General features: G+C 70.6%; 211 protein-coding genes, 8 tRNA genes and 4 pseudogenes (2 of these 223 only partly in view). 96 read left to right on the plus strand and 127 right to left on the minus strand.

All coding sequences use genetic code 11. From position 1 onward, the window contains the following. The 7 genes from IE140_RS11000 to pdhA all read right to left on the minus strand — a co-directional run. Positions 1–823, minus strand: the 5' portion of a protein-coding gene (locus tag IE140_RS11000) for an NAD(P)H-quinone oxidoreductase (RefSeq protein WP_093444203.1). Its footprint begins 167 nt before the window's first position; 823 of the gene's 990 nt are visible here — the first part of the coding sequence; it begins with the start codon at positions 821–823; its stop codon lies beyond the left edge, outside the window. Between the two features lie 49 nt (positions 824–872). Continuing rightward, on the minus strand, positions 873–2015 hold the full coding sequence (locus IE140_RS11005) for a potassium channel family protein (protein ID WP_032776489.1): 1143 nt from the start codon (positions 2013–2015) through the stop codon (positions 873–875). Continuing rightward, positions 1973–3670, minus strand: a complete 1698-nt coding sequence (locus IE140_RS11010) for a molybdopterin molybdotransferase MoeA (RefSeq protein WP_189460338.1) — start codon at positions 3668–3670, stop codon at positions 1973–1975. The genes IE140_RS11005 and IE140_RS11010 overlap by 43 nt, the downstream gene beginning before the upstream one ends. Further along, positions 3667–4617: an NTP transferase domain-containing protein gene (locus tag IE140_RS11015; RefSeq protein WP_141720352.1), complete on the minus strand. Its 951-nt coding sequence runs from the start codon at positions 4615–4617 to the stop codon at positions 3667–3669. The genes IE140_RS11010 and IE140_RS11015 overlap by 4 nt, the downstream gene beginning before the upstream one ends. A 116-nt stretch (positions 4618–4733) precedes the next feature. Further along, positions 4734–6215: a dihydrolipoamide acetyltransferase family protein gene (locus tag IE140_RS11020; protein WP_150195223.1), complete on the minus strand. Its 1482-nt coding sequence runs from the start codon at positions 6213–6215 to the stop codon at positions 4734–4736. Beyond that, the gene (locus tag IE140_RS11025; RefSeq protein ID WP_109179273.1) at positions 6215–7246 is read right to left on the minus strand and encodes an alpha-ketoacid dehydrogenase subunit beta; all 1032 of its coding nucleotides are present in this window, start codon (positions 7244–7246) and stop codon (positions 6215–6217) included. Before IE140_RS11025 ends, IE140_RS11020 begins: the two co-directional genes overlap by 1 nt. After that, complete coding sequence (pdhA, locus tag IE140_RS11030; protein WP_093444206.1) at positions 7243–8403, minus strand: pyruvate dehydrogenase (acetyl-transferring) E1 component subunit alpha; 1161 nt, start codon at positions 8401–8403, stop codon at positions 7243–7245. The genes IE140_RS11025 and pdhA overlap by 4 nt, the downstream gene beginning before the upstream one ends. Before the next feature lie 261 nt (positions 8404–8664). On the opposite strand from pdhA, the gene IE140_RS11035 reads away from it, so the two are divergent. Next, a complete protein-coding gene (locus IE140_RS11035; RefSeq protein ID WP_373296156.1) occupies positions 8665–9243 on the plus strand; it encodes an Lrp/AsnC family transcriptional regulator in 579 nt (192 codons plus the stop codon). A gap of 72 nt (positions 9244–9315) precedes the next feature. Here the strand turns inward: IE140_RS11035 and IE140_RS11040 are convergent, their stop codons facing one another. Beyond that, positions 9316–9915: a TetR/AcrR family transcriptional regulator gene (locus tag IE140_RS11040; RefSeq protein ID WP_006125937.1), complete on the minus strand. Its 600-nt coding sequence runs from the start codon at positions 9913–9915 to the stop codon at positions 9316–9318. A gap of 157 nt (positions 9916–10072) precedes the next feature. Between IE140_RS11040 and paaN the strand changes: the two genes are divergently transcribed. Next, the gene (gene paaN / locus IE140_RS11045; protein ID WP_150195226.1) at positions 10073–11773 is read left to right on the plus strand and encodes a phenylacetic acid degradation protein PaaN; all 1701 of its coding nucleotides are present in this window, start codon (positions 10073–10075) and stop codon (positions 11771–11773) included. Here paaN and IE140_RS11050 read toward each other — a convergent pair whose 3' ends face one another. From IE140_RS11050 to IE140_RS11060, 3 genes are read right to left on the minus strand one after another with little or no spacing between them, the layout of a single operon-like run. Next, positions 11774–12475, minus strand: a complete 702-nt coding sequence (locus IE140_RS11050; RefSeq protein ID WP_150195228.1) for a TrmH family RNA methyltransferase — start codon at positions 12473–12475, stop codon at positions 11774–11776. It abuts the gene before it with no gap. Further along, positions 12472–13899, minus strand: coding sequence for an HTTM domain-containing protein (locus IE140_RS11055; protein WP_150195230.1), 1428 nt, complete (start codon positions 13897–13899; stop codon positions 12472–12474). Before IE140_RS11055 ends, IE140_RS11050 begins: the two co-directional genes overlap by 4 nt. Further along, positions 13896–14783, minus strand: a complete 888-nt coding sequence (locus IE140_RS11060; RefSeq protein WP_150195232.1) for a DUF5819 family protein — start codon at positions 14781–14783, stop codon at positions 13896–13898. The genes IE140_RS11055 and IE140_RS11060 overlap by 4 nt, the downstream gene beginning before the upstream one ends. 88 nt (positions 14784–14871) lie before the next feature. Between IE140_RS11060 and paaA the strand changes: the two genes are divergently transcribed. The 6 genes from paaA (at position 14872) to IE140_RS11090 (ending at position 19858) form a co-directional block, all read left to right on the plus strand. Beyond that, entirely contained in the window at positions 14872–16011 is a 1140-nt protein-coding gene (gene paaA, locus IE140_RS11065) for a 1,2-phenylacetyl-CoA epoxidase subunit PaaA (RefSeq protein ID WP_150195234.1), read from the plus strand. After that, a complete protein-coding gene (gene paaB, locus IE140_RS11070) occupies positions 16008–16298 on the plus strand; it encodes a 1,2-phenylacetyl-CoA epoxidase subunit PaaB (RefSeq protein WP_010071371.1) in 291 nt (96 codons plus the stop codon). Before paaA ends, paaB begins: the two co-directional genes overlap by 4 nt. Beyond that, entirely contained in the window at positions 16295–17011 is a 717-nt protein-coding gene (gene paaC / locus IE140_RS11075) for a 1,2-phenylacetyl-CoA epoxidase subunit PaaC (RefSeq protein WP_093444212.1), read from the plus strand. Before paaB ends, paaC begins: the two co-directional genes overlap by 4 nt. Further along, positions 17005–17502 carry a 1,2-phenylacetyl-CoA epoxidase subunit PaaD gene (gene paaD, locus IE140_RS11080; RefSeq protein ID WP_150195236.1) on the plus strand — a complete coding sequence of 166 codons (498 nt, stop codon included), beginning with the start codon at positions 17005–17007 and terminating at the stop codon, positions 17500–17502. The genes paaC and paaD overlap by 7 nt, the downstream gene beginning before the upstream one ends. After that, positions 17503–18561, plus strand: a complete 1059-nt coding sequence (locus IE140_RS11085) for a 2Fe-2S iron-sulfur cluster-binding protein (RefSeq protein WP_150195239.1) — start codon at positions 17503–17505, stop codon at positions 18559–18561. It begins immediately after the preceding gene. A gap of 100 nt (positions 18562–18661) precedes the next feature. After that, positions 18662–19858 (plus strand): acyl-CoA dehydrogenase family protein, encoded by a 1197-nt coding sequence (locus IE140_RS11090; protein WP_150195241.1) that lies wholly within the window; start codon positions 18662–18664, stop codon positions 19856–19858. 39 nt (positions 19859–19897) lie between these two features. On the opposite strand, the gene IE140_RS11095 is transcribed toward IE140_RS11090, so the two are convergent. From IE140_RS11095 to IE140_RS11110, 4 genes are all read right to left on the minus strand, one after another. Next, a complete protein-coding gene (locus IE140_RS11095; protein WP_093444215.1) occupies positions 19898–20242 on the minus strand; it encodes a rhodanese-like domain-containing protein in 345 nt (114 codons plus the stop codon). Between the two features lie 113 nt (positions 20243–20355). Beyond that, positions 20356–21270, minus strand: a complete 915-nt coding sequence (locus IE140_RS11100) for a J domain-containing protein (protein WP_093444216.1) — start codon at positions 21268–21270, stop codon at positions 20356–20358. A 91-nt stretch (positions 21271–21361) separates the two neighbouring features. Beyond that, a complete protein-coding gene (locus tag IE140_RS11105) occupies positions 21362–22774 on the minus strand; it encodes a DUF2252 domain-containing protein (RefSeq protein WP_229826748.1) in 1413 nt (470 codons plus the stop codon). Between the two features lie 150 nt (positions 22775–22924). Then, on the minus strand, positions 22925–23275 hold the full coding sequence (locus tag IE140_RS11110; RefSeq protein ID WP_032764556.1) for a winged helix-turn-helix transcriptional regulator: 351 nt from the start codon (positions 23273–23275) through the stop codon (positions 22925–22927). 146 nt (positions 23276–23421) lie between these two features. Between IE140_RS11110 and IE140_RS11115 the strand changes: the two genes are divergently transcribed. After that, positions 23422–24033: an FMN-dependent NADH-azoreductase gene (locus IE140_RS11115; protein ID WP_093444217.1), complete on the plus strand. Its 612-nt coding sequence runs from the start codon at positions 23422–23424 to the stop codon at positions 24031–24033. Between the two features lie 233 nt (positions 24034–24266). Here IE140_RS11115 and IE140_RS11120 read toward each other — a convergent pair whose 3' ends face one another. Both IE140_RS11120 and IE140_RS11125 read right to left on the minus strand, forming a co-directional pair. Further along, a complete protein-coding gene (locus tag IE140_RS11120; protein ID WP_150195242.1) occupies positions 24267–25094 on the minus strand; it encodes a ScbR family autoregulator-binding transcription factor in 828 nt (275 codons plus the stop codon). Positions 25095–25471: 377 nt separating this feature from the next. Then, positions 25472–25554: transfer RNA gene (locus IE140_RS11125), tRNA-Leu, on the minus strand. A gap of 314 nt (positions 25555–25868) precedes the next feature. Between IE140_RS11125 and IE140_RS11130 the strand changes: the two genes are divergently transcribed. From IE140_RS11130 to pknB, 6 genes are all read left to right on the plus strand, one after another. Then, positions 25869–26723 carry an FHA domain-containing protein gene (locus tag IE140_RS11130; RefSeq protein WP_032776508.1) on the plus strand — a complete coding sequence of 285 codons (855 nt, stop codon included), beginning with the start codon at positions 25869–25871 and terminating at the stop codon, positions 26721–26723. Between the two features lie 10 nt (positions 26724–26733). After that, positions 26734–27252: an FHA domain-containing protein FhaB/FipA gene (locus IE140_RS11135; RefSeq protein ID WP_006125955.1), complete on the plus strand. Its 519-nt coding sequence runs from the start codon at positions 26734–26736 to the stop codon at positions 27250–27252. A 129-nt stretch (positions 27253–27381) separates the two neighbouring features. Further along, a complete protein-coding gene (locus IE140_RS11140) occupies positions 27382–28881 on the plus strand; it encodes a PP2C family protein-serine/threonine phosphatase (protein ID WP_093444220.1) in 1500 nt (499 codons plus the stop codon). A 22-nt stretch (positions 28882–28903) separates the two neighbouring features. Continuing rightward, positions 28904–30304, plus strand: coding sequence for an FtsW/RodA/SpoVE family cell cycle protein (locus tag IE140_RS11145; RefSeq protein WP_093444221.1), 1401 nt, complete (start codon positions 28904–28906; stop codon positions 30302–30304). After that, positions 30301–31758 (plus strand): peptidoglycan D,D-transpeptidase FtsI family protein, encoded by a 1458-nt coding sequence (locus tag IE140_RS11150; protein ID WP_150197865.1) that lies wholly within the window; start codon positions 30301–30303, stop codon positions 31756–31758. Before IE140_RS11145 ends, IE140_RS11150 begins: the two co-directional genes overlap by 4 nt. A 171-nt stretch (positions 31759–31929) precedes the next feature. Next, entirely contained in the window at positions 31930–33906 is a 1977-nt protein-coding gene (gene pknB, locus IE140_RS11155) for a Stk1 family PASTA domain-containing Ser/Thr kinase (RefSeq protein ID WP_093444223.1), read from the plus strand. Positions 33907–34035: 129 nt separating this feature from the next. Here pknB and IE140_RS11160 read toward each other — a convergent pair whose 3' ends face one another. The 6 genes from IE140_RS11160 to IE140_RS11185 all read right to left on the minus strand — a co-directional run bounded on the left by IE140_RS11160 (position 34036) and on the right by IE140_RS11185 (position 38617). Then, positions 34036–34776: a class E sortase gene (locus tag IE140_RS11160; protein WP_032776516.1), complete on the minus strand. Its 741-nt coding sequence runs from the start codon at positions 34774–34776 to the stop codon at positions 34036–34038. Between the two features lie 25 nt (positions 34777–34801). Then, positions 34802–36172, minus strand: coding sequence for a class E sortase (locus IE140_RS11165; protein WP_189460340.1), 1371 nt, complete (start codon positions 36170–36172; stop codon positions 34802–34804). Further along, the gene (locus tag IE140_RS11170; protein WP_006125962.1) at positions 36169–36807 is read right to left on the minus strand and encodes an aminodeoxychorismate/anthranilate synthase component II; all 639 of its coding nucleotides are present in this window, start codon (positions 36805–36807) and stop codon (positions 36169–36171) included. Before IE140_RS11170 ends, IE140_RS11165 begins: the two co-directional genes overlap by 4 nt. Continuing rightward, positions 36804–36992 carry a hypothetical protein gene (locus IE140_RS11175; RefSeq protein ID WP_093444224.1) on the minus strand — a complete coding sequence of 63 codons (189 nt, stop codon included), beginning with the start codon at positions 36990–36992 and terminating at the stop codon, positions 36804–36806. The genes IE140_RS11170 and IE140_RS11175 overlap by 4 nt, the downstream gene beginning before the upstream one ends. Before the next feature lie 89 nt (positions 36993–37081). Next, entirely contained in the window at positions 37082–37807 is a 726-nt protein-coding gene (locus IE140_RS11180; protein WP_093444225.1) for a class E sortase, read from the minus strand. Between the two features lie 42 nt (positions 37808–37849). Continuing rightward, positions 37850–38617, minus strand: a complete 768-nt coding sequence (locus tag IE140_RS11185; RefSeq protein WP_175465252.1) for a DUF881 domain-containing protein — start codon at positions 38615–38617, stop codon at positions 37850–37852. 151 nt (positions 38618–38768) lie between these two features. On the opposite strand from IE140_RS11185, the gene crgA reads away from it, so the two are divergent. Continuing rightward, the gene (gene crgA / locus IE140_RS11190) at positions 38769–39023 is read left to right on the plus strand and encodes a cell division protein CrgA (protein WP_003967902.1); all 255 of its coding nucleotides are present in this window, start codon (positions 38769–38771) and stop codon (positions 39021–39023) included. Positions 39024–39357: 334 nt separating this feature from the next. Here the strand turns inward: crgA and IE140_RS11195 are convergent, their stop codons facing one another. Then, positions 39358–40260, minus strand: coding sequence for a rhomboid family intramembrane serine protease (locus IE140_RS11195; protein WP_032764570.1), 903 nt, complete (start codon positions 40258–40260; stop codon positions 39358–39360). 169 nt (positions 40261–40429) lie between these two features. Next, positions 40430–40957 carry a peptidylprolyl isomerase gene (locus tag IE140_RS11200; protein WP_032764571.1) on the minus strand — a complete coding sequence of 176 codons (528 nt, stop codon included), beginning with the start codon at positions 40955–40957 and terminating at the stop codon, positions 40430–40432. Positions 40958–41237: 280 nt separating this feature from the next. Between IE140_RS11200 and IE140_RS11205 the strand changes: the two genes are divergently transcribed. Next, on the plus strand, positions 41238–41957 hold the full coding sequence (locus IE140_RS11205; RefSeq protein WP_010071382.1) for a DUF5324 family protein: 720 nt from the start codon (positions 41238–41240) through the stop codon (positions 41955–41957). Positions 41958–42114: 157 nt separating this feature from the next. On the opposite strand, the gene IE140_RS11210 is transcribed toward IE140_RS11205, so the two are convergent. Together IE140_RS11210 and IE140_RS11215 are read right to left on the minus strand one after the other, a co-directional pair. After that, the gene (locus tag IE140_RS11210; protein ID WP_010071383.1) at positions 42115–42699 is read right to left on the minus strand and encodes a TerD family protein; all 585 of its coding nucleotides are present in this window, start codon (positions 42697–42699) and stop codon (positions 42115–42117) included. A gap of 116 nt (positions 42700–42815) precedes the next feature. Then, a tRNA-Ala gene (locus IE140_RS11215) sits at positions 42816–42888 on the minus strand. Between the two features lie 135 nt (positions 42889–43023). Between IE140_RS11215 and IE140_RS11220 the strand changes: the two genes are divergently transcribed. Continuing rightward, entirely contained in the window at positions 43024–43572 is a 549-nt protein-coding gene (locus tag IE140_RS11220; RefSeq protein WP_006125970.1) for a helix-turn-helix domain-containing protein, read from the plus strand. A 121-nt stretch (positions 43573–43693) separates the two neighbouring features. Next, positions 43694–45046: a serine/threonine-protein kinase gene (locus tag IE140_RS11225; protein WP_189460342.1), complete on the plus strand. Its 1353-nt coding sequence runs from the start codon at positions 43694–43696 to the stop codon at positions 45044–45046. Between the two features lie 3 nt (positions 45047–45049). Here IE140_RS11225 and IE140_RS11230 read toward each other — a convergent pair whose 3' ends face one another. The 4 genes and pseudogenes from IE140_RS11230 to IE140_RS35920 form a co-directional block, all read right to left on the minus strand. Next, on the minus strand, positions 45050–46390 hold the full coding sequence (locus IE140_RS11230; RefSeq protein WP_189460344.1) for a hypothetical protein: 1341 nt from the start codon (positions 46388–46390) through the stop codon (positions 45050–45052). Positions 46391–46458: 68 nt separating this feature from the next. Further along, positions 46459–46773 carry a hypothetical protein gene (locus IE140_RS11235; protein ID WP_189460346.1) on the minus strand — a complete coding sequence of 105 codons (315 nt, stop codon included), beginning with the start codon at positions 46771–46773 and terminating at the stop codon, positions 46459–46461. A 74-nt stretch (positions 46774–46847) separates the two neighbouring features. Further along, positions 46848–47282 (minus strand): annotated as a pseudogene (locus IE140_RS35915) (vWA domain-containing protein); the annotation flags it as partial. A 223-nt stretch (positions 47283–47505) separates the two neighbouring features. Beyond that, on the minus strand, positions 47506–47640 hold the full coding sequence (locus tag IE140_RS35920; protein WP_003958712.1) for a DLW-39 family protein: 135 nt from the start codon (positions 47638–47640) through the stop codon (positions 47506–47508). Between the two features lie 291 nt (positions 47641–47931). Between IE140_RS35920 and IE140_RS11245 the strand changes: the two genes are divergently transcribed. Further along, positions 47932–48309 carry a DUF6344 domain-containing protein gene (locus IE140_RS11245; RefSeq protein ID WP_109179289.1) on the plus strand — a complete coding sequence of 126 codons (378 nt, stop codon included), beginning with the start codon at positions 47932–47934 and terminating at the stop codon, positions 48307–48309. 145 nt (positions 48310–48454) lie between these two features. Further along, entirely contained in the window at positions 48455–49153 is a 699-nt protein-coding gene (locus tag IE140_RS11250) for a DUF4352 domain-containing protein (RefSeq protein WP_150195473.1), read from the plus strand. 55 nt (positions 49154–49208) lie between these two features. On the opposite strand, the gene IE140_RS11255 is transcribed toward IE140_RS11250, so the two are convergent. The 10 genes and pseudogenes from IE140_RS11255 to dnaA (IE140_RS36780) form a co-directional block, all read right to left on the minus strand. After that, positions 49209–49285, minus strand: a tRNA-Ile gene (locus tag IE140_RS11255). 78 nt (positions 49286–49363) lie between these two features. After that, positions 49364–49984: a DUF3566 domain-containing protein gene (locus tag IE140_RS11260; RefSeq protein WP_024263700.1), complete on the minus strand. Its 621-nt coding sequence runs from the start codon at positions 49982–49984 to the stop codon at positions 49364–49366. Positions 49985–50078: 94 nt separating this feature from the next. After that, the gene (gene gyrA / locus IE140_RS11265) at positions 50079–52721 is read right to left on the minus strand and encodes a DNA gyrase subunit A (RefSeq protein WP_093444229.1); all 2643 of its coding nucleotides are present in this window, start codon (positions 52719–52721) and stop codon (positions 50079–50081) included. A 47-nt stretch (positions 52722–52768) separates the two neighbouring features. Beyond that, on the minus strand, positions 52769–54841 hold the full coding sequence (gyrB, locus tag IE140_RS11270; protein WP_032776530.1) for a DNA topoisomerase (ATP-hydrolyzing) subunit B: 2073 nt from the start codon (positions 54839–54841) through the stop codon (positions 52769–52771). Positions 54842–55284: 443 nt separating this feature from the next. Continuing rightward, positions 55285–55788 (minus strand): DciA family protein, encoded by a 504-nt coding sequence (locus IE140_RS11275; RefSeq protein WP_024263702.1) that lies wholly within the window; start codon positions 55786–55788, stop codon positions 55285–55287. 77 nt (positions 55789–55865) lie between these two features. Beyond that, the gene (recF, locus tag IE140_RS11280; RefSeq protein ID WP_032764579.1) at positions 55866–56996 is read right to left on the minus strand and encodes a DNA replication/repair protein RecF; all 1131 of its coding nucleotides are present in this window, start codon (positions 56994–56996) and stop codon (positions 55866–55868) included. A 66-nt stretch (positions 56997–57062) separates the two neighbouring features. Beyond that, positions 57063–57947, minus strand: coding sequence for a phosphogluconate dehydrogenase (NAD(+)-dependent, decarboxylating) (gnd, locus tag IE140_RS11285; RefSeq protein WP_032764580.1), 885 nt, complete (start codon positions 57945–57947; stop codon positions 57063–57065). 161 nt (positions 57948–58108) lie between these two features. Continuing rightward, positions 58109–59239, minus strand: a complete 1131-nt coding sequence (gene dnaN / locus IE140_RS11290) for a DNA polymerase III subunit beta (RefSeq protein ID WP_032764581.1) — start codon at positions 59237–59239, stop codon at positions 58109–58111. 893 nt (positions 59240–60132) lie between these two features. Next, a pseudogene (gene dnaA, locus IE140_RS11295) lies at positions 60133–61386 on the minus strand (chromosomal replication initiator protein DnaA); the annotation flags it as partial. A gap of 111 nt (positions 61387–61497) precedes the next feature. Then, a pseudogene (gene dnaA, locus IE140_RS36780) lies at positions 61498–62034 on the minus strand (chromosomal replication initiator protein DnaA); the annotation flags it as partial. Positions 62035–62414: 380 nt separating this feature from the next. Between dnaA (IE140_RS36780) and rpmH the strand changes: the two are divergent. The 9 genes from rpmH to IE140_RS11340 all read left to right on the plus strand — a co-directional run bounded on the left by rpmH (position 62415) and on the right by IE140_RS11340 (position 69265). After that, positions 62415–62552 (plus strand): 50S ribosomal protein L34, encoded by a 138-nt coding sequence (gene rpmH / locus IE140_RS11300; RefSeq protein WP_003967884.1) that lies wholly within the window; start codon positions 62415–62417, stop codon positions 62550–62552. Between the two features lie 19 nt (positions 62553–62571). Next, entirely contained in the window at positions 62572–62943 is a 372-nt protein-coding gene (gene rnpA / locus IE140_RS11305; RefSeq protein WP_006125985.1) for a ribonuclease P protein component, read from the plus strand. Next, positions 62940–63299, plus strand: a complete 360-nt coding sequence (gene yidD, locus IE140_RS11310; protein ID WP_006125986.1) for a membrane protein insertion efficiency factor YidD — start codon at positions 62940–62942, stop codon at positions 63297–63299. The genes rnpA and yidD overlap by 4 nt, the downstream gene beginning before the upstream one ends. A 3-nt stretch (positions 63300–63302) precedes the next feature. Beyond that, the gene (gene yidC, locus IE140_RS11315) at positions 63303–64568 is read left to right on the plus strand and encodes a membrane protein insertase YidC (RefSeq protein WP_093444232.1); all 1266 of its coding nucleotides are present in this window, start codon (positions 63303–63305) and stop codon (positions 64566–64568) included. Positions 64569–64582: 14 nt separating this feature from the next. Continuing rightward, complete coding sequence (locus tag IE140_RS11320) at positions 64583–65098, plus strand: Jag family protein (RefSeq protein WP_032776537.1); 516 nt, start codon at positions 64583–64585, stop codon at positions 65096–65098. Positions 65099–65207: 109 nt separating this feature from the next. Then, positions 65208–65924 (plus strand): 16S rRNA (guanine(527)-N(7))-methyltransferase RsmG, encoded by a 717-nt coding sequence (gene rsmG / locus IE140_RS11325; protein ID WP_093444233.1) that lies wholly within the window; start codon positions 65208–65210, stop codon positions 65922–65924. A 257-nt stretch (positions 65925–66181) separates the two neighbouring features. Next, on the plus strand, positions 66182–67255 hold the full coding sequence (locus IE140_RS11330; RefSeq protein ID WP_075265314.1) for a ParA family protein: 1074 nt from the start codon (positions 66182–66184) through the stop codon (positions 67253–67255). Continuing rightward, positions 67252–68343, plus strand: a complete 1092-nt coding sequence (locus IE140_RS11335) for a ParB/RepB/Spo0J family partition protein (RefSeq protein ID WP_150195471.1) — start codon at positions 67252–67254, stop codon at positions 68341–68343. The genes IE140_RS11330 and IE140_RS11335 overlap by 4 nt, the downstream gene beginning before the upstream one ends. Positions 68344–68647: 304 nt before the next feature. Next, complete coding sequence (locus IE140_RS11340) at positions 68648–69265, plus strand: GNAT family N-acetyltransferase (protein ID WP_032776540.1); 618 nt, start codon at positions 68648–68650, stop codon at positions 69263–69265. 99 nt (positions 69266–69364) lie between these two features. Here the strand turns inward: IE140_RS11340 and trxA are convergent, their stop codons facing one another. The 4 genes from trxA to sigM form a co-directional block, all read right to left on the minus strand. Continuing rightward, positions 69365–69697 carry a thioredoxin gene (gene trxA, locus IE140_RS11345; protein WP_006125993.1) on the minus strand — a complete coding sequence of 111 codons (333 nt, stop codon included), beginning with the start codon at positions 69695–69697 and terminating at the stop codon, positions 69365–69367. Positions 69698–69744: 47 nt separating this feature from the next. Further along, positions 69745–70716 carry a thioredoxin-disulfide reductase gene (gene trxB / locus IE140_RS11350; protein WP_006125994.1) on the minus strand — a complete coding sequence of 324 codons (972 nt, stop codon included), beginning with the start codon at positions 70714–70716 and terminating at the stop codon, positions 69745–69747. Positions 70717–70841: 125 nt separating this feature from the next. Beyond that, the gene (locus tag IE140_RS11355) at positions 70842–71813 is read right to left on the minus strand and encodes an anti-sigma factor family protein (RefSeq protein WP_150195469.1); all 972 of its coding nucleotides are present in this window, start codon (positions 71811–71813) and stop codon (positions 70842–70844) included. Further along, a complete protein-coding gene (gene sigM, locus IE140_RS11360) occupies positions 71810–72529 on the minus strand; it encodes an RNA polymerase sigma factor SigM (RefSeq protein WP_150195467.1) in 720 nt (239 codons plus the stop codon). The genes IE140_RS11355 and sigM overlap by 4 nt, the downstream gene beginning before the upstream one ends. A gap of 166 nt (positions 72530–72695) precedes the next feature. Between sigM and IE140_RS11365 the strand changes: the two genes are divergently transcribed. Continuing rightward, positions 72696–73190: a hypothetical protein gene (locus IE140_RS11365; protein ID WP_150195464.1), complete on the plus strand. Its 495-nt coding sequence runs from the start codon at positions 72696–72698 to the stop codon at positions 73188–73190. A 79-nt stretch (positions 73191–73269) separates the two neighbouring features. Beyond that, on the plus strand, positions 73270–74166 hold the full coding sequence (locus IE140_RS11370; protein WP_150195462.1) for a hypothetical protein: 897 nt from the start codon (positions 73270–73272) through the stop codon (positions 74164–74166). Positions 74167–74215: 49 nt separating this feature from the next. On the opposite strand, the gene IE140_RS11375 is transcribed toward IE140_RS11370, so the two are convergent. The 3 genes from IE140_RS11375 to IE140_RS11385 all read right to left on the minus strand — a co-directional run bounded on the left by IE140_RS11375 (position 74216) and on the right by IE140_RS11385 (position 80607). Next, positions 74216–75949 (minus strand): protein kinase family protein, encoded by a 1734-nt coding sequence (locus IE140_RS11375; protein WP_150195460.1) that lies wholly within the window; start codon positions 75947–75949, stop codon positions 74216–74218. A 129-nt stretch (positions 75950–76078) separates the two neighbouring features. Then, positions 76079–78262, minus strand: coding sequence for a murein biosynthesis integral membrane protein MurJ (gene murJ, locus IE140_RS11380; protein WP_093444237.1), 2184 nt, complete (start codon positions 78260–78262; stop codon positions 76079–76081). A gap of 50 nt (positions 78263–78312) precedes the next feature. After that, on the minus strand, positions 78313–80607 hold the full coding sequence (locus IE140_RS11385; RefSeq protein WP_150195075.1) for a DUF6049 family protein: 2295 nt from the start codon (positions 80605–80607) through the stop codon (positions 78313–78315). Positions 80608–80787: 180 nt separating this feature from the next. On the opposite strand from IE140_RS11385, the gene IE140_RS11390 reads away from it, so the two are divergent. After that, positions 80788–82230 (plus strand): CCA tRNA nucleotidyltransferase, encoded by a 1443-nt coding sequence (locus IE140_RS11390; protein ID WP_150195073.1) that lies wholly within the window; start codon positions 80788–80790, stop codon positions 82228–82230. A 99-nt stretch (positions 82231–82329) separates the two neighbouring features. On the opposite strand, the gene IE140_RS11395 is transcribed toward IE140_RS11390, so the two are convergent. From IE140_RS11395 to IE140_RS11405, 3 genes are all read right to left on the minus strand, one after another. Next, positions 82330–83598: an MFS transporter gene (locus IE140_RS11395; protein ID WP_150195071.1), complete on the minus strand. Its 1269-nt coding sequence runs from the start codon at positions 83596–83598 to the stop codon at positions 82330–82332. A 166-nt stretch (positions 83599–83764) separates the two neighbouring features. Then, on the minus strand, positions 83765–84847 hold the full coding sequence (locus IE140_RS11400) for an inositol-3-phosphate synthase (protein WP_150195069.1): 1083 nt from the start codon (positions 84845–84847) through the stop codon (positions 83765–83767). A 59-nt stretch (positions 84848–84906) separates the two neighbouring features. Continuing rightward, positions 84907–85614 carry a PadR family transcriptional regulator gene (locus IE140_RS11405; RefSeq protein ID WP_093444240.1) on the minus strand — a complete coding sequence of 236 codons (708 nt, stop codon included), beginning with the start codon at positions 85612–85614 and terminating at the stop codon, positions 84907–84909. A gap of 740 nt (positions 85615–86354) precedes the next feature. Here IE140_RS11405 and IE140_RS11410 point away from each other — a divergent pair. Next, on the plus strand, positions 86355–88775 hold the full coding sequence (locus IE140_RS11410; protein WP_150195067.1) for a transglycosylase domain-containing protein: 2421 nt from the start codon (positions 86355–86357) through the stop codon (positions 88773–88775). Positions 88776–88934: 159 nt separating this feature from the next. Further along, positions 88935–90446: a glycosyltransferase family 87 protein gene (locus IE140_RS11415; protein WP_167533488.1), complete on the plus strand. Its 1512-nt coding sequence runs from the start codon at positions 88935–88937 to the stop codon at positions 90444–90446. A gap of 34 nt (positions 90447–90480) precedes the next feature. Here the strand turns inward: IE140_RS11415 and IE140_RS11420 are convergent, their stop codons facing one another. The 3 genes from IE140_RS11420 to IE140_RS11430 all read right to left on the minus strand — a co-directional run bounded on the left by IE140_RS11420 (position 90481) and on the right by IE140_RS11430 (position 93193). Continuing rightward, on the minus strand, positions 90481–91512 hold the full coding sequence (locus IE140_RS11420) for an alanine racemase (protein ID WP_003967862.1): 1032 nt from the start codon (positions 91510–91512) through the stop codon (positions 90481–90483). 78 nt (positions 91513–91590) lie between these two features. Beyond that, the gene (locus tag IE140_RS11425; RefSeq protein WP_006126009.1) at positions 91591–92709 is read right to left on the minus strand and encodes a lipid II:glycine glycyltransferase FemX; all 1119 of its coding nucleotides are present in this window, start codon (positions 92707–92709) and stop codon (positions 91591–91593) included. A gap of 172 nt (positions 92710–92881) precedes the next feature. Beyond that, positions 92882–93193, minus strand: coding sequence for a hypothetical protein (locus IE140_RS11430; protein WP_006126010.1), 312 nt, complete (start codon positions 93191–93193; stop codon positions 92882–92884). Between the two features lie 333 nt (positions 93194–93526). Between IE140_RS11430 and rpsF the strand changes: the two genes are divergently transcribed. The 4 genes from rpsF to rplI all read left to right on the plus strand — a co-directional run bounded on the left by rpsF (position 93527) and on the right by rplI (position 95251). Continuing rightward, on the plus strand, positions 93527–93817 hold the full coding sequence (rpsF, locus tag IE140_RS11435) for a 30S ribosomal protein S6 (RefSeq protein WP_006126011.1): 291 nt from the start codon (positions 93527–93529) through the stop codon (positions 93815–93817). A 74-nt stretch (positions 93818–93891) separates the two neighbouring features. Then, complete coding sequence (locus tag IE140_RS11440; protein ID WP_006126012.1) at positions 93892–94506, plus strand: single-stranded DNA-binding protein; 615 nt, start codon at positions 93892–93894, stop codon at positions 94504–94506. 43 nt (positions 94507–94549) lie between these two features. Then, on the plus strand, positions 94550–94786 hold the full coding sequence (rpsR, locus tag IE140_RS11445) for a 30S ribosomal protein S18 (protein ID WP_003967857.1): 237 nt from the start codon (positions 94550–94552) through the stop codon (positions 94784–94786). An 18-nt stretch (positions 94787–94804) separates the two neighbouring features. Next, complete coding sequence (gene rplI / locus IE140_RS11450; RefSeq protein WP_032764603.1) at positions 94805–95251, plus strand: 50S ribosomal protein L9; 447 nt, start codon at positions 94805–94807, stop codon at positions 95249–95251. Positions 95252–95427: 176 nt separating this feature from the next. Here the strand turns inward: rplI and IE140_RS11455 are convergent, their stop codons facing one another. Beyond that, positions 95428–96765 carry an MATE family efflux transporter gene (locus tag IE140_RS11455; RefSeq protein WP_150195065.1) on the minus strand — a complete coding sequence of 446 codons (1338 nt, stop codon included), beginning with the start codon at positions 96763–96765 and terminating at the stop codon, positions 95428–95430. Between the two features lie 457 nt (positions 96766–97222). On the opposite strand from IE140_RS11455, the gene dnaB reads away from it, so the two are divergent. From dnaB to IE140_RS11470, 3 genes are all read left to right on the plus strand, one after another. Further along, positions 97223–98698 carry a replicative DNA helicase gene (dnaB, locus tag IE140_RS11460; RefSeq protein WP_006126016.1) on the plus strand — a complete coding sequence of 492 codons (1476 nt, stop codon included), beginning with the start codon at positions 97223–97225 and terminating at the stop codon, positions 98696–98698. 72 nt (positions 98699–98770) lie between these two features. Next, positions 98771–99364, plus strand: coding sequence for a TetR/AcrR family transcriptional regulator (locus tag IE140_RS11465; protein ID WP_093441318.1), 594 nt, complete (start codon positions 98771–98773; stop codon positions 99362–99364). After that, positions 99361–100332 (plus strand): alpha/beta hydrolase, encoded by a 972-nt coding sequence (locus tag IE140_RS11470; RefSeq protein WP_150195063.1) that lies wholly within the window; start codon positions 99361–99363, stop codon positions 100330–100332. The genes IE140_RS11465 and IE140_RS11470 overlap by 4 nt, the downstream gene beginning before the upstream one ends. 20 nt (positions 100333–100352) lie before the next feature. On the opposite strand, the pseudogene IE140_RS11475 reads toward IE140_RS11470, so the two are convergent. Next, positions 100353–100625 (minus strand): annotated as a pseudogene (locus IE140_RS11475) (dienelactone hydrolase family protein); the annotation flags it as partial. 91 nt (positions 100626–100716) lie between these two features. Between IE140_RS11475 and IE140_RS36395 the strand changes: the two are divergent. Together IE140_RS36395 and IE140_RS11485 are read left to right on the plus strand one after the other, a co-directional pair. Next, positions 100717–100851 (plus strand): hypothetical protein, encoded by a 135-nt coding sequence (locus tag IE140_RS36395; RefSeq protein ID WP_268252763.1) that lies wholly within the window; start codon positions 100717–100719, stop codon positions 100849–100851. Positions 100852–100915: 64 nt separating this feature from the next. After that, on the plus strand, positions 100916–102292 hold the full coding sequence (locus tag IE140_RS11485) for a serine hydrolase domain-containing protein (protein ID WP_150195061.1): 1377 nt from the start codon (positions 100916–100918) through the stop codon (positions 102290–102292). A gap of 73 nt (positions 102293–102365) precedes the next feature. Here the strand turns inward: IE140_RS11485 and IE140_RS11490 are convergent, their stop codons facing one another. Together IE140_RS11490 and IE140_RS11495 are read right to left on the minus strand one after the other, a co-directional pair. Continuing rightward, positions 102366–102818: a GNAT family N-acetyltransferase gene (locus IE140_RS11490; RefSeq protein ID WP_032764608.1), complete on the minus strand. Its 453-nt coding sequence runs from the start codon at positions 102816–102818 to the stop codon at positions 102366–102368. Positions 102819–102847: 29 nt separating this feature from the next. Then, positions 102848–103306: a MarR family winged helix-turn-helix transcriptional regulator gene (locus tag IE140_RS11495; RefSeq protein ID WP_093441308.1), complete on the minus strand. Its 459-nt coding sequence runs from the start codon at positions 103304–103306 to the stop codon at positions 102848–102850. A gap of 140 nt (positions 103307–103446) precedes the next feature. On the opposite strand from IE140_RS11495, the gene IE140_RS11500 reads away from it, so the two are divergent. Then, positions 103447–104658: an MFS transporter gene (locus IE140_RS11500; protein ID WP_150195059.1), complete on the plus strand. Its 1212-nt coding sequence runs from the start codon at positions 103447–103449 to the stop codon at positions 104656–104658. Between the two features lie 135 nt (positions 104659–104793). On the opposite strand, the gene IE140_RS11505 is transcribed toward IE140_RS11500, so the two are convergent. The 5 genes from IE140_RS11505 to IE140_RS11525 form a co-directional block, all read right to left on the minus strand. Beyond that, positions 104794–105735 carry a GNAT family N-acetyltransferase gene (locus IE140_RS11505; RefSeq protein ID WP_150195056.1) on the minus strand — a complete coding sequence of 314 codons (942 nt, stop codon included), beginning with the start codon at positions 105733–105735 and terminating at the stop codon, positions 104794–104796. A 4-nt stretch (positions 105736–105739) separates the two neighbouring features. Continuing rightward, complete coding sequence (locus IE140_RS11510) at positions 105740–106135, minus strand: DUF2269 domain-containing protein (RefSeq protein ID WP_150195054.1); 396 nt, start codon at positions 106133–106135, stop codon at positions 105740–105742. A 119-nt stretch (positions 106136–106254) separates the two neighbouring features. Beyond that, complete coding sequence (locus IE140_RS11515; RefSeq protein ID WP_093441300.1) at positions 106255–106734, minus strand: NUDIX hydrolase; 480 nt, start codon at positions 106732–106734, stop codon at positions 106255–106257. 75 nt (positions 106735–106809) lie between these two features. Further along, a complete protein-coding gene (locus tag IE140_RS11520; protein WP_150195052.1) occupies positions 106810–107934 on the minus strand; it encodes a cystathionine gamma-lyase in 1125 nt (374 codons plus the stop codon). A gap of 138 nt (positions 107935–108072) precedes the next feature. After that, positions 108073–108450 carry a phage holin family protein gene (locus tag IE140_RS11525; RefSeq protein ID WP_093441295.1) on the minus strand — a complete coding sequence of 126 codons (378 nt, stop codon included), beginning with the start codon at positions 108448–108450 and terminating at the stop codon, positions 108073–108075. A gap of 87 nt (positions 108451–108537) precedes the next feature. On the opposite strand from IE140_RS11525, the gene IE140_RS11530 reads away from it, so the two are divergent. From IE140_RS11530 to IE140_RS11545, 4 genes are all read left to right on the plus strand, one after another. Continuing rightward, on the plus strand, positions 108538–108855 hold the full coding sequence (locus IE140_RS11530) for a cupin domain-containing protein (protein WP_006126030.1): 318 nt from the start codon (positions 108538–108540) through the stop codon (positions 108853–108855). Between the two features lie 156 nt (positions 108856–109011). Continuing rightward, a complete protein-coding gene (locus IE140_RS11535; RefSeq protein ID WP_006126031.1) occupies positions 109012–109224 on the plus strand; it encodes a DUF5326 family protein in 213 nt (70 codons plus the stop codon). A gap of 371 nt (positions 109225–109595) precedes the next feature. Continuing rightward, positions 109596–110372, plus strand: a complete 777-nt coding sequence (locus tag IE140_RS11540) for an IclR family transcriptional regulator (protein WP_023608229.1) — start codon at positions 109596–109598, stop codon at positions 110370–110372. 101 nt (positions 110373–110473) lie between these two features. Next, a complete protein-coding gene (locus IE140_RS11545) occupies positions 110474–110911 on the plus strand; it encodes an SsgA family sporulation/cell division regulator (RefSeq protein WP_024263706.1) in 438 nt (145 codons plus the stop codon). An 81-nt stretch (positions 110912–110992) separates the two neighbouring features. Here IE140_RS11545 and IE140_RS11550 read toward each other — a convergent pair whose 3' ends face one another. Next, positions 110993–112333 (minus strand): YibE/F family protein, encoded by a 1341-nt coding sequence (locus IE140_RS11550; RefSeq protein WP_189460348.1) that lies wholly within the window; start codon positions 112331–112333, stop codon positions 110993–110995. Positions 112334–112531: 198 nt separating this feature from the next. Between IE140_RS11550 and thiC the strand changes: the two genes are divergently transcribed. Continuing rightward, entirely contained in the window at positions 112532–114322 is a 1791-nt protein-coding gene (thiC, locus tag IE140_RS11555) for a phosphomethylpyrimidine synthase ThiC (protein WP_006126035.1), read from the plus strand. Here thiC and IE140_RS11560 read toward each other — a convergent pair. Next, a complete protein-coding gene (locus IE140_RS11560; protein WP_093441290.1) occupies positions 114301–114795 on the minus strand; it encodes a YybH family protein in 495 nt (164 codons plus the stop codon). The two genes, thiC and IE140_RS11560, sit on opposite strands and share 22 nt — an antisense overlap. Between IE140_RS11560 and IE140_RS11565 the strand changes: the two genes are divergently transcribed. Beyond that, positions 114787–115236, plus strand: a complete 450-nt coding sequence (locus IE140_RS11565) for a winged helix-turn-helix transcriptional regulator (protein WP_225683412.1) — start codon at positions 114787–114789, stop codon at positions 115234–115236. The genes IE140_RS11560 and IE140_RS11565 overlap by 9 nt on opposite strands. Before the next feature lie 195 nt (positions 115237–115431). Next, positions 115432–115788: a DUF805 domain-containing protein gene (locus IE140_RS11570; RefSeq protein WP_032764618.1), complete on the plus strand. Its 357-nt coding sequence runs from the start codon at positions 115432–115434 to the stop codon at positions 115786–115788. Between the two features lie 89 nt (positions 115789–115877). Here the strand turns inward: IE140_RS11570 and IE140_RS11575 are convergent, their stop codons facing one another. From IE140_RS11575 to IE140_RS11585, 3 genes are all read right to left on the minus strand, one after another. Further along, positions 115878–116717, minus strand: coding sequence for a hypothetical protein (locus tag IE140_RS11575; protein ID WP_150193404.1), 840 nt, complete (start codon positions 116715–116717; stop codon positions 115878–115880). 204 nt (positions 116718–116921) lie between these two features. Further along, positions 116922–118019 (minus strand): metallophosphoesterase, encoded by a 1098-nt coding sequence (locus IE140_RS11580; RefSeq protein WP_244330628.1) that lies wholly within the window; start codon positions 118017–118019, stop codon positions 116922–116924. A gap of 159 nt (positions 118020–118178) precedes the next feature. After that, a complete protein-coding gene (locus IE140_RS11585; protein ID WP_006126041.1) occupies positions 118179–119291 on the minus strand; it encodes a LacI family DNA-binding transcriptional regulator in 1113 nt (370 codons plus the stop codon). A 405-nt stretch (positions 119292–119696) separates the two neighbouring features. Between IE140_RS11585 and hisC the strand changes: the two genes are divergently transcribed. The 5 genes from hisC (at position 119697) to IE140_RS11610 (ending at position 129058) form a co-directional block, all read left to right on the plus strand. Beyond that, on the plus strand, positions 119697–120776 hold the full coding sequence (hisC, locus tag IE140_RS11590; protein WP_032776572.1) for a histidinol-phosphate transaminase: 1080 nt from the start codon (positions 119697–119699) through the stop codon (positions 120774–120776). A 304-nt stretch (positions 120777–121080) separates the two neighbouring features. Then, positions 121081–122592, plus strand: a complete 1512-nt coding sequence (locus IE140_RS11595; RefSeq protein WP_093441285.1) for a cytochrome ubiquinol oxidase subunit I — start codon at positions 121081–121083, stop codon at positions 122590–122592. 16 nt (positions 122593–122608) lie between these two features. Then, a complete protein-coding gene (gene cydB / locus IE140_RS11600; protein ID WP_032764622.1) occupies positions 122609–123610 on the plus strand; it encodes a cytochrome d ubiquinol oxidase subunit II in 1002 nt (333 codons plus the stop codon). 87 nt (positions 123611–123697) lie between these two features. Beyond that, the gene (gene cydD / locus IE140_RS11605) at positions 123698–127216 is read left to right on the plus strand and encodes a thiol reductant ABC exporter subunit CydD (RefSeq protein ID WP_150193405.1); all 3519 of its coding nucleotides are present in this window, start codon (positions 123698–123700) and stop codon (positions 127214–127216) included. A 135-nt stretch (positions 127217–127351) separates the two neighbouring features. Then, positions 127352–129058, plus strand: coding sequence for a sensor histidine kinase (locus IE140_RS11610; RefSeq protein WP_093441277.1), 1707 nt, complete (start codon positions 127352–127354; stop codon positions 129056–129058). Between the two features lie 119 nt (positions 129059–129177). Here IE140_RS11610 and IE140_RS11615 read toward each other — a convergent pair whose 3' ends face one another. Next, positions 129178–130047, minus strand: coding sequence for a Cof-type HAD-IIB family hydrolase (locus IE140_RS11615; protein ID WP_093441274.1), 870 nt, complete (start codon positions 130045–130047; stop codon positions 129178–129180). A gap of 150 nt (positions 130048–130197) precedes the next feature. Between IE140_RS11615 and IE140_RS11620 the strand changes: the two genes are divergently transcribed. Further along, the gene (locus tag IE140_RS11620; RefSeq protein WP_150193406.1) at positions 130198–131100 is read left to right on the plus strand and encodes an LLM class flavin-dependent oxidoreductase; all 903 of its coding nucleotides are present in this window, start codon (positions 130198–130200) and stop codon (positions 131098–131100) included. Between the two features lie 27 nt (positions 131101–131127). Here IE140_RS11620 and IE140_RS11625 read toward each other — a convergent pair whose 3' ends face one another. The 4 genes from IE140_RS11625 to IE140_RS11640 form a co-directional block, all read right to left on the minus strand. Continuing rightward, positions 131128–131670 carry an RNA 2'-phosphotransferase gene (locus IE140_RS11625; RefSeq protein ID WP_150193407.1) on the minus strand — a complete coding sequence of 181 codons (543 nt, stop codon included), beginning with the start codon at positions 131668–131670 and terminating at the stop codon, positions 131128–131130. A gap of 148 nt (positions 131671–131818) precedes the next feature. Then, positions 131819–132784, minus strand: coding sequence for a MerR family transcriptional regulator (locus IE140_RS11630; RefSeq protein ID WP_150193408.1), 966 nt, complete (start codon positions 132782–132784; stop codon positions 131819–131821). Continuing rightward, the gene (locus IE140_RS11635; protein WP_150193409.1) at positions 132781–134553 is read right to left on the minus strand and encodes an SDR family oxidoreductase; all 1773 of its coding nucleotides are present in this window, start codon (positions 134551–134553) and stop codon (positions 132781–132783) included. The genes IE140_RS11630 and IE140_RS11635 overlap by 4 nt, the downstream gene beginning before the upstream one ends. After that, positions 134550–135410, minus strand: coding sequence for a M24 family metallopeptidase (locus IE140_RS11640; RefSeq protein ID WP_075265274.1), 861 nt, complete (start codon positions 135408–135410; stop codon positions 134550–134552). The genes IE140_RS11635 and IE140_RS11640 overlap by 4 nt, the downstream gene beginning before the upstream one ends. Before the next feature lie 274 nt (positions 135411–135684). Here IE140_RS11640 and IE140_RS11645 point away from each other — a divergent pair, with 274 nt between their 5' ends. The 5 genes from IE140_RS11645 (at position 135685) to IE140_RS11665 (ending at position 140255) form a co-directional block, all read left to right on the plus strand. Beyond that, positions 135685–136686, plus strand: coding sequence for an ABC transporter ATP-binding protein (locus IE140_RS11645; RefSeq protein ID WP_093441267.1), 1002 nt, complete (start codon positions 135685–135687; stop codon positions 136684–136686). Then, entirely contained in the window at positions 136676–137584 is a 909-nt protein-coding gene (locus tag IE140_RS11650) for an ABC transporter permease (RefSeq protein WP_150193410.1), read from the plus strand. Before IE140_RS11645 ends, IE140_RS11650 begins: the two co-directional genes overlap by 11 nt. After that, positions 137581–138492 carry an ABC transporter ATP-binding protein gene (locus IE140_RS11655; RefSeq protein ID WP_010060503.1) on the plus strand — a complete coding sequence of 304 codons (912 nt, stop codon included), beginning with the start codon at positions 137581–137583 and terminating at the stop codon, positions 138490–138492. Before IE140_RS11650 ends, IE140_RS11655 begins: the two co-directional genes overlap by 4 nt. Before the next feature lie 30 nt (positions 138493–138522). After that, entirely contained in the window at positions 138523–139242 is a 720-nt protein-coding gene (locus tag IE140_RS11660) for an ABC transporter permease subunit (RefSeq protein WP_032764638.1), read from the plus strand. 308 nt (positions 139243–139550) lie between these two features. Further along, positions 139551–140255 (plus strand): hypothetical protein, encoded by a 705-nt coding sequence (locus tag IE140_RS11665; RefSeq protein WP_150193411.1) that lies wholly within the window; start codon positions 139551–139553, stop codon positions 140253–140255. 75 nt (positions 140256–140330) lie between these two features. On the opposite strand, the gene IE140_RS11670 is transcribed toward IE140_RS11665, so the two are convergent. The 9 genes from IE140_RS11670 to IE140_RS11710 form a co-directional block, all read right to left on the minus strand. Then, positions 140331–141155 (minus strand): HAD family hydrolase, encoded by an 825-nt coding sequence (locus tag IE140_RS11670; RefSeq protein ID WP_150193412.1) that lies wholly within the window; start codon positions 141153–141155, stop codon positions 140331–140333. After that, a complete protein-coding gene (gene serS / locus IE140_RS11675; RefSeq protein ID WP_150193413.1) occupies positions 141152–142429 on the minus strand; it encodes a serine--tRNA ligase in 1278 nt (425 codons plus the stop codon). Before serS ends, IE140_RS11670 begins: the two co-directional genes overlap by 4 nt. A 642-nt stretch (positions 142430–143071) precedes the next feature. Continuing rightward, entirely contained in the window at positions 143072–144007 is a 936-nt protein-coding gene (gene pheA, locus IE140_RS11680; RefSeq protein ID WP_109179327.1) for a prephenate dehydratase, read from the minus strand. Positions 144008–144119: 112 nt separating this feature from the next. After that, entirely contained in the window at positions 144120–145475 is a 1356-nt protein-coding gene (efeB, locus tag IE140_RS11685) for an iron uptake transporter deferrochelatase/peroxidase subunit (RefSeq protein ID WP_093441256.1), read from the minus strand. 4 nt (positions 145476–145479) lie between these two features. Next, a complete protein-coding gene (locus tag IE140_RS11690; protein WP_150193414.1) occupies positions 145480–147402 on the minus strand; it encodes a copper resistance CopC/CopD family protein in 1923 nt (640 codons plus the stop codon). Between the two features lie 14 nt (positions 147403–147416). Further along, complete coding sequence (locus IE140_RS11695) at positions 147417–147878, minus strand: copper chaperone PCu(A)C (RefSeq protein ID WP_109179330.1); 462 nt, start codon at positions 147876–147878, stop codon at positions 147417–147419. Further along, positions 147875–148534: an SCO family protein gene (locus IE140_RS11700; RefSeq protein ID WP_023608236.1), complete on the minus strand. Its 660-nt coding sequence runs from the start codon at positions 148532–148534 to the stop codon at positions 147875–147877. The genes IE140_RS11695 and IE140_RS11700 overlap by 4 nt, the downstream gene beginning before the upstream one ends. A 44-nt stretch (positions 148535–148578) precedes the next feature. Continuing rightward, positions 148579–149328, minus strand: a complete 750-nt coding sequence (locus IE140_RS11705; RefSeq protein WP_032764649.1) for a YcnI family copper-binding membrane protein — start codon at positions 149326–149328, stop codon at positions 148579–148581. Between the two features lie 151 nt (positions 149329–149479). Continuing rightward, a complete protein-coding gene (locus tag IE140_RS11710; protein WP_150193415.1) occupies positions 149480–150343 on the minus strand; it encodes a hypothetical protein in 864 nt (287 codons plus the stop codon). A gap of 317 nt (positions 150344–150660) precedes the next feature. Here IE140_RS11710 and IE140_RS11715 point away from each other — a divergent pair, with 317 nt between their 5' ends. Then, positions 150661–151155, plus strand: a complete 495-nt coding sequence (locus IE140_RS11715; RefSeq protein WP_032776596.1) for an ATP-binding protein — start codon at positions 150661–150663, stop codon at positions 151153–151155. 45 nt (positions 151156–151200) lie between these two features. Here the strand turns inward: IE140_RS11715 and IE140_RS11720 are convergent, their stop codons facing one another. After that, positions 151201–152682 (minus strand): aminopeptidase P family protein, encoded by a 1482-nt coding sequence (locus tag IE140_RS11720; protein ID WP_006126070.1) that lies wholly within the window; start codon positions 152680–152682, stop codon positions 151201–151203. 139 nt (positions 152683–152821) lie between these two features. After that, positions 152822–154309 (minus strand): PP2C family protein-serine/threonine phosphatase, encoded by a 1488-nt coding sequence (locus IE140_RS11725; protein ID WP_189460350.1) that lies wholly within the window; start codon positions 154307–154309, stop codon positions 152822–152824. 627 nt (positions 154310–154936) lie between these two features. On the opposite strand from IE140_RS11725, the gene IE140_RS11730 reads away from it, so the two are divergent. Both IE140_RS11730 and IE140_RS36500 read left to right on the plus strand, forming a co-directional pair. Continuing rightward, positions 154937–155689, plus strand: coding sequence for a bifunctional DNA primase/polymerase (locus tag IE140_RS11730; RefSeq protein WP_150193417.1), 753 nt, complete (start codon positions 154937–154939; stop codon positions 155687–155689). 530 nt (positions 155690–156219) lie between these two features. Continuing rightward, positions 156220–156507: a hypothetical protein gene (locus IE140_RS36500; RefSeq protein ID WP_308438369.1), complete on the plus strand. Its 288-nt coding sequence runs from the start codon at positions 156220–156222 to the stop codon at positions 156505–156507. A 213-nt stretch (positions 156508–156720) separates the two neighbouring features. On the opposite strand, the gene IE140_RS11740 is transcribed toward IE140_RS36500, so the two are convergent. From IE140_RS11740 to IE140_RS11750, 3 genes are all read right to left on the minus strand, one after another. After that, positions 156721–157686: a DUF5926 family protein gene (locus IE140_RS11740; protein WP_150193419.1), complete on the minus strand. Its 966-nt coding sequence runs from the start codon at positions 157684–157686 to the stop codon at positions 156721–156723. A 152-nt stretch (positions 157687–157838) separates the two neighbouring features. Then, positions 157839–158543: an ATP-binding protein gene (locus IE140_RS11745; RefSeq protein WP_150193420.1), complete on the minus strand. Its 705-nt coding sequence runs from the start codon at positions 158541–158543 to the stop codon at positions 157839–157841. 94 nt (positions 158544–158637) lie between these two features. Beyond that, positions 158638–159474 (minus strand): glycerophosphodiester phosphodiesterase, encoded by an 837-nt coding sequence (locus IE140_RS11750; RefSeq protein ID WP_093441331.1) that lies wholly within the window; start codon positions 159472–159474, stop codon positions 158638–158640. 201 nt (positions 159475–159675) lie between these two features. On the opposite strand from IE140_RS11750, the gene IE140_RS11755 reads away from it, so the two are divergent. After that, positions 159676–161442 (plus strand): S1C family serine protease, encoded by a 1767-nt coding sequence (locus IE140_RS11755; RefSeq protein WP_150193421.1) that lies wholly within the window; start codon positions 159676–159678, stop codon positions 161440–161442. Positions 161443–161530: 88 nt separating this feature from the next. Further along, positions 161531–161617 (plus strand) — tRNA-Ser (locus IE140_RS11760). A gap of 136 nt (positions 161618–161753) precedes the next feature. Here the strand turns inward: IE140_RS11760 and IE140_RS11765 are convergent. From IE140_RS11765 to IE140_RS11825, 13 genes are all read right to left on the minus strand, one after another. Continuing rightward, a complete protein-coding gene (locus tag IE140_RS11765; RefSeq protein ID WP_150193422.1) occupies positions 161754–163130 on the minus strand; it encodes a tyrosine-type recombinase/integrase in 1377 nt (458 codons plus the stop codon). Between the two features lie 63 nt (positions 163131–163193). Then, the gene (locus IE140_RS11770; RefSeq protein ID WP_150193423.1) at positions 163194–163379 is read right to left on the minus strand and encodes a helix-turn-helix transcriptional regulator; all 186 of its coding nucleotides are present in this window, start codon (positions 163377–163379) and stop codon (positions 163194–163196) included. A 160-nt stretch (positions 163380–163539) separates the two neighbouring features. Further along, positions 163540–164793 (minus strand): DUF3631 domain-containing protein, encoded by a 1254-nt coding sequence (locus IE140_RS11775; protein WP_150193424.1) that lies wholly within the window; start codon positions 164791–164793, stop codon positions 163540–163542. Continuing rightward, a complete protein-coding gene (locus IE140_RS11780; protein WP_229826751.1) occupies positions 164790–165140 on the minus strand; it encodes a hypothetical protein in 351 nt (116 codons plus the stop codon). Before IE140_RS11780 ends, IE140_RS11775 begins: the two co-directional genes overlap by 4 nt. Next, positions 165137–166048, minus strand: a complete 912-nt coding sequence (locus IE140_RS11785) for a bifunctional DNA primase/polymerase (RefSeq protein WP_167533440.1) — start codon at positions 166046–166048, stop codon at positions 165137–165139. Before IE140_RS11785 ends, IE140_RS11780 begins: the two co-directional genes overlap by 4 nt. Positions 166049–166132: 84 nt before the next feature. Continuing rightward, positions 166133–166399 carry a hypothetical protein gene (locus IE140_RS11790; protein WP_167533441.1) on the minus strand — a complete coding sequence of 89 codons (267 nt, stop codon included), beginning with the start codon at positions 166397–166399 and terminating at the stop codon, positions 166133–166135. Between the two features lie 15 nt (positions 166400–166414). Beyond that, a complete protein-coding gene (locus IE140_RS11795; RefSeq protein ID WP_150193426.1) occupies positions 166415–168190 on the minus strand; it encodes a MarR family transcriptional regulator in 1776 nt (591 codons plus the stop codon). Positions 168191–168445: 255 nt separating this feature from the next. After that, positions 168446–168901, minus strand: a complete 456-nt coding sequence (locus IE140_RS11800) for a hypothetical protein (protein ID WP_189460352.1) — start codon at positions 168899–168901, stop codon at positions 168446–168448. Further along, entirely contained in the window at positions 168898–169245 is a 348-nt protein-coding gene (locus tag IE140_RS11805) for an RRQRL motif-containing zinc-binding protein (RefSeq protein WP_150197816.1), read from the minus strand. The genes IE140_RS11800 and IE140_RS11805 overlap by 4 nt, the downstream gene beginning before the upstream one ends. Continuing rightward, positions 169242–170240 (minus strand): DUF2637 domain-containing protein, encoded by a 999-nt coding sequence (locus IE140_RS11810; protein WP_150197814.1) that lies wholly within the window; start codon positions 170238–170240, stop codon positions 169242–169244. The genes IE140_RS11805 and IE140_RS11810 overlap by 4 nt, the downstream gene beginning before the upstream one ends. Then, entirely contained in the window at positions 170237–170566 is a 330-nt protein-coding gene (locus IE140_RS11815) for a hypothetical protein (protein ID WP_150197812.1), read from the minus strand. The genes IE140_RS11810 and IE140_RS11815 overlap by 4 nt, the downstream gene beginning before the upstream one ends. Beyond that, positions 170563–170859 carry a DUF6303 family protein gene (locus IE140_RS11820; RefSeq protein WP_150197810.1) on the minus strand — a complete coding sequence of 99 codons (297 nt, stop codon included), beginning with the start codon at positions 170857–170859 and terminating at the stop codon, positions 170563–170565. Before IE140_RS11820 ends, IE140_RS11815 begins: the two co-directional genes overlap by 4 nt. Beyond that, positions 170859–171116, minus strand: a complete 258-nt coding sequence (locus tag IE140_RS11825) for a DUF6284 family protein (RefSeq protein ID WP_150197808.1) — start codon at positions 171114–171116, stop codon at positions 170859–170861. The genes IE140_RS11820 and IE140_RS11825 overlap by 1 nt, the downstream gene beginning before the upstream one ends. 594 nt (positions 171117–171710) lie before the next feature. Here IE140_RS11825 and IE140_RS11830 point away from each other — a divergent pair. The 3 genes from IE140_RS11830 (at position 171711) to IE140_RS11840 (ending at position 173344) form a co-directional block, all read left to right on the plus strand. Next, positions 171711–172517 carry a GntR family transcriptional regulator gene (locus IE140_RS11830; RefSeq protein ID WP_150197806.1) on the plus strand — a complete coding sequence of 269 codons (807 nt, stop codon included), beginning with the start codon at positions 171711–171713 and terminating at the stop codon, positions 172515–172517. After that, the gene (locus IE140_RS11835) at positions 172514–173179 is read left to right on the plus strand and encodes a YdcF family protein (protein ID WP_150197804.1); all 666 of its coding nucleotides are present in this window, start codon (positions 172514–172516) and stop codon (positions 173177–173179) included. The genes IE140_RS11830 and IE140_RS11835 overlap by 4 nt, the downstream gene beginning before the upstream one ends. A 76-nt stretch (positions 173180–173255) precedes the next feature. Further along, a tRNA-Ser gene (locus IE140_RS11840) sits at positions 173256–173344 on the plus strand. A gap of 152 nt (positions 173345–173496) precedes the next feature. On the opposite strand, the gene IE140_RS11845 is transcribed toward IE140_RS11840, so the two are convergent. Then, entirely contained in the window at positions 173497–173799 is a 303-nt protein-coding gene (locus IE140_RS11845; protein WP_189460354.1) for an RNA-binding protein, read from the minus strand. A gap of 570 nt (positions 173800–174369) precedes the next feature. On the opposite strand from IE140_RS11845, the gene IE140_RS11850 reads away from it, so the two are divergent. Further along, the gene (locus tag IE140_RS11850) at positions 174370–174717 is read left to right on the plus strand and encodes a hypothetical protein (RefSeq protein WP_032776606.1); all 348 of its coding nucleotides are present in this window, start codon (positions 174370–174372) and stop codon (positions 174715–174717) included. A gap of 91 nt (positions 174718–174808) precedes the next feature. Here IE140_RS11850 and IE140_RS11855 read toward each other — a convergent pair whose 3' ends face one another. Further along, on the minus strand, positions 174809–177781 hold the full coding sequence (locus tag IE140_RS11855; RefSeq protein ID WP_150197802.1) for a 3-keto-alpha-glucoside-1,2-lyase-like domain-containing protein: 2973 nt from the start codon (positions 177779–177781) through the stop codon (positions 174809–174811). Between the two features lie 242 nt (positions 177782–178023). Then, on the minus strand, positions 178024–178935 hold the full coding sequence (locus tag IE140_RS11860; RefSeq protein ID WP_189460356.1) for a bifunctional DNA primase/polymerase: 912 nt from the start codon (positions 178933–178935) through the stop codon (positions 178024–178026). Between the two features lie 346 nt (positions 178936–179281). Here IE140_RS11860 and IE140_RS11865 point away from each other — a divergent pair, with 346 nt between their 5' ends. The 8 genes from IE140_RS11865 (at position 179282) to IE140_RS11900 (ending at position 187270) form a co-directional block, all read left to right on the plus strand. Next, positions 179282–179596 carry a hypothetical protein gene (locus IE140_RS11865; RefSeq protein ID WP_032776609.1) on the plus strand — a complete coding sequence of 105 codons (315 nt, stop codon included), beginning with the start codon at positions 179282–179284 and terminating at the stop codon, positions 179594–179596. A gap of 223 nt (positions 179597–179819) precedes the next feature. Next, entirely contained in the window at positions 179820–180983 is a 1164-nt protein-coding gene (locus IE140_RS11870) for an acyl-CoA dehydrogenase family protein (protein WP_150197404.1), read from the plus strand. Positions 180984–181009: 26 nt separating this feature from the next. Next, the gene (locus IE140_RS11875; RefSeq protein ID WP_150197406.1) at positions 181010–182065 is read left to right on the plus strand and encodes a bifunctional MaoC family dehydratase N-terminal/OB-fold nucleic acid binding domain-containing protein; all 1056 of its coding nucleotides are present in this window, start codon (positions 181010–181012) and stop codon (positions 182063–182065) included. Position 182066: 1 nt separating this feature from the next. Continuing rightward, the gene (locus IE140_RS11880; protein ID WP_150197408.1) at positions 182067–183116 is read left to right on the plus strand and encodes an acyl-CoA dehydrogenase family protein; all 1050 of its coding nucleotides are present in this window, start codon (positions 182067–182069) and stop codon (positions 183114–183116) included. After that, positions 183113–183535: a MaoC family dehydratase gene (locus tag IE140_RS11885; protein ID WP_150197410.1), complete on the plus strand. Its 423-nt coding sequence runs from the start codon at positions 183113–183115 to the stop codon at positions 183533–183535. The genes IE140_RS11880 and IE140_RS11885 overlap by 4 nt, the downstream gene beginning before the upstream one ends. Further along, complete coding sequence (locus IE140_RS11890) at positions 183532–184698, plus strand: lipid-transfer protein (RefSeq protein WP_150197412.1); 1167 nt, start codon at positions 183532–183534, stop codon at positions 184696–184698. Before IE140_RS11885 ends, IE140_RS11890 begins: the two co-directional genes overlap by 4 nt. A gap of 179 nt (positions 184699–184877) precedes the next feature. Then, positions 184878–185441, plus strand: coding sequence for a SigE family RNA polymerase sigma factor (locus tag IE140_RS11895; RefSeq protein WP_032764667.1), 564 nt, complete (start codon positions 184878–184880; stop codon positions 185439–185441). A gap of 176 nt (positions 185442–185617) precedes the next feature. Beyond that, positions 185618–187270, plus strand: a complete 1653-nt coding sequence (locus IE140_RS11900) for a long-chain fatty acid--CoA ligase (protein ID WP_150197414.1) — start codon at positions 185618–185620, stop codon at positions 187268–187270. A 102-nt stretch (positions 187271–187372) separates the two neighbouring features. Here IE140_RS11900 and IE140_RS11905 read toward each other — a convergent pair whose 3' ends face one another. Further along, positions 187373–191545: a hybrid sensor histidine kinase/response regulator gene (locus tag IE140_RS11905; RefSeq protein ID WP_150197416.1), complete on the minus strand. Its 4173-nt coding sequence runs from the start codon at positions 191543–191545 to the stop codon at positions 187373–187375. Positions 191546–191907: 362 nt separating this feature from the next. After that, the gene (locus IE140_RS11910) at positions 191908–192483 is read right to left on the minus strand and encodes an SSI family serine proteinase inhibitor (RefSeq protein WP_150197418.1); all 576 of its coding nucleotides are present in this window, start codon (positions 192481–192483) and stop codon (positions 191908–191910) included. A gap of 301 nt (positions 192484–192784) precedes the next feature. On the opposite strand from IE140_RS11910, the gene IE140_RS11915 reads away from it, so the two are divergent. From IE140_RS11915 to IE140_RS11925, 3 genes are all read left to right on the plus strand, one after another. Beyond that, positions 192785–192875 (plus strand) — tRNA-Ser (locus IE140_RS11915). Between the two features lie 205 nt (positions 192876–193080). Next, a tRNA-Arg gene (locus IE140_RS11920) sits at positions 193081–193153 on the plus strand. Between the two features lie 513 nt (positions 193154–193666). Further along, entirely contained in the window at positions 193667–194296 is a 630-nt protein-coding gene (locus IE140_RS11925; RefSeq protein WP_229826752.1) for a signal protein, read from the plus strand. A 68-nt stretch (positions 194297–194364) separates the two neighbouring features. Here IE140_RS11925 and IE140_RS11930 read toward each other — a convergent pair whose 3' ends face one another. After that, positions 194365–195576, minus strand: coding sequence for an NAD(P)/FAD-dependent oxidoreductase (locus tag IE140_RS11930; protein ID WP_150198577.1), 1212 nt, complete (start codon positions 195574–195576; stop codon positions 194365–194367). Positions 195577–195669: 93 nt separating this feature from the next. Continuing rightward, positions 195670–196623, minus strand: a complete 954-nt coding sequence (gene sigJ / locus IE140_RS11935; protein ID WP_150198572.1) for an RNA polymerase sigma factor SigJ — start codon at positions 196621–196623, stop codon at positions 195670–195672. Positions 196624–196742: 119 nt separating this feature from the next. Here sigJ and IE140_RS11940 point away from each other — a divergent pair, with 119 nt between their 5' ends. The 7 genes from IE140_RS11940 (at position 196743) to IE140_RS11970 (ending at position 205371) form a co-directional block, all read left to right on the plus strand. Further along, positions 196743–197348 (plus strand): hypothetical protein, encoded by a 606-nt coding sequence (locus IE140_RS11940; protein WP_150198575.1) that lies wholly within the window; start codon positions 196743–196745, stop codon positions 197346–197348. Between the two features lie 9 nt (positions 197349–197357). Further along, complete coding sequence (locus tag IE140_RS11945; RefSeq protein WP_189460357.1) at positions 197358–198287, plus strand: DUF2797 domain-containing protein; 930 nt, start codon at positions 197358–197360, stop codon at positions 198285–198287. A 66-nt stretch (positions 198288–198353) separates the two neighbouring features. Next, positions 198354–199238 carry an amidohydrolase family protein gene (locus IE140_RS11950; protein ID WP_150196691.1) on the plus strand — a complete coding sequence of 295 codons (885 nt, stop codon included), beginning with the start codon at positions 198354–198356 and terminating at the stop codon, positions 199236–199238. Positions 199239–199381: 143 nt separating this feature from the next. Continuing rightward, entirely contained in the window at positions 199382–200128 is a 747-nt protein-coding gene (locus IE140_RS11955; protein WP_010071439.1) for a response regulator transcription factor, read from the plus strand. Positions 200129–200144: 16 nt separating this feature from the next. Continuing rightward, the gene (locus IE140_RS11960; protein WP_150196692.1) at positions 200145–201764 is read left to right on the plus strand and encodes a sensor histidine kinase; all 1620 of its coding nucleotides are present in this window, start codon (positions 200145–200147) and stop codon (positions 201762–201764) included. Positions 201765–201790: 26 nt separating this feature from the next. After that, the gene (locus tag IE140_RS11965) at positions 201791–203179 is read left to right on the plus strand and encodes a bifunctional glycosyltransferase family 2/GtrA family protein (protein ID WP_150196693.1); all 1389 of its coding nucleotides are present in this window, start codon (positions 201791–201793) and stop codon (positions 203177–203179) included. Next, complete coding sequence (locus IE140_RS11970) at positions 203176–205371, plus strand: glycosyltransferase family 39 protein (RefSeq protein WP_150196694.1); 2196 nt, start codon at positions 203176–203178, stop codon at positions 205369–205371. Before IE140_RS11965 ends, IE140_RS11970 begins: the two co-directional genes overlap by 4 nt. 37 nt (positions 205372–205408) lie before the next feature. On the opposite strand, the gene IE140_RS11975 is transcribed toward IE140_RS11970, so the two are convergent. Then, the gene (locus IE140_RS11975) at positions 205409–206599 is read right to left on the minus strand and encodes a serine hydrolase domain-containing protein (protein WP_189460360.1); all 1191 of its coding nucleotides are present in this window, start codon (positions 206597–206599) and stop codon (positions 205409–205411) included. A gap of 157 nt (positions 206600–206756) precedes the next feature. Continuing rightward, positions 206757–207641, minus strand: coding sequence for an endonuclease/exonuclease/phosphatase family protein (locus tag IE140_RS11980; RefSeq protein WP_093440912.1), 885 nt, complete (start codon positions 207639–207641; stop codon positions 206757–206759). Between the two features lie 204 nt (positions 207642–207845). Here IE140_RS11980 and IE140_RS11985 point away from each other — a divergent pair, with 204 nt between their 5' ends. Beyond that, positions 207846–209426 carry a DHA2 family efflux MFS transporter permease subunit gene (locus IE140_RS11985; RefSeq protein WP_150197078.1) on the plus strand — a complete coding sequence of 527 codons (1581 nt, stop codon included), beginning with the start codon at positions 207846–207848 and terminating at the stop codon, positions 209424–209426. Between the two features lie 124 nt (positions 209427–209550). Beyond that, positions 209551–210453, plus strand: a complete 903-nt coding sequence (locus IE140_RS11990; RefSeq protein ID WP_373296157.1) for a TetR/AcrR family transcriptional regulator — start codon at positions 209551–209553, stop codon at positions 210451–210453. Between the two features lie 27 nt (positions 210454–210480). Here the strand turns inward: IE140_RS11990 and IE140_RS11995 are convergent, their stop codons facing one another. The 5 genes from IE140_RS11995 to IE140_RS12015 form a co-directional block, all read right to left on the minus strand. Further along, on the minus strand, positions 210481–211515 hold the full coding sequence (locus IE140_RS11995) for an NAD(P)-dependent oxidoreductase (protein WP_229826753.1): 1035 nt from the start codon (positions 211513–211515) through the stop codon (positions 210481–210483). Between the two features lie 7 nt (positions 211516–211522). Then, positions 211523–211993: a PPOX class F420-dependent oxidoreductase gene (locus IE140_RS12000; RefSeq protein ID WP_093440904.1), complete on the minus strand. Its 471-nt coding sequence runs from the start codon at positions 211991–211993 to the stop codon at positions 211523–211525. A 101-nt stretch (positions 211994–212094) separates the two neighbouring features. Continuing rightward, the gene (locus IE140_RS12005) at positions 212095–212913 is read right to left on the minus strand and encodes a YceI family protein (RefSeq protein WP_093440902.1); all 819 of its coding nucleotides are present in this window, start codon (positions 212911–212913) and stop codon (positions 212095–212097) included. A gap of 301 nt (positions 212914–213214) precedes the next feature. Continuing rightward, positions 213215–215668, minus strand: a complete 2454-nt coding sequence (locus IE140_RS12010; RefSeq protein ID WP_483027950.1) for an MFS transporter — start codon at positions 215666–215668, stop codon at positions 213215–213217. Between the two features lie 127 nt (positions 215669–215795). Continuing rightward, entirely contained in the window at positions 215796–216308 is a 513-nt protein-coding gene (locus IE140_RS12015; protein WP_032764703.1) for a MarR family winged helix-turn-helix transcriptional regulator, read from the minus strand. Between the two features lie 314 nt (positions 216309–216622). Between IE140_RS12015 and IE140_RS12020 the strand changes: the two genes are divergently transcribed. Further along, positions 216623–216838, plus strand: a complete 216-nt coding sequence (locus IE140_RS12020) for a hypothetical protein (RefSeq protein ID WP_032764704.1) — start codon at positions 216623–216625, stop codon at positions 216836–216838. 18 nt (positions 216839–216856) lie between these two features. On the opposite strand, the gene IE140_RS12025 is transcribed toward IE140_RS12020, so the two are convergent. From IE140_RS12025 to IE140_RS12055, 7 genes are all read right to left on the minus strand, one after another. Continuing rightward, positions 216857–217711, minus strand: coding sequence for a hypothetical protein (locus tag IE140_RS12025; protein ID WP_150197081.1), 855 nt, complete (start codon positions 217709–217711; stop codon positions 216857–216859). 119 nt (positions 217712–217830) lie between these two features. Beyond that, positions 217831–218697, minus strand: a complete 867-nt coding sequence (locus IE140_RS12030) for an RNA polymerase sigma factor SigF (RefSeq protein ID WP_030579030.1) — start codon at positions 218695–218697, stop codon at positions 217831–217833. 234 nt (positions 218698–218931) lie between these two features. Then, a complete protein-coding gene (locus IE140_RS12035) occupies positions 218932–219789 on the minus strand; it encodes an RNA polymerase sigma factor SigF (protein WP_225683368.1) in 858 nt (285 codons plus the stop codon). A 254-nt stretch (positions 219790–220043) separates the two neighbouring features. After that, positions 220044–220337: a Dabb family protein gene (locus tag IE140_RS12040; RefSeq protein WP_006126122.1), complete on the minus strand. Its 294-nt coding sequence runs from the start codon at positions 220335–220337 to the stop codon at positions 220044–220046. Positions 220338–220347: 10 nt separating this feature from the next. After that, positions 220348–220512 carry a hypothetical protein gene (locus IE140_RS12045; protein WP_006126123.1) on the minus strand — a complete coding sequence of 55 codons (165 nt, stop codon included), beginning with the start codon at positions 220510–220512 and terminating at the stop codon, positions 220348–220350. A 443-nt stretch (positions 220513–220955) separates the two neighbouring features. Next, positions 220956–221939, minus strand: coding sequence for a phosphotransferase family protein (locus IE140_RS12050; protein ID WP_150197083.1), 984 nt, complete (start codon positions 221937–221939; stop codon positions 220956–220958). Between the two features lie 204 nt (positions 221940–222143). Next, complete coding sequence (locus IE140_RS12055; protein WP_189460362.1) at positions 222144–223178, minus strand: MarR family transcriptional regulator; 1035 nt, start codon at positions 223176–223178, stop codon at positions 222144–222146. 646 nt (positions 223179–223824) lie between these two features. Between IE140_RS12055 and IE140_RS12060 the strand changes: the two genes are divergently transcribed. Together IE140_RS12060 and IE140_RS12065 are read left to right on the plus strand one after the other, a co-directional pair. Further along, a complete protein-coding gene (locus IE140_RS12060) occupies positions 223825–224268 on the plus strand; it encodes a hypothetical protein (RefSeq protein WP_150198671.1) in 444 nt (147 codons plus the stop codon). Between the two features lie 24 nt (positions 224269–224292). Then, entirely contained in the window at positions 224293–224763 is a 471-nt protein-coding gene (locus tag IE140_RS12065) for a DUF4279 domain-containing protein (protein WP_150198673.1), read from the plus strand. Between the two features lie 54 nt (positions 224764–224817). On the opposite strand, the gene IE140_RS12070 is transcribed toward IE140_RS12065, so the two are convergent. The 4 genes from IE140_RS12070 to IE140_RS12085 all read right to left on the minus strand — a co-directional run bounded on the left by IE140_RS12070 (position 224818) and on the right by IE140_RS12085 (position 226729). After that, positions 224818–224905, minus strand: a tRNA-Ser gene (locus tag IE140_RS12070). A gap of 90 nt (positions 224906–224995) precedes the next feature. After that, positions 224996–225424: a tRNA adenosine(34) deaminase TadA gene (gene tadA / locus IE140_RS12075; RefSeq protein WP_150198675.1), complete on the minus strand. Its 429-nt coding sequence runs from the start codon at positions 225422–225424 to the stop codon at positions 224996–224998. A gap of 169 nt (positions 225425–225593) precedes the next feature. Continuing rightward, positions 225594–226145: a tRNA adenosine deaminase-associated protein gene (locus IE140_RS12080; RefSeq protein WP_032764710.1), complete on the minus strand. Its 552-nt coding sequence runs from the start codon at positions 226143–226145 to the stop codon at positions 225594–225596. Positions 226146–226468: 323 nt separating this feature from the next. Then, the gene (locus IE140_RS12085) at positions 226469–226729 is read right to left on the minus strand and encodes a hypothetical protein (RefSeq protein WP_150196904.1); all 261 of its coding nucleotides are present in this window, start codon (positions 226727–226729) and stop codon (positions 226469–226471) included. Positions 226730–226831: 102 nt separating this feature from the next. Here IE140_RS12085 and upp point away from each other — a divergent pair, with 102 nt between their 5' ends. Then, entirely contained in the window at positions 226832–227467 is a 636-nt protein-coding gene (gene upp / locus IE140_RS12090; protein WP_032764711.1) for a uracil phosphoribosyltransferase, read from the plus strand. A gap of 102 nt (positions 227468–227569) precedes the next feature. On the opposite strand, the gene IE140_RS12095 is transcribed toward upp, so the two are convergent. Together IE140_RS12095 and IE140_RS12100 are read right to left on the minus strand one after the other, a co-directional pair. Next, positions 227570–228172, minus strand: a complete 603-nt coding sequence (locus tag IE140_RS12095) for a LytR C-terminal domain-containing protein (protein WP_150196907.1) — start codon at positions 228170–228172, stop codon at positions 227570–227572. 201 nt (positions 228173–228373) lie between these two features. Further along, positions 228374–228642: the 3' portion of a type II toxin-antitoxin system VapB family antitoxin gene (locus tag IE140_RS12100; RefSeq protein WP_003967677.1), read on the minus strand. It continues 28 nt past the right edge of the window; only the last 269 of its 297 coding nucleotides appear in the window; its start codon lies beyond the right edge, outside the window; it ends in the stop codon at positions 228374–228376.

A 228642-nucleotide genomic window follows, 5' to 3' on the forward strand; every position in this document is an offset into this window, starting at 1 on the left:
TGGCGGCCTTCTCCTGGAGCGGACGGCCCCGTAGGGAAGTCGCGGTGACGGCGGCCCGCTTGGTCAGCAGGGCGCCGAGGTTCAGCTCGCCCTTGGCGCCACCTTGGAGACCGATGATCGCGAGGCGGCCGTTGACGGCGAGCGCCTGGACGTTCCGGTCCAGATACTTGGCACCGATGAGGTCCAGGATCACGTCGGCCCCCGCTCCGGCGGTGTTCTCCCGGATCTCCTCGACGAAGTCCTGCTCGCGGTAGTTGATGAGGATGTCCGCCCCCAGCTCGGCGCACCGGGCGAGCTTCTCCGGGCTGCCCGCCGTGACCGCGACCCGGGCCCCGACCGCCTTCGCCAGCTGGATCGCCATCGTGCCGATGCCGCTGGAGCCGCCGTGCACCAGGAACGTCTCGCCGGGGCGCAGGTGGGACACCATGAAGACGTTGGACCACACCGTCGCGGTGACCTCGGGCAGCGCCGCGGCCTCCACCAGGTCCACCCCCTCCGGTACGGGGAGGAGCTGGCCGGCCGGCACGGCGACCCTCTCCGCGTAACCGCCGCCCGCCAGCAGCGCGCACACGGCGTCGCCGACCGCCCATCCGGTCACACCGGGACCGAGCGCGGCGATCCGGCCCGCGCACTCCAGGCCGGGGTAGGGGGACGCACCGGGCGGCGGATCGTAGAAGCCCTGCCGCTGGAGCACGTCGGCACGGTTCACGGCGCTGGCGACGACCTCGACGAGGACCTCGCCGTCACCGGGTACGGGATCGGGCACCTCGGCCCAGACGAGCGCCTCGGGGCCACCGGGTTCGGGAATCGTGATCGCATGCATGGCCGCGAGGCTACTCCCGCCGCGCTCGCCCGGGCGGACGCCTCGTCGATCAGGGTCGCTGGTGCGGAGGCATCGGGTTCTTCGGCGCCGCGCCCGAACTGGAGCTCGCCCGCACGATGGTGATGACCCGGTCCGTCAACTGCAGAGGGCTGGCCGCCGGATCGTCGTAACCGAGCAGCCGGTGTCCGCGCAGCACACTGACGACCAGGTCTTCCGTCTCCCGGACGTTCTTGCCCACCTCGGCCTTTATGACCGGCCGTTCGACGAGATCGAGGCCGCTGCCCTGCTGGATCAGGTCCTCCATCACGGTGCCCGCGCTCGGGCTGAGAACGGAGAGGCCGAGCAGCCGTCCGGCGGCACTGGCGCTGGTGATCACCGCGTCCGCACCGGACTGCCGGAGCAGCGGCGCGTTCTCCTCCTCACGGACCGCCGCCACGATCTTCGCCCCGCGGTTCAACTGGCGCGCGGTCAGCGCGACCAGGACGGCGGTGTCGTCGCGCTGGGTCGCGATGATGATCTGACGCGCCTTCTGGAGCTCTGCACGCAGCAGCACATCGCTGCGGGTGGCGTCACCGAGCACACCGGTGAACCCCTCGGCGTTGGCGGCCTCGATCACCTTGGTGGCCGGATCGACGATGACGATCTGATCCTTCGACAGACCGGTGGCACAGAGGGTCAGAATCGCCGAGCGGCCCTTCGTGCCGAAGCCGACGACGACGGTGTGGTCTCGCAAGTTCGCTCTCCAACGCTTCAGCCGGAAGTCCTCCCGGGTCCGCTCCGTGAGGACCTCGAGAGTGGTACCGACCAGGATGATCAGGAACATCACGCGCAGCGGTGTCACGAGCACCACGTTGATCAGACGCGCTCCGTCGCTGTACGGCGTGATGTCGCCGTACCCGGTGGTGGAGAGGGTGACCGTCGCGTAGTAGATCGCGTCCAGCAGGTCGACCTTGCCGTCGGCGTTGTCGTTGTAACCGCTGCGGTCGAGCCAGACGATCAGCACGGTCGCGGCCAGCACGAGCAGCGCCATCAGCAGGCGTTTGGCGACCTGACGGGCCGGGCCGAGGGCCACCCTCCGGGGGAGCATCACCCGGGTCGGCACGACCAGTTCGTCCGCTCGCCTGGCCATCGCATCGTGGCCGGGAAGTTTCACGTGAAACACCCTTCCGTCCACGGCGTCGCCGGGGCCCATGGGAGATCCAGAATCTCCACCTCGGTGCCGGACCGTACCCCGCCCGGGGGCACCACAGCCAGTCCGTCTGCCGCGGCGATCCCCCGCAGCATCGCGGGCCCGTTGTAGCGCAGCGGCGCGACATGGTCCCGGCCGCCCGCCCGGCCCGGGCGGTGGACCACGGGGACGAGGCGGGTGTCGTGCGGGTGTCCGTGCACATCGGCGTGGACGAGGGCCCGGTACGGGTCCTGGGCGGGGCGGCCCGCGATGCCCGCGAGCAGCGGTTCCGCGAGCGTCAGCAGGCCCGATACGGCCGCGAGCGGGTTACCGGGCAGCCCGACGAGACAGGGCCCGTCCGGCGACAGCCGGGCCAGCAGCATGGGGTGGCCGGGACGGACCTCGACCCCGTCCACCAGCAGTTCGGCCCCGAGGGCTTCGAGGACCGGGTGCACATGGTCGAGGGGACCGGCGGCGGTGCCCCCGGTGGTGACGATCAGATCGGCGTCGGAGGAGGTGAGGGCGGAGCGCAGCGCCCCGGCGTCGTCCCCGAGCCGGCGGGGATCGGAGACCTCGGCGCCGAGGGCCCGCAGCCAGGGGCCGAGCATGGGGCCGAGGGCGTCCCGGATCAGCCCGTCGTGCGGCAGACCGGCGTTGAGCAGTTCGTCGCCGAGGACGAGGACGTCGACGCGCGGACGGGGCACGACGGGCAGCGCGTCGTACCCGGCGGCCGCGGCGAGGCCGAGCACCGCCGGCGTCACGACCGTCCCGGCCGGGACGAGTTGCTCGCCCGAACGGCATTCCTGGCCCCGGGGCCTGATGTCCTGCCCGGTGACCACGGACCGCCGGGCGTGCAGCAGGCCCCTGGCCTCGTCGACGTGGGCGTGCTCGCTGCGGATGACCGCCGTGGTGTCGGGCGGTACGCGGGCGCCGGTGGCGATCCGTACGGCGGTGCCGTCGGGCAGCGCGGCGGCCGGGCCGCGCCCGGCGAGGAGCCCCGCCCCGGCCTCGAACGCCCAGGGGCCGGGCCCGGCGACGGCCCAGCCATCCATGGCCGAGGTGTCGAAGGACGGCAGATCGGTGAGTGCGCCGAGCGCCTCGGACAGCACGTGCCCCAGGGCACGGTCGAGCGGCAACCGGATCGTCGCGGGCGGGCCGCCCCGCCCCGCCCGGGCCGCAATCGCCCGCGCCCGGTTCCAGGAGGGGGGCGGGAGTGTGGGCCGGGGCTTCGCGGGGTCTCCGGGGGAGGCCCGATCGGGTAGCGGCGGCTGTTCGCCGACAGGCTCCGGAGCGGTGGCCGTGGCAGCGGTGGTGCCTGCGGCAGTGGTGGCTGCGGTAGTGGTGGCGGTGGTGCGACCGTCGCGTGGGTCGTTGTCACGGCCGTCGTACGAGTGGCTGTCGGTGCTCCGGCGGGCGTGCTGGTCGCTGCTCGGGCCGGCGTTCGGGTCTTCGTCCCGGAAGTCCCGGTGGCCCCGGGAATCCTGGTGGCCCCGGGGGTCCTGACTACGGCTCGGACGCCCGTCCGGCCCGCCCGCCCCGCCGGTCCGGTCGGACCCGCCGACCAGGGCGAGGGCCTGCTCGACGGCCCGCTCCTCCTCCTCGCGGGCGCGTTCGCTCGCGGGCCCGGCGGGACGGAAGTCGCTGCCGGGCTCGCGGTGCGGCCCGTCGGAGCCGGTCACGGTGTCCCGGTCCCCTCGCGGCCCGTATCGGGCTTCGCCCCGCCCGCCGCATCGCCGCCCTGACCCGCTGACTTCGCCGACTCCGCTGCCGCCGCCTCCGCCGCCTCCGCTTCCCAGCGCAGAGCGAGGGCAGTGGCCTTGCGCGAGGCCTCCGCGACCGCCGCCGCGGCCTCGTCTGGGCCCGCACCGGCGCTCGCCCTCGCCGCCGCGTACCCGACCAGGAAGGTCGTGAGCGGGGCGGCAGGCCGGGCGACTCCGTGCGCGGCGTCACGGGCGAGGTCGAGCAGGACACCGGTGTCGACGTCGAGGTCGATTCCCAGTTCGTTCTTGACCGAGGTGATCCATTCGTCCAGCACGGCCCCATGCTCCCTGATCCGGGCTCGGGCGGCGGCGATGTCGTCCCAAGTGTCGCAGTCGAACGCGGCGTCAGGACCCGCGTCGACCCGGGCGAGGTCCAGCTCCGCCGTCAGAAGCCGGAGCGGAAGCCCGGCGAGATTCCCGTGCTCGGTGGCGATCAGGGCCAGCTCCCGGCGGAGCGGCTCGGCACGGTACGCGGCCACGAGCGGCTGGTCGCGCCCGTCGGGGTCGGTGCACAGCGCCCCTTCCCGGCCGGGCTGTACGGCGGCGGTGAGCAGGGCGTCGACCGTGCCCGGGCCGAGGAACGGAAGGTCGGCGGAGAGGACGAGAACGTGGTCCGCCGACGTCAGCCGCAGCCCCGCACCCAGCGCCGCCAACGGACCGCCGCCCTGCGGCACTTCCCGGGTCCAGACGACCGGTCGGGAGGTCGCGCGACGGTCGCCCACGACGACGGTACGAGCCGCGCCGTCGCATGCCGCGAGGACCCGGTCGAGCAGCGCCCGGCCGCCGACCCGGACTCCTGGCTTGTCGGCGCCGCCGAGCCGCTTCGCGGCCCCTCCGGCAAGGACGATCACGTCGTAGGCGGTCATACGTCGAGTATGGGCGGCGCCCCGCATCGACGCCCCCGCCGGGGTGGCCGGAAGACCGGCCACCACGACGGGGCGCGCCAGAGGGACCGCCGGAGTCGGGGGGCACGCCGCCGCGACTACAAGGTGCGCAGCAGCACCGCCGGCTGCTCCACGCAGTCCGCCACGTACCGGAGGAAGCCACCCGCCGTTCCGCCGTCGCACACCCGGTGGTCGAAGGTGAGGGACAGCTGGACGACCTGACGTACGGCCAGTTCGCCCTGGTGCACCCAGGGTTTGGGCATGATCCGGCCGACGCCGAGCATCGCCGCCTCCGGATGGTTGATGATCGGCGTCGAACCGTCGACCCCGAACACCCCGTAGTTGTTCAGCGTGAACGTGCCCCCGGTCAGCTGTGCCGGGCTGAGCTTCCCGGTGCGCGCCAGCTCGGTGAGCCGGGCGATCTCGGCCCCGATCGACTCGGCGTTACGGGTGTGCGCGTCCCGGACGACCGGGACGACGAGGCCCCGCTCGGTCTGGGCCGCGAACCCGAGGTGCACGCCGGGCAGCCGGACGATCTCACGGGCTTCGGTGTCCACGGTGGCGTTGAGCTCGGGGAACCGGGCCAGCGCCGCCGTGCAGACCCTCGCCAGCAGGGCCAGGACCGACACCTTCGGCCCGGCGGACGGGCCCGTCGCGGCGTTCATCGCGGCCCTGACCGCCATCAGCTCGGTGGCGTCGGCGTCGACCCAGCAGGTGGCGTCGGGAATCTCGGTCCGGCTGCGCGACAGCTTGTCGGCGACCGCTCCGCGCACCCCGCGCAGCGGAATCCGCTCGGCGCCCGCGGCGGCGGCTACACCGTTCGGGGCTGCGGCCACGGGTGCCGACGGTGTCGAGGGCTTCGCCCGGGACCGGGCCGGGGCCTGGGCCGCACGTGCCGTCGCCGCAGCGGTCTCCTCCGCCGTCCGGATCGCCCGGTCGACGTCGGCGCGCAGGATCAGCCCGTCCGGGCCCGAACCCGCCAGCCGCCGCAGATCGATGTCGTGCTGCCGGGCCAGCCGGCGTACCAGCGGAGAGACCACCGGCACGGGCCCGTCGGACACCGGAGCTGCGGCAACCAGGACCTCGGCCACCGGGGCCTCGACGACCTGGGCCTCGACCACCGGGGCACCGGAGACCGGGGCCTCGGCCACCGCCCGGTCGAGCCGGTCCGGACGGATGCGCCGACGACGCGCGGCCGGCGCGCCGGTCCCGTATCCCACGAGCACGTTCCCCGAGCCACCCGAGGACTCCGCGCCGGAGCCGGAACCCTTGCCGGAGGAGGAGGGGGAAGCAGAGGAGGAAGGGGACGCGGCGGAGCCGGAAGCCCCCTCCGGTGCCCCGACGGCGACCGTCAGCAGCGGTGCGCCGACGGGAAGTTCCGTGCCCTCCTCGCCGAACCGCGCGGTCACCACGCCCCCGTAGGGACAGGGCACCTCCACCATCGCCTTGGCCGTCTCGACCTCGACGACGGGCTGGTCGATGGCGACGACATCGCCGACCTCCACCAGCCAGCGGACGATCTCCGCCTCGGTCAGTCCCTCGCCGAGGTCCGGCAGCTTGAATTCGAGCACCTGGGCCATCAGCTGTCCGCCTCCCACTGCAACCGGGCCACCGCGTCGAGCACCCGGTCCACTCCCGGAAGATGGTGCCGCTCCAGCATGGGCGGCGGGTAGGGGATGTCGAACCCGGCCACCCGCAGCACCGGCGCCTCCAGATGGTGGAAGCACCGCTCGGTGATCCGGGCCGCGATCTCGCCGCCGGGCCCGCCGAATCCGGGGGACTCGTGCACGACGACCGCCCGCCCGGTGCGGCGCACCGACGCGGCCACCGTCTCGTCGTCGAACGGCACCAGCGAGCGCAGGTCGACCACTTCGAGGTCCCAGCCCTCGGCGAGGGCCGCCTCGGCGGCCTCCATGCAGACCGGCAGCGAGGGCCCGTACGTGATCAGGGTGGCGCTGCGCCCGGTCCGGCGCACCACGGCCTTGCCGATCGGTTCGACCGCGGCGGGGGCCTCGGGCGACCAGTCGGCCTTGGACCAGTAGAGCCGCTTCGGCTCCAGGAAGACCACCGGGTCGTCCGAGGCGATCGACTCCCGCAGCAGCCCGTAGGCGTCGTCGACCGTGGCCGGCGTGACGACGTGCAGGCCGGGGGTGGCCATGTAGTACGCCTCGGAGGAGTCGCTGTGGTGCTCGACCCCGCCGATCCCGCCGCCGTACGGCACCCGCACGGTGATCGGCAGCGGCATGGCCCCGCCGGTGCGGTTGCGCATCTTGGCGACATGGCTCATCAGCTGCTCGAACGCCGGGTAGGCGAACGCGTCGAACTGCATCTCCACCACGGGGCGCAGCCCGTACATCGCCATGCCGACCGCCGCGCCGAGAATGCCGGCCTCCGCCAGCGGGGTGTCGGTGCAGCGGTCGTCGCCGAACTCCTTCGCCAGCCCGTCGGTGATCCGGAAGACCCCGCCGAGCGTGCCCACATCCTCACCGAGCACATGGACGGTGGGGTCCTCGGCCATCGAGTCGCGGAGCGCACGCCCGAGGGCCTGCGCCATCGTGGCCGGTTTCGCCTTCACGGGGCGGCCGTCGGCCGTCACTGCCGCCGTGGTCATCGTCCTGCCTCCGGGCCGTGCTCGTCGTGGTCCTGCTCGGCGTCCAGCTCGGCGCGCAGGGCGGCGGCCTGCTCCCGGAGCTGGCTCGTCTGCTCGGCGTACACATGGGTGAAGAGGTCCATCGGGGTCAGCTCCGGATCCGCGTTCATCCGGTCGCGCAGGGCGGCGGCCATGCGTTCGGCGGCCTCCTTCGCCTGCTCGATGCCCGCGTCGTCCAGCAGCCCGCGCTCCGTCAGCTCACGCTCCAGCAGCCGCACCGGGTCGTGCGCCTTCCACGCCTCGACCTCGCTGTCGACCCGGTAGCGGGTGGCGTCGTCGGCGTTGGTGTGGGCCTCCATGCGGTACGTGACCGCCTCGACCAGCGTCGGACCCTCGCCGCGCCGGGCGCGCGCCACGGCCTCGCTCAGCACCTGGTGCACCGCCGCCGCGTCGTTGCCGTCGACCAGGCGGCCCGGCATCCCGTATCCGACGGCCTTGTGGGCGAGGGAGGGGGCGGCGGTCTGCTTGGCCAGCGGCACGGAGATCGCGAAGCCGTTGTTCTGGACGAAGAAGACGACCGGGGCCTTCCAGACAGCCGCGAAATTCAGCGCCTCGTGGAAGTCGCCCTCGCTGGTGCCGCCGTCGCCGACCATGGCGAGCGCCACCACGTCGTCGCCCTTGAGCCGGGCGGCGTGCGCCAGCCCCACGGCGTGCGGCAGCTGGGTGGCGAGCGGGGTGCACAGCGGGGCGATGCGGTGGTCGCGCGGGTCGTAACCGGTGTGCCGGTCGCCGCGCAGCAGGGTCAGCGCCTCGACCGGGTCCAGACCGCGCGCGACGGCCGCGAGCGTGTCGCGGTAGCTGGGGAAGAGCCAGTCGCGCTCCTCCAGCACCAGGGCGGCGGCGATCTCGCACGCCTCCTGACCGGTGCTCGACGGGTAGACCGCCAGCCGGCCCTGCTTCGTCAGCGCGGTGGCCTGGGCGTTGTAGCGGCGCCCGCGCACCAGCTCCGCGTGAAGGCGGAGCAGCAGCTCGGGGTCGACATCGGCGACCGCGTCCGTACCGAGCACCCGGTAGGGCTCCGGGTCCGGGAGCAGCGGGGCGGGGTCGGTGATCGGCTTCCAGGCCGGGGGCGGCGTGGGCCGGTAGGCGGCCGCGCCGGGCAGCTCTTGGACCGTCATGAGAAGCACCTCCTGGCATCGAGGGAGATCGAGGGGTGTCGATCGGCGGTTTCGAGTCGATCGGCGGTGTCGATGGGTGTCGATGGTGTCGATCGGGAGCGAGACATCGCGAGCTGGGCGAGGCACCGGTGTGGTGTGCCTCACCTACCGATTGTTCGGTCGTAAGCGCATTTTGGCTACAGGCGCCGCCAGCCTGTGGACAAACGGTTCTCCACAGCCTGGGATGGGTACAGGTCGTCCACGACAGGGAGGCGCGGGCCGATGGCAGCTGAACAAATGGCCGACACGGGCGAGGAGCCGGACCGGACCCCGCCCACCGCGGCACCGTCGGCCGCCGCCCCTGCGGGCCCGGAGCCGGTCCCGGTTCCGCCCGCGCGGCCGCTGGACGCCATCGACCGCGACATCCTGCGGATCCTCCAGACGGACGGCCGCGCCTCGATACGGTCCGTGGCCGAGCGGGTCCACGTCTCGCGCGCCAACGCCTACGCCCGGATCAACCGGCTCGTCGAGGACGGCGTGATCCGTGGCTTCGGCGCCCGGGTCGACCACGAGCGGGCCGGCCAGGGAGCGTCCGCGTACATCACGCTCAAGATCGTGCAGAACTCCTGGCGCACCGTGCGCGAGCAGCTCCAGGCGCTGCCCGGGGCCACGCACATCGCCCTGGTCAGCGGCGACTTCGACGTACTGCTTCTGGTGCACACGCCGGACAACCGGGCGCTGCGCGAGCTGGTCCTCACCCGGATCCAGTCCATCCCCGAGGTGCTCTCGACGCGCACGCTGCTGGTGTTCGAGGAGACGGACCTCGGACCGCGCCCGGACCGGCCGGCCGAACTCGCCTGACCGTGCCGTGCACGGCAGCCCGATGCCCCGGTGGGCTCGGCGGGCCCAGTGGGCTCGGTGGGCCTGGTGGGCTCAGCGGGAGCCGTTCGCCCGCATTCCCTCGAAGGCCAGCTGCACGACCGTGTCCGCGAGCTGCTCCTCCCCGGGGAAACCGCCCGGCTGCGGCCGGTACCACTCGACCAGCGAGTTCACCATCCCGAACAGCAGCCGGGTCGCCAGCCGTATGTCCACGTCGGCCCGGAGGTCGCCCTCGGCGACCGCGGCCTGGAGCAGCTCCGCCACCCGCTGGTCGAACTCGCGGCGCCGCTCCAGCGCCCAGCGCTCCGTCTTCGTGTTGCCGCGCACCCGCAGCAGCAGGGTGACGTAGGGGACCTCCGCCATCAGCACGTCGACGGTCCGGCGCGTGACGTACTCGACCCGCTCGACCGCGCGCCCGCGCTGCGCCCCCGGCTCATCCAGGATGGCGAAGAGCCCGTCGAGCGCCCGGCTCACGGCCCGGCGCAGCAGTTCCTCCTTGCCCGCCACATGGTGGTAGATGGAGGATTTCGAGATACCCGCCGCCCGGGAGAGATGCTCCATGGAGGTGCCGTCGTAGCCGCGCTCGTTGAAGACACGGACGGCGACGGTGAGCAGGGTCTCCGGTGTGTACGTGTCCCGCTTGGCCGTGGTCATGTCCGCGATCCTCCCCCATGAGGGATCAGCCCCGCACAGGCGGGGACCATCGAAGTTGTCCACAGGTTCCCGAGGACCCCCTTGTCCCGACCGATCGTTCGGTTACTCTAACTCCGTCCGTACGTCCCCGCCCGGCTCGATGAGGAGTTGGTCCGCCATGGCCTCCGCGCTCACCCCCCAGCAGCTGTCCGAGACCCACCGGCCCACGCTCGACCAGGCCCTCGACGTGATCAGTACCCGCGCGTACTGGTCGCCGCACCCCGAGCACCCGAAGGCGTACGGCGAAGGCGGCGCCCCGGGCAGCCTGGGTGCGACCGAGGGCAAGGCCGCCTTCGACGCAGCTCTGGGCACCCGGCTCGACCTGGGGCAGCCCGGCACCGACGGCTGGGTCGGCGGCGAGGTCTCGCCGTACGGGCCGGAGCTCGGCGTCGAGTATCCGCACGCCGACCTCGACGTTCTGCTGCCGGCGATGAAGGCCGGCACGGCCGCCTGGCGGGCGGCGGGACCGGAGGTCCGGGCCCTGGTCTGTCTGGAGATCCTGTCGCGGATCAGCGCCCGCACCCATGAGCTGGCCCACGCCGTGATGCACACGAGCGGCCAGGCCTTCATGATGGCGTTCCAGGCGGGCGGCCCGCACGCCCAGGACCGCGGCCTGGAGGCCGTGGCGTACGCCTACCGTGAGCAGGTCCGCACCCCGGGGACCGCCGACTGGTCGAAGCCGCAGGGCAAGCGTGACCCGCTGAAGCTGCACAAGTCGTTCATCACGTCCGGCCGGGGCGTCGCGCTGGTCATCGGCTGCAACACGTTCCCCACGTGGAACGGCTATCCCGGCCTTTTCGCGTCCCTCGCCACGGGCAATCCGGTGCTGGTCAAGCCCCACCCGCGCGCCGTGCTCCCGCTGGCGCTCACGGTGTCCGTCGCCCGCGAGGTCCTGGGCGAGGCGGGCTTCGACCCGAATCTGGTCGCGCTGGCCGCCGAGCGGCCCGGCGAGGGCATCGCCAAGACCCTGGCGGTCCGCCCCGAGATCCGGATCATCGACTACACCGGATCGACCGCCTTCGGCGACTGGCTGGAGGAGAACGCCCGCCAGGCCCAGGTCTACACGGAGAAGGCCGGCGTCAACACGATCGTCGTCGACTCCACCGACGACTACCGGGGCATGCTGGCCAACCTGGCGTTCTCGCTCTCGCTGTACAGCGGCCAGATGTGCACCACCCCGCAGAACCTGCTGATCCCCCGGGACGGCATCGCCACCGACGACGGCGCCAAGTCCTACGACGACGTGGTCGCCGACCTCTCGGCCGCCGTCACCGGTCTGCTCGGCGACGACGCCCGGGCGTCCGCCCTGCTCGGTGCGCTGGTCAACCCGGACGTCAGGGCCCGGGTGGAGGCGGCGGGAGAGCTGGGCGAGGTCGCGCTGCCCTCGCGGACGGTCGCCAACGCCGAGTTCCCCGACGCGGCCGTCCGTACACCGGTCGTCGTGAAGCTCGACGGCACCAAGCCCGACGACGGCGCGGCCTACCTCTCGGAGTGCTTCGGGCCGGTGTCCTTCGCCGTCGCCGTCGAGTCGACGGGCGCCGCCCTGGACCTGCTGCGCCGCACGATCCGGGAGAAGGGCGCCATGACGGTCGGCGCGTACACCACCTCCCCCGAGGTGGAGCGCGCGATCGAGGACGTCTGCCTGGACGAGTCGGCCCAGCTCTCGCTGAACCTGACCGGCGGGGTGTACGTCAACCAGACCGCCGCCTTCTCCGACTTCCACGGCTCCGGCGGCAACCCGGCGGCCAACGCGGCCCTGTGCGACGCGGCCTTCGTCGCCAACCGCTTCCGTGTGGTGGAGGTGCGGCGCCAGGCGTGACTAGCGGGTCTCCCGCGGGTCCGGGACATCGGCGTACCGCTGGATCCACGCGTGCATCGCGATGGCCGCGGCGGCTCCGGCGTTGATGGACCGGGTCGAGCCGAACTGCGCGATCGAGCACACCGTCGTGGCGTGCTCACGCGCCTCCTCGGTGAGCCCCGGCCCCTCCTGTCCGAACAGCAGGACGCAGCGGCGCGGCAGCTCGGTGCGCTCCAGCGGTACGGCGCCGGGGAGGTTGTCGATCCCGATGATCGGCAGCCCCTCGGCCGCCGCCCAGGCGGTCAGATCCGCCGTGTCGGAGTGGTGGCGGACATGCTGGTAGCGGTCGGTGACCATGGCGCCGCGCCGGTTCCAGCGCCGTCGGCCCACGATGTGGATCTCCTTGGCCAGGAAGGCGTTGGCGGTCCGGACCACCGAGCCGATGTTGAAGTCGTGCGTCCAGTTCTCCACGGCCACGTGGAAGTCGTGCCGCCGCAGGTCGAGATCGGCGACGATCGCCTCCCGCGTCCAGTAGCGGTAGGCGTCGCCGACGTTGCGCCGGTCGCCCCCGGCCAGCAGCTCGGGGTCGTAGCGCTCGTCGTCGGGCCAGGGCAGCGGATGCGGCCCGACACCGATCGGCTGGCCGTAGCCCTCGTCGTACTGGAGGGGTTCCGCCGGGGGTTCCGCCAGGGGGTTTTGGGTTCTGCCGGTCTCACTGCTCACCCGACGAGCGTATGGCCCCCGCCGCCGCCCTGGAGCCGGGGCTCCTCCGTACCGCCTTGGCCGTCCCGCGTCGGAACGTCAGCCGACCGGCCGTCCGGGCCGTCCGCACGAGTGGGCGTCCAGGGCTTCCCCGGCGTACGGGACCGGCCGGGCAGCCGGGAGAGCAGTCGCCGCCTGCCGAGCGTGGCCCGGGTGCCCAGCCACACGAGGAAGGCCGTCGGCAGGAACACCGCGTCGGCCGCGATCATCGCCATGGAGAAGAAGGGCAGCCCGAGCAGCAGGGCGATCCCCGCGTGCTCGCAGATCATCACGACCAGCAGGACGTTCTTGACCCGCCGGTTGAACAGCGTGAACGGGAAGGCGACCTGGACGATGACCGTGCCGTACGTCAGCACCATCACCATCAGCCCGCTGGCGCCCAGGATGTCCGAGAGGGCGGGCCACGGGGTGAAGTAGTCGAGGTTGAGCGGGTAGTAGAGCGCGGTGCCGTCCTGCCAGCGTGAGCCCTGGATCTTGTACCAGCCGGCGGTCGCGTAGATCAGGCAGACCTCGGCCATGATCACGGCAAGCGTGGCGTTGTGCGCGAGATTGGCCAGCACATCGAGCAGGGTGCGGAACTCGCTCCGGGGCGCGTAGCGGTCCACGACCCACCAGACGGCGGCGGAGAGCCAGAGGATCCACAGCAGCACCGGCAGCCACCGGGTGCCGCCGAGCCCGCCCAAGGCGGTGGCCGTCACGAGGACGTAGCCGAGGGGCGCCCAGAGCACCGGGCCCACGATGTCCCGGAGGGGCGGCAGGCCCTCGGCGGCACGCCGCGCGTTGCGCGCAGCGCGGCGGGCGTCCAGCGACCAGACCTGGGCGCAGCGCGTCAGCACGAGGTAGATCGCCATGAGGTGGACGACGTTGTCGCCGCCGTCGCCCATGAAGATGCTGCGGTTCTGCACCGAGAGCACGCCGACCATGAAGAGGACGGACATGGTCCGGGTCCGCCAGCCGAGCATCAGCGCCGCGGCGGACAGCAGAGTGAGGGCGTAGACCGCCTCGAACCAGACCGTGCTGTCGGTCCACATCAGGACGGAGAAGGCCCGGTTGCCCTCCGTGAGCTGACGGGCCAGGTCCCAGTGCCACGGGCTGTCCGGGCCGTACAGCTCATGGCGGTGCGGCAGCTCGCGCAGCAGGAAGAAGAGGTAGGTGGCGGCGAAGCCGATCCGGACGACGGCGCTCTGGTACGGGCCGAGGGCCGAGGCGGTGACACGCTGAAGGCCACGGGCCAGACCACCACCGGAGCCACCGGAACGTGGTGCCCGGGGCCCGGCGGGCTGCGGGCCTGCCGACCGCGGGCCGGTCGGCAGCGGGCCGGTCGGCTGCGATCCGGACGACTGCGGGGTCGGGTTATGCGGGCTCTGGGGCGAGGGGATGGTCACTGGTTCGCCTCCGCACGCGCCGCGTCCCGGCTCTTCTCCGCCGCATGCTCGGGAAGATCGTCAGGGGTCACGGTCCACCAGGGGAGTACGCGGTAGACGGGCCGGGTGCTGATCTTCTCGGTGCTCCAAGGGGGCGGGGCGATGGAGCTCGTGGCGGAGCGGAGCTGGATGCGTTCGATCGTGCCGCCGTAGTCGCGCTCGCTCAGCCGCAGCATCGCGATGCGCCGGACGTAGCGCTCGGAGAGATCCCCGCGCAGGCCGTTGGGGCGGTTCTCGCTGTCGTGGGAATTGATGTAGAAGTCCCAGCCCCGGCGGAGCTCGTTCTGGTGCACATGGCTGGGGAAGAAGTTGCCGCGGATCCCTTTGGCGTCCTCGTGGGTCAGGTTCATCCACCGGGTGGTGCGGCGGCCGTCGGCATCGACCACTTCGGCCCGCACATGGACGGCGACGTTCTGCTGGAGCGGGTTGGGCGCGAAGAGCTTCCAGTTCTGCTCGAACTCCGGGTAGATCCAGCGGTCGATCGTCTTCCCGTGCTCCTTGGTCAGCGTGTTGGACGGGGCGACGTGCAGGAACACCATGGCCACCTGCGCGCAGGCGAGGAGCCCGATCAGGGACAGCGCCAGGGCCGCGACCACCTGGTACGGAGTCGAGAGCCCGGCTATGCCCCGGCCGGTGACCGAGGGGTCGGCCGACGGCGTCGAGGGCGCCGGGTCCGTGGTGACCTCGGCGTTCGGCGGTACGGCTCCGTTCGGCGGTATGACGTCGGGGGTGTCCCGCGCTTCCGCCGGCCGGTTCAACGCCTGCGGCCAGGCGTCCTTCCCCCCGCCCGCAGAGCTCCTGTCGTGGTCCGAATCCATCCCGCCCCGCTCACCGTCGATCACCACTCAGTTATCCACAGGGTTGACACCCTACGGGCCTCCGACTCACCATTGAAGTCAAGGAACCGAACGATCGGTCGGTAGGGAGCCCGGGATGGCGGCAGTGACTGCGCACCAGACGACGCAGAAGACGCTCGGCACGGCGAATGCGGCGGGCGGACCGGGTTCGACGGCTGCGGCGGGTGAGACCGACGCGGCGGCTGCGGGCCACCTCGCGGCCTTCGACGCGGCCGTGGCGGCGGACGAGCGGATCGAGCCGCGCGACTGGATGCCCGACGCCTACCGGGCGACGCTGATCCGCCAGATGGCCCAGCACGCCCACTCGGAGATCATCGGCATGCAGCCCGAGGCCAACTGGATCACCCGGGCGCCCTCGCTGCGCCGCAAGGCGATCCTCATGGCCAAGGTGCAGGACGAGGCGGGCCACGGCCTGTATCTCTACAGCGCCGCCGAGACCCTGGGCACCAGCCGCGAGGAGCTGCTCGACAAGCTCCACGCGGGCCGCCAGCGCTATTCCTCGATCTTCAACTACCCCACGCTGACCTGGGCCGACGTCGGCGCGATCGGCTGGCTGGTGGACGGCGCGGCGATCACCAACCAGGTGCCGCTCTGCCGCTGCTCCTACGGCCCCTACGCCCGCGCGATGGTCCGTATCTGCAAGGAGGAGTCCTTCCACCAGCGCCAGGGGTACGAGCTGCTGCTCGCCCTCAGCCGTGGCACCGAGGCCCAGCACGCCATGGCCCAGGACGCGGTGAACCGCTGGTGGTGGCCCTCCTTGATGATGTTCGGCCCGCCGGACGACGCCTCGTCGCACTCCGAGCAGTCGATGGCCTGGAAGATCAAGCGGCACTCCAACGACGAGCTGCGCCGGCGCTTCGTCGACATCTGCGTGCCCCAGGCCGAGGCGCTGGGCCTGGACCTCCCGGACCCCGACATCCGGTGGAACGAGGAGCTGGGCAGCCACGACTTCGGCGCGATCGACTGGTCGGAGTTCCAGGAGGTCCTGAAGGGCAACGGCCCCTGCAACGAGCAGCGGATCACCCAGCGGCGCAGGGCCCACGAGGAGGGTGCCTGGGTCCGGGAAGCGGCGGCCGCGTACGCCACCAAGCACGCCCCGGCACAGACATCGCCCCGGACACCGGCATCGGCATCGGCATCGGCATCGGCATCGGCATCGGCATCGGCATCGGCACAGAACAGCGCGTCCGCGCAGCATGTGGAGGAGACGGCATGAGCAGCTCGACCGACTGGCCTCTGTGGGAGGTGTTCGTGCGCTCGCGGCGCGGACTGTCCCACACCCACGCGGGCAGCCTGCACGCCCCGGACGCCGAGATGGCCCTGCGCAACGCCCGCGACCTCTACACCCGCCGCTCCGAGGGCGTCTCGATCTGGGTGATCCCGTCCACCGCGATCACCGCCTCCTCCCCCGACGAGAAGGACTCCTTCTTCGAGCCGGCCGGCGACAAGCCCTACCGCCACCCGACGTTCTACGAGATCCCGGACGGGGTGAAGCACCTGTGAGCGCCGCACTCGCCCTCGGCGACGACGCGCTGGTGCTCTCGCACCGGCTGGGGGAGTGGGCCGGTCACGCCCCCGTCCTGGAGGAGGAGGTGGCGCTCGCCAATATCGCCCTGGACCTGCTGGGGCAGGCGCGGGTGCTGCTCTCGCTCGCCGGCGACGAGGACGAGCTGGCCTACCTCCGCGAGGAGCGCGCCTTCCGCAACCTCCAGCTGGTCGAGCAGCCGAACGGGGACTTCGCCCACACCATCGCCCGGCAGCTCTACTTCTCGGTGTACCAGCACCTGCTGTACGGGCGACTGGCGGCCGGGGACGGCGAGTTCGCCGGTCTGGCGGCCAAGGCCGTGAAGGAAGTGGCCTACCACCGCGACCACGCCGAGCAGTGGGTCCTGCGGCTCGGGGACGGCACCGAGGAGAGCCACCGCCGGATGCAGAGCGGCCTGGACGCGCTGTGGCGGTTCACCGGTGAGATGTTCCAGCCGGTCGAGGGGCTCGACTCCCCGGAATCCGGTGTCGACCGGCAGGCACTGGAGAGCGGTTGGCTCGCCGCCGTCACCGACGTCGTCGAGCGCGCCACGCTGACTCTCCCCACGGGCCCGCGGTCCGGGGGCTGGGCGGCGGGCGCGGGCCGGCAGGGGCTGCACACCGAGCCGTTCGGCCGCATGATCGCCGAGATGCAGCATCTGCACCGCAGTCACCCGGGGGCGTCATGGTGACCGACACACTGCTGGAGGCGGAGCTGCGCGAGCTGGCCGGCTCCGTGCCCGACCCCGAGCTCCCGGTGCTGACCCTGGCGGAGCTGGGCGTCCTGCGGGACGTCCGGGTGGAGGGCCCGGGCCGGGTGACCGTGCGGCTCACCCCGACCTACACCGGCTGCCCGGCGATCGGGGCGATGTCCGCCGACATCGAGCGGGTGCTGCACGACCACGGCGTGCCGGAGGTCTCCGTGGTCACGGTCCTCGCACCGGCCTGGTCGACGGACGACATCAGCGCCGAAGGACGCCGCAAGCTCGCGGAGTTCGGCATAGCACCGCCGCGCGCCCACAGCGCCGACGGCGGCCCGGTGCCGCTGACGCTCTCGGTGCGCTGCCCGCACTGCGGCTCCACGGACACGGAGCTGCTCAGCCGGTTCTCCTCCACGGCGTGCAAGGCCCTGCGCCGCTGCGTCGCCTGCCGCGAACCGTTCGACCACTTCAAGGAGTTGTAGATGTTCCATCCGCTCCGGGTCAGCGCGATCGAACGGATCACGGACGACGCGGTGGCCGTGACCCTCGCCGTGCCGGCCGAGCTGCGCGAGACCTTCCGCCACACCCCCGGCCAGCATCTGAACGTGCGCTACACCGTGGACGGCAAGGAGGTCCGCCGTTCGTACTCGATCTGCGCGCCGGCCACCGAGCAGCCCGGCGAACCGGTGCTGCGGGTGGGCATCCGCATGGTCGAGGGCGGTGCGTTCTCGACGTACGCGCTGAAGGAGCTGGCCGTCGGGGACCGGGTGGAGGCCATGCCTCCGATGGGCCGCTTCGCCCTGAAGCCACGCCCGGGCCTGTTCGCGGCGGTGGTCGGCGGCAGCGGCATCACCCCGGTGCTGTCGATGGCGGCCACTCTGCTCGACCGGGAGCCGACGGCCCGGTTCTGTCTGATCCGCAGCGACCGCACGGCGGCCTCGACGATGTTCCTCGACGAGGTGGCCGACCTCAAGGACCGCTATCCGGACCGCTTCCAGCTGGTCACCGCGCTCTCCCGGGAGGAGCAGTCGGCCGGGCTCCCCTCCGGGCGGCTGGACACCGAACGGCTGACGGGCCTGCTGCCCGCCGTGCTCCCGGTGCCGGAGGTGGACGGCTGGTTCCTGTGCGGACCGCTCGGTCTCGTCCGGGGCACGGAGAAGGCTCTGAAGACGCTCGGTGTCGACCGTTCCCGGGTCCATCAGGAGATCTTCCACGTCGACGAGGGCTCCACCGACGTGACGGTGGTCAAGGTCGCGGCCCCGTCCGACTCCGTGCTGACGGCCACCCTCCACGGCCGCTCGGGCAGCTGGCCCGTGGAGAACGCGGAATCCCTGCTGGAGACGGTGCTGCGAAGCCGCTCGGACGCTCCGTACGCGTGCAAGGGCGGGGTCTGCGGGACCTGCCGCGCGTTCCTCGTGTCGGGCGAGGTCCGGATGGACCGCAACTTCGCCCTGGAACCGGAGGAGACGGAGGCGGGCTTCGTGCTCGCCTGCCAGTCGCATCCGCTCACCCCGGAGGTGGAGCTGGACTTCGACCGCTGAGGCCCGGGCGGGCCGCCGCGCCACTCCCTTCCCATCCCATAGAACCTGTTCTATCTTGACGACCCGTCAGCTAGCTCAGGGTCAACGGGAGGCCGGGACAGTGGACTTCACCTTCACCGAGGAACAGCAGGCGGCCGTCGAGGCGGCCAGGGCCGTCTTCTCGGATGTCGCGCCCGACCGCACGCCCAGCCCCGCCCTGGCCCCGGGCGCGGTGGCGGAGGACATCGACCGGCAGCTGTGGCACGAGCTGGCGCGCACGGACCTGCTCGGGCTCACGCTGTCGCCGGAGCACGGGGGCGCGGGCCTGGACCCGATCGCGCTCTGCCTGGTCCTGCGGGAGTCGGCCAAGGTGCTGGCCAGGGTCCCGTTGCTGGAGAGCTGCGCGGTGGCGACGGCCGTCGAGCGGTACGGCGAGCGCACCCTCGCGGCGGAGCTGCTGCCCCGGGCCGGCCGGGGCGAGCTGATCCTGACCGTCGGCGCCAACGGCCGCAGCGGCCACGATCCGGCCGAACTCGCCGTCTCCGCACGGCCGTACGGGGAAGGCGACGGGAGCGGCGAGAGCGACGGAGCCGACAGGGAGACCGGCGGCCCGTCCGAGGGCTCCGGCTGGGTGCTCGACGGGGTCCAGTCCGCGGTTCCCTGGGCCCAGGTCGCCGACTGGATCGCCGTCCCCGCACACACGGCCGGGGGCCGCCCGGTCCTCGCCCTCGTGCCCCGTACCCGCGACGGCGTCACCTTGGCGGACCAGGTCTCCACCAGCGGTGAACGCCTGGCGGAGGTCAGGCTGGAGGCCGTGCGCGTGGAACCGCGCGAGCTGATCGATGTCGCGGGCTGCTGGGACTGGCTGCGGTCCCTGCTCACCACGGGGACATGCGCGCTGGCGCTCGGGCTGGGCGAGCGGGTGCTCGCGATGACCGCCGAATACACCGGCAGGCGCGAGCAGTTCGGGTTTCCCGTCGCGACGTTCCAGGCGGTGGCGGTCCAGGCCGCCGACCGGTACATCGACCTACGGGCGATGGAGGCGACCCTCTGGCAGGCCGCCTGGCGGATCTCCACCGCCGCCGGGGGCCCGCTCCCGGCGGCGGGCGACGTCGCCGTGGCGAAGATCTGGGCCTCCGACGGCGTGCGCCGCGTCGTGCAGACCGCCCAGCATCTGCACGGCGGCTTCGGCGCGGACACCGACTACCCGCTGCACCGCTACCACGCCTGGGCGAAGCAGATCGAGCTCTCCCTCGGCCCGGCAGCGGCCCACGAGGAGGCGCTGGGAGACCTGCTGGCCGCCCACCCGCTCGGCTGACCGCGACCGGGCCCCGGGCCCGAAGAACGGGGGACCGGCTCAGAGGACGAAGGCAGGCGTCCCGTTGTCCGTGACCATCGGGCGGCCGGCGCCGTCCCAGGCCTGCATACCGCCGTCGATGTTCACCGCGTCGATGCCCTGCTGGACCAGGTACTGGGTGACCTGGGCCGACCGGCCGCCCACCCGGCACATCACATGCACGCGCCGGCCGTCCTCGGCCGCCTCGGTCAGCTCGCCGAACCGGCCCACGAAATCGCTCATCGGAATGTGCAGCGCGCCCTCGACGTGACCGGCCACCCACTCGTCGTTCTCACGGACGTCCAGGACGAAGCCGTCCGACGGCACCGCGGCGGCGTCCACCGAGGGCAGCGGGGCGAAATTCATGGGTCATGCCTTCTCTCGTACATACGCGGAAGAGTCGTCCACTCACGGAAGAGTCACCGGGAACGCTACTGCACCCGACTCCCGCGCCCGGCCCACCGCGGCGCCCACCGCGCCTACTGCTGCGCCATCTCCGCGAGCTCCGCCTCGCGCCGGGACACCTCGCCCAGCAGCTGCTCGGCGATGTCCTCCAGCAGCTGGTCCGGGTCGTCGGGGGCCATCCGCAGCATCGAGCCGATCGCGCCGTCCTCCAGCTCCTTGGCGAGCACCGTCAGCAGCTCCTTGCGCCGGCTGAGCCACTCCAGCCGCGCGTAGAGCTCCTCGCTCTCGCTCAGCGGGGCCGGCGGCTGCACCGGGCCGGCCTCCCACTCCGCCACGAGCTCCTTGAGCAGCTCGACGTCACCGCGGCCGTAGGCGGCGTTCACCCGGGCGATGAACTCGTCCCGGCGCTGCCGCTCCACCTCGTCCTGAGCGAGGTCCGGGTGCGCCTTGCGGGCCAGCTCCCGGTAGAGCCTGCGGGCCTCCTCGCTCGGCCTGACCCGCTTCGGCGGCCGGACCGGCTGCTCGGTGAGCATGGCCGCGGCCTCGGGGGAGAGCCCGTCGGTGTCCATCCAGTCGTGGAACAGCTCGTCGACCCCGGGCATCGGCATGACGACCGCCCGCGCCTCGCGCGCCTTGCGCTCGTCCTCCGGGTCCCCGGTCTTCGCCGCCCGCGCCTCCGCGATCAGCGCGTCCAGCTCGTCGAGACGCGCGTACATCGGGCCGAGCTTCTGGTGGTGCAGCCGGGAGAAGTTCTCGACCTCCACCCGGAAGGTCTCCACCGCGATCTCGAACTCGATCAACGCCTGCTCGGCGACCTGCACCGCCCGGGCCAGCCGGGCCTCGGGCCGCTGCTCGGCGTCCTCGGGACCTGCGGCCTCCCCGGCCTCGTCCTGCTGGACGTCCTGGACGTCCTCGCTGCCCTGCGGGACGTTGTCCTGCCGGTCTTCATCGTTCCGGGTGGTCGGCACCCCGGCGGCTTCGTGGCTCACCCGTCCAGCGTATGGCCACATCCCGGTAGCACGGCACACGCGGTGGGCCCGGTCCGGACCCACCGCCGCACGCGCGCCGGACACGGACCCGTCAGATACCGAACTCGGCGGCCAGCCTGCCCGCCTTGATCCCCCGCAGCAGCTCGGCGTGATCCGCTTCCGTACGGTCGGCGTACGTCACCGCGAAGGCGGCCACCGCCTCGTCCAGCTCGTCGTTCTTGCCGCAGTAGCCCGCGAGCAGCCGGGGGTCGGCGCTGTGGGCGTGCGCCCGGGCCAGCAGCGCACCGGTCATCCGCCCGTAATCGTCGACCTGGTCGGCGGCGAGCGCGGCGGGGTCCACGCTGCCCTTGCGGTTCCGGAACTGCCGGACCTGGAACTGCCGGCCGTCGACGTCCGCCCAGCCGAGCAGGATGTCGCTGACGACCTGCATCCGCTTCTGCCCGAGCACCACCCGGCGGCCCTCGTGCGCCACCTCCGGTACGTCGAAACCGACCGCGGGCAGATAGGGGGCGAGCACCGAGGGGCGTGCCTCCTTCACCTGGAGGACCAGCGGCTCTCCCCGGTGGTCGAGCAGCAGCACCACATACGACCGGGTCCCCACGCTGCCGGTGCCGACCACCCGGAACGCCACGTCGTGGATCGTGTACCGGGCCAGCAGCGGCAGCCGGTCCTCGGAGACGGTGGAGAGATAGCCGCCGAGACCGGCGGCCACGACCGCGGCCTCGGCGTCCGGCACCCGGCGCAGCACGGGCCGCGCGTCGACGAAGCGCCGGCCGCCGTCGGGGCACTCCTCGGTGGACCGGGCGGCGAACCGGGCGCTGGTGTTGTTGCGGGCCTTCTCCGAGACCCGCTCCAGCGTGCCGACCAGATCACGCGCGTCCGTGTGCGAGACCAGCTCCTCGTCCGCGATCGCGTTCCAGGCGTCGAGTGCGGGCAGCCGGGCCAGCAGCCGCATCGTGCGCCGGTAGGCGCCGACGGCGTCGTACGCGCCCCGGCGGCAGGTGTCCTCGTCGGCACCGGCGGCCCGGCCCGCGAGCACCAGGGAGGTGGCGAGCCGCTTGAGGTCCCACTCCCACGGCCCGAAGACGGTCTCGTCGAAGTCGTTCAGATCGATGACCAGGCTGCCGCGGGCATCGCCGTAGAGGCCGAAGTTGGCCGCGTGCGCGTCGCCGCAGAGCTGGGCGCCCACACCGGTGACCGGGCTGCCCGTCAGGTCGTGGGCCATCAGCCCGGCCGCACCCCGCAGGAAGGCGAAGGGCGTGGCCGCCATCCGGCCCACCCGTATCGGCGTCAGCCCCGGCACACGGCCCCGGTTCGACTCCTCGACGGCCCGCACCGCGTCCGGCCGTCCCGACGGCAGGACCAGCGAGGCGTGCGAGGACCGGGGCACCCGGTCGCGGAGCGCCTTGCCCGCAGCCTTCGGTGAAGTCGCCGCCCCGCGCCGGGCGAACCCGGGCACGACAGGAATACGCGGATCCGACTCCTCGGCACGCTGTTCAGGCATCGTCGTCCCGGTCACGCCCATGGAGCGTCGCCTCCCCCACCCTCGTACACGCTCTTCGCCTGCCCGGCTGTCCCGCCCGGCAGGCGGCCCTGCCCAGCAGTGGCCGAGCACGACGGTACCGCCGATTCGCCGGCGCGTATAAGGCGTTCGTCAGCAGCCGCCACCGGCCTCCGGGGACAGATAGGTGTCCGCCCACTGCCCCAGCTCCTTGAGCGCGGGTTCCATCGCGGTGCCGGCCTCGGTGAGCCGGTACGCGACGCGCAGCGGCGGCCCCTCGTCGACCTCACGGATCACCAGGCCCGCCGCGCCGAGTTCGGTCAGCCGGTCCGAGAGCATCCGCTCGCTGATCCCGGGAATCGCCCTGCGCAACTCGGCGAAGTGCACCGGTCGCTGCATCAGCACCGAGACGATCGGGCCGGTCCAGCGCTTGCCGAACAACTCGAAGACCCGACTGATCCCCACATCGACCCGCCGACAGGCCCCTTCGCTGTGATCCGCCATACCTCTAGCGTACTGCGCCGGCGTCGGGAGCTTACTAAAAATAAGTAGCTATGCTATTAGTAGTTACGTACGCAATGGATACCCCGGACGCCCGTGCGGCCTCACCGGCCCACCCGCGCCCCCTTCCCCTCTCTGTGGAGATCCCCATGGCCACGCTTCTGCACCTCGACTCCGCCGTCTTCCCCCAGGGCTCCGCCTCGCGCGACGTCACCGCGGCGTTCGTCGAGGCCTGGCGCGAGCAGCACCCGGACGGCACCGTCGTCCACCGGGACCTCGCCGCCGATCCGCTGCCCCACCTGGACGCCGGAGCCACGGCCGCGGGCGCCGACGACCCGCTGCGCCGCGAACTGGCCGACGAACTGGCCGCGGCGGACGCCGTCCTGATCGGCGCACCCATGTACAACTTCACGATCCCGTCCACCCTCAAGGCATGGCTGGACCAGGTGATCATCGTCGGGCACAACGCGGGACCGGACTCCCCCGTCGCCGGGACACCGGTGACCGTCGTCGCCAGCCGCGGCGGTTCCTACGCTCCGGGCACCCCGCGCGAGGACTTCGAGTTTGTCCAGAACTACCTGGAGAAGGTGTTCGCGGGCATGTTCTCCACCGAGGTGGACTTCATCGTTCCGGAGCTGACCCTCGCCCACTCGCAGCCGTCGATGGCCGAACTGATCCCGCTCGCCGAGGCCTCCCGCACCCAGGCACTCGAAGACGCCCGGGAGAAGGCGAAGGCCCTCGCCACCCGCCTCGCTTCCTGAACGAACCGCAGACCGCAAAAAGCGGCGGGGCTGCGGAGCTTCCACGAGCTCCGCAGCCCCGCCGCATCACGATCAATCGGACGTTTCACGTGAAACATGGCACGTGAGCATGGCGCGTGAACGTGTCACATGGACGCGGACGTGGCGCGTGAACGTGTCACATGGACGCGGACGTGGCGCGTGAACGTGTCACATGGACGTGGCACGTGGACCAGGAACGTCCCGGTCGCGGATCAGGCAGCCCCTCCGGCCGCCGCCCCCGCGCCCGCGGGCTCCTCGTCGCCCTCGTCGCCGGCCTGCCCGGCCCGCGTACCGCGACCGGATCCGCCGCCCCGCAGGCCCGCCCCGCCCGACCGGGAGCCCGTCTCCGTCGCGGGACCGGAGGCGGCCTCCTTGGCCTCCGCGGCGATCCTGGCCTCCTGCTCCTCCCGCTCCGCCTTCTCGCGCGCCTGGGCCGCCAGGTCCACGCGGCCCTCGGGCTTGATGTGGGCGATGACCCCGGGGTGAGCGATCGACGGGAGGATGTGCCGCCACATCTCCGCGACCTGCTCGCGCAGATCGGCCCGGCCGGAGTCGGCCTCCGAGACCAACTGGATACCGGTGAACGAGGCGACGATGATTTTGGCCGACACCATCGGGTCGATCTGCGGGAACACCTCGCCGCGCTCCTGCCCCAGCTCCAGCATCCGGGCCGTCGCGTCGATCCACTCGCCCCACGGATGCGGTCCGCCGAGGAAGACGCCCTCGATGGAGAGCCTGGTGCCGGCCCGGGCCATCGCGTTGTGGCGCAGGGCGAAAGCGAACTGCTGGCCGCCGTCCACCAGGGACTGGAGCGGCGATCCCTCCTGCTCGAACTCGACCGTGGAGGTCTGCTCGTCCATGATCGCCTGCGCGATCGCCTCCTTGGAGGCGAAGTGGAAGTACAAGGCCCCCTTGGTGACCTTGGCGCGGCGGAGAATCTCCGAGATGGCGGCACGCTCGTAGCCGTAGTCGTCGAAGACACTCGCCGCGGCATCCACGATCGACCGCCACGTCTGGACCGCGCGAGCCTGCTTCGCCATTTCCTGCCTCCGGGACGTTCTGTGCGCTCAGCCCTTCACCGCCGAGCCGCCGTCGATCCAACCTCTGCGGCCAGCGTATGCAAGTGCGCCGTTGCACCGGCCATCGGTCTGTCCGGAAACCGCGCCCGCACCCGGTGGATCACCGCCTGCGGACCACCGCTGCCGCCTCTCCTCGGACGGTTCTCGGCAGCCTCTCCCGCCTGCCTGTCCGTACCCCGCTGTCCGTACCCCGCCCCTCCGCCGAAAACACGGAAACGCCTCCGACAAGCCCGCCGAGACTGTCGAGAACACGCAACAACGAAGAACCCCCGCTCCGGATCTCTCCGATGCGGGGGTTCTCCCGATTCAACTTCGGCAGCTGCAAGCACCTGCCGTCGTGCGCGAGGGGGGATTTGAACCCCCACGTCCCTAAGGACACTGGCACCTGAAGCCAGCGCGTCTGCCGTTCCGCCACTCGCGCATGAGTGGTGTTTTCAGACTCTCACCTTGGGGGGTGAGCGCCTGGCGACAAACGGAAGATTAGCACGCTGGACAGGGTGGATTCACATCCGTTGTTTCGCCGCCCCCGGGAGGGGAACCGGGAACCCCGAACCATCGCCCCCCACTCCTCCAGAGTGCGTCCCGGGTGCGGGACACTGTGAGGAGGCCACCTCTACGATCCGTGTGAGGGGTGACACTCATCCACAGGCCAGACAAGGGGAACCAGCCGATTTCCCGACGCGTGGATACGATCAGTAAGCAGTACAGGGACGATGACAACGGAGGAGGTGCCCCATGGGGGTCATGAAGCGTTTCGAGCAGCGCCTCGAGGGGCTGGTCAACGGCACCTTCGCCAAGGTCTTCAAGTCCGAGGTGCAGCCCGTCGAGATCGCCGGCGCCCTCCAGCGCGAGTGCGACAACAACGCGACGATCTGGAACCGCGAGCGGACCGTCGTCCCCAACGACTTCATCGTCGAGCTCTCCACCCCCGACTACGAGCGGCTCAGCCCGTACTCGGGTCAGCTGGGCGACGAGCTCTCCGGCCTGGTGCGCGACTACGCCAAGCAGCAGCGCTACACGTTCATGGGCCCGATCAAGGTCCACCTGGAGAAGGCCGACGACCTCGACACCGGTCTCTACCGGGTCCGCAGCCGCACGCTCGCGTCGAGTACGTCACAGGACCCGTCGGCCCACTCCCACCAGCCCCCGGCCGGACGTCCCGGCGCCCCGCAGGCCCCCGGCGGCTACGGCTACCCCCCGAGCGCCGCTCCTCCGATGCCCGCGGCCCCGCCGCCCGGCGCCGGACGGCCCTCGGCCCCCACGAGCGACCGGCGCCCGCCGGCCGCGCCCGGCCCCATGCCGGACGCCCGGACACGGCGCTGGATCGAGATCAACGGCACCCGCCATCAGATTTCCCGCCCGACGTTGGTGATGGGACGATCCACCGACGCCGACGTGCGGATCGACGACCCCGGCGTATCACGCCGGCACTGTGAGATCCGGACCGGAACGCCCTCGACGATCCAGGATCTCGGGTCCACCAACGGCATCGTGGTGGACGGGCAGCACACCACCCGCGCTACGCTCCGCGACGGCTCGCGGATCGTCGTGGGCAGCACCACCATCGTTTACCGGCAAGCCGAAGGGTGAAGCGGGGGCAATGTCAGAGCTGACCCTGACGGTCATGCGGCTAGGTTTCCTGGCTGTTCTGTGGCTGTTCGTCATCGTGGCCGTGCAGGTCATCCGCAGCGACCTGTTCGGAACGCGCGTCACGCAGCGCGGCTCACGCCGCACTGCCGCCGACACGCGCCCCCAGCAGGGCCGCCAACAACAACAAGCGGCGCCGCCCCAGCAGCGTCAGCAGTCCGGCCGCCAGCGCCGCGGGGCGCCCACCAAGCTGGTCGTGTCCGAAGGCACGCTCACGGGCACCACGGTCGCGCTCCAGGGCCAGACCATCACCCTGGGCCGGGCCCACGATTCAACGATCGTGCTGGACGACGACTACGCGTCCAGCAGGCATGCCAGGATCTACCCGGACCGTGACGGCCAGTGGATCGTCGAGGATCTCGGGTCCACCAACGGCACGTATCTGGAACGGACCCGGCTCACCACCCCGACACCAGTTCCGCTGGGCGCGCCGATCCGTATCGGCAAGACCGTCATCGAGCTGCGGAAGTAGTACGACAATGAGCGAGCGGAGCGAGCGAGCCGCGGCGGTCCCGACGGTGGACGCTGCCCGGTTCCCGACCGGAGGGTGGGCAGTGTGGCTCGAGACAGGCTGTACCCCGAGCCGACGGGCGAGGTGCGCATGAGTCTGTCGCTGCGCTTCGCCGCCGGGTCGCACAAGGGCATGATCCGCGAGGGCAACGAGGACTCCGGCTACGCCGGTCCCCGGCTCCTCGCCATCGCCGACGGCATGGGCGGCCAGGCGGCCGGTGAGGTCGCCAGCTCCGAGGTGATCTCCACGCTCGTCCCGCTCGACGACGACGTACCGGGATCCGATCTCCTGACCTCGCTCGGCACCGCCGTGCAGCAGGCCAACGACCAGCTGCGCGTCATGGTCGAGGAGGACCCCCAGCTGGAGGGCATGGGCACCACGCTCACCGCCCTGCTCTGGACCGGCCAGCGCCTCGGCCTGGTGCACGTCGGCGACTCCCGCGCGTATCTGCTGCGCGACGGCGTCCTGACGCAGATCACCCAGGACCACACCTGGGTGCAGCGCCTGGTCGACGAGGGCCGGATCACCGAGGAAGAGGCCACCACCCACCCGCAGCGCTCCCTGCTGATGCGGGCGCTGGGCAGCGGCGACCACGTCGAACCGGACCTCTCCATCCGCGAGGTCCGGGCCGGCGACCGCTATCTGATCTGCTCGGACGGCCTCTCCGGCGTGGTCTCGCACCAGACGATGGAAGAGACCCTCGCCAGCTACCAGGGCCCGCAGGAGACCATCCAGGAGCTGATCCAGCTCGCCCTGCGGGGCGGCGGCCCCGACAACATCACCTGCATCGTCGCCGACGTCCTGGACGTCGACAACAACGACACCCTGGCCGGGCAGCTCAACGACACCCCGGTCGTCGTCGGCGCGGTCGCGGAGAACCAGGCCCAGCTGGGCGACGGCGGGGCCATGCAGACGCCCGCCGGACGCGCGGCGGGCCTCGGCCGCCCCGTGCCCCCGCCCTCCGGCGGCTTCGGCCCGCCCGGCAGCGGCGACACCGGCTACGGCGGCATGCCGGACGGCTCCTACGACTCGTATACGGACGACGACTTCGTCAAACCGCGCGGCGGCCGTAGGTGGCTGAAGCGTTCCGTCTACATCGTGCTGGCGCTGGCCGTGATCGGCGGCGGTCTCTACGGCGGCTACCGCTGGACGCAGACGCAGTACTACGTCGGCGCGAAGGACGAGAACGTCGCGCTGTTCCAGGGCATCAGCCAGGACCTCGCCTGGGTCTCGCTCTCGAAGGTCGAGAAGAACCACCCCGAGATCGAGCTCAAGTACCTGCCGCCGTACCAGCGCAAGCAGGTCGAGTCGACGATCGCCGAGGGCAACATCACCGACGCCCGCGAGAAGATCGCCGAGCTGGCCGCTCAGGCCTCCGCCTGCAAGAAGGACGCGCAGCGCCGCGCGGCCGAGGCCGAGACCAGGGCCCGTACGGGCGAGGGCGAGGCCGGCGGCACCGCCGGAGCCCCCGCCACCAGGACTTCCGCCACGTCCTCCGCCAAGGGGACCAAGCAGACCACCGCTCCCACTCCCGGCCCCAGCCTCTCGGAGGAAGAGAAGAAGCTGGTCCCGCAGTGCGGTAAGCAGTAAGCCGTAGGGGGCCTTCAGCACCATGAGCGTTGTCACCAACACGACCACCATCGGCGCGATCGACGCACCGAGCCGCCGCAACACCGAGCTGGCGCTCGTCATCTTCGCCGTCGCCATCTCGGTGTTCGCCTACGCCAACGTGGGCCTCGCCCTCAACGGCGAACTGCCCTCGGGGATGCTCGGCTACGGAGCGGGGCTCGCCCTGCTCGGCGGGGTCGCGCACCTCGTGGTGCGCAGGTTCGCCAAGTACGCCGATCCGCTGCTGCTACCGCTGGCGACCCTGCTCAACGGCCTGGGCCTGGCGCTGATCTGGCGGCTGGACCAGTCGGAACGCTTCCAGGCTCTGACCACCTTCGCCCCGGCCGCCTCGAAGCAGTTGCTGTTCTCCGCCATCGGCGTCGCCACTCTGGTCGCGGTCCTGGCCATCCTCAAGGACCACCGCATCCTGCAGCGCTACACGTACATCTCCATGGTCGTGGCGCTGTTCCTGCTGATCCTTCCGATGTTCTTCCCCGCCGTGAACGGTGCCAAGATCTGGATCAAGATCCCCGGCTTCGGAACGCTCCAGCCCGGCGAGTTCGCCAAGATCATCATCACCGTGTTCTTCTCGGGTTACCTGATGGTCAAGCGGGACGCGCTGGCCCTGGCCAGCCGCCGCTTCATGGGCCTGTACCTGCCCCGCGGACGGGACCTCGGCCCGATCCTCGCCATCTGGGCGATGTCGATCCTGATCCTCGTCTTCGAGACCGACCTCGGCACCTCGCTGCTCTTCTTCGGCATGTTCGTCGTCATGCTCTACGTGGCGACCGAGCGCACCAGCTGGATCGTCTTCGGTCTGCTGATGTCGGCCGTCGGCGCGGTCGGCGTCGCCACGTTCGAACCGCACGTCCAGCAGCGCGTCACCGCCTGGCTCGACCCCTTCGCGGGCTGGGGCGAGGTGGCCGCGAGCGAGCAGATGGCGAAGTCCCTGATGGCCTTCGGCTCCGGAGGCACGCTCGGGACCGGGCTCGGGCAGGGCCACTCCGACCTGATCGGCTTCGCGGCCAACTCCGACTTCATCCTCGCCACGGTCGGCGAGGAGCTCGGGCTCGCCGGGATGATGGCCGTGCTGCTCATCTACGGCCTGATCGTCGAGCGGGGCGTACGCACCGCGCTGGCGGCCCGTGACCCGTTCGGCAAGCTGCTCGCGATCGGCCTCTCCGGCTCGTTCGCCATCCAGGTGTTCGTCGTCGCAGGCGGTGTGATGGGCCTCATCCCGCTCACCGGTATGACGATGCCGTTCCTGGCCGCGGGTGGTTCCTCCGTGCTCGCCAACTGGGCCCTGATCGCCATTCTGATCAGAATCAGCGATACCGCCCGCCGCCCGGCTCCGGCCCCCTCGCCGTCGCCCGACGCCGAAATGACCCAGGTGGTCCGACCGTGAACAAGCCGCTGCGTCGGATCGCGATCTTCTGCGGAATCCTCGTCCTCGCGCTCCTCATCCGGGACAACTGGCTCCAGTACGTCCGTGCCGACGAACTGAACAGCCACAAGTACAACCGCCGTGTCGAGATCGAGCGGTACGCCCACGAGCGCGGCGACATCATCGTCGACGGCAAGGCGATCACCGGCTCCGCGGAGACCGAGGACAGCGACTTCAAGTACAAGCGGGTCTGGAAGAACGGCCCCCTGTGGGCCCCGGTGACCGGCTATTCGTCCCAGGCCTTCGACTCCTCGCAGCTGGAGAACCTGGAAGACGGCATCCTCACCGGCAATGACGACCAGCTGTTCTTCGACCGGACGCTGTCGATGTTCACCGGCGAGAAGAAGCGCGGCGGCAACATCGTCACCACGCTGAACGGCGACGCCCAGAAGGCCGCTTTCAAGGGGCTCGGCGAGAAGAAGGGCGCGGTGGTCGCCCTCGACCCCAAGAGCGGCGCCATCCTCGCCCTCGCGAGCACCCCGTCCTACGACCCCTCGGTCTTCGCCGGAAACTCCATGAAGGACTCGGACAACCGGCAGAAGCTCCTGAAGGACAAGGACAAGCCGATGCTCAACCGGGCGTTGCGCGAGACCTACCCTCCGGGCTCCACCTTCAAGGTCGTCACCGCCGCCGCCGCCCTGGAGAACGGGCTGTACGACGACATCGACGCGAAGACGGAGTCGCCGCTGCCCTGGACGCTGCCGCAGTCCACCACCGAGCTCAAGAACGAAGGCAGCATCCCCTGCAAGGACGCCTCGCTGCGGGAGGCCCTGCGCTGGTCGTGCAACACCGTCTTCGGGAAGGTGAGCGACGACCTCGGCAACGAGAAGATGATCGAGCAGACGGACAAGTTCGGCTTCAACGAGGAAGTCTTCACGCCCGTCCGCGCCGACGCGAGCATCTACCCCGAGGACAACAGGCCGCAGAACGCGATGGCCGGCATCGGTCAGGCGTCGAACCGGGCCACCCCGCTCCAGATGGCCATGGTGGCCTCCGCGATCGCCAACGACGGCAAGCTGATGCAGCCGTACATGGTCGCCGAGCGTCAGGCGCCCAACCTGGACCCGGTCTACACCCATGAGCCCGAGGAGCTGAGCCGCGCGGTCTCCGGGGAGAACGCGCAGAAGCTCCAGCAGATGATGGAGACCGTCGTCAAGGACGGCACGGGAACCAACGCGCAGATCCCCGGCGTCACAGTGGGCGGCAAGACCGGTACCGCCCAGCACGGTCTGAACAACAGCGAGAAGCCGTACGCCTGGTTCATCTCGTACGCGAAGACCGACAACGGCTCCCCGGTCGCCGTCGCCGTCGTGGTCGAGGACGGCAACGCCAACCGGGACGACATCTCCGGTGGTGGCCTGGCCGCCCCCATCGCGCGCGACGTGATGAAGGCGGTCATCGACAGCAAGAAGTGAGACCTGTCACGGCTTCCGCCCGTCATACCGGACATCGCATACCGGTCGGATATCGGCTGACGGGTGCGGGCTGATCACGTCACCCGTGCCCGGTAGCGTATGCGCGAACAGCGCACCGCCGCGGACCACACACGGGTGCGGTCGGGACTGACGGAGAGGGCTGGAACAGTTATGGAAGAGCCGCGTCGCCTCGGCGGCCGGTACGAGCTGGGCTCGGTGCTCGGCCGTGGTGGCATGGCCGAGGTCTACCTCGCCCACGACACCCGGCTCGGCCGCACCGTAGCTGTGAAGACGCTCCGGGCCGATCTGGCCCGCGACCCGTCGTTCCAGGCCCGGTTCCGCCGAGAGGCCCAGTCGGCCGCCTCGCTCAACCACCCCGCGATCGTCGCCGTGTACGACACCGGCGAGGACTACGTCGACGGGGTCTCCATCCCGTACATCGTGATGGAGTACGTCGACGGGTCGACCCTGCGGGAACTGCTGCACTCCGGCCGCAGGCTGCTCCCCGAGCGCACGCTGGAGATGACGGTCGGGATCCTCCAGGCCCTGGAGTACTCGCACCGCGCCCAGATCGTCCACCGCGACATCAAACCGGCGAACGTCATGCTGACGCGCACCGGCCAGGTCAAGGTCATGGACTTCGGCATCGCCCGCGCCATGGGCGACTCCGGTATGACGATGACGCAGACCGCCGCGGTCATCGGCACCGCCCAGTACCTCTCCCCGGAGCAGGCCAAGGGTGAGCAGGTCGACGCACGCTCCGACCTCTACTCCACTGGCTGTCTGCTCTACGAGCTGCTCGCCGTGCGGCCCCCGTTCGTCGGGGACTCGCCCGTCGCGGTGGCCTACCAGCACGTCCGCGAGGAGCCGCAGCCTCCGAGCAACTTCGACCCCGAGATCACGCCCGAGATGGACGCGATCGTGCTGAAGGCGCTCACCAAGGACCCGGACTACCGCTACCAGTCCGCCGACGAGATGCGCGCCGACATCGAGGCCTGCCTCGACGGCCAGCCGGTCGCGGCCACGGCGGCGATGGGCGCGGCCGGGTACGGGGGCTACGACGGCTACAACCCCGACCAGCCCACCACCGCCCTGCGCCCGGCCGACCCGAACAACGCGCAGACCTCGATGCTGCCGCCGGTCAACCCGGACGACGGCGGCTACGGCTACGACGACCGCCAGGGCCGCCGGGGCCGGCAGAAGAAGAGCAACACCTCGACGATCCTGCTGGTCGTCGCGGGCATCCTGGTGCTCATCGGCGCGATCCTGATCGGCCGGGTGATCTTCTCCGAGAACGAGGGCGACAACCAGGTCAAGGCCCCGAACCTGGTGGGCTCCACGCTCGAGGAAGCACAGACGCTCGCGTCCAGAACCGGCGTCACGGTGCAGAAGGGCGCCGACGAGCCGTGCGAGGAGCAGGAGAAGGGCCAGATCTGCTCCCAGGATCCGGCAGCCGCCGCGATGATGGACAAGGACGGCACCGTCACGGTCGTCGTCTCGTCCGGAGCGCCGCAGGTCGAGGTCCCCAACGTCCTGGAGAAGTCCGAGGACGGCGCCCGCGAGGAGCTGGAGAGCAAGGGCTTCTCGGTCAACGTCACCACGGCGGAGTCCGAGGCGGCCGAGGGGACGGTGATCAAGCAGAACCCCAAGGGCGGCCAGAAGGCCGACGAGGAGTCCGAGGTCACCATCACGATCGCCAAGCAGACGACCGACCCGATGCCCGACGTGCGGACCCGGCAGTACGACGCGGCCGTCGCCCAGCTCAACCAGCTCGGGTTCACCAACGTCTCGCGGACCGACGTCGACTCGGACAAGCCGGCCGGAGAGGTGATCGAACAGACCCCGGCGGGCCCGAGCAACCAGGCCAAGGACGTACAGATCGTCCTGAAGGTCTCCAAGGGGCCGGCCGAGCCGGAGAAGGTCCAGATCCCCGGAGACATCGCGGGCATGTCGTACCAGGACGCGAAGGCCAAGCTCGAAGGGCTCGGCTTCGTGGTCCAGCTCGCCCCGGGTTCGGTCGACAAGCCGAACGCCAAGGTGATCACCAGCAATCCGGGGCCGAACACCCAGGCGGACAAGGGCAGCACCGTCATGCTCGTGACCATCGAGAACGGCGGAGGCGGCCTCTTCGGAGGCCCGGGCGGCTGAGCCGCCCGCACCCCAGGACATAGGGCGAAGGGCCCCGGTCACCACGATGGTGACCGGGGCCCTTCCCGTGTGCCGGGGCCCTTCCCGTGTGCCGGGGCCCTTCCCGTGTGCGGGGGCCCGGGCGTGGGCTCAGCCCAGCAGTTCCACCGGCTTCGTGCGGTCCTTGTCGACCTTCTCCGTGCGCTCCAGCTCGCCCCACACGATGTACCGGTACTTCGAGGTGTAGACCGGGGTGCAGGTCGTCAGCGTGATGTAGCGGCCGGGCTTCTTGACGCCCGACTCCTCCGGGACCGGCTGGATGACGTCGACGTTGAACTTCGAGGTCTCGGGGAGCGTCTTGTAGACCTTGTAGACGTACCAGGTGTCCTTGGTCTCGAAGACGACCGGATCGCCGTTCTTCAGCTTGTGGATGTTGTGGAACTTCGCGCCGTGCCCGTCGCGGTGCGCGGCCAGCGTGAAGTTGCCCTCGTCGTCCCAGGGGAGGGCCGACTTCACGGGGTCGGTGTAGTAGCCCGCGATCCCGTTGTTGAGGGTCTTGGGGTCGGTGCCCTTCTTGACCAGGACCTCGCCGTTCTTCATGGCGGGGACGTGCAGGAAGCCGATGCCGTCCTTGGTGTCCAGGGCACCGGGCCCGGCGTCCGCCCACTTGTTGCGTACGGTGTCGCCCTGCCGGCCGGCCTCGCGGTCGGCGAGCACGTTGGTCCACCACAGGGAGTAGACGACGAACAGCGCGAGCACCAGGCCCGCGGTGATGAGCAGCTCGCCGAAGACACTGACGGCCGTCGCCACGGGATGGCGGACGCGGCGGCGTGCCGGGGGCGGGGACGCGGACGTGTCGGTCCGCTCGTCGTGCTCGGTCCTCGCTGCCACCGCACCGTCCCTGTCGTGAGGATGTTCAGCCGACGAGCGCGTCGGGCTTTCCCTCGCTGCGTGGCCGTTCGTCGACCATCTTGCCCCAGACGATCAGCCGGTAGGTACTCGTGAATTCCGGCGTACACGTCGTCAGCGTGAGGTACCTCCCCGGCTTCGTGAACCCGGAACCGACCGGGATCGGCTCGATCACCGAGATGTTCGACGGCGAGGTCTGCGGAAGGATGCTGGCCATCTCGTACGTGTAGTACGCGTCGCGGGTCTCGACCACGATCGGGTCGCCGGGATTGAGCTTGTTGATGTAGCGGAACGGTTCGCCATGGGTGTTGCGGTGCCCCGCCACGGAGAAGTTGCCCTGCTTGTCCGAGGGCATCGCCGTCTTGAGCCTGCCCTCGCCGTAGTGGCCGATCATCCCCCGGTCGAGGACCTTCTCCTTGTCGATGCCCTCGGCGATCGGGGCGACGACGTCCAGCTTGGGGATGTGCATGATCGCGAAGCCCTCGCCCGGCGCGAACACCCCCGGTTTGCGGTCGCCGTTGGCCCATTCGTCCTGGATCCGGTTCGTCTCCTTGCCGGCGATCTGGTCGGCCCGGATGTTGGTCCACCACAGCTGGTAGGTGACGAACAGCAGCATCAGGACGCCCAGCGTGATGAACACTTCGCCGACCGCCCGGCTGGCGATGACCGCCGGGCTGTCCTTCGCCGCCCGCGCCGCGCGCCGGGCCTCCACCCGGGACATCGGGGCGGCGGCCGGGGCGGCCTTCTGCTCCGGGGACGCCCCCGGGCGCCGACGGCCCCGTCCCTTGGCCGCCCGCCGCCGCTCGGCCCGCCCGCCGGGGGCAGGGGCGGGGGCGGGGGAAGAGGTGGGGCCGAGCTCCGCCTCCGGCTCGGGCTCCGCCGGTATGCGGGCGAGCACTTCGGTACGCGGTTCGGCGTGGAGGCCCGCGGCGTCCGGGGGCGCCCCCGGAGCCGGAGTCGACTCCTCGGCCGGAGGCACGGGGGCCACGGGAGCCCCTTGGGCCACCTGGTCCGCCGCGGCCATGCGCGCAGACGGCTCCTGAGGCCCGTACCAGTCGCGTTGGTACCCGGCGGGGTCGTACCACTCGTTCGGGGCTCCCTGGGCCTGCTGAGGCCCTTGAGGAGGCGTTTGGCAGTCCGCGTATCCAGCCTCGTACGAGGCTGGATACGCGGACTGCATCCCGTGCGGCACCGCCGGATCCACCGCCGGGATGTTCTCCGACCGGAACCACGGCGACGTGTGCCCGCCGGGCAGCGGATCGTTCAGCGGATCCGCGAGGCCGTCCACCGCCGCCACGAACGCGCCGTCGGTCCCGTACGCCCCGTGCGCGTCGGGGCCTTCCGGTCCGGCGGCCTGCCCGGGGCGGCCTGCGGTCACGCGGCGGCCTTGCCCACCACCGGCGCGAGCCCCGCCGAGCGCGCGACGGCCCCCTGATCTCCGCACTGCTCCAGCCAGTTGGCCAGCATCAGATGGCCGTGTTCGGTGAGCACCGACTCGGGGTGGAACTGCACACCCTCCACCGCCCGGTCTCGGTGGCGCAGCCCCATGATGATGCCGTCCGCCGTGCGGGCGGTGACCTCCAACTCGGGGGGCAGTTCACCGGGTTCGGCGGCGAGCGAGTGGTAGCGCGTCGCGGTGAAGGGGGACGGCAGCCCGGCGAAGACGCCCTTGCCCTCGTGGGTCACGGGGGAGGTCTTGCCGTGCAACAGCTCGGGGGCCCGGTCGACGACACCGCCGTACGCCACCGCCATCGACTGCATCCCCAGGCAGACGCCGAAGACCGGAACGCCGGTGTCCGCGCAGTGGCGCACCATCTCGACGCAGACGCCCGCCTGTTCGGGGGTGCCGGGGCCCGGCGAGAGCAGCACGCCGTCGAAGCCGTCCTGGGCGTGGGCGGGGGTCACCTCGTCATTGCGCAGCACCTCGCACTCGGCGCCGAGCTGATACAGATACTGGACGAGGTTGAAGACGAAGCTGTCGTAGTTGTCCACGACAAGGATGCGTGCGCTCACTGGCCTACTCCTGCTCCACCGGCGCTCGCGCCGTCGACGGTCACATCACCGAACGGGAGCAACGGCTCCGCCCACGGGAACACGTACTGGAACAGTGCGTAGACGACCGCCAGGAGCAGCACGAGCGCGATGATGCTCCGCACCCATGCGTTGCCCGGCAGATGCCGCCAGATCCAGCCGTACATGCTGACCCCTCCATTCGGTACCCGCACCAGACTAGAGGGCCGCGGCAGAAGCGTGGGTCCCCTGTGGAAAACCACGGGTCGGACGCGGGTCAGCCGGCGAGCTCCGGCGGCTTCCCCTCGCTCACCGGCCGCGTCGCGTCCAGATGGGCCCAGGCGATCAGCCGGTGGCTGCTGCCCCATTCCGGTTCGCACGTGGTGAGGGTCAGATAGCGGCCGACGCCCTCGAAGCCGGAGCCGCGGGGCACCGGATCGACGACGGCGGTGTCGGTGGGCACGGTCCGGTGGGGCTCCTTCACGATGCGGTACGTGAACCAGGTCGTGCCGTCGTTGACGACGACCGCGTCCCCGGGACGCAGCTTCGGGAAGTCCTTGAAGGGGTCGCCGTACGTCCGCCGGTGCCCGGCCACCGCGAAATTGCCCGTACCGCCGGGGCGGGCGGTACCGCTGTAGTGCCCGAGCCCCTTCTGCAAGGTCCTGACCTCGGTGTTCTCCAGGACGGGCCACTCCCAGCCGGAGCCGAAGCGGGGGATGTGCATCGTCGCGAAGGGCTTTCCGTCGCGGTACGGGGACGGTTCGGGGGCCGGGGCGGAGGGCTCCGCGGAGGCGGAATCGGAAGCGGAAGGGGAAGGGGGCGGAGGGGCCGCCGCCACGGGTTCGCGTGCCCACTGGCTCCGGAGGGTGTCGATCTCGCCCTCGGCCGCGTCGGCCGCTTTCACACCCGTCCAGAACAGGAAGTAGACGACGAAGAGGATGATCAGCGCGCCCACGGTGATGCAGAGTTCACTGAGGGTCCTGACGACGAGTCGCACCGACACCGGACCGGCCTCCCCGGGGCTCAGCTGGCGCTCGGCCAGGGCTCACTCCACAGGCTGTGCGTAGTGGAGATCCACTGTGCCCGAGTACCCGGGAAGAGTCACCGCCTCGTCCTCGTCGACTTTCCAGCCCAGCCCGTACGCCTTCACGTACAGCAGGTAGTTCTGGATCGCGGTGGAGCTGTTGAGCGCCTGCTTGAGCTTTCCGGGGTCGCCGACCGCGGTGACCTTGTAGGGCGGGGAGTAGACGCGGCCCTGGAGGATCAGGGTGTTGCCGACGCAGCGGACCGCGCTGGTGGAGATCAGCCGCTGGTCCATCACCTGGATTCCGCGCGCCCCGCCCTGCCACAGCGCGTTCACCACGGCCTGCAGGTCCTGCTGGTGGATGACCAGGTCGTTGGGCTGGGGCTCGGGGTAGCCGGGGTTGGCGGTGGCGTCGGGCGGCGCGTCGTTGAGGGTCACGCTGACGGAGTCACCGGTGATCTCCGTGGTTCCGGCCGCCTTCTCCAGGGCCTTCAGCCGGGCGTCCTCGGCCCGGGTGGAGCCGTCGTCGCGCTGGGCGAGGGCGTCGATCTCCGAGCGCACGGAAGCGGCCGAATCGTTCAGTTCGGCGTTCTTCTCGCTGCGCTCCCTGATCAGGTCGGAGAGCTTGAGGAGAGAGGAGTCGCTGCGCAGATTGGTGCCCTTGGCCGTGTTGGCGCTGGTGACGAAGATGAGTCCGGCCAGGGCGAAAACCGCAGCGGTGAGCCCCCGGACCGCCCACACGGAGGTGCGCCGGGCCGGGCCTTCGGGGGAGTCGGCAGAATTGCTCAACGTACCCTTATCTCATCAGGCGCCAGGGAAGCACTACGCTAACGGACGCTCGGGGGAGGCAGCATTCCCCCTGGCATCCCCTGGCACCCGCCCCCGGCGCCCGCCACAGATCCCTGCGCGGTCACGCAGCGCATCGACAGGAGAGTCCCTCGTGCCGAAGTCACGTATCCGCAAGAAGGCCGACTTCACGCCGCCCCCGGCGAAGCAGGCAACGGCCATCAAGCTGACCAACCGCAGCTGGGTCGCTCCGGTGATGCTGGCCCTGTTCCTCATCGGGCTGGCCTGGATCGTGGTGTTCTACGTGACCGAAGGCGATCTACCGGTCGACGCCCTGGGCAACTGGAACATCGTGGTCGGCTTCGGCTTCATCGCCGGCGGCTTCGCCGTGTCGACCCAGTGGAAGTAGCGGAACCCTTCCGCTCCGTCGCCCCTGGGCCGGGTACGGGCTCTGTACCTGGTCGACGCCCTTCCACGCAAGCCTTGCCCTGAGTTACCCACAGCGTTATCCACAGCCGGGGGAAAAGGTCAGACGATCTGTGGATAACCTCCACTCAAGTTGACGCCGGTGTGACTGCAGCCTCCCTCGCCGAGGGGGGCTGCACCCCGTTGTCCGGGCGGAAAAACCCAGCTCAGCGACAAGGGGCACACCTGTTCCTCTTGCCATGCACAAGAATCCGCGCACACTGTGGACAACTTCGGTCAGCCTGGGGGTGGAGAGCCCTCTTCCCCGACCATTCCGCTCAGGTGAGCGCGATCGTCCGGGCGACGACGATCCCGAGGGACGCCAGCAGGACGAGCGCGCAGGTGCCGGTCTGCACCGCCGTACGCCGCTCGCGCGGGGCGTGGACCATGCCGACGGCGATGGCGACGCCCGCGATCAGACCGCCGACGTGCGCCTCCCAGGCGATACCGCCCCAGGTGAAGGTGAAGACCAGGTTGAGCGCCAGCAGCACGAGCACCGGGCGCATGTCGTAGTTCATCCGGCGCATCAGGACGGCTGTCGCGCCGAAGAGGCCGTAGACCGCGCCGGAGGCGCCCAGCGAGGGCTGGTTCTGCGCGGCGATCAGATAGGTCAGCGCGCTGCCGGCGAACCCGGACAGCAGGTAGAGGGCGAGATAGCGGGAACGGCCGAGCGCCGCCTCCAGCTGTCCGCCGAGCCACCAGAGACCGAGCATGTTGAACGCGATGTGCATCAGTTCCTGGTGCAGGAACATCGAGGTCACCAGGCGGTACCACTGCCCCTCGGCGACGCCCTCGATGGACCCCGGCGGCGGGCTCGGGTCCCAGGCCCGGCCGAGCAGCGTCAGATCGCCCACCAGCCCGGGGCGGACGGTGACCAGGAGGAAGACGGCCAGATTGATGGAGAGCAGGATCTTGGTGACCAGGCGCGGATCCGCGGCCACCGAGCCGCCCGCCAGCGTCCGCGGCCGGCTCGCCGCCGGATGGTGCCCGGTGCCCGAGCCCTGGCGTACGCAGTCGGGGCACTGGAAGCCGACCGAGGCGCTCACCATGCACTCGGGGCATACCGGCCGCTCGCAGCGCGTACAGCTGATGCCGGTCTCGCGGTCGGGGTGGCGGTAGCAGGTCGGCGTCGGCACACCGCTTCCCGCGGCGGCACGGTCTCCCGGCGGCTGCTGGTCCATCGGTCCTGGCCTGCCTCTCGGTCCTCGTCCCTCGTCGCTCGGGCGGCGGCACGGACAGGGCCGGCCCCGCTCGTCCGCTATGTATCACTACGGACGGGCAGGGCGGTTGGTTCCCACAGGGATCCCCCGGACCCGCAGGACTCCCGGGGGGGCGCGTGCGCGCGGACCGTCAGCGGGTCTCGACGACCACGGACTCGATCACCACGTCCTGGAGCGGGCGGTCGGTGCGCGGATTGGTCGCCGTGGCCGCGATGGCGTCGACCACCTTGCGGCCCGCGTCGTCGGCCACCTCGCCGAAGATGGTGTGCTTGTTGGTCAGCCAGGCCGTCGGCGAGACGGTCAGGAAGAACTGCGAGCCGTTGGTGCCCGGCCCCGCGTTGGCCATGGCCAGCAGATACGGCTTGGTGAAGGCCAGATCCGGGTGGAACTCGTCGGCGAACTTGTAGCCGGGGCCGCCGGTGCCGTTGCCCAGCGGATCGCCGCCCTGGATCATGAAACCGCTGATCACGCGGTGGAAGACGGTGCCGTCGTACAGCGGGGCCGTGGTGGTCTCGCCGGTCTCCGGGTTGACCCACTCGCGCTGCCCGGTGGCCAGTTCCACGAAGTTCTTCACCGTCTTGGGGGCGTGGTTCGGCAGCAGCCGGATCTCGATGTCGCCCCGGTTGGTCTTCAAGGTGGCGTAAAGCTGCTCGGCCACGATCTGCCTTCCTCTTTCCTCGCCTGCCGTCAAATCCTTCGCTGACGTCCGGCGATCCTCCCACGGACCGGGAAACGTACGGCCGGATGCCTGGTGAACCGGCGCGTTCACCGCCGAACCATGGCATTGTCGTCGGCACACTTCACATGGACCGTTTTGACCGCAAATGACGATCATGACCCGGATGCCCGTCCCGCGTGCCGGGCAGGGACCCGACAGGCATGATTCTGGACTGGGCGGACAGGCGGAGTACCTACCCGCCACCAAGGAGGAGGATCTCGTGACCCGCATCGACAGCGTGCGCGCCGCAACCGACTCGGCGAAGGACAGCGCGCAGCACGCCGCGGAAGTGGTGGCGCCCTACGCCGACATGGCCAAGGAGCAGGCGGCCCACTACGCGCACGAGGCGCGCGTACGCCTCGCGCCCAAGGTGACGAAGGCGGCCCAGCAGGCCCGTGTCCAGTACGCGTCCCATCTCGCACCGCGCATCGAACAGGCCCGTACGCACGTGCCGCCCCGCGTCGACGAGGCCGCACAGCGCGCCGCGGTCTCCACCCGGAAGGCCGCACGGAGCGCCGCCGACTACACCGCACCCCGCGTCGAGCACGCCCGCGCGGTGGCCGTGCCCGTCGCCGAGCAGGCGTCCGCCCGCAGCGCGGCCGCCCTGGCGGCGCTGCGTACCCAGGTGACGGCCAAGGAAATCCAGAAGCTGGCCCGGAAGCACCAGCGGCGGGCCAAGGCCGGCCGGGCGGCGAAGGGGTTCCTGGTGCTGGGTGTCCTGGCGGGCGGCGCCTACGCCGCCTGGCGCTGGTGGGACAAGCAGGCCAACCCGGACTGGCTGGTCGAGCCGCCCGTCGCCACCGAGGTGGGCGACGAGCGCTCGCCGCTCAGCTCGGTCGACGGCAGCCCGCGGGCCGATCTCGACCCGGAGGTCAAGGCCAAGCAGGCCGAGGCCGAGTCCGGCGAGGGGGACACCCCGGGCCTCGACGACCGGCCCTGACCCGATCCGGCTGACAGGCCGGCAGAACAAGCAGAACGAACGCGGCCGCGGAAACCGCCTGAGCGGTTTCCGCGGCCGCGTTCGCGTGAGCCCACCGAAGCGTGCGGACGTGAGCCCACCGAAGCGTAAGGAGGGGACGACGGACCGGTGGGGACGACTAACGGCTGACGGCGAACCGCATCAGGGCGTGCTCGTCGCCCTGCTTGATCTTCCCGGTCTCGTTGATCACCTGGAGCTTCCAGCCCGCGCCCTCACGGATCGCCTTGGCGACGGCGACGCCGTTGTCCTGCGTGAGCATGCTCGGCCAGATGTCGGCGACCTGCTGCGAGCTGCCGCCCGTCGCGTCGTACACCTTGAAGCTGATGTTGCGCGCGTTGCTGAACGAGCTGCGCTTCTTGTAGGCGGCCGCGATGAAGACGATCGACGTGATGTTCGAGGGAATCCTGGCGAACTCGACGGTCACCGTCTCGTCGTCGCCGTCACCGTGCCCGGTCTGGTTGTCCCCGCTGTGCACCAGCGAGCCGTTGCCCAGCGGGTCCAGGGAGTCCAGTCCGGCCAGCCGCACCGGGTCTCCGCCCTGCAGCGCGATGGCGATCAGATCGAGGTCCGTACCGGCCTTCTGCCGGATCTTCCCCATCAGACCGCCGCTGCTCCCGACGGTCGGGTCCCAGGACGCTCCGATCGACAGGTGGGTCACCCCGCCCAGGTCCGCCGGGCCGTCTTCCTTCGTCAACGTGATCATGCCTGAGTCCTTTGTGGCTCGACTGTTTATGTATGAAGTGTGCCTGGTGCAGCGGAGAAGGAACGCAAAAGAACCCCTCCAACCACGTTTCCGCAGGTTGGAGGGGTTCAATCAAGTGGAGCCTAGGAGATTCGAACTCCTGACATCTGCCTTGCAAAGGCAGCGCTCTACCAACTGAGCTAAGGCCCCGGGTCACCGTCGGGACCAGAGTACCGGGTACCCCCCGGGTTCTTCCAAAAGGATAGGGACTCCCCGTGAACGACCACGCTCCGTAAGATGCTCGCAAGGTTCGCAGCAGCGAAGCCGCAGCGATGGGGAGACGCCATGGACGCAGCGCAACAAGAGGCGACGGCAAGAGCCAGAGAGCTTCAACGCAGTTGGTACGGAGAGCCGTTGGGGGCGCTCTTCCGTCGGCTGATCGATGACCTCGGCCTGAACCAGGCCCGGCTGGCCGCTGTTCTCGGGCTCTCCGCCCCGATGCTCTCGCAGCTGATGAGCGGCCAGCGGGCCAAGATCGGCAACCCCGCGGTGGTCCAGCGCGTGCAGGCGCTTCAGGAGCTGTCGGGCCAGGTCGCGGACGGCAGCGTCAGCGCGGGCGAGGCCACCGACCGGATGGAGGAGATCAAGAAGTCGCAGGGCGGGTCCGTCCTGACCGGCACCGGCCAGACCACCTCGACCGGCGGCGCTCCCACCGTCCGCCGCGTGGTGCGCGAGATCCAGTCCCTGCTGCGGTCGGTCGCGGCGGCCGGCGACATCATCGATGCCGCCGACTCCCTCGCCCCGACCCACCCGGAGCTGGCAGAGTTCCTCCGGGTGTACGGAGCGGGCCGCACCGCGGACGCGGTCGCGCACTACGAAGGACACCAGAGCTAGCCGATCGGGATCACGACGGCACAGCCGCACGACGGCGGAACCAGGGCCTCGCACACAGCCGGGGCCCCGGGTCCCCGCAGGAGCCGCGGCGACAACGGGAACGGGGAGCGGGCGCAGCGCAATGGGTGAGGTTTTCGCCGGACGGTACGAGCTGATCGATCCGATCGGGCGGGGTGGGGTCGGCGCCGTCTGGCGGGCCTGGGACCACCGGCGCCGCAGGTACGTCGCGGCCAAGGTGCTCCAGCAGAGCGATGCGCACACGCTGCTGCGCTTCGTCCGCGAGCAGGCGCTGCGCATCGAGCACCCGCACGTGCTTGCCCCGGCCAGCTGGGCCGCCGACGACGACAAGGTCCTGTTCACCATGGACCTGGTGAGCGGCGGCTCGCTCGCCCATGTCATCGGCGACTACGGCCCGTTGCCCCCGCGCTTCGTCTGCCTGCTGCTGGACCAGCTGCTCTCCGGTCTCTCCACGGTGCACGCCGAAGGGGTGGTGCACCGCGACATCAAGCCCGCCAACATCCTGATGGAGGCGACCGGTACGGGCCGGCCGCATCTGCGCCTGTCCGACTTCGGCATCTCGATGCGCAAGGGCGAACCCCGGCTGACCGAGACCAACTACGTGGTCGGTACGCCCGGTTACTTCGCCCCGGAACAGATGATGGGCGCCGAGCCCGACTTCCCCGCGGACCTGTTCGCGGTCGGCCTGGTCGCGCTCTACCTCCTCCAGGGCCGGAAGCCGGACGCACAGGCGCTGGTGGAGCACTTCGCCACGCACGGCACCCCGGGCGCCCCCGAGGGCGTTCCCGAGCCGCTGTGGCAGGTTCTCGCCGGTCTGCTCCAGCCCGACCCGCACGCCCGGTTCCGTACGGCCACGGGCGCGCGCAAGGCTCTGACCGCGGCGGTCGAGATGCTGCCCGAAGCCGGACCGGACGACGAGCCGGTGGAAGTGTTCGACCAGATCGGGCCACTGCCCGCGGGATTCGGCCCCGACGGGCCCGTGACCGCCCCGCAGGAGCCCTCGCAGCAGCCGGCCGAACCGCAGGCCCCCGCCCAGCCCCCCGTGTCGATGTCGGAGACGGGCAGCTTCCACCTCGCGCCGCCGCCCGCGGCCCCGCAGCCCTCCGCGACCCCGCCCGGTGTCGCGGCCCCGCAGCAACAGCCCCACCCGCAGCCGGGGTTCCAGCAGCCGCCGGCCGCACCGTACGCGGACGCGCCGCCCGCGTACGCCGTCGGCGCGCCGGACCCCTCCCAGGCGCCGACCTCCGGCGTACCGCACGATCCCTCCGCCACCCGCCCCTACACCGCCCGGCACCAGCAGCTCCCGCCGGTGCCGGCCCCTCCGGTGCAGCACGCGGCGCCCCACCCGCCCGTACGGCGAACGCGCCCGGGACCACCCCCGAAGGTGGCGGTCCCGGTGCTGGTGGTGGCGCTGATCTGTTTCGCGGTCGGAATCTGGGCCCTCACCCAGGTCTGACGGCTACCAGCCCTGCGGCGGCGGCTGGTGGCCCCCACCGGCCGGGTGACCGGCGGCCGGAGCGGGGGCTGACGCGCGGCGGCGGGCCAGCAGGGTCCAGACGCCCAGCCCGAGCACCAGCACGGAACCCGTGCCGATCCCGGCCGCGGCGACCACGGTCATCGGGCCGCTCTTCGCGGCCTGCTCGGCGTTCTGCCCCTTCCGGGCCACTTCCCGGTCCTGGTCGGTGACGCCAAAGACCCCGGCGTCACCCTCGTACGGCGATTCCTCGGGCTGGTTCTTCACCTGGACCGACAGCTCGAACGGGATCGGCTCGGCCCCGTAGGACTCCTTCAGCTTCGGGCTGAGGGAGACCGACAGGTAGTACCAGCCCGCGAAGCGCACGGCGCTGACCTGGGACGAGGAGTCGAACCGGTTGCGGTAGGCCACCGGCGGCAGTGGCCGCAGGGACGCGGACGCGGGGCTTCCGGAGTACGAGAGGGTGGCGTCGGAGACCGGCCCCTGGGCGGGGTTGGCCAGCGAGAGGGTGAGCGCGCTGCCCACGAAGTCGCTGCCGCCGCTCGTGCTGTTGGAGAGTCCGGCGGTGGCGTGGATCTGCTGACCCCAGTCCACCGGCACCCGGAAGAAGCGGGTCTGCCCCGGGGCGACCGTGTCCTGCCAGCGGCCGTTCTCCAGGCTGGTGGCCTCGGAGAACCCGGACCCGCCGGACCGCTTCTGCTGCTTCCCGGTCAGCGGCTTCGCCGAGGCCGAGGGCCAGCTCTCCGGCGCCTCGGTCGGCATGGACGTACCGCTCCTGAGCTTCGGCTCCTGGAGGAAACGCAGCTCCAGGTCCCAGGGCTCCGGGCTGGAGCCGGCCTTGCTCTCCCGCTCGACGAGAACGTCGTACGGGCCGCCCTCCTGGCAGGTGCTGCCGCCCTCCTCCACGGTCCGGGAGGCGTACGCGGTGATGGGACGGGCGTACTCGCCCGAACCGAAGTTCGCCCGCCCCGAGTCGCACTGGGTGTCGTCGGTCTCCCGGAGGCTGATGCTGATGCCGTCGCCGTAGGCGACCGCGCCGCTGTCGTCGGGCACCGCGACCGCCGAGACGTAGGCGGCGGAGACGTCGTCCAGCGTGACCCGGTAGTAGAGCTTCTCGCCCGGCTTGATCGTGCTGCGGTACGGAAGGCCCTCGTCCAGCGTGGACGCCTCGACGTTGGTCACCGCGCCCTGCACGTTCTTCGCCTCGGGGTCGAACGCGTACCTCCCGGGGCCCGCCGCGTGCGCCTGCCCCGGCAGGACCGCCACGGCGCACATCGCCGCGAGTGCCGCGGCCGTCACCCGGCCCCTGTTGCGCTGCCTGTTCACGCGCTTCCCCTCGTCGTCCTCACCCACCGGTACCCCTCGGCCGCCCGGCTGCCCGGCGACCCGGCCGCTCAGCCGAGGCGGCCACGGCTGCCGCGACGGCGGACGAGGAGGAACCCTCCGGCCGCGACGACCAGGGCGCCCGCCCCGGCCGCGGCCGCGATGCCGGTCCATCCTGCCCCGCCCGCACCGCCGCTGTCTCCGGCCCCAGCCGCATTGCCCCGCTTGTCCCCGTTCTTCCCCTCGCCCTCCCCCTCCCCCTCGCTCTCCCGGACCAGGACCGGCGCACCGTGCTCGAGGCCCGCCGGCTCGGCGCCGACCGGCAAACGGGCCGGGGTGAACAGCTCAGTGGAGCCGTAGGAGTACGTCCGCGCCCCCGACCCCACAGCGGAACGGCTCCCTCCGACAGGCGGAAGCGTTCGTCGTCCCGCTCGCAGCTCGAGCCGCCGGCGTTCGGACCGTAGCCGTCCGGCCCGCTGGAGCCGGCGGGCCGGCGCGTCGGCGTCCGGGGCGTCGCAGTAGCGGCCGTTGCCCGCCGCGGCGACGCACTCCGACTGCTCGCGGGCGGCACCCTTCACCTGAAAGCCGACGGTGTCGATCCGCAGCCCGACGCCGGCCCGGGCGAGCCGTTCGGCGACCCGACAGGGCTCCGGCGTACCGCAGTTGTCCTCGCCGTCGGAGATAAGCAGGATCGTCCGCGTACCGATCGCGCCACCGGCGGGCTCGGGCCGCTCCTGGGCGGCCCTGCGCGGGGACAGCCCGATGGGGGGGTGTCGCCCTTGGGCCGGACCCCGTCCACGGCCCGCTTGACGGCGTCCCGGTCGAGCGGCTCCACCGGCCGGACGAGCCGGGTGCCGGTGCAGCCGCTCGCCCGGTCCGCGACGTAGACCCGCAGTGTTCGACGGTGGTTCCGCGTCATCACCTGGCGCCCCCTCAGCCATGAAGCCCGAACCCGTCAGCCTCTTTGCTTCAGCAAGCTATCTATTTGCTTGAGTGAATTCAAGGGCGGTGCGTCACGGCCCCGCAACAGCGAGAGGGGCCGACGCGTCGGCGCCGGCCCCGGACAGCACGAAGCCCCGGCCGCTCAGCGACCGGGGCCCGTAACAGACTGTGTCGTCTCACACACCCGAACCTGCGGGCACGGAGTCGGTCGCCTCCGTCCACAGATCCTGCTCGGCGCGATCCGCCTGGATCTGGCGGTACACGAGGAGCCCGCCGATGGCGGCCAGTGCGACCAGGAGAAGCTTCTTCACCGCGCGACCTCGTCTTTCCTTGGCGTAAGGGCCTTATGTCGCCGACTATACACACCGGCCGATACCGATCGGTGACCTGCCCGGACCCCTGTGACACCCCCTCCACGGCGTCCGGAACGACCTCCCGACACCCTCTCCCCACCGCCCGCGAGGGCCTGTCCAGCCCGGTTGCACCATACGAGTGGTGTTAATCCGAAGATCGGCGCAGAGCGGGCGTCGCTCCCCGGAATCGCGGCCGGGATCCACATGATCGGAGAAGTCAGCAACCGGACCGTCCGAAAGCGAGGGGCCATGAGCACCTTCAAGCCCAAGAACCTCTGGACCGCCTTCATCACCGCCTTCTTCGCCCTCCTGGCGTCGCTGGGCCTCGCCACCGCCGCCGCGAGCACCGCGAACGCCACGAACGCCGCCGCGCAGCCGGGCACCACGACCCACGAGCACACGGGTGCCACCGCGGCAACCCCGATCGCTCCCTCGGTCCGATGGACCCTTCCGCGTGACCGGGCCCTTCCACCCACGATGAAGCAGCGCATCCGAGCCGAGGCCCACGGCGCTTCCCCGGCCACCCGCCATCTGTCGCTCGACCCCGCGGAGACCGCCCGCACAGCCGGCCAGAGCGGCTCCCACCACACAGCCCCGGAAGGCGACTCCCCGGCCCCGCCCCCCTGATCCCGGCGGCCCACCGCACTCCGGGGCCCCTGGTCCGGTTCACACCGGCCGGGGGCCTTTTCGTGTGCCCGGACCGCCGACGAGCGGCGCACGACGGGCCGGACGACCATGGAAGGACCCGGCGCCCCGCCGAAAGGACCCTTCGATGAGCTCTCGTGGCAGTACCTTCGCGGCCCTCGGCGCGGCCTCCGCGCTCCTCATGGTCACCGCCTGCGCGACGGCCACCTCGTCCGACACGGGGTCGAGCCCCGGCAGCGCCGTACCGGCGGCGGCGACGACCACCGACCCGGACGTGGGGGCCCCACCGGGCGCGGAGATCCTGGGCCGGGCCGCCCTCGGAGAGCCGTTCAAGCTGACCATCAGTTCCTCGGACGAGTCACAGCCCGAGGAGTTCGAGATCACCGTCGAGGACGTCACCTGCGGCGAACCGCTGGACCCGGGAGTCCTGGCGCACGACTCCCTGAGCGCACCGACAGAGCCCCCGACACCCGAGGACGGGAAGCAGTTCTGCGTGGTCCGCATGGAGGTGCTCAACGTGGGCAAGAGCGAGGCCAGATGGACCGCCGACGACACGGTCACCCTCAACGTCGACGACACCGCCTACAGCCAGACCCAGGACGACGCCCAACTCACGAGCGCCTACGAGGAGTACTGGTACGACCAGGGGAAGCCCCGGCCGTCGTTCGGCCTCAACCCGGCGAGCAAGGGCCCGGTCAACGCCGTCTTCCAGATCCCCACCGCCGACGAGCCCACCACCGTCTGGTTCGCGGCCGCCAGATGGCTGGAGCTCACCGGCCCCGAACCCGGCTACCTCGTCCGGCTCCAGCCCGCCGCCCAGAGCTGATCACTCCGCCCACGCGAAAGGCCCCCCACCGTCTCCGGTGAAGGGCCTTCGTGTCTGGTGGGGCTAACAGGATTTGAACCTGTGGCCTCATCCTTATCAGGGATGCGCTCTAACCAACTGAGCTATAGCCCCGCCGCGCTGTACTGCTCCGCGCTGACTTCTGAAGATTAGCGCACGTCGGGGCCAGTCCCAAAATCGATACCCGGCGCGCTACTCGTCCTCGGCCAGCGTGAGCTCCACGCCGCCCACGAAGCCCGCCGACAGGTTGTAGATGAAGGCGCCCAGCGTCGCCAGCGCGGTGGCCAGGACCACGTCGATCACGGCGATGACCGAGGTGAAGATGAGCACGCGCGGCAGCGACAGGAACGACTGCAGGTCGAAGCCGTTGCTCTCGTTCGAGCCGGTCGCCTCGCTGATCGTGCCGCCGACGGTCTCGAAGACGCCCATCGCGTCCATGACCATCCACAGCACCGCCGACGCCACCACCGTGCAGATGCCCAGCGCGATCGACAACAGGAAGCTGACCTTCATCACCGACCACGGATCGGCCTTGGCCACCCGCAGACGGGCCTTGCGGGTACGGGGCGTGGTCCGCGCCCCCGTGCGCGGCTTGCGCGTCGCCTGGGCGCCGCCCACGCCCTGTGCGCCCCCCAGCGTGCCGCCGCCCTGTCCGGGGCGCTGCTGGCCGCCCTGGGTACCGCCGCCGGGCGCCTGGTACGCCTGGGGCGGGTGGTACGGCCCCGACGGCCCCGGTGCGGGCTCACGCTCGCCGGGCAGGGGCCCGGTCGCGTAACCCTCGTACTGGGGCTGAGGTCCTCGTGTGTCCGTCACAGTGCCCCCTTGGGAGTCCGTGGCAGGGCCACGGGCACCGTTCGCTCCAGCTCCGGAAGCGGCCGAACCGGCGCCCGTGGCTCCACTCACGCTCTTACTCCTCGTGCTCCCCGGTCGAGGGCTCCGTGCCCTCGACAGTGCCCTCTGCCGTGGTTACGGCGTGGGCCTCGGCCGTATCGCCATCGGCATCATCGGTCCCGTCGACCTCTTCCGCCTCACGGCCGGCCTCGGCGTTGCGCGCGATGCCGACGACGGCGTCACGCTTGCCCAGATTGATCAGTTGGACGCCCATGGTGTCACGGCCCGTCTCCCTGACTTCATTGACTCGCGTACGAATCACACCACCGCCGAGCGTGATGGCGAGAATCTCGTCGGTCTCCTCGACCACCAGCGCACCGACGAGCGATCCGCGGTCCTCCACGATCTTGGCGGCCTTGATACCGAGGCCGCCGCGGCCCTGGACGCGGTACTCGTCGACGGGGGTCCGCTTCGCGTACCCGCCGTCGGTAGCGGTGAAGACGAACGTACCGGGCCGGACGACATTCATCGAGAGGAGTTCGTCGCCCTCGCGGAAACTCATGCCCTTCACACCCGAGGTGGCGCGGCCCATCGGGCGCAGCGCGTCGTCCGTCGCGGTGAACCGGATCGACTGGGCCTTCTTGCTGATGAGCAGCAGATCGTCCTCGGCCGAGACCAGCTCGGCGCCGATCAGCTCGTCGTCGCCGCCCTCCGGCATCTCGCGCAGGTTGATCGCGATGACACCGCCCGAGCGCGGGGAGTCGTAATCCTTGAGCGCGGTCTTCTTCACGAGACCGCCCTTCGTCGCCAGGATCAGGTAGGGCACGGCCTCGTAGTCGCGGATCGCGAGGATCTGGGCGATCTTCTCGTCCGGCTGGAAGGCCAGCAGGTTGGCGACGTGCTGGCCGCGCGCGTCCCGCCCCGCATCGGGGAGCTCGTACGCCTTGGCCCGGTAGACCCGGCCCTTGTTCGTGAAGAACAGCAGCCAGTGGTGGGTCGTCGAGACGAAGAAGTGGTCGACGATGTCGTCTTCCTTGAGCTTCGTCCCGCGCACGCCCTTGCCACCGCGCTTCTGCGAGCGGTAGTCGTCCGTCTTCGTGCGCTTCACATAGCCGCCGCGGGAGATCGTGACGACGATGTCCTCCTCGGCGATCAGGTCCTCGATGGACATGTCGCCCTCGAAGGGCACCAGCTTGGAGCGCCGGTCGTCGCCGAACTTCTCGACGATCGCCGCCAGCTCCTCGCTGACGATCTGGCGCTGCTTGGCCGGCGAGGCCAGGATCTCGTTGTACTCGTTGATCTTCGCCTGGAGCTCGTCGTGCTCGGCGGTGATCTTCTGGCGCTCCAGTGCGGCCAGCCGGCGCAGCTGCATCTCCAGGATCGCGTTGGCCTGGAGCTCGTCGATCTCCAGCAGGCCCATCAGGCCCTCACGCGCGATCTCCACCGTGTTCGAGCGGCGGATGAGGGCGATGACCTCGTCGATGGCGTCCAGGGCCTTGAGGAGGCCGCGCAGGATGTGTGCCCGCTCCTCGGCCTTGCGCAGCCGGAACTTCGTCCGCCGGACGATGACCTCGATCTGGTGCGTCACCCAGTGGCGGATGAACGCGTCGATCGACAGCGTGCGCGGCACCCCGTCGACGAGCGCCAGCATGTTGGCGCCGAAGTTCGTCTGGAGGTCGGTGTGCTTGTAGAGGTTGTTCAGGACGACCTTGGCGACCGCGTCCCGCTTGAGGACGACGACCAGGCGCTGCCCCGTACGGGAGGAGGTCTCGTCGCGGACGTCCGCGATGCCGCCGACCTTGCCGTCCTTGACCAGGTCGGCGATCTTCTGCGCGAGGTTGTCGGGGTTGGTCTGGTACGGAAGCTCCGTGACGACCAGGCACTGGCGGCCCTGGATCTCCTCGACCGCGACGACCGCGCGCATCGTGATCGAGCCACGGCCGGTGCGGTACGCCTCCTCAATGCCCTTGCGGCCCACGACCAGCGCGCCGGTGGGGAAGTCGGGGCCCTTGATGCGCTCGATCAGCGCGTCCTGGAGCTCCTCGTGCGAGGCCTCGGGGTTCTCCAGGTACCACTGGGCTCCGGCGGCGACCTCGCGGAGGTTGTGCGGCGGGATGTTGGTCGCCATGCCGACCGCGATCCCGGCGGAGCCGTTGACCAGCAGGTTCGGGAAGCGCGCCGGCAGGACCGTCGGCTCCTGGTTGCGGCCGTCGTAGTTGTCCTGGAAGTCGACGGTCTCCTCGTCGATGTCCCGGACCATCTCCATGGACAGCGGCATCATCTTGCACTCGGTGTACCGCATGGCGGCGGCCGGGTCGTTGCCCGGGGAACCGAAGTTGCCGTTGGAGTCCACCAGCGGCATCCGCATCGACCACGGCTGCGCGAGGCGCACCAGGGCGTCGTAGATGGAGGAGTCGCCGTGCGGGTGGTACGTACCCATGACGTCGCCGACGACGCGGGCACACTTGTAGAAGCCCTTCTCGGGGCGGTACCCGCCGTCGTACATCGCGTACAGCACCCGGCGGTGGACCGGCTTGAGGCCGTCCCGTACGTCGGGCAGCGCACGCGAGACGATGACGGACATCGCGTAGTCGAGATAGGAGCGCTGCATCTCCGTCTCGAGCTGGACGGGCTCGACACGCATCCCCACGCCGGGGATGGTGCCCTCCTCGTCGGGCGTCGCGGATTCAGGTGTCACAGGGGTGTTCTCGTCGGCCATTGCTGGTCAAAGTCCTTTCGAGCTGCGGCGTGGCTGGTGCGGCCGACTCAGATGTCGAGGAAGCGGACGTCCTTGGCGTTGCGCTGGATGAACGAGCGCCGCGCCTCGACGTCCTCACCCATGAGCACCGAGAACAGGTCGTCGGCCTGCGCCGCGTCGTCCAGCGTGACCTGGCCGAGGACCCGGTGGTCGACGTCCATGGTCGTGACGCGCAGCTCCTCGGCGTTCATCTCGCCGAGACCCTTGAAGCGCTGGATCGAGTCTTCCTTGATCCGCTTGCCGTTCTGCTTGCCGAGCGCCACCAGGGCGTCGCGCTCCCGGTCCGAGTACGCGTACTCGAAGTCGTCCCGGCCCCACTTGATCTTGTAGAGCGGCGGGCGCGAGAGGTAGACGTGCCCGGCCTCGACCAGCGGCTTCATGAAGCGGAAGAGGAAGGTCAGCAGCAGGGTGTTGATGTGCTGGCCGTCGACGTCGGCGTCCGCCATCAGGATGATCTTGTGATACCGGAGCTTCTCGATGTCGAAGTCCTCGTGGACCCCGGTGCCGAACGCCGAGATCAGCGCCTGGACCTCGGTGTTCTGGAGGATCTTGTCGACCCGGGCCTTCTCGACGTTCAGGATCTTGCCGCGGATGGGCAGGATCGCCTGGTACATCGGGTTGCGGCCGGACTTCGCCGAACCGCCGGCGGAGTCACCCTCGACGATGAAGATCTCGCACTTGGTGGGGTCGTTCGACTGGCAGTCGCTGAGCTTGCCCGGCAGCGAGGCGCTCTCCAGGAGCCCCTTGCGCCGCGTCAGGTCACGCGCCTTGCGGGCCGCCACACGGGCGGTCGAGGCGGCGATGCCCTTGCGGATGATGTCGGCGGCCTCGTTGGGGTTCCGGTCGAACCAGTCCGTCAGCTGCTCGTGGACGACCTTCTGCACGAAGGTCTTGGCCTCCGTGTTGCCCAGCTTGGTCTTCGTCTGGCCCTCGAACTGCGGCTCGCCCAGCTTCACCGAGATGATCGCGGTCAGACCCTCGCGGACGTCCTCACCCGTGAGGTTGTCGTCCTTGTCGCGCAGCAGCTTCTTGTCCCGCGCGTACCGGTTGACCAGCGAGGTCAGCGCGGCACGGAAGCCCTCCTCGTGCGTACCGCCCTCGTGCGTGTGGATCGCGTTGGCGAAGGAGTAGACCCCCTCGGTGTACTGCGTGTTCCACTGCATGGCGATCTCGACCGACAGGAGCCGGTCCTTGTCCTCGGCGTCGATGTCGATCACCGACTGGTGGATGACGTCGCCCTTGCGGGAGTTGAGGTACTTCACGAAATCGACGATGCCGTTTTCGTAGTGGTACGTGACCGAGCGGGCGGTCTCCTCCTCGGCGGGCTCGGCCGCGTCCACGCTGTCCGCGCCCGCCGTCGCCTTCGCCGACTCGCGCTCGTCGGTCAGCTTGAGGGTGAGGCCCTTGTTGAGGAACGCCATCTCCTGGAAGCGGCGCGAGAGGGTCTCGAAGCTGTACTCGGTGGTCTCGAAGATGTCCCCGTCGGCCCAGAAGGTGACCGTCGTGCCGGTCTCCTCGGTGGCCTCCTGCTTCGCCAGCGGGGCGGTCGGGACGCCGAGCTTGTAGTCCTGGGTCCAGCGGTAGCCGTCACGCTTGACCTCGACGGCGACCCGGGTGGACAGGGCGTTGACGACGGAGACGCCCACGCCGTGCAGACCGCCGGAGACGGCGTAGCCGCCACCGCCGAACTTGCCGCCCGCGTGCAGCACGGTCAGCACGACCTCGACGGCCGGCTTCCCTTCGGACGGCACGATGTCGACCGGGATACCGCGGCCGTTGTCGATCACGCGCACCCCGCCGTCGGGGAGGATCGTGACGTCGATGGTGTCCGCGTGACCCGCCATCGCCTCGTCGACGGAGTTGTCGACGACCTCCTGCACGAGGTGGTGCAGGCCGCGCTCACCGGTCGAGCCGATGTACATGCCAGGTCGCTTGCGGACCGCGTCCAGCCCTTCCAGCACGGTGATCGCGCTGGCGTCGTACGAGGTGGCGGGCGTCTCGCCCGGCTCACCGGCGGTGGACGGAATGTTCTCGTTGGGGTTGCCGGAATCGGCCACGAAGCGCCCTTTCTGGCACAGCACAGGCCGTTCTCCGGACAGGCGGGAGCGGCTGCGTCGTTCGGCTTGTATCGACGACTCCCGCCTCAGCGGCGGGATTACTCACCAGTCTACCGGTAGCGCTGACATGAATGGGGGTTTGCCGGTACCTGAGTACGCATGTGCCGCCCTGAATGAGCGGCTGACGACTCCCCATATTCGGGAAGGGGCTCCAAGAGGCCCTGAAGGGCTTTGAGCGCTTCGGCCTGTCAACCCACCGCTACGGTGAGGGACGCTCCGGCCGTACCGTCCGGTTTCCTCCCGCGCGAACCCTGACGAACCCACCCACGAGCTCGCCCGGTACACGACAATTTTACGCCGAAAGTGCAGCTCAGGGTTGCCATCGACGCAGCCGTGCGACCACCTACGCCTCTCGGCCCGGCGGCGCGACTCCCTTCCGGCCGACGCCCCTCAGCTCATCCGCCGGCTCATCCGTAGGTGTCGCCCGGGCCCTTGCTGCCGGGGGCCCGCAACGGCCCGTACCGGCGCTCCGGGCCCCCCGGCCCGACCACCTTGATCATCCGTACGGTGCCCTGCCCCAGATCCGCGTTCAGCCGGGCCACCAGCTGCGGGGCCAGCAGCCGCAGCTGCGTCGCCCACGCCGTCGAGTCACAGCTCACCGTCAGCACCCGGGCGGCCGGATCATCGTCGTACCGCAGCGGGACGCAGTGCTTCGCCAGATCGTCGCCGACGATCTGCGGCCACCGGCCCATCACCCCGCCGACCGCCGCGGGCGTCTCCCAGCCCCGCTCGGTGATCAGCCGGCTGATCGCGGAACCCAGCATCTGCGGATCCCGGCCGTCGGACCTGGCTCCCGAGCGCAGCCCGCCACCCCGCCGGGCCTGCTTCTTCTGCTGCGCCGCCGCACCCCGCGCCCTGGCCTGCTCCTTCGCGGCCCGCAACGCGACCCGGGCCAGATCGACCCCGGACACCTCCGGCGGCTTCGGACCCGCGGCCTCCGGCGCACCGCCGACCGCGCCCGCCTCGCCCGGCTGCTCGTCCCGGCCGGTCATACGCGCTCCACCTCGCCCGCGGACACCGCGTACCGCGTCCCCGCCAGCACACCCGGCACGTCCTCCGCCACCGCGGCCGTCACCAGCACCTGCTCGCCGGGGGCCACCAGCTCCGCCAGCCGCTCCCGGCGGCGGGCGTCCAGCTCGGCGAAGACATCGTCCAGCACCAGCACCGGCTCGTTGCCCTCGGAGCGCAGCAGCTCGTAACTGGCGAGCCGCAGCGCCAGCGCGTAACTCCAGGACTCGCCATGACTCGCGTACCCCTTGGCCGGCATTCCGCGCAGACCCAGCAGCAGATCGTCGCGGTGCGGGCCGACCAGCGTCACTCCCCGTTCGATCTCCTGCTTCCGGACCCCCGCGAGCGCCGCGATCAGCTGCTCGTACAGCTCGTCGCGGGTGCGCTCGGGACCCACGTCCTCGCCGACCGAACTGCGGTACTCCAGCGCCACCGGACCGCCGCCCGGCGCCACGTCCCCGTACGCCTTGTCGGCCAGCGGCTGGAGCGTGGCGATCAGATCGAGGCGCTGCGCGAGCAGCTCGGCGCCCACCCGGCCCAGGTGCTGGTCCCAGACGTCCAAGGTGGACAGATCCATCGAGCGGCCGCCGTGCCGCCGGGCCATCGCCGCGGACTTCAGCAGGGTGTTGCGCTGCTTGAGCACCCGTTCGTAGTCGGAACGGACCCCGGCCATCCGGGGCGAACGCGCGGTGACCAGCTCGTCCAGGAACCGCCGCCGCTCGCCGGGGTCGCCCTTGACCAGCGCCAGGTCCTCCGGGGCGAACAGCACGGTCCGTACGATGCCGAGCACGTCACGGGGTCTGACCTGCGAGGACCTGTTGATACGGGCCCGGTTCGCCCGGCCCGGGTTCAGCTCCAGCTCGACCAGCTGCGAGCGCTCGCCCTGGGTCACCGCCGCCCGGATCACCGCACGCTCCGCGCCCATGCGCACGAGCGGGGCGTCCGAGGAGACGCGGTGGCTGCCGAGGGTGGCGAGATAGCCGACGGCCTCGACGAGATTGGTCTTGCCCTGCCCGTTGGGCCCCACGAAAGCGGTGATGCCCGGGTCGAGAGGGACCTCGACCCGGGCGTACGAGCGGAAGTCGGCGAGCGAGAGGTGCGTGACGTGCATGGTGGCCGACCTCTCCCGACAGTGCTTCGCAGGTTGTTGTGTGCCGGCGCGCGGCCGGCGGACCGATCAGTTCTCGGTCTTGGACTCGACCGCGTGGCCGCCGAACTGGTTGCGCAGCGCGGCGATCATCTTCATCTGCGGCGAGTCGTCCTGACGCGAGGCGAACCGCGCGAACAGCGACGCCGTGATCGCGGGCAGGGGCACCGCGTTGTCGATCGCGGCCTCGACCGTCCAGCGGCCCTCGCCCGAGTCGGCGGCGAAGCCCCGGAGCTTGTCCAGGTGCTCGTCGTCGTCCAGCGCGTTGACCGCGAGGTCGAGCAGCCAGGAACGGATGACCGTGCCCTCCTGCCAGGAGCGGAAGACCTCGCGCACATCGGTGACGGAGTCGACCTTCTCCAGCAGCTCCCAGCCCTCGGCGTAGGCCTGCATCATGGCGTACTCGATGCCGTTGTGGACCATCTTCGCGAAGTGGCCGGCTCCGACCTTGCCCGCGTGGACGGAGCCGAAGTCGCCCTCGGGCTTCAGCGCGTCGAAGATCGGCTGGACCTTCGCCACGTTCTCCTGGCTGCCGCCGTACATCAGGGCGTAGCCGTTCTCCAGGCCCCAGACACCGCCGGAGACACCGCAGTCGACGAAGCCGATCTCCTTGACGCCCAGCTCGGCGGCGTGCTTCTCGTCGTCGGTCCAGCGCGAGTTGCCGCCGTCGACGACGACGTCGCCGGGCGAGAGCAGCGAGGCCAGCTCGTCGATCGTGGACTGGGTCGCGGCACCGGCCGGGACCATGACCCAGACGACCCGCGGGCCCTTCAGCTTGCCCACAAGCTCTTCGAGACTGTGGACATCGGCGACATCCGGGTTGCGGTCGTAACCGATGACGGTGTGGCCTGCGCGGCGGATGCGCTCGCGCATGTTGCCGCCCATCTTGCCGAGGCCGACGAGACCGAGCTCCATCAGAGATTCCTTAAGCGTCGTGGCGATAAGCGTCGGGGCGTTTGCACCCACGACCGAGCCTACGCCCGGCCGGGGACAGCGCGGCGGGCCCGCTCCGCGCCGAGCGGGCCCGCCGGAAACTGCCGCGGAAAACGTCCCCCCAATGGGCGGGGGACGCGGGATCAGCCGGAGAGGCGCACCGGCATGATCAGGTACTTGTACGTGTCGTCCGCCTCGGCGTCGACGGCCGGGCGGCCGCTGAGCAGGGCGGGCTTGGTGGACGTGGTGAACGAGAGCTGGGCGACCGGGGAGTCGATCGCGCTCAGCCCGTCCAGCAGGAACGTCGGGTTGAAGGCGATCGAGATGTCGTCGCCCTCCAGCACCGCGTCGACCCTCTCCACAGCCTGTGCGTCGTCGCTGGAACCGGCCTCCAGGATGAGGACGCCCTGCTCGAAGCTGAGCCGTACGGGGGTGTTGCGCTCGGCGACCAGGGCCACGCGCTTGACGGCCTCGACGAAGGGGGCCGTCTCGATCACCGCGACGGAGTTGAACTCGGTCGGGAACAGCGTGCGGTACTTCGGCAGGTCGCCTTCGAGCAGCCGCGTGGTCGTGCGGCGTCCGGCGCCCTCGAAACCGATCAGGCCCTCGCCCGCGCCGGAGCCGGAGAGCGCCAGGGTGACCGTGTCGCCGCTGGTGAGCGCCTTGGCGGTGTCCAGGAGCGTCTTGGCGGGCACCAGGGCGACCGCAGAGGCGTCCGCGTTCTCCGGCTTCCACAGGAACTCGCGGACCGCGAAGCGGTAGCGGTCGGTGGAGGCGAGGGTGACCGTGTCGCCCTCGATCTCGATCCGCACACCGGTCAGCACGGGCAGCGTGTCGTCGCGGCCGGCGGCGATGGCGACCTGGGCGGCGGCCGAGGCGAAGACCTCACCGGGGACGGTGCCCGTGGCGGTCGGCATCTGCGGCAGCGCGGGGTACTCCTCCACAGGCAGTGTGTGGAGGGTGAAGCGGGAGGAGCCGCAGACGACCGTGGCCCGCACACCGTCGGTGGAGATCTCCACCGGGCGGTTGGGGAGGGCGCGGCAGATGTCGGCGAGCAGCCGGCCGGAGACGAGCACCGTCCCGTCCTCGTCGATCTCCGCGTCGACGGAGACCCGTGCGGAGACCTCGTAGTCGAAGCTGGAGAAGCTGAGAGCTCCGTCCTCGGCCTTCAGCAGAAGGCCCGCGAGAACGGGCGCCGGCGGACGGGCCGGGAGGCTGCGGGCCACCCAGGCCACCGCCTCCGCGAGTACATCGCGCTCCACCCGGATCTTCACCGGAACCGCCTCCTGCTGTTGCTCGCTCGCCCTGCTGGCCTTCGTCGTCTGGACCGGAGTCCGCTGCCGAGGCGGCGGAGGCTCCGGGGTCCAGTCTGACGTACGGCACCGACAGCCGTTGCTGCTCGGGGTCAAGTCGGTCCAAGAGCTTCGCGGCGGTCGACGGTCGAGTTGTACACAGGCCCCACTTCGAAGCGGATTCCTGGCTAACTCTGGGTGGTAGTAGTAGTAGGCCTTGTGGATACCGTGGATAACGTCGTTTGCGCAGGTCAGCGACTGTTTTTTGTCCACCGGTCCTGTGGGTGGCACCCGTGGACAACCCGGGCCTTCTGTGGACGGACGGAAGTTCTGCACACCCGATGCACAGGAGGGGGCCACTTCTCCCCAGAGCTGTCCCCAGCTTTACCCCTGTTCCCCACAGCCCAACCCAGCACCTTGGTGTGACGCCTTTCACTCCGGGCGGTGAGAGCGTGTGTTGCGTTGCCGAACAGTGGACAGGGGTGTGGAGAAGCAGGGCATGGCTGGGGACAACACCGTCCTGCCTGTGGGCAGCCGGTGGACAACATCGACGGCCCCCTGTGGACGGAGATTCTGTCCACAGGCTGTGGATCATCGTTGGCCACAATTCCCCAACCACATGACCTGGCCTGATGGAGTATCGGCAGCGCACCCTGTGGACGCAATATGGACAACTTCCCAGTCCCCAGGCTGTGGACGGAAGATTTCCCGCATATCTGTGGAGAAGGGCCTCTGAGCTGCCCGTATTCGAACAGCCCTGGTGCGGAGGAGACCGCTGCGACGACTCCCGGCCCCCTCAGGAACGGCGAAAGGCGCCTCGCACGGACCGTGGGAGGTCCGTGCGAGGCGCCTTTCGAGGCCTTGAGAGGTCTTCGTCAGCCGTTCTTGATGCGGTTGGTCAGCTCGGTGACCTGGTTGTAGATGGAGCGGCGCTCCGCCATCAGCGCCCGGATCTTCCGGTCCGCGTGCATCACCGTCGTGTGGTCGCGGCCGCCGAACTGCGCGCCGATCTTCGGCAACGAGAGGTCGGTCAGCTCGCGGCACAGATACATGGCGATCTGGCGTGCCGTCACCAGGACCCGGCTGCGCGAGGATCCGCAGAGGTCGTCCACGGTGAGCCCGAAGTAGTCCGCGGTGGCCGCCATGATGGCCGGCGCCGTGATCTCGGGGGCCGACTCCTCGCCGCCCGGGATCAGGTCCTTGAGGACGATCTCGGTCAGCCCGAGGTCCACCGGCTGCCGGTTCAGCGAGGCGAAGGCGGTCACCCGGATCAGGGCGCCCTCCAGCTCACGGATGTTGCGCGAGATCCGCGAGGCGATGAACTCCAGTACCTCCGGCGGGGCGTTGAGCTGCTCCTGCACCGCCTTCTTACGGAGGATCGCGATCCGGGTCTCCAGCTCGGGCGGCTGGACATCGGTCGTCAGACCCCACTCGAAGCGGTTGCGCAGGCGGTCCTCCAGCGTCACCAGCTGCTTGGGCGGCCGGTCCGAGGAGAGCACGATCTGTTTGTTCGCGTTGTGCAGCGTATTGAAGGTGTGGAAGAACTCCTCCTGCGTCGACTCCTTGCTCGCCAGGAACTGGATGTCGTCGACCAGCAGGATGTCCACGTCGCGGTAGCGCTTGCGGAAGGTGTCGCCCTTCCCGTCGCGGATCGAGTTGATGAACTCGTTGGTGAACTCCTCCGAGCTCACGTACCGCACCCGGGTCCCCGGGTAGAGGCTCCGCGCGTAGTGCCCGATCGCGTGCAGCAGGTGGGTCTTGCCGAGCCCCGACTCCCCGTAGATGAACAGGGGGTTGTACGCCTTCGCGGGCGCCTCGGCGACGGCCACGGCCGCGGCGTGCGCGAAGCGGTTGGACGCCCCGATGACGAAGGTGTCGAAGAGGTACTTCGGGTTCAGCCGGGCGTGCGGCTCGCCGGGACCCGGCGCGGGGGCCGGCTGGGCGCCCATCGGACCGGGGACCGAGCCGCCGGTGCGCCCGGGGCCGTGGCCCGGACCGGTCTGGCGGTGCTGCGGCTGCTGCTGGTCCTGCCGGTCGGGGCGCTGCTGCTCGTACCCCTGGTGCTCGGGCGGCTGCGACCGGTAGTCGTGGCCCGGCTGCTGCGGGCGCCCGGTGCCGTAGGGCTCGCGCCACTGCTCGGCGGGCTGCTCCCGGTACTGCTCGGCGGGTTGCTCCCGGTACTGCTCGCTCTCCCGGTACGCGTCGCTCTCGCGGTACGGCTCACCGGCCGGCTGCTCGCGGTCCTGGTAGCCGCTGTGCCGCGGCTGCTGCCAGGAGAGGTCTTCCTGGGTACGCGGCCAGGCGCCGGGCTCCGGGCGCTGCTGCTGGTAGTCGGGGTAGGCCGGCCGGGCCGTCGGCATGCCGTCGTCGGAGGGCCGGTGACCGTATCCGTCGTACGTGTCGCCCCGGGGAGCGTCGTCGCGCGGCTGCGCCGGGTAGCGGTGGTCCTGCTGGCTCCCGTGCGACTGGCGCATCGGGGGCGCCGGCGGGGCGGGCGGTTCGCCCGCGGAGTCGTCGACGGTGATCGCGATCCGGATGGGGCGGCCGCACTCCCGGGTCAGCGACTCACTGATCAGCGGCGCGAGCCGGCCCTCCAGGACGCGCTTGCCCCATTCATTGGGGACGGCCAGCAGTGCGGTGTCGGCGACGAGTGCCAGCGGCTGGCAGCGCTCGATCCACTGCTTGTCCTTCGGCTCGATGCCCTGCTGGCCCTCCCCGAGGAGTTGTTCCAGCACTCGTGGCCACACTGCGGCAAGATCGGCAGGTACGTCAGCCACAAGGCACGCTCTCTCGCATGTCCCACGAATGTGTGGTTCTCGGGACGGGATGGGTCGGGTCGGGTGAGCCCGGCAGTCGGGAAGGAAAAGAACCGGAGTTCAGCCACGGTAGTCAGGCCGACCCGCGCGGTTCAAGTTGTTGTCCACAGGCTGTGCACAATGGGGGGTCGCGCGGAGCTGGTTTGACCGGATGGCGTAGCCGCGCGTACCGTGACCAGGTCGAGTTGTCGATGGCTGCTGCCGCCTGCCTCCGATGGGCAAAGATCACGATCTGTGATTGTGAAGCGGTGCACTAAGGCGTTTACGCGAGTTCCTCGTGGGCGCACGGTGACAGCCAGGCGATGTCCCGCCAAGACACGAATCATTTCTGGAGCCCCCGAGTGAGCAAGCGCACCTTCCAGCCGAACAACCGCCGTCGCGCCAAGACCCACGGCTTCCGTCTGCGCATGCGTACCCGTGCCGGCCGTGCGATCCTCGCGAACCGCCGCGGCAAGGGCCGCAGCAGCCTGTCCGCCTGATCGCTCACAGGTCCATGACGTGCTGCCTACCGAGAATCGGCTGAGGCGGCGCGAGGACTTCGCGACCGCGGTACGACGAGGACGTCGAGCCGGACGTCCGCTGCTCGTCGTCCATCTACGCAGCGGTGAAACGGACCCGCACGTGACGGGGGAGACTGTTCCCCCGCCGCGTGCGGGTTTCGTTGTCAGCAAGGCCGTGGGGGGTGCCGTCGTCCGGACCGCGGTGAAGCGGAAGCTTCGCCACCTGGTCCGCGACCGGCTGGCTCAGCTGCCCCCCGGTAGCCTTGTTGTCGTACGGGCGCTGCCCGGTGCGGGCGACGCCGACCATGCACAGCTGGCCCGAGACCTGGACGCCGCTCTTCAGCGGCTGCTGGGAGGGGGCGCGCGATGAAGTACCCGCTGCTTGCTCTCATCAAGCTGTACCAGTGGACGATCAGTCCACTCCTCGGGCCTGTCTGCCGCTATTACCCGTCGTGTTCCCACTATGGATATACGTCGATCGACAGGCACGGTGCCATCAAGGGAACGGCGCTGACCGCTTGGCGCATCCTGCGGTGCAATCCGTGGTCACCCGGTGGCGTGGATCATGTTCCGCCTCGTAAGCGTCCGCGGTGGCACGAGCTGCTGCGCAACGCCCTGCGCGGCGAAAAGGGCGGGGAGTCCGCCGCTGATGTGCCGTCCGGGGGGTCGGTCTCCGAACCTCCGAGCCCGGCCGCAGAGACCTCGCCCAATGCTCAAGGAGCCTGATTAGTGGACACGATTGCCAGTCTGTTCAGCTTTATCACCACACCTGTCTCATGGATCATCGTCCAGTTCCACAAGGTCTACGGAGCGCTCTTCGGCGATGACTCCGGATGGGCCTGGGGTCTGTCGATCGTCTCCCTGGTGGTGCTGATCCGGATCTGCCTGATCCCGCTCTTCGTGAAGCAGATCAAGTCGACCCGCAACATGCAGGTGCTCCAGCCGAAGATGAAGGCGATCCAGGAGCGCTACAAGAACGACAAGCAGCGTCAGTCCGAAGAGATGATGAAGCTGTACAAGGAGACGGGTACCAACCCGCTCTCCTCGTGCCTTCCCATCCTGGCGCAGTCTCCGTTCTTCTTCGCCCTGTATCACGTGCTGTCGTCCATCGCCTCGGGCAAGAAGATCGGTGCGATCAACCAGGAGCTGCTGGACAGCGCGCGTCAGGCGCACATCTTCGGCGCCCCGCTGGCCGCGAAGTTCACGGACAGCGTCGAGAAGGTCACCTCGCTCGACGCCTCTCTGACCGACGTCCGGATCGTCACCGCGATCATGATCGTGCTGATGTCGGCCTCGCAGTTCTTCACCCAGCGCCAGCTGATGACGAAGAACGTCGACCTGACGGTGAAGACCCCGTACATGCAGCAGCAGAAGATGCTGATGTACATCTTCCCGGTCATCTTCGCCGTGATGGGCATCAACTTCCCCGTCGGTGTCCTCGTCTACTGGCTGACCACCAACGTCTGGACCATGGGTCAGCAGATGTACGTGATCAACCAGAACCCGACCCCGGGCAGCAAGGCGCAGGACGCCTACCTCCAGCGCGTGCTCAAGAGCGTGACCTCCCACGGCGAGGTGCGTGGCCGTACCCGGCGCAAGATGGTCAAGGCGATCGTCGCCAAGGGATCCGACCGCAACGACATCGAGCGCAAGTTCATCACCGGTCTCGGCAAGCTGGGCCTCGCGGCCCAGGAGGACGGCACGGTGGCGAAGAGCGAGACAGCCGCGGCCGACGCCGAGGGCGGCCAGGCGCACAAGCGCCAGCAGCCCAAGCGGCAGACCAAGGCGAAGCGCCAGACGGCCGGTCACGCGACGGCGGGGGCCAAGGGCACGGAGTCCGAGGCCGCCGGTTCCAAGACCTCGCTCGAGAAGCAGGACGCACCGCAGGACAGCAAGCCGAAGTCGGCGGGCAAGCCCGCCTCCGGCTCCTCACGCCAAGCCAAGTCCGGACAGCGCAAGGGTCCGCAGCGGCCCAAGCACCCGTCCAAGAAGTAAGAAGGAGTCCATCCGTGACGGAAGGCACCACCTCCACGGCCGCCGCTGAGGCGGGCAGCGACACCCTGACCCGCCTGGAGCAGGAGGGCGAGATCGCGGCCGACTATCTCGAGGGACTGCTCGACATCGCCGACCTCGACGGCGACATCGACATGGACGTCGAGGCGGACCGGGCCGCGGTGTCGATCATCAGCGAATCGCCGCGTGATCTCCAGAAGCTCGTGGGCCGCGATGGTGAGGTCCTGGAGGCGCTCCAGGAGCTGACGCGGCTGGCCGTCCACCGGGAGACCGGTGACCGCAGCCGTCTGATGCTGGACATCGGCGGCTTCCGGGCCAAGAAGCGCGCGGTTCTCGCGGAACTGGGTGCCAAGGCCGCGAACGAGGTCAAGAGCACGGGCGAGCCGGTGAAGCTGGACCCGATGACGCCGTTCGAGCGCAAGGTCGTGCACGACGCGATCGCCGCGGCCGGTCTCCGGAGCGAGTCGGAGGGCGAGGAGCCGCAGCGCTTCGTCGTCGTTCTCCCGGCCTGACCGGATCCTTGTACTGTCGGCCCCGTCTGTACGCAGACGGGGCCGATCTTTGTCAGCCTGATAGTCAGCCACCCACAGTGCGCTAGTGCGGTATGGAAGGACGGTCCCCGTGACGGAGGCAGCAGAGCTCCCCCAGGCACCCGCGGAGGCGCGGGAGGTGTTCGGAGAGCTCTTCCCGGAGGCTGTCCGGTACGCGGAGCTTCTTGCGGATGCCGGGGTCAAGCGCGGCCTGATCGGCCCGCGTGAGGTCCCCCGGCTGTGGGAGCGGCACCTGCTGAACTGCGCGGTGCTCGCCGAGGTCGTGCCCGAGGGTGTCACCGTCTGCGATGTGGGCTCGGGCGCGGGTCTGCCCGGTATTCCGCTGGCCCTGGTACGCCCCGACCTCAAGATCACTCTGCTGGAGCCGCTGCTCCGGCGGACGAACTTCCTCCAGGAGGTCGTCGAGCTGCTGGGCCTGGACCACGTGACGGTCGTACGCGGCCGGGCCGAGGAGGTCCTCGGGACGCTGCAGCCCGTTCAGGTGGTGACCGCGCGTGCCGTGGCGCCGCTGGACCGGCTGGCGGGCTGGGGCGTTCCCCTGCTGAAGCCATACGGGGAGATGCTCGCGCTCAAGGGGGACACCGCGGAGGAGGAGATCGCCGGCGCCAGGGCCGCGCTGAGCAAGCTCGGTGTGGTGGAGACCGAGGTGCTCCATGTCGGTGAGGGCGTGGTCGATCCGCTCTCCACGGTGGTCCGTGTTGTGGTGGGCGAGAGCCCGGGCGGTGTGAGGTTCGCCGCAAAGAGGGCCAAGGCCGCTCGCACGGGGCGTACGCGCAGGCGTCGCTGAGGCGGCGACGCGAAGCGGCGTCGCCATCCGGTCGAGCGCTCCGGACGGTCGGCGTGCGGAGTGTCGTGGCCTGGTAGTTGCTCTGCAGGGGCATCGTGTTTCACGTGAAACGTCGCTCTCTGCTGCAGGGAATCATCAGCCGCGGTCGTGCGGCTGCCACGCCGCGCGACCGCAAGCCCGGACGGGTGGCCGAGTTGTCCACACGCACGGATTCATCCACAGAACAGCGGGCCTCGCTGGTTCACGACCCCGAAAGCATGGCAGGCTCTGTTCATTGCGAGCCTGAAGTCGAGGAGAGTGAATCCTTGCGGTCCGACGCCAACATCGCGGGACCGATGACCGACCCGGTCCCCGGTCCCCGAACCGAGTCCGTGGGTGAGGGTGTTTCACGTGAAACACCGCCGCCGATGGACGACACACCCATCGGCCGTGCCGCTCAGCTGGCGGTCGAGGCCCTTGGCCGCGCCGGCGAAGGGCTGCCCCGTCCTGACCGCACCCGCGTCATGGTGGTGGCCAACCAGAAGGGCGGGGTCGGTAAGACGACCACGACGGTCAACCTTGCCGCTTCCCTGGCCCTGCACGGTGCGCGCGTTCTGGTGGTCGACCTCGACCCGCAGGGCAACGCCTCCACGGCTCTGGGCATCGACCACCACGCCGATGTCCCCTCGATCTACGACGTCCTGGTGGACAGCCGCCCTCTCTCCGAGGTGGTCCAGCCCGTGCCGGACGTCGAGGGTCTCTTCTGTGCCCCCGCGACCATCGATCTCGCCGGTGCGGAGATCGAGCTGGTCTCGCTGGTGGCACGGGAGAGCCGGCTTCAGCGGGCGATCCAGGCGTACGAGCAGCCGCTGGACTACATCCTCATCGACTGCCCGCCCTCGCTGGGACTGCTGACGGTGAACGCGCTGGTGGCCGGTGCCGAGGTGCTGATCCCCATCCAGTGCGAGTACTACGCGCTGGAAGGCCTGGGACAGCTCCTGCGGAACGTCGATCTGGTGCGGGGTCATCTCAATCCGGAGCTGCATGTCTCGACGATCCTGCTGACGATGTACGACGGCCGGACGAGGCTCGCCTCCCAGGTCGCCGAGGAGGTTCGTACCCACTTCGGCAAGGAAGTGCTGCGGACGAGCATCCCGCGGTCGGTGCGTATCTCGGAGGCGCCGAGCTACGGGCAGACCGTGCTGACCTACGACCCGGGGTCCAGCGGCTCGCTCTCGTATCTCGAAGCGGCCCGGGAGATCGCCCTGCGGGGCGTCGGCGTGCACTACGAGGCTCAGCACGCGCACACGAGCATTCAGAACAGTCAGCAGAACGCGGAGGGCCTTCAGTGAGTGAGCGTCGTAGAGGACTGGGGCGTGGGCTCGGTGCGCTGATCCCCGCCGCTCCTCAGGAGAAGCAGGTACAGACGCCCGGAAGTGGCGCGGCGTCCGGCACGGGTCCGGTGCTGACGGCGGAGCGCGGGGTGGCCGCCGCGAAGGTGACCGCGCTGCCGTCCTCCCCGGTGGTGCCGGAGCCGGCGTCCGCCCCGGAGGACCGGTCCGAGCAGGGCGTCGGGACGTCCGGTGCGTACTTCGCCGAGCTCCCGATCGGGGCGATCACCCCGAACCCGCGTCAACCCCGTGAGGTGTTCGACGAGGACGCACTGGCCGAGCTGGTCGTCTCCATCAAGGAGGTCGGCCTTCTCCAGCCGGTCGTCGTCCGCAAGGTGAGCCCGGACAGCTATGAGCTCATCATGGGTGAGCGTCGGTGGAGGGCCTGCCGTGAAGCGGGCCTGGAGCGGATTCCCACGATCGTCCGCGCCACGGACGACGAGAAGCTGCTGCTGGACGCGCTGCTGGAGAACCTCCACCGGGCTCAGCTGAACCCGCTGGAAGAGGCGGCTGCGTATGACCAGCTGCTCAAGGACTTCAAGTGCACTCATGACCAGCTGGCCGACCGGATCGGCCGCTCCCGTCCGCAGGTGTCGAACACGCTGAGGCTTCTGCGACTGTCTCCGCCGGTGCAGCGCCGGGTGGCCGCGGGGGTTCTGTCCGCGGGCCATGCCCGGGCCCTGCTGTCCGTGGACGACTCCGAGGAGCAGGACCGGCTGGCCCACCGGATCGTGGCCGAGGGGCTGTCGGTGCGGGCGGTCGAGGAGATCGTGACACTGATGGGCTCGCGCCCCACGAGCTCTCCGAAGTCCAAGGGGCCGAGGGCCGGCGGCCGTCTCTCCCCTGCCCTGGCCGACCTGGCGACGCGTCTGTCCGACCGCTTCGAGACCCGGGTGAAGGTCGACCTGGGGCAGAAGAAGGGCAAGATCGTCGTCGAGTTCGCCTCGATGGAGGATCTGGACCGCATTCTCGGCAGCCTCGCTCCGGGCGAGGGCCGGGTGCTGGAGCGCCGACTCGCCGAGGCGTCCGAGGACGACGCCGAGGGCTGAGCCTCAGGGGTTCATCGAAGGGCGGGCCGTGTGCCGGTGGATACCGGAACACGGCCCGCCCTTTGCCCTCTCTCGGTATCCGCATCACCTCTGGGTGGATACGATGCGTTCTGGGACGGCGCATTCACGGTGATCGACCTCAGAGGAGGGCGGAGGCCTTGCGAAGAGTGAGCCGCAGTCGGCTCGTCACGGTCGGTCTCGGCCTGGGCGCCGTCGGGGGATTCGTCGGCAGCCTGTTCCACGAACGGAGCGCGCTGGCAGCCGCACGGGGTGCGGCGGGCGAAGGAAGTGAGGAATCGCCGTCATGGGGCGTCGGCTCGTACCACTCACCCTGGACAACCTTCCGGATCTCCCCGAGCGTTGCCGCTCGTGCGTCTTCTGGGAGCTTGACCCGGTCAGTGGGGAAGCCGCGGTAAAGGCGGGCAAGCCGGAGCTGGAGAAGGAAGCCTGGATCTCCGCGGTTCTCCTGGAGTGGGGCTCGTGCGGCCGGGTGGTCTATGTGGACGATGTTCCGGCCGGCTTCGTGCTCTATGCCCCGCCCGCGTATGTCCCCCGCTCGACGGCGTTCCCGACCAGCCCGGTCTCCCCCGATGCCGTTCAGCTCATCACTGGCCTGATCATTCCCGAGTACCAGGGCCAGGGGCTCGGCCGTGTCATGGTGCAGACGGTGGCCAAGGATGTTCTGCGCCGGGGCTTCAAGGCGATCGAGGCGTTCGGAGACGCGCGGTCCGAGCAGGGCTCGTGCGTCCTTCCCGCGGATCATCTGCTGGCCGTCGGCTTCAAGACCGTGCGGCCGCATCCCGTGCACCCGCGGCTGAGGCTGGAGCTGCGGACGACGCTCTCCTGGAAGGAAGACGTGGAGATGGCGCTCGACCGGCTTCTGGGGGCGGTTCAGAAGGAGCCGGTACTGCGGCCGTTGTGAGGCGCTGCCGCTTCCTGCTGCTATGCGAAACGGGCCCACCCCTTCACAGGGGGTGGGCCCGTTTCACGTGAAACATTGCGCCGGGGCGCTGCTGCGCGGTCAGGCGCTGATGAAGCCTTCGAGGTCGCGGAGGATCGCGGCCTTCGGCTTGGCGCCGACGATGGTCTTGGCGACCTCGCCGCCCTGGTACACGTTCAGGGTGGGGATGGACATCACGCCGTACTTGGCGGCGGTGGCCGGGTTCTCGTCGATGTTGAGCTTGACGATCTGGATCTGGTCGCCGTGCTCTGCCGCGATCGCCTCCAGCGAGGGGGCGATCTGGCGGCACGGGCCGCACCAGGCGGCCCAGAAGTCCACCAGAACGGGCTTGTCGCTCTTGAGGACGACCTCGTCGAAGGTGTCATCCGTAACGTGCTTCAGGTCGCCGGCCACGGCGGCCTCCTTAGATACTCGGGGTGGTGGGGAAGTGGTGCGGACGTTCAGACGGCCGGGGTCTTCTCCGGCTCGGCGGGCTCGGCGTCGGCCAGGGCCGCGAGGAAGCGCTCGGCGTCCAGGGCGGCGGAGCAGCCGGTGCCCGCGGCCGTGATGGCCTGACGGTAGGTGTGGTCGACCACGTCGCCTGCGCCGAAGACACCGGTGAGGTTTGTACGCGTGGAGGGCGCCTCGACCTTCAGGTAGCCCTCGTCGTCGAGCTCCAGCTGACCCTTGAAGAGCTCGGTACGCGGGTCGTGGCCGACGGCGATGAAGAGTCCGGTCACGGGGAGGTCGGAGGTCTCGCCGGTCTTGGTGTTGCGCAGGGTCAGACCGGAGAGCTTCTGGTCGCCCTTGATCTCGGCGACCTCGCTGTCCCAGGCGAACTTGATCTTCGGGTCGGCGAAGGCACGGTCCTGCATGGCCTTGGAGGCACGCAGGGTGTCACGTCGGTGGACGATCGTGACGGACTTGGCGAAGCGGGAGAGGAAGGTCGCCTCCTCCATCGCGGTGTCGCCGCCGCCGATCACGGCGATGTCGTGGTCCTTGAAGAAGAAGCCGTCGCAGGTGGCGCACCAGGAGACACCGCGTCCGGAGAGGGCGTCCTCGTTGGGCAGTCCGAGCTTGCGGTGCTGCGAACCGGTGGTGACGATGACCGACTTGGCGCGGTGGACGGTACCCGCGGTGTCGGTGACGGTCTTGATGTCACCGGTGAGGTCGACCGCGACGACGTCGTCGGGGACCAGCTCGGCGCCGAAGCGCTCGGCCTGGGCCCGCATGTTGTCCATGAGCTCGGGGCCCATGATGCCGTCCTGGAAGCCGGGGAAGTTCTCCACGTCGGTGGTGTTCATCAGCGCACCACCGGCCGTGACGGCGCCCTCGAAGACCAACGGGTTCAGCGAGGCACGGGCGGTGTACAGCGCGGCGGTGTACCCGGCCGGTCCGGAGCCGATGATGATCACATTACGGACGTCGCTCACGGGTTTCTTCCTCGTTTCTGCAGACTGCCTAACTGCCTACGGGGTCGGTCAACGACTCACACCCCACCCAACGGATCCTACGGCTGATGCATTCCCGAACACGCCGCGGCGGTCGTGGGCGGCCTTCAGGGGCGGTTGTAGGACCGTGTGAGCAGCAGCTGGCCGGAGGACTCCGGGGCGGTGTCCACGCAGGCGGAGGCCACGAGGTAGGCCTGTACGCGTGAGGAGTCGCTCGTGTGCGGAAGGACGACGAGATAAGCGTCCGTTCCCCGGTACGTCCCCTCCTCCAGGGCGAGGGCCGGCGTGGTGCGGCCGGTCGCCTTCTGGACACACGGGGGCACGGCTACGGCCGGGGCCTTCATGGGGCTCCTGGACGGCTCCGCTTCGGGAGTGAGAGCTTCGCTCGACGACTTGGTGTCGGCCTCCGGCGGCACCTTCTTGGCGCCCGGACTCTCCTGGCTCGCCTCGTCGCCGAGGAGGTCCCGCACCTGGGCTTCGAGTGTGCTGTCCGCGTAGGCGGGTGCGCTGCTGTCCGCGGCGCGGACTCCGCCGTCGGTGACCGACTTGGTCGCGTCGCCGGACGGGGCGACGGACTGGAGGAAGAAGACGCTCATTCCGATGATGGCAGCACCGAAGGCGGTGCCGAGCACCACGGTGCGCCGACGGCGACGGGCGGGACGGCGGCCCGGTCCTGTCGCGGCGGAGGACCGGCCCGCAGGGCGGTCCGGGGCAGTGGTGCTGCCGGGCACGGGGGAAGCGGACCCGGCCGTCGTCCTGCCGGTCGTCGCCCCTTCATCGGTCGTTGTTTCACGTGAAACAACGACCGACTCGTCCTCGGTGGAAGGTGTGGGGCGGGCTTCCGCCGCGAGAGCCGCGTCGATGCGGGCGGCGATGTCCTCGGGCATCGGCTCGGGGTCGGGCATCGTCCCGAGCAGTCCGCGAACCTCCTCCAGGGAGTCCCGGACCTCTGCGCAGAGGTCGCACTCCGTGAGGTGCTGCTGGACTTCCGCCGTCCGGGAAGGGGCGAGCAGTCCCTCGGCGAGATCGGAGATCTCGGAGACCTCCGGGTGCTGAGCTGTGTCGGCCGTGGGTGTCACGGGCGCCCACCTCCTCCCTTCGTGGCGGCAGGATTGCTTGCTCCTGCGTCTCTGGGGCCTGACGCAGGTGGGACGGATGCTTCGCGCCTCCGGTTCCTTCCGTCCGCGCCGTTCTCCTCGTCGGGGGTCTGTCCCTCGGTTTCCGCGCGCAGATGGCGGACCAGAGGGGCCAGTCTCGCCCGGCCCCGGGCGCACCGGCTCTTCACGGTGCCGGTCGGCACCTCCAGGATGTCGGCGGCCTCCGCCACGGGGTAACCCTGCATGTCGACGAGGACCAGGGCCGCCCGCTGCTCGGCGGGCAGCGTGTCCAGGGCCTTCTGGAGCTGACGGTGGAGGTCCCGCCGCACAGCGGGGGCCTCAGCGGATTCGTGGGGCTCCAGCAGCTGATCGAGCCGTTCGGCGTCGTCCACGGGGGACGTCTTGCGGGAGGCGGCCTTGCGTACCCGGTCAAGACAGGCGTTGACGGTGATCCGGTGGAGCCAGGTGGTGACGGCGGACTGGCCGCGGAAGGTGTGGGCGGCGCGGAAGGCCTTGACGAGGGCGTCCTGGACGGCGTCGGCCGCTTCCTCCCTGTCCCCCAGGGTCCGCAGCGCCACGGCCCAGAGCCGGTCGCGGTGACGGCGTACGAGTTCACCGAAGGCGTCGGGGTCGCCCGCCACATGCTGGGCGAGCAGGTCCGAGTCGCTCGGGCCAGTGCCCGCGGAGCCGGCGCCCATTCTGTCTCCCAAAGCTGCACAGAAGGCCACTTTAAGGGTGAAAGTGCCTTGGATTCTGATCGACACTATCTCAGACAGTTGATAACCTCTTCAAGGTCCGGGCGGAAATAATGAAATATCCTGCCCAATTAAATAAAATATAAAATTCTGTGCATAAAGGATATACGTGCACAAGCGATTCCGTACCGCTTCAGCTGCTCTTGCCGTTGCCTGTTCCGCGGTGGTGGGAGTGCTGGGATCGGCCTCCGCCGCGAACGCGTCGATATCGGTCGACACGAACAAGATAGGCAACTGCGACCCCAGCTGTATCACCTTCTTCTACAACTCGAACTACGGTGGTTCGCGGACGACGATCAACTCCACTGGTGGTGCTGAAGGCATCTCCAACCTGGCCCCGTACACCTTCCTCACCTCGGGGAACGGCCAGGGGGTTTCGCTGAAGAACAACGCTGCCTCGATACAGACGAGGCTTCCCGGGGTCGGGGTTAACGTGGCGGTCTATTACAACAGTGGATACGCAGGCGCCTGCGACGCGATGCGGGCAAAGAACAGTGAATTTGGATATCTTCCTCAGTTGAAGGCCACCTACAACAACAACGCTTCGGTCTACTTCCGGGTCAGCGGCTCGCCGAGTGGAAAGTGCACGATCTGGTCGAGCTGACCTGATCCGGGAATGTTCTCCTTGCTTGGCAGGCGTTCTTTCGAGCGCCTGCCAAGCGCTTTATGTGAGGCGCAGGAAAGTGAATTTTTCGCAGCTTCGTTGTGCGAGAGTGCTGTTGATTGGGTCGATTATTTTTCTTGGCGGCTGTGCGGCCCCGTCGGAGCCTGTTCGGCCAACGCCTCAGCCGGAGAGCTCGTCAGGTCGCAGCTACTCCGGCAAGGCGCTTCGGCTCCCCATCGACGAATACAGCGTGTCTCCAGAGGACCATGCGGTTGTCCAGAAGGCAAAGATTCTTCTGGCTAATGCTTGTTTGAAACGGCTCGGCTCCTCCTACTCGCTGCCCCCGGCCGAGGATCCTGCTGAGGACGCGGAAATCAGCAGGCGGTACGGCATATCGGATCGGGCAACGGCGGCGAGGTATGGATATCACATGCCGTCGTCTGCGCCCGGCGCGGATGAGAAGCTGAAACCTCTCTCGGACGACGAGAAGCGACTGGTCTTCGGAGAGCAGGGAGATGGAGAAAGCGCTGAAGGCGAATCCGTCCCCGATGGCGGTTGTTTCGGTGAAGCAGAAGCGAAGATAAATGAATCCGGTGTGCCGGAGGCTGCCATTTCATTCGCCTCTCAGGTCAACAGAGAAAGCTTTGAACGATCCATCGGCGATGAGCGGGTCGATGTGGTGGTGAAGGCCTGGTCGAAATGTATGGCCGAATCCGGATACTCCTACGATTCTCCGTTGGAATCTGTGGGAGATGAAAAGTTCCATAGCTCCGAGAAGGCCGGTGCCGAAGAGAAGCGGGTGGCTCTGACTGACCTGGATTGCAAGGGTCGGGTCGGTCTCATCGAGAAATGGGGCAGTGTGGAGGCCGGGATGCAGAAAGAGGCGATGAAACGGGATCCTGAAAAACTGATCCAGTTGAAAGCCTTTCAGGAATCCCAGCTTCGCAATGCTCGTAAAGCCCTCTCAGGGGCCTGAGGGCTGTCCAATAGTTCGGACAGCCCTCAGGAAAGATCGGTGTCGAGGTTCACCCTGTGAACTCGACGTCGATCACGCCCTGCTTGTAACCATCTGTGCTGAACGCATCGGCCGGTGACCTCGGCATTTCTGTGATCCACACGAGGATGAACCGCGTGCTCACGGGCTTCTTCGCCGCAAGAGTGGCCTTGGTTCCCGTGGTCGCCGTTTCGGCGATCTTCTCCATGGAGGTCAGGGGCGTGGATGTGGAGAGGGAATCGGCGCCGTACAGCGCGACCTTGGTGCGCTCACCGCTGAACTTGAGATCGATGGTCGCTGACGAGACCTTCTGACCTGCCTCGATCTCGTACATGATGCCGACCCCCTGCTTGAACGGGGCCAGCCGGGGCCCGTCCACGAAGGTCTTGGACCGCCAGTAGGTCGAGGCATCCCCGTCATGGGTCAGGCGGACATCACCGGGGTCCTGTGCCTTCCCGTCCGGGGAGTACTCGACGGCGTTCTCGATGGGCAGCGGCTTCAGGTCCGCTTTCCCCTTGCCGTCATCGTTCGGCTCGGAGGGGCCCTGTGTGGGAACGGAGTCGTCCGCGTGGCCCCTGCGGTCGAGCAGAGCCTCCGCGAGCTGCCAGCTGCCGAGGCCCAGGGCGGCAATCAGGAGAGCGGACACGGTCCACTTGAGCACGCGGCCGGTACGGCTCTGCAGGGGCGCCGGTGGGACCGGCAGCACGGGCTGTGTGACGGCGGACGGGTGGGAGGACGGACGCCCGTACGTGCCCTGTTGATAAGTCGTGCGCTGGTAGGCCGGCGGCGCGGTGAACGTGGGCTCCGGCGGAAGGATGCGCGGCATGGCCGCGACGGCCTTGGCCAGCTCGTCCGGGGTGGTGCAGGGCGGTTCCTGGCGGGAGGCGGTGGCGCCGTCGTTGGCGAGCGCCCGCATCGCGAGCTCGGAGAGACCTCGGTGGACGCCGGCCCGGACCTGATCGGGGGCGATGAGCCCGAGGCCCTTGGGCAGCCCGGCGAGCCCGTGGGCGTCGTCCCCGTACGGCCAGCGGTGCGTCAGGGCGGCGTACAGCAGGGCGCCGATGGCCTCGGTGTCCGTACGGAGGGGGCGCTCGGCGGTGATGCCCCGCAGGGCGGCGTTCACGGCGAGGCCCCGGATGCGGTACTGCCCGGTGGAGCTGCGCAGGACCGCGCCCGGGGTGAGGCGCAGATGGGACAGGCCCTCGCGGTGGGCGGCGGCCATCGCCTGGGAGAGCTGGCTGACGAGCTGGTAGGCGTCGTGGGCCTCCATGGGCCCGGCGGCCAGCAGAGCGGTGAGCTCGGTGGCGTCCGGAAGCCATTCGTGGACCACGTAGACGAGGTCGTTCTCCTCGACGGCGTCCAGGACCTGGACGAAGCGCGGGTCGCCGAGCAGGGCCGAGGAGCGGGCGGCGGCCAGCACCGAGCGGGCCCGCGGATGGTCGGCGGGAAGCAGATGGACGCCCACGGCCCGGCGAAGCTTCTCGTCGACCGCGCGCCAGCTGCTGAAGCCGTCCAGACGGGTGACGCACTCCTCCAGGCGGTAGCGCCCGGCGAGTTTGTGACCGCTGTGCAGATCGGGTGACGCCGGAACGGCCTCGGAACGCTTCCGCGCACCGTCCTTGTTCTCGGTGTCCTCGGGGCTCGCGCCCTTGGTGTCCTCGGCTTCCGCCGTCCCGTCGGTCGTGGCCTCGTCCGCCTTGGCGGTCAACGGCTTGTCACCGCTGTTGTCGGCCACGTCGACGGCAGCCGTGCTACGTTCCGCCACCGTCGTTCCTGCCTCCCCATCCGTTGCGCGATGCCAGCCAGCTCTGCACAGTCACGCCAATTGTGCCCACACTCCAGCGCTATGCACGACACGCGGAGTGCGGCGATGGTTGTGCGGGCGGGTGCTCATTCAGCGTCCGAGCCGTCCACGAACCATGCCGACCAGGCCGTTGACCTCTTCGATGCGCATCTTCTTCGCCGCGACGAAGAAGATGCCCAGGAGGAGGACACCGCCGCAGATCAGTGCGGCCAGGGAGCCGAAGGCACCGGTGCCGACCAGTTCCAGGATCCCGAACCCGACGGCGCCGCCGACCAGCGCGGCGGGCACCGCGGCCATGCAGAGACGGGCGTAGGTCCGCACGATGTGCGCGCCGTCCAGGTCGCCGCCGAGCCGGTTCCGCAGGCGGCGCCAGGCGACGCCGACGCCGACCGCATAGGCCAGACCGTAGGAGAAGGCCATGCCGACGACCGCCCAGCGGGCGGGCAGGACGACGTAACAGAGAGCGGAGGCCGCGGCGTTCACGGCGGCCACGATGACCGTGTTGTAGAAGGGGGTGCGGGTGTCCTCGTAGGCGTAGAACCCGCGCAGCACGACGTACTGCACGGAGTACGGGATCAGGCCGAGCGCGAAGGCCATGAGGATGAAGCCCATGGAGCGGGCGGCCTCGATGCCGCTGGAGGCGTACAGCAGGGTGGCCATCGGCAGGCCGAGCGCGAGGAAGGCGAAGGCCACCGGCACGATGGCGACGGCCGAGTTGCGCAGTCCCTGCGAGATGTCGTCGCGGACCGCACCCGGGTCGTTGTCGTGGGCCGCCCGCGAGATACGGGGCAGCAGCGCGGCCATGACGGAGACGGTGATGATCGCCTGCGGCATGCCCCAGATCAGCTGGGCGTTGGAGTAGGCCAGGAACCCGGTGCCGTCGTGGCCCGAGGCCGAGCCGGCGGCTGTGGCGAGCTGAGTGACGACCAGGACGCCCGCCTGGTTGGCCAGGACGAAGAGCACGGTCCATTTGGCCAGCTTGACGGTCTTGCCGAGGCCGTGGCCCTTCCAGTCGAAGCGGGGGCGGAAGCGGAAGCCGGTCTCGCGCAGGTAGGGGATCATCGCCAGGGACTGGACGACGAGTCCCAGCAGGGTGCCGATGCCGAGCAGCCGGACGCCCTCAGCCGGGATGGTGTCGACGCCCATCCGCGATTCGGCGGAGGTGCCGTAGACCCAGATGAACAGCCCGAACGTGATGATCATGACGATGTTGTTGAGGACCGGGGTCCACATCATCGCGCCGAACTTGCCGCGGGCGTTGAGGATCTGACCCATCACCACGTGCACGCCCATGAAGAAGATGGTGGGCAGGCAGTACCGGGCGAAGGTGACTGCCACGCTGTTGGCGGCCACGTCGTCGGCGATCGTGCTGGACATCAGCTGGATCAGCACCGGCGCGACGAGGACCGCGGCGACGACGATGAGGCCGAGCGCGACCATCACCAGGGTGAGGAGCCGGTTGGCGAAGGCCTCGCCGCCGTCCTCGTCGTCCTTCATGGCGCGGACGAGCTGGGGGACGAAGACCGAGTTCAGACCGCCGCCGACGGTGAGGATGTAGATCATCGTCGGCAGGGTGTACGCGATGGTGAAGCTGTCGCCGAGCATCGCGGCGCCGAGTGCGGCAGTGATCACCAGGGACCGGACGAATCCGGTGAGCCGGGACACGAGGGTGCCGGCGGCCATGACCGCGCTGGACTTGAGGAGGCCGGAGACCTTGCCGCCACCGCCCTTGGCGGGCGCGGGTGCGGGAGCCGGTTCGGGCTGGGGCGGTACCGGAGGTTTCCCCGAACCTTCCTGGTCCCGGAAGAGGTGCGCGAAGGCGTCCGGCTCCTGCCGGTCGTCCGAGGCCCGGGTCACGAGGTCGTCGACGCCGACGAACTGCGTGGTCGCCGGGCGGTCCCCGTACGGCAGGTGCCGGGAGGGCCCCGCCGGCTCGGGGGGCGGGGTCTGCGCCCAGATGCGCGGGTCCGGGGCGTACGGGGCGGGGGGCGGCTGCTGGTAGAGCGGCGCCGGCTCCTGGTAGGTGCCGGGAGGCGGCGGCGGGTGGGCGGCGCGGTCGTAGAGCGCCTCGCCCACCGGGTCCTGGGCGGTCAGGTCCTGCGCCCGGTAGGGGTCGTCGTCGTAGGCGTGCTGGAGGTACGGGTCAGGTTGCTGGAGGTACGGGTCGGGCGGCACGGACCCGTCCTGGCCCGCGCCCGGAGGAACCGGAGGCCCGCCCGGAGACGCTGCTCCGCCCGCGCCCTGCCCGCGGTCACCGTCGTACGGCGCGTTCATCGAAACCCCTACCTCATCGTCCCCGGCCGACCGGCCACGACAGACATCGCTCAACGGTCCACTTTCTCACCCGTTCCCGACGGGGCCCCGCTTTCCGGTCCGGTGTCCGGAGCCGGGTCACTCGGCTGCTCGGGTCCGTCGCCGTTGCCGTCCGCCGTGTCGCTTGCCACGGCGCGCTTGCGGTGGCTGTACATCCTGATGCCGGCCAGCACCAGGAGCAGCAGTCCGCCGGCGATCACGAGCAGCACGGTGGGTGTCACCTCGGAGACCTTCACGGTGAAGGTCATCTCCTCGCCGTACGGCGTGCCGTCCTCCGTGAACAGCCGGGCGGTCACCTGGGCCCGGCCGTTGGCGTTGGTCGCCGTGTCGAACTTCACGGACTGGCTGTGTCCGCCCGCGATGCTGACCGGCAGCTTGGCGGTGGTCCCGTCGTCGTTGAACTTGAGCCGGAGGTTGTCCGAGGTCAGCTGGAGGTACAGCCGGTCCACGCCCTGCACCAGCTTGTTCTGCACGGTGACCGGGATGGTCGCGCTGCGCCCGGAGAGGGTGACGTCGGACTTCTCGATGAGCTGCACCTCGGAGGTGAGGCCCTGCAAGTAGTCGCGGACCGCGTCCCGGTACTGCTGCGCCTCCAGGGACCGCCCGCGCCAGGACGTCGACATCGAGCGGTTGACGGCGTTGCCGAAGGGCGTCACCACGCGCTCGGGCAGCGTCAGGATCGTCTCGAAGCTGTCGAGGGACCCCTGGGTGGTGCGGATGTCCTGGAAGGCCTGTGTGGGCAGTTCCTGGGCGCGGAGCTTCTTCGGGTACGCGGAGGCCGGGGGGACCTTGGTGGTGGCCTGCGGGTCGGGCTTCACCTCGGCGGCGTCGACGAGGTCGAGGGGCTGTGTCCACCGGTTGCCGGAGAGCCCCTCCAGAGCGCGGGCCATCGTCTGGGCCTGCGCGGCGGTGGGCATCCGCGGCGGGGCCACGACGATGCTCCGCTCGTTGTCCGGTGCCTGCTCGGTCAGCGCGAGGGTCTGGGCCAGGAACTTCTGGACCGCCAGGGTGGAGGCGCCCGCCCTCGACATGTCGCCGTCGAACAGGGTCGACAGCCGGGCGTCCGCGACGACCGCGGTGGTGCCGCCGCCGATCGGCCGCGCCGCGCTCGGTGTGTACGGAAGCGCCGCGGTCTCCCGGAAGCTGTCGCTGCGGGCGATCACGTTGTGAGCGCCTGCCGACGTCGCCACATCGACGATGGAGGAGTCCACGGCGCCGTTCACGGGCCAGGCGAAGTCGGTGGACGGTTTCACATGGAGGATGGTCTCCACGGTCGTCGCGGCCACCGTGGAGGCGTTCTGCAGGTGGCTGAGCGTCCCGGTGACGGCTTTGCCGCGGTGGGCGATGGAGGCCAGATCGGGGTCGGCGAACGGCAGCGCGATCACCTTGCCGTCCTCGACCACCTTCTCCAGAGCGGTCAGCCACTGCTTGGCGACGGTCTGGTTCTTGCCCGGGACGGTCGTGTCACCCGACTCGACCTCGTACTTCCCGGCCATCGCCGCGACGCTCGCCAGGAGGTCCGGGTCGATGACCCAGGTCACGGGGAGCCTGCTGCCCAGGGCCACCATCTGCTCCAGGCGGCCGCCGGGCGCCAGCTCCTTGGCGAGGTCGTCGTCGGTGAACACGGGGGTCTGCTGTTCGTCCGAGCGGGTCTCCGCCGTGACATGGGGAGAGGCGATCAGCGGCCAGAGGAAGGTGAGCTTCGTCCTTCTGTCCGTCGCCTCGGGCTGCCAGGGCAGGAACGAGCGCTCGATGCCCAGCACCTGCTCGTAGGGGGCGGTGGTCGTCCGGCCGGAGACCGAGATGCCGAGCTGGTAGACGCCCGGGTCGTCGAGGCCCAGCTTGTCGACGGGGACGGTGAGCGTGAAGTCCTGGCTGATGCCCCTGGCGAGCTTGGGGAACTTCACCGTGTACTTGTCCCCGACGGTGACCGGGTCGGCGCCGGGAACGTACCCGGAGCGCTTCGCGGCGTCGTCGACCTCTCCGCGCCCGGTGAGCTGCGGTCCGACCCGGAGATCGACCTCGGCGCTGCTGATCGTCTCCTTGCCCCTGTTAGTGAGCGTCCCGGAGACGGTCAGGGTGTCGTCCTCCGAGGGAACGCTCGGGGTGAGCGTGTTCAGGGACACATCGACCGTGCGGGAGCCCGTGGGGGCCTTGGCGGGCTCGGCGGCCGGTGCGGCACCCGCGGCCGGAACGGCCAGGAGGCCGGCCAGCAGCGGTGCTCCGAGCACCGCCGAGGCCGTGCGCCGGAGCCACCGGCGGGCAGGAGAGGGACGAGTCCCCTGGAAATCTGCCGCCTCGGCCACGCGCCTACCCGTCCCTCGTCGTCGTCAGCTGCTGTCGATCGTTCGGTCCTGCGTCCCCGCATGGTAACGAGATGCGGCGGGCCGAAGTGCTGGGGTCCGTCGCACATGATCGCGGGTATCCCGCAGGGCCGCCGTAAACGATGACGTCGCGGCGGGCCCGTGCACGTACCCTTTTCTGTTGTGCCGAACGCCAACGAAGAGAACGCCAGTGCACTGAGCCAGGTGCAGCACCGCGCGGTGAGTGAGCTGCTGCGGGTGTCCCCGGTCGCCGACGACCTCGCCCGCCGATTCCAGGATGCGGGGTTCAGCCTCGCGCTGGTCGGCGGATCGGTCCGCGACGCTCTGCTGGGCAGGCTCGGGAACGACCTGGACTTCACCACCGATGCCCGCCCCGAGGACGTGCTCAAGATCGTCCGCCCCTGGGCCGACTCGGTGTGGGAGGTCGGGATCGCCTTCGGCACCGTCGGCTCCCAGAAGGACGGCTACCAGATCGAGGTCACGACCTACCGGTCCGAGGCCTACGACCGGACCTCGCGCAAGCCGGAGGTCTCCTACGGCGACTCCATCGAGGACGACCTCGTGCGCCGTGACTTCACGGTCAACGCGATGGCCGTCGCGCTGCCGGAGAAGGAGTTCGTCGATCCGTACGGAGGGCTGAAGGATCTCGCCGACCGGGTGCTGCGCACTCCGGGCACGCCCGAGGCGTCCTTCTCCGACGACCCGCTGCGCATGCTGCGCGCGGCCCGCTTTGCCGCGCAGCTCGACTTCGAGGTCGCCCCCGAGGTCGTCACCGCCATGACGGAGATGGCCGCGCGGATCGATATCGTCTCCGCCGAGCGGGTCCGCGACGAACTCAACAAGCTCCTGCTCTCCCAGCACCCACGCAAGGGCCTGGGACTCCTGGTCGACACCGGGCTGGCCGCCCATGTGCTGCCCGAGCTTCCCGCGCTGCGGCTGGAGAGTGACGAGCATCACCGCCACAAGGACGTCTACGAGCACTCGCTGACCGTTCTGGAGCAGGCCATCGACCTGGAGGAGGACGGCCCCGACCTCGTCCTGCGCCTCGCCGCGCTCCTCCATGACATCGGCAAGCCGCGGACCCGCCGCTTCGAGAAGGACGGACGAGTCTCCTTCCACCACCACGAGGTGGTGGGCGCGAAGATGACGAAGAAGCGCATGACCGAGCTCAAGTACTCCAACGAGCTGGTCAAGGACGTGTCGAGACTGGTGGAGCTGCACCTGCGCTTCCACGGGTACGGCGACGGCGAGTGGACCGACTCCGCGGTGCGCCGGTATGTGCGCGACGCCGGGCCGCTGCTGGAGCGGCTTCACAAGCTGACCCGGTCGGACTGCACGACCCGGAACAAGCGGAAGGCCAACGCACTCTCCCGTACCTACGACGCGCTGGAGGAGCGCATCGCTCTGTTGCAGGAGCAGGAGGAGCTGGACTCGATCCGCCCCGATCTGGACGGCAACGAGATCATGCAGATCCTCGGGGTCGGGCCGGGGCCGGTGATCGGCAAGGCGTACGGCTTCCTGCTGGAACAGCGTCTGGAGCACGGGCCCATGGAGCGGGACGCCGCGGTGGCGGCGCTCAAGGAGTGGTGGGCGAGGCAGGACTGAGTCGGAACGGGCGATGTTTCACGTGAAACATCGCCGACTGGATGTGTCGAGGGGCGTTGTTTCACGTGAAACAACGCCCCTCGACACATCCATGACCGGCTACCGGTAGGCAGCGGTGCTCCGCCAGCGGAACATCGTCACCGCGACCATCGCGTACAGCGCCGCAACGACGGCCACGACGGTGACCGATCTGCCGTCCGGCGGGAGCATCAACGCCGCCACCCCCGCCGCGCTCACGAACGCGACGTTGAAGAGCACGTCGTAGAGCGAGAAGACCCTGCCACGGAAGGAATCGTCGACCGTGGTCTGTACGACGGTGTCGGTCGCGATCTTCGATCCCTGTGTCACGACGCCGAGCACGAACGCGGCGATCAGCATCGGAACGGGAGCGAAGGAGAGACCCAGCGCGGGTACCAGGACCGCCGCCGCCCCGGCGCAGCCCACGATCCATCCGTAGCGGCCGAGCCGGCCCACCGCCCAGGGGGTGAGAACGGCGGCGATGAAGAATCCCGCGCCGGACACCGCGACCGCCAGGCCGAGCAGGGCCAGCCCGTCGGACTCCGTGTCGGACCAGGCGTAACGGCACAGCATGAGCACCATCACGGTGAGCGCGCCGTAGCAGAAGCGGATCACGGTCATGGCGGCCAGGGCCTTGGCCGCATGGCTCCGCTGGGCCAGATGGCGCAGTCCGGCGACGAGCCCACGGGCGGTGACGGCGAGAGCTGCCCGCAGCCGCATCGGGCTCTCGTCGATGTCCGGCCCCAGCAGCGCCCGGGGGAGGCTCAGAGAGGCCAGCGCGGAGAGCAGATAGAGCATCGCCCCCAGCAGGACGACCGCCGCGTCGGACTCGTCGGCGACCAGCCGCACGAGGAAGGCGAGGCCGCCTCCCGCGGTGGCCGCCAGGGTGCCGGCGGTCGGGGAGAGGGAGTTGGCCACGACGAGGCGGTCGGTGTCGACCACCCGGGGCAGGGCTGCGGAGAGACCGGCCAGCACGAAGCGGTTGACGGCGGTGACGCAGAGAGCCGAGGCGTAGAAGAGCCAGTCGGGTACCGAGGCGAGAATGAGCAGGGCTGTGGAGCAGGCCAGGGCGGCCCTCAGGAGGTTCCCGTAGAGGAAGACCTGACGCCGGGGCCAGCGGTCCAGCAGAACCCCTGCGAAGGGCCCGATCAGGGAGTAGGGCAGAAGGAGCACGGCCATGGCGGAGGCGATGGCGGCGGCCGACGTCTGCTTCTCCGGGGAGAAGACGACGTAAGCGGCGAGGGCGACCTGGTATACGCCGTCGGCGGACTGGGACAGCAGCCGCACGGTGAGCAGGCGGCGGAAGTTCCGCAGGCGCAGCAGGGTGCGCAGATCACGCGCGACAGACATGGGAGCAAGCGTCACACACGTCGGGGGTCCGCGGGCGGATTGCCCGGGGACCCCCGACGTGCGGCAGGAAGAGATGAGCGTCTCCGCTCAGTGCTCCCGGTGAAGCGGCCGGCGCTTCGGTGAAGCGGTCAGTGCTTCGGTGGCGCTGTCAGCCGAGAAGGCCGGTTCAGCGCTCCGTCTCGCCCTTGATGAACTTCTCGACGCTCTCGCGGGCCTCGTCGTCGAAGTACTGCACGGGCGGCGACTTCATGAAGTAGCTGCTCGCGGAGAGGATGGGGCCGCCGATGCCGCGGTCCTTGGCGATCTTCGCCGCACGGACGGCGTCGATGATGACACCGGCCGAGTTCGGGGAGTCCCACACCTCGAGCTTGTACTCCAGGTTCAGCGGAACGTCGCCGAAGGCGCGGCCCTCGAGGCGGACGTACGCCCACTTGCGGTCGTCCAGCCAGGCCACGTAGTCCGAGGGGCCGATGTGGACGTTGCCCTCGCCGAGCTCGCGGTCACGGATCTGCGAGGTGACGGCCTGCGTCTTCGAGATCTTCTTGGACTCCAGGCGCTCACGCTCGAGCATGTTCTTGAAGTCCATGTTGCCGCCGACGTTCAGCTGCATGGTGCGGTCCAGGATGACACCGCGGTCCTCGAAGAGCTTCGCCATCACGCGGTGCGTGATGGTGGCGCCCACCTGGGACTTGATGTCGTCGCCGACGATCGGGACACCGGCCTCGGTGAACTTGTCCGCCCACTCCTTGGTGCCGGCGATGAAGACCGGGAGAGCGTTGACGAAGGCGACCTTGGCGTCGATGGCGCACTGCGCGTAGAACTTCGCGGCGACCTCGGAACCGACGGGCAGGTAGCAGACGAGAACGTCGACCTGCTTGTCCTTGAGGACCTGGACGACGTCGACCGGGGCGTCCGTGGACTCCTCGATCGTCTCGCGGTAGTACTTGCCGAGACCGTCGTGGGTGTGGCCGCGCTGCACGGTCACGCCCGTGTTCGGCACGTCCGCGATCTTGATGGTGTTGTTCTCGCTGGCGCCGATGGCGTCCGCGAGGTCGAGGCCGACCTTCTTCGCGTCGACGTCGAAGGCGGCGACGAACTCGACGTCGCTGACGTGGTAGTCGCCGAACTGGACGTGCATCAGGCCGGGCACCTTGCCGGCCGGATCGGCGTCCTTGTAGTACTCGACGCCCTGCACCAGCGAGGCGGCGCAGTTGCCCACGCCTACGATGGCTACGCGAACCGAACCCATTCCGGTTGCTCCCTGTGTAATCGGTGTTTCCGATGAAGTCGCCGCGGAGTGCGATGACTTCACTTGGCGGTGTCGTCGGACGGATCCGGCGGGGTGTTGTCCCGGTGCCGGGGCAGGCCGCCCGTCTCTCCAGGTGTGTCCTGCTGAGCAGAGCCCTCGGGCGAGGATCGTCGCCGATCCCGTCCCGACCGCTCGCTCTCGATGAGCTCGTTCAGCCAGCGCACTTCGCGCTCCACGGACTCCATGCCGTGCCGCTGCAGCTCAAGTGTGTAGTCGTCGAGTCGTTCACGGGTGCGGGCGAGAGAGGCACGCATTTTCTCCAGGCGCTCCTCCAGCCGGCTGCGCCGGCCTTCGAGCACCCGCATCCGCACATCGCGTTCGGTCTGGCCGAAGAAGGCGAAGCGCGCTGCGAAATGCTCGTCCTCCCAGGCGTCCGGACCGGTGTGCGACAGCAGCTCCTCGAAGTGCTCCTTACCTTCCGCCGTCAACCGGTAGACGATCTTCGCCCGGCGTCCTGTCAGCGAGGAGGAGGGAGCGGTCGTGCGTCCGGTGACCGGCGCGGTGTCCGCCGGGCCACCGGCGGGCTCCTCGATCAACCAGCCGCTGGCGACCAGCGTCTTGAGGCAGGGGTAGAGGGTCCCGTAGCTGAAAGCACGGAAGATCCCCAGCGAGGTGTTGAGGCGTTTGCGCAGCTCATAGCCGTGCATCGGCGATTCGCGGAGCAGGCCGAGAACGGCGAACTCGAGGATGCCGGAGCGTCGGCTCACCGGTGCCTCCTCCTTCTCCCGCTGCTTCGGTCGGCACGGTCCACCGGAAGCCACCGGTGTACTTATGCCGTGCTGATGTATCGACTCGATACATCAGCACGATAGATCGGCCCGTCCTGTTCGACAAGGGTGACCTTCGTGAGCGGCGTCACATCGACAATTCCCAGGGTTCGACTTGCGTTGTTTGGGGTGAAGTTCGGCCCTAGGCGGGTTTTGACCGTGCGTAGTCTGTGCGGCATGCAGACCACCGGGAACCGCGCAGCGCTGACGCGCGTCAGTCATCGCGGACTGCCGGATGCACTGCGGGTGAGCCTTCCGCAGTGGCTTGTCCGTAATTCGGGGGGACCGGATCTCAACTGCCGCTTCCAGGCGCTCTCGCCTGCCCGAGGAGTAGTCGTTCCATGAGCGAGCACCGTCGCAAAACGTCGCAGCCACAGGGTGGCGGGCGTGCCGCGGCCAGACGAGCCGCCCAGCAGTCGACAGGACGCCGAGCAGCCCCATCACGCAGGGCCACTTCCGTATCACCTTCCGAATCGGCGTCCGAGTCGTACGGCGAGGAACGCCCGTACGGCAGCCGCGCCGAGGCCCGCCGAGCGGCACAGCGCGGCGGCCGGCGCCGGGGCGCCGAAGCGGGAGGCCACGGAGCGGGTGGCGGTGGCGGCCGCCGGCGCGGTGGCGGCGGGGGTTCCGACGGCCCGGGGGGCCGGGGGCGCGACAACGGTGGCCCCGGGAAGAAGCGGATGATCGACTACCCGCGCTACGGGAAGTACGGGTTCCGTCGCTGGGTGCCCTCGTGGAAGCTGGTCTCGGGGCTCTGTCTGGGGTTCCTCGCACTGCTGATGGGTGTGGGGGGCATCTCGTACGCCTTGGTGTCCAAGCCGAAGGTCAACGAAACGGCCCAGGCTCAGAACAACGTCTACTACTGGGCCGACGGTACCCAGATGGTCGCGACCGGTGGTGCGGTCAACCGCCAGATCCTCAAGTACGAGCAGATTCCGGAGGCGATGCGCAACGCCGTGATCTCCGCCGAGAACAAGAGCTTCGAGACGGACAACGGCATCGACCCGATGGGCATCGGCCGTGCCCTGTTCAACATGGCCACCGGTGGAGAGACCCAGGGCGGTTCAACCATCACGCAGCAGTACGTGAAGAACTCGATGCTCTCCCAGGACCAGACCCTCAAGCGGAAGTTCCAGGAGCTCTTCATCACGCTCAAGGTGGCCAGTGAGGAGGAGAAGGAAGACGTGATGGCGGGGTACCTCAACGTCTCCTACTACGGACGTGGGGCCTCCGGTCTGCAGGCAGCCGCCCGCACGTACTACAACAAGGACGCCAGCGAGCTGAACGCCAGCGAGTGCGCCTTCCTGGCCACCCTGCTCAAGGGTGCGAGCTATTACGACCCCGCCGGCGCCACGCACATCGACAAGGCCAACGCGACCGCGGCGAAGAACACCGAGCGCGCCAAGGAACGGTGGAAGTGGATCCTCGACGAGCAGGTCGAGGACAAGCGGATGACGGCGGCGGAGCGCGCCAAGTACACGAAGTTCCCGATGCCGCTGCCGCCGAAGCAGGACGCCAAGCTGGGCGGCCAGACCGGCTACCTGGTGGATCTCGCCAAGAACTACTTCCTCGCCAACAACGACAAGGGCATCACCGCCAAGGAGCTCGATCTGGGCGGCTTCGAGATCCACACCACCTTCCAGAAGAAGCGGGTGGAGCAGCTCGAAGCAGCGGTGACGAAGGTCTACAAGGCCAAGATCCGGCCCAAGGAGCGTCCGGAGACGGACACGCACGTCGAGTTCGGCGGGGCGTCCGTGGACGCGAAGACCGGCGCCATCATCGCCACGTACGGCGGCCAGGACGCCACCACGCACTTCACGAACAACGCCGACGCCACCGGCGCCCAGGTCGGTTCGACGTGGAAGCCCTTCGTGCTGGCGGCGGCCATGCAGTACGGGGTGAGGGACCCCGCCGGTTCCCCGGAACAGAGCGAGTCCCAGCGCACCCAGGTCTCGCCGAAGAGCATCTACAACGGCGACAACCGCCTGCGGATCAGGGACTACACGGGCAAGATCTGGCTGGACCCGGACGACAACGAATGGCGTCAGGTCAACGACGGCGACTACGACTACGGCGAGATCGACCTGCGGACGGCCATGGAGAAGTCCGCCAACTCCCCGTTCGTGCAGCTCGGCATGGATGTCGGTACGGACAAGGTCAAGGACGTCGCCGTCGCCGCCGGTCTCAAGGACGACAAGTTCATGGCGAACGCGACCGTTCCCTCGTTCTCCATCGGTACCTCGTCGCCCAGCGCCATCCGCATGGCCGGGGCCTACGCGACCTTCGCCACGAGCGGTCAGCAGAACGACACCTACTCGGTGACCGAGGTGAAGCAGGAGGGCGTGGTCGTCTTCCAGCACAAGAAGAAGCCCAAGCGTGCCTTCAGCCCGATGATCGCCGACAACGTCACGGACGTCCTGAAGAACGTCGTGGAGAACGGGACAGGCACTCCCGCACGCCTGGAGGGCCGTGAGGCCGCGGGCAAGACCGGTACGACGGACGGCAACCGGTCCGCCTGGTTCGTCGGGTACACCCCGCAGATCTCGACCGCCATCAGCATGTTCCGGCTCGACGACGACGAGACGAACAAGGCGCGCGAATTCGAGAAAATGTTCGGGACGGGTGGCGAGAAGAAGATCCACGGAGCCTCGTTCCCGGCCTCCATCTGGCACGACTACATGACCGGGGCGATGAAGGGCAAGAAGGTCATCTCCTTCCCCGAGCCGCAGGACCCGGGCGAGGTCGTGTGGGGCGGCGGTGCGGTCAGCCCCAGCCCGACCCCCAGCCCCACGCCGTCGGAGGAGCCCTCCGAGGAGCCGACCCCGACCCCGACGCCGACCCAGACCACCCCGAGCCCGACCCCGACGCCGACCAAGACCTGCGGCATCTTCGACCCGAACTGCCAGGCGGCCGACGGCGGGGCGAACGCGGGGGCTGACGGCGGCGGCCAGAACGGTGGCGCGGACGGCGGCGGCGACAACACCGGAGCGGACGGTGGCGGCGACAACACCGGAACGACCGACGGCAGTGACAACGGCGGAGTCCAGGGAGCCAACGGCAACCAGGGCAACACCGGCTCCATCTGGGGCAACTCCGGATAGCCGGACCGCCGGCCGTGCCCCTCACGGGCCGGCCCGGCACAGCGGCGAGGGCCGCCATACCCACCTGGTACGGCGGCCCTCGCCGCGTTCCAGGCCCGGCGGTCTCCTCCCGTGTCCCCCGGGCGGTCCTTGCCCCGGGACACAGCCCCGTACGGCAGGATGTGCGGCATGCCAAGCCCCAGCGCAGAAGACACGAGCGTGCACCAGGAACCGCCCGTCGTGCGGCCCACCGATCAGGACGAGGTCGCGGCGGCCGGCAGCGAGCTGTTCGGTGGCCGGGTGGGGCGCTGGGCGCGGCTGGGCGACGGTCCGCTCACGCCCGTACGCGTCGTCGCGCTGGTCATGATCGGGATGTTCGCCCTCGGCATGGTGCAGAAGATCCCCTGCTACGAGTGGGCCTGGTTCCGCGGCGCCACCTCGCAGTACACGCACGCCTGCTACTCCGACATTCCGCACCTCTTTCTGGGACGCGGGTTCGCCGACGGCCTCGTGCCGTACTTCGACCGGCTGAGCGGCGATATGCAGTACCTGGAGTACCCCGTGCTGACCGGGGTGTTCATGCAGGTGGCGGCCTGGCTGACGCTGACGCCCGACAGCGACCCCATCCAGCAGCGCGAGCAGATGTACTGGATGGTCAACGCGGGCATGCTGATGATCTGCGCGGTGGTCATCGCCGTGTGCACCGTCCGCACCCAGCGGCGCCGCCCCTGGGACGGTCTGATGGTCGCGCTGGCACCCGCCTTCGTCCTCACCGCGACCATCAACTGGGACCTGCTGGCCGTCGCCCTGACGGCCGCGGCGATGCTCATGTGGTCCCGGGGCCGGGTGCTCGCCTTCGGCATCCTCATCGGCCTTGCCACGGCCGCCAAGCTCTACCCCGTCCTGTTGCTCGGCCCGCTCCTGGTGCTCTGCTGGCGGGCGGGCCGGTGGCGCGAGTTCGGGACGGCGCTGCTGGGCGCGGGCGCGGCCTGGCTGGTGGTGAACCTGCCGGTGATGATCTTCGCCCCCGAGGGGTGGCGGAAGTTCTACACGTTCAGCCAGGAGAGGCCGATCGACTTCGGTTCGTTCTGGCTGATCATCACGCAGCGCACCGGCAAGCCCATCGACGTCGAGACGGTCAACACCGCCTCGGTCGTCCTCATGGTCGTCTTCTGCGCGGGCATCGCCGGTCTGGCGCTCTCCGCAGCCCGCAGGCCGCGCTTCGCCCAGCTCGCCTTCCTGGTGGTGGCCGCGTTCATCCTGACGAACAAGGTCTACTCACCGCAGTACGTGCTCTGGCTGATCCCGCTGGCCGTCCTGGCCCGGCCGCGCTGGCGCGACTTCCTCATCTGGCAGGCCTGCGAGGTCATGTACTTCCTCGGGATCTGGTTCTACCTCGCCTACACCAGCGGCGGGGACAAGCACCAGGGGCTGCCGCAGGAGGGCTACCAGGTCGCGATCGCCCTGCACCTGCTGGGCACGCTGTACCTGTGCGCGCTGGTCGTCCGCGACATCCTGGTGCCGGCCAAGGACCCGGTGCGCGCGGACGGGTCGGACGACCCGTCGGGCGGCGTGCTCGACGGGGCTCCTGACACCTTCGTGCTCGCACCCGAGGCCCGTACGTCCGGGCACGCGGCTCGGACGGACGGGCCTCGGGTGGAGTGGGGCGCCACGCCCACCCGGAACGGCTGAGCCTGGGGCTTCTCGGAAGGGGTGGCTCCGCGGCTCAGCGGTCGACGAGCCGGTCGTACTGGGTGGTCGTGTGGCGCAGGTGGGCGACCAGTTCGTCGCCGACCCGCGGCTCCTGGGCGTCCGAGGGGACGAACAGGATCGACACCTGCATGTGCGGCGGCTCGGCGAACCACCGCTGCTTGCCCGCCCAGACGAACGGCGACAGGTTGCGGTTGACCGTGGCCAGGCCGGCGCGGGCGACGCCCTTGGCCCTCGGCATCACGCCGTGCAGCGCCTTGGGCGCCTCCAGGCCGACCCCGTGGGACGTACCGCCGGCCACGACGACCAGCCAGCCGTCGGAGGCGGCCTTCTGCTGGCGGTAGCCGAACCGGTCGCCCTTGACGACGGGGGTGACGTCCAGGACGGCCCCCCGGTACTCGGTGGCCTCGTGGTCGCCGAGCCAGAGCCGGGTGCCGATCCGGGCGCGGAAGCGGGTCTGCGGGAACTGCTGCTGGAGCCGGGCCAGCTCCTCGGCGCGCAGATGGCTGACGAACATGGTGTGCAGCGGCAGCCGGGCCGCACGCAGCCGGTCCATCCAGCCGATGACCTCCTCGACGGCGTCGGAGCCGTCGGTGCGGTCCAGCGGCAGGTGCAGCGCGAAGCCTTCGAGCCGTACGTCCTCGATCGCCGCGTGCAGCTGCCCCAGCTCCTCCTCCTTGACGCCGTGGCGCTTCATCGAGCTCATGCACTCGATGACGACCCGGGCGCCCACCAGGGCGTGCACCCCGTCGACGGAGGAGACGGACCGGATGACGCGGTCCGGCAGCGGTACGGGCTCCTCGCCCCGCCGGAACGGGGTCAGGACGAGCAGGTCCCCGCTGAACCAGTCCTTGATCCGGGCCGCTTCGTAGGTCGTTCCGACGGCGAGGGTGTCGGAACCGAAGCGGATCGTCTCGTCGGCGAGGCGCTCATGGCCGAAGCCGTAGCCGTTGCCCTTGCAGACGGGGACGAGACCGGGGAACTGGTCGATCACGGACTTCTGGTGCGCCCGCCAGCGCGCGGTGTCGACGTAGAGGGAGAGCGCCATGGCCGGCCCGGAACCTTTCTGGTGGCTGCGGTGAATCAGGGAACGAACGGGTGGTGCCGCGAGGGATATTGAAGCCGGTCAGCGGCGCGACATATAGATGTCGAGCGCCTTGTGGAGCAGCTTGTTGAGCGGGAAGTCCCACTCGCCGACGTACTCGACGGCCTCGCCGCCGGTGCCGACCTTGAACTGGATCAGGCCGAAGAGGTGGTCGGTCTCGTCCAGCGAGTCGCTGATGCCGCGCAGGTCGTAGACGGTCGCGCCCATCGCGTAGCTGTCGCGCAGCATGCGCCACTGCATCGCGTTCGACGGCCGGACCTCGCGCCCGATGTTGTCGGAGGCGCCGTAGGAGTACCAGACGTGTCCGCCGACGACGAGCATTGTGGCCGCGGAGAGGTTCACGCCGTTGTGCCGGGCGAAGTAGAGCCGCATCCGGTTGGGGTCCTCGGAGTTGAGGACGGTCCACATGCGCTGGAAGTACGACAGCGGGCGAGGACGGAAGTGGTCGCGCACGGCGGTGATCTCGTACAGCCGCTGCCACTCGGCCAGGTCCTCGTAGCCGCCCTGGACGACCTCGACGCCGGCCTTGTCGGCCTTCTTGATGTTGCGCCGCCACAGCTGGTTGAAGCCCTTGAGGACGTCTTCCAGGGAACGGTTGGCCAGCGGCACCTGGAAGACGTAGCGGGGCTGTACGTCACCGAATCCGGCGCCGCCGTCCTCGCCCTGCTGCCAGCCCATCTTCCGCAGCCGGTCCGCGACCTCGAAGGCGCGCGGCTCGATGTGCGTGGCCTCTACGTCGCGCAGGCGCTTCACGTCCGGGTCCTGGATGCCGGACTTGATGGCCGCGGAGTCCCAGCGGCGGATGACGACCGGCGGGCCCATCTTCACGGAGAAGGCGCCCTGCTGCTTGAGGTGGGCGAGCATCGGCTGGAGCCAGTCGTCCAGGTTCGGCGCGTACCAGTTGATGACCGGGCCCTCGGGGAGGTACGCCAGGTAGCGCTTGATCTTGGGCAGCTGGCGGTACAGGACGAGGCCCGCGCCGACGATCTGGCCGTCCCGGTCGAACCAGCCCAGGTTCTCCGAGCGCCATTCGGTCTTCACGTCCGCCCACGCCGGGACCTGGCAGTGACTGGCCGAAGGCAGGCTCTGGATGTACGCCAGATGCTGCTCTCGGCTGATGGTCCTCAGGGTCAGGCTCATGCGGGGCGCTCCTCGGCAGGTGTGTCCCCATCGGTCAGGGGCTCCGGCTCTCGCGCCGAAGCCTACTGTGACCGAGGGGCGCCCGGCCTGGCCCCGGGGGGACCGAACGCGACGCGGGCCGGTGCGAGTGCCCGGGCACCCGCACCGGCCCGCGTTCCGGCCGGTGCTCCGGTCAGGTGATCACGCCGCCGAAGAGACCGCCGTGGGCCATGCCGAGGAAGAAGCCGACGGCGGAGGCGCCGAGCCCGATGATCAGGCCGAACCGTTCGCCGGTGGTCCTGGAGACGTACATGCCGTATCCACCGGTCAGGATGCCGACCAGCCCGGCCCACGAGCTGATCAGGTGGAGGTGGTGGAACATCGCCGTCACGAAGGCGAGGGCGCCCAGGACCAGGGTCACGGCGAGCAGGGTGTCCTGGAGCGGGTGCGGCTTGCCGTCCGTCGCGAAGAGCGAACCGGTTGCGGGGCGGATGGTCTGTGCCATGGAGTACCTCCTGGCCGGACAGGTGGGGCGGGTGGATCCGGCGCCTCTGCCGCTGCGGCGGGTGTAGCGCCTCTCACACCGCATCTGTCTCGATTGTGCCCTCTGAGCTCCTGATTTCAACCGGAAGCCGGTCTACGGGTACTCTGTACGGTCTGCACCGGTGTCTGCCCAGGCCACCACGGCGAGTCTCTCCCCGAACCCCCTCCACGGGATCGTTCGGGAGCGGATTGTCAGTGCCGGGTGTTCTCCTCGGAGACGCCGTTGCATCACGCATCACGACCCTCCTGCCACGGAACGACCGTGGCCGCTGAGTCCAAAGGAGGTGGGTTCCACATGCGTCACTACGAGGTGATGGTCATCCTCGACCCCGATCTCGAGGAGCGAGCAGTCTCCCCGCTGATCGAGAACTTCCTCTCCGTCGTCCGTGAGGGCAACGGAAAGGTGGAGAAGGTCGACACCTGGGGCCGTCGTCGGCTCGCCTACGAGATCAAGAAGAAGCCCGAGGGCATCTACTCGGTCATCGACCTGCAGGCCGAGCCTGCGGTCGTCAAGGAGCTCGACCGCCAGATGAACCTGAACGAGTCGGTCCTCCGGACCAAGGTCCTCCGTCCCGAAGTCCACTGAGCATCTAGCTCAGCGGTTTTCGGGTCCGAGTAGCAGCAAGCAGCCAGAAGCAATCCCCGCCGAGAGGTTCACCCATGGCAGGCGAGACCGTCATCACGGTCGTCGGCAATCTCGTCGACGACCCCGAGCTGCGCTTCACCCCGTCCGGTGCGGCGGTCGCGAAGTTCCGTGTCGCGTCCACTCCCCGCATCTTCGACCGGCAGACCAATGAGTGGAAGGACGGCGAAGGCCTGTTCCTCACCTGCTCGGTCTGGCGTCAGGCGGCGGAGAACGTCGCGGAGTCGCTCCAGCGAGGCATGCGCGTCGTCGTGCAGGGCCGGCTGAAGCAGCGGTCCTACGAGGACCGTGAGGGCGTCAAGCGCACGGTCTACGAGCTGGACGTCGAGGAAGTCGGCCCCAGCCTCAAGAACGCCACGGCCAAGGTCACCAAGACCACCGGTCGCGGTGGTCAGGGCGGCCAGGGTGGATACGGCGGCGGCCAGCAGGGCGGCGGCAACTGGGGCGGCGGTCCCGGTGGCGGCGGCCAGCAGGGCGGCGGCGGTGCACCCGCCGACGACCCGTGGGCGACCGGCTCCCCGGCCGGCGGCCAGGGCGGGGGACAGCAGGGCGGCGGAGGCGGCTGGGGCGGAAGCTCCGGCGGTTCCGGCGGCTCCTCCGGCGGCGGCTACTCGGACGAGCCTCCCTTCTAGGGCTGCTCGTACCCCCACTTCTTGATCACACAGGAGAAACACCATGGCGAAGCCGCCTGTGCGCAAGCCTAAGAAGAAGGTCTGCGCGTTCTGCAAGGACAAGACCCAGTACGTGGACTACAAGGACACGAACATGCTGCGGAAGTTCATTTCCGACCGCGGCAAGATCCGTGCCCGCCGCGTCACCGGCAACTGCACGCAGCACCAGCGTGACGTCGCCACGGCTGTCAAGAACAGCCGTGAGATGGCGCTGCTGCCCTACACGTCCACCGCGCGATAAGGGAAGGGTGACAACAGCATGAAGATCATCCTCACCCACGAGGTCTCCGGCCTCGGCACCGCCGGCGACGTCGTCGACGTCAAGGACGGGTACGCCCGTAACTACCTGGTTCCGCGTGGCTTCGCCATCCGCTGGACCAAGGGCGGCGAGAAGGACGTGGCGCAGATCCGCCGCGCCCGCAAGATCCACGAGATCGCGACGATCGAGCAGGCCAACGAGATCAAGGCCAAGCTCGAGGCCGTGAAGGTCCGTCTGGCTGTTCGCTCCGGCGACGCCGGCCGTCTCTTCGGCTCGGTCACCCCGGCTGACGTCGCTTCGGCGATCAAGGCCGCCGGTGGTCCGGACGTCGACAAGCGTCGCGTCGAGCTCGGCTCGCCGATCAAGACGCTCGGCGGACACCAGGTGTCCGTCCGTCTGCACCCCGAGGTTGCAGCGAAGCTCGGCGTCGAGGTCGTTGCTGCCTAAGGGCAGAGCTCAGCAGAGCCACTGAAGGGCCGCACCCGATGGGTGCGGCCCTTCGCTGTTGTCCGGATCCGTTGTGCCGGAGGCGCGGTGTTTCACGTGAAACCAGGGCGCTGTTTCACGTGAAACAGCCCCCTCGGAACAGGCGGCGGATCGAGCTGATCACGGGGTAGCTCCGGTCACCGGGTAGCTCCGGTCACGATCCACCGGCCCGACCGGGTGCGCAGCCAGAGCGTGATCAGGCGGACGGCCATCATCAGGGTCATCGCCCACCAGAGCGCGGTGAGCCCGCCGCCGAGTGAGGGCACCAGGAGTGCTACGGGAGCGAAGACGGCGAGCGTCACCAGCATCGCCCAGGCGAGATAGCGCCCGTCACCGGCTCCCATCAGGACGCCGTCCAGGACGAAGACCACGCCGGCGATCGGCTGTGAGACCGCCACGACCAGGAGCGCGGGAAGCAGGGTGTTCTTCACCGAGGGGTCGCTCGTGAAGAGCGGGATGAACAGAGGCCGCGCGAGCACGATGAGGACGCCGAGCACGACGCCGCAGCCGATACCCCACTCGACCATGCGGTGGCAGGCCTCGCGTGCGCCCTTCTCGTCGTCCGCCCCGAGATATCGGCCGATGATCGCCTGGCCCGCGATGGCGATGGCGTCGAGCGCGAAGGCGGTCAGGCTCCAGAGGGAGAGGATGATCTGGTGCGCGGCGATGTCGACATCCCCGAGCCGGGCGGCGACGGCGGTGGCGATCATCAGGACGGCACGCAGGGAGAGTGTCCGGATCAGCAGGGGTACGCCGGCCCGCGCGCTGGCCCTGATCCCGGCCGCGTCGGGGCGTAGGGACGCACCGTGCTTCCGGGCGCCGCGGATCACCACGACGAGATAGGCGGCGGCCATGCCTGCCTGGGCGATCACCGTTCCCCAGGCGGATCCGGCGATGCCGAGCCCGGCGCCGTAGACGAGGGTCACGTTGAGGACGGCGTTCGCCGTGAAACCGGCGATGGCGACGTACAGCGGGGTGCGGGTGTCCTGGAGGCCGCGCAGTACGCCGGTGGCGGCGAGCACGACGAGCATGGCCGGGATGCCGAGGATGGAGATCCTCAGATACGTGATGGCGTACGGAGCGGCGGTGTCGGAGGCGCCGAAGGCGTCGACGAGCCAGGGTGCCGTCGGCATCGCGAGGGCGACGACGGCGGCACCGAGCAGCAGGGCGAGCCAGATGCCGTCCATGCCCTGACGGATGGCGGCGGGCAGATCGCCCGCCCCCACGCGACGGGCGACGGCCGCCGTGGTCGCGTAGGCGAGGAAGACGAAGATACTCACGGCCGTCATCAGGAGGGCTGCGGCGATGCCGAGGCCGGCCAGCTGCGGGGTGCCGAGGTGGCCGACGACGGCGCTGTCGACCATCACGAACAGGGGCTCGGCGACAAGTGCGCCGAACGCCGGGACGGCGAGGGCGATGATCTCGCGGTCGTGTCGTCGGCGGCCGTTCTTCGGGGTCGCGGGGGCCTGGGTCATGGGGTCAATCTAATCTTCCACAGGTAAGAGATGCAATTGCCCCGTGGTCCTTACTTGCTCCCCGCTGGGGCCAACCTTCCCGCGTCGTTTGCGGTGATCTTGAAGTGAGGGCAAAAGTTTTTCTCCCCCACAATCAGTGGACGGAGAACGTGCAGGTCAGGGTGGTCGCGGTGGTAGTGCTATGAGTTTGTCCACAGTGCTGTCCCCCGGTCCGTGCACAGGATCGGCGGGGTTCTCCACAGCATCTGGTCCGTCGTCCACATGCCCTGTGGATAACCAGATTGGCTGACGGTGCGGAGGGGCCTACCGTGGTGCGGCGCCCGCACTCCGTTCCGGCACCGGAATCCTCCGAACCAGACGCGCCGGAAGTGGAGTCGGGCGACCTGTTTGTCGGTGCCGTGCCGTAAGAAAGAGTGGCACGGCTAGGTCCGCGACGCGGACGGGAGGAGGCGGCCCGGTGAGCATTCCCGAGCCTTTGGACGACCCCTGGACCGAGACCGGTCCCGGGGACCGTCTGCCTGTCTCCCGCCAGCGTCGCGGGGACCGCAAGGGGCGCGAGGACCGCCATGACCGCGGCTCGGACGAGGCCTGGGACAGCGGTGCCCCCAGCTTCGAACGCGTTCCGCCCCAGGATGTCGACGCCGAGCAGTCGGTCCTCGGCGGCATGCTGCTGTCCAAGGACGCGATCGCCGAGGTCGTCGAGGTCATCAAGGGCCACGACTTCTACCGCCCCGCCCACGAGACCGTCTTCACGGCGATCCTCGACCTCTACGCCAAGGGCGAGCCGGCCGACCCGATCACGGTCGCCGCCGAGCTGGTGAAGCGTGGAGAGATCACCAAGGTCGGCGGAGCGCCGTATCTGCACACCCTGGTGCAGTCCGTGCCCACCGCGGCCAACGCCTCGTACTACGCGGAGATCGTCCACGAGCGGGCGGTGCTGCGGCGGCTGGTCGAGGCGGGCACGAAGATCACGCAGATGGGATACGCGGCGGACGGGGACGTCGACGAGATCGTCAACTCCGCCCAGGCCGAGATCTACGCGGTCACCGAGCAGCGCACCAGTGAGGACTACCTCCCCCTCGGCGACATCATGGAGGGCGCGCTCGACGAGATCGAGGCCATCGGCTCGCGCAGCGGCGAGATGACCGGTGTGCCGACGGGTTTCACGGATCTCGACGCCCTGACGAACGGTATGCACCCCGGCCAGATGATCGTCATCGCGGCCCGCCCCGCGATGGGCAAGTCCACGCTCGCGCTGGACTTCGCGCGTGCCGCGTCGATCAAGAACAACCTGCCCAGCGTCATTTTCTCCCTCGAAATGGGGCGCAACGAGATCGCGATGCGCCTGCTGTCGGCGGAGGCGCGGGTGGCCCTGCACCACATGCGGTCCGGCACGATGACGGACGAGGACTGGACGCGGCTCGCGCGCCGGATGCCCGAGGTCTCGGCCGCCCCGCTCTACATCGACGACTCCCCCAACCTGTCGATGATGGAGATCCGCGCGAAGTGCCGTCGGCTGAAGCAGCGCAACGACATCAAGCTCGTGATCATCGACTATCTGCAGCTGATGCAGGCCGGTGGGTCGAAGCGGTCCGAGAGCCGTCAGCAGGAGGTCTCGGACATGTCCCGAAACCTGAAGCTGCTGGCCAAGGAGCTGGAGGTTCCGGTGATCGCGCTCTCGCAGCTGAACCGTGGCCCCGAGCAGCGCACGGACAAGAAGCCGATGGTGTCCGACCTGCGTGAATCCGGCTCCATCGAGCAGGACGCCGACATGGTCATCCTGCTCCATCGCGAGGACGCGTACGAGAAGGAGTCACCGCGTGCCGGTGAGGCCGACATCATCGTCGGCAAGCACCGTAACGGCCCGACGGCCACCATCACCGTGGCTTTCCAGGGCCACTACTCCCGCTTCGTGGACATGGCACAGACCTGACGATCCCGTATCCCGGTTGCCGCCTAGGGCCCCTAGGAAGAAACTAGACCCTCAAGGAAATTGGGAGGGTGCATGGTGCGGGCCGGGCTGACAACGGAGCGGGTGACCGTCGCGGGCGCGGAGCTGGCGGACGACATCGGGCTCGACCGGGTGACGATGTCGCAGGTGGCGCGGCGACTGGGTGTGAAGGACGCGAGCCTCTACACGCACGTCCGCAGTCTGGAGGATCTGCGCGGCCGGATCGCCCTGCTGGCAGCGGACGAGAAGACCATCCGCATCGCGGAGGCGACCGCCGGACGGGCGGGCAAGGACGCGCTCGTCGCCTTCGCGGATGCCTGGCGGGAGTACGCCCACCAGCACCCGGGCCGCTACATGGCGACGCAGACCCCGATCCGGATCGACCCCGAGCTGGCCGCAGAGGCGCCCGGGCCACGGCGGGCGGTCGAGCTGACCTACGGCATGCTGCACGGCTACGGACTGGCCGAGCCGGACCTGACCGACGCGGTCCGGCTGCTGCGCAGCACGTTCCATGGGTTCGTCGCCCTGGAAGCGGCGGGAGGCTTCGCGGACAAGCGTCCGCCGCAGCAGTCCTGGACCCGTGCGCTCGATGCCCTGCACTCCCTCCTGGAGCACTGGCCCCCGTCCCGAGAAGGAGACTCCTCATGACCGCTCCGACCATCAGCAGCCTGCGGGTCAACGGTGCGACCCTGCACTACGAAGTCCGGGGCCGGGGCCCGCTCGTGCTGCTCATCCCCGGAGGGACGGGTGGCGCGGCATCCTTCGACGGCGTTGCCGAGGACCTGGCCGCCGACGGCTACACCGTCGTCGGCTACGACCCTCGCGGCATGTCCCGCAGCACGCTGGACGACCCCGATGCCGAGCAGCACGTGGCCGAGCACGCCGACGACGCACTCCGGATCCTGGACCTGCTGTCGCCCGATGAGCCCGCCCTCGTGTTCGGAGCCAGTTCGGGCGCGATCGTCGCCCTGCACCTGCTGACCGCTCACCCCGAACGCATCGCACGTGTGGTGACGCACGAGCCGCCCGTAGTGGAGGTTCTGCCGGATGCGGCGGAACACCGCGCACTCCTCGCACGTGTCCAGGACACGTTTCGCACGCAGGGGCTCATGCCGGCCATGGCCGTGTTCGCCGCGGGCCTGAAGAAGGACGGCGACCCCAAGGACCGCGACACCACGGACGGCGACACCACAGACAGCGACACCACAGACGGCGACCCCAAGGACGGCGACACCGCCGAGCCGGAGCCCGGGCCCGGACTTCCGCCCCGGGCAGCGGCGCGGGCCGAACAGACGATGGCCGATCTTCCGTACTTCGTCGGGCGGATCGTTCCCGGCTTCATGTCCTACGCGCCGGACATCCATCGGCTGGAGGGGCTGTCGGACCGGCTCGTGATCGCGGGAGGCCAGGACTCACGCGGAGAGCTGCCCTACCGCTCGGCCGCCTTTCTGGCCGAGCGTCTGGGCACGGAACTCCAGCACTTCCCCGGCGGGCACGTCGGACTGACCACGCACCCCGCGGAGTTCGGCGAAGTCCTGCGGAAGGCCTTCCGCTCCCAGGGCCTGCGCCGGCGGACCGGCGACCCTGCGCTCAGTCCTTCGCCAGGGCGCCGGTGAGGAGCGGGAGCAGGCGGTCCCCTGATCAGGGGCATCAACCCGGCGACCAGCGCGGACCGATCCGCTTCTCCGATGTGTCCGGGAAGGTCGATGACCGGTGTGGGCCCTTCCCGGTAGAAGAAGTTGGGGACGAGCACGTAATAGCCGTGCCCTGCCAGTTCGGTGGCCATGTCCCGGATGGCAGGCCGGATGCCGAAGGCGTCCGGGTACATCAGCACTCCGGGATGCCGCTCGCCGTGGTCGGGGCAGGCGGCGAAGGCGTCGGCCAGGCCGTCCGTGGTGGGGATCTGCACGGTCTTGGTGGGAATGGGGATCTTCCTTCGCGGGAGTTCGTCGCGCTCCGGCGTTCGCCGGAGCGATGGGGGGCGTGTTCAACAAGTGTGCTTGGTGTACGAGTTGGCCGGGCGCAACCTCGTACGACCCATACTGGTGGCCGTGACCCCGATGACACCACCCGACCCGGAGCGTGGCGCCCTGTACGTGGCCGGGCGGCGGCTCTCCTTCCTCGACTCGCTGTGAGCATGTCGGGGCATTCCCGGAAAAGGGTTCGTCAAGAGGCGGCCGGTCGGATAAGGGTTGGACCATGACTTCTCTCGGTGAAGACCTGCTTCCCAGTACCCGGCGCGCCCTGCTGCACCGCATCGCCGTCGCCCAGCGGGACGGGCGTGCGCCGTCCCTCGTTGCTGCGGTGGGGCGGCAGGGGCGGACGGTATGGAGCGGGGCGCGTACGTGTGTCGACGGGCACGCTCCCGATGCCGGTACGCAGTACCGGATCGGCTCGATCACCAAGACGTTCACGGCCGTTCTGGTGCTGCGGCTGCGGGACGAGGGGCTGATCGACCTCGGCGATCCGCTGGAGAAGCACCTTCCCGGTACGGGTGTGGGCGGGGCGACCGTCCGTCAGCTGCTCTGCCACAGTGCGGGGCTGGGGGCCGAGACGCCGGCCCCCTGGTGGGAGCGGACGCCCGGCAGCCTTCGGCCGGAGATCGCGGATGTGCTGGGCGATCGGCCGCAGGTGCATCCGGCCGGGCATCGCCATCACTACTCCAACCCCGGTTACACCCTGCTCGGTTCGCTGGTGGAAGCGGTTCGTGGCGTCTCCTGGGAAGAGGCGCTGCGTCGCGAGATCCTGGAACCGCTGGGCATGCACCGTACGACGAGCGCCCCCGTGGCACCGCACGCGGGCGGCTGGGCCGTCCACCCCTGGGCGGACGTCATGCTGAGCGAGCCCGCCGAGGACCTCGGGATCATGGCGCCCGCCGGTCAGCTCTGGTCCACCGCGGAGGACCTGCTGAGGTTCGCCGCCTTCCTGACCGGGGGCGACGACCGGGTCCTGTCGGCCTCCTCCGTGCGGGAGATGCGGACGCCCGCCGTGCCGGTCGAGGCGGGCGGGAGCGGTTACGGTCTCGGGCTCCAGCTCGTCGGTGGCGAGGGGCGCGTGCTCTTCGGGCACTCGGGATCGCTGCCCGGATTCGTCGCCGGCCTCTGGGTGTGCGAGGAGGAGGACGTGGCGGCGGTCGCCCTGGCCAATGTCACTTCCGGGCTGCCCGCCGCGACGCTGGCCGCGGAACTCCTGGGCATCGTCGTCGAAGCCGAGCCACGGATCCCGGAGCCCTGGCGCCCGCTGCCCGAGGTGGACGACGAACTGCTCGCGCTGACCGGCATCTGGCACTGGGGCCCCAGCACCTTCACGCTGAGCCTCACAGGGGACCGGGGTCTCCAGCTCACACCGCTCGGCGGCAAGGGGCGCGGCGCGGCCTTCACCTACCGGTCGGACGGCACCTGGACGGGCCAGAACGACTACTACGCGGGGGAGACTCTGCGCGTCGTCCGCAGGGAAGACGGTTCGGTGGACCACCTCGACCTCGGCTCATTCGTCTTCACACGCGAGCCGTACGAGGCGGGGGCAGCCGTGCCCGGCGGTGTGGACGCGGAGGGCTGGCGGGGGCTCGGCGGCTGAGCTCAGGGGCCGGTGAACGGTTGGTGTGAACGGGTGGGTGTTTCACGTGAAACACCCACCCGTTCATCTTCCGTCAGAGCGCCAGCTTGAAGCCCACATGGCTGGCTGTGAAGCCGAGGCGCTCGTAGAAGCGGTGCGCGTCCTCGCGGGTGATATCCGAGGTCAGCTGCACCAACTGGCAGTTCTGGCGGCGGGATTCGTCCACCGCCCACTGGATGAGCTGGGTACCGAGGCCGCTGCCGCGCTCGTCGCCGTGAATGCGGACACCCTCGATGATCGACCGCGTGGCACCGCGCCGGGACAGTCCCGGGATGATGGTCAGCTGAAGGGTGCCGACGACTCGCTCCTCACGAACGGCGACGACCACGTGCTGGTTCGGGTCGTCGGCCAGCCGCTGGAACGCCTCCTGGTACGGGGTGAGGTCGTCCGGTGACTCGCGCTGGGCGCCCAGGGGGTCGTCGGCGAGCATCGCGACCACTGCGGGCAGGTCGTCCGGGGTCGCGGGGCGTATTTCGAGATCGCTCATGATCGGGATTCTACGGCGGGCAGGGTGGGTCAGACCGGGGCCTTCAGCTCTTCGACCGCCCTGACCAGAGGGGCGAGCTCCGGGTTCTCCGCCGCCTCGTCCAGGGCTGCCCGCAGTGCGCTGTCGTTCGTCGGCCTGGCGGCCTTCAGCAGTGCGAGCCCGGACTCCGTGACGTCGGTGTAGATGCCCCGGCGGTCGGTGTCGCACAGATACCGGGTCAGCAGCCCACGGTCCTCGAGCCGGGTGACGAGCCGCGTGGTGGCGCTCTGACTGAGGACGACGGCGTCGGCGACCTGCTTCATCTGGAGATGCCCGCCGACGCCGTTGTGCTGCCGGCTCAACACGTCGAGCAGGGAGTACTCGCGTGCGCTGAGCCCGTGGCCGGCCTGGAGGGCCCGCTCGATACGGGCCTCGATCTTCCCGTGGAGCAGCGAGAGCGTGCACCAGCTCTGGGCAATGGCGGTCAGGGCGGGGTCGGTCGCTGTCATGTCTCTCTCCTCCGTACGGGAGCGGTGTGACTCCAGGATAGGGGACATCTGCAATAGCCCGCGCTTGCAATTAATCGGCGTCTGCAATTATTGTGGACGCTCGTAAGGCGCAGACGCAATCTCCAGGGAAGGTCAAACCCATGCCGCTAGCGCTCCTCGCTCTCGCCATCGGGGCATTCGGGATCGGAACGACCGAGTTCGTGATCATGGGGCTGCTCCCCGAGGTCGCCGGTGATTTCCAGGTGTCGATCCCTACCGCGGGCTTCCTGGTGACCGGCTACGCGCTCGGTGTGGTCATCGGTGCCCCGCTGATGACGCTGCTGGGCACCCGTGTCACCCGTAAGCGCATGCTGATGCTGCTCATGGGGCTGTTCGTCGTGGGCAACGTGGTGTCCGCGCTCGCCCCGATCTTCGGCGTCATGCTCGCCGGACGCGTGATCGCCTCCCTCGCGCACGGTGCCTTCTTCGGCATCGGCTCGGTGGTCGCGGCCGACCTGGTCGCTCCGCAGAAGAAGGCCGGGGCCATCGCCATGATGTTCACCGGACTCACCGTCGCCAACGTCGTCGGCGTCCCGCTCGGCACGTTCATCGGGCAGACCGCGGGCTGGCGGACCACGTTCCTCGTCGTCGCCGCCCTGGGTGTCGTGGGACTGCTCGGCGTCGCGAAGCTCGTACCGGAGCAGCCCAAGGCCGAAGGCGTACGCATCCGCCACGAGCTGGCCGCGTTCCGCAACGTCCAGGTTCTGCTGGCGATGGCCATGACCGTCCTGGGCTTCGGCGGGGTCTTCGCCGCCATCACCTACATCACCCCGATGATGACCGAGATCGCCGGCTACTCGGCCTCGTCCGTCACCTGGCTGCTGGTTCTCTTCGGCCTCGGCATGGTGGGTGGCAACCTGATCGGCGGCAGGTTCGCCGACCGCCGTCTGATGCCCCTGCTGTACGTCTCGCTCGGCGCGCTCGCCGCGGTCCTCGGCCTGTTCACCGTGACCGCCCACAACAAGGTCGCCGCAGCCGTCACCATCGTCCTGATCGGCGCCCTGGGCTTCGCGACCGTACCGCCGCTGCAGAAGCGGGTCCTCGACCAGGCGGCGGGTGCGCCGACGCTGGCCTCCGCGGTCAACATCGGGGCCTTCAACCTCGGCAACGCCCTCTCCGCCTGGCTCGGCGGTCTCGTCATCGCGGCCGGTCTCGGCTACACGGCCCCGAACTGGGTCGGCGCCGCGCTCGCCGCGTCGGCGCTGGTCCTGGCGGTGCTCTCCAGCCTTCTGGAACGCCGGGAGGCCGGGAAGGGCCGGATCGTCACGGGGAACAGCGCCGAGCCGGCCCCCGTGCCGGCTGCCCGGCACTGACCCCGCCGCCCCCGGGCCCGCGCAGCGGGGCCGGTCGTACCGCAACTCGGCCGTCGCGCGGCCGAGTCCGTACGGCGACCGGGCCACACCGCGACGCAGCCGCGCCGTCCTCGTGACGGTGCGGCTGCTTCCGCGTCAGCCCGTCGCGACGGTGAGCGGGGCGAACCTGTGGGCCGCGTCACCGGGCAGATCCGGGATGCCGTACGTCATCACGGTGGTCCTGGAGACGGGCTCAAGACCGCACTCCATCAACCAGCCGAGCAGTTCCTTGTGCCGGGCGTCGACATCGGCCCGCAGCGGCCGGTCCGTCGTGGCGGCCAGGGCCGCTACCAGGGCCTGCGCGGTGGCCGTGTCCCGTGCGATCAGCGGCCCCACCACCTCGGCGTGCCCGCTCGGCCAGAGCGCCGCGTAGCCGACCAGCTCGCCGTGGTCCTCGGCGACCTGGAGCCGGTCGGCGAAGGCGGGCAGCCGGGCGAGGAGATGGGTCCGGTCGGCGCCGAACACAGGGAGGTCGAGCCGGACCATCGCCTGCAGATCGTCCGCCGCGGCCGGCCGGGTGGTCACGGACGAGGCCGACGACGGAGGCGCAGAAGCCGGGAGAGCCGACGAGGAGCGAGTGGGAGAGGCCGTGCCCGAGGGGGAGCCGCCGGAGCCGATCGCTTCGAAACGGCCGCCGACGCGTTCGGCCCGGCCCACGGGGGAGAAGCCGAGGTTTTCGTAGAGCGGCTGTCCCTGCTCCGTGGCGTACAGGGCGAGCGGGGTGTTCCCCGCCGTCTCCATCACGTGCCGCATGAGCCGGCGGGCGATTCCCTGACGTCCGTAGCGTCCGGCGACGAGCATCATGCCGACCGCGGTGAAGTCGGATCCATAGGGCATGGTCAGACACGTCGCGGCCAGACCCTTGCCGTCCGGGGCGTCGATCCCGTACCCGGTGCCGGCCGAGAGGAGCAGCCCCCACCGGTGTTCGTCGCGCGGCCAGCCGCGGTCCTCGCAGAGATCGGCGCAGGGGACCAGGTCTCCCCGGTTCAGGCGTCGGATCGGCAGGTCGACGAGGGAGCGGGGTGAAGGGCTGTGCATGGGGTCAGGCTGTCTGACGGGGTGATCGCGCGTCCACCGATTTCGCGGAACTGGCCGAGAACCGCAGCCGTCTGCCCCGCCGGGTGAGCCCCCAGGGCTTGAGGTTCGAGATCGCGGTGATGAGGAGATAGGTGCCGGTGGCCACCGACGGAGCGATCACGAGGTTGATGTCGACGGCTCCATCGGCGGCCGCCGCGTCGATCCCGGGGCGCAGGGAGAAGATCGACAGGCCCGTCGTGATCAGGGTCCGCCAGAACGTGGTCCACACCCAGCGATGCCGGGCCAGACCCCACGGGGTGCCCAGCGCCAGCAGACCGACGGTCAGGCCGAGCCGGCTGACGGAGACGGCGACATGGGCGACGAGGAGCCCTCGGCGTACGGGGCGCTTGAGTGGTTTCACGTGAAACACGATGCCGAGCCCGACCGTCCCGGGGCGTCCCGGGGCAGCAGTACCCACGGATACCGGCCGGGGAGTAGGCGCCCTGGCCGGTACTGGGACGTCCACCCGGCGTGGGGGCGTCAGCCCAGGTCGGGGGCGTGCATCGCGCGTACGCCTTCGATGTTGCCGTCCAGGTAGTGCCGCAGGGACAGCGGGACGAGGTGCACGGCCGCGATCCCGACCCGGCTGAACGGCACCCGGACGATCTCGTACTCGCCGGTGGGTTCGTCGATCTCCGGACCGTGCCGCAGGGAGACGTCCATCGACGCCAGCCGACAGACGAAGAAGTGCTGGACCTTCACCCCCGTCACTCCGCCGTCCGCGATGTGCTCCACGGTGTCGACGAAGCACGGGACCACGTCGACGATCTTGGCGCCGAGCTCCTCGTCGACCTCGCGGTGCAGTGCGTCGACGACGGTGGCGTCCTCCGGCTCGACCCCGCCGCCGGGCGTCACCCAGTACGGATCGACTCCCGGCTTCGTGCGCTTGATCAGGATGAGATCGTCGCCGTCGAGCAGGACGGCGCGTGCGGTGCGCTTGACCACAGGACGTTCGGTCATGGCAAGAGAGTGGCCCGCGGAGAGCCGTCTGAAACTCCTCCGGCCTGATCCGGACGCAAGGTCCCGGGGCCTGTCCTACCGGACCGCCGCGTGCAGCGCCTGTTCGACGTCGGCGAGCAGATCCTCGGGGTCCTCCGCGCCGACCGAGAAGCGGATGAAGCCCTCCGCGACGGCGTCGCCTCCCCAACGCCCCCGGCGCTCCGCGGTGGACCGGACGCCTCCGAAGCTCGTCGCGTCGTCGACCAGGCGCAGCGCGGTCAGGAACCGTTCCGCGGTGTCCCGGTCGGCCAGCTCGAAGGAGACCACGGACCCGAAGCGCTGCATCTGGCGGGTGGCGACGGCGTACGACGGGTCGGTGGGCAGCCCCGGATACCGCAGGCCTGTCACCTCGGCCCGCTTGGCCAGTGCCTCGGCGAGGGCGAGGGCGGTGGTGCACTGCCGGTCGATGCGGATCTGGAGGGTGGACAGCGAACGGTGGGCGAGCCAGGCCTCCATCGGCCCGGGAATCGCTCCGACGACCTTGCGCCAGCGCCGTACATCCGCGGTCAGACGGGGGTCGCGGCAGGTCACATGGCCGAGCAGGATGTCGCCGTGGCCGGTCATGCCCTTGGTGTCACTGGCGACGGAGAAGTCGGCGCCCAGCTCCAGCGGGCGCTGGCCGATCGGGGTGGCCAGGGTGTTGTCGACGGCGACCAGGGCGCCCGCCGCGTGCGCGGCCTCCACCAGCCGCCGGATGTCGCAGACGTCCAGGCCCGGGTTGGACGGGCTCTCGATCCACAGCAGCTTCGCCCCGGTCAGCAGGGCGAGCTGGGCGTCGCCGCCGGTCGGCGCGGTCCGGACCTCGACCCCGTACGCCGCCAGTTGCTCCCGTACGAGAGGGAGCGCCTGGTAGCCGTCGTCGGGCAGGACCACGGCGTCGCCCGAGCGGACCTGGGAGAGCAGCACCGCGGTGATCGCCGCCATGCCCGAGGCGAACACCGTCGTGCCCACCTCCTCGCCGGGAGCCTCCAGCTCACCGATGGCCCGCTCCAGGTGGGTCCAGGTCGGGTTGGTCTCCCGGCCGTAGGTGTAGGGGCCCACCGGTTCGCCGGAGAGGTGGAAGTGCGCGGCGAAGACGGGGCCGGGCAGCGTGGGCTCGAACTGCTCCGGTTCCGGAAGCCCGGCGCGTACCGCACGTGTTCCGTCGCCCATGGTGCTCATGCCCTGCTCCTTCGCTGTTCTCCCCGGTGGAGACCGATGTCCCCCGCACTCTTCCAGAGAGGTCGGGAGCAGCCTTCCGCCGCGTACCGGAATCCCGAATGCTGGGATCCGGGAGTGCCGGGCCCGGGGCCCCCGGGGTCAGTTCTCGTCGGGCAGGACCACATTGAGCGCCCAGGACACCACCGAGATGATCAGTCCACCGAGCACCGCCGTCCAGAAACCCTCGACGTGGAAGCTGAGGTCGACCACGCCTGCCAGCCAGGAGGTCAGCAACAGCATCAGGGCGTTGACCACCAGGGTGATCAACCCCAGCGTCAGGATGAACAACGGGAAGGTCAGGAGCTGGACCACCGGCTTCACCACGGAGTTCACCACGCCGAAGATCAGCGCCACCAGGATCAGGGTGAGGGCCTTGCGGCCCGTGCTGCCGCCCTCCAGTGTGATGTTGCCGATCAGCCAGATGGCCACGGCCAGCGCACCAGCGTTGGCGATCGTCTTGACTACGAAATTCTTCATGTGTCTGATCGTGGCAGACATGATCGGTGGTGGACACCGGCAGTACAGGTACAGCCGACAGCGCGGGCACAAGGGGCGGGACGGGCCATGAAGGCATTCAGACTGGACGAGCTGGAGGCGGAGCGGGCCGCCAACGACGGCGCCTATCTGCAGTTCGTGCGGGAGCGCAACATGTCGGTCGGTCTGTACGCCCTGGACGCGGGAGAGCTCGATCCGCAGCAGCCGCACCAGCAGGACGAGGTCTACTTCGTCGTCAGCGGGCGTGCGTCGATCACGGTGGGGATGGAGACCACTCAGGTCGGCAGGGGGAGCGTCGTCTATGTGCCCGCGGGTGTGGCCCACAAGTTCCACCACATCACCGAGGACCTCAGGGTGATGGTCGTCTTCTCGCCGCCGGAGGGCTGAGGGGCCTGCCCGTACCTGCCGGGGGCGGTCGTTTCCTCTCGGGGATCCCTAGGGGCTCGATCAGGGGTCTTCAAGGGCTGCGCGTGCCCACCGGAGCCCTTCTCGCCTTTAGCATCGAGTGCAAGGATCCAGAGAGACGAGGTAGAGGCGATGGCCGTGCGGGAGATATTCGCGGGAATGCCCTGGTGGGTGAAGTGGATCGCGGTGCCCGTCATTGCGATCTTCGTGTTCGGCGGTCTGATCGCCAGCGTGGTCGGCTTTGTGATCAGCCTGCTCTTCAAGGCGCTGATCTTCGTCGTGCTGGTCGGCGGACTGATCTTCGTCGTCCGTAAGTTCATGTCGTCGTCGTCCTCGCGCGGTGACTGGTAGACCGTCGTCCTCGCGCGATGACCGGTAGTCCACGGACCGCGCGTCGGCACGGGGGCCGGCCCGTCCCGTCCGGCCCGGGTAGGGATTAGCCCAGCAGAGCTAAGTCCCGGAGGAAACCACCCGTCTGCCGCAGGCGGCCGATACAGTGGCACATCGCTGCCGCCATCCGGAATGTGACCTTCCGTCACCTTGTCGATCGCCTGATCGATCCTGGGTACGACAGTCCGGTCGTTGGCCTTCGATCGCCGGCGCCCGGATCGGTCCTCGCCGGTCACGGTCACCGGATCTCCGGCCCTCGGGATCGCGGCAGGCCCGTGGGGGCGGCCCCCACGGGAGGGCCGACGGCCCGTCACCATGCCTGGGGGTGACCTTTGACCACGGCATCGAGTACCGCTGTCCCGACGTTGATCGGTTCGGTTCAGCGGGCGTTGAGGCTGCTGGAGGCTGTGGGCGCTCATCGGGACGGGGCACCTGCCAAGCAACTGGCGCGAGAGGCGGGGCTTCCGCTTCCGACCGCGTACCACTTGCTGCGCACCCTCACCCATGAGGGCTATCTCCGCCGTGAGAACGGTGTCTTCCTCTTCGGCGCGGCCGCCGAGAACCTGACCGCGGCGCCCGCGGTCAGGAGCCGCCCGCGCCCCATCTCCGTCGCCGACTCCCTCGACCGCTGGCGGGACGTCATCGGAGCGCCGGTGTACTGCGCCGTCTACTGCGACGGCGAGATCGACCTCATCGCGGTCGCGGACGCCCCCGACACCCCTGCGGTGGAGGAGTGGGCCTCGTTCCGGGAGACCGCCCACGCACATGCCATCGGCCAGTGTCTGCTCGCCCAGCTCGACGAGAGGGCCCGCGAGGACCACCTCGACCGGCATCCCGTTCGGCCCCTCACCCGTTACTCAGTGCGAGATCGCGCCACGCTTCTGGAACGGTTGCGCACCCTCCGACGAGGTGAACCGGTCATCGAACGCCAGGAGTACGCACTGGGGACCGTCTGCGCCGCGATTCCGGTCACGGCCGGTGCCACCATTGCGGCGATGGCCATTTCCGTACCCCTGGATCGGGAAGATCGGTTGCTGCCCGCAGTCGAACAGCTACGTGGCGAAGTCGCCAGCCTCTTGCGTTCGTTCGTGTTCTCTATCAGTATCTGAAAAATCACTCCTTGTGATCTGCTATCGCGTGCACCACGATGGCGTCAATAGGGCCATAGGGGATCATTCCTGGCCAGTTTCATCTACTGCGGGGTTGAACGATGCGCGAGTCGGTTCAAGCAGAGGTCATGATGAGCTTCCTCGTCTCCGAGGAGCTCTCGTTCCGTATTCCGGTGGAGCTCCGGTACGAGGTCGGCGATCCGTACGCCATCCGGATGACGTTCCACCTGCCCGGCGATGCCCCTGTGACCTGGGCGTTCGGACGTGAACTGCTGCTGGACGGGCTCAACAGCCCGAGCGGCGACGGAGATGTGCACATCGGCCCGACCGAACCCGAGGGGCTCGGAGATGTGCACATCCGGCTTCAGGTCGGCGCGGATCGCGCGTTGTTCCGGGCGGGGACGGCGCCGCTGGTGGCGTTCCTCGACCGGACGGACAAGCTCGTGCCGCTCGGCCAGGAGCACACGCTGGGTGACTTCGACGGGAACCTGGAGGACGCGCTCGGCCGCATCCTCGCCGAGGAGCAGAACGCCGGCTGACCGGGCGCACCCTGCCCCCAGGGCCTTTCGCCGGCTCGTCCCCGCGGTCCGCCCCCACGTCCCGGCGCACCCGGCGGCCCGTCACCCCGTCTTGCGGCGGCGGCCCCGGCCGGTCCGTGCGGGTGCGGCCGTAGCCGCCTGTGCGCCGCCCGACCCCGCGCGGTCCGCGGAGACGACCAGCGCGGCGAGCCCCGTGGTCACCGGCACCGAGGCGACCAGTCCGATCGACCCGACCAGCGTGCGGACGATCTCCTCGGCGACCAGCTCGCTGTTGGCCACCGTCCCCACACTGCTCTGGGCGATGGAGAAGAGGAGCAGCAGGGGCAGTGCCGCGCCCGCGTACGCCAGCACCAGGGTGTTGACCACCGAGGCGATGTGGTCCCTCCCGATTCTGATACCTGCCCGGTAGAGCCCCTTCCAACCCATCTCCGGGTCGGCCTGGTGCAGTTCCCAGACGGCGGAGGTCTGGGTGACCGTCACATCGTCGAGCACGCCGAGCGAACCGATGATGACGCCCGCCAGCAGCAGGCCGCTCATGTCGATGTCCGGGTAGAGACCCTTGATCAGGCCGGTGTTGTCGTCGGTGTTGCCGCTCAGGCTGGCCCAACCGATGAACAGGGAGCCCAGCAGCCCGATCAGCAGCAGCGAGATCAGCGTGCCGATGACCGCGACCGATGTACGGGCCGTCACCCCGTGGCACATGTAGAGGGCCGCCAGCATGATCGCGCTGGACCCGATCACCGCCACGACCAGCGGATTCGAGCCCTGGAGGATCGCCGGCAGGATGAACAGCGTCAGCACGGCGAACGACACGGCCAGCGCCACCAGCGCCATCACCCCGCGCATCCGGCCCACCAGGACCACCGTCAGGGCGAAGATCCCGGCCAGCAGCGCCATCGGGACCTTCCGGTTCACATCGGTCACGGAGTACTGGAGGTCGCGCGGCGCGTCGGGGGCGTACGCGACGACCACGCCCTGACCCTCCTTCAACTGGCGGGGCGCGTCCGGCTGGACCACCTCGACGAACCTGCGGCCCTTGTCGTCGCCGCTGGTCACCTCGATGGTGGCCTTCGCGCACTCCCCTTCCTGCTCGTTGACGGCCTCCCGCCCCGAGGGCGTGGAGGTGTCACCGGTCGGAGGCACCTGCGCGGCGTTGACGTCCGCGCAGTCGACCTTGACGACCTGGACGACCTTGCCGTCCTGGGTCTGCCGGTCGAATCCGACACCGGTGCGCTCGTGGTCGGGCACGCCGCCGGGCCAGAACGCGATCAGACCGACGACGACGGCCGTCGCGAACGGGATCAGCACGGCGGCGATGACCTTGCGCAGATGCCGGGAGACCGGGGCGGCCGGGCCATGGCTGTGCGTGTGGGTGTGGCCCTGGGGCGGGTGGGGTGCGGGGTCGCTTTGAGGGGAGGTCACGGGGCGATCATCGCAAGAACAGGAGGGCCCTCTGGTCACCTCGCCGGAAAGGACGCTAGCGTGGAGGCACCTTTGCACACGCGGGAGCTCGGAGCACCGGGCTGAGAGGGCGCTGGGATCGCCGTACATCCGTACGGGACACGCTGCGCCGACCGCCGAACCTGTTACCGGGTAATGCCGGCGTAGGGAGTAGGTCTCATGACCACATCGGACGCACGCACGCCTGCCTCGAAACAGAGCGCCGAGAACCAGGGCGACGAGGCCGGGAAGTCCATCGGCTGGCACAAGGGGTACGTCCAGGGCTCACGCCCGGACCTCCGGGTGCCGGTCCGACAGGTGCACCTCACCAACGGCAAGGACGTGACGCTGTACGACACGTCCGGGCCGTACACCGATCCCGCCATCGACACCGATGTCCGCCGGGGCCTCGCGCCGCTCCGGGAGAACTGGATCATCGCCCGCGGTGACACCGAGGAGTACGCGGGCCGCCCGGTCCGCCCGGAGGACGACGGGGTCAAGCACACCTCGCCGCGCGGCGGACTGCGCAACCTCGACGCGGTCTTCCCCGGCCGCCCGCGCCAGCCGCGCCGCAGCCGCGACGGGCGCCCCGTCACCCAGCTCGCGTACGCCCGACGGGGGGAGATCACCCCGGAGATGGAGTACGTGGCGATCCGGGAGAACGTCGAGGCCGAGGTCGTACGGGAGGAGATCGCGGCGGGCCGGGCGGTTCTGCCGGCCAACGTGAACCATCCCGAGATCGAGCCGATGATCATCGGCAAGCGGTTCCTGGTGAAGGTCAACGCCAACATCGGCAACTCTGCCGTCACCTCCTCCATCGAGGAGGAGGTGGACAAGATGACCTGGGCGACCCAGTGGGGCGCCGACACGGTCATGGACCTGTCCACCGGCCGCAACATCCACACCACCCGCGAATGGGTGCTGCGCAACTCCCCCGTGCCGATCGGCACGGTCCCGCTCTACCAGGCCCTGGAGAAGGTCGACGGCCGGGCCGAGGAGCTGACCTGGGAGATCTACAAGGACACCGTCATCGAACAGGCCGAACAGGGCGTGGACTACATGACGGTGCACGCCGGAGTGCGCCTGCCGTACGTCCCGCTGACGGCCCGCCGCAAGACCGGGATCGTCTCGCGCGGTGGTTCGATCATGGCGGCCTGGTGCCTGGCGCACCACAAGGAGTCGTTCCTCTACGAGCACTTCGAGGAGCTCTGCGAGATCCTCGCGACGTACGACGTCACGTACTCGCTGGGCGACGGGCTGCGTCCCGGTTCGATCGCGGACGCCAACGACGAGGCGCAGTTCGCCGAGTTGCGCACGCTGGGTGAACTGAACACGATCGCCAAGCGGTTCGGCGTACAGACGATGATCGAGGGCCCCGGGCATGTCCCGATGCACAAGATCAAGGAGAACATCGACCTCCAGCAGGAGATCTGCGAGGAGGCGCCGTTCTACACGCTCGGCCCGCTGACCACGGATGTCGCGCCCGCCTACGACCACATCACCTCGGGCATCGGCGCCGCGATGATCGCCTGGTGGGGCACGGCGATGCTCTGTTACGTCACGCCCAAGGAGCACCTGGGGCTGCCGAACCGGGACGACGTGAAGACGGGCGTGATCACCTACAAGATCGCCGCCCACGCGGCCGACCTGGCCAAGGGGCACCCGGGCGCGCAGGAGTGGGACGACGCGCTGTCCGACGCGCGGTTCGAGTTCCGGTGGGAGGACCAGTTCAATCTGGCCCTCGACCCGGACACGGCACGGGAGTTCCACGACGAGACGCTGCCCGCCGAACCGGCGAAGACGGCGCACTTCTGCTCGATGTGCGGGCCGAAGTTCTGCTCGATGAAGATCTCCCAGGACATCCGCCGTCAGCACGGCGGTTCGCAGGAGGAGATCGAGGAGGGCATGGCCGAGAAGTCGAAGGAGTTCGCGGCCGCCGGGAACCGGGTCTACCTGCCGATCGCAGACTGACCCGTCCCGTGGCGTGAGGTGGGCCCGGCGGCCGCGTCCGTCGGGCCCACCTCCGTCGGGCGGCCGGTCTGCTCCGGGTCCTCCGTCGTGCCGAACGGGTTGTCGACGACGTACCGCCAGAACCCGTCGGGTCCCCGGCGGGCGACGTCGGTCGCCGTGCCCGCGATCCGGACCTGCCCGCCGTGTGCCGCCCTGCCCTCCACGACCCAGTCGACGATCAGGAGTGCCAGGTCGCCGGAGACGTAGGTGTGCCGAGGAGTCACCCGGATCGGGACGCGCAGCGCGAGGAAGTCCCGGTGGGCCGGTATCCGGCCGGGGCCGGTCGTAGGTTGGCCGGGCCGGGGTACGAACAGCGCGTCGGCCTCGTACAGCCGGTCGACGACCTCGGCGTCGAAGGTGTTGAACGCCCGCTCCAGGACGTACGGGTGCTGGGCCGCGACGGTGGTCGGATGCACACTGGTGGAATGCGTCATGCCGTCAGTGAACAGCCCGTCGACGAGGGTCACCCAACGGAAACCCACGCGGCCGACGACCGGGAACTGACGCCGACCGCCCGCGGCCGTACGGCCCGTCCCGAGCCGGACTGTCCCGTCGAGGTGGCCCTCGCCGCGGTCTCGGGGCGCTGGACCACCCTGGTGCTGCGTGAACTCATGGGCGGCCCGCTCGGGTTCTCCGAGCTGAGGGAGCGGCTGCCGGAACTGTCGGCGAAGGTGCTCAGCCAGCGGCTCAGGGAACTCGGCGAGCGGGGCCTGGTGTCGGTGGAGCGGCGACGCGGATTTCCCGTGCGAACGAGCTACAGCCTGACCGGATCCGGCCGGGCGCTCCGGCCGTTGCTGATCGAGCTCTACGCGACGGGGGAGGCCCTGCTCACGATGGAGCCGAACATGGGTGTTCGGCGCCTTATGGGCAACTAAAGCCGTTTCAGGCTGGTTTGGCGCGGTTTCCCACCTTGTTAAGCGACGGTATGGACACAGTCGTGTGGCGGCTGTATGTACGTTGCGGCAGCGGGTCAATCAGACTTGACCCGTTCCTTATCTGTGGCTTATTTTCCGGCTTGCTTGGCTGAAAGTTGGCGGCCCTGAAAACGGGGCCCGGGGAGGGGAAACACAATGAACTGGTACCTGGCCGTACTCAAGAACTACGCAGGCTTCAGCGGACGCGCGCGCCGCAAGGAGTACTGGATGTTCACGCTCATCAACTTCGTCATCAGCCTGGTGCTCACGATCATCGGCAGCGCGATCGGCGTGGAGTTCATCTCCTACATCTACTCCGTCGCGGTGATCATCCCGGCGCTCGCCGTCGGCGTCCGCCGCCTGCACGACACCGGCCGTTCCGGCTGGTGGCTGCTGATCGCGATCGTCCCGCTGATCGGCGCGATCGTCCTGATCGTCTTCCTCGCCTCCGAGGGCAAGCCGGAGACGAACGAGCACGGCGTCAACCCGAAGCTGGCCCCGCAGGCCATCTGATCCACCGCTCCGGTCCGTCCGGAGCGTCCCCCGGGCCGGGCGCGGCACTTGCCGCCCCGGCCCGCGGTGTGTCCGGGGCGGCGCGCGTGTCAGTCCGGCTGGTGTTCCGGGCCGCCGAAGTCCGGGCTCGTGAAGTCGGGGCTGGTGAAGGTCGGCCGGGGGCCGGCCGCCGGGCCGTCGTCCGGACCCGAGAAGTCCGGCCTGCTGTACCCGACCTTCGGGATGCGGTTGGGTGAACGGTGCGGGGTTCGCGCGGCGGGCCCCGCCGTGGGGTCGGCCAGGGCGTCCCGGAAGAACGGGAGGATGCCGCGTTCCAGCAGGGCGTGGCGCCACGCCTCCCGGGCCCGCGCGACCTCCTCCGGAAGTTCCTGTTCCTCCTCCTCGGCGGCGAGGGACGTAGCGCCGTTGCGGAGGGCGGTGACGAGCAGTCCGACGGCGGCGACGAGGATCGCCGCCGCGGCGACGCAGGCGAAGAACCATCCGGCCGCGACCATGGAGCGGCCGAACGTGAGCGACGGGCTGACCGCCTTCAGCAGATAGCCGACGAGCAGGAAGATGAGCGCCGCGGTGCCGGCCAGCAGCGGGGTCAGGACCGTGATGACCGCGCCTATGCCCGCGCCCGATCCGGCCGAGGTGCTCTGCGGCCCGTCCAGGCCCGCGAGCCCGCCGGCTCCCTCGGCCCCTTCGACGGCCGCCGCCCGGCGCAGTTCGCCGCGGGCCTTGATGTAGTGCTCGTACTCGGTGGCCGCGGCCGCGGTGATCAGCGCCGTGGCGCCGAGCGCCATGGTGCGCAGCTGTTCGGTGTTGAGCCGGTCCCCGACGCCCTCCAGGTCCGGGCGTTCGTGAGCGTGGCGCAGTGCGTCGCCCAGGATCCGCTCGTACTCGGGTCCGTCCTCGGCCAGCAGGTGCGGAGCGCTTGTCATCTGCATCCCCCGATGCTCCGTCGGTGCCCGGCTGCCCGCGGTGGACCGGGCGATCGGGCGGAAACGGAGGAGAGCCTGCCACTGATAGGCCGATGGTAGAGCGCTCACGGCAAGGGGTGACAGGGTGTTTCCAGAATTGGGCCCGGAGACGGGCCCGGCGATCGGCGAGGTCGGCGCGGGCTGAACCTGAAGCGCCTTCCCCGCCGACGGTCAGTCATGCAGGGGGAGTTGGACCACCAGCAGCTTTCCGGCCATGGTCACTCCGCCGTCCATGGCGATGGCGAGGCCGTCCGCGTACACGTGCGGGCCGTTGATCACGGGTCCCGCGCCGTCCTCGCCCTCCTCTGTTCCGACCTCGCCCAGGAGGTACGGAATGGGGCTGTGACCATGGACGACGCGCTGTCCGCCGTACGTCGTCAGCAGCTCGCGCACCGCCTGGGAGCCGCCCTCGTCCCGGAAGGCGAACCGCTTGGTGAGCTTGCGGAAGAGGTCCCAGCACTCGTCGGCGTCGTTACGCGTGAGAATGGCCGTGATCGTGTCGTTGACGTCCTCGATGGTGGACCCGTAGTCGAGGTAGGCCGTCGTGTCGGAGTGCATCAGCAGATGCCCGTCCTCCTCGACGACCGCGTCGAGCCGGGACATCCACTGGAGGTGGACGTCCTGGAGGCGCTCCATGTCGGTCTTCTGTCCGCCGTTGAGCAGCCAGGCCGCCTGGAAGGTGGCGGTGCCCGCCCCGGAGTTGACGGGCGTGTCGGCGAACCGCTTGGCGCCGATCAGCAGCAGTTCGTGGTTGCCCATCAGGGCCTTGCAGTAGCCGCCGGCCGCCGCCGCCTCGGCGGAGAGCCGCATGACGAGGTCGATGACCCCGATGCCGTCGGGGCCGCGGTCGGTGAAGTCGCCGAGGAACCACAGCCGGGCGTTGCCCGCGGCCCAGTTCCCGTCGGCGTCGATGAGGCCCTGTTCGCCGAGGGCCGCCAGCAGCTCGTCCAGATAGCCGTGGACGTCGCCGACGACGAAGAGCGGGCCGCGGCCGTCGTCGGACGCGGGGCGCGGCTCGGCGACCGTCTGCACCTGGACCGTGTCGCCGCGGCGGATGACCGGGAGGTCCCGCTCGGTCGGGGTGTAGCCCTCCGGCTGCCCGTCGCCCACGACGGCGTTCCCGGGGTGCGGCACCGAGGAAGGGGCCACCCCCTGAGCCTGCGGTGGCACGGGTGTCTGCGCGTACGGCGGAACCCGGAAGTCACGCAACGTCGCCGTCCGCACCACGGGTTCCTGACCGGCCCCCTGAGTCATCGACCCCTCCACCACCGTCGCGCCGCCGTACACCTGACGGGCCCTGCCTGGTAGAGGTGGTCCGCGGTGTCGTGCGCCCATCATAGGAATGCGGATCGATCTGTGTGACGCACCAGGGGTGGTGAATCCGGGCGCACGCGCGGTTCACCGGACGATTGGTCCGAAAAGAGATGATCAATCCCCGCTGGGGGAGCGCGGCGCGCTGACCGTGGTGCGGGGTGGGCGGCGTTGCGATGAGGTCCGGACGATGAGCTCCGTCGGTATGACCTGCTCCACGGGACCGTCGTGCTCGACCCCTTCGATGGCGTCGATGAGGAGCTGGACGACAGCCGTGCCGATCCGGCGGGGCTTCAGCGAGAGCGTCGTGATGGGCGGCTCGGTGGCCGCGTACACCGTGGACTCGCTGCAGCACACCAGCAGCAGGTCCTCGGGGACGCGCAGCCCGTAGCGACGGGCCGCCGCGAGGAGGTCGGTCCCGTTGGGGTCGAAGAGCCCGTAGACCGCGTCGGGGCGGTCCGGGCGGGCGAGCAGCCGGTCGGCGGCGACGGCCCCCGCGCAGGGATCGTGGGCCGGGTAGGACTCGTAGACGGGGTCCTGGCCGACCCGCTCGCACCAGTGGAGGTAGGCGGTGGTGGAGAGCCGGGTGTACGTGTCGGTGGTGTTGCCGGTCAGCAGGCCGATGCGGCGGGCCCCGGCGGCGGCGAGATGGTCGAGGAGGTCGAGCACGGCGGCCCGGTGGTCGTTGTCGACCCAGGCGGTGACGGGGAGCGTCCCGGCCGGGCGGCCGTCGGAGACGACGGGCAGTCCCTGGCGGACGAGCTCGGTGACGACCGGGTCCTGGTCGGAGGGGTCGATGACGACGGTTCCGTCGAGCGCGACGTTCGACCAGACGTCGTGCCGGGAGGTGGCGGGGAGGATGACGAGGGCGTAGCCGCGGGCAAGCGCCGCGGAGGTCGCGGCTCTCGCCATCTCCGCGAAGTACGCGAATTCGGTGAAGGTGAAAGGTTCATTCCCGTACGTGGTCACGGTCAGGCCGATCAGCCCCGACTTGCCCGTACGGAGGGTTCGGGCCGCGGCGGACGGGCGGTAGCCCAGGCGCTCGGCGACCTCGCGGACATGGCGGCGGGTGGCGTCCGGGAGCCTGCCCTTGCCGTTGAGCGCGTCGGAGACGGTCGTGATCGAGACTCCGGCCGCGGCGGCCACGTCACGGATCCCCGCCCGTCCTGGCCGGCCGCTGCGCCGGGGGGTCTCCGTCCGGCTCACCTGGTGCTTCCCTGCTGCTGTCATGGCGAGCCGATAGTAGGGCTCCGAGGGGTGGTCGGTCCGGTCGCATATGCGCACGTTGACAGGCACGTTTCTGCAAGGTCACGCCCCATCAAATTCCTTTCAATGCAAGGCAGTTGAAGGTTACTGCATGCATGTGTCAGGTATCGAAGGGCGGCAGCCTGCTGAATGTGTGATGTCTCGAAGAGGTCTCAACTCACCACTTCGGGGGACGCGCGCCACGGCGCGAGCCACCGGCGCGCGCCGGAACCGGAAACGCTCCCCCGGGCGGAGCCCCCGGGTCGGCCCCGGGTGAGGTCCCATTCCCGGGCACTGCGGTCGATTTCCCGCTCGGGCCATTCGCAGCGGGGCTCAATCCTCATAAGGTGTGCAGTATTGCTGTGAACGGACGGTCGAGGAGGACCTGCGGTGAGCGAGACGAGCCCCAAGCTGCGCGCCGAGCTGGACGGCGTTCCCGCCTATGTGCCGGGCAAGCCTGCGGCGGCCGGCGGACCGGTCGCGTACAAGCTGTCCTCCAACGAGAACCCCTATCCGCCACTGCCGGGAGTCCTGGAGTCGGCGCTCGCCGCCGCGGGGAACTTCAACCGCTACCCGGACATGGCGTGCACCGGCCTGATGAACGAGTTGGCCGAGCGTTTCGGTGTGCCCCTCTCGCACCTCGCCACCGGAACGGGTTCGGTGGGGGTGGCCCAGCAGCTGCTCCAGGCCACGTCCGGCCCCGGTGACGAGGTCATCTACGCCTGGCGGTCCTTCGAGGCGTACCCGATCATCACCCAGGTCAGCGGCGCGACCTCGGTCAAGGTTCCGTTGACCGAGGGGGATGTGCACGACCTCGACGCGATGGCGGAGGCGATCACCGACCGGACCCGGCTGATCTTCGTCTGCAACCCCAACAACCCCACCGGCACGGTGGTGCGCCGGGCCGAGCTGGAACGGTTCCTCGACCGGGTGCCCAGCGATGTGCTGGTGGTGCTGGACGAGGCGTACAAGGAGTTCATCCGCGACGCCGACGTGCCCGACGGCATCGAGATCTACCGTGACCGGCCCAATGTGGCCGTGCTGCGGACCTTCTCCAAGGCGTACGGCCTGGCCGGGCTGCGGGTCGGGTTCGCCGTGGCGCACGAGCCGGTGGCCGCGGCGCTGCGCAAGACCGCCGTCCCCTTCGGCGTGAGCCAGCTCGCCCAGGACGCGGCGGTGGCCTCGCTCCGGGCGGAGGACGAGCTGCTGGGCCGGGTCGGTTCGCTGGTCGCCGAGCGCGGCCGGGTGAGCGCGGAGCTGGCGCGCCAGGGCTGGACGGTGCCGGAGTCGCACGCGAACTTCGTCTGGCTGCGGCTCGGGGAGCGGACCCTCGACTTCGCGGGGGCCTGTGAGCGGGCCGGTGTGGTCGTCCGTCCGTTCGCGGGCGAGGGTGTACGGGTCACGATCGGCGAGACCGAGGGCAACGACCTGTTCCTGAAGACGGCGGAGGCGTTCCGCGCGGAGCTGTAGGGCTTCCCGGCGCGCCGCCGGTACCACCCGGGTGGGGCCCCGGACCTCGATCGACGAGGTCCGGGGCCCCTTCTGTATGAGTCGGGCCCCTGCTGTGTGCGTCGGCGGTCGGTGGCAAGGGGCCGGTAGCACGGGGCGGGTGGCCGAAAAGGGGTACCCCCGGCGAAGGCTCCGAAAGTGTGTGCGCCATAATTGCTTGTGAATGTGAACGCGTTCACAAGCGTGCCCTGTTTTCTCCCGTAATCGGGGGAATCAAAGGGGCATAGTGCCGGTATGACCACGGCGATGTAAGGAGACTGACGACGTGGACCTAGCTCTGGCGCCGGAGACCCTGGCGCGATGGCAGTTCGGCATCACCACCGTCTACCACTTCCTCTTCGTCCCCCTGACGATCTCGCTCGCCGCGCTCACCGCCGGCCTGCAGACCGCCTGGGTGCGGACGGAGAAGGAGAAGTACCTCAGGGCGACCAAGTTCTGGGGCAAGCTGTTCCTGATCAACATCGCCATGGGCGTCGTCACGGGCATCGTCCAGGAGTTCCAGTTCGGGATGAACTGGTCCGACTACTCGCGCTTCGTCGGCGACATCTTCGGCGCTCCGCTCGCCTTCGAGGCGCTGATCGCCTTCTTCTTCGAGTCCACCTTCATCGGTCTGTGGATCTTCGGCTGGGACAAGCTGCCGAAGAAGATCCACCTGGCCTGCATGTGGATGGTCTCGATCGGCACGATCCTCTCCGCCTACTTCATCCTGGCCGCCAACTCCTGGATGCAGCACCCGGTGGGCTACCGGATCAACGAGGAGCGCGGCCGCGCCGAGCTCACCGACTTCTGGCGGGTGCTCACCCAGGACACCGCGGTCACCCAGTTCTTCCATACCATCACGGCGGCGTTCCTGGTCGGCGGGGCCTTCATGGTCGGTATCGCCGCGTTCCACCTGGCGCGCAAGAAGCACATCCCGGTGATGCGGACCTCGCTGCGTCTGGGGCTGATCACCGTCGTGGTCGCCGGACTGCTCACCGCCGTCAGCGGCGACAGCCTCGCCAAGGTCATGTTCCGGCAGCAGCCGATGAAGATGGCCGCCGCCGAGGCCCTGTGGGACGGCCAGGAGCGGGCGCCCTTCTCGATATTCGCGTACGGGGACGTCAGCAAGGGCCACAACTCCGTGGAGATCTCGCTGCCCGGGGTGCTGTCCTTCCTCGCCAACAACGACCCGAACTCCTATGTCCCGGGCATCAACGACATCAACAAGGAGTCGCAGGAGAAGTACGGGCCCGGCGACTACCGGCCCAACATCCCGGTCGCGTTCTGGAGCTTCCGGTGGATGATCGGCTTCGGGATGGCCTCCTTCGGCCTCGGCCTCCTGGGGCTCTGGCTGACCCGGAAGAAGTTCCTGCTGCCACCGGCGCTGCGGACCGGTGAGGACGAGGTGCCGAACCTCGTCCTGTTCCGGAACAAGGCGCTGAGCCCGAGGCTGACCAAGCTCTACTGGCTCGTCGCGCTCTGGACGCTGCTCTTCCCGCTGATCGCCAATTCCTGGGGCTGGATCTTCACCGAGATGGGCCGCCAGCCGTGGGTGGTCTACGGCGTGCTGGAGACGCGTGCCGGAGTCTCCCCCGGTGTCTCGCAGGGCGAGGTCATCACCTCGATGATCGTCTTCACCCTGCTCTACGCGGTGCTCGCCGTGATCGAGGTGAAGCTGCTCGTGAAGTACATCAAGGCCGGGCCGCCGGAACTCACCGAGGACGACCTCAACCCGCCCACGAAGATCGGCGGCCACGACGAAGAAGACGCCGACCGGCCGATGGCCTTCTCGTACTGAGCACAGGAGCTGAGAGATGGAACTCCACGACGTCTGGTTCGTGCTCATAGCCGTCCTCTGGACCGGCTACTTCTTCCTGGAGGGGTTCGACTTCGGCATCGGGGTCCTCACCAAACTGCTGGCCCGCGACCGCAAGGAGAAGCGGGTCCTGATCAACACGATCGGGCCCGTCTGGGACGGCAACGAGGTCTGGCTGCTCACCGCGGGCGGCGCGACCTTCGCCGCCTTCCCCGAGTGGTACGCCACCCTCTTCTCCGGCTTCTACCTGCCGCTGCTGATCATCCTGTTCTGCCTGATCGTGCGCGGCGTCGCCTTCGAGTACCGCGCCAAGCGGCCCGAGGAACGGTGGCAGACGAACTGGGAGACCGCGATCTTCTGGACCTCCCTGATCCCCGCCGTGCTGTGGGGGGTGGCGTTCGGGAACATCGTCCGGGGCGTGAAGATCGACGCCGACATGGAGTACGTCGGCAACTTCTGGGATCTCCTCAACCCGTACGCGATCCTCGGCGGCCTCGTCACGCTCACCCTCTTCACCTTCCACGGAGCGGTGTTCGCCGGCCTCAAGACGGCGGGCGACATCCGGGTCCGGGCCCGCGCCCTGGCACTGAAGCTGGGACCCGTCACCGCGGTACTCGCGCTCGGCTTCCTCCTCTGGACCCAGGCCGACAACGGCGACGGCTGGAGCCTGGGAGCCCTGATCGTGGCGGTGGTGTCGCTGCTGGCCGCGATCGGAGCCGTCGCCAAGGGGCGTGAGGGCTGGTCGTTCGCGTTCTCGGGCGTGACGATCGCGGCGGCGGTCGCGATGCTCTTCCTGACGCTCTTCCCGAACGTCATGCCGTCCTCGCTGAACGACGCCTGGAACCTCACGGTCACCAACGCCTCGTCCAGCCCGTACACGCTCAAGATCATGACCTGGTGTGCGGGCATCGCCACGCCCATCGTGCTGCTCTACCAGAGCTGGACCTACTGGGTCTTCCGCAAGCGTATCGGCACCCAGCACATCGCCGACGCGCACTGACTCCGGCGAGCTGCCGCGGACCTCGTGAGGCCCGCGGCAGCTCCCGATCCCGCAGAGCTCACCGACCCCGCCGGGGGGATGTTTCACGTGAAACCGATCGATCCGCGTCTGCTCCACCACGCACGGGCCACCCGCCTCTTCCTGGCGGCCGTGGTGTCTCTCGGCCTGGTCGGCGCCCTGCTGGTGATCGCCCAGGCGATGCTCATCGCCGAGCTCGTGGTGGGCGGTTTCGAGGACGGGCTCACGGTCGCCGAACTGCGCACCCCTCTCCTTCTCCTCGCGGCGGTCGCGCTCGGCCGGGCGCTGGTCGCCTGGCTCACCGAACTGGCCGCCCATCGCGCCAGCGCGGCCGTGAAGTCCGAACTGCGCGGCCGGCTCCTGGAGCGGGCCGCGCGGCTGGGCCCCGACTGGCTGAGCGGACAGCGCACCGGTTCGCTGGTCGCGCTGGCGACCCGGGGGATCGACGCGCTCGACGACTACTTCGCCCGCTACCTCCCGCAGCTCGGTCTCGCGGTCGTCGTGCCGGTGGCGGTGCTGGCCCGGATCGTCACGGAGGACTGGGTGTCGGCGGCGATCATCGTCGTCACCCTGCCGCTCATCCCGCTCTTCATGATCCTGATCGGCTGGGCCACCCAGTCCCGGATGGACCGGCAGTGGCAACTGTTGTCCCGGCTCTCCGGCCACTTCCTGGACGTCGTCGCCGGACTGCCGACGCTGAAGGTCTTCGGGCGGGCCAAGGCCCAGGCCGAGTCGATCCGCACGATCACCTCCGACTACCGCCGGGCTACCCTGCGCACTCTGCGGATCGCCTTCCTCTCCTCCTTCGCGCTGGAGCTGCTGGCGACCCTGTCGGTGGCCCTCGTCGCCGTCACCATCGGCATGCGGCTCGTCCACGGCGAGCTCGACCTCTACACCGGCCTGGTGGTCCTGATCCTGGCCCCGGAGGCGTATCTGCCGATCCGCCAGGTCGGGGCGCAGTACCACGCGGCGGCAGAGGGCCTTTCGGCCGCAGAGGAGATCTTCGCGGTCCTGGAGACCGAACCCCGGACCTCGGGCACCGAGGACGCCCCGGACACGCTGCGGCTGGAGCTGGCGGACGTGACCGTACGCCATGAGGGGCGCGCCGAACCGTCGTTGGACGCCGCCTCGCTCACCGTGGAGCCGGGGGAGACCGTCGCCCTGGTCGGCCCGAGCGGCGTCGGCAAGTCCACCCTGCTCAACGTGATCCTGGGCTTCGCCCGGCCCGACGAGGGGCACGTACGGGTCGGGGGCCGGGACCTCGCGGACCTGGACCCCGGACGCTGGCGGAGCCGTATCGCCTGGGTCCCCCAGCGCCCCCACCTCTTCGCGGGCACGATCGCCGAGAACGTCCGGCTCGCCCGGCCCGACGCCGACGACGAGGCGGTCGTCGCGGCGCTGCGGGACGCGGGCGCGTACGACTTCGTCGCCGCCCTGCCGGACGGGATGCTGACCGCGCTCGGCGAGGACGGGGCCGGGCTCTCGGCGGGCCAGCGCCAGCGCATCGCCCTCGCCCGGGCGTTCCTCGCCGACCGGCCGCTCCTGCTGCTGGACGAGCCGACCGCGAGCCTGGACGGCGAGAGAGAGGCGGGTATCGTCGACGCCGTACGGAGGCTGGCTGCCGGGCGGACCGTGCTGCTGGTCGTCCACCGCCCGGCGCTGCTGGCGGTCGCCGACCGCGTGGTGGCGCTGGAGCCGCGCACCGATGCCCGTACGGGGGCGTACGGGGAACCCGCCCGGGGCCTCGCGGCGCCGGGCCCCGCAGTCCCGGAGCCCCTCGCCGGCGGCGAACTGCCGACCGCCCGCCCCGTGGACTCCCCCGTCTCCCCCGCGCCGGCCGGGACGCGTTCCGGACGGGTGCTCGCCCGGGTCCGCGCGTCGGCCGGGGACCGGCGCGCACAACTGGCCCTGGCCCTGCTGCTGGGCAGCCTGGCCGTCGGGTCGGCCGTGGGGCTCATGGCGGTCTCCGGCTGGCTGATCTCCCGGGCCTCCGAAGAGCCGCCGGTCATGTACTTGATGATGGCGGTCACCGCGACCCGCGCCTTCGGCATCGGGCGGGCCGTCTTCCGCTACGCCGAACGGCTCGTCTCGCACGACGCCGTGCTGAAGCTCCTCGCCGGCCTGCGCGTCGCCGTCTACCGGGGCCTCGAACGCATCGCCCCGGCAGGTCTGCGCACCACCCGGAGAGGCGACCTGCTGTCCCGCCTCGTCGCCGACGTGGACGTGCTCCAGGACTACTGGCTGCGCTGGCTGCTGCCCGCGTCCACCGCCGTCGTGGTGGGGGCCGCCGCCGCCGGGTTCACCGGCTGGCTGCTCCCGGAAGCGGGAGTGATCCTGGCCGTCGGCCTGCTGCTCGCCGGGGTCGGCGTCCCGCTCGTCAGTGGCGCCTGCGCCCGCCGTACGGAGCGTCAGCTCGCCCCCGCCCGCGCCGCCCTGGCGACCCGGGTCACCGACCTGCTCGGCGGTACCGCCGAACTGACTGTCGCGGGCGCTCTGCCCGCCCGGCAGGAGCAGCTGCGCGCGGCCGACACGCTCCTGACCCGGATCGCCTCCCGGGCGGCCGCCGCGACGGCGCTGGGCGGCGGCCTGTCCGCCCTGGTCTGCGGGCTCACCGTCGTGGCCGCCGCGGCCGTCGGTGTCCCCGCCGTCAACGACGGACGGCTCTCCGGGGTCGCGCTCGCCGTGGTGGCGCTGACCCCGCTCGCCGCCTTCGAGGCCGTCGCCGGGCTGCCGCTCGCCGTGCAGTACCGCCAGCGCGTCGCCCGGAGCGCGGAGCGGGTGTTCGAGGTGCTGGACGCCCCCGTACCCGTACAGGAGCCCCGGACCCCGGCCGAGGAGCCCGGCTCGCCCTTCCCTCTGGAGGTGAGGGGGCTGAGCGCCCACTACCCGGGGGCCGGGCACGACGCGCTGGCCTCGCTCGACCTGACGCTGACGCCCGGACGGCGCATCGCGGTCGTGGGACCTTCCGGCTCGGGCAAGACGACGCTCGCCCAGGTCCTCCTGCGCTTCCTGGACGCCTCGACGGGGACGTACCGGCTCGGCGGCGTCGAGGCGTCCGCGCTGGAATCGGACACGGTCCGGCGCTCGGTAGGGCTGTGCGCCCAGGACGCCCACGTCTTCGACAGCACGATCCGCGAGAACCTGCGGCTGGCCCGGCCCGGGGCGACCGACGCCGAACTGCGCGACGCGCTCTCCCGGGCCCGGCTCCTGGACTGGGTGCAGGCCCTGCCGGAGGGCCTGGACACGACCGTCGGCGAGCACGGCGCCCGGCTCTCCGGCGGTCAGCGCCAGCGCCTCGCCCTGGCCCGCGCGCTCCTCGCCGACTTCCCCGTACTCGTCCTGGACGAGCCCGCCGAACACCTGGACCTGCCGACCGCCGACGCCCTCACCGCCGATCTGCTGGCCGCGACCCGGGGGCGCGCGACGGTCCTGATCACCCACCGGCTGACCGGCCTGGAGGCGGTCGACGAGGTGCTGGTGCTGGACGCGGGCCGGGTCGTCCAGCGCGGACCGTACGCCGAACTGGCTGCCGAGGACGGGCCGCTGCGCCGCATGCTGGAGCGCGAACGGGAGACGGTGGGGGTGTAGGGCGTGGGAACGGAGGTGGCCGCTGCCCTTCATGCCGTGGGGCACGCGCGAGGGGCGTCGGGTGGCCACCGCCCGACCCGGCATCAGGTGCATTCCCGACTTTCGCCCTGTATCAGCACTTAATAGGCTCGGGCCATGGCAGAGCCCGACCCGAAGGACTCCCTCGACGCCGCCACCCGGGCCACTCGCAGCCTCCAGGGGCTGTCCACCGAGCTGACCGCACGGGTGCCGCAGCTCCTGGAGGCGATGCGGTCCGTCGGCGCGGGGCTGGAGCTGCACTCCACCCTGGACCGGATCTGTGAGACGGCCGCCGAGCTCGCCCATGCCCGGTACGCGGCCATCGGCGTCGTCGACGAGCTGGGCGAGGGTCTTTCGGACTTCGTCACCCACGGCGTTCCGCAGGAGGTGGCCGAGGAGATCGGGCGGCGGCCCGACGGCCACCGGGGCCTGCTCGGCGCGCTCATCCACGACCCCGCCCCGGTCCGGCTGGCCGATCTGTCCACCGACCCGCGGTCCGCCGGGTTCCCGCCGGGCCACCCCCGGATGCGGTCCTTCCTCGGGGTGCCCATCCGGGTCCAGGGCGAGATCTTCGGCAACCTCTACCTCACCGAGAAGCACGGTGGCGCGGAGTTCAGCGACTACGACCTCCACATGGTCCGGGTGCTCGCCACGGAGGCCGGGATCGCCATCGGCAACGCCCGGCTGTACGAGGCGGCACGGCAGCGGGAGCACTGGATCGACGGTTCGGTCGCGGTCACGACGGCGCTCCTGTCGGGCGGGGACGCCGACGAGGCCCTGTCGGTGGTCGCCGAACAGGCCCGCCGGCTCGCGGACGCCGCCGCCGGCATCGTGCTGCTGCCCGCCGAGGAGGGCGGTCTGGAGATCGTCGCCGTGTCGTCCGACGACCCCTCGTCCTCGCTCGGGGTGATCATCCCGGGCCGGAGCGCGGTGGTGAGGAAACTCCTCGCGGGCGAGGCGGTGTTCATCGACGACTCGGCCTCCGACGGCCGGATGGTGACGAGGCTGGCCGAGCGGTTCGGCCCCAGCATGCTGCTGCCGCTCCAGAGCGGCGGCCGGGTGCTCGGCGCGCTGGCCACTCCCCGCTCCCGGGGCGCGCGCCCGTTCACGGAGGCCGAGCGGACGCTCGCCACGCAGTTCGCCTCCCAGGCGGCGCTGGCGCTGATGATGGCCGAGGCGCAGCGGGACCGGGAGCGGCTCGCGGTGTACGAGGACCGCGACCGGATCGCCCGCGACCTCCACGACCTGGTCATCCAGCGGCTGTTCGCCACCGGGATGATGCTGGAGAGCGCCCATCGCAGATCGGTGGTGCCCGAGGTGCGCACGGGTGTCGGCCGGGCGGTCGACGAGCTGGACGTGACGATCCAGGAGATCCGTACGGCGATCTTCGCGCTCCAGCAGGAGCCGGCCGAGGCCCCGTCGGGGCTGCGTACCCGCGTCCTGCGGGAGATCAACATGGCGGCCGTCCCGCTCGGCTTCAAGCCCTCGCACCGTTTCCTGGGCCCGGTGGACTCGCTCGTCGGCGAGCTGACCGGCAAGAACCTGGTCGCCGCGTTGCGCGAGGCCCTCTCCAACGCGTTCCGGCATGCGGAGGCGTCGCTGATCGATGTGGTCGTCGACGCGACGGTGACGCTGCCGGACGGGCGGGCCGCGGTACGGCTCTCGGTCGCCGACGACGGGGTGGGCATCCCGGAGGGCGGCCGCCGCAGCGGACTGCGCAACCTGGCCCGCCGGGCCGAGTCCCTGGGCGGGTCGAGCCGGATCGAGCCGGGCGTCGGGGAGGACGGCGGCGGTACGACGGTGGTGTGGGAGGCGCCGTTGTGAGCGGTCGCCTCCTGGGACGCCGGCTGTGAGGGGTCGCCTCCCCGGGGTGCTGGCTGTGAGAGGGCGCCTCCCCGGGGTGCCGACTGTGAGAGGGCGCCTCCCCGTTGTGCCGAAAGGTTTCAGCGGAGGGTGGTGCGGCCGTCCGCGCGGGCGGCGAGGATCCGCTCGATGACGAGGGCCACCCCGTCCTCCTCGTTGGTCGCGGTCCGGCCCGTGGCGGCGGCCAGCGCGTCCGGGTGGGCGTTGCCCATGGCGAAGGAGGCGCCGGCCCAGCTGAGCATCTCGATGTCGTTGGGCATGTCGCCGAAGGCGACCACCTCGGCGGGCGAGATGCCGCGCTCGGCACAACAGGAGGCGAGTGTGGTGGCCTTGGAGACGCCGAGTCCGCTGACCTCCAGGAGCGCGGACGGGCTGGAGCGGGTGATGGACGCCCGGTCGCCGGCCGTCGTACGGGCCAGGTCGAGGAACGCGTCGGGCGCCAGCTCGCTGTGGTGGGCCAGCAGCTTGAGCACGGGCGCGCCGGAGCCCGGGGTGTCCTCGTGGAGCAGCTTCTCGGCGATGGCGACCGAGGCACCCGGGTCCAGGTGGAACGGCGGATAGGCCGGTTCGTAGTTGATGCCGGTGGTCAACTCGACGGCGAAGGAGGTGCCGGGGGCCGCCTCGCGCAGGGTGTGCACGACGTGGAGGGCGGCGTCGCGCTCCAGCGCCCGTACGGCGAGGAGGTCGCCGTCCGTCCGCAGGTCGGTGACCACGGCGCCGTTGGCGCAGATCGCCGTGCCGTGGCTCTGGACGTGGTTCCTCACGACGTCCATCCAGCGGGCCGGCCTGCCGGTGACGAAGAAGACCTCGATCCCGGCCTTCTCGGCCGCCGCGAGGGCCGCGACGGTGCGCGCGGACAGGGTCTTGTCGTCGCGCAGCAGGGTGCCGTCGAGGTCGGTGGCGATCAGCCGGGTCACGGCGGGAAGAGGCGTATCGGTCACTGAGGTCACCGGGCCATTCTCGCCCACGAGGGTGCACGGGCGTGCGAAGGGGCGCACATTTGAGTGGGTGGATGCGCTGATCTGCGGAAAAGTCCCCTGGCATATGCCAACGCCAATCGGGTGGTCGCGGAACGTGGGCACGGTCGTAGGCTCAGGGGCATGAGCCCTCGCCTGAGCACCGTGATCCTCCCTGTCCTCCGCTGGAACGAGGGCGGTCGCGACCGCTGGCAGCGCGCGGAGGAGCTGGGCTTCCACACCGCTTACACCTACGACCACCTGTCCTGGCGGACCTTCCGGGACGGCCCGTGGTTCGGGGCCCTGCCCACGCTCACCGCCGCGGCGACGGCCACCGAACGGCTCCGTCTCGGCACCCTCGTGACCTCGCCGAACTTCCGCCACCCGGTCACGCTGGCCAAGGAGCTGATCTCCCTGGACGACATCTCGGGCGGCCGTGTCACGCTCGGCATCGGCGCTGGAGGAAACGGCTTCGACGCCACCGCCCTGGGCCAGGAGGCCTGGACCCCGCGCGAACGTGCCGACCGGTTCGCCGAGTTCGTACCGCTCCTGGACCGCCTGCTCACCGAGGACGCGGTGACCGAGCGCGGTACCCACTACACCGCGGACGAGGCCCGCAACATTCCCGGCTGTGTCCAGCGGCCCCGGCTGCCTTTCGCGGTCGCCGCGACCGGGCCGCGCGGGCTGAGGCTCGCCGCCCGCCACGGGCAGGCGTGGGTCACCACCGGCGACCCGAAGCTGTACGAGAACGGCACCCCGGAGGAGTCGCGGGCCGCGCTGCGGGCGCAGAGCGAGAAGTTCACGGCGGCCTGCGCGGAGATCGGCCGGGACGCCTCGGAGCCGGACCGGATCCTGCTGACCGGCTTCACCCCGGACCGCACCGCCCCCCTGGAGTCCGTGGACGCGTTCGTCGACTTCGCGGGCCGCCATGCGGAGCTGGGCTTCACCGAGATCGTCATCCACGCGCCGATCCCGGACTCGGTCTTCGACGTCGACCCGAAGGTCTTCGAGCGCATCGTCACCGAGGCCCCCGCGCAGCTGGCGTGACCCACGAGGTTCCTGCTGCTGAAGCCCTCAGTCGCGCAGGAGCAGGAACCGGGGCGGTACGGCGTCGGCGAGCCAGACGCCGTTGGCGCTGACACGGAAGACATGTCCGGCGCGGTGCATCGCGCCCGCGTCCACGGTGAGGACGAGGGGGCGGCCGCGGCGGGCGCCGACCCGGGTGGCCGTCTCCCGGTCGGGCGACAGGTGCACATGGTGGCGGGTCATGGGGCGCAGGCCCTCGGCCCGGATCGCGTCCATCACCCGGGCGACCGTGCCGTGGTAGAGGTACGCGGGCGGTTCGGCCGGCGGCAGGTCCAGGTCCACGGCGACGGTGTGGCCCTGGTTGGCGCGGATGCGGTCGCCGTCCACCGCGAAGCGGCGTTTGTCGTTGACGGTGACCAGGTGGTCGAGCTCGGCGCGGCTGATGGCGAAGCCGTGGGAGGCCGCCGCGCTCAGCAGCGTCCCGATGCCCACCCAGCCGTTCTCGTCGAGGGTGATGCCGATGCGCTCCGGCTGGTGCCGCAGATGTTTCGAGAGGTACTTGGACACCTTGACGGTGCGACGTTCGTCCATGGCGTCAGAGTGCCCGTGCGCGGTTCATCGGTGCATCCGGATTTCTTACAGGCTTCTTTTCGTCTTTCTTCGTGTCGATGTTTGATCCACAGCCAACTTGACTTATCCACAGGCTATTTGACGATGCTGTGGACAACTGGCAGGCGATTTAACCCTTTTGGTCAACTTTATTGACTCTTGCGTGAGATGAGGCGAGTGCGTCCAAGGCGCGTGCCTGCACCTCGCGTTCAGCGGCTGCCGCGACGAACGCCGCCACCTGCTCGGCTCCAACCAGCTCCTGCACGGCCTGCGTTGTCCGGGCAGGCAGCAGCACGGGACGAGCGGTGGTCTCGGCGATCGCCGTCTCTTCCGCGCCGAGGTGGTGATGCAGGTGGCGGGTGGCGAACGTCTTCATGGCGCGGGCCAGTTCGGCGTCGACCGTCTGCTGGGCGAGCGGCCGCAGTCGTCGTACCAGCGATGCTGCCTCGGCCGCGTCGGCGTCGGTGGGCGGCCGGTGGCCGAGATAGCGGGCGAAGACATGCTCGGTGGTGAACTCCAGGAAACGGGAGGCTATGTGCTCGACCTGGCCCCGAAGCTCCCGCAGATGGCCGGAGATTGCTGTCAACGGCACTCCGGCGGCGTACAACTCGGCCGCCACCGACAGCTCTTGCGGACTGGGGACGAGGAACTCGTCGTCCCGGCCGGGCACGCGCTCCAGCACGCCGAGCTCCACCGCCTCGGCGATGGCCTCGTCGTCCTGTCGGCCGCCGAACAGCTCGTCCAGCTCACGGCGGCTGATCCGGTCCGCCTCTTCGTCCGTCCACGGCCCCTGCACCTCCGCGACGAGCCCGAGCACCCCGCCGAGCCCCCGCCCCGCGTCCCACGCCTCCAGCAACTCCTTGATGCTGGCCAGGGTGTAGCCCCGGTCGAGCAGGTCCGCGATCTGCCGCAGCCGGGCCAGATGGGCCTCCCGGTACACATTGGCGCGTCCGCGCCGCTCGGGCGTCGGGAGCAGCCCCCGGTCCTGATAGGCGCGGATCGTGCGCACCGTGGCCCCGCTCGCGTGCGCCAGGTCCTCGATCCGGTACTCGGCGGTCCCGGCCCCTGCCCCCACGTCCGCCCCGGCCCCGGTCACAGCGGCGGCTTCAGCCGGGCGACGGAGCGCAGCGTCCCCGGGCTCAGCCGGGACAGCAGCCGGGCGCCGCGCGCCTCCGGGGTCACCGGGACCACGGCCTGGTTGCGCACGACCGCCCGCAGGATCGCGTCGGCGACCCTCGTAGGCGGGTAGTTGCGCCGGCCGTAGAGCCGGGTCGTCCGCTTCTGCAGCCGCTCCTCCTCCGCCGCGTCGGCCCCGGCGAACCGCGTGGTGGCGGTGATGTTGGTGTTGACGATGCCGGGGCATATCGCGCTCACGCCGATCGACTTCTCCGCCAGCTCGGCCCGCAGGCACTCGCTGAGCATCAGCACGGCCGCCTTCGACGTGCTGTACGCGGACAGCACCCGGGAGGGCTGGAAGGCGGCGGCCGACGCGGTGTTGACGATGTGGCCCCCCTGACCGCGGTCCGCCATCTGCTTGCCGAAGATCCGGCAGCCGTGGATGACTCCCCACAGATTGACGTCGAGGACCTTCTTCCACTCCTCGCTCGTGGTCTCCAGGAAGGAGCCGGAGAGCCCGATCCCGGCGTTGTTGACCAGGACGTCGACGATTCCGTACTCGGCGGCGACCCGGGCGGCGAGCTTCTCCATCGCGTCTTCGTCGCTGACGTCCACGGCCTCGCCCCAGGCCGCGGGCGCACCGATCAGCCGCGCCATCTCCGCGGTGCGGGCGGCGCCCTCCGCGTCGCGGTCCACGGCCACGATCCGGGCGCCCGCCTCGGCGAACGCGAACGCCGTGGCCCGCCCGATTCCGGAGGCCGCGCCCGTCACCAGGACCAGCTGACCGCCGAACCGCTCTGCGTAGGGCCCCTGCGCCACCGACTGCTGCACGGGCCCGCCGTCCCGCGCGGCGGACTCGTTCGCGGTGACGAACTCGTCGATCCAGGAGGCGAGCTGGTCCGGCCGGGTGCGGGGAACCCAGTGCTTGGCCGGAAGCGAGCGGCGTACCAGAGTGGGGACCCAGTCCTCCAGACCGTCGTAGAGCCGCTCGGAGAGGAAGGAGTCCCCGGTCGGGGTGATCAGCTGGACCGGTGCGTGGGCGTAGGCGTCCGGGCGGGGCCTGCGCAGCCGGGCACGGACGTTGTCGCGGTAGAGCCAGGCGCCGTGCGCCGCGTCGTCCGGGAGGGAGTCGGTGGGGTAGTCGCCCGCGGGCACCTTCTCCAGCCGCTCCAGGATCCCCGGCCAGCGCTTGCCGAGCGGCCCGCGCCAGGCGAGCTCCGGCAGGGCGGGGGTGTGGAGCATGTACACGTACCAGGATTTCGCTCCCTGGCCGAGCAGTTGGCCCACCTTGCGCGGGGTGGGGCGGGTCATCCGGCGCTTGATCCAGTGCCCGAAGTGGTCGAGGGACGGCCCGGACATCGAGGTGAAGGAGGCGATCCGGCCCTCGGTCCGGCCGACCGTGACGAACTCCCAGGACTGGACGGAACCCCAGTCGTGGCCGACCACGTGCACCGGCCGGTCCGGGCTGACCGTGTCGATCACGGCGAGGAAGTCGTCGGTCAGCTTCTCCAGCGTGAAGCCGCCGCGCAGCGGCTTCGGGGCGGTGGACCGGCCGTGCCCCCGCACGTCGTACAGCACCACGTGCCAGTGCTCGGCCAGCCGGGCGGCGACGTCCGACCAGACCTCCTTGCTGTCCGGATAGCCGTGGACCAGCACCACGGTCGGCCGGCCCGCGTCGCCCATCTCGGCGACGCACAGCTCGACGCCTCCCGTACGCACGGTCCGCTCACGCGCCTGAGACAGATTCACGCCGCCACCTTCTCCTCGGCCCAGCGCCGCACATGCGGCAGATCGTCGTCCAGCCAGAAGGCGCTCTGCTCGGGGTCCTTGGAGTCGGTGACGACCAGGATCTCCTCGAACTTCGCGCCCGTACCCCGGAATCCGAGGTGGGGTTCGACCGCCCACAGGCCCGGCTGCGGCGGGTGGTCGGAGAACCGGTAGGGGCTCCACAGCGGCGACCAGCCCTCCCGGTGGCCGTGCAGCGCGTCGCTCACGAGCCCCTTGAGGGCCTGGGTGCCGAAGCCGAACACCTGTGGGGACCAACGGCGTTCGGCGACGCGGTCGACCTTGTGGGCGATCACGCCGAAGGGGTAGGCCCGGTGCCGGTTCGCGTATCCCTGTGCGGTCATGAGGCGTTCGACGTTCTCGTAGATCTCGCGCAGCGAACGGCGCTCGCGCACCTCGCGCAGGATCAGCTCGCGGTGGGCCTCCAGATCGGCCAGCAATTTGTCGTGCAGCGGATTGAGGCCGAGGCAGCCCGCATACCCGACATCGGCGGTGAACCCCTTGTACACCGGGGCCATGTCGAGGATGAACGGCATCCCCGGCTCCAACTTCCGGTCGGTCGGGAAGAACTGCAGCGGCACCTTGAACCCGGCGAACGCCGTACGGTCCCCGAACCAGGCGAACGGGAGGTGGAACCAGTCGCGCACACCGCGCTCGCGCAGCCACACACGCTGCATCCGGGCCGCCTCGCGCTCGGTCACACCCGAGCGCAACTGACCGGCGACCGCCTCCGCGCAGGCATAGGCGAGGCGCTGAACCTCTCTGAACCCCCGCAGTTCCGGGGTGTTGGTGTCCTGCACTGCCTTGGCCAAGCCGGTCATGCCACCGTCCGTTCCCTGCCGTGTGCGGTACGTACCCGTAACGTGACACTGATGAATGTGACAATGTCCGGCGGCTGCGTCAAGAGGTGTGCACCGCCTGTGGACAACAGCCTGTGGAAAACCCCGGCTCCGAGGTGGAGCCACGGCGTACCCCCCTACTGGCGTGTACGCCTGGAGTCTGACGCGGATCCAACCGTCAGGGCTGACGACCGCTGTGGTCCGCGCCACTAACGTCATCTCCGTGACAGCCGTAATCGCTACCGAAGCCCTGAGCATGCGGTTCCCCCGGGTGACCGCGCTTGACCGGCTCACGTTGGACATCGGGCCGGGTGTGACCGGTCTGGTGGGTTCCAACGGAGCCGGCAAGTCCACACTGATCAAGATCCTGCTGGGTCTTTCCCCCGCCACCGAAGGCCGGGCCGCGGTGCTCGGGCTCGACGTCGCGACCAGCGGCGCCGCCATCCGGGAACGGGTGGGGTACATGCCCGAGCACGACTGCCTGCCGCCCGACGTCTCGGCGACCGAGTTCGTCGTGCACATGGCGCGCATGTCGGGGCTGCCGCCCACGGCGGCCCGCGAGCGCACGGCCGACACCCTGCGCCACGTCGGCCTCTACGAGGAGCGCTACCGGCCCATCGGCGGCTACTCGACCGGCATGAAGCAGCGGGTGAAGCTGGCCCAGGCCCTCGTCCACGACCCCCAGCTGGTCCTGCTCGACGAGCCGACCAACGGCCTCGACCCGGTCGGCCGGGACGAGATGCTCGGTCTGATCCGGCGGATCCACACCGACTTCGGCATCTCCGTGCTGGTGACCTCGCACCTCCTCGGTGAGCTGGAGCGCACCTGCGACCACGTCGTCGTCATCGACGGCGGAACGCTCCTGCGCTCCAGCTCCACCAGCGACTTCACCGAGACCACCGCGACCCTCGCGGTCGAGGTGACGGACAGCGACACCCACCCCGACGGCACCGGTGCGCTGCGCAAGGTCCTCACCGACGCCGGGGTCACCCTCATCGGCCACGACGGGATCGACACGGAGGGACTGCCGGGCGCGGGCCACATCCTGCTGATCGAGGCGACGGGCGAGGAGACGTACGACGTGGTCCGCGACAGTGTCGCCGGGCTCGGGCTCGGCCTGGTCCGCATGGAACAGCGCCGCCACCAGATCGCCGAGGTCTTCCTTACCGAACAGGGCGCGGCGCAGGCAGCCGTCCCGGCCGCGGCCGCCACCGCCGGGGCCGTCCAGCAGAAGGGAAGCGGTCGCGATGAGCACTGAGACCAAGGCCGCGGCCGGGCGCGACGCCTCCCGGATCCACAACATCGGCTACCGCTCCTACGACGGACCGCGGCTCGGCCGGGCCTATGCCCGCCGCTCCCTGTTCTCGCAGACCCTGCGGGGTTCCTTCGGACTGGGCCGTTCCGCCAAGTCCAAGGTGCTGCCCATGCTGCTGTTCGGCGTGATGGCGCTGGTCGCGGCGATCCTGGTGGCGGTCTCCATAGCCGCGCCGGACGCCACGAAACTGGTGGTCAAGTACACCTCGTACGCGATCTACCTCCAGGCCGTCATCGGCCTCTTCATCGCCGCCCAGGCCCCGCAGGCGGTGTCCAGGGACCTCCGCTTCAAGAGCGTCCCCCTGTACTTCTCGCGGCCGATCGAGCACGCCGACTACGTGGTCGCGAAGTTCGCCGCCACCGCCTCCGCGCTCTTCATCCTCACCGGTGCGCCGCTGCTCATCCTCTATGTGGGCTCTCTGCTCGCGAAGTTCGACTTCGCCGATCAGACCAAGTGGTTCGGCCAGGGGCTGGTTTCGGTGGCGCTGCTGTCCGTGCTGTTCGCCGGGCTCGGCCTGGTGATGGCCGCCCTGACCCCGCGGCGCGGCTTCGGCGTCGCCGCGGTGATCGCCCTCCTGACCATCACCTACGGCGCCGTCTCCACGGTCCAGGCCATCGCCTGGGAGACCGGGTCGGAAGGGGCCGTGCAGTGGCTCGGTCTCTTCTCGCCGATCACCCTGATCGACGGCGTCCAGACCGCGTTCCTCGGCGCGACCTCCGCCTTCCCCGGAGGGGAAGGCCCCGGCGCCGGAGTCGGCGTGGTCTACCTGCTCGTTGTTCTCGCGCTCGTCGCCGGCTCGTACGCCGTCCTGCTGCGCCGCTACCGGAGGGTCGGGCTGTGACCACCATCGAGATCGACCACACCTCGCGCTGGTTCGGCAACGTGGTCGCCGTCAACGACGTCTCCATGACCGTGGGCCCCGGCGTCACCGGGCTCCTCGGCCCGAACGGCGCCGGAAAGTCCACCCTCATCAACATGATGGGCGGCTTCCTCGCCCCCTCGACGGGGAAGGTCACGCTCGACGGGCGGACGATCTGGCGCAACGAGGCCGTCTACAAGGAGATCGGCATCGTCCCGGAGCGGGAAGGGATGTACGACTTCCTCACCGGAAAGGAGTTCGTCGTCGCCAACGCCGAACTCCAGGGTTTGGGTGGTGCCGAGGCGCAGAGGGCGCTCGCCACGGTCCAGATGGAGTACGCGCAGGACCGCAAGATCGCCACGTACAGCAAGGGCATGCGCCAGCGCGTGAAGATGGCCTCCGCGCTGGTCCACGAGCCCTCGGTGCTGCTCCTGGACGAGCCGTTCAACGGAATGGACCCGCGCCAGCGAATGCAGCTGATGGAGCTGCTGCGGCGGATGGGCGCCGAGGGCCGAACAGTCCTGTTCTCCTCGCACATCCTCGAAGAGGTCGAGCAACTGGCCTCGCACATCGAGGTGATCGTGGCGGGCCGGCACGCCGCCTCCGGCGATTTCCGCAAGATCCGCCGGCTGATGAAGGACCGGCCGCACCGCTATCTGGTGCGCTCCAGCGACGACCGGGCCCTCGCTGCCGCGCTCATCGCCGACCCCTCCACGGCGGGCATCGAGGTCGACCTGACCGAGAAGGCGCTGCGCATCCAGGCCGTCGACTTCGGGAGGTTCACCGAACTGCTGCCGCGGGTCGCCCGGGAGCAGGGCATCCGGCTGCTCACCGTCTCGCCGTCCGACGAGTCCCTCGAATCGGTCTTTTCCTATCTCGTAGCGGCCTGAGTAGTGGCCTGAAAGGAGCTGTGCACCGTCATGTACGACCCCACAGTCGCCCGGCTCACCTACCGGGCCCTGCTCGGCCGGCGCCGGGCCGCCATCCTGTTCGTCCTGCCCGCCCTGCTGCTGCTCATCGCCGCGGCCGTGCGGATGTTCGCGGGGGCTGACGACCAGGTCGCCTCGAACGTCCTCGGTGGTTTCGCCATCGCCACGATGGTGCCGCTGATCGGCGTGATCGCGGGCACCGGGGCGATCGGCCCGGAGATCGACGACGGCTCGATCGTCTATCTGCTCGCGAAGCCGGTGAAACGTCCCACGATCATCTTCACCAAGCTGATCGTGGCCATCGCGGTGACCATGGTCTTCTCGGCGCTGCCGACGCTGCTCGCGGGCCTGATCCTCAACGGCAACGGCCAGCAGATCGCCGTCGCCTACACGATCGCTGCGCTGGTCGCCTCGATCGCCTACAGCGCCCTGTTCCTGCTCCTCGGCACGGTCAGTCGGCACGCGGTCGTCCTCGGCCTGGTCTACGCGCTGGTCTGGGAGGCCCTGTTCGGCAGCCTGGTGGCCGGTGCGCGGACGCTCAGCGTCCAGCAGTGGTCCCTGGCGGTCGCCCAGAAGGTCGCGGGCGACGGCGCGGTGACCTCGGAGGTCGGCCTGCCGCTCGCCACGGTCCTGCTGGTCGTGGTCACGGCCGCTGCCACCTGGTACGCGGGCCAGAAGCTGCGGGCGCTGAAGCTGGCGGGCGAGGAGTGAGGCCTGCGGCCTGAGCTCCCTGCTGCGTCCCGACGATCCCCGCCCTTGCCCCGGCAAGGGCGGGGATCGTCGTATGACCGGACAGACGTGCGCGTGACGTTGTGTTTATCGGGTCGTTGAGCGGGGTGCGTGGAGGCAACTGGAATCCGTGGCGTCGTAGCGATCGTGAAATCGGGGAATGCCGGCACCGGGTGAGGCTCGGCCCACCGGACCGGTCATCGAGTGAGTGGCAACCGTGAGCGTCCTCCACCCCTGAAGCCCGGGGTATGGGGCCGTCCTCGTCATTCCCTCGTACGAAAGGCATACCCATGCCCACGGAAGTCGCCCTGCTCGAATCGCGCGCGCTGCGCGGGGAGCAGATGGGGCGCGTCGATGTCCTCGACAAGGTGAAGAGCCTTGTCATGCTCCCGGACGGAATTCACGTTCGCACAGAGGACGTGGCTCGTTACTTCGAAGTATCCACAGAGACCGTGAAGAAGGTGACGCAGCGGCACCGGGCGGAGGTCGAGGAGAATGGCCTCGTCGTGCTGCGCGGCTCTGATCTGCGACTTTTCCAGAGGGACATGTTGTCTCTATGGGAGAGGGAGGGGCAGGAAAGTTATCCACAGGCTGCCACGCAGCTGACCCTCTACACCCGCCGGACCGTCCTCAACATCGCCCTGCTTCTTCGCGACAGCGACATCGCCCGCTGCGTGCGTACGTACCTCCTCGACGCCGAGGAGTCGCTCCGCACGCAGTACGCCTCCCTCGACCACCGCGTCACGCGCATCGAGAGCTGCCTCACCGGGGTCGGCAGTGCGCTGCAGGAGCTCGGGCCGGTGTTGGTGCGGATGTCGGAGCGGCTCGACAGCCTGGACCGGAAGGTGGAGATGACGCATCAGGTGGTCGGGGCGATGAGCCTGCGGCTGACGGATGTACAGCAGGACGTCGGCCGGCTCGACGGGCGGATGGACGCCTTCGCCGGGCAGCTGAAGGATCTGCGCCGCCGTAACGGGCAACGCGGGCAGCGCTGAGTGAAGCGGCCCGGCACCGTGGGAAACGGTGCCGGGCCGCTGTCGCGCTGTCCGGGGTGCGGGTCGCGTGCCGTCCTACCCCGCGGGCTGTACGGGCGCCGAGCGGAGCAGCTCCTCCAGCACGACCGCGATGCCGTCGTCCTCGTTGGACGCCGTGATCTCGTGGGCGACGGCCTTCAGGTCGTCGTGGGCGTTGGCCATGGCCACGCCGTGCTGGGCCCAGCCGAACATCGGGATGTCGTTCGGCATGTCGCCGAAGGCGATCGTGTCGGTCGCCTTCACGCCGAGCCGGCGGGCGGCCAGCGAGAGGCCGGTCGCCTTGCTCAGGCCCAGCGGCAGGATCTCGACCACACCTGCCCCGGCCATGACCACGTCGACCAGGCTGCCGACCGCCGCCCGCGCGGCGGAGGCCAGCGCGTCGTCGTCCAGCTCCGGGTGCTGTATGTAGACCTTGTTGAGCGGAGCCGTCCACATCTCCGTGGCGTCGTCCACGAAGAGATACGGAAGCGGCCCCTCCTGCACCCGGTAGCCGGGGCCGACCAGCACTTCGCCCTCAAGACCGTCGCGGCTGGCCGCCAGGTGCAGCGGGCCGACCTCCGCCTCGATCTTGGACAGGGCGAGACCGGCGAGCTGGCGGTCCAGGGTCAGCGAGGTCAGCAGCTTCTGCTCGCCCGCGTGGTAGACCTGCGCGCCCTGACCGCAGACGGCGAGCCCCTCGTAACCGAGGTCGTCCAGGATGTGCCGGGTCCAGGGGACCGCGCGTCCGGTGACGATGATGTGCGCGGCGCCGGCCGCCGTGGCGGCGGCCAGCGCCTCGCGGGTGCGCTCGGAGACCGTGTCGTCGCCGCGCAGCAGCGTGCCGTCGAGGTCGGTCGCGACGAGCTTGTACGGGAAGGTCACTTGGCGACCGGTTCCAGGACCTCGCGCCCGCCCAGGTACGGACGGAGCACCTCGGGAACGCGGACCGAACCGTCGGGGAGCTGGTGGTTCTCCAGGAGCGCCACGATCGTGCGCGGTACGGCGCAGAGCGTGCCGTTCAGCGTGGCCAGCGGCTGGACCTTCTTGCCGTCGCGCATCCGGACGGACAGGCGGCGGGCCTGGAAGCCGTCGCAGTTCGACGCGGAGGTCAGCTCGCGGTACTTGCCCTGGGTCGGGATCCACGCCTCGCAGTCGAACTTCCGCGAGGCCGACGCGCCGAGGTCACCGGTGGCGACGTCGATGACCTGGAAAGGCAGTTCGAGACCGGTGAGCCACTGCTTCTCCCACTCCAGGAGCCTGCGGTGCTCGGCCTCGGCGTCCGCCGGGTCGACGTACGAGAACATCTCGACCTTGTCGAACTGGTGGACGCGGAAGATGCCGCGGGTGTCCTTGCCGTACGTGCCGGCCTCGCGGCGGAAGCACGGGGAGAACCCGGCGTACCGCAGGGGCAGCTTGTCGGCGTCGATGATCTCGTCCATGTGGTACGCGGCGAGCGGGACCTCGGAGGTGCCGACCAGGTAGTAGTCGTCCTTCTCCAGGTGGTACACGTTCTCCGCGGCCTGGCCGAGGAAGCCGGTTCCCTCCATGGCGCGGGGGCGGACCAGCGCCGGGGTCAGCATCGGGGTGAAGCCGGCCTCGGTGGCCTGCGCGATCGCCGCGTTGACGAGGGCGAGCTCCAGGAGCGCGCCGACGCCCGTGAGGTAGTAGAACCGCGAGCCGGAGACCTTCGCCCCGCGCTCCATGTCGATGGCGCCGAGCGACTCGCCGAGCTCCAGGTGGTCCTTGGGCTCGAAGCCCTCGGCGCCGAAGTCGCGGATGGTGCCGTGCGTCTCCAGGACGACGAAGTCCTCCTCGCCGCCGACCGGCACGTCCTCGTGGACGATGTTGCCGAGCTGGAGCAGCAGCCGCTTGGCGTCGGCGGCGGCCTCGTCCTGGGCGGCGTCGGCCGCCTTGACGTCGGCCTTGAGCTCCTCGGCCTTCTTCAGGAGCTCGGTGCGCTCCTCGGGAGTGGCCTTGGGGATCAGTTTGCCGAGCGACCTCTGTTCGTTGCGGAGTTCGTCGAAGCGGACGCCGGACGACCTGCGCAGCTCGTCGGCGGAGAGCAGGGCGTCGACGAGGTCGACGTCCTCTCCACGGGCGCGCTGGGAGGCGCGAACACGGTCGGGGTCCTCACGGAGCAGGCGAAGGTCAATCACCCCTCCAGGCTACCGGTGCGCGGTTCTGGCACTCGAACCGATATTGCCGAGCGTGTCTCTATGACCGAATTGCCGGAATTGATATTTCTGTGGGGGAATCGCGGACGGTTGTGGCGCCGCAGCGGGAGAGGGGCGTCAATAACGGTGGTTAACTCCCCTGAACAGGGCAGAAGGTGCGGCTTACCTTGACGTACCGGCCTTGGACGGGGCGGGAGTTGGAGGCGCTCCGGTCGCTGTTGTCCACAGGAGGGTCGATGTCGGGACGGTTATCCACAGGCTGTGTGGAAGTTCTGTGGATGCCGGAGGGCATTGTTCCGGAAGTCGGACGAAGCCCCATGGAATCTCCGCTCAAACCTGCCCCGCGTGCTCATTCGGATGGGATTCCGTCGCCCCAAAGAGTCGATCAAGGGAATTGAGGTGACACCCGGCGACTCGTGCCGCCTTGCGCGTCTGTGGACTGCTCTGGGCTGACTGGATTGATTTGTCGACGATGTCGCATTGTGGTGTCGACTTGTCCCCAGGTCGAGAGCCCCTCCTGTGGATAACTCTCCGGAGTGCGTGACTATCTGTAGATCGCACCGCTGCGGAGCGCGTGAGGAGGCTCCCGGCAGCCTTTCCGCCGGGCTTCTCCCCGCCCTTCCGTCAGATCCGGCCGTCCTGGCTGCGCGCCAGCCAGTCGGAGGCTTCCGTGAACGCCACGTCCGACGTGCCCGCCCGCAGCGGCCGCACCTCGTCCGGCGAGACACCCGCCCGCGGGTACGAGCCGAGGAACCGCACCTTCGGGCTGATCCGCTTCAGTCCCATCAGGGCCTCCCCGACCCGCCGGTCCGCGATGTGCCCCTCCGCGTCCACGGCGAAGCAGTAGTTGCCGATGCCCTCCCCGGTCGGGCGGGACTGGATCAGCATCAGGTTGACCCCACGCACCGCGAACTCCTGGAGCAGCTCCAGCAGGGCGCCGGGATGATCGTCGGCCAGCCAGATCACCACGGAGGTCTTGTCCGCGCCGGTCGGGGCGGAGGGCCGGGCGGGCCGGCCCACCAGGACGAAGCGGGTCTGGGCGTTCTCCGCGTCGTGGATCTCCGTCACCAGCGGCTCCAGGCCGTAGGTCGCGGCGGCGAACTCCCCGGCGAACGCGGCGTCGTACCGCCCCTCCTGGACCAGCCGGGCCCCGTCCGCGTTGGACGCCGCCGACTCCCACAGGGCGCCCGGGAGGTGCTCCGCCATCCACTTGCGCACCTGCGGCTGGGCGGCCGGGTGCGCGGTGACCGTCTTGATGTCCGACAGCTTGGTGCCGGGCCGTACCAGCAGCGCGAAGGTGATGGAGAGCAGCACCTCGCGGTAGATCATCAGCGGTTCCCCGCCGGCCAGCTCGTCCAGGGTCGCGGTGATACCGCCCTCGACGGAGTTCTCGATCGGTACCAGCGCTGCCGCCGCCTCCCCGTTGCGTACGGCGTCCAGTGCGGCCGGTACGGACAGCATCGGGACGAGTTCCCGGGTGGCGGCTTCCGGGAGCGTACGGAGGGCGACCTCGGTGAAGGTGCCTTCGGGGCCGAGATAGGCGTAGCGCGTGGCTGACATACGGTCACCCTAATGCGCTCGCCCAGGCCCGCCGGGCTGTCTCAGGATGCGGTCGAGCGCCGTCCCCGGACCCGAACGCGTGCCTGGGGGTGTCCGGCGGATCATGACCGGGTCACGCCTCCAGGAGCCGCTGTCCCACGTACTCGCCCTCCGCCGCCCCGCCCGGGACCGCGAACACCCCGCTCGCCTCGTGCCTCAGGAACGGCGACAGCGCGTCGCCCCGGTCGAGTTTGCGCTGCACCGGAACGAAGCCCCGGAACGGGTCCGCCTGCCAGCAGATGAACAGCAGTCCGGCGTCCGGAGTGCCGTCCTCCGCGATGCCGTCGTGGTACGAGAACGGCCGGCGCAACATGGCGGCCCCGCCGTTCTCCTCGGGCGAGGAGATCCGGGCGTGGGCGTTGTCGGGGATCACGAGCCTGCCGTCCGGGCCCGCCTTGTCGAGGTCCATCTCGGTGGTCTCGGTCCCCCCGCTCAGGGGCGCCCCGTCCGCCTTGCGCCGCCCGATGACCCGCTCCTGGCGCTCCACCGGAAGCTTCTCCCAGTCGTCCAGGAGCATCCGGATCCGGCGGACGACGGCGTATGAACCGCCCTCCATCCACTCCTGCGGCTTCCCCGGGGACGCGGGGACGAAGACCCGCCGGTCGAAGTCCTCGTCGGACGGTTTCGGGTTGCCGGTCCCGTCGATCTGGCCCATCAGGTTGCGGGCGGTCATCGGCCGGGCGGTCGCGCCGGGGCTCCGGTTGAAGCCGTTCATCTGCCACCGCACCCGTGCCGTGCCGGTGGCCTCCTTCTGGAGCGCCCGCAGCGCGTGGAAAGCGACCAGCGCGTCGTCCGCGCCGATCTGCACCCACAGGTCGCCGTTGGACCGCTTGGCGTCCAGGGCGTCGGCGGAGAACGCGGGCAGCGGGTCGAGGGCGGCGGGCAGGCGGTCGGCCAGACCCGTACGCCCGAAGAACGTCCGGCCGAAGCCGAACGTGACGGTCAGGGACGACGGACCCGCGTCCAGCGCGATCCCGGTGTCGTGCCCGGGGCCGTCGGCCGCCCCGGCCGCCGGGCGGCCCGCCATCAGCTCCTTCGCCACCGCGGACCAGCGCCGCAGCAGGGCCGCGGCCTCCTTGCGCCCCGCGCCCGCCACCAGGTCGAAGGCGGTGAGATGGCCCCGGGACTGAAGCGGAGTGGTGATCCCCGGTTGATGTTTCCCGTGAAACATCGCCTCGTTCGCGCCGACGGTCGTCAGCGCGGCCGGCTCCTCGGGCCGGGTGGCGGCATACCCGGCGGCCCCGCCCCCGGCGCCCAGTACCAGCCCGGTGGCGCCCGCGGCGCCCGCCGTCCCCAGCAACCGCCGCCGCGAGACGCCGACGGGGGCGGCACCGTCACCGGTGGCACGGTCAACGGCGGCACCGTCGCCGCTGCCCGGGCCGACGGCCGTGGCGGCCCGGTCCGGGGCCTGCTTCCTGGTCTTGCTCACGTGCTCAGCCGATCTTCGCGTTCTTGTCGATGGTGACCTGGTCGATGTCCGACGTCCGTACCGTCACGTCGATCTTCCAGTCCCCGGCCATCGGAATCTGTACAGCACTCGCCGACCAGTGCCCCTCGGCCAGCCGGTCCGGGACGACCGGCAGCGGGCCGATGTCCTTCGACTCCAGGGTGAGGGCGAGCTTCAGCTCGGGGACGTCCATGGGCTTGCCGTTGCTGCCGTCGATCCACACGTGCAGATCGTTGGAGCCGGTCCGCCCGGGTTCGATGTCGATGCGGACGGTGCCCTTGCCGTTCTGGCCGCCGGTGTCGAACGGCATCTTCAGGTTGACCGGGCCGCCCGCGGCGGGAGCGCTCGCGGACGGGGTGCCGTTCGCGGCCTCCTCCTCCGTGCGGCCCGGCTCGGTGGACGTCAGCATGGTGGTGACGGCCAGCAGGACGACGGCGACGGCGGCCTCGGCCAGGACCGAGCGGCGCAGCCCGGAACGCTCCGGGTCGGCGTCCCGTATCCGCTTCTTCTTCGTCGCGGTCAGGGCGGCCCGCTGCCGGGCCAGTTGCGCGGCGCGCTCGGGGTCGACATCGGCCGAGGCGTCCTCGGATGCGGATCCGGATTCGGCCTCCTCGCCGGGAGCCTCTTCCGGAGCCACGGCCGAGTCCGTCAGCCGGCCCGTCCAGCGCCGGGAGAACCAGGCGACCGCGAGCAGGACGGCGATCAGCGCCACCTTGAGGATCAGGAGCTGCCCGTAGCGCGTGCCGGTCAGCGCCGACCAGGAGCCGACCTGCCGCCAGGACTGGTAGATCCCGGTCGCCGCCAGGACCACGACACTGCCGAACGCGACCGCGGAGAACCGCCGTACCGCCGCGCTCCCGATGTCCGGTGTCCGGTACAGCGCCACCAGCAGCGAGGCGAGTCCGCCGAGCCAGGCGGCGACGGCCAGCAGGTGGAGGACGTCCACCGGCATGGCGATGCTCGTCTGGATGCCGGTCGAGGCGTGCTCGGACATCGCCCAGGTGGCGGCGATGCCCGTCGCGACGACCCCGCCCCCGACGGCGAGTCCGAAGGTGAGGTCCTTCTTCTCGCGTTCGTCCTCGCGCCCCGCGTACGTACCGAACAGCACGGCGATGAACAGGGCGGCGGCCCCGAGCAGCAGCAGCCGGGAGACGAGGGCGGCGCCGGGCTTGGTGTCCAGGACGGACTGGAGCCCGGCGAGGTCGAAGGCGTCGGTGAATTTCCCGCTGTCCGTGTACGGGTGGCGCAGCAGCAGCATGACCAGGGTCGCCCCGGTCAGGGCGAGCCAGCCGCGCACCACGAGCCGCTGCATCGGCAGGGCGGTCGCCCCGCCCCGCCAGCAGACCAGGACGAACGCGGTGCCGCCGACGAGCAGGACGAATCCGCCGTACGCTGCGTAGCGCGCGATGTCGTAGACGACGCCGACCGGGCCGCCGCCCGCCTCCTGGGAGGGCAGGGCGACGGTGGTCTCGGACGGGGCGCCGATGGAGAACGTGAACGCGCCGGAGATCGGATGGCTGTCGGCGGAGATCGCCTGCCAGGCCACCGTGTAGGTGCCGTCCGGCAGCCCGGAGTGGAGCGCTACGCCGTAGCGGACGGTGGAACCCTCGGACAGGTCCTTCGGCTCGGCCTGGGTATCGGCGCGCTTGCCGCTCGGGTCGAGGACCCGGATGGAGTCGTCGCCCAAGGCGATCGCCTCGGAGAAGCTGAGGGTGACCTGTTTGGGCGCGGTGTCCACCACCGCCCCGTCACTCGGGTCGCTCCCGGTGAGGGCGGCGTGCGCGGACGCCGGGCCCGCGCCGGCCAGCAGCAGTCCGAAGACCAGGCTGATCAGCGCGGTGAGGAGCGCGGCGGCGGCGAGCGGCCGTCGTATCGGGGAGGGTCCGGGGTTCGGGGCGGTGGCAGACATCTGGATTCAGTCCCTCACTGCTTCTTCGGGTTGTGGGTGGTTTCCTTCACCGGCAGGTCGACCGTGATGGGGTCGGCCTTCTCGAAGTGCAGCTCGACGGAGACCTTCTCGCCCTGTTTGGGCTTCTGCTTGAGCTTCATGAACATGATGTGGTTGCCGCCGCGTTCGAGATCGAGCTCGCCGTTCGCGGGCACCTCGAACGAGGAGACCTCGCGCATCTTCTGGTTCTTCGTCTCGTGGATCGTGACGTCGTCGGAGAGCGGGCTGGTCACCGAGGTGAGCCGGTCCGCGGTCCCGCCGCTGTTCTGTACGACGAGGAATCCGGCGGCCATGTCGCTGACGGGCTGCGGCATGAAGGCACCGACGACCTTGAGCTGCGGCTCGCCGCCCGACCCGCTGTCCGACGAGCACCCGGCCAGCGTCAGCCCGGTGGTGAGGGCGAGGACGCCGGCGAGGGCCGTGCGGCGGCGGTTCACGGTGCCTCCCCCTTGATCAGCTTGGGGAGGTCCTTCGTGTACTCCTCGGCGGAGGTGTCCTCGCCGTAGAGCACGTACCCCTCGTCCGTCTTCGGGGAGAAGGCGATGACCTGGGCGCCGTGCATCGAGACGACGGTCCCGTCCTTCTCCTTCTTCGGCGCGTCGATGCCGATGCCGATCTGCCGCGCCCCGGCCTGGATGGTCGGGAAGTCGCCGGTGAGGCCGGTGAAGGTGGGGTCCTGGGCGGAGAGCCACTTGCCGAGCGAGGCGGGGGTGTCGCGCTCGGGGTCGGTGGTGACGAAGACGACCTGGAGCTTGTCCTGGTCGGCCTTGGGCAGCTCCCGCTTGGCGAGGGAGATGTTGCTCATGGTCAGCGGGCAGACGTCGGGGCAGTTGGTGTAGCCGAAGTAGATGAGCGTCGGCTTGCCCTTGGTCGCCTCGCGGAGGTCGTACTCCTTGCCGTTCGTGTCGGTGAGGACGAGGTTCGGCTTGGTGAACGGCTGGTCGAGGACGGTGGCGGCCTTGTCCTTCGGCGCGGCGCTGACGTCGGCGATCGCCGAGGAGCCCGTCTTGTCGTCACCGGTGCCGCAGGCGGAGAGGGCCAGTGCGGCCGCGGCGGCGAACGCCACGGCCGTCACTGCTTTTTTGTTGCGCATGGAAGAGATGTCCTGAACGTGGTGCGGGTGAGGGATCCGGCCGGTCAGGCCGAACGGCGGCGTCCGGCGAGCACGCCGAACGCGACACCGACGACACCGATGACGATGCCGATGATGCCCAGGGTGCGGGCGGTGGTGTCGCTGGAGGAGGAGGACGCGGCGGCGTGGGTCTCCTTGGTCGACGCGGCGGTGTCGGCGGCCTTGTGGTCGTCGCCCTTCTTCGCGTCGTCGGCCGTGCCGCCACCGTGGTGGTCGTCGGCGGCGGCGGTCAGCTTCAGGACCGGGGCGGGGCTGTCGGGCTCCTCGCCGCCCTCGGTGGGCTCTTCGATCCAGCGGACGACTTCCTTGTTGTCGTACGTCTGGATCGCCTTGAATACGAGCTGGTCGGCGTCCTCGGGGAGCGCGCCGACGGAGACCGGGAACTGCTGGAAGAAGCCGGGGGCGATCTCGCTGTCGTCCGCCGTCCAGGTCACCTTGGAGACGGCCTCGGTGATCTTCCTGCCGTGCGACTCGATGGGCTTGTCGAGCTTGCTCTTGTCGACCTTGATGTCCCAGCCCGGGACGGCCTGCGGGGTGACGGAGGAGAGCGGGTGGTCGGCCGGGAAGTTCACTTCGAGCTTCACCGTCGAGGCCTGGTCGCGCTCGTTGGGGACCTTGAAGTTGAGCGTGGCGTATCCGCCCTTGGCGGCCTCGCCCACCGGCTGGACGCTGACGTGCGCGGCGGCCGGCCCGGCGATCAGCAGGACGGTGGACGCGGCGACGCCGCCGGCGAGGGCGATACGGGAAAGCTTCATGGCAGGAATCTCCACAGGGAAACGGAACACGGTGGTCCGGCGCGCGGATGCGCGGCGGCATCACGACACCTCGGGGTGCGGTTCCGTGCGGGGAGCGCGCGTGCACAGGGATGTGCGTGAGCGGCCCGCGGGGCCCGGTGGAGGCGTCGCGTCAGGCTGCGAGGGCGTACGGGGCCGGAGGAGGCCCGCGCCTGATCACCAGGTGTTGCAGAGGATCCCCGGCGGTCGGCAGGGGAACGTCGTCGCCGTGGCGCGGAGCGCGCGGTCCGGCCACGAGCCGCTCCCGCTCCCCGGCCCGCAGCGCGCGGACGAGGGCGAGCGCGGCGCGCAGGGACCGGAGCCGGGCCCCGGCCGCCAGCGCCTGGGCGCTGTGGGCGGAGAGCCGGGCCAGCGCGAAGAGGGCGATCTCGCCGCGGCGCAGCAGCCAGCCGGTGGCGAGCGCGACGAGGACGTGCGCCAGGAACATCGGCAGGCTCGGCAGCATCGCGGTGACCGCGGCGCAGACCTGGGCGATGCCCGAGGCCCCGTCCCCTCCCGCCGAAGCCGCGGCCTGGGCCGCTCCGGAGGCGCCGCCCGCTCCGGCATGGCCGTGGGCCCCCGGGAGCGTCGACGGGTCGATGCCCGCCGAGGAGACGATGCGGTGGGCATCGGCCGCGTTCAGCCGGGCCGTTCCTTCGCCGCACACGAGCCCGGAGGCGAACCGGATGAGCGGGTTGTCGCCGCCCGTGGTCCCGGCGGCGGACGGGCCGTGGCTGCCGTACGCGAAGAGCACGTGCAGGAGGATCTGTCCGCCGGCCAGCGCGCCCACGATGCCCGGAAGGGATCGTTCCCGTCCGGCGAGGAGGGCGGCGACGGCGAGGACGCCGAGGAATCCGGCGAGCAGCGTCCACGCGGGGACAGGCGTACCGGCGGCGAGCATGTGTCCGGCCGCGGACAGCACGACGCAGACCGCGGTGAACACCGCGGCCCTCATGAGCCGCAGACCGGCTCCGGCGCGTGCGCGAGGCGTGGACATGGCCGGGACATCATCGCACTGCGCCCCCGGGCTCCGTACGGCAGGTCCGGAAGATCAGGCTCCGTCCCCAACCGTGCTTGCTGCGCCTGTTCGCGGGGGATGTACGGACCGGGGGCGCGCACCTCAGGTTCACCGGGAAGCGCACCCCAGGCCACCGGGACGGGACCCCGGCGGCCTGCGACCGGGCCGGTCCATACACCGGGCGGCCGAATATCCACATCCGCCGAACGAGGGCTCTCCCACCCGATCCGTGCTTACGAAGTGCCGAGGGCGGCAATACGTATCGATACGTCGAGCCGCAGCCAGGAGGCTGAAAGATGAGCATCTGGTGGTCTCTCCATTTGCGGCGCGAAGCTGCGAGCGTTCCGCTCGCCCGTCGTTTCCTGCTCGGCACCATGGAAACCGCGGGGGTGGATCCGGACATCTCCTTCGACCTGTCGGTCGCCCTCAGCGAGGCCTGTGCGAACGCCGTCGAGCACGGCGGCGACCGGACGGTGCCCGGGGTGCCCGGGGATTCCGGGACCGGACGCCCCTGTGCGGACTCCGGGCAGTACCGGGTCACGGCTTATCTGGACGGCGAGAAATGCCGTATCGAGGTCAGCGACTCGGGGCCGGGATTTCCGGCCCGGCGCGCACTTCGCCCAGCCGCGCATTCCCACCGGGCCGAGACCGACGCCGAGAGCGGCCGGGGTCTCGACCTGATCCAGCAGCTCTCCGATCACGTCCAGTTCGGCAACCGGCCGGGCCGCGGCGCGGTGGTGAGCTTCGACAAGGTCCTGAAATGGCGCGAGGGCGCGCTGCTCACGGTGTAGTGAGCGGCGCGCCCCGGCGCGTTCCGTACGGGAGTACGGGAGGGGTCAGCCCTTGAGCCGTGCCATCCAGGCCTCGACCTCGTCCGCCTGGCGCGGCAGCGTGTCGGAGAGGTTCCGGTTGCCGTCCTCGGTGACGAGGATGTCGTCCTCGATCCGGACGCCGATGCCCCGGTACTCCTCGGGCACCGTCAGGTCGTCGGCCTGGAAGTACAGACCGGGCTCGACCGTCAGGCAGACGCCCGGCTCCAGCGTGCCGTCGACGTACGTCTCGGTGCGCGCGGCGGCGCAGTCGTGGACGTCCATGCCGAGCATGTGGCCGGTGCCGTGCAGGGTCCAGCGGCGCTGGAGGCCCAGCTCCAGGACCTTGTCCACGGACAGGTCGCCGAGCAGGCCCCACTCGACGAGCTTCTCGGCGAGCACGCGCTGCGCTGCGTCGTGGAAGTCGCGGTAGGCGGCACCGGGCTTCACGGCGGCGATGCCCGCCTCCTGGGCCTCGTACACCGCGTCGTAGATCTTGCGCTGGAGCGGCGAGAACGTGCCGTTGATCGGCAGGGTCCGCGTCACGTCGGCGGTGTAGAGGTCGTTCGTCTCGACCCCGGCGTCCAGGAGCAGCAGCTCGCCGGCGCGGACCGCGCCGTCGTTGCGGACCCAGTGCAGGGTGGTGGCGTGCGGACCGGCGGCGCAGATCGAGCCGTAGCCGATGTCGTTGCCCTCGATGCGGGCGCGCAGGAAGAACGTGCCCTCGATGAAGCGCTCGCTGGTCGCCTCGGCCTTGTCGAGGCTCTTGACGACGTCCTCGAAGCCGCGCGCGGTGGCGTCGCAGGCCTTCTGCAGCTCGGCGATCTCGAAGGCGTCCTTCACCAGGCGGGCCTCGGAGAGGTAGACGCGCAGTTCCTCGTCGCGCTCCGCGGTCACCTTGTCGGTGAGGGCGGCCTCGATGGAGGCGTCGTGGCCGCGCACGTTGCGGACCGGGCCGGTGGCCTCGGCCAGCGCGGCGGGCAGCTCGCGGACGTCCTTCGCGGGGATGCCCAGCAGCTGCTCGGCCTCGGTGAGGGAGTTGCGGCGGCCGACCCACAGCTCGCCCTGGCCGTCGAGCCAGAACTCGCCGTTCTCCCGGTTGGAGCGCGGCAGCAGGTAGAGGGTGGCCTCGTGGCCGGTGTCGCCGGCCGGCTCCAGGACGAGGACGCCGTCCTGGGTCTGGTCACCGGTGAGGTACGCGTACTCGGTGGAGGCGCGGAAGGCGTACTCGGTGTCGTTGGAGCGGGTCTTCAGGTTGCCCGCGGGGATGACCAGGCGCTCGCCGGGGAAGCGGGCGGAGAGCGCGGCGCGGCGGTTCGCGGTGTGCTCGGCCTGGGGGATCGGCTGGAGGTCGTGCAGCTCCGTGTCGGCCCAGCCCGACTTCATGTTCTCGGCGAGCTCGTCGGAGACGGCCGGGTAGAGGCCGTTCTTCCGCTGCTTGATCGCCTCCGCTGCTTCGTTCTCCTCGGTCTCCTGCTCCGGGGTCTCCGGGATGAGCTCCTCAGACACGATTTGTCTCTCCTTGATACGACACTGGACCATCACCCATCGTACGGGCGTACGGAAGGGGGCCCAGGGCCGAAGGACCTGTTACCGGAGAGCGCGCCGGGGAGAGCTTCGCGAGGGCCGCCGGAGGTCAGTCGAAAGGTCAGTCGAAGTGGGCGGCGAGGATCACGACGTCCTCGGTGGAATCGCTCCGGTCGAGGCCGTCGGGGAGCACCGTGCGCAGGACGTGGTCGGCCACGGCCGCCGGATCGTGCCGGTCCGGTTTCGGTACGGAGGCGGCGGCGGAGTGCAGCCGGGCGAAGGCGCGGTCCATCGCGTCCCCGGTACGGCGCAGCAGCCCGTCCGTGTAGAGCAGCACCGTTTCTCCGGGTGCGGGGCTGAACTCCACGCTCGGCGCCTCCCAGCAGGCGAGCATCCCGAGCGGGGCGGAGAGCGTCGTCTCGACGTACTCGCAGCGCCGCTCGCCGAGGATCAGCGGCGGGGTGTGCCCGGCCCCGGCCAGCACGACCTTGCGGGCGGCGGGCTCGCAGTAGGCGAACAGGGCGGTGGCGGTCCGCGCGGGTTCGGTGAGCCGGAGCAGCAGCTCCAGGTCGGAGAGTACGGCGACGGGGTCCTCGCCCTCCATCACCGCGTACGCCCGCAGGCTGGCGCGGAGCCGGCCCATCGCGGCCATCGCGCTCGGCCCGGACCCGCCCACGGAGCCGACGGCGAGGCCGAGCGTGCTGTCCGGCAGGGGCAGCGCGTCGTACCAGTCGCCGCCGCCGCGGGGTCCTGTGCGGTGCCGGGCGGCGAGCTGGACGCCGGGGATCCGGGGGAGCCGGCTGGGCAGCAGCTCCTCGGCGACGGCGGCGACGTCCGCCCGGGCGCGCTCCAGCTCGACGAGGCGGGCCAGGTGTTCGGTGGCGTAGCGCGCGTAGAGACCGGCGAGGTGGCGCTGCTTCTGGGCGGGCTCGGCCGGTTCGTCGTAGAGCCAGAGCGCCGCTCCGAGCCGGCCGGCCGCCTCGGAGGCGAGGGGGAGGGCGTAGCTCGCGGCGTAGCCGAGCCGGGTGGCGACCTCGCGGTGCCGGGGGTCGAGGTCCTGCTCGCCGAGGAGATCGGGGCTGGCGATCCCGTCGGCCGTGTCCGGCAGTCCGTCGAGGACGCGGCCCAGCGCGGTGGCCGCGCGCGGCACGGTCTCGATGTGCCCGAGTTCGGCGTGGGTGAGCCCGAGACCGCGCGTGGCGGTGGGGCCTTCGCCGTTCGCCGGTTCCAGAACGAGAAGTCCGCGGCGGGCTCCGACGAGGGCGGCTCCGGCCTGCAACAGCTCGTTCAGGGCGGTTTCGAGGGTGCTCGTCCCGGCCAGCCGCTCGGTGAGTTCGTGCAGGGTGGTGAGGTCCGAGACCCAGCCCGCCAGGCGGTCCTGGATGAAGGCTCCGGGAGGTCCCGGGACCTCCGTCAGGGGTGCGGGAGTGTGCGTTGAAACCGGAACCTCTGGATCGATTCCAGCCACTTTCGGCAGGTGTGGGGCGCTCATGGCAGCCAGCTTTCCGACCGGTGCGATTCGTCGAATAGCATCGCAAACCCCCATGTGATTCTGCGCCACTATCAGTGCATCCACATGTACACGCACAAGTAACCCGATGTCCAGCATTGTCCCTTCGGGACCCGGGCGATTCGTGCTCTCCCAGTGTCGGTTAACTTGGCCAAAAAATGCACCCTATGGACGCTATTTGCGATCGACTGGGGCCGCTCGACAGGGGTACCTCCGGCGTCAGGTCGCCGGGGGAGCGTCATCCCGGGCATGCTGGGTACGTAAACGGTGATGCGCGGGTGCGGTTGTGATCACCCAGGAACCCGGCAGCGGGTTCGGGCGTCCTTACCCGTGAACGTGACGCCCCCGCCCCGGACGGTGGGGTTCGCACCAGGGACGGCAGGCGAGGCGCAGGCCACCCTCGCCCGGCGACCGCCGGCCCGGCTCGACCGCTCGGTTCGACCCGCACGACTCCGCCGGAGCAGCACGACTCCGCTCGGTCGGTGAGGCCCTGCCCGGTTCGACTCCGCTCGACTCTGCTCGGTTCGGCTCAGTTCCACCCTGGATCGGTTCACTTCGGATCGATTCCACTCGGCTCACGCTCGGCTCGGCTCACGCTCGGTATCGACGGCACGCCCGTACCGCGGAACTGACGGGCAGGTACGCACAGCGAAGAGACACGCACATGGGGTCACGCACGCGTGGCGTCATGTGGACTCGGCGTTCAACGGAAAGGAACGAGCGCTCATGCGCGAGATCCTCGGAAGGCGACGCAGGCTCCGGCTCCGGCGCAAGGAGGGGGCCGCCCGGCTCGACGCGGCTCTGAACTGCGCCACCGTATGGCAGTGGCCCGTGCTTCCCGGAGTGGGGACGGCGCAGTCCGCCGCCCCGTACGGGGAGGGCGCCGGCCTCGGCTGCGCCTGCCCCGAACCCGACTGCGCCGTACCGGGCGCACACCCCTTCGACCCCGGCCTGCTGGCGGCCACCACGGACGAGCGCATGGTGCGCTGGTGGTGGACCAACCGCCCCGGCGCCCCCGTGCTGCTGGCGACCGGCGGCCGCGCGCCCTGCGCGGTGAGCCTGCCTGCCGTGGCCGGCGCCAGAGCGCTGAGCGCCCTCGACGCGCTCGGCATGCGGCTCGGCCCCGTCGTGGCGACGTCGACCCGGTGGTCGCTGCTGGTGGCCCCGTACACCCTGGAGCGACTCGGCGAACTGCTGTACGCGAAGGACTGGGTGCCCAGCTCGCTCCGGTTCCACGGCGAGGGCGGCTACCTCGTCCTGCCGCCGTCCCGGACCGGTGCGGGCCAGGTCCGCTGGGAGCGGCCCCCGGCGCCGCTCGGAGCCCCGGCCTCCGCCGCGGCCCCGGTGTCGCGTGGGCGGGCGAAGGACGGCGCTCGGGCGGTCGCGGCCCCCTGGCTTCCGGATGTCGAAGCGGTGCTGGACGCCCTGGTCGAGGCGAGCACCGGTGCGCCGGGCGGGGGCAGCCGGCTCGCGTACTGACGCCCCTCGTGGGGGAGGCCCGGCGTCCGGCTCACTCGAACGGGTGTGAGCCGGGCAGGATCCGAGGTATTCGGGTGCCGGGCGCCCCGGCGGCACGCATTCCGTCGATATCGTCGGCCCGTCGTCAGTCCGTCTCAGGAATTCCGCGCAGTTGCCAGGTGGGGCCCACCATGAATCTCCGCATGATCGGTGTTACGGCAGCCGTGGTGTGCGGAAGTCTCGTTCCGCTGGTTGCTTCCGCGCACCCCGCCGTTGCTCCGGATGCCGTATCGGCTGATCCGCCGACCGCGAAATCAGCTGGCGGACCGCCAGAAAGTCATAGGCCAAAGGTTTCTGATCGGCTATCCGGAGATGATTCCGCCTCCCTTTCTTCGGCATTGCCGAAATCGCCATCGGGAATGAACGCGGAAGCCGGTTCCCTGCCGGAGTTTGATCGTTCGGGTGCGGCGGCGCTTGAACGGTCGGGTACGGCGGCCCGGTGCGGGCCCGAGGTGGTCGCACCGGAGGGCGTCGAAGCGCAGACCTGTGTCATGGCCCGGGGAAACGAGGCGTGGGCGCGCGTCTACTACCGGAACACGACCGGTGAGGAACTGCGTTCCGTGCTCACGCTGATGGGTCCGGGCGGGAGGACCGTGGAGCTGCACTGCGCACCGGCCGCGCACGACGAGCCGGGCACCTGCGAGACGCCGCGCGTCCCCTCCTCGGGCACACCCGGATCCGCGACGGCGATCGCGGAGTTCGTGGGCGCGGGGCCGGTGGAGGAGGCGCCGCTGCTGCTGCGCGCCGGATCGGAATGGGCCCCGGTGGCCAGGGGCTGAGAGCCGCACCCGGGGCGTCACAGGGCGGGCCGCAGCCGGAAACGAGGACGCCCGGTCGCTGGCGACGGGGGATGCACCAGCGACCGGGCTTCCAGAACCGTAACAAGAGATCTGCTGTTCGCAAATTCGATCTCGCCTGTAGGGACGCGTATTTACTTGCGAGTACGGCGAGTTGTGACGCGGGTCACCGTCTGTGGCGCCCTGTCGTCACTGTCAGCTGAGGGTGACCTGACGGTTGGTGAGACCGCCCCGGGCGCGGCGTTCCTCGGCGGTGAGCGGGGCGTCGGACGCGAGCGCCGTGGCCAGTCGCTCGGCGAACTCGACGGCGGGCTTCTCGCATGCCTCGGCCCCCATCGAGCTCGGCAGATCCCAGACGGGCACCACGAGACCGTGTGCCCGGAACGACCCGACCAGCCGGGTGTCGTCGCCGAGCGAGGAGGTGCCCGCGGCGTGCAGCCGGGCGAGCGCGTCGAGGAGCTGCTCCTCGGGGTGCGGCATGACCCAGCGCAGGTGGTTCTTCTCCGGGGTCTCGCACCAGTACGCGGCGTCGACGCCGGAGAGCAGCGTCGTCGGGATCGCGGCGGCGTTCGCGCGCTCCAGTGATGCCGACACCTCGGCGGTGGCGTTCTCCGCGTCCGGCACCCAGAACTCGAACCCGGAGTGCACGTCCGGCTCGAAGGCGGCGTCCGGCGCGAGGAGGTCCTGGAGGCGCGGACCGTCGGCCGGTACACGGCGGGCGGCGACCGGGGAGCCGGGCTCGGCCTCCAGGGCGCGCTGGAGGGTGTCCGCGAGGTCGCGGCTGAGGTCGCCGGAGGAGGTGTCGTTCTGCAGGGCGAGCAGGACGGAACCGTCGTCGCGGCGCAGCGCCGGCCAGGCCATCGGCAGGACGGTCGCGAGCTTCACCGACGGAACCCCTTCGGGCAGTCCGTCCTTGAGGGCCAGCTCGGCCGTGGCGGCGGGCACCAGCTCGCGCAGCGCGACCCAGTCGCACTCGCCGGCGAGTCCCTCGAAGGGGCGATGCACGAGCTCGGTCACGGCCTGGGCGGCGGCGCGTCCGTGACACGCCTTGTAACGACGGCCCGATCCGCACGGGCAGGGCTCACGGGCCCCGACGACCGGGATCTCACCGTCCTTGAGCTGCTGCTTCCCGGCCTTGGACTGAGGGCGCTTCTTGGCCATGGTGGGCATTCTCCCGATTGCGACAGTGCGGACTCGGCGCGAGCCTAGCCGCCCGGGGAGCCATGCCCCGCCCGCGTACGCTCTCGGCCCCTGAGGGGCGCGTGCTCCCGGCCCCTGAAGGTCGCGTGCTCCCGGCCCTGAAGGTCGCGCTCTCAGCCCACGTCGTCGAGGACGTCGGAGAAGTCCAGGCCCTCGAACTTGGGGAGCCCGCCGACGCCGTTCGCGGAGACACCGTTCGTACCGCGGCCGTTGGCGGCGGAGCCGCTTCCGCCGGATCCGTTCCTGCCGGATCCGTTCGCCTCGGAGCCGTTGCCTCCGACGCCGGGCGGCTTCTTGGACGAGACCAGGGCCCAGACGGTGACCTCGCCGGGTGCGTCGTCCCGTACGCCCCACTCCTGGGCCAGGGCGCTGATGATGTTGAGGCCCCGGCCGCCGCGTGCCGTCACCGAAGGGGTGGCCGGAACCGGTCGGGTCGGGCCGCCGCCGTCCGTGACCTCCACGGTGAGCCCGCCGCCGGTGTCCACCCGCCAGGCGGCGCGGATGTCCCCGTCGCCGACGTCGGTGTGCCGTCCGAGCGGCCTGCCGTGCCGGCAGGCGTTGCTGAGAAGTTCGGAAAGGATCAGAACAGCGTCGTCGACGACCGCTTCCGACACCCCGTTGCCGCGCAACTGCTCACGCATCCGGTGTCGTGCCTGTCCCACGCCGGCAGGACCATGAGGAATGGCCATGCTCGACGACGCGGGCACCTCTTGTGCCACCACCAACGCCACCCCCGAGACCTCCTTTGCCCCACGCCACGGGTTGGATGCCCCACTGGGCTGGACCGGAAACCGGCCAATGCGCTGCGGGTGACGCACTCGTAACGATCGAACGCGCAGCGAATGCGCCGGAGCACACCCCGTAACGGCCGAGGTCGGGGGTGTGGAGTGCCCCCTTCCGTAACGATCCCGACTAAATGCGACCCAGTTGGGACAGAACCTGCTTCGGCCGGTTGGTGATGATCGCCTCGACGCCGAGTTCGGCGCACAGCTCGACATCGGCGGGTTCGTTCACGGTCCACACGTGCACCCGGTGCCCCGCGCGGTGCAGCCGTTCGATGTATCCGGGGTGGCTGCGCACGATCCGCATGCCGGGCCCCGCGATCCGGGCCCCGGCGGGCAGCCGCCCGTCGCGCATGCGGGGCGAGACGAACTGCATCAGGTAGACCGTCGGGAGGGTGGGGGCGGCCGCCTGGACGCGGTGGAGGGAGCGGGCGGAGAAGCTCATGACGCGGACGGGTGAGGGCCCCTCGGCGGGCGGCTCGGCCAGCCCGAAGCGCTTCAGCAGCTGCAGGAGCCGCTCCTCGACCTGCCCGGCCCAGCGGGTGGGGTGTTTGGTCTCGATGGCCAGCTGCAGATCCCGCCCGGTGGCGCGTACCTCGGTGAAGAGCTCCAGGAGCCGTTCCAGGGTCAGTACGGAGGTGAGCTCGCCGGGCACCGGATCCCAGTCGGGCGACTCCTCGTGGTCCTTCCAGGAGCCGAAGTCGAGGGCGGCGAGGTCGGCGAGCTCCAGGGCGGACACGGCGCCGCGCCCGTTGGACGTGCGGTTCACCCGTCGGTCGTGGACACAGACGAGGTGGCCGTCGGCGGTGAGCCGGACATCGCATTCCAAGGCGTCGGCACCGTCCTCGATCGCCTTGCGGTAGGCGGCGAGGGTGTGCTCGGGGGCGTCGTCGGAGGCCCCGCGGTGGGCGATGACCTGGATGGAGGTGTGCGCGCTGCGCTGCCGTGCGTGGGTCACCCGGGCCATGGTGTCACCGCCGCGGGGGTGGCTGAGCACATGTCACCCTGGAGGTCTGTTTTGTCGGATGTAAAGATTGGTGTGCGGATGCACAGGTCCTGCTTACAGTGGCCCGACGTGTTGTGGGAAAAGCTGACCGCAGACACGTGCACAGCGGATTTCTTGCCGAATGCCGACTGGATGCCGAGTGGAACCGAGGAGTAAAGAGCTGTGAGCACCGAGAACGAGGGCAACGAGGACCGCGCGGTACCGGCCGTTCCGTCCGCACCTCCCGTGCCGGCCGACACTCCTGAACCGGCCCCCGGCAACGCAACGGATGGTGCTGCGGGGGCGCCGGGCGCTGACGGCGCATCCGACGAGCCCGGCGCGGGGGCCACGGCCGCAGCCGCTCCGGGCGCCTCGGGCGCGGGGGCCTCGCCGGCTGCTCCGGCGCACGCGGAGGCGCCGCGCCACAACCCCACGCACCAGGGCGCCCCGGCGCACCAGGGATCCCCGGGCACGCCCGCGTACGGCCAGGGCGCCGCACACCCGACCTCGAACCAGCCGCCTCAGCCGCCCCAGCCCTCGCAGCCGCCGCAGCCCTCCCCGTACGGAGCGGCTCCCGGCGGCGGTCATGGCGCGGGCCCCGGATACGGAGCGGAGCCCGACCTCCCCGCGGGCGCCGCTTCCTGGCCGCCGCCCCCGCCCGCCGTCCCGTCGTACGCCGGCGGGGACACCGGTCACACATCCGGCTACGCGTCGGGTCACGCCTCCGGTCACGCTTCCGGCGGTATCGGCAACGGCGGTGGCCACGGCCCGGTCTGGGGCGCGCCGGTCCCGCCCGGTACGGACCCGGCGGGCGGCGCTAAGAGCGGCAAGAGCAAGGCGGGCGGTCTGGTGGCCGCCGTGGCTGTCGCGGCGCTCGTCGCGGGCGGTATCGGCGGAGCCCTCGGTTTCTGGGCGGCCGACCGCAACGACGACGGTTCGTCCGGCAGCTCGACCACGGTGTCGGCCTCCGACACCCCGAGGGACCTGAAGCGCCCGGCGGGCACGGTGGCCGGGGTCGCGGCGAAAGCGCTCCCCAGCGTGGTCACGATCGACGCACAGGGGGGCGACGGCGAGGGCGGCACGGGCACCGGCTTCGTGTACGACAAGGAAGGCCACATCCTCACCAACAACCACGTGGTGGCTTCCGCCGCGGAGTCCGGCGAACTGTCGGCGACGTTCTCCGACGGCAAGAAGTACGCCGCCGAGGTGGTCGGCCGGGCACAGGGCTACGACGTGGCGGTCCTGAAGCTGAAGAACCCGCCGCAGGGCCTGACGCCCCTCCCTCTGGGCAACTCGGAGAGCGTCGCGGTGGGCGACTCGACGATCGCGATCGGCGCGCCCTTCGGCCTGTCGAACACGGTCACCACGGGCATCATCAGCGCGAAGAACCGCCCGGTGGCGTCGGGGGACGGCCAGAGCAACAAGAACTCCTACATGAGCGCGCTCCAGACAGACGCCTCGATCAACCCGGGCAACTCCGGCGGCCCGCTGCTGGACGCGACGGGCGCGGTCATCGGCATCAACTCGGCGATCCAGTCGACCGGCGGCGGCCTCGGCCAGTCCCAGGCCGGCTCCATCGGCCTCGGCTTCGCGATCCCGATCAACCAGGCCAAGAACGTCGCCGAGCAGCTGATCAAGACCGGAAAGCCGGTCTACCCGGTGATCGGCGCGACGGTGACGATGGAGGAGAAGACGGGCGGCGCGGCGATCTCCGCCGAGGGCGCGGGCGGCACCCCCGCCGTCACCCCGAACGGCCCGGCGGCCAGGGCGGGCCTGAAGGCGGGCGACGTGATCACGAAGTTCAACGACACCGTGATCGACAGCGGTCCGACCTTGATCGGCGAGATCTGGACCCGCAAGCCGGGCGAGAAGGTGACCCTGACGTACGAACGCGACGGCAAGGAGGCCACGGCCGAAGTCACCCTGGGCCAGCGCGAGGGCGACAGCTGACCGGCTAGGCTGTCCCACGCGTCGAACCGGCCCCTTGCGGGCCTGACGCCCCATCGGCTTGCACAGCGACCGGGCGGGGCCGACGCGGGGTGGGTTGCCCGAGCGGCCTAAGGGAACGGTCTTGAAAACCGTCGTGGCAGCGATGTCACCGTGGGTTCAAATCCCACACCCACCGCAGCAGGTCAGACGTTGTGCAGGTCAGAAGGGGTGCCTCTCACCGAGGGGCACCCCTTCTGCGTGCAGCCTGTCTCACCCCGGATCGGCGGTATCCCACCTCTGACCAGCGGGTGCGGCCAACCTGCGGCCAGGTTTCACGACCCCTCGGTCTCGCCCTCGTGCTCCGATAGACCTTGCTCGATCAGGGCGTTCATCCTTGCTTCCTCGCCGTCCAGCACCTTGGCGTAGTAGCGCTGCAGCACGGCGACGCTCTGACCCGCGCGGCGGGCCGTCTCTGCGAGGCTTACCCCGGAGCGGAGCCAGAACGAGACGCACGCGTGCCGAAGGTCGTACGGGATGGCGGCCAGAGGAGAGGCCACCTGCGCGGGCGTGAGTGCCTTCCGACGGGCTTCCTTCCACACCGAGCCGTACTCCTGCGACCGGACGGGCCCACCTCGTACGGCACTGAACAGTTGACCCTCGGTCGCGCTGCCGAACGCTTCGAGGTGGGTTCGCAGGATGGCGACCAGCACCGGCGGGATGGGCACGGGCCGGACCGCACGGCGGGCCCGATGCTTGAGCTGTCGTTCCTCGTACGGCTTGCCGTCGTCGGTCCAGGCCGAACCCACCTGCGGCCGGGCGCCAGCGAGCATCAGGCGTCCCCAGCCTTCATCGGGGAGTTCGCACTGCTCAGCGCTCAGCATGGATACCTCCTCCGGTCGCATGGCGGCGTAGTAGATGCACGCGTAGAACGCGACCAAGTGGGCGCCGCGCGGTCCCTGCGCGCGGACCGCATCCAGTAGCGCCCGTGCCTGTGCCGGTGTGGCGACGCTGCGAACGTCCAGTTCCTCCACCGCCTTGGGGGTCTCCCAGTGCACTCGGTGCAGGGGATTGCCGGGCAACAGCTCTTGTTCCACGGCGAGCCGGAGGCAGTTGCTCAGCACCGCCCGACGCCGCCGGAACGTGTTCGCTGCGGCGGCCTTGCCGTCCTGCCGCTTGGCCAGGGCTTCCAGCACCATGCGCACGCGCTTCGCGCTGTCCAGGTCGACCACGGGCGGCGCGTTGCGTGCTACCCACGCCAACGCCTTGGTCTCCGCTTCCGGCGTTTCCTGATCATGGCGTCCGGCGTTGAACGCCCACTGGTAGAGAGCACGCCGTAGGAGGTCGTCCGCCGGGCGGCCCTTGCCGTCCGGGCAGAGAGCCATCGTGGCGATGGTCAGGCTCTCTGCGATGCTCGCGCGGTGCTTCGCTGCGGCAGTCGGCCACTTGCGCGCGGCGTGTGCTCGGGCATGGGCGTACCAACTCGTGCGATTCCGCTCGCGCAGCTCCGACACGGGGAGGCCGGTCTCGGTGTCGAACGGCTCTCCCTTCCGGGTCGCGGTCAGCAGTTCCGCGCGGCGAGCGTCGGCGAGCGTCTTGGTGGCGAACTTCTCCGGGAACTCCGTCCCGTCGACTTGCCAGCGGAGTTGATACGGGGCTGACTTGCTCGGACGCTTCCGGACGCTCCAAATGCGCACGTCGTAGCTGTGCATTGTTCTCCTTCATGGAGATGGGGCCCCGCCGCGAACGGCAGGGCCCCATCGGTCGGTCAGCGGTTAAGCGGTGATCTCGTGCTTGGCCCACCACGCGTCCAAGTCGGTGCGGCGGCATCGGATCTGGCCGTTCGGCAGCTTGATGAGCTTCGGTGCCTTGCCACGGGCGCGCATCCGGTAGAAGGCGGCGCGACTCATCTCGATCTCTTCGAGGACTTCACTGAGCTTGAGCTTCTCGGTGCCGGCCAAGGTGGTGACTCCTCTGGTCTTCTTCCTTCTGGGGAATCCGCAACGTCCGCCACGCCGCCACATCGCAGGTCAGGGGCCTGCGTTTGTGGCGGATGGCGGTCGTGTGGCGGATAGGTGCCGCCACATCCGGGGGTGTGGCGGCACCTGGTGGCGTTGGAGGTCAGCCCGCGACGGGGAAGAGCGGTGTGGCGGTTTCCGCAGACATGTGGCGGGTGGTCGTGGCGGTATCCGCCACGGATTCACCCCTGCTGACCTGCGGTGTGGCGGCTGTGGCGGATGTTGCGGATTCCTCGGGGGGCGGGGGGCAGTACCGGGTCCAGGCGTCCGTGAGGTCTTCCGCGTAGTAGCCCTTGGGGGTGCCGGAGGCGGTGCGGATGCCGCGCGGCTTGATGGGCTTGATGGCCGGGGTGACGTACTGGCCGAGCAGCTTGGCGAGCGTGCGGGAGTTCAGCGGCTTGTCGTCCAGGTCGCCCCAGGGGGCGTCGTCCATGCGGAGCAGGATTTCGAGGATGACGGCGGTGGGCACCCGGTCCGCGCCGCAGAACACGGTGTCGCGCAGGTCGGTCAGCAGCCGGACACCGAGGGATGCTTCGTCGTTGTCCTGACCGGCGTTGATCAGGTCCAGGCAGGCGGCCCGTGCGCGGGCGGGCCAGGTTCCGCCGGCCGCGTCCGCGACGGCGAGCAGGGGCTCCCATACGTCGGCGGGCCGGTCGGTGACCCCTTCGGGCATGTCGGGCCAGGCGTTGGCGACCTGGTCGCGGACGGTGTCGGCCCACTTCGCGACCTGGTCGCGCAGGGCGTGGCCCTGCTTCTCGTGGATGCGCTGGCGGTAGGACTCGACCTTCTCGTTGGGGGCCCGCTTGCGCATCCGGATGATGACGGAGCGGGTCAGGACGGTGTCGGGGAGGGAGCCGAGCCCGGCCATGGCGACGGCGCAGTAGGAGCCGAACACCTGGGCGTTCTGGTTGGAGCCGTCCCCGACGCACCGCAGGGCCCCGCCGATGCGCCGGTATCCGGCGTTCAGGAACCCGCGGAGCGCCTCGTCCGCCCCGGCCTTGGGGCCGAAGATGGTGTCCACCTCGTCGAACAGGACGGTGGGCAGCCCCTCGGCGGAGTCGACCAGCCGGTAGAGGGCGTTCGCGGACGCGGACACCGTGCTCATGGGGCGGGGGGTGAGCAGTTCCACGATCTCCAGCGCCCGCGACTTCCCCGACCCCGGTTCCGGGGAGAGGAACGCGATGCGCGGGGTGGTCTCGAAGCAGTCGATCAGGTGGGCGTGTGCGTCCCACAGGGCGACCGCGACGTAGGCGGACTCGGTGGGGAAGACGTTGAACCGACGGTGGAAGGCTTCCACCTGGTCGAGCAGGGCGGCACCGTCGATGGGTGCCTTGGGCTGCTGGGCGGTGGTGTTCATGCGGCGTTCCTCCGGTGCTGCTCGGTGTGCGGGCAGTGGTCGACGCGGGCGCGGGTGGTCAGTTCGGTGACGCGCTCCCGGCCCCGGGCGCGTTCGTGGTGGCCGCAGGCGCAGAGCCAGTCGGCGGCGGGGATCTGGTTGCGTCCGAGCCCGCGCACCGTGAGGCCGGGGCGGATGCCGGTCACGGTGACCGTGTGCGGGTCAGGGAGAACAGCAACGCGGACGCCTCCGGCGACGCCTTTCGGCTCGCCACCGGTCATCCGTGCTGAGGCGGCGTTGGCGGCCTGCGGGCGGTTCGGGGTGGCAGGCAGGCTCTTAAGGCGGGGATTCCTGGGGGTGGTGGTCATGCCGGTCGCCCGGGGTTGTTGGCGATGGACCAGTTCAGAGCGCTCGCCACGGCGGCGCGACACTCGTTCTCCCGGAGTCCGGCCGCCAATCCCGCCGAATTAAGAGCCTGCTCGACCTCAGTGCGGGCGAGGTCGCCGGACGGGATGAACCGCCCCAATGCGCGGGCGGCCCGCACCAGCGTCCAGTTCCGCACACCCTCCCCAGCCCCGGCCACGGTCGCCGTTTCGGCCCTGAGCGCCGCTGCGGCGTACCTCGACGCCCGAACCGGCGCGGGCGCGGCCGTCAATGCCCGAGAGGGCTGACGGTGCGTCAGGGAGGCGTGAAGCCATTCCGGGAGCGGTACGGGCTCGGTGGGGTCGACCACGTCGTACGTGCCGTTCGGGAGGGTGCTTCCGGCGGCGACGACGTAGCCGCCGTGGGCGCGGGTGTCGATGTGCTTGCCGAGCTTGCCCGCGCTGTTGCCGAGCCGGACCCCGGGTGGGGCGGTGAAGTACAGGTGGTGTCCGCCGCTCGCGGTCCGGGTCCGGTAGGTGGCGGGGACAACCTGTCCGGCGCGCTCGCAGAGCGCTTGCAGGGAAGTGACGCCGTCAGGCGTTCCTTTCGGGTCTTTCGCCTTGACCGGGTCCAGGTCCACCACGACCAGCCCGGACGGCCCCGTGGCCAGACCGACGTTGAACGCCCCCGCCGTCCAGGCGCCGCGGATGCGGTCGGGGTCGGTGGTGGCCCGCTGCTCCCACTTCCGGTGCCCGTCCGCGCAGTCGCCGGTGCCGGGGCAGGCGGTCTCTCCGTGGAGGGCGGGGCGCTTGTCTCCGGGGCGGAGGGGGAAGACGTTCCACCCGCGCTCGGCTGCACTCAGCGCGGCGGAGAGGAGGTCGGGCACTCGCCCGGTGGGGGGGTGTTGGGTCATGCTGGTGTCTCCAGTTCTGTGAGAAGTGCTGGCAGACGAGGGCGGCCCCAGACTTTGGCGAGGCGGGGGCCGCCCTCGTGCATGTCAGAAGGGCGGTTCGACGTTCCACGGGTCGCGCACGCCGCGGCGGCGGCGACGGATGCGGGGGAAGCGGAGCAGGGTCCAGCGGCGGGTTTCGTCCCAGCAGGTGCAGGGGTCCCAGTCGGTGCCGGCGTACTCGCCTTCGTGGTCGCCGTAGTCGTAGGCGAACCCGCCGTCGCCGTCACAGCGGGGGCAGCCAGGGTCGGGGGTGTCGGTCAGGATCAGGGTCCGGCGGTCCCACCCGATGACCTGGATACGCAGTCGGGGCATGGTCGGTTCCTCCGGTCAGGCGGCCTTGTCGGCGGTGAGTCCGCCGTCCGGCTGGCGGGTGATGTGGCCGGTGTCGGTGAGGCGCTTGACGGCCTTGGACACCGTCCCCTTGGACAGCCCGGTCGTCTCGGCCAGGTCCTTCTGCCGTACCGGTGCTGCGGCGGTCTCGATCGCGTCGAGAATCCGGGCGTCCGTCCCGTCCACGGCCGCCACGACCGGGGCGACGGCGGTGGGCTTCACGAGGGTGAGCGTCGGTGCCGCCCCGGTGGCGGCGGTGGGTGTGGTGGTGCGGGACCAGATGGGCTGGTCGGGCAGGTTGATGACGACGGCCTTGTCCATGTAGCGGACCTTGACCGGGTCGGGGCCCCGCTTGCCGTCGCGGATGAGCGCGACGCCGGGGGCGGGGAGTTCGTCCGCGTTCCAGCCCTTGGCCTGTGCGTCCTCACCGAGGACGACGCGGGCTTCGGCGGGGGTGCGGACGGCGAGGCAGATCGAGGTGCTGATCTGCGGGGCGATCTGCTTGGGGACGCCGTCGCCGATGGTGGGCTTCTGCGTCATCCACCACAGGTCGATGCACGCCGCCCGGCCCATGCGGGCGATCGACTCCAGCCCGGGCAGGGCGCTGCGGGTGCGGACCTTCGTCTTGCCGTCGGCGTCTTCCTCGGGGAAGGGGACCTTGTCGGCGGCGGTGACGACTTCCGCGCCCTCGTCGACGACGAGGGTGATGCGGGGCCTGTCGGGGGTGGGGCCCCAGGTGTCCTGGCCTTTGGGCAGGACGTTGAGCCGGTCGTGCATCTCGGCTTCCAGCTCGTCGACCACGGTGATGACGTCTTCGGGGGTGGAGGCGACGCGGGCGCGGTGGTCCCACAACCGGCCTTCGACGCGCTTGAGGTCGATGATGACGAGCGCGTTCGTGTCGCCCTCGGAGGCGTCGAACAGGAGCGGGCGGGACGCGACGCTCTTGCCTGCCCCGGACCGTCCCGCGATCAGCAGCCGTTCGCCCAGGGGGACGGTGACGTGTTCGCCGGTGACGGTGTCGATGCCGAGCGAGCGCCGCTCGGGCGCCCACAGGAGGTCGTCGCCATCAGCCGCGCTGCGGGTGCGCAGGGTCAGTTCGGCCCAGCCGCCTTGCTTCCCGGCCTTGATCTGGAACCGCAGCCCGGTGCGGGCACCGAGCAGGGCGCGGATGTGGTCTTCGGAGCCGCGCAGTTTGGTGGTGGTCCACTGGCCGTCGAGGCGGACCGCGACGACGATCCCGGACTCGGTCAGGCGCGGCCGGCCGGTCAGCGTCCCGGCAAGGCCGCGCTGTTCGGCGTGCTCGCGCCAGTGCTCGGGCTGGAGTCGCTTGAGCAGGTCGCGTTCCTCGGCGGTCGGCTCGATCGGGGAAGCCGCGGGGCGGTGCAGTACCGCCCACAGGATCGCCCCGGCGATGGCGACGCTCACGGCGACGACCGCCCACAGCCACACCCGCCCCGGGACGAGCGGCAGCCCGACGTATCCGGCGGCGGCGGTGACGAGCGCGGCCTTGGAGGCGAACAGCCACATCGGGTCGGGCACGCGCCGCTTGGCGGTGGCGAGTTCGCGCTCGGCGCGGTGGACCAGGCTGGTGACCTTCTGGGGGTCGGTGGCCTGCGCCTGTGCGAGAGCGGCGCGGGCGTCGCGGACCAACGGTTTGCGGGTGGCTCGTAGGGTGCGGCGGCGGTCGGATTCCTTGGACCAGCGGTCGGCGGTCCAGTGGGCGGCGGTGGCTGCGTACTGGCGGTGGGTCTGCCAGGCTGATGGGTGACTCACGGGTTCCTCTCCAAGGGCTATGAGTCGGTGGGGGCGGGCCCGGCATGGCCCGCCCTCACACGCGGGTGTGTGTACGCGGAGTAGTGGAGTTTCCGGTTTCCTGGTTTCCGGCAGGGGCCCCTACGCGTGTGCGCGCGAGACGGGAAACTTCCGTCACCCTGCGTCGCTACGGGGGTCCTGACGGCCGAACAGGGGTCGGGGGGTCTCAACCCACCCGGAAGGGGGCCCGGCGCGCCTGTGGGGCGCTGGGCGGTTTCAGTGGGTGGAGCGGCCGAACCACCGGTTGTGAACGGTGGTGTTGTGCACCGTCGTCGGCCGTCCGGCACCGAGGATGGTGGGGGCGATGCGGGAGGCGACGACGGCGATGGCGGCCCACATCACGAGCGACCCGAGACCGGCGGCGGCGCTCACGAGCTGACCAGCACCGAGGAGAAGCTGACCGGCACCCCACCCGGCACCGCCGACGAGCAGGCCGCCGGCGGCGATGCGCTGGGCGCGCGGGTCGAACAACGGCAGGGGGGTCAGGTCACGCGGTGGGTAGATGGCGGGGGTGGTGGGCAGGTGCTCGCGGAGCACGGCGACCATGTTCCCGTCCGGGCCGGGGACGTAGACGACCGTCCCGGCCCGCTCGGTGTGGAGCTGCACCGTGCCGACGGTGGGGGTGGCCGGGGCGGTGAGCCGGGTCGGCAGGACGTGTTCGGCGGGGGTCATGGGGGCGTGTCCTTCCGGTTCGGCGGGTTGTCGTGGCAGGTGACGCACATGCCGAGCGAACGCGGGATGCAGTACCCGGCATCGGTTCGGCAGTTGGGGCAGGTGCGGCGGGCGAGCATCGCCGCAGCGAGCGCGGCGGCGCGGGCCGGGGTCATGGGGCGTACGGGCTTGGCCCGATCGACCCGGTAGAGGTAGGCGACCAGCGGGCCCCGGCGCCGGCGGGGGCGTTCGAGCTGGGCGGCCACGTCCTGACCACCCGGCCGCAGCCCCAGCGCGCGGAGCTGACGGCGGGTGGCCAAACCGTCCGGGGCGAGACGCCACCGGTAGCAGGGCAGGGCACTCACGACGCGCCTTCAAGGACGAGCCCGGCACCGTCGCGGTGTTCCTGGTAGCGGGCGGTCACCCAGCCGGTGGACCAGCCGCACAGCTCGGCGGCCTGCCGGATGGACAGCCCGGCGCCGAACGCGGCCCGGACCGTGGCCCGCGCCCGCTCCTCGCCCTGCTTCTCCGCAGCAGGCCCGGCGGACAGCAGCTCCTGCCGTTCACGCTCGGCCCGCTGCTGTTCACGCTCGCGCTCACGGCGCTCACGAGCCTCACGCTCCCGAGCCTCCAACTCACGGCGCTGGACGGTCTCGCGTTCAAGGCGTTCACGCTCGGCTTGCTGCTGTTCACGCATCTGTTCACGGCGTTCACGGGCCTCACGCTCGGCCCGCTCCCGTGCCTCGATCCGCTCGCGCTCCTCACGCCGGGCCGCGTCCTCGCGGGCGGTCTGTTCACGGGCGATCAGCGCCTCGTGCTCACGCTGTTCACGCGCCAACTGGGCGGCGTGCTCCCGCTCCTCACGTTGCCGCCGTTCCTGCGCCTCGCGGCGCTCGGTGGCGGCCTGCTCGCGCTCTGCCCGTTCGGCCTTGAGCTGGGCTTCACGGGCGCTCTGGGCTGCTGTGATGGCCCGCCGGTAGGCGAGTCCGGTCTCTGCGGTGACGATCAGAAGGAGCGGTGCGACCGCGTGGACAGCCGCCCCGACCAGGTCCTTCTTCAGCGCGGAGTCGGCCACGTTCAGGGCCAGGGTCATGCAGCCGGTCATCCATCGCAGAGCGATGGGCCACCGGCCGCCGTGCCCGCCCAACGCGGCCAGCACCGAGTCCAGGCGGACCACGATGACGACCGCCGCGTCCACGACGAGCGGCAGGATCGGGGCCGTCCACTCCCACCCCTTCGGGCTGTGCCGCTCCATCAGCGGCGTGACCGTGAGGATGGAGAACAGCATCGCGCCGCCCACGATCAGCCACGTCCCGACCGACAGGGCGCGTTCCGCTGAACGGATCTGAACAGCGTTCACGACGCCACCCCCACACCCGCCACGAGTGTCGGGATCTCGGCGTAGCCGACCAGGCGCAGCCGGACCCCCGTGAACACGGCGTGAGCGTCCAGGACGCGGGTGGTGCCCCGGCTCTGAACCTTGTGAACAACGGCCCAGGGGTCGATGCCCAGGGCCTCACGCCACGCCTCGAACGCGGCCAGGTCGTTGTGCGCCGACAGCTCCACCTGGTCGGGGAAGATGGTGGAGACGTGGACGTCGACGGCCGGCAGCTCCGGGAATCGGGCAATCAGGGACGCCAGGACCGTGACCGCAGCGGACAGCCCGCTCATCTTCGGCGCGCTCATGCCGCACCGCCCGACGACGTCACCGCGGAACGGTCGGCCACCGGGCGGACGGGGATCTTGGCGAACAGCCGCCGCCGGGGTGCGGGGGTGGCGTCCCACTTCCACTCGGCCCCGTCCCGGGCCGCGAAGCCCAGAGCGGCCAGGACCGCCTCGCGCTCGGGGACGGTCGGGACGGGCTCGGCGCGGTGGAAGCCGTGGACCGGCCACTCTCGCGGCTCGTAGCCGGTCAGGACGAACAGCTTCCAGGTCCCGGACGCGTCCAGGACCATGCGGGCCTCGGGCAGCAGCGCCATCACGCCACCTCCCCAGCGGCGGTGTTCGCCAGGGCTCGGCGGGCGGCCAGCACCCGCCGACGTGCCCGACGGATACGCCGCTCGTCCAGCTCCGTCGGCGTGCGGTCGATGGTCATGATCTGCGCGTCCAGCAGGTCGACGTCCGCCAGAATGGCGGGCATCTCCGTCTCGATCGCGTCCAGCTCCGCGTCCGACGGCTCACCGTCGAACGGGACAGCGGCCGTAACGGCCGCCTGAAGTGCTGCGATGCTCTCCATGGGTCTGTTCCTCTCAGACAGGAACGGCTCAACACGAACCCCCGGAGTTCCAGCTCCGGGGGTTCTCGCCGTTGGAACCAGCAACCCGGCTCCCCTCAGCCCCGCCCGTACAGCACCGCGTGAAGCGGACTGGACGGGCGGAGGAGGCAACCGGCGCGGCGATAGCCGCCGCGTTTCGGTGGAAGATGACCGGCCGCCCGCAGACCCCGCAGGACCTGACGCGTGAGGGTGGAACGGCGCTTCCCTGCCGGTCTTTCACGGGAGCGCCCGGATATGTAACTGCCTCACTTGATGACTCCTTCATGCCGCTGAACAGGGGATATGCACTGCAAGGGGGCCTCGCCCCCACTCTCCGGCCGTTGCTCGCGGTCGCCGGGCCACCTCGCCAGTCGGGCCGAAGCCCATTGCGTCCTACCTGGCCTTTAGCGGGATTGCAGCGTCCCCGCCCTCTGCGTTGGAGCAACCCAAAGAAGGCCCTCCCATGCTCGCTGTCCTAGGACTGTGAGGCACTGGTAAGACCATGGCGCACAGTCCCAGGACTGTCAACAGTCCTGGGACTGTGTTTCACTGGGACGCATCGAAGGGAGTTCGGCTGTGGCACCCAAGTGGCGCGAACTGGCGGATCGGATCGCGCAGGAGATCAGGAACGGCGAGCGCGCACCCGGGGATCAGTTGCCCCAGATCAGAGAGCTTGTCGAGGCTGGTGAAGGCTCGAAGTCCACGGTCCACCAGGCATACAAGGCGCTTGAGGCTGAGGGACTCGTGACGTCCTCACGTGGGCACGGCACGGTCGTGCGCCCGCGTGCTCGCCTCAAGCGGCTCGGCATCGCCCGGTACGACAAGGCGAAGTGGCGCGACGGTGATGAGGTCGCGTTCATTGCTGACCGCGTGGCATCGGGGCGCGCGTACAAACGCAATGAGCAGACTCAGACAGTGAGCCGTACGGAAGCGACTGCCCTCGTAGCCGAAGGGCTCGGCGTCCCGGTTGGGTCCGGGGTGTACGCGCGGGCCCGGCTGGTGAAGGAAGGGACACAGCCCACCCACACCCTGACCAGCTACTACCGTCCCGAACATGTCGAGGGCACTCGCATCGTCGATCCCGCACCGGGGCCCGCCGGCAGGGGCGGCGGGTACCGCGTCCTCTACGACGCCGGATACGAGATCGACCACATGAAAGAGGCGCTGTCCGCGCGCGTGCCGACGGCTGACGAGGTGAAGCTGCTACAGCTCCCCGTCGGCGAACCCGTGGTCGAACTGCACCGGACCACGTACACGGCGGACGGCACAGTGGTTGAGTTCGCTGTGGGTGTCCATGCTGCCTCCCGCTTCGCGTGGGAGTACGAGTTCGAGGTTCCCGATTCCGCGCGTCAACAGGGCAAAGACGAGGAAGGTTCGGCGTGATCTCCGTACAGGACTGGGACGACACCCAGCTTCTCTGGGACTACCAGCAGATGCACCACGAACCGCGCCCCTGCTCGGTCGGCATCGGTCTGGGCAGTCATGACCTGGGGGTAGCTGACACGACGGTGAGTCTGTTCCGGCGCGGCATGATGCCGCTGATCGTGTTCACGGGAGCGACCAGCCGGACCACTCGGGAACGCATGCCGCGCGGTGAAGCTGAGCACTACCGGGACCGTGCGGTCGAACTAGGCGTGCCGGCGGACGCCATCCTTGTGGAGCAGCACGCTCGCAACACCGGGCAGAACATCACCCTGTCCCGCTCGCTGCTCGAAGATCGCGGGATCGAGGTGTCCTCAGTGCTGTTGATCAGCAAGCCATACGAGGAACGGCGGGCCTACGCCACCGCCCGGAAGCTGTGGCCCGAAGTGGAGTTCGTCAGCGCTTCCACCCCGATGACGCTCCCCGAATACGTCGACTCGATCAAGGATCCGCGCCTTGTCATCGACATGCTTGTGGGGTCGCTGCAACGGCTGTTGGTCTACCCGTCGCAGGGCTTCATGATCTCGCAAGACGTGCCGGGCGATGTGGCGCGGGCGTACGAGCGACTGGTGTCGCGCGGCTTTACGAGCCGTCTCGTTCCCGAGGACGTTGGGAGCGCGTGACCCGCCTCGCGCCGCCCCTGCGGCCATCCTCCGGCCAACATGGGCGAGTGTGCGCGACGTAGTACGCCGAAGACGCAGGTCATGGCCCATCTGCTCGCGTGAAACCGGCTGGTCTTGAAAACCGTCGTGGCAGCGATGTCACCGTGGGTTCAAATCCCACACCCACCGCAGGCGAGAGGCCCCCGACCAGTACGTATGGTCGGGGGCCCTTCGCGTCACAGCGGGAGGCGGCACCAGGGCGTGTGTCGGAAGTGCTTCAGGTTGGCTGCTGTGAGTGCGCGGGGGCGGAGATACCGGGGCACGGGCTGTCGGCCGACTCAGAGATGATGGTTCCAGTCACTGAGCCTGATCCTCACCTGCCTGTTGTGCTCGGTGTGCCAGATGACCTCGCCACTGACCTGAGCCCCCAGCGCTGGAAGACGTGCATGGTGTGGCATGGACCCGATGTCTGCCATCCCGAGCGCGTTCGGCGCACCGTCGATGCGAATGAAGACCCCAAAGGGTCGGCAGATGGTGACCTGGCCCGTGATGTGAGTGCCCACGGGGAGAGCATCCTTGGTTGCTGACCACTCTCGGCAGACCTCGTCGGAGGGGCCATCGGGCCTGGCGTACTCGGTCACGAGTCCATCGTGTCAGGGGGACCCTTCGACCTCAATGAAGCATGCCCTGTGGAGGAGTTGGCGGGTCGGAGAACGGTGGGTCGGCCATACGTCGTCCAGCGGCCAGGGGCAGGCGGTCCCCGGGGCTCAGCAGGCGTCGCCGATCCAGTCCTCGTTGGTGCGGTGGCGGTTCAGCCCCACGGACTCGAACTCGTCCTAGCCCACACCCCTTTGTGCGCCGAGCCGCCTCAGAGTGTGCGAGACAGGGCTGACCGCCCGCGAGAGATCCTGCTTCGTCGGCTCGTCCAGCGGGCCCAGCGTGAGCGATCCGACGGCCCAGACGGCGGCTCGTTGCCTGCCGGCTACCCCGAAGTGCTCGGCCTCCACATGGGCGATGGGGTCTACCCCACCTCGCGCCTTCCCTCCACCGACTGGGGGTTCCGTTCTGGCGGATACACGAGAAGCGTCCCTCTTCGGAGCTGTCGGGCTGCTTGGCGGGCCCGTACCGGGGCATCAGCCCGGTGACGCGATCGGTAAGGCGTCGTGAGGTGTCCGGCGTGCGTCGCCGGGTGGGAGTGAGGAGACGTGGCTGTGGGCGATGTATGGGCGTTCGGGCGGGACAGTGGCTTCGTCGCGGGGCAGGTGCTCGTGGGCTTCGACGTGGAGTCCGCCGACGGGGTCATCGGGCATGTGGAGCGCCTGGAGGACGAGCCCGGCAAGCAGCACCTGGTGGTCGACACCGGGGTGTGGAAGTTCGGCAGGAGCGTGCTGATTCCGGCCGGGGCGGTGACCGTCGTGGATGGTGAGGAGCGGAAGGTGAAGGTCGCGGCGTCCCGGGAGGAGATCAAGTCGGCTCCCCGGTTCACCACCGACAGTGAGACGACCGACCATGGATATCTGGCCGAGGTCGGGGCGTACTACGTCTCCCTGCGGGGCTGAGCCGGCCAGGAGAACTCAGCGGTGCGGCCCCCTCCTCCGACCTCGGAGGAGGGGGCCGCACCGCTTCGCGGTCCCGTGAAGGACCCGCGCATCAGAGCCGTTCGATCCAGATGTTCCGGAACCTCGGGTTCTCGCCCGGGTCCCCATGGTCCTGCAGTTTTATGTGGCCCGGTGCCGGGCCCTCGGGGCGGCCCGCCCCCGTCGGGCCCGCGATGGCGACGTTCTTGTGGACCACCTTCCCGTTCCACCGGAGGGTCACCCGCGCGTCCTCCACCTTCTTGCCGTCGCTGTCGAAGCGCGCCGCCCGGAACTCGATGTCGTAGCTCTGCCAGGTGCCGGACGGCTTCGCCGCGTTGGTGTCCGGGGCCTTGCGCAGGTAGATCGAGCCGGCGTCGTTCGTGGCCGGTGTGTCGACTCCGAAGGACTCCAGGATCTGGAGCTCGTACCGCTCCTGGATGTAGACCCCGCTGTTGCCCCGGGCCTGTCCGGTGACGTCCGGCGGGTAGTGGGGCTGGTACCACTCGGCGTGCATCCGGAAGTCGCCGTACTTCTCCTTCGTACGGATGTCACCGCCGAAGGATTCCATGGAGCCGTCCTCCGCCACCGGCCACTTCGCCGGGCCGCCGTCGTTCGACTCCCAGGCGTCCAGGTCCGTGCCGTCGAAGAGCGCTGTCCGCTTCGTCGGGGTGACGGTCAGGTTGTCGAGGTTCACATGGCCGTCGTCCTCGGGCTCGTAGGCGTACGTGATCGTGTTCGCGCCCTTCCGCAGGGGCACCGATTCGGTGTGGGTCGCCCACTTGTTCCAGGCGACGGTGGAGTTCAGCCAGATCTGTTTGTAGCGCTCGCCGTTGACGTACAGGGTCATGGAGCGGGGCGTGGGCTGCGGGTCGGCGTTCTGGCCGTTCGCGTAGCGGAGCGCGACGTCGTGCTTCCCCTTCTTGTCGGCGCGTACGGCGAAGGTGGTGCGGGAGCCCGGCTCCCAGTTGTTGTCGATGAAGCCGGTACCGGAGTAGCCGGAGTGGTTGTCGTTGAACTTGGTGCCGCCGGACAGGGACGCGGACTCCGCCTCGTACACCGGCGGCGGCTTCGACCCGTCGGGCAGCGTGTTCAGGCTGTACCACGCCTCGGTGCTCCACAGCTCCGCCCCGGACTCCGCGGCGAAGGGGCGCGGGGACTGGACGTGCACCACGTGGCCGGGGCGGAGGCCGTCCATCTTCAGCGTCACGGTTTTACGGTCCTCGGAGAGCGCCGCCGACGTGACGTCGAGGGTCTCCTCGTCGGCCTTCGGGCCGCCGTATCGCGGGGTCGCCACGTAACGCCACTGCTGGGCTTCGTACTTGGACGCCAGGTCCTCGGCGGTCTCTGCGGACAGCGGCTGCGTGTACTCGATCTCGAAGCCGCCGTCGACCGCCCGCATGGCGCGCATGTCGAAGGCCTCGTCGCCGGTGAGCGTGAGCTTCTGGAGGCCGAACTTGAGCTTGCCCTCCTGGCCCCAGTTCCCCGCGTCGCCGATGCCGCCGGCGTAGATCGCCCCGTCCGGGCCGAGGCTGATCCGGTTGACGCCGGCCTCCAGGCCCTGCGTCATCCGGAACACCGCGCCCTGGTACTCGCCCCCGACCTTCTCCAGGTAGGCCCGCTGGAGGCCGCCGTAGGTCACGTCGCCGAAGACCATCTGCCCGGCGAAGGGGCCCTTGGGCAGGAGGAGCGGGTTGCTCGGCGAGTTGGAGATCTCGCCGTGCGGCAGCCAGAGCACGGGCTCGGTCACCGGCTGGTCGTCGTAGACGCCGTCCGGGTTGGTGTGGTGGTTGTAGAAGGCGCCCTGTTTGATGCGGACCAGCTTCGACGTCGGCACGTACGCGCCCTGGTTGTCGGTGGCGAAGATCTCGCCCTCCGGTCCCCAGCCGAGGCCGTTCGGGGTGCGCAGGCCCCCGGCGACGTACGACACCTTGCCGGTCTTCTTGTTGATCTTGAGGGTGGAGCCGCGGTTGGGCACGTTCTGCGGGTCCTGGGTCGCGCCCCCGGGCACCATGGCGATGCCCGTACTGACGTAGAAGTGCCCCTTCTCGTACAGCAGTCCGAACGCGAACTCGTGGTAGTTGCCGCCGAACGGCCAGGTCGCGATCTGGCGGTACTCGTCGGTGACCTCGTCGCCGTCCTCGTCGACCAGCGCGGTCAGGCCGTCCTTCTCGGAGACGTAGATCGTGCCGTCGACGTACTTGAGGCCCATCGGCTCCAGCAGGTCCTCGGCGACCAGCTTCTTGGTCACCTTCGACGGGTCGGTGTTCCCGGTGACGTTGTCGAGCAGATACACCTGCCCGAGCTCGCTCTCCCTGCTGCCGCCCCAGGTGCTGACGGCCAGCCGGCCGTCCGGCAGCCAGTCCATGCCGGTGACCTGCGGTTCGAAACCGTCGGGGCGCAGGTCCGTCAGGGTGTAGTCGGGGTGTACCCCGGCCAGCGGCAGGCCGTCGCCCGGTGACTCGTCGATGCCCTCGCACAGCTTGCGGCCCGGCGATGTGACCCGGGTGACGTCGGCGTCGGTGCTCAGCACCGAGGTGGGGACGACGGTGTACGCGTCCGTTCCCGGCGGCCGCCATTCCAGCAGGAGGCGCTGGTCGTACTCGCCGTCCCAGTGGTCGATGCGCAGCGCGTGGTGGCCCTCGGTCAGCTCGGCCGAGCCCTCCTTGGGCTGGGCGCCGTGCTTGCCCCCGTTGTCGATGATCTGCGTGCCGTCGATGATCAGCCGGGATCCGTCGTCGCTGGTGATGCGGAAGTCGTACGTCCCCGCCGACTCGACGTTCAGGTACGCGGTGACCTCGGTGACGAACTTGCCGCCCAGCCCGAAGTCATCGGCGGTGGTCCAGTCGATCGTCGGCTTCAACTCGTCGACGTTGGGCGTCTGTCCGGGCTTGAGCGTGCAGAAGTCCTCCAGCGCCATCTGTACGTCGAAGACCCGCATGGTCACGCCGGGTTCCTGGGGCGGTATGTCGGGGGGCTGGGCGGCGGCCTGTCCTTGGACGAGGGTGGAGAGGAACACGGCTGAGACGAGTACGGCGAATCGCCGCATGGGCCTGCCTCCTTGGGGGCCGAGGCAGCCGGCGGTCGGTGGCTGACGGGCTGCCGCACAACAGTGAAGGGCAGCCCTCGGCGAAAAGGCAACAGGTCGGCAAGCGCTTTCTATTTTATCGTTGTACAGGGGGTGTGATTTCGACGCCTTGGATTTACTCCGTCAGTCTTCTGCTACTTGCAAGTTCGAGGGCTGTGGCGCCGGTCGCGGGTCATAGAAAGCGCTGTCTTCCTGGTCGTTCTTCAGGCCGCGCCGTTCGTCTCCTCGTCGCCTCGCCTCGACGTCAGCCGGGCCGCCGAGGCGATCGCGGCTCGGGCCTCGTGTTCCGGCAGGCCCGTGCGGACGGCGGCCGCGGTGAGCGCGTCGGCCAGGGTGTCGCCGAAGCCGTGCTCGTATGCGCGGCAGGCCGCCCAGAACAGGCGGGTGTTGCGCTGGCCCTCGTGGGCGGCCAGCACGAACTGGATCAGGCCCTCGCCCCGGCGGTCCGGGGTGGGGGTGAGGGCCGCACCCCTGGTGGCCGTGGGCGGGCGGTGGGGCCGGGTGAGGAGGCGGAGCAGGGCGCGGGGGGCCGGGGCCGGGGTGAGGTGGGCCGTGCCGGGGGCCAGGCGGTAGCGGCCGTGGGCGGTGACCGAGCCGGGGCCGACCAGGTAGCCGCCGGTGCCGCGGATGTCGATGCCCGGGGCGAGGCGGCCGGCGGAGTTGGGGACCGTCGCGTCGGCGGGGCCGGTCAGCCAGAGGTGGCGGCCGCCGCTCGGGGTGAGCACCGTGACCGTCGGCGGGATCGTGAACAGGTGCTGGAGGGCCAGCTGCCGTAGCGCGCCCGCCGCGTCGCTGCCGTACGCCGGGTCCACGTCCAGGTCGATGCCGATGAGGCGGTGCGGGGCGCGTCCGCAGGCGATGCCGTAGCCGGTGGCCCGGGGTGCGGCGGCGAAGAGGGCGCGGACGGCCGCGGGGTCGGTGGTGGCGTCGTGCACCCCGTGTCCCGGGAGCCCGCACTCGCCCCGGCAGTGCGCCGGGGGCTGCTCGCCGCTGTGGGGGGAGCGCAGGGCGGGGAGCTTGGTGGCGGAGAGGGGGAAGACGGGGAGGCCGCGCCCGGCGGCGGCGAGGGCATGGGCGAGGGCCAGGGTGGGGGTCTGCCGGTCGATGGTGGCCATGGAATCAGTTTCGTACATATGTTCGAAGAAAGGAAGGGGGGTGGTGGCGAGGCGGGTGTGGGGCGGCTCGCGGGTGGTCGGTGCGGGTGAGTGGCGGAACGCTTCTTCGCGGGTGCCCCAAGGGGGTGCCACAGCCACCTCGCTGACCTGGGCTTTCCCGCGGCTCAGGAGGTTTATCCGCTCTTCGTCATACGTGAGGGGGAATCGGTGGGTGGTCAGGGATTCGCCGGGGATGCGCTGGGCAACTCTGGTCTCGCGACGTTGTGAACAGCACCGGGGCGGTCGGCCAACTCCCCCGGGATCAGCCGAATATGAAGCCGCAATTCCGTTTCCTGGAGGACATGACATGGCAAGTATCCGTACCGCTCGCGCCCTCGCCGCCGTCGCCGCTCTGCCCCTGGCCGTCGCGCTCTGCGGCGGGGTCGCCGTGGCGGACAACGGCTCCTTCGCGAACGACGGATCGAACGCGGCCGTGGCGACGATCGGCGGCAGCGGTGTCGGCGGCAACAACTCCGGCAACTCGTCCACGACCCAGCAGCAGGCCCTCGGCGCCGGTGCGTCGAACCAGAACACGTCCGCCCAGGTGAGCAACTCGGCCTTCGTGCCGATCGACCAGTCCGACCACAGTGTCGCGGTGAACTTCACGCCCTTCTTCTGGTGATCGTTCCCCCGGTGAACCGGTCGCCGGGACCTCCCGGGGGGTGGGTTCCGGCGGACTGAACGGCAGCCCGCACGGCGGCACTTCGGTGCCCTCGTGCGGGCTGCTCGTGTCTTGACAGGGATCACTATCTGACGGACAGTCAGAAACGTCGAGCGCTGATCGCCGGGGTGTCGGCCGGCGGCGCTCCGGCATCCGACCTGTCCGCAGCTCTGGAGGGCCCTCCGTGCATCTCGCTCCGACGGAACGCCAGCAGCGACTCCGCGTCGAACTCCGCTCGTATTTCCGTACGTTGATGAGCGACGAGGTCACACCGGGGAGCGAGCCGCAGCAGCGCCGGCTGCTCCGGCGGATCGGCGCCGACGGGCTGCTCGGGCTCGGCTGGCCCGAGAAGTACGGCGGGCAGGGCCGCGGCCCCGACGAGCAGTTCGTCTTCTTCGACGAGGCGTACCGGGCCGGCGCCCCGGTCTCCATGGTCACGCTCAACACCGTCGGCCCGACCCTGATGGCGTACGGGACCGAGGAGCAGAAGGCGTACTTCCTGCCCCGCATCCTCGCCGGCGACCTCGTCTTCGCGATCGGCTACAGCGAGCCCGAGGCCGGTACGGACCTGGCGGCCCTGCGGACCCGGGCCGTGCGGGACGGCGACGACTGGGTCATCGACGGCCAGAAGGTCTTCACCAGCAACGCCCAGCAGGCGGACTGGATCTGGCTCGCCTGCCGTACGGACCCCGAGGCCCCCAAGCACCGGGGCATCTCGATCGTCCTCGTGCCCACGGACGCCCCCGGCTTCTCCTGGACGCCGATCCCCACCGTGGGCGGGGTCACCACCACCGCCACCTACTACGACGGCGTACGCGTCCCGGTCACGAACCTCGTCGGCGAGGAGAACGGCGGCTGGAAGCTCATCACCAGCCAGCTCAACCACGAACGCGTCGCTCTCGCCGCGATCGGCATGCAGGCCGAGGACTTCTACGAGGAGGCCCTCGCCCACGCCCGCACCCCCGACCCCGCGACCGGGCGCCGCCGGATCGACGAGCCGTGGGTGCGCGCCCGCCTCGCGGAGGCGTACGCCCGGCTCGCGGCGACGCGTCTGCTGAACTGGCGCCTGGTCGATGCCGTCGGCGCCGGCTCACCCGCCCCCGGCGAGGCGAGCGGGGTGAAGTTCGCGGGCACGGAGAGCGCGGTCGAGGTCTACCGGATGTGCCAGGAGGCCGTCGGCGAGACCGCCCTGCTCCGGGGCGGGTCCCCCGGTTGCTTCGGGCCGGACGGTGAGCTGGAGCGGATGAACCGGGCGGCCCAGATCAACACCTTCGGGGGCGGCGTCGGCGAGGTGCAGCGCGAGATCGTCGCGACGGCCGGGCTCGGGATGATCCGGGGCAAGCGATGAGCGGGGCGGGCGCAGAACCCCCGCGTGTGGCCGCCGAAGGCCGCCGGGCGGGTGCCGACGACCCGCGGCCGGGTGCCGACGCCCCGCGGTCGGCTGCCGGAACGTCCGAGAACGACGCCGGGCGCGATGAGCTGCGCGCCCAGCTCAACGACGCCGGGCGCGATGAGCTGTACGACCGGCTCCGCGCCTACGAAGGGCGCCCCGCCGCCACCGCCGGGCAGGGCAAGGACCCGGTCAACGAGCCGATGATCCGGCACTGGTGCGAGGCGATGGGCGACACCTCGCCCGCCTACCGGGGTCCGGACGCCGTCGCCCCGCCGACGATGCTCCAGGCGTGGACGATGGGCGGGCTCTCCGGGCACACGGACGGCACGGGACGCTCCGCCGCGTACGACGAGATGTTCGCGCTGCTCGACGGCGCCGGGTACACCTCCGTCGTCGCGACCGACTGCGAGCAGGAGTACCTGCGGCCCCTGCGCCCCGGTGACCGGATCACCTTCGACACGGTCATCGAGTCGGTCTCCCCGCGCAAGACGACCAAGCTCGGCACCGGCTACTTCGTCACCACCCGCACGGACGTGCACGCCGACGGCGAACGCGCCGGGACGCACCGCTTCCGCATCCTCAAGTACCGCCCCGCGCAGCGGACCAGAGGCTCCGAACCGGCGCGTCGCCCCCGGCCCGTGATCAATCGCGACAACGCCGGGTTCTGGGCCGGGGTCGCCGAGCACCGCCTCCTCATCCAGCGCTGCCTGGACTGCGCGACCCTCCGCCTGCCCTGGCTGCCCGGCTGCAACGCCTGCGGCGGCGCGGAGTGGGACACCGTCGAGGCGGGCGGGGAGGGCACGGTTTTCAGCCATGTCGTCATGCATCACCCGTCGTTCCCCGCCTTCGCCCCGGACGGCGAGGGCGGGCCGTACGCCGTCGCGCTGGTCGAGCTGACCGAGGGCGTCCGCATCGTCAGCAACGTGATCGGTGTGCCGTACGACAAGGTCCGCGTCGGCATGCCCGTACACCTGGACTTCCTCCGTACGGACCCGGACCTCGAACTGCCGGTCTTCCGGGCGAGCGAAGGCGGTTGAGATGGACTTCACCCCGAGCGAGGAGCAGACCGCCGCGCGGGGACTGGCCGCGCGGATCTTCGGCGACCTGTCCACGCACGAGCGGCTGACGGCGGCCGGTACGGGGACGGACGCGGAGCTGTGGAAGGAGCTGTGCGCGGCGGGGCTGCCCGCCGCCGTCGAGGACGTCGGGCTCCTCGGCCTCGTCCTCGTCCTTGAGGAACAGGGCCGGACCACCGCCCAGGTGCCCCTCGCCGCCACCTGCGTGTACGGGCTGCTCGCGGTCGCCGCGCACGGGGCGGCGGAACAGCGCGAGCGCCTGCTGCCTGGACTGCGCGACGGTACGGCGGTGGCGACGGGCGCGTTCCCGGCGCGGGGCGGCGTACACATCGCGGAGGACGGTGCGCTGTACGGGTCCGTGCCCTGGGTTCCGTGGCTGCGCGACGCCACCCATGTGCTGGTGGCGGACGCGGAGCGCGGCCTGTGGATCGTCCGGACCGGCGAGCCGGACGTCACCGCGGTGCCGGTGGAGACGACCGCGCCCTGGTCCGCGGGGCGGCTGGTTCTCGACGGCGTACGCGGGGAGCGGCTGGGGAACGGGCAGCCGGGGGCGTACGGGGACGTCCTCGCCACCGCCCGTACCGCCTTCGCCGGGCTTCAGGCCGGGGTGTGCGCGGGGTCGCTCGCCCGTGCGGTCCACCACACCGTCACCCGCGAGCAGTTCGGGCGTCCGCTCTCCACGAACCAGGGCGTTCTGCTCCGCGCCGCCGACGCCCACATGGACACCGAGGCGATCCGCGTCACCGCGTACGAGGCGGCCTGGCGTCACGACGAGCGACGGGCCTGCGCAGCACAGGCGTTGACCGCCGCCTGGTGGGCCTCGGAGGCGGGCAAACGGGTCGTCCACGCGGGCCAGCATCTGCACGGCGGCACCGGGGCCGACCTCGACCATCCGGTCCACCGGCACTTCCTCTGGGGCCGCCAGCTCGACGCGTACCTCGGCTGCGGCGGCGAAGTCCTGGAGGAGCTCGGCCTGTTGCTGGCCCACAGCAGTCAGGAAGGCGCGTCATGACGTACCCGTACCGCGTCGGCGACGAACTGCCGCCCCTGGAGATCCCGGTGACCCGGACCCTGATCGTCGCCGGGGCCATCGCCTCGCGCGACTACCAGGACGTCCACCACGACGCCGAGCTGGCCCGGGAGAAGGGCTCCCCCGACATCTTCATGAACATCCTCACCACCAACGGGCTCGTCGGCCGCTACCTCACCGACCATTTCGGTCCCACCGCCGTCCTCCGCAAGGTCGCGATCCGGCTCGGTGCGCCCAACCACCCGGGCGACGTCATGCGGTTGACCGGCCGCATCACCGCCGTAAGAGCTGGAGAACCCGCCGAGGCAGTCGTCCACGTCACCGGCGACAACGGCATCGGCCGCCATGTCACCGGCACGGTCACCGTCGCCCTCCCGCAGAAAGGCGAAGAGGGAGCATGAGCATCCGCAGAGCCGATTCGCTCGGCGGGAAGGCCGCGATCGTCGGCATCGGGGCCACCGAGTTCTCCAAGGACTCCGGCCGCAGCGAACTGAAGCTGGCCGTCGAGGCCGTCCGCGCCGCCCTCCACGACGCCGGCCTCACCCCCGCCGACGTGGACGGGCTCGTCACCTTCACCATGGACACCAGCCCCGAGATCACCGTGGCCCAGGCGGCCGGGATCGGCGAGCTGTCGTTCTTCTCCCGGATCCACTACGGCGGTGGCGCGGCCTGCGCCACCGTGCAGCAGGCCGCCCTCGCCGTCGCGAGCGGCATCGCGGACGTCGTCGTCTGCTACCGGGCGTTCAACGAACGCTCCGGCCGCCGCTTCGGCTCCGGTGTCCAGCGGCGCGAGCCCACCGCCGAGGGCGCGGCGCTCGGCTGGAACCTCCCGTACGGGCTCCTGACCCCCGCCTCCTGGGTGGCGATGGCGGCCCAGCGCTACCTGCACGCCTACGGCCTCGACCCGGAGGTCTTCGGGCACGTGGCGGTGGTCGACCGGCGGCACGCGGCGCGGAACCCGGCGGCGTACTTCCACGGGAAGCCCATCACGCTCGCCGACCACGCCGCGTCCCGCTGGATCGTGGAGCCGCTGCGGCTCCTGGACTGCTGCCAGGAGACGGACGGCGGCCAGGCCCTCGTCGTCACGAGCGTGGAGCGGGCCCGTGATCTGCCCCGGCCGCCCGCCGTCGTCGTCGCGGCGGCGCAGGGGGCGGGCCGGTCGCAGGAGCAGATGACGAGCTTCTACCGGGACGGGCTGACCGGCCTGCCGGAGACCGCCGTCGTCGCCCGGCAGCTCTGGCGCACCTCCGGGCTGTCCCCGGCCGACATCGACGTGGGCATCCTCTACGACCATTTCACCCCGTTCGTCCTGATGCAGCTGGAGGAGTTCGGCTTCTGCGGGCCGGGCGAGGCGGGCGACTTCGTCGCGGCGGACGCCCTGCCCCTGAACACCCATGGGGGTCAGCTGGGGGAGGCGTACCTCCACGGGATGAACGGCATCGCGGAGGCCGTCCGGCAGATCCGGGGCACCTCGGTGAACCAGGTGGCGGGCGCGGCGAGGTCCCTGGTCACGGCCGGTACGGGCGTTCCGACGTCGGGCCTGGTCCTCGGGGCGGACGGCTGAGCGGCATCGCTCGGACCCGGGCGGCTCCCGGCGCTCTCGGGGGTGGACCCTGACGGAGGCGGGAAGGCCCGTCCACCTTCAGGAGGTGCAGGGCGGACGCCCCCTACAACCTGAGGCGGACAGCGCTTCGGGACCTGGGGCCGATCCCTTCGGCGGTGCCCGCTCCTAGCGTTGAGTACATGACCACGCCAGTCTGCACGGGCGCCTCCAGGGCGGCCACCGCCACCGCCGGACACCACCCCCACACGCCCTACGCGTCGTTCTCCTCGTACGTACGGGCCCGGGGGCCGGTCCTGCTGCGTACCGCGCGCTCGCTCACCGCGAACCCGTGCGACGCGGAGGACCTGCTGCAGACCGCGCTCGCGAAGACGTACGTGGCGTGGGAGCGGATCGAGGACCACCGGGCGCTGGACGGCTATGTCCGGCGGGCCCTGCTGAACACGCGCACCTCGCAGTGGCGCAAGCGCAAGGTCGACGAGTTCGCCTGCGAGGAGCTGCCCGAGCGCGAGTCCCTTCCGGCGCCGGACCCGGCCGAGCAGCAGTCGCTGCACGACGCGATGTGGCGCGCGGTGCTCAAGCTGCCGGACCGCCAGCGCGCGATGGTCGTCCTGCGCTATTACGAGGACCTGAGCGAGGCCCAGACGGCGGAGGTGCTCGGCGTGTCGATCGGTACGGTCAAGAGCGCCGTCTCCCGCGCCCTCGGCAAGCTCCGCGAGGACCCGGAGCTGACGCCGGTCCGCTGACCAGCACTACTACCGGGGCATCCCCATGCCCCCGGCCGGCATGCACGCACGGCCTCCAGGGGTGCCCGCACGGCCTCCGGTCAGGAATTTTCTCCCGCGAGTAGTGACATACCGCGTGGTATGTGCGCAGAATCAGCGGAACCCTACTGCCGCGTAGCGCCCACCGGGAGGACGCCGTGCTGAGCACCATGCAGGACGTACCGCTGACTGTCACCCGCATCCTGCACCACGGGATGACGATTCACGGGAAGTCGCAGGTCACGACCTGGACCGGCGAACCCGAGCCGCACCGCCGTACCTTCGCCGAGATCGGCACCCGCGCCACCCGGCTGGCCAACGCTCTCCGCGACGAGCTGGGCATCGACGGCGACCAGCGGGTCGCCACGCTCATGTGGAACAACGCGGAGCATGTCGAGGCCTACCTCGCCATCCCCTCCATGGGCGCCGTGCTCCACACCCTCAACCTCCGGCTTCCGCCCGAGCAGCTCGCCTGGATCGTCAACCACGCGGACGACAAGGTGGTGATCGTCAACGGTTCGCTGCTGCCGCTCCTCGTGCCGCTGCTGCCTCACCTGCCGAGCATCGAGCACGTCGTCGTGGCCGGTCCCGGCGACCGCTCCGCCCTCGCCGGTATCACGCCCCGCGTGCACGAGTACGAGGAGCTGATCGCGGGCCGCTCCACCACGTTCGACTGGCCCGAGCTGGACGAACGCCAGGCCGCGGCCATGTGTTACACCTCCGGCACCACGGGCGACCCCAAGGGCGTCGTCTACTCGCACCGGTCGATCTACCTGCACTCGATGCAGGTCAACATGACCGAGTCGATGGGACTGACCGACAAGGACACCACCCTGGTCGTCGTGCCCCAGTTCCATGTGAACGCCTGGGGTCTGCCGCACGCCACGTTCATGAGCGGCGTCAACATGCTCATGCCGGACCGCTTCCTCCAGCCCGCCCCCCTCGCCGACATGATCGAGCGCGAGCGCCCGACGCACGCGGCGGCGGTCCCCACCATCTGGCAGGGCCTGCTCGCGGAGGTCACGGCCAACCCGCGCGACCTCACCTCCATGGCCAACGTGACCATCGGCGGCGCGGCCTGCCCGCCCTCGCTGATGGAGGCGTACGACAAGCTCGGCGTCCGGCTCTGCCACGCCTGGGGCATGACGGAGACCTCGCCGCTGGGCACCATGGCCCACCCGCCCGCCGGGCTGAGCGACGAGGAACAGTGGCCCTACCGGGTCACCCAGGGCCGCTTCCCCGCCGGAGTCGAGGCGCGGCTGGTCGGCCCCGGCGGCGAACACCTCCCGTGGGACGGCGAGTCGGCCGGTGAGCTGGAGGTCCGGGGCCCCTGGATCGCCGCCGCCTACTACGGCGGGTCCGACGGTGAGCACCTGCGCCCCGAGGACAAGTTCAGCGAGGACGGCTGGCTGAAGACCGGTGACGTCGGCGTGATCAGCGCCGATGGCTTCCTCACCCTCACCGACCGTGCCAAGGACGTCATCAAGTCGGGCGGCGAATGGATCTCCAGCGTCGAGCTGGAGAACGCGCTGATGGCCCACCCGGACGTGGCGGAGGCGGCCGTCGTCGCCGTGCCGGACGAGAAGTGGGGCGAGCGGCCGCTCGCGACCGTCGTCCTCAAGGAGGGCGCCGCGGGTGTCGACTACGAGGCGCTGAAGGCGTTCCTCGCCGAGTCGGGCATCGCCAAGTGGCAGCTGCCGGAGCGCTGGTCGGTGATTCCCGCCGTGCCGAAGACGAGCGTGGGCAAGTTCGACAAGAAGGTGATCCGCAAGCAGTACGCGGAGGGCGAGCTGGACGTCACCCAGCTCTGAGCCTCCGGCTTCGCCTCTGGTGTCACGGTTTCACGTGAAACAGGGCGGGGGCGGTACGGGATTCCCGTACCGCCCCCGCCCTGTTCTGCTGTACGCCGGTGCTCAGTTGGTGCCGATCTTCGCCAGCAGGTCGACGATCCGCGACTGCACCTCGTCGCTGGTCGACCGTTCCGCCAGGAAGAGGACGGTCTCGCCCGATCCGAGCCGAGGCAGCTCCGCGGGGTCCATGCCGGCCGAGGTGTAGACGACCAGCGGGGTGCGGTTGAGCTGCCCGTTGGCCCGCAGCCAGTCGACGATCCCGGCGCGCCGGCGGCGTACCTGCATCAGGTCCATCACCACGAGGTTCGGCCGCATCCGGCCCGCCAGGTCGACGGCCTCGCTGTCCGTCGCGGCGCGCGCCACCTGCATGCCGCGCCGCTCCAGGGTCTGCGTCAGCGCCACCGCGATCTCCTCGTGCTCCTCGATCAGGAGCACCCGCGAGGGATGCTGCTCGCTGTCGCGCGGGGCCAGCGCCTTGAGGAGGACAGCCGGGTCCGCGCCGTACGCCGCTTCCCGGGTGGCCTGCCCGAGACCGGCGGTGACCAGCACCGGGACCTCGGCCGCGACGGCCGCCTGGCGCAGCGACTGCAACGCGGTACGGGTGATGGGACCGGTCAGCGGGTCGACGAAGAGCGCGGCGGGGAACGCGGCGATCTGGGCGTCGACCTCCTCGCGGGAGTTGACGATCACGGGTCGGTAGCCCCGGTCGCTGAGCGCCTGCTGGGTCGGTACGTCGGGGGCGGGCCAGACCAGCAGCCGACGCGGGTTGTCCAGCGGCTCGGGCGGCATCTCGTCGTCGACCGGGTGCGGGTGCGGCCGGTTGGCGACCTCGACCGCGCCCCCGGGCCCGTCCAGCGGCTCGGGACCCTCGGCGCCCTCGTCGGGCGCCCCTATGGCGTACGCACGCCCCTCCGCGACCGGCGGCGCGAGCAACTGCCCCTCGCCGTAGGCGGCGCCGGGCCCGCCGACCGTGTGACCCGGCTGGCCCGGCTGGGCGAGCTGGCCCGGCTGGGCGTGCTCGTGTGCCGGGCCGTGGGACGCGGGCGGGGCCGAGGACTGGTTCTGCTGGGCCCCGGGCGGCGGTGTGGGCGCGTTCGTCGTCCCGGCAGCGGGCGTCGGAGTCGGGCCCGTCGGCTGCGCGGCTGCCCGGCGGTCCTGCTGGGGCGCTGCCTGCTGGCTGTCGGGGGTCCGGGCCGGGGTGCGGTCGCCCTCCGGCGGAGCGGCGAGCTTCCGACGCCGGCCGGCCCCGCCGAGACTCTGGTGCGGCTGGTTCTGCTGATGCGCGAGGTGCTGGGCGAACGGCACGCCCTGGCCCAGCGTGCGCACGCTGAAGGCCCTCCCCTGCGTCGAGTCGGGGTTGGTGCCCTCCGGCATCGGCTCCTCGGCGGGCAACGGCTGCCGCCGCGAGTCCGGGGCGGGAACGCCGGGGTCCCCGTCGGCCGGGTGCGCCCCGGGAGCGGTGACGGCGGCGACGCCGGTGGTGTGCCCGGTCTGCCCGGTGTCGCCCCAGGAGCCGGGAGTCTCCGGGCCCTGACCCGCTGCCGGCCCGAGGCCGTTCCCGGAGGTATCCGTCCCGGGAATGCCCTGCCCGGGGATGTCCTGCCCGGTGGCCGCGTCCGTCTGCTGGAGGTTGTGCGGCGGGGCGACGGGGTGCGCCTGCGGAGGGGTGTGGCCGGCCTCCGGTGCGGTACGCGCGTGATGGGCGCTCGCGTCGTCGCCGGGGCCCACCGGGGCGTCGGGGACCGCGGGCGCCCGGTCCGCGTCGGCGGGCGGCAGGGCGAAGGCGGTCCGCGGACCGGCGTCCGCCGCCATGCGCTCCTGGGCGGCGGCCAGCGCGCGCCGGGCCCGCCGGCCACCCGGCCGCTGGGCCGGGTCGGGGTGTCCGTCGGCGCCGCCGCTGCCGCCGGTGCCGGACGCCAGGGCGGGGAGGGCGGCGGGCTCGTCCTCGCGCCGGGCTCGCCGCCCGGTGGGCGGCACGGGCTGCTGCGGGTCCACCGGGACGCCCTGGGGCGGCACGGTCGGCCCGAGCTGCGGACGACCGCCGCCCTGGGCGTTCTCGGCCGCGGTGACGACCGATCCCTCAGAGGGGGCGGCGGAGGCCCCGGACGGGGCGGAGGTCAGGGCCAGGGCCTGGCGCTGCGGTTGCGGCGGCTGCTGCTCCCGCACGACGGCGTTCCCGGTGTCCCCCGCGCCCCCGGGAACGGTGTCCAGGGCCGCCTCGGCGGGGCTGGGACGGCCGCGCCGCCGCCCGGAACCCTCGCCCTGCTGGGCCGGGATGAGCTCGGGGGCCTGCTGCTCCTCGGACGCGGCCGGTCCACGGCGAGCACGGCGCCGCCCGGTCGGCTCGGCGACGGGCCTCTCGTCGGCGGCGGGCGGAGTGGCTTCGGCCGCTGTGCCGTCACCCGCGCTCTCCGGCGTACCGACCGGGCTGTCCAGGAACGCGTCGGTGGAGGACCTGCGCGCCCGGCGCCGACCGCCGCTGGTGACGCCCGGCGCTCCGACGCCTTCCGGCGACGACGAGGACATCGGGGCGGCGGGCTCCGGCGCCAGGCCGTTCGTGTCCGGCTCCGGGGGCACGATCGTGCCTGCCGCCGCGCCGATGGGCACGTCGAGGACGTACGCGCTGCCGCTCATGCCCGGCATCTCGTGCGTCTGGAGGACCCCGCCGTGGGCCTGGACGATGCCCCGGACGATCGGCTCGTGCACCGGGTCGCCCCCGGCGAACGGTCCGCGCACCTCGATGCGTACGACGTCACCGCGCTGGGCGGCGGCCACGACCACGGTGGAGTCGACGTAGCCGCCCCCGGGGACGGCCCGGGTCTTGCCGGTCGAGTCGACACCGCAGACGTCCGCGACGAGATGGGCGATGGCGGTCGCGAGCCGGGGCGCGTCGACCTCGGCCTCGATCGGCGGGGCGTGCACGGCGAACTGGGCGCGCCCGGGGCCGATCAGCTCGACCGCCCCGTCGATGCCGCCCTTCACGATCCCCTCGATCAGGGCGGGGGCCTTGTGCAGCCCCTCCACCCCCGCGTCGAGGCGCTGGTAGCCCAGGACGTTGTCGACGAGCGTGGTCATCCGGGCGTACCCGGCGGCGAGGTGGTGCAGGATCTGGTTGGCCTCGGGCCACAGCTGACCGGCCGGGTCGGAGGCGAGCGCGGACAGCTCGCCGCGCAGCTCCTCCAGGGGCCCGCGCAGCGAACCGCCGAGGACGGCGGTGAGCTGGGCGTGCTGGGCGCCCAGGGAGGCGAGCAGCTCGGCCTGTCCCTCGATCTCGGCGGCGTACCGCTCGCTGCGGTCGGCGAGCTCGGCGGCGTGCGCCTCCTTCAGCGCCTCCAGTTCCTTGGCGTGCGCTTCCCTGAGCGCGGTGACCTCGGCGGAGTGGCTCGTCGTCAGCTCGGCGACGACGTTCTTGTGCTGGGCGGACAGCTCCTCGTACGGCCGTCGGTCGGTGAACGTCATCACCGCGCCGACGAGCTGGTCCCCGTCGCGTACCGGCGCGGTCGTCAGGTCCACCGGCACCCGGTCGCCGCTCTTGGACCAGAGCACCTGCCCGCGCACCCGGTGCTTGCGCCCGGACTTGAGGGTGTCGGCGAGCGGGGAGTCCTCGTACGGGAACGGCTCGCCCTCCGCCCGCGAGTGCAGGATCAGCGGGTGCAGCTCCTGGCCGCCGAGGTCGCTGGCGCGGAAGCCGAGGATCTGTGCGGCGGCGGGGTTGACGAGGACGACGCGCCCGTCGGTGTCCGTACCGACGACGCCTTCGGACGCGGCCCGCAGGATCATCTCGGTCTGCCGCTGCGAACGGGCCAGCTCGGCCTCGGTGTCGACGGTGCCGGAGAGATCCCGTACGACGATCATGAGGAGCTCGTCGCCGGTGTAGCTGGAGTGGATGTCGTTGTACGCGGCCTGTCCGCTGTCCAGGCTCGCGCTGGTGACCTCGACCGGATACTCGTGGCCGTCGGTGCGCCGCGCGGTCATCCGCGTGGGCTTGGTCCTGCCCTGCTCGTCCGCAGCCTCGGGCCGTCGCATCGACCCCGGGATCAGCTTGGAGTCGAACTCCGGCAGCAGATCGAGCAGTCCGCGACCGACGAGCGCGGTGCCCGGGGTCTCGAACATCTCGAGGGCGATGGCGTTGGCGTTGACGACCGTGCCATTGCAATTGACGAGCAGAAGCCCGTCAGGAAGGGCATCGAGTATGGCTGCGAGGCGAGCAGTGCCTCGGGATGGCCTGCTGCTCACGACGACGCTTCCTCCCTGATTACCGCACCTTGCCGACAGCGGGCCCCATCTTGCCCCTCGGGCCGCAGACTGTCACTGGAGGAGTCTAAGGCCAGGGGAGGCCCCTGGGGCGGCGGATGAGGGGGAGCTCTCACCAAGGTTCTGTGCGCGCGGTGTACGCCAGGGGCCCATGCCGTGAGCGTCCGCACACCCTGTGACGTGCGCGGACGCGGGCGCGACGGTGCTTCCCGGGCCCCGGGAAGGCCCCCGCTCCTCTTCGCCGTTGCGAACGTCTTTACGCCGACGCCGAGGGGCCGGCCGGCGAGGGGCCGCCCGAGGAGGGGGCGGCCGGCGAGGCGCTGACCGGGTATCGGGCCAACGGGCTACCGGACGTCCGGAAGCACCGGCACGAGGCTGTTCCAGCGCGCGATCTCGCAGCCGTCGCGGCGGCTGGCGGTGGTGTCCACGGCCCTGCCCTCCCAGGCGCCGACGATGCGCGCGGTGGCGTCGCCGCCGTGGATCATCGTGCACATCGTGCCCTCGGGGGTCTCCCGGAACAGCTCCTGCCGCCCGGCCCGGGTGGCCCCGGCCTCCGCCAGCCGGTCACAGGCGGCCTGCCCCTCCGGGTGGGTGCCCCCGGTGGGCCCGCACTCCAGCTCGAACGTGCCGTCGGCCCCGGGCACCCCGGTGTTCTCCACGCTCACGGTGAGCCGCGTCCGCGCCTCGTCGGCCTCACCGGCCCCCGTCCCCTCTCCGCCGTCCAGGAACCCGGGCAGCGGAAGCGGCATGGGCAGCGGGCCGAGGGCGGGCCGGGCGGCGGCGAACGGTCCGGAGGTGGGCACGGCGGCGGGCACCGGTCCGGTCGACGCGGGCCCGGAGGCGGTGGCGGTGGCGGCCGGCACGGCGGTGGCGAGGACGGCGAGCGGGACGACGGCGGTGAGGGCGAGACGGCGCAGCATGCGAAAGCTCCAGGATCTCTGCGGCGGGGCCGGCCACGGGCGACGGTCACGGACGGAACGCGGACCCGCCCCGGTGCCCCGCCGGCGGACGACGAACGGGCGACGACGACTGGACGACGGACGGAGACCTTCGGGCCCCCACCCCTCTCTAACGCGCACCGCGCCCGGACGTTGCGCCACCACGCCGAACTGCTTTGCCCTGGCCCCCGGAGGCCTAGTAACGTGGTCGGCGATTGGTGGCACGACGCTCGGCTGTGTCATCATCTGCACGCACCACTCGCGTCCGCGCGAGGAGTGTGGAGGAGGCGTCGCCTAGTCCGGTCTATGGCGCCGCACTGCTAATGCGGTTTGGGGTTTACCCCCCATCGAGGGTTCAAATCCCTCCGCCTCCGCTCCATCCCGAAGCCCCGTGCCCTTGGCGCGGGGCTTCGGTCGTTCTCGGGGCGCGGGGGTCCGCGGAGGGGGTGCCGGGGCGGGGTGCCGGAGGTCGTTTCCCCAGCTCAGCGATGGTGCGGCTAATGGATTTCGCGTCACGGCGCAGGTCATGTAATGTTGTTCTCGCAACGCCGACCGGGAAGAAAAAGCCCGGAACGCCAAGCACTCGTAGCTTAACGGATAGAGCATCTGACTACGGATCAGAAGGTTGCAGGTTCGAATCCTGCCGAGTGCACAGCAGGCCAGAGGCCCCGGAGAAATCCGGGGCCTCTGGCGTTTCAGGGGTGGGCGGCAGCGAAGGACGGGTACCCCGTCAGCCCTGGCCCGCGCCGGAGGCGCGTCGGGGCGACGCTTGCCGCTCTCGACGGCTCGTCGGCCCGTGGCAGAAATCGGTAGAGGTACGCCGAGGGCGACATCGCTGCCGCGACGGTTCTCAAGATTGTTCGTGGGTGTGCGCGGCCGGTGCAGACAGGTCTCCTCTTGGCCATCAACAAGGCCTGATCGTCGGTTGGGCAACGGATTGGCTACCGGGCCACCCCCGGACAGAGTCAGGGATGCAGCTGCACTTCAGAGCTGGACACCTCGCCGCCGGCCACGCGGCACCGACCCTAACTGTCCCCACTGACACTGACACGCGAGCCGATGCCTCGGCTTTCGGCGCACGTTCGGTTCCGAGCTCGTGGATAGGGTGACCGCTCATATCGCGCCGCCGGTTGCCCGGGAGGCGCGAGCGGACGGGAGGGGACGGATGAGGTTCAGGGGTGGGGCGGCGGCGGGGCTTACCGCCGTGGTGCTGGTGGCTCTGGTGGGGTGTGGGGCGCGGGCGGGCGGCAAGGCTGAGGATGCGGCGGATGCCGGGTCCGTGGTGGCTGACGTGCGGGACTCGTCAGCCGCGTTGCAGGGACGGTGGTGGAGCTGGGCCGCTTCGGAGCCCGATGGGACCAACCCTGTCGTTGACAGGGACGGGAGCCAGTGTGGACGTAATCAGCCGGGCGACGTCTGGTTTCTGGCCGGTACCTTCGGCGGTCAGGTCAAGCGCGACTGCCGCATTCCCCACGGGTGGCCGATCGCCCTGCCCGTGATCAACTCCTTCGGGGACCGCGAGCGTTGCGCGGACTTCATGGGTGATGCCCGCGGGACCGTCGTGCTCGACGGCGAGCCGGTGGAACCGGAAGTCCACGAAGGCGACACCATTGTGGTCGAGGGTGCTCCGGGCAATCCGGTCACCGGGGAGGAAGGGACCTTCACCGCTACCGGGTGTGGCCTCTGGGTGGAGATACCGCCCCTGGCTCCCGGAAGGCATTCGCTGGCGATTCGTGGACAGTCGGGTGACTTCTCCGTGGGCGTGGACTACGCGTTGACGGTCGCCGCCCCGTAGAACGTCCGGGCCGGGCAGGGCGGGATCCTCGGGGGGGAGTCCGAGGGGCCCGCCCGGGCCGGCGGGTCTCAAGCCGCTTCGGTGGCGGGCGTCGCGGTGGCCCGGGCCCGGTCCGCCGTCACCCTGCGGCGGCGGACCGGCAGGCCCATCGTGGGGTTGGCCACGCCCCAGGCCGCGCCCTTGCAGACCAACTCCTTGTAGAGCGCGGCCAGGCGGCCGGTCAGGGCGGCGTTGACGGCTCGGTCGTCGGCGGTGACGTACTGGATCAGGCCCTCCTTGCGGCCCAGTGAGATGCACTGGTTGAAGTAGCGGGCCGAGATGGTCGGGAGCTTGCTGTCGGTCAGGCGGGCCGCGATGGCGTCGGCGGCCTGCCAGGCGGTGGGGACGCCCGAGGCGCACGACATGCGCAGCGGCTTGTCGCCGGGGCCGGTCACCAGGGCCGCGTCGCCGATGGCGTACACGTCCGGGTGGGAGAGTGAACGCATCGTGGCGTCGACCGTGATCTGGCCCGTCTCGCCGGTCTCCAGGGTCGTGGCCCGGGCGATCGGGTGGACCGCGAAGCCCGTCGTCCAGATGGTGACCGCGGCCGGGATGTCGCCCTCGGTGGTCGTGACGCGGTCGGCCTGTACGGCGGTGACGGTGGTGTGTTCGTGGGTGGTGATCCGCAGGTTGCTGAACACCTTTTGCAGGTGGCGCGCGCCCTTGGGGGAGAGCCAGTCGCCCAGTCCGGCCCGGGCGATCAGGGAGACGTCGAGGTCCGGGCGGGTCTCGGCCAGCTCCGTCGCGGCCTCCACGCCGGTGAGCCCCCCGCCGACGACGGTCACGGGGCTGCCGGGGGCGAGCGCGGCCAGCCGGTCGCGCAGGCGCAGCGCCCCGTCGCGGCCGGCGATCTCGTGGGCGTGCTCCGTGGTGCCGGGGACGCCCTGGGTGTTCCAGGCGCTGCCGAGGGCGTAGACGAGGGTGTCGTACTCCAGGTCCGAAGGCCCGTCCGCGCCGGTGACGGTCACCGTCTTGCGGTCGACATCGATACCCGTCACCCGTCCGAGGCGCAGCTCGACGCCCGTACCGGCGAACATCTCGTCGAAGGGGCGGGGGCGGAGGGTCTGGCCCACCGCCAGCTGGTGCATCCGGACGCGCTCGACGAAGTCCGGTTCGGCGTTGACGAGGGTGATCGAGACGTCCTCGCCGCGCAGCCGCCTCGCGAGGCGTCCGGCGGCGGTCGCTCCGGTGTATCCGGCTCCGATGACGACGACGCGGTGCTGCTGGATGTTCTGCCGCATGTTCTGCATGTCCCTGCACTCCTGTCTCGCGCGGTTTCGCCCCTTGAACCGGGCAGGCCGTCGATTTCTGACAGGTGGGGTGTGTGATGTGGATCACATGTTTTCGTGGATGCGGAAGAGGGGGGCTCCGTGGTCCGACGCCGCCCACTGGCGCGTCGCGCGTTCGAGCTTGTCGGGGTTCACCTGGCTGCGGAACGCGGCGATGCCCTCCGGTGTGAACTCCAGGCAGACCACGCCGATGACCCGGCCGTCGACGAGGACCACCAGGGCGGGCAGCCCGTTGGCGGACGAGATGTGGATCTCCGCCGTACCGCCGATGAGACGGCGCGCGGCCTGGTTGGGGGTGAACAGGCTCCGCATGAACTTCGCGACGGCCACGGCCCCCTCGAACGCCTTCGCGCGGGCCGGCACCTTCCCGCCGCCGTCGCCGATCGCGATGGCGTCCGCGGTGAGCAGTTCGACCAGCGGTTCGGTCCGGCCGCTGGTGGCCGCGGTGAGGAACTCCTCGACGATCCGCCGGGCCGCCGCCTCGTCGATCTCGGTACGGGTCCGGCCCGCCGCGATGTGCTTCTTGGCGCGGTGGAACAGCTGCTGGCTCGCGGACTCCGTGGTGTCGAGGATCTCGGCGATCTTCCCGTGCGGGTACGCGAACGCCTCCCGCAGGACGTACACCACCCGCTCGTTCGGGGAGAGCCGCTCCATCAGGGCCAGGACCGCGAACGACACCGACTCGCGCTGCTCGGCGGTGTCGGCCGGGCCGAGCATCGGGTCACCGGCGAGCAGCGGCTCGGGCAGCCACTGGCCCACGTACGTCTCGCGGCGGGCGCGCGCCGAGGTGAGCTCGTTGAGGCAGAGGTTGGTGAGGACCTTCGTCAGCCAGGCCTCGGGGACCTCGATGCGGTCGATGTCGGCGGCCTGCCAGCGCAGGAACGTGTCCTGTACGGCGTCCTCGGCATCGCTCGCCGAGCCGAGGAGGCGGTAGGCGATGGCCTTGAGGCGGGGCATGGCAGCCTCGAACTGGTCCATCTGGTTCCGGGTCAGCGCCATGGTCCGGATCCTAACGGGGAGGGGAACGGAGGTGGGAGCGGCCGTTCGCCGTGGCGGGGGCGGGGTAGCCGACGCATTACGGGGCGTGCTGGGCGCCCCTCCGTTCGGAGGTGGACACGATGGGCGCGAAGGGGCAGGCGGAGCAAGGGCGTTGGCGTGATCAGTGGTGGGCCGTCGGGCTGCTGGTGCTGGTGATCGGGGTCGCCGTCCGGCTGGGGTTCCGCGGCTGGTCCGCGTGGCCGGAGGCGCTGGTCGGCGGTGTCTTCTACGCCGGATTCCTGACGTGGTTCCTGATGCGGCGCAGGCGGCGGGACGCGAAGGCCGTGGGCACCGAGCCGGCAAGGGTGCCTGAGCTGGAGCGCCGCATCGCGAAGAACGGCGAGCTGCCCGACGACCCGGCCGAGCAGGAGGCCATGGTCCGGCTGATCCGGCGGCGGGAGGAGAAGCTGCGGCGCAGTCGCCGGTGGGCCTTTCCCATGCTCGGGGTGATCTTCCTGGGGACGCCGTTGCTCTGGTTCATCTCCGGCGATGTGCCGGCGGGGCTGTGGACGCTCGGCTTCGGCGTGGCGTTCATGAGCTGGATGATCTGGTTCAACCGGCGCTTCGTACGGCGCATGGTCGCGATGCGGCGGCGGATCGAAGGCGTCGGTGGCGTCGGCAGCGCCGGGAGTGTCGGTGGCGTCGGCGGTGTCGGTGGGATCGAGGGTGTCGGAGGGCGCGCTTAGCATCTCCGGATGACGTGTGCGGTCCGGGGATCCGGTGGCGGGTGGTGGTGTGCCGGGGTGCGGTGGCCCGGGGAGGTGCCCGAGCTGGGGTGGAGCAGGGGCGGGCGGCGGCGGGTGAGTGTGCTCGCGTACGGGGCCGGCCTCGGGTTCCGGGCCGCCGGGGAGCGGCACTGTGTGGGCGCCCGGGGGAACGTCTGCCCGCTGGGGGCCGTGGTGCCGGGGCGGTCCACCGGAGGGCGGTGCGCGGAGTGCGCGCGGCTGGACCGGGCGCATTCGGTGGCCGCCGACACGATGGCGGACGACCCCCGGACGTACCGCGTGTATCTCGCCTGGTTCGGGCCCGGCCTGGTCAAGGTCGGGATCACCGGGGAGGAGCGCGGGGCCGCCCGGCTGCGGGAGCAGGGGGCCGTGGCCTTCAGCTGGCTGGGGCGCGGGCCCCTCATGGCGGCCCGGCGGACCGAGGAGGTGCTGCGGGCGGCCCTCGGGGTGCCCGACCGGATCCCGTACGCCAGGAAGCGTGTCGAGCGCGGGCACCTCGCCGACACGGACGAGCGGGCCGCCGAGGTGGCCGAGCTGTACGCGCGGGCGGCGGCGCTCGAAGGGCGGGGCTGGCCCGAGTCGTTGGAGCGGCTGCCCCTCGAAGTCGTCGATCAGGTGGGGATTTTCGGGCTTGGCCGGGCGACCGAGTCCGGGCCCGTGCCCCTGCCCGTATCTGCGCCCGTTCGAGCGGTGCGGGAGCTCGTCGACGGGGGTGTCGTCGCGGGGCGGCTCGTCGCGGCGGCCGGGCCCGATCTGCACCTCGCCGTGACGGGCGGGGGCGTGGTCGTGCTGGATACGCGGCTGATCACCGGGTGGGACCTGGCCGCGGAGTCCGGGAGTGATGTACGTGTCCCCCTCATCGACATCGGCGGCGGTGGTGTGCAGGGTGGGTTGTTCTGAACGATCGGGTGGGTCGATGCGGACGACCGGGTGGGTTGTCCGGAACGACCGGTGAAAGGGCTGCGCATGGAGACGGAAAGCGACGACGTGGTGCGGTTCCGGGAGCGGCTCGGACTGCCCGGGATCATCGACGTGCACACCCACTTCATGCCCGAGCAGGTCCTGCGCAAGGTGTGGGCCTACTTCGACGCGGCCGGGCCGCTCACCGGGCTGGAGTGGCCGATCACCTACCGGTACGAGGAGGAGCGGCGGCTCGGCCTGCTGCGGGCGTTCGGGGTGGTCCGGTTCACCGCCATGCTCTACCCGCACAAGCCCGGTATGGCCCGCTGGCTGAACGGCTGGGCCGCCGGCTTCGCCGCCCGGACCCCGGACTGCCTGCACACCGCGACCCTCTTCCCGGAGGAGGGCGTCGAGGTGTACGTGAAGGAGGCCGTCGAGGCGGGGGCGCGGGTGTTCAAGTCGCACCTTCAGGTGGGTGCCTACGACGCCAATGATCCGTTGCTGGACCCCGTGTGGGGGCTGCTTGCGGAGGCCGGGATTCCGGTGGTCATGCACTGCGGTTCCGGGCCCGCGCCCGGGAAGTTCACCGGGCCCGAGCCGATCGGGCGGCTGCTCGCCCGCCACCCGCGGCTGCGGCTGATCGTCGCGCACATGGGGATGCCGGAGTACGCGGAGTTCCTGGCGCTGGCGGAGGCTTATCCGGAGGTCCGGCTCGACACGACCATGGCGTTCACCGACTTCAGCGAGCGGCTCAGCCCCTTCCCGGCGGCCGAGCGTGGGCGGCTCGCCGGCCTCGGGGACCGCATCCTGCTGGGGACCGACTTCCCGAACATCCCCTACCCGTACGTCCATCAGCTGGAGGCGTTGGAGCGGCTCGGGCTGGGTGACGGGTGGTTGCGGGCGGTCTGTCACGGGAACGCCGCCGCGCTGTTCGACATTCCGGACGCCTAGAACCGGACGCCTGGAACCGGACGCCTGGAACCGGGCGCCTGGAACCGGACGCCTGGAAACCGACGGGCCCTCCCGCCGCTTTCTCAGGGAATTCACAGAATCGGGTCAGGCTTCTCTCACGGGCGCCTCACAGAGTGGGCCCCATGACGACGACGACCTCGCCCCAGGGGCGTACCGAACTGCTCAGGCCGGACCGTACCCCCGTGCGGGTCCTGGTCGTGGACGACGAGGCTCCGCTCACCGAGCTGCTCTCGATGGCCCTGCGTTACGAGGGGTGGGAGGTGCGCAGTGCCGGGGACGGGGCGGCGGCGGTCCGGGCGGCGCGTGACTTCCGGCCGGACGCGGTGGTCCTGGACGTGATGCTCCCGGACATGGACGGGCTGGCCGTGCTGGGCCGGCTGCGCCGCGAGTACGCCGACGTGCCCGTGCTCTTCCTGACCGCCCGGGACGCCGTCGAGGACCGGATCGCCGGGCTCACCGCGGGCGGCGACGACTACGTCACCAAGCCGTTCAGCCTGGAGGAGGTCGTGGCCCGGCTGCGCGGGCTCATCCGCCGCTCGGGCTCGGCCGTCGCCGCCGGGCGCGGCGAGTCCACGCTCACCGTCGGGGACCTGGTGCTCGACGAGGACAGCCACGAGGTGTGGCGGGGCGGGGAGGCCATCCACGTCACCGCCACCGAGTTCGAGCTGCTGCGCTTCCTGATGCGCAACCCGCGCCGCGTGCTCAGCAAGGCGCAGATCCTCGACCGGGTCTGGAACTACGACTTCGGCGGCCAGGCCAACGTCGTCGAGCTCTACATCTCCTACCTCCGCAAGAAGATCGACGCCGGGCGTACGCCGATGATCCACACCCGGCGCGGCGCGGGGTACCTGATCAAGCCCGGTGAGTAGGGGCCGGGCGGGGGGAGTGCTGAGGCGGCCCTGGACGCTGCGGACCCGGCTCGTCGTCTCCGCCGTGTCCCTGATCGCCGTCGTCGCGGCTGTCATCGGGTCCGTCACCGCGATCGCCTTCCACAGCTACATGTACGGCAAACTCGACGACCAGCTGCACTCCGTCGTCGAGCGCGCCGGGCGGCCGCCCGGCCCCCTCCCACTGCCCGAGACGCTGCGCGAGGCGGGCCCGCTCGGCTTCGTCGGCGGGGGCGGGCAGCCGCTCGGTACGTTCGGGGCGCTCGTCGACGGCGACGGGGACATCACCGCGTCGAAGGTCGTCGAGGACAGCGGCCTCCGCGCCCAGGAGAGCGCGAAGCCGCTGACCGCGGAGCAGCGGAGCGCGCTGGAGGCTGCCGTTCCGGAGACCGGCGAAGGGGCCCAGAGCGTCGACCTGCCCGGGCTCGGCGGCTACCGGGTCGAGGCCACGACCACCGCCGAGGGGTACACCGTCCTCGTCGGCATCCCCAGTGCCGAGGTGAGCGGGGCGCTGACCACCCTGATCGTCGTCGAGATCTGCGTCACCGCCGCCGGGCTCATCGCCGCCTCGATCGCGGGCACCGTGCTCGTCGGGGTGGCCCTGCGACCGTTGCGCCGGGTCGCCGCCACGGCCACCCGGGTCTCCGAACTCCCCCTGCACAGCGGGGAGGTGGCGCTCCTCGAACGCGTCCCCGACGCCGAGGCCGATCCCCGTACCGAGGTGGGGCAGGTGGGCGCGGCGCTCAACCGGATGCTGGGGCACGTCGGTTCGGCCCTCGCCGCCCGCCAGGAGAGCGAGACACGGGTCCGGCAGTTCGTCGCCGACGCCAGCCATGAGCTGCGCACGCCGCTCGCCTCGATCCGCGGGTACGCCGAGCTGACCCGCCGCGCGGGCGGGGGAGGGGCGGGCCAGGAGCCCGACCCGGTCACCCGGCACGCGCTGGGGCGGATCGAGTCGGAGGCGGACCGGATGACGGGCCTGGTGGAGGATCTGCTGCTGCTGGCGCGGCTGGACGCCGGACGTCCGCTCTCGTACGGCAGCATCGATCTGCTGCCGCTGGTCGTGGACGCGGTGAGCGACGCCCGGGCGGCGGACCAACGAGGAACGGACGCGGGCGGCCGGCACCACTGGCGGCTCGAACTCCCGGACGCGGCCGAGCCCGTGACCGTACGCGCCGATCCCGAGCGGCTCCAGCAGGTGCTGGTCAACCTGCTCGCCAACGCCCGCACGCACACCCCGTCGGGGACCACCGTCACGGTCTCCGTACAGCCGCCCGTACGCGGTGTCGGGCCGGTGATGTTGCTGGTGCGCGACGACGGGCCCGGGATCCCGGTGGAGCTGCTGCCGCACGTCTTCGAACGGTTCGCGCGCGGGGACGCCTCACGGGCGCGGGGCGCCGACGGTGGCGGAGCGACCGGTTCCACCGGGCTCGGCCTCGCCATCGTGCAGGCCGTCGTCTCCGCGCACGGCGGGCGGGTGGCGGTGGAGTCCGGTCCGGGCCGCACGGTCTTCGCGGTCGAGCTGCCGACGGAGGCCGTATCTGCGGACGGCGTACCTGCGCAGGGTGCACCGGAAGTCGACTCACAGGTCGGGGACAGGCTCACCACACCGGTGTGACAGCGCGGTTGGCGACTGTCGGAGTCATGACCACCGACAGCAGCCTCCGGAGCGGCCCCGGAACGACCGGCCGCCGCAGTAGCAGCAGCAGGGACGCCGGGGATGGCGGGGACGGCAGGGTCCACGGCCAGCTGCCGGGCCGGGAGCATCTGCCGGCCCGGCAGCCGGTCGCCGCGGCCTCCGCCGTCCCCGTGCTCGACGTCGTCGTCCCCGTTTACAACGAGGAGAAGGACCTCCAGCCCTGCGTGGTCCGACTCCACGGCCATCTCGCGCGGACCTTCCCGTACCCCTTCCGCATCACGGTCGCCGACAACGCCAGCACCGACTCCACCCCGGCCGTGGCCGTCGCGCTCGCCGCCGAGCTGCCCGGGGTGCGGTACGTACGGCTGGAGGAGAAGGGGCGCGGGCGGGCCCTGCGGGCGGTGTGGTCGGCCTCCGACGCTCCGGTCCTCGCCTATATGGACGTCGACCTCTCCACCGATCTCAACGCGCTCCTCCCGCTGGTCGCCCCGCTGATCTCCGGCCACTCCGACCTGGCCATCGGCTCCCGGCTGGCCCGGAGTTCGCGGGTGGTGCGGGGAACGAAGAGGGAGTTCATCTCGCGCGCCTACAACCTGATCCTGCGCTCCTCCCTCGCCGCCGGTTTCAGCGACGCCCAGTGCGGGTTCAAGGCGATCCGGCGCGAGGTCGCCGAGCGGCTGCTGCCGATGGTGGAGGACAGCGGCTGGTTCTTCGACACCGAGCTGCTGGTCCTCGCAGAACGGGCCGGGCTCCGGATCCACGAGGTGCCCGTCGACTGGATCGACGACCCCGACTCGACCGTCCACATCGTGCGGACGGCCACCGAGGACCTGAAAGGCGTGTGGCGGGTGGGGCGGGCGCTGGCGGTCGGCGCGCTGCCGCTGGACCGTCTGGCCCGGCCCTTCGGGGACGATCCGCGGGACCGGGCGCTGACCGGCGTGGAGCGCGGACTGGCCCGCCAGCTCATCGGATTCTGTGCCGTGGGCGTCCTGTCCACCCTCTTCTACCTGGCCCTCTACTCCCTCTTCCGGCTCGGCGTCGGCCCGCAGGTCGCCAACGGCGGCGCGCTGCTCGTCTCCGCCGTCGCCAACACCGCCGCCAACCGCCGGCTCACCTTCGGCGTACGCGGCCGGAGCGGAGCCGTCCGCCATCAGGCCCAGGGCCTGGTCGTCTTCGCCATCGGCCTCGCGCTGACCAGCGGCTCCCTCGCGGCGCTCGGCGCGGCCTCCGGATCGCCCTCGCACGGCACGGAGCTGGCCGTGCTGATCACCGCCAACCTCGCCGCCACCGTGCTGCGCTTCCTGCTCCTGCGCGCCTGGGTCTTCCCGGCCCGCGCCTGCTCCGAACCCGACTCCGAACCCGACTCCGATTCCGACTCCGAGGACGTCCGATGACCACGGCCACGATCACCGCCGCCGCCGCACCTCCGGAACCCGATCGCGGTGCCGGTCCCCGCTGGGCGCGCCCCGCGCTGTACGGGCTGCTGCTCGCCGTCGGCCTCGCGTACTTTTACAACCTCAGCGCCTCCGGATACGCCAACTCCTTCTACTCCGCGGCCGTTCAGGCGGGCAGCCAGAGCTGGAAGGCCCTCTTCTTCGGCTCGCTGGACTCCGCGAACGCGATCACCGTCGACAAGCCGCCCGCCGCGCTCTGGCCGATGGCCCTGTCGGTGCGGATGTTCGGGCTCAACTCGTGGGCGATCCTGGCCCCCCAGGTCCTGATGGCGCTCGCCACGGCGGCCGTGCTCAACTCCGCGGTACGCCGTCGCTTCGGGCCGGTCGCCGGGCTGATCGCGGTCGGGGTCTTCGCGCTGACGCCGGTCGCCGCGCTGATGTTCCGCTTCAACAACCCGGACGCGCTGCTGGCGTTGCTGATGACCGTCACCGTGTGGTGCGTGCTGCGGGCGCTGGAGCAGGGGCGGACGAAGTGGCTGCTGTGGGCGGGGGCGGCGGTGGGGCTCGCGTTCCTCACGAAGACCCTCCAGGCGTTCCTGATCCTGCCGCCGCTGGCCGTGCTGTACGCGGTGTGCGCCCCCGTTCCCGTACGGAAGCGGCTCGGCCAACTCGCGCTCTCCGCACTGACGATGGTGGTCACCGGTGGCTGGTGGGTCGCGATCGTCGAGCTGATGCCCGCGTCCTCGCGGCCGTACGTCGGTGGCTCGCAGAAGAACTCCTTCCTGGAGCTGACCTTCGGCTACAACGGGCTCGGCCGCATCAACGGCGAGGAGACCGGAAGCGTCGGCGGAGGCGGCGGCCGTGGTGGTGGCGGTGGCTGGGGCGAGACCGGCATCGGGCGGATGTTCAACTCCGAGGTCGGCGGCCAGATCGCCTGGCTGCTCCCGGCCGCGCTGATCCTGCTGGTGGCCGGTCTGTGGCTGACCCGGAAGGCGGGGCGGACGGACTCCGCCCGGGCGGCGTTCATCGCCTGGGGCGGTGCGCTGGTCATGACCGCCGCGGTGTTCAGCTTCATGGCCGGGATCTTCCACCAGTACTACACGGTGGCTCTGGCCCCGTACGTCGCGGCCCTCGTCGCCATGGGGGTGGTGGTGCTCTGGGAGGAGCGGTCGGCCTGGTGGCCGCGTGCGGTGCTCGCGGGCACGGTCCTCGCGACGGTGCTCTGGGCGTACGTCCTTCTGGGCCGCACCCCGGACTACCTGCCGTGGCTGCGGTGGGCGGTGCTCGCGGGCGGGATCGTCGGAGCGCTCGGGCTGCTGGTCGTGGGGCGGTTCGGCGGGCGGGGCCTGGCCGTCGCCGTGGTGGGGCTGAGCTGCGCGGCGTCGCTGGCGGGGCCGGCGGCGTACACCGTGAACACCCTGAACAGCGGCCACCAGGGCTCGATCGTGACGGCCGGTCCCTCGGCCGGGTTCGGCATGGGCGGACCCGGTGGCGGCCGGGGAGGCCCCGGTGGGCCCGGCGGCGGTGACGGTGACGGCGGGGAGCGCGGCGGCATGCGGCAACAGCCTCCCGGCCAGGGCCAGGGCCAGGGGCAGAGCCAAGGCCAGTTCCCGGGCCAGGGCCAGGGGCAGGGGCAGGGGAACCAGCAGGGGAACGCGCCGGGCGGCATGCCCACTCTGCCGGGCGGCGGCACCCCACCCGGCGGTACCGGCAACATCCCCGGCTTCGGCGAAGGCATGAGGGGTGGCGGCGGAGGCGGCGGCATGGGCGGCCTGCTGAACGGCGCGAACGTCGACGCCGAGGCGAAGGCCCTCCTGACGAAGGGGGCGGACGACTACACCTGGGTCGCCGCAGCCGTCGGCGCGCAGAACGCGGCCAGCTACCAACTCGCCACCGGTGACCCGGTGATGGCGATCGGCGGCTTCAACGGGAGCGATCCGTCGCCGACGCTCGCCCAGTTCAAGAAGTACGTGGCGGAGGGCAAGATCCACTACTTCGTCTCCGGCGGTGGAATGGGCGGCGGCATGGGCGGCGGAACGGGTGGCGAAGGCGGAGGCCGCACGGGCGGCGGCCCCGGTGGCACGGGTGGTTCCGGAACCTCCTCCCGGATCACCTCCTGGGTGACGGAGAACTTCACCGAGGTCACCGTCGGCAGCGCCACGTTCTACGACCTGACGCAGCCCACGAGTTGAGGGATCGAGGCGTACGCGGCCGGGTCGGGAAGCGGGCTCAGAACCCGGCCGCGTACGTCCAGAAGTCCCGCATCACCTCGGGCGCGGCCGGTCCGCCCATCTCCATCTGGGTGAGCAGGACGGCGACCGTGCCCGTGGCCGGGATGACGTGGGCCGTGGTGCCGGTGCCGCCGACCCAGCCGTAGCGGCCGAGCACGTTCCAGGGGGCCGCGATCTCGACGTCCACCGCCCCGCCGAACCCCCAGCCCTGGCCCTCCGTGAACAGCCCGCTCGCGGCGCGCTGCTCCGGGGTCAGGTGGTCGGTGATCATCTGGCGGACGGACTCGCCGGCCAGTACCCGGTCACCGGCGTCGTTCAGACCCTCGGTGAGCAGCATCCGGCCGAAGGCGTACCAGTCGTCGACGGTCGAGACCAGGCCCCCGGCGCCGGACGGGAACGCGGGAGGGCTGCTCCACTGCCCGTCCGGGGCGTCGACGAGCTCGGGCTCGGCCCCGCCACCGCCCTCACCCCCGCCACCCTCCCCGCCCGCCCCGGCCCGGTAGGAGCTGGTGAACCGGTCCAGCGCGGCGGGCTCCACCCAGAACCCGGTGTCCTTCATGCCGAGGGGCTCGAAGATCCGCTCCGCCAGATACGCGGGCAGCGGGCGGTCGGCGACCCGGGCGACGAGGACGCCGAGGATGTCGGAGCACGTGTTGTAGAGCCAGCCGTCGCCCGGCTGGTGGAGCAGCGGGATACGGGAGAGCTCGGCCATCCAGGCGTCCGGTGCGAGACCGGTCTGCGGCTGCGGCGGCCCCTGCTTCAGCTTCTCGAACAGCGGGGCGACGGCCGGGAGCGAGAAGTCGGACGGGAAGCCGTAGCCGGCCCGGAAGGTCAGCAGGTCCAGGAGGGTGATCGGGCGGACGGCCGACACCACGTCGTCGACCGGGCTCTCCGGGGTCCGGACGACCAGGGGCGAGGCCAGCTCGGGCAGCCAGGCCGCGACCGGGTCGGCGGGGGCGATCAGACCGTCGTCGACGAGCGCCATGGCGGCCGCGGCCACGATCGGTTTGGTGATCGAGGCGATGCGGAACAGCGAGTCCCGCCGCATCGGCGCGGACCCGGCGAGGCCGGCCGTACCGGCCGACACGACCTCGACCCGCTCGTCCCGGGCGACCAGCGCCACCGCGCCCGGCATCGACCCCGCGGCGATGTGGGTGTCCAGCAGTTCGTGCAGGGTGGTGGTGGTCATGACCATCCTTCGTTCGTCCGGCACCGCGAGTTCCGCGTGTACCGCGTGGTCTTTCACGGCGGCCCTCGGTGAGGAGGACGCGTCCGAGCCGCAAAAGGAAGCATTCGAACCGAAAAAGGAGACTCCGGGAGCGACCTGAACTCATCGCCCTCCGCGGTCACCGCCTCCGTAACAGCAGGTCCGCCACCACTGCCCGGTGGTCGGATGCGAGGCTCTCCGGCACCCACGCCCTCCGCACACCGGCCCTGTCCTTCGACACCGCCACGAAGTCGATGCGCTTGACCGGGTCCTGGGCCGGGAACGTGGGCGCGTCCGGATCCGCGTCCGTCAGCTCCCGCCAGAGCGGGACGAGTTCGGGGGCGGCGGGCTCGGCGTTGAGGTCGCCGAGCAGGATCTTCGGGCCCCGGTCCTCGGCCATGATCCGGCGGGTGTCGGCGACCTGGGCGACGCGGACGGCGGGGTCCGGGCGGTAGTCGAGGTGGGTCACGTACACGTGCACCGGCAGCCCCCGTACCCGTACGACGACCTCGCCGAACCCCGGGGCGGGCGCGGGCACCGGGTTCGGGTCCTGGGTCGAGAGGCGGGTGATCTCGTGGTTCTCGGCGCTCACGATCCGGTGCCGCGACAGCACGGCCACCCCGTACTCGGCCCGGGGCCCGCCCGGTTCGGCCGGGTCGAGGCTGTAGATCGGCGCGAAGGAGACGTACATCCGCAGCCGCCGGGCCAGTTCACCCGCGAGATCCCGCCACTCGCTGCGGGAACCCCAGTGGCGGTCGACTTCCTGAAGACCGATCACATCGGCGTTCAGTGAACGGAGTTCGGCGGTCTGCCGGTCCAGGTCGAAGACGCCGTCCATGCCCGCACCGGCATGGATGTTGTACGTGGCGACCCGCAGCGGCAGGCCCTCGCCGGCCCCGTCGGTTCCGCCCGGCGCGGAGCGGTGGGCGGAGGTTGCGGCGGCGGGCGGTGCGAGGAGAGCTCCCAGGAGGGACGCGGCGAGCAGGAGTTGAGGGACACGAGACGAGCGGCGACGCAGCGACATGGCTCTCCCAATGGCCGGAAATCGCGCACTTGGTCAGAAAACTTGTCAGGTCAGCGTCGAGAACCGTACCGCCGGGTCGGCTGTCGGGTCCCGGCGGCGCGACGGGGCCGGCTCGAAGAAATCGACTTGTACGCCGTACAGGATCGTCTTACGGTGTACAAGAAAGAGTCCCGTACGCCGTACGACCACGACCGAGGAGCCCGTATGACGGCGCCCGCCGCAGAGCGACCCGACACCTCCCACCAGGGGCATCCGCAACGCTGGCTGATCCTCGGCGTCATCTGCCTGGCCCAGCTCGTGGTGCTGCTCGACAACACCGTCCTCAACGTCGCGATCCCCTCCCTGACCTCGGAGCTGCACGCCTCCACCGCCGACGTGCAGTGGATGATCAACGCCTACTCGCTCGTCCAGGCGGGTCTGCTGCTCACCGCGGGCAGCTCGGCGGACCGCTACGGGCGGAAGAAGATGCTGATGGTGGGCCTCGCCCTGTTCGGCGTCGGCTCGCTCGTGGCCGGACTCGCCGAGTCCTCCGGCCAGCTCATCGCGGCCCGTGCCGGGATGGGCGTCGGCGGGGCGCTGCTGCTCACCACGACGCTCGCCGTCGTGGTCCAGATCTTCGACGACGCCGAACGCGTCAAGGCGATCGGCATCTGGTCGACCGTCTCGTCCCTCGGTTTCGCGGCGGGCCCGCTGTTCGGCGGATTCGTCCTCGACCACTTCTGGTGGGGCGCGATCTTCCTCATCAACATCCCGGTCGTCCTGATCGCCCTGGCCGCCGTCGTCCGGCTCGTACCGGAGTCGAAGACGGGCCAGGGGCAGCGCCCCGACCTGCTGGGCGCGCTGCTCTCCACGATCGGCATGACCGCCGCCGTCTTCGCGATCATCTCCGGGCCCGAGCACGGCTGGGGCTCCGGCCGGGTGCTGCTGACGGCTTTCCTCGGCGTGGCCGTGCTGGCCGGATTCGTGCTGTGGGAGCTGCACATCCCGAACCCGATGCTCGACATGCACTTCTTCCGGAACCAGAAGTTCGTCGGCGCGGTGGCGGGCGCGATCCTGGTCGCCTTCGGGATGACCGGCTCGCTCTTCCTGCTCACCCAGCACCTGCAGTTCGTCCTCGGGTACGAGCCGTTGGAGGCGGGTCTGCGGACGGCCCCGATGGCGCTCACCGTGGTAGCCCTCAACCTCACGGGCGTCGGCGCGCGGATGGTCCGGAAGTTCGGCACGCCCGCCGTCATCGCGGCGGGGATGAGCTGTCTGGCGGCCGGCCTGGTGGCCATCGCGGTGCTGGGCGGGCGCGACGGCGGGTACGGCGGGATGCTGTTCGGCCTGATCGTGATGGGTGCGGGCGTCGCCCTCGCCATGCCCGCGATGGCCAACGCCATCATGAGCGCCATCCCACCGGAGAAGGCCGGGGTCGGCGCGGGCGTCAACGGCACGCTCGCGGAGTTCGGCAACGGCCTCGGGGTCGCGGTGCTCGGCGCGGTCCTCAACGCCCGGTTCGCCGCGCTCGTCCCGGCCGCCGTCGGCGCCGCCTCGCTGCCCGCGGCCCTGGCCGCCGCCGACGGGCCCGCCGCCCGGGAGCAGATCAAGGACGCGTTCGCGGCGGGCCTGGAGACCAGCCAGCTCGTCGGCGCGGTGGCGGTGCTGGCGGGCGGCCTGCTCGCAGCGCTCCTGCTGCGCCGGGCCGAGCGGATGGAGGCGGCGGGGAAGCCGGGGGCCGAGGAACCGGAGGCAGACGCTTCGCAGGCGGGGGACCGGGCAGAATCGACGGGACCGGCGGCATAGCATCGGAGAAGACGCGCGTACCGGACCGTCAGCGTCCGGTACGCCGTCTTCCGGCGGGCCCGCACGGCCCGGCGTTCGGCAGGACCGCTCGGTGGCCGATCCGAGCACGACGAGGAGAGTGCGCATGGTGTCCGGGCCCGGTTCCGAACCCGATTCCGCGTCCGAGCCGACGTCAGGGCCTGCGCCGTCAGAGTCTGCGCCGTCAGAGTCTGCGCCCGCGCCCGCATCAGCCTCTTCTGCCGGTCCCGCTTCCGCGTCGTCCGGCGGCTCGAAGTACGCCGCCGCGCGGACCAGCGTGTGGCTGGGCCGGACGGCCCCCTCGCGCTCGCGCCGGACCGAGTCCCCGGCGGGTCTGGACCGTAACCGGATCACCGAGGCGTCGGTACGGCTGCTGGACGCCGACGGACTCGCCAAGTTCTCGATGCGCCGGCTCGCCGCCGAGCTGGACGTCACCGCGATGTCCCTCTACTGGTACGTCGACACCAAGGACGACCTCCTGGAGCTTGCGCTCGACTCGGTCTACGCCGAGATCGCCCCGCCCCGCGAGGACGCCGACTGGCAGGACCGGCTGCGCGCCCTGGCCCGCAGCTACCGCGAACTGCTCGTCCGCCACATCTGGATCTCGCCGCTGGCCGGGACGTTCCTCAACATCGGCCCGAACTCCATGCTGTTCTCGTACGCCGTCCAGGACATCGTCCGGGCCACCGGCCTGCCCCTGGAGCGGCAGACGGGCGCGCTCTCGGCGGTCTTCCAGTTCGTGTACGGATTCGGCACCGTCGAGGGCCACTTCAAGGCGCGGTGCGACGCGACCGGGCTCACCCAGGACGAGTACCACCAGCAGGCGATGGGAACGATCAGGGCCCAGCCGCACCTGCGGCAGATCGTCGAGGCGTCCGACGACCTGATGGCGGCCCGGGGCGGCGACACGGTCGAGGAGATGCGCGAGCGGGACTTCGTCTTCGCGCTGGACCTGTTGATCGCGGGCATCGAGGCGGTCCGCGACCGGACGGGGTCCGCGGCTCAGTAGCCCCCACCTGCCTGACGGGTCCTCGGTTCAGTAGCCGCGTCCCGTGTCCACCGTCAGCCCGGGGCGGCGGCCCGTCGTCACGTCCTCCCAGCAGGCGGCGAAGTCCACGGCGATGTCCTCGTCGGTGGTGACCCCCGCGGAGTGCGAGGTGATGACCGTACGGGGCAGCTGCCACACCGGGTCCTCGGGCGCGGCCGGTTCCGCGGGCAGCACGTCCAGCACCGCCCGCCGCACCCGGCCGTCCCGCAGCGCGGTCTCCAGCGCCCCCAGGTCCACGGTCGCGCCGCGACCCACGTTGACGAACGTCGCCCCGCGCACCGCCGCGAACCGCTCGGCCCCGAAGAAGCCCTCCGTGGTGGCCGTCAACGGCAGGGTGGAGATGACCCAACGGGCCTCACCCAGCACAGCCGTGTCCTCGGCGGCCCCGATCAGCCGGTCGAAACCCGGCGGCACCACGCGGTCGGTGCCCGGTGCCGGCCCGTACCGTGTGGTGCGGGCGACGCCCACGGTCCGCACCCCGCAGGCCGCCAGCAGCCGCCCCACCGCCGCGCCGATGCGGCCGGTGCCGTAGACCAGGGCGGTCTGTCCGGCGACGAGTTCCGAGGGAAGGCGCTCCCAGTGCGCGCGGGCGTGCTGCTCGGTGAACTCCGGTACGGACTGGCATTCGGCGAGCATCCAGCCCAGGACGTACTGGGCGATCCGCTCGCCCATCCGGCCCACGGTCCGGGTCAGGAGCGCCGGGGCGGGCCAAGGGCCCCCGGCGAGCAGCGGGTCCGTCCCCGCGTTGACGCTGTGGAACCAGAGCAGCCGGTCCGTCCGCAGGGCGTCGGGCAGTGCGTCGCCCACGCAGAGGAGGGGCGCGTCGGAGGGAGGCGGAACGTCCGTCAGGGGCTCCGCGCGCCGCCCGGTGATCCGCTCCAACTCCCGTACGAGGTCGGGTTCCAGCGAGGACGCGACCAGCAGCCGGGCCCGCGCGAGGGCATCGGGCGCGGGCAGCGGCGGGGGCGGAACGGGCAGCCCACAGGCGAGGACCGAAGGGGGCGGTCCGCTGCTCTCGCTCATCGCGCGGTCAGCTCCCCGGGGCCAGGTGGGCCGGGAAGCCGCCGGTGGCGACGGGGCCCCAGCGCTCCGGGGTGACCCGGATGATCGACTTGCCCTGCTTCAGCATCGCCGCCCGGTACTCGTCCCAGTCCGGGTGCTCCCCCGAGATGTTCCGGAAGTACTCCACCAGCGGCTCGACCGAGTCCGGGGCGTCGATGACCTCCGCCGCGCCGTCGACCTGGACCCACGGCCCGTCCCACTCGTCCGACAGCACGATCACGCTGACCCGCTCGTCGCGCCGCGCGTTGCGGGTCTTGGCGCGCTCGGGGTACGTCGACATGACGATCCGCCCCGAGTCGTCCACACCGCAGGTCAGCGGGGACCCCTGGGGGCGGCCGTCGGCCCGGGTGGTGAGCAGGACCGCCCGGTGCCGGGGGCGTACGAACGCCAGCAACTCGTCGAGGTCCACGGCGGTGTTGGTCGCGATGTTCGGTGCCATGCCCACCACCCTACGACCGGGCCGTGCGACCACCCGGGAAGCGCCCCGCCCACCACCGGCGCGGGCCGGCCCGGCCCACGACCGGGGCGAGGCGGACCGGGTCACGCCATGGGCAGCGCCTCGCCCTGCACCGCCTGGATGTCCAGCTCCACGCGCAGGGTCGTGCCGATCGCGGAGATGCCCGCCTGGACGACCTGGTTGTAGTTCATCGCGAAGTCGTCGCGGCGCAGTTCGGCGGTGGCGTGGAAGGCCGCGCGCACCCCGCCCCACGGGTCGGGCCCGGTGCCGAGGTAGCTCAGGTCCAGGTCGACGGGGCGCGAGACGCCGTGCATGGTCAGCTCGCCGTGCACGGTCCAGCGGTCCGGTCCCGCCGGGTCCAGCGCGGTGGAGCTGTAGGCGATCTCCGGATACCGGTCGACGTCCAGGAAGTCCGGCGAGCGCAGGTGCTTGTCCCGCATGGCGTTGCCGGTGTCGATGCTGGCCGCCCTGATCACCGCGTCGACCCGGGAGCGCCCGACCTCCTCGGCGATCTCGATCCGGCCGCCGAAGTCGGTGAACCGGCCGTGCACGCTGGAGATCCCCAGGTGCTGGGCGACCGCGCCCACCGAGGAGTGCGCGGGGTCCAGGGACCAGGCGCCCGGCGGCGGCAGCTCCACCCCGCCCTGCCGGGCCAGCACGATCTGCCCGGCCTCGATCCGGCCGCTCGCGGTGACGAGGGCGGTGGAGGCGGCGGGGGCGTACCCGACCGCCGTGACGATCACCGTGTACGCGCCGGCCGTCAGGGCGCCGTCCGTGCGGACGGTCCCGTCCTCGTCGGCCGCGGCCCGCAGCACCTGGGCGCCGGTCATGTCGGTGACCGTCACGACGGCGTGCTGGACCGCCCAGCCGTCCCGCGTCCGTACCTGTGCGCGAAGTCCCATCCGTATCTCTCCCAGAAGCCTTGGCTCGATGACTCGATGACCCGCGTGCGACGCCCCGACGACCCGGTGCCCCGTCGGACAGCGACGGAACCTGACGGAACGTGGGGGTCACATGAGTCGGGCCCCGGGGCGGTCACGGCCGGCCGTCCCCTGCCTGCCGTACCCGCCACCGGGGCCCCTTTCCACCCGGTCGCGACAGCCTCTCCGCTGGAAGTGCCGCCCGACCAGGGGTCTTCGCGATCCCTTCACGTGAGCCCGTGCTCTTCACGTGCACAGGAGCACGTGCTCACGTGAGGGACCGTCACTCGCCCGGGTGGGCGAGTTCGATGTCGTGCCCGTCGACTCCCGTACCGCTGACGGTGAGGGAGCCGGCCACCGGCGGGTAGCCGGTCGCGATGACCGAGTACTCGCCCGCGTCCAGGTCGGTGAAGGCGTACGCCCCGTCCTCGCCGGTCGTCGCGGTCGCGACCACGTTGCCCGCCGCGTCGATCAGGGTGACCCGGGCGTCGGCCAGCGGACCCCGGGCGGACCCGGCCCGCACGGTGCCCCGGACCAGCGCACCGGACCGCAGGGCGGCCTCGACACGGGTGACGCCCTGGCCGCCGATCTCCACCGGCAGCGCCAGCGGCCGGAAGCCGGCCGCGTTGACCGCGACGGTCACGGAGCCCGGGATCAGCTCGCCGAAGGCGAACTCACCGGTCGGGCCGGAGGCGCCGGTGGCCAGTACGTCGCCCCGGACGTCGGTCACGATGACCATCGCCCCGTCGACGGGTGCGCCGGACTCGGCGGCCCTGACGGTCCCGGCCAGTCCGCTCGTACCGGACAGCAGGATGTCGAAGGCCAGCGGTTCGTCCCCGACGACCACCGTGGACGCCTGCGGCTGGAAACCGTCGGCGGAGGCGATCAGGACGTAGCTGCCGGAGCCGGGGGCGTCCAGGGTGTAGCCGCCGTCGGTCCGGGCCACGGAGCGCCCGAGCTGCCGGCCGCCCAGCGAGATCAGGGTGACGGCCGCGCGGGCGACCGGAGCGCCCTCGGCGCCGCGCACCACACCGTGGACGGGGGTGCCCTGAACGATGTCCTGAGGGGCTTCCGCCGTGTCGACCGAGGTGACCCCGGCCGCGCCCTCGGAGACCAGACCGGCCGCGCCGACGGTGGCGGGTACGGGAACCTCGGCGGTCTCGACGCCGGCCGGAGCGGGAGCCGTCCCCCGGTCAGACGCCTGGTCCGACGCCTCGGTGGGGGCGTCGTTCGCCGCGCTGGTCTTCAGGGCGACCTCCTTGATGAAGATCGTCACGATGAAGGCGATGAGCGCGCACGGAGCGGCGTACAGGAAGACGTCGCCGACGCCGTGCCCGTACGCGGACTCCATGACCACGCGGAACGGCTCGGGCAGCTTGTCCAGGTCGGGGATGCCCCCGCCGCCGGTGCCGCCGTGGCCGAGCTCGGCGCCCTCGGGGCCGAGCGCGGCGAGGCCGTCCTTGACGTACTGGGTGACCCGGTTGCCGAGGACCGCGCCGAGCGCCGAGACGCCGATCGCACCGCCGAGGGAGCGGAAGAAGGTGACGACGGAGCTGGCGGAACCGAGGTCCTCGGGAGCGACCTGGTTCTGCGTGGCGAGGACCAGGTTCTGCATCATCATGCCGATGCCGAGACCCATGACGAACATGAAGACCGCGACGTGCCAGTACGGGGTGTCGTACCGGATCGTGCCCAGCAGCCCGAGCCCGGCCGTGACCAGGAAGCCACCGGTGACCAGCCACGCCTTCCAGCGCCCGGTCTTGGTGATGACCTGGCCGGAGATCGTGGAGGAGAGGAAGAGCCCCGCGATCATCGGGATGGTCATGACGCCGGACATCGTCGGCGACTTGCCGCGCGCCAGCTGGAAGTACTGGCTGAAGAAGACGGTGCCCGCGAACATCGCGATGCCGACGAACAGTGAGGCGATCGAGGCCAGCGTGATGGTGCGGTTACGGAAGAGGCGCAGCGGAATGATGGGTTCCTTGGCCCGCGACTCGATGAACACGAAGATCAGGCCGAGCAGGACCGAGCCCGCGACCATGACGTACGTCTGCCACGACAGCCAGTCGTACTTGTCGCCCGCGAAGGTCACCCAGACCAGCAGCAGGGAGACGGCGGCGCTGATGAAGAACGCGCCGGACCAGTCGACCTTGACGCCCTCGCGCTTCACGACCGGGAGCTTCAGGGTCTTCTGGAGCACGATCAGCGCGATGACCGCGAAGGGCACGCCGACGTAGAAGCACCAGCGCCAGCCCATCCAGCTGGTGTCGGTGATGACGCCGCCGAGCAGCGGGCCGCCGACGGTGGCGACGGCGAAGACCGCGCCCAGGTAGCCGCTGTAGCGGCCGCGTTCGCGCGGGGCGATCATCGCGGCCATGACGATCTGCGCGAGGGCGGAGAGACCGCCGACGCCGATGCCCTGGACGACGCGGCAGGCGATGAGCATGCCGCTGCTGGTCGACAGACCGGCGACGACCGAGCCCAGGACGTAGATGACCAGGGCTATCTGGACCAGCAGCTTCTTGCTGAAGAGGTCGGCGAGCTTGCCCCAGAGCGGGGTGGTGGCGGTCATGGCCAGCAGCGAGGCCGTCACGACCCAGGTGTAGGCGCTCTGGCCGCCGCCGAGGTCGGAGATGATCTCGGGCAGGGCGTTGGAGACGACCGTCGACGACAGGATCGCGACGAACATGCCGAGCAGCAGCCCGGTCAGCGCCTCCATGATCTGCCGGTGTGTCATCGGCGTGCCGTCGGAGGCGCCGGAGGCGTTGCCGCCGCCGTGCCCTCCGTGCTTGGCGTGGCCGCCCCGCACACCGGTGGGTGTGGTCGTAGCCATTGAGTTCCTTATCCGTGCGTATTTGCTTCTGTTACACAGGTGTACGGGCGTGAGCCTCGTCGCCGAGGCCGGTCCTGCACTCGCCGGTGTGACGTCCGGGGACGCAGCCACCGGATCCGCGACAGGCGAAGCTGTCGCGCAGCCGGGACAGCAGCGCGATGAGCCGGCCGACGTCGTCGTCGGACCAGTCCTGGAGGTTGTGGGCGAACACCTCGGTGGTCCGCCGGGTCAGTTCGTCGAGCTGTGCGTGGCCGCCAGGGGTCAGCCGCAGGATGCGGGACCGCTTGTCCGCCGGGTCCGGGGACCGTTCGATCCAGCCGCGATCGGCCACATGGGCCACGTGGCGACTGGTCACCGACATGTCCACGGACAGCAGCTCGGCGAGCCGGCTGATCCGCATCTCGCCGTGCCGGTCCAGGAGGGTCAGTACGGCGGCGGATCCCGCGGGGCATTCGGGGGGAAGCGCTCGGGCGAGCCCCCTCTTGACGGCCCCGACGGCGCTGAGCTGCCGGGCCAGTTCCTCGTAACTACTCCGTGCGGCCACGGGAACCCCCAGCACACTCACGACTATGTTGTTGCTTAGGGCAACGATAGAAGCTGTTGGTTGCTACAGGCAAACGAAAACGGCCTTGCAGAAGTAAAGGAAGGCAAAAGCCTCCGTAGGGTCGAGGTCAAGCGCGGGTGCCGCCGGTCTGCTGCCGGTCTCCGCTCCTTTGTCCGTGTGATTTTCGGACGATCTTTAGGCAATCCTCGGGCGATCCTCGGGCGATCTTTGGATGCGCCGCCGCAGGTAGAGAGGGGTGCCCGGATGGCCCCGGGGGTTGGGCCGGGAGCCCGAGTTCGCTAGGGTCCTGCCCCATGGCACACAACCCCCACGCCCCTCAGCCGGGCCCCGAGGGCAACCACGACCCGGCGGGCAGCACGCAGATGTTCCGCGCCTTCGTCGACGAGGGCGAGCCGCAGCGCCGGCAGCAGCCCGCGGCGACCTCGTCCGGGCCGAGAGTCGGGGTGATCGCGGCCGTGATCGCGGTCGTCGTCGTTCTCGGTGCGGTGGCCTGGCTCGCACTGAGCTGACGAGACGCCGTGTGGGGGTCACTCCCACACGGCGGACACGTCCTGGGTCTCGACGCGCATCCCCAGCGGGACCCGCCAGGACTCCACGCAGACGGTGTACGTCTTCGAGCGCGTGGATCCCGCGCCGATCGGGGCGGGCAGGGGCTGGGACGAGGTGATGGTCGCCCAGTCGACGCCGAGGGCGCCGATGATGTGCGTGGCGAAGGTGACGGACCCCGAGCGCGCGGGGGAGCCCCCGGTGTTGCGGAACTCCACGGTCACCTTCTCGCACCACCGCTTGTCCGCCGCCGCCCGCTGCGGGGCGCTCAGCGTGAGCGCGGCCGGGGTCGCGGGCGGATCGGAGGGCTTCGGGCTGCTGGGGGTGCCGGGACTGCCGGGCCCCGGAGGCGACGGGTTGCCCGTGCCCCCGCCGCCCGGCTTCGAGGGCCCGGAGGGGTCCGCAGGCCGTGAGGGGGCTGCCCCAGGCCCGCCGGACGAACCGGCAGCCTGGCGCCCGCCCGGCGGCGTCGTACGCGCCCCGCCGGACCCGCCCTGGGCGTCACCGGACCGGCCGTCACCCGGGGAGCCGGCGCTCGGCGACGCACCGGGACCCGGTGACGTACCGACGCTCGGTGACGTACCACCGCCACCACGCCCCCTGCCCCCGGCGCTCCCGCTCCCGCTCTCGTCGAGGGGGGTGAGCGTCACGTCGCCCGAGGGCACCCCGTCCGGGGGAGGCTTCGAGCTTCCGGCGGCCGCGCCCACGGCCGTGTAACCGTCACCCGGCCCGCTGCCGCAGCCGGACAGCAGGCCGGTGCCCAGGCACAGCGCGGCCGCCGAGGCGGCGATGGCGGTGCCTCGGCGGCCGGTGGAGCCGTATGTCTGACGTCGCATCGCGTCAGTGTGTCTGACGCCCCGTCACATATGAACCCTCGTGAACCACTTTTCCGACGGTCCGACGGTCCGGTGGCTCTTCGGTTCCCCGGTTCTCCGGTTCTCCGACGACTCTCGGCTCAGTCGGCGATGAGCCCTTCCCTGAGCTGCGCGAGCGTGCGGGTCAGCAGCCGGGAGACGTGCATCTGGGAGATGCCGACCTCCTCGCCGATCTGCGACTGGGTCATGTTCGCGAAGAAGCGGAGCATGATGATCTGGCGTTCGCGCGGGGCGAGTTTGGCCAGCAGCGGCTTGAGCGACTCGCGGTACTCGACGCCCTCCAGCGCCGTGTCCTCGTACCCGAGGCGGTCGGCGAGCGAGCCCTCGCCGCCGTCGTCCTCGGGGGAGGGGGAGTCGAGCGAGGAGGCGGTGTAGGCGTTGCCGACGGCGAGACCGTCGACCACGTCCTCCTCGGACACCCCGAGGGCGCGGGCCAGCTCCGGGACGGTCGGCGAGCGGTCGAGCTTCTGCGCGAGCTCGTCGCTGGTCTTGGTCAGGGCGAGCCGCAGCTCCTGGAGACGGCGGGGGACCCGCACGGACCAGGAGGTGTCGCGGAAGAAGCGTTTGATCTCGCCGACGACGGTGGGCATGGCGAACGTCGGGAACTCGACGCCGCGTTCGCAGTCGAACCGGTCGATCGCCTTGATCAGGCCGATCGTGCCGACCTGGACGATGTCCTCCATCGGTTCGTTGCGGCTGCGGAACCGCGCCGCGGCGTACCGCACCAGCGGGAGGTTCAGTTCGATCAGTGTGTCCCGCACATAGGTCCGCTCCGGACTGTCCGTTCCCTCGGGGCCCGAGGCGGGGCCGAGCGCGGCGAGCCGCAGGAACAGGGAGCGGGACAGCGTGCGGGTGTCGATGGCTTCCGGCGAGCTGGTGAGCACGGCGGGTGCCGGCACGCTCTTCGTGAGCGTGAGCACCTTCGAGCTGCCCTGTTCTTCGGACATGCCACCCCCTTGAGGTCGCGGACGGTCGCGGTGGCCGCGACCATCGGAGGAACGCAGCCTCCACCTGAATACCGGAGGTAGGGCTGCGGCAAACGCGCTTCGAGCAGAATGTCACATGTCGGCAACACGCTGTAGTGACATGTCGACAAGTCAGCGCCGAATCCGCCCTGGAAACAGGGGGTGTAGCCCTTTTATGCCGTCAGAACTGCTCTGTGGACGGTCTACCCGTTCCGGTTACGCCTCGATCCTGTTTGCGGATCTCAGTCGGGCGAAACTTCGGGCGAGGAGCCTTGACACGTGCATCTGGGAGACGCCCAGCTCGGCGCTGATCTGAGACTGGGTCAAGTTGCTGTAGTAGCGCAGCAGGAGGATGCGCTGTTCGCGCTCGGGAAGCTGGACGAGGAGGTGCCGGACAAGGTCGCGGTGCTCGACACCGGCGAGCGCCGGGTCTTCGTAGCCGAGCCGGTCCAGCAGCCCGGGCAGCCCGTCACCTTCCTGGGCGGCCTCCAGTGAGGTCGCGTGGTACGAGCGCCCGGCTTCGATGCAGGCCAGCACCTCGTCCTCGGAGATCTTCAGCCGCTCGGCGATCTCGGCGGTGGTCGGGGACCGCCCGTGAGCGGTCGTCAGGTCCTCGGTGGCGCCGGTGACCTGCACCCAGAGCTCGTGCAGCCGGCGGGGGACGTGGACGGTGCGCACGTTGTCGCGAAAGTAACGTTTGATCTCGCCGACGACGGTGGGCATCGCGAACGTGGGGAACTGGACGCCGCGCTCCGGGTCGAACCGGTCGATGGCGTTGATCAGTCCGATCGTGCCGACCTGGACGACGTCCTCCATCGGCTCGTTGCGGCTGCGGAAGCGCGCGGCGGCGTACCGGACGAGGGGGAGGTTCGCCTCGATGAGGGCGGCCCGGACCCGGCGGTGTTCCGGAGTGCCCGGCTCCAGGTTCTTGAGCTGACCGAAGAGGACCTGCGTGAGCGCCCTGGTGTCGGCGCCGCGAGCCCTGGCGGGCCGGGCGGACGGGTCCGGGGTCTCGGTCTGGATGTCGTCCTCGGCCGGGGCGGGCGGGACGGTTTGGACGGCCTGGGGAGGCACTTGAGGCGCTGTACTGGCCGGCACGGTGACGCCACCCCTTTGCGGTCAACTAGTCAACTACGGTCAACTCATCCGTCAAAAGCGGTCATAGCATCACAAGACATGTCCACTGTGTGCAAGCACCGCATAGTGCCGTGTTGACGTCATAAGGGTTTAAACAGAGCAAATGGTCCATAGGGAAACCCCTCGCCGAAACGACGAGGGGTCGGGTGAACCGGGGGCGGGGAGCGGTGGACCGGTCTCCGTGGGCGGGGTCAGAAGGGGTAGTCCGCGATCACCCAAGTGGCGAATTCGCGCCACTGTCCGGCGGCGGCCTGGTGGGCCGGGTGCTCGATGTACCGCTTGAGGGCGTCCTCGTCGGCGACGGCGGAGTTGATGGCGTAGTCGTACGCGATCGGCCGGTCGGTGATGTTCCAGGCGCACTCCCAGAACTCCAGCTCCGGGACCTGCCCGGCCAGCTCCCGGAAGGCCCGGTCCCCGGCGACGACCCGCGGGTCGTCCCGCTCGACGCCGTCGTTCAGCTTGAAGAGGACCAGGTGGCGGATCATCGGACGGCTCCTACTTCACCAGTTCTGACATGAAGTCACCGACGCTCTGCGCGGCGGTGGAAATACCCTCGAACCCTACCTGGACCAGTTCGGCGGCCCGCTCGGGAGACATGATGATCGTGTACAGCACGAAGACCACCAGCATGTAGATGATGATCGTCTTTGCCTTGGCCACAATCCTTGCCTCCCCATCGACCTCACGTGCGATCGGGCGATTGTATCCGCACGAATGGCCGTATCCAGTGGTCGTTTTCGATCACTGATGCGCCTTTTAAGGACCTACGGCCCAGCCATCAAGGCCTTTCGCCGGACCCGGAGAGCCTCGTCGCCCGGCACGATGGACAGCGAGCCCGACGGGACCAGGCAGGACCCGGAAGGCCGGAACAGGGCCTCTCTGTGGGGCCGGCCGCCGCGCGATCCCCCCTGACCGCGACGGACGACCAGCAGGCCCTGTTCTCACCGGGGGAAGCGGCTTGTCCCCCCGATGCCGCTTCCCCCGACCTGACTGCTGGACCGGAGCGCCCGGCCGCCGTACTTCCTCTGTACCGGCGACCGGGCGCTCTGCTGTCCGCATGTCCGCATGTCCGCATGTCCGCAGGGCGCAGGCATCACAACGGTTCAGGCATAACTCTCGAAGAGCGACTCCACGTACCCCTCCAGCCGCTGAGCGAGGACGTCGGCGGTCAGATCGACGCGACCCAGTTCACGCCAGGGGACAGCGACCTTCTCCCCGTCGGGGGCGAAGCCCAGCGCGTCCAGCAGCCGCCAGTAGAGATGGTCGGTGGCGTCTCCGGCCAGGGTTCCTCCCGCGGCGACGTACCGATCGGCGAACCGCATGCCCGCGGGAATCCCGTGCAGCAGAGCGAGGGCCGTCGAGCAGTGCGCCACGTCCAGATCGGCGGGCCCCCAGGAGGTCTCCACCCAGTCCACGACCCCGCTGATCCGGAGATCGTCACCGGTGCCGCTGAAGAGGACGTTCCCCGGGTGGAAGTCGCGATGCAGAAAACACCCCCGGTAGGCGGGAGGTTCGCGGCGGATGACGTCGACGGCCCGTTGCCAGAGCTCGGGCCGCGCGCTGGCCGAGGGCAGGATCACCCGCTCGGGAGAGGCCCAGGCCTGATAGGTCCGGGGACGTTGCCGCGCGGCCACGGGAAGCCGATGAATGCGCACGAGCTGCCGCGCCAGCAGGTCGGCGCGGTCATCGGCACCGCGATCGCCCAGGAGCAGCGCCCCCGGCAACAGGGACATGAGCAGGGAGGGGTGATCGCAGTGCTCGGCCGCCGCGTCCACGGCGACGAGGGTGGCCGCCGGTACGTCCGTATCGCCGAGGAGGCGCAGGATGTCCGCCTCACGGTTCAGCAGGCCCTCTGCGTGCCGAACGTAGAAGGGTTTGACGAAGGACCGCAGAACGAGCGAGCGGGGGCCACCGGGTCCGCCGACATCCAGCCGCCGCATCTCCGACGTCCAGCCACCGCGCAGCGACACGACCTGCTCGATGTACTCCGCCTCGGAGAGCCCCTTCTTCTCCACCCAGGATCGCGTGGCATCCCAGCTCGGACGGTCGCCGGCATCCACACCGATGCTTACTGCTCTCTCGCTCATGGGGGCAGGCTAGCGATCGGCCGACGGATGCGTTCCGTGAACCGGGGCGGTCAGTAAGGCTGTTGGGGTCCCCCCCGGGGCTTACGAGGTCCTGGGCCCGCTGGCACACCCCCGGACCGAACCGGGGGCTATCCCCCGTCGTCCCCCGGCCCCCTGTCCCCTCGCCAGTCCGGCGCCGGCCGACGGGGAGGTCAGAGAGGTGGGTCAGACGGGTTTGAGGAGGGTGCGGAGGTTGGCCATGTGGGTTTTGACGGCGGCGATTTGGGTGGCGTCGGGGGTTGTGGTGTTGCTGCCTGTGGTGTGGGTTTGGTGGCAGGGGCGGCAGAGGCCGTCGGGGAGGGCTTCGGGTTGGCCGGGGCGGCCGCAGTCGGTGCATTCGACGAGGAGGCGGCGGGTGGGGGTGGGGGTGTCGGTGGGGGTGTTTGGGGTGGTGGCTGGGAGTTGGGGCGGCAGTTTGTCGATGAGGCGGCGGCGGAGGAGTCCGATGGGGGAGTCGACTTGGGTGGGGAGTCCTGCGGTGAGGGCGTTGGTGAGGTAGTCGGTGGTGACGCCTCGGTCGAGCCATTGGGTGGCGAGGGGTTCGAGGGTGGTGCAGTCGTCGGCGGAGAGGGCGAGCCGGTGGTCGTTGCGGCCGAGGCGGGCGAGGGCGAGGTAGGCGGAGGAGGGAGCGGCTTCCCGGGTGGGCGGAGCGGGCTCGGGGGTCGGTGCCTGGGTTGGCTGCGCGGGTTCGGCGTCCCGGGCCTGGGGTGGGGTGCGCTGCTGCGGTACGGCGGTGGGTGCGGAGTCCTGTTCGGCGGACGGCGGGTTCTCCGGCCGCGCGGGCGGCGGCGGTTCCTCGGCCGGGACCCACGGGGGCGGCGGGGCTGTGTCCTGAGCGGGTGCTGCGGTCTGGGTGGCGGTTTCGGTGGCGAGGTAGGTGTTCCACCACTCGTTGTCGCGGGCGGTGCGGGACCAGAAGGTGCGGAAGACCCAGCGGGTTTCGTCGCCCGCGCCGACGGAGCACCGGACACGCCGCAGGTGCCCGGCGACGGACAAGGCCTTCAGGGAGGTGGAGACGGCCTGCTGTCCGTAGAGCGGGAGCTGCTTGGCGAGTTGCTTCACGCTCATCTCAGCGCCGTCGGGGAGGTGGTCGACGAACCCGGCGACGTAGCGTTCGCGAGTCGGGAGAAGGGCGAAGTCATCGTGATTACAGGCTTGTTGGCCGGGTGCGGAGCGTTTGCCGTAGCCGGGCTTGGCCATCGGGTACGCAGGCGAGACTGCGGGGACGGGCAGGGCGGAGCTAAAGTGCTGGGTAGCCAATGGATCGTTCTTTCTAGGGTGTCGATCTTGCGGTTAGACCCCGGCTGGTGCTTCCAACACCGTGTCGGGGTCGTTCAGTTCTCGCACCGTAAGCGGCCGTCACGCTGCGCCGCAAGCTGTCACGATTAGTCATACCGGCTGGCCGTGACGGGGTGGGTAGGTGGGGAAGGTTTTCCCAACCTCCCTCTTTTCCCTGCCGGTTAAAGAAGGAGCTCGAACCTCGGGGCTTGCATCCCGATGCCCGAGTCCCGGCACCCGAGCTTCGGGCCGGAGCTCCGTTCACGTACCCCCGGAAGAGTGAACCGACCCACCCCCGAAGCCCGGGTCTCATGGCTCGGAACCCGAGCTTCGGGGGTTTACGCCTTGCCCTCGCCCAGGGCTGCCCGCAGCCAGTCGAGGTCAGACGCGGACCCATTCCACGGGGCTGCTCCGGCAGTTGCTGCTGGGCACCTGCAAGCATGTCCAGGGCGAGTCGTGGTTGCTTGATGAAGTCGCTGTACTCCGAGAGCGCGGGGGGAAATCGGATCGACGTCCCTCTGCCCTGCGGGCGAGTATGCGGGTTTACGTGACACCGCCCGGAGGTTCCGTGGGATCAGGAGACGCCGACATCGACTTCACGTTCACGGACCCGATCACCGTGCGCGTGGCTCTGGACGCACTGGCCCGGGTGGGCTGGGCCATGGACGTCTCCCTTGGGGGCCTCGCCTACATGATCGACGACGCGGACGGCATGTTCGAGTGGTACCGCAGCTCCCCCGCAGACGCCGACGAGGTGCTGGCCCGCCTGGACGCCCCCGGCAACCTGCCGTACAGCGTGGCGGTTGACGTCTATCACCTGGAGGCGGGGACCGGAGGAATGCTCTTGTTCATGCCTGGTCGCACGGAAGTTGGCTTCGTGCCCACCATCGACCGTCGGCGTGTCCCTGTGGCGCCGGAGTTCACCGACCTCGCCTGGTACCTGCACGCCCTCGTACCTGCCTTCGCCGGGACAGGCCTCGAAGGATATGAGGCCACGGAGATCAAGCGCTGAGTCGCCGGTGCGTATTCTCCGTGGATGCCTCTCCACCAGTACGTCTACTTTGCTCTGTCCAGCCGACGCATCACCGCGCAGGAGATAACTGATCTGCTGGGTATCGAGCCTGATGAGACGAGAGTGGTCAACCCGCGCCGCCTACCCGCTGACCCTGCGAATCCGTTCTGGCAGGACTGGAAGGTCGTGTGCAGGGAGCCAGGCCTGTGCGTGGACGAACAGATTGCGCGCGTCCTGGGCCGTCTCCGGCCGCAGGCGGACCGAATAGCCGAGCTCGTGAAGCAGTTCAACAGTGCAGAGGACGAAGGAGAGCCGGGCCTCGAAGCCCGGCTGGAGGTCGTGCGGTACTTCAACGACGAACAGCAGGAGAGGGGCGAGCACAACCTCTTCGGCTGGGCGCTGGGCCGCGAAGCAATCGATTTCCTTGCCGCCACTGGCGCGTATCTGGACGTCGATGAGTACGACATGACCCCTGATGCCCGTGCGACCGGTTGAGGCGCAGGGCAAAGCGAAGGGCCCGGCTCATCGAGCCGGGCCCTTCGTCTACAGCGGTAGCGGTGGGATTTGAACCCACGGTGACGGGTTACGCCACACTCGCTTTCGAGGCGAGCTCCTTCGGCCGCTCGGACACGCTACCGAGAGAGAGCTTAGACCATCCCGGGCCGTGGACAGAAATCGGTTCTCGGGGCAGGAGCCCAACGTCGCCAGGCAGGCTGGTCTCACCTGGTCAGAGGGTGCGGAAGAACGCCGTCAGCTGCTCCGCGCACTCCCGCTCCAGGACGCCTGCGATGACCTCGGGGCGGTGGTTCAGGCGGCGGTCGCGGATGACGTCCCAGAGGGAGCCCGCCGCGCCGGCCTTTTCGTCGCGGGCGCCGTAGACGACGCGGGCTGTGCGGGACTGGACCAGGGCGCCCGCGCACATCGTGCAGGGTTCCAGGGTGACCACCAGGGTGCAGTCGGTCAGGCGCCACTCGCCCACCGCCTCGGCTGCCCGGCGCAGGGCCAGGATCTCGGCGTGCGCGGTCGGGTCGCCGGTGGCCTCGCGTTCGTTGTGGCCGGTCGCGAGCTCGGCGCCGTCCGGGCCGAGCACGACGGCGCCGACCGGCACATCGCCGGCCGACGCCGCCCGCGCGGCCTCGGCCAGCGCGCGGCGCATCGGGGCCTGCCAGGGATCGCGTACGGGATCGGGCTCCGGTACGTGTACGGGATCCGGGGCTGGCTCGGGTGAGGGGTCCGGCGGTCGTGCGGTCACTCGCGGACCCTAGCGGACGGGGTGGGAGAGGTGGGCGGGGGTGCGGGGCCCGGCAGCGGCCCGCGTAACCCCCTCAGCGGACCGACTCCAGGACCTCCGCCGCTCCCACGGCCTCCGCGATCTCCGCGAGCGCGTCGGTCTGCAGGGTCAGCAGTTCCTTCTCGGACATCCCGAGGTCGGCCAGGACCCCGAGCTCGCCGATCGGGCCCGCCGGAACCGCGTCCGGGTCGGGGGCGTCGTCGTCCGTTTCGGCCGCGGGGGCGGTCCGTTCCGGTTCGCCGTCCTCGGTGCCGTCGAGGTCGACGAGCTCCTCCAGGGCGGCGATCTCGTCCTCGGCCCCTGGTTCGCGGCCGAGCATTTCGTCGGTGAGCAGGATCTCCCCGTAGGAGGAGCGGGCGGCGGCGGACGCGTCCGAGACGTAGATTCGGGGGTCCTCCTCACCGTCCACGCGGACGACGCCGAACCAGGCGTCCTCCTGCTCGATGTAGACCAGGACTGTGTCCTCGTCCACCGAGGCCTCCCGGGCCAGGTCCGTCAGATCGGACAGGGTCTCCACATCGTCGAGCTCTGTATCGCTCGCTTCCCACCCGTCTTCGGTGCGCGCGAGCAGTGCGGCGAAGTACACCGTGACTCTCCCACTGGTCATAGGCGAATCGGTCCGACGGGAGGGCGAACGGTGATCCGTCCGTCCTGGGCCCCGCCCAATCGGCATCGTGGCAGAAACAAGCGCTGTGCGAGACCTCTTCGACCGTTGCGTCGGCCATCAGTTCCAGGAGTGCCTGGTCGGCCCTCACCCTGACGCGCCGATCGGCGGGGGGAGTGCGCCGGTGGAACTCGGAGGGCTTGCCAGGGGGTCGCCCGGCGTTCACCAGGGGTTTCGTCAGGCGATTCGCCAGGGATTCGCCAGGGATCCGGCGGATGACGATCCGCCTGATGCCGGTTCGCCGGTCACCAGCGGAACGTGCGCATCCGCATCTGTTGCCGCATTCGGGCGGCCCGCGCCCGGCGCGGCTGCACCCGGTCCCGCAACTGCTTGGCCTCATGGAGCTCACGGAGGAACTGGGCGCGTCGGCGGCGGCGGGCGGCGTCACTCTCCTGCGCGTCCTCGACATCGCCCGTCGCGCCCGCCACGCCCGCCATGCCCTCGGCGTCGCGCCCCTCGCGCGGTCCGCGCGCGGCCGGGTCGTCCCGCAGATCCCCGTCAGCCATCGACACACCACCCCAGTGCTGGGTCCGTATGCCCCCACCTTCCCCCCGAACAGGTGGTTGATGCCAGCGCAGAGTGCCGGGCGGCGCGGTTACTGTTGACGCATGCGGATCCACGTCGTCGACCACCCGCTGGTGGCGCACAAACTCACCACGCTGCGCGACAAGCGCACCGACTCCCCGACCTTCCGGCGGCTCGCCGACGAGCTGGTCACCCTCCTCGCCTACGAGGCCACCAGGGATGTGCGTACCGAGCAGGTCGACATCGAGACCCCGGTGACGCCCACGACCGGCGTCAAGCTCTCGCACCCCCGGCCGCTCGTCGTGCCGATCCTGCGGGCCGGGCTGGGCATGCTGGACGGCATGGTGCGGCTGCTGCCGACCGCCGAAGTGGGCTTCCTCGGCATGATCCGCAACGAGGAGACGCTCCAGGCGGAGACGTACGCGACCCGGATGCCCGAGGACCTCTCCGGCCGCCAGGTGTACGTCCTCGACCCGATGCTGGCCACCGGCGGCACCCTCGTCGCGGCCATCCAGGAGCTGATCAAGCGCGGCGCCGACGATGTCACCGCCGTCGTCCTCCTCGCGGCGCCCGAGGGCGTCGAGGTGATGGAGCGCGAGCTGGCCGGGACCCCGGTCACCGTCGTCACCGCCTCCGTCGACGAGCGGCTCAACGACCACGGGTACATCGTTCCGGGCCTCGGCGACGCGGGCGACCGGATGTACGGGACGGCTGAGTAGAGCCCGCACCACTCTCCTCTTACGACATTGCGCCCCGTTTCGGCGCGTACGTCACGCACGGTCTCGTGCTCGTGCGTACGGCGCCGGAGCGGGGCGCTTCCGTCAGCAGGAGGGGGACGGGGCCGGGGCCGGCTTCGTCAGGGCCGTCATCGCCGCCGTGGCTTCCTTCGGCGTGCTGAACGCCTTGAACTTCGCCCCGAGGATCAGGTCGACCTCGCCCGTCTTCCGGGTGTCCGTCTTCTGCACCGTGCCCGCCAGCTGGGTGCCGAGCACCGTGAAGCTGCCGTTCTTCGCGGCCGGAGCCCCGAGCAGCACGCCCGCGCCCGGCACCTTCTTGTCGTACTCCTTCGACGCGTTGCCCACCTCGCCGATGGTGAAACCGCGCTTCTTGAGCTCCTCGGCGGCGGCCTTGGCCAGCCCGGTGCGGGTCGTCGCGTTGTAGACGTTCACCGTGATCGCGGCCGGTTTCGGCAGCGCCTTGGCGGGGGCCACCGACGGCTTCGCGGTGGGGCAGTCCCGCTTGTGGTCGGCCGCGTTCGCGGTCTTGTCGCCGCCGGTGAACACGTCGATGAGCTGCAGACTGCCCCAGCCGACGAGACCGAGGACGACGACGGCTCCGATGCCCGCGAGGACCAGCCTGCGGCGGTGCCGGGGGCGGCGCATACGGGGGTAGGTGTCGCCCGTGATGCGGTACTTTCCGCCCATGCCGGGGGGAGTGAGCATGCTCATGGAGGCAGCGTAGTGCGACCCGGTGATGATGCGTACTAAATGATCAACGTATGGCACCCGGATGAGCGGGAAAGCACCCGAAAGCCCGAATCAGGGTCTCGGGGGACGCCTCGAGATGCACAAACCCCAGTGGGGTGTGTCGTGCCGCGGCGGAGGACCGCCGGTACCGGGGCGGTGTCAGCCCAGGTCGAGGACGCGCGCGTGCAGTACCTGGCGCTGCTGGAGCGCGGCGCGGACCGCCCGGTGCAGACCGTCCTCCAGGTAGAGGTCGCCCTGCCACTTCACGACGTGCGCGAACAGGTCCCCGTAGAACGTGGAGTCCTCGGCGAGGAGGGTTTCCAGGTCCAGCTGGCCCTTGGTGGTCACGAGCTGGTCCAGGCGGACCGGACGCGGCGCGACATCCGCCCACTGGCGGGTGGATTCCCGGCCGTGGTCGGGGTACGGCT

This window comes from Streptomyces parvus (genome assembly GCF_014648875.1).
Classification (GTDB): Bacteria; Actinomycetota; Actinomycetes; order Streptomycetales; family Streptomycetaceae; genus Streptomyces; species Streptomyces parvus.

Coding starts and splice junctions, on each gene's coding strand:
- IE140_RS11005 (WP_032776489.1), bottom strand. CDS start 2,015: ATGGGCCCCGGCGACGCCGTGGACGGAAGGGTGTTTCACGTGAAACTT.
- IE140_RS11015 (WP_141720352.1), bottom strand. CDS start 4,617: ATGACCGCCTACGACGTGATCGTCCTTGCCGGAGGGGCCGCGAAGCGG.
- IE140_RS11020 (WP_150195223.1), bottom strand. CDS start 6,215: ATGGCCCAGGTGCTCGAATTCAAGCTGCCGGACCTCGGCGAGGGACTG.
- IE140_RS11025 (WP_109179273.1), bottom strand. CDS start 7,246: ATGACCACGGCGGCAGTGACGGCCGACGGCCGCCCCGTGAAGGCGAAA.
- pdhA (WP_093444206.1), bottom strand. CDS start 8,403: ATGACGGTCCAAGAGCTGCCCGGCGCGGCCGCCTACCGGCCCACGCCG.
- IE140_RS11035 (WP_373296156.1), top strand. CDS start 8,665: ATGGCAGCTGAACAAATGGCCGACACGGGCGAGGAGCCGGACCGGACC.
- IE140_RS11040 (WP_006125937.1), bottom strand. CDS start 9,915: ATGACCACGGCCAAGCGGGACACGTACACACCGGAGACCCTGCTCACC.
- paaN (WP_150195226.1), top strand. CDS start 10,073: ATGGCCTCCGCGCTCACCCCCCAGCAGCTGTCCGAGACCCACCGGCCC.
- paaA (WP_150195234.1), top strand. CDS start 14,872: ATGGCGGCAGTGACTGCGCACCAGACGACGCAGAAGACGCTCGGCACG.
- paaB (WP_010071371.1), top strand. CDS start 16,008: ATGAGCAGCTCGACCGACTGGCCTCTGTGGGAGGTGTTCGTGCGCTCG.
- paaD (WP_150195236.1), top strand. CDS start 17,005: ATGGTGACCGACACACTGCTGGAGGCGGAGCTGCGCGAGCTGGCCGGC.
- IE140_RS11085 (WP_150195239.1), top strand. CDS start 17,503: ATGTTCCATCCGCTCCGGGTCAGCGCGATCGAACGGATCACGGACGAC.
- IE140_RS11095 (WP_093444215.1), bottom strand. CDS start 20,242: ATGAATTTCGCCCCGCTGCCCTCGGTGGACGCCGCCGCGGTGCCGTCG.
- IE140_RS11105 (WP_229826748.1), bottom strand. CDS start 22,774: ATGCCTGAACAGCGTGCCGAGGAGTCGGATCCGCGTATTCCTGTCGTG.
- IE140_RS11110 (WP_032764556.1), bottom strand. CDS start 23,275: ATGGCGGATCACAGCGAAGGGGCCTGTCGGCGGGTCGATGTGGGGATC.
- IE140_RS11115 (WP_093444217.1), top strand. CDS start 23,422: ATGGCCACGCTTCTGCACCTCGACTCCGCCGTCTTCCCCCAGGGCTCC.
- IE140_RS11120 (WP_150195242.1), bottom strand. CDS start 25,094: ATGGCGAAGCAGGCTCGCGCGGTCCAGACGTGGCGGTCGATCGTGGAT.
- IE140_RS11130 (WP_032776508.1), top strand. CDS start 25,869: ATGGGGGTCATGAAGCGTTTCGAGCAGCGCCTCGAGGGGCTGGTCAAC.
- IE140_RS11135 (WP_006125955.1), top strand. CDS start 26,734: ATGTCAGAGCTGACCCTGACGGTCATGCGGCTAGGTTTCCTGGCTGTT.
- IE140_RS11140 (WP_093444220.1), top strand. CDS start 27,382: ATGAGTCTGTCGCTGCGCTTCGCCGCCGGGTCGCACAAGGGCATGATC.
- IE140_RS11145 (WP_093444221.1), top strand. CDS start 28,904: ATGAGCGTTGTCACCAACACGACCACCATCGGCGCGATCGACGCACCG.
- pknB (WP_093444223.1), top strand. CDS start 31,930: ATGGAAGAGCCGCGTCGCCTCGGCGGCCGGTACGAGCTGGGCTCGGTG.
- IE140_RS11175 (WP_093444224.1), bottom strand. CDS start 36,992: ATGTACGGCTGGATCTGGCGGCATCTGCCGGGCAACGCATGGGTGCGG.
- IE140_RS11195 (WP_032764570.1), bottom strand. CDS start 40,260: ATGGACCAGCAGCCGCCGGGAGACCGTGCCGCCGCGGGAAGCGGTGTG.
- IE140_RS11210 (WP_010071383.1), bottom strand. CDS start 42,699: ATGATCACGTTGACGAAGGAAGACGGCCCGGCGGACCTGGGCGGGGTG.
- IE140_RS11220 (WP_006125970.1), top strand. CDS start 43,024: ATGGACGCAGCGCAACAAGAGGCGACGGCAAGAGCCAGAGAGCTTCAA.
- IE140_RS11225 (WP_189460342.1), top strand. CDS start 43,694: ATGGGTGAGGTTTTCGCCGGACGGTACGAGCTGATCGATCCGATCGGG.
- IE140_RS11245 (WP_109179289.1), top strand. CDS start 47,932: ATGAGCACCTTCAAGCCCAAGAACCTCTGGACCGCCTTCATCACCGCC.
- IE140_RS11250 (WP_150195473.1), top strand. CDS start 48,455: ATGAGCTCTCGTGGCAGTACCTTCGCGGCCCTCGGCGCGGCCTCCGCG.
- gyrA (WP_093444229.1), bottom strand. CDS start 52,721: ATGGCCGACGAGAACACCCCTGTGACACCTGAATCCGCGACGCCCGAC.
- recF (WP_032764579.1), bottom strand. CDS start 56,996: ATGCACGTCACGCACCTCTCGCTCGCCGACTTCCGCTCGTACGCCCGG.
- gnd (WP_032764580.1), bottom strand. CDS start 57,947: ATGGAGCTCGGTCTCGTCGGCCTCGGCAAGATGGGCGGCAACATGCGC.
- yidD (WP_006125986.1), top strand. CDS start 62,940: ATGAAGTACCCGCTGCTTGCTCTCATCAAGCTGTACCAGTGGACGATC.
- IE140_RS11330 (WP_075265314.1), top strand. CDS start 66,182: ATGGCAGGCTCTGTTCATTGCGAGCCTGAAGTCGAGGAGAGTGAATCC.
- IE140_RS11340 (WP_032776540.1), top strand. CDS start 68,648: ATGGGGCGTCGGCTCGTACCACTCACCCTGGACAACCTTCCGGATCTC.
- sigM (WP_150195467.1), bottom strand. CDS start 72,529: ATGGGCGCCGGCTCCGCGGGCACTGGCCCGAGCGACTCGGACCTGCTC.
- murJ (WP_093444237.1), bottom strand. CDS start 78,262: ATGAACGCGCCGTACGACGGTGACCGCGGGCAGGGCGCGGGCGGAGCA.
- IE140_RS11395 (WP_150195071.1), bottom strand. CDS start 83,598: ATGTCTGTCGCGCGTGATCTGCGCACCCTGCTGCGCCTGCGGAACTTC.
- IE140_RS11400 (WP_150195069.1), bottom strand. CDS start 84,847: ATGGGTTCGGTTCGCGTAGCCATCGTAGGCGTGGGCAACTGCGCCGCC.
- IE140_RS11410 (WP_150195067.1), top strand. CDS start 86,355: ATGATCGACTACCCGCGCTACGGGAAGTACGGGTTCCGTCGCTGGGTG.
- IE140_RS11415 (WP_167533488.1), top strand. CDS start 88,935: ATGTGCGGCATGCCAAGCCCCAGCGCAGAAGACACGAGCGTGCACCAG.
- IE140_RS11420 (WP_003967862.1), bottom strand. CDS start 91,512: ATGGCGCTCTCCCTCTACGTCGACACCGCGCGCTGGCGGGCGCACCAG.
- IE140_RS11425 (WP_006126009.1), bottom strand. CDS start 92,709: ATGAGCCTGACCCTGAGGACCATCAGCCGAGAGCAGCATCTGGCGTAC.
- IE140_RS11430 (WP_006126010.1), bottom strand. CDS start 93,193: ATGGCACAGACCATCCGCCCCGCAACCGGTTCGCTCTTCGCGACGGAC.
- rpsF (WP_006126011.1), top strand. CDS start 93,527: ATGCGTCACTACGAGGTGATGGTCATCCTCGACCCCGATCTCGAGGAG.
- IE140_RS11440 (WP_006126012.1), top strand. CDS start 93,892: ATGGCAGGCGAGACCGTCATCACGGTCGTCGGCAATCTCGTCGACGAC.
- rpsR (WP_003967857.1), top strand. CDS start 94,550: ATGGCGAAGCCGCCTGTGCGCAAGCCTAAGAAGAAGGTCTGCGCGTTC.
- rplI (WP_032764603.1), top strand. CDS start 94,805: ATGAAGATCATCCTCACCCACGAGGTCTCCGGCCTCGGCACCGCCGGC.
- IE140_RS11455 (WP_150195065.1), bottom strand. CDS start 96,765: ATGACCCAGGCCCCCGCGACCCCGAAGAACGGCCGCCGACGACACGAC.
- IE140_RS11465 (WP_093441318.1), top strand. CDS start 98,771: ATGGTGCGGGCCGGGCTGACAACGGAGCGGGTGACCGTCGCGGGCGCG.
- IE140_RS11470 (WP_150195063.1), top strand. CDS start 99,361: ATGACCGCTCCGACCATCAGCAGCCTGCGGGTCAACGGTGCGACCCTG.
- IE140_RS11485 (WP_150195061.1), top strand. CDS start 100,916: ATGACTTCTCTCGGTGAAGACCTGCTTCCCAGTACCCGGCGCGCCCTG.
- IE140_RS11490 (WP_032764608.1), bottom strand. CDS start 102,818: ATGAGCGATCTCGAAATACGCCCCGCGACCCCGGACGACCTGCCCGCA.
- IE140_RS11495 (WP_093441308.1), bottom strand. CDS start 103,306: ATGACAGCGACCGACCCCGCCCTGACCGCCATTGCCCAGAGCTGGTGC.
- IE140_RS11500 (WP_150195059.1), top strand. CDS start 103,447: ATGCCGCTAGCGCTCCTCGCTCTCGCCATCGGGGCATTCGGGATCGGA.
- IE140_RS11505 (WP_150195056.1), bottom strand. CDS start 105,735: ATGCACAGCCCTTCACCCCGCTCCCTCGTCGACCTGCCGATCCGACGC.
- IE140_RS11515 (WP_093441300.1), bottom strand. CDS start 106,734: ATGACCGAACGTCCTGTGGTCAAGCGCACCGCACGCGCCGTCCTGCTC.
- IE140_RS11520 (WP_150195052.1), bottom strand. CDS start 107,934: ATGAGCACCATGGGCGACGGAACACGTGCGGTACGCGCCGGGCTTCCG.
- IE140_RS11525 (WP_093441295.1), bottom strand. CDS start 108,450: ATGAAGAATTTCGTAGTCAAGACGATCGCCAACGCTGGTGCGCTGGCC.
- IE140_RS11530 (WP_006126030.1), top strand. CDS start 108,538: ATGAAGGCATTCAGACTGGACGAGCTGGAGGCGGAGCGGGCCGCCAAC.
- IE140_RS11545 (WP_024263706.1), top strand. CDS start 110,474: ATGCGCGAGTCGGTTCAAGCAGAGGTCATGATGAGCTTCCTCGTCTCC.
- thiC (WP_006126035.1), top strand. CDS start 112,532: ATGACCACATCGGACGCACGCACGCCTGCCTCGAAACAGAGCGCCGAG.
- IE140_RS11565 (WP_225683412.1), top strand. CDS start 114,787: ATGCGTCATGCCGTCAGTGAACAGCCCGTCGACGAGGGTCACCCAACG.
- IE140_RS11560 (WP_093441290.1), bottom strand. CDS start 114,795: ATGACGCATTCCACCAGTGTGCATCCGACCACCGTCGCGGCCCAGCAC.
- IE140_RS11570 (WP_032764618.1), top strand. CDS start 115,432: ATGAACTGGTACCTGGCCGTACTCAAGAACTACGCAGGCTTCAGCGGA.
- IE140_RS11575 (WP_150193404.1), bottom strand. CDS start 116,717: ATGCAGATGACAAGCGCTCCGCACCTGCTGGCCGAGGACGGACCCGAG.
- IE140_RS11585 (WP_006126041.1), bottom strand. CDS start 119,291: ATGACAGCAGCAGGGAAGCACCAGGTGAGCCGGACGGAGACCCCCCGG.
- cydB (WP_032764622.1), top strand. CDS start 122,609: ATGGAACTCCACGACGTCTGGTTCGTGCTCATAGCCGTCCTCTGGACC.
- IE140_RS11610 (WP_093441277.1), top strand. CDS start 127,352: ATGGCAGAGCCCGACCCGAAGGACTCCCTCGACGCCGCCACCCGGGCC.
- IE140_RS11620 (WP_150193406.1), top strand. CDS start 130,198: ATGAGCCCTCGCCTGAGCACCGTGATCCTCCCTGTCCTCCGCTGGAAC.
- IE140_RS11625 (WP_150193407.1), bottom strand. CDS start 131,670: ATGGACGAACGTCGCACCGTCAAGGTGTCCAAGTACCTCTCGAAACAT.
- IE140_RS11640 (WP_075265274.1), bottom strand. CDS start 135,410: ATGACCGGCTTGGCCAAGGCAGTGCAGGACACCAACACCCCGGAACTG.
- IE140_RS11645 (WP_093441267.1), top strand. CDS start 135,685: ATGCGGTTCCCCCGGGTGACCGCGCTTGACCGGCTCACGTTGGACATC.
- IE140_RS11650 (WP_150193410.1), top strand. CDS start 136,676: ATGAGCACTGAGACCAAGGCCGCGGCCGGGCGCGACGCCTCCCGGATC.
- IE140_RS11660 (WP_032764638.1), top strand. CDS start 138,523: ATGTACGACCCCACAGTCGCCCGGCTCACCTACCGGGCCCTGCTCGGC.
- IE140_RS11665 (WP_150193411.1), top strand. CDS start 139,551: ATGCCCACGGAAGTCGCCCTGCTCGAATCGCGCGCGCTGCGCGGGGAG.
- pheA (WP_109179327.1), bottom strand. CDS start 144,007: ATGTCAGCCACGCGCTACGCCTATCTCGGCCCCGAAGGCACCTTCACC.
- IE140_RS11690 (WP_150193414.1), bottom strand. CDS start 147,402: ATGTCTGCCACCGCCCCGAACCCCGGACCCTCCCCGATACGACGGCCG.
- IE140_RS11700 (WP_023608236.1), bottom strand. CDS start 148,534: ATGCGCAACAAAAAAGCAGTGACGGCCGTGGCGTTCGCCGCCGCGGCC.
- IE140_RS11705 (WP_032764649.1), bottom strand. CDS start 149,328: ATGAAGCTTTCCCGTATCGCCCTCGCCGGCGGCGTCGCCGCGTCCACC.
- IE140_RS11710 (WP_150193415.1), bottom strand. CDS start 150,343: ATGTCCACGCCTCGCGCACGCGCCGGAGCCGGTCTGCGGCTCATGAGG.
- IE140_RS11715 (WP_032776596.1), top strand. CDS start 150,661: ATGAGCATCTGGTGGTCTCTCCATTTGCGGCGCGAAGCTGCGAGCGTT.
- IE140_RS11725 (WP_189460350.1), bottom strand. CDS start 154,309: ATGCTGGACATCGGGTTACTTGTGCGTGTACATGTGGATGCACTGATA.
- IE140_RS11730 (WP_150193417.1), top strand. CDS start 154,937: ATGCGCGAGATCCTCGGAAGGCGACGCAGGCTCCGGCTCCGGCGCAAG.
- IE140_RS36500 (WP_308438369.1), top strand. CDS start 156,220: ATGGCCCGGGGAAACGAGGCGTGGGCGCGCGTCTACTACCGGAACACG.
- IE140_RS11740 (WP_150193419.1), bottom strand. CDS start 157,686: ATGGCCAAGAAGCGCCCTCAGTCCAAGGCCGGGAAGCAGCAGCTCAAG.
- IE140_RS11750 (WP_093441331.1), bottom strand. CDS start 159,474: ATGGCCCGGGTGACCCACGCACGGCAGCGCAGCGCGCACACCTCCATC.
- IE140_RS11765 (WP_150193422.1), bottom strand. CDS start 163,130: ATGCACAGCTACGACGTGCGCATTTGGAGCGTCCGGAAGCGTCCGAGC.
- IE140_RS11775 (WP_150193424.1), bottom strand. CDS start 164,793: ATGAACACCACCGCCCAGCAGCCCAAGGCACCCATCGACGGTGCCGCC.
- IE140_RS11780 (WP_229826751.1), bottom strand. CDS start 165,140: ATGACCACCACCCCCAGGAATCCCCGCCTTAAGAGCCTGCCTGCCACC.
- IE140_RS11785 (WP_167533440.1), bottom strand. CDS start 166,048: ATGACCCAACACCCCCCCACCGGGCGAGTGCCCGACCTCCTCTCCGCC.
- IE140_RS11790 (WP_167533441.1), bottom strand. CDS start 166,399: ATGCCCCGACTGCGTATCCAGGTCATCGGGTGGGACCGCCGGACCCTG.
- IE140_RS11800 (WP_189460352.1), bottom strand. CDS start 168,901: ATGACCCCCGCCGAACACGTCCTGCCGACCCGGCTCACCGCCCCGGCC.
- IE140_RS11815 (WP_150197812.1), bottom strand. CDS start 170,566: ATGAGCGCGCCGAAGATGAGCGGGCTGTCCGCTGCGGTCACGGTCCTG.
- IE140_RS11820 (WP_150197810.1), bottom strand. CDS start 170,859: ATGGCGCTGCTGCCCGAGGCCCGCATGGTCCTGGACGCGTCCGGGACC.
- IE140_RS11825 (WP_150197808.1), bottom strand. CDS start 171,116: ATGGAGAGCATCGCAGCACTTCAGGCGGCCGTTACGGCCGCTGTCCCG.
- IE140_RS11855 (WP_150197802.1), bottom strand. CDS start 177,781: ATGCGGCGATTCGCCGTACTCGTCTCAGCCGTGTTCCTCTCCACCCTC.
- IE140_RS11860 (WP_189460356.1), bottom strand. CDS start 178,935: ATGGCCACCATCGACCGGCAGACCCCCACCCTGGCCCTCGCCCATGCC.
- IE140_RS11865 (WP_032776609.1), top strand. CDS start 179,282: ATGGCAAGTATCCGTACCGCTCGCGCCCTCGCCGCCGTCGCCGCTCTG.
- IE140_RS11880 (WP_150197408.1), top strand. CDS start 182,067: ATGGACTTCACCCCGAGCGAGGAGCAGACCGCCGCGCGGGGACTGGCC.
- IE140_RS11885 (WP_150197410.1), top strand. CDS start 183,113: ATGACGTACCCGTACCGCGTCGGCGACGAACTGCCGCCCCTGGAGATC.
- IE140_RS11890 (WP_150197412.1), top strand. CDS start 183,532: ATGAGCATCCGCAGAGCCGATTCGCTCGGCGGGAAGGCCGCGATCGTC.
- IE140_RS11895 (WP_032764667.1), top strand. CDS start 184,878: ATGACCACGCCAGTCTGCACGGGCGCCTCCAGGGCGGCCACCGCCACC.
- IE140_RS11910 (WP_150197418.1), bottom strand. CDS start 192,483: ATGCTGCGCCGTCTCGCCCTCACCGCCGTCGTCCCGCTCGCCGTCCTC.
- IE140_RS11925 (WP_229826752.1), top strand. CDS start 193,667: ATGAGGTTCAGGGGTGGGGCGGCGGCGGGGCTTACCGCCGTGGTGCTG.
- IE140_RS11930 (WP_150198577.1), bottom strand. CDS start 195,576: ATGCGGCAGAACATCCAGCAGCACCGCGTCGTCGTCATCGGAGCCGGA.
- sigJ (WP_150198572.1), bottom strand. CDS start 196,623: ATGGCGCTGACCCGGAACCAGATGGACCAGTTCGAGGCTGCCATGCCC.
- IE140_RS11940 (WP_150198575.1), top strand. CDS start 196,743: ATGGGCGCGAAGGGGCAGGCGGAGCAAGGGCGTTGGCGTGATCAGTGG.
- IE140_RS11945 (WP_189460357.1), top strand. CDS start 197,358: ATGACGTGTGCGGTCCGGGGATCCGGTGGCGGGTGGTGGTGTGCCGGG.
- IE140_RS11950 (WP_150196691.1), top strand. CDS start 198,354: ATGGAGACGGAAAGCGACGACGTGGTGCGGTTCCGGGAGCGGCTCGGA.
- IE140_RS11955 (WP_010071439.1), top strand. CDS start 199,382: ATGACGACGACGACCTCGCCCCAGGGGCGTACCGAACTGCTCAGGCCG.
- IE140_RS11965 (WP_150196693.1), top strand. CDS start 201,791: ATGACCACCGACAGCAGCCTCCGGAGCGGCCCCGGAACGACCGGCCGC.
- IE140_RS11970 (WP_150196694.1), top strand. CDS start 203,176: ATGACCACGGCCACGATCACCGCCGCCGCCGCACCTCCGGAACCCGAT.
- IE140_RS11975 (WP_189460360.1), bottom strand. CDS start 206,599: ATGACCACCACCACCCTGCACGAACTGCTGGACACCCACATCGCCGCG.
- IE140_RS11980 (WP_093440912.1), bottom strand. CDS start 207,641: ATGTCGCTGCGTCGCCGCTCGTCTCGTGTCCCTCAACTCCTGCTCGCC.
- IE140_RS11985 (WP_150197078.1), top strand. CDS start 207,846: ATGACGGCGCCCGCCGCAGAGCGACCCGACACCTCCCACCAGGGGCAT.
- IE140_RS11990 (WP_373296157.1), top strand. CDS start 209,551: ATGGTGTCCGGGCCCGGTTCCGAACCCGATTCCGCGTCCGAGCCGACG.
- IE140_RS11995 (WP_229826753.1), bottom strand. CDS start 211,515: ATGAGCGAGAGCAGCGGACCGCCCCCTTCGGTCCTCGCCTGTGGGCTG.
- IE140_RS12000 (WP_093440904.1), bottom strand. CDS start 211,993: ATGGCACCGAACATCGCGACCAACACCGCCGTGGACCTCGACGAGTTG.
- IE140_RS12005 (WP_093440902.1), bottom strand. CDS start 212,913: ATGGGACTTCGCGCACAGGTACGGACGCGGGACGGCTGGGCGGTCCAG.
- IE140_RS12010 (WP_483027950.1), bottom strand. CDS start 215,668: ATGACACACCGGCAGATCATGGAGGCGCTGACCGGGCTGCTGCTCGGC.
- IE140_RS12020 (WP_032764704.1), top strand. CDS start 216,623: ATGGCACACAACCCCCACGCCCCTCAGCCGGGCCCCGAGGGCAACCAC.
- IE140_RS12025 (WP_150197081.1), bottom strand. CDS start 217,711: ATGCGACGTCAGACATACGGCTCCACCGGCCGCCGAGGCACCGCCATC.
- IE140_RS12030 (WP_030579030.1), bottom strand. CDS start 218,697: ATGTCCGAAGAACAGGGCAGCTCGAAGGTGCTCACGCTCACGAAGAGC.
- IE140_RS12040 (WP_006126122.1), bottom strand. CDS start 220,337: ATGATCCGCCACCTGGTCCTCTTCAAGCTGAACGACGGCGTCGAGCGG.
- IE140_RS12050 (WP_150197083.1), bottom strand. CDS start 221,939: ATGAGCGAGAGAGCAGTAAGCATCGGTGTGGATGCCGGCGACCGTCCG.
- IE140_RS12055 (WP_189460362.1), bottom strand. CDS start 223,178: ATGGCCAAGCCCGGCTACGGCAAACGCTCCGCACCCGGCCAACAAGCC.
- IE140_RS12065 (WP_150198673.1), top strand. CDS start 224,293: ATGCCTCTCCACCAGTACGTCTACTTTGCTCTGTCCAGCCGACGCATC.
- tadA (WP_150198675.1), bottom strand. CDS start 225,424: ATGCGCCGCGCGCTGGCCGAGGCCGCGCGGGCGGCGTCGGCCGGCGAT.
- IE140_RS12085 (WP_150196904.1), bottom strand. CDS start 226,729: ATGGCTGACGGGGATCTGCGGGACGACCCGGCCGCGCGCGGACCGCGC.
- upp (WP_032764711.1), top strand. CDS start 226,832: ATGCGGATCCACGTCGTCGACCACCCGCTGGTGGCGCACAAACTCACC.
- IE140_RS12095 (WP_150196907.1), bottom strand. CDS start 228,172: ATGGGCGGAAAGTACCGCATCACGGGCGACACCTACCCCCGTATGCGC.